The organism is Caballeronia sp. LZ024, assembly GCF_031451455.1.
Taxonomy (GTDB): Bacteria; Pseudomonadota; Gammaproteobacteria; order Burkholderiales; family Burkholderiaceae; genus Caballeronia; species Caballeronia telluris.
Window position 1 is genome coordinate 1,020,280 of sequence record NZ_JARUXL010000001.1, and the last position, 197,543, is coordinate 1,217,822.

The 197,543-nt window shown below is 63.4% G+C and carries 166 protein-coding genes, 1 tRNA gene, 4 pseudogenes and 1 riboswitch (1 of these 172 running past the window's edge); of the genes and pseudogenes, 97 read left to right on the top strand and 74 right to left on the bottom strand.

The features are described from left to right. Positions 1-161, top strand: the end of a protein-coding gene (gene kdpE, locus QCE48_RS04600) for a two-component system response regulator KdpE (protein ID WP_309785880.1). Its footprint begins 538 nt before the window's first position; the window shows 161 of its 699 coding nt (coding positions 539-699); its start codon lies beyond the left edge, outside the window; the stop codon is at positions 159-161. Between the two features lie 89 nt (positions 162-250). Here the strand turns inward: kdpE and QCE48_RS04605 are convergent, their stop codons facing one another. From QCE48_RS04605 to QCE48_RS04640, 8 genes are all read right to left on the bottom strand, one after another. Then, complete coding sequence (locus QCE48_RS04605; protein ID WP_309788265.1) at positions 251-925, bottom strand: SDR family oxidoreductase; 675 nt, start codon at positions 923-925, stop codon at positions 251-253. A 76-nt stretch (positions 926-1,001) separates the two neighbouring features. Further along, complete coding sequence (locus QCE48_RS04610) at positions 1,002-4,307, bottom strand: efflux RND transporter permease subunit (protein ID WP_309785879.1); 3,306 nt, start codon at positions 4,305-4,307, stop codon at positions 1,002-1,004. A 4-nt stretch (positions 4,308-4,311) separates the two neighbouring features. Next, positions 4,312-7,440 (bottom strand): MdtB/MuxB family multidrug efflux RND transporter permease subunit, encoded by a 3,129-nt coding sequence (locus QCE48_RS04615; protein WP_309785878.1) that lies wholly within the window; start codon positions 7,438-7,440, stop codon positions 4,312-4,314. 19 nt (positions 7,441-7,459) lie between these two features. Then, positions 7,460-8,830, bottom strand: coding sequence for an MdtA/MuxA family multidrug efflux RND transporter periplasmic adaptor subunit (locus QCE48_RS04620; protein ID WP_309785877.1), 1,371 nt, complete (start codon positions 8,828-8,830; stop codon positions 7,460-7,462). 339 nt (positions 8,831-9,169) lie between these two features. After that, positions 9,170-10,000: an IclR family transcriptional regulator gene (locus QCE48_RS04625; protein ID WP_309785876.1), complete on the bottom strand. Its 831-nt coding sequence runs from the start codon at positions 9,998-10,000 to the stop codon at positions 9,170-9,172. A 435-nt stretch (positions 10,001-10,435) separates the two neighbouring features. After that, a complete protein-coding gene (locus QCE48_RS04630) occupies positions 10,436-11,236 on the bottom strand; it encodes an ATP-binding cassette domain-containing protein (protein ID WP_309785875.1) in 801 nt (266 codons plus the stop codon). Continuing rightward, entirely contained in the window at positions 11,236-12,156 is a 921-nt protein-coding gene (locus QCE48_RS04635) for an ABC transporter permease (protein WP_309788264.1), read from the bottom strand. The genes QCE48_RS04630 and QCE48_RS04635 overlap by 1 nt, the downstream gene beginning before the upstream one ends. An 89-nt stretch (positions 12,157-12,245) precedes the next feature. Continuing rightward, complete coding sequence (locus tag QCE48_RS04640; RefSeq protein ID WP_309785874.1) at positions 12,246-13,370, bottom strand: sugar ABC transporter substrate-binding protein; 1,125 nt, start codon at positions 13,368-13,370, stop codon at positions 12,246-12,248. A 618-nt stretch (positions 13,371-13,988) separates the two neighbouring features. Here QCE48_RS04640 and QCE48_RS04645 point away from each other — a divergent pair. Then, the gene (locus QCE48_RS04645) at positions 13,989-14,903 is read left to right on the top strand and encodes a LysR family transcriptional regulator (RefSeq protein WP_309785873.1); all 915 of its coding nucleotides are present in this window, start codon (positions 13,989-13,991) and stop codon (positions 14,901-14,903) included. A gap of 3 nt (positions 14,904-14,906) precedes the next feature. Here the strand turns inward: QCE48_RS04645 and QCE48_RS04650 are convergent, their stop codons facing one another. The 9 genes from QCE48_RS04650 to QCE48_RS04690 form a co-directional block, all read right to left on the bottom strand. Beyond that, positions 14,907-15,041, bottom strand: a complete 135-nt coding sequence (locus tag QCE48_RS04650; RefSeq protein ID WP_309785872.1) for a hypothetical protein — start codon at positions 15,039-15,041, stop codon at positions 14,907-14,909. 69 nt (positions 15,042-15,110) lie between these two features. Next, positions 15,111-15,878: a malonate transporter subunit MadM gene (gene madM / locus QCE48_RS04655; RefSeq protein ID WP_309785871.1), complete on the bottom strand. Its 768-nt coding sequence runs from the start codon at positions 15,876-15,878 to the stop codon at positions 15,111-15,113. A 14-nt stretch (positions 15,879-15,892) separates the two neighbouring features. Beyond that, on the bottom strand, positions 15,893-16,288 hold the full coding sequence (madL, locus tag QCE48_RS04660) for a malonate transporter subunit MadL (protein ID WP_087628935.1): 396 nt from the start codon (positions 16,286-16,288) through the stop codon (positions 15,893-15,895). A 62-nt stretch (positions 16,289-16,350) separates the two neighbouring features. Continuing rightward, positions 16,351-17,178: a biotin-independent malonate decarboxylase subunit gamma gene (mdcE, locus tag QCE48_RS04665; protein ID WP_309785870.1), complete on the bottom strand. Its 828-nt coding sequence runs from the start codon at positions 17,176-17,178 to the stop codon at positions 16,351-16,353. Continuing rightward, on the bottom strand, positions 17,175-18,026 hold the full coding sequence (locus QCE48_RS04670) for a biotin-independent malonate decarboxylase subunit beta (protein ID WP_309785869.1): 852 nt from the start codon (positions 18,024-18,026) through the stop codon (positions 17,175-17,177). Before QCE48_RS04670 ends, mdcE begins: the two co-directional genes overlap by 4 nt. Positions 18,027-18,031: 5 nt before the next feature. Further along, positions 18,032-18,340 (bottom strand): malonate decarboxylase acyl carrier protein, encoded by a 309-nt coding sequence (gene mdcC / locus QCE48_RS04675; RefSeq protein ID WP_309785868.1) that lies wholly within the window; start codon positions 18,338-18,340, stop codon positions 18,032-18,034. 18 nt (positions 18,341-18,358) lie between these two features. Next, entirely contained in the window at positions 18,359-19,246 is an 888-nt protein-coding gene (locus tag QCE48_RS04680; RefSeq protein ID WP_309785867.1) for a triphosphoribosyl-dephospho-CoA synthase, read from the bottom strand. Then, the gene (gene mdcA, locus QCE48_RS04685; protein ID WP_309785866.1) at positions 19,246-20,907 is read right to left on the bottom strand and encodes a malonate decarboxylase subunit alpha; all 1,662 of its coding nucleotides are present in this window, start codon (positions 20,905-20,907) and stop codon (positions 19,246-19,248) included. The genes QCE48_RS04680 and mdcA overlap by 1 nt, the downstream gene beginning before the upstream one ends. A 234-nt stretch (positions 20,908-21,141) precedes the next feature. Beyond that, positions 21,142-21,450 (bottom strand): hypothetical protein, encoded by a 309-nt coding sequence (locus QCE48_RS04690; RefSeq protein ID WP_116561882.1) that lies wholly within the window; start codon positions 21,448-21,450, stop codon positions 21,142-21,144. 227 nt (positions 21,451-21,677) lie between these two features. Between QCE48_RS04690 and QCE48_RS04695 the strand changes: the two genes are divergently transcribed. Together QCE48_RS04695 and QCE48_RS04700 are read left to right on the top strand one after the other, a co-directional pair. Next, entirely contained in the window at positions 21,678-22,136 is a 459-nt protein-coding gene (locus QCE48_RS04695) for a hypothetical protein (RefSeq protein ID WP_309785865.1), read from the top strand. Between the two features lie 174 nt (positions 22,137-22,310). Beyond that, positions 22,311-24,992, top strand: coding sequence for a mechanosensitive ion channel family protein (locus QCE48_RS04700; protein ID WP_404982767.1), 2,682 nt, complete (start codon positions 22,311-22,313; stop codon positions 24,990-24,992). 4 nt (positions 24,993-24,996) lie between these two features. Here QCE48_RS04700 and QCE48_RS04705 read toward each other — a convergent pair whose 3' ends face one another. Beyond that, positions 24,997-25,539: a cysteine dioxygenase family protein gene (locus QCE48_RS04705; RefSeq protein WP_309785863.1), complete on the bottom strand. Its 543-nt coding sequence runs from the start codon at positions 25,537-25,539 to the stop codon at positions 24,997-24,999. A 128-nt stretch (positions 25,540-25,667) separates the two neighbouring features. Between QCE48_RS04705 and QCE48_RS04710 the strand changes: the two genes are divergently transcribed. Both QCE48_RS04710 and QCE48_RS04715 read left to right on the top strand, forming a co-directional pair. Next, a complete protein-coding gene (locus QCE48_RS04710; RefSeq protein ID WP_062636651.1) occupies positions 25,668-26,144 on the top strand; it encodes an Lrp/AsnC family transcriptional regulator in 477 nt (158 codons plus the stop codon). Positions 26,145-26,251: 107 nt separating this feature from the next. Next, positions 26,252-26,458 carry a hypothetical protein gene (locus tag QCE48_RS04715; RefSeq protein WP_309785862.1) on the top strand — a complete coding sequence of 69 codons (207 nt, stop codon included), beginning with the start codon at positions 26,252-26,254 and terminating at the stop codon, positions 26,456-26,458. 15 nt (positions 26,459-26,473) lie between these two features. On the opposite strand, the gene QCE48_RS04720 is transcribed toward QCE48_RS04715, so the two are convergent. Next, positions 26,474-29,020: an FUSC family protein gene (locus QCE48_RS04720; RefSeq protein WP_309785861.1), complete on the bottom strand. Its 2,547-nt coding sequence runs from the start codon at positions 29,018-29,020 to the stop codon at positions 26,474-26,476. A gap of 184 nt (positions 29,021-29,204) precedes the next feature. Here QCE48_RS04720 and recC point away from each other — a divergent pair, with 184 nt between their 5' ends. The 4 genes from recC to arfB are packed head-to-tail and all read left to right on the top strand — an operon-like array spanning position 29,205 to position 38,690. Continuing rightward, entirely contained in the window at positions 29,205-32,591 is a 3,387-nt protein-coding gene (gene recC / locus QCE48_RS04725) for an exodeoxyribonuclease V subunit gamma (protein WP_309785860.1), read from the top strand. Then, positions 32,588-36,274, top strand: a complete 3,687-nt coding sequence (gene recB, locus QCE48_RS04730) for an exodeoxyribonuclease V subunit beta (protein ID WP_309785858.1) — start codon at positions 32,588-32,590, stop codon at positions 36,272-36,274. Before recC ends, recB begins: the two co-directional genes overlap by 4 nt. Continuing rightward, complete coding sequence (locus QCE48_RS04735; RefSeq protein WP_309785857.1) at positions 36,271-38,283, top strand: AAA family ATPase; 2,013 nt, start codon at positions 36,271-36,273, stop codon at positions 38,281-38,283. Before recB ends, QCE48_RS04735 begins: the two co-directional genes overlap by 4 nt. Beyond that, positions 38,280-38,690, top strand: coding sequence for an alternative ribosome rescue aminoacyl-tRNA hydrolase ArfB (gene arfB / locus QCE48_RS04740; RefSeq protein WP_309785856.1), 411 nt, complete (start codon positions 38,280-38,282; stop codon positions 38,688-38,690). The genes QCE48_RS04735 and arfB overlap by 4 nt, the downstream gene beginning before the upstream one ends. Positions 38,691-38,701: 11 nt before the next feature. On the opposite strand, the gene QCE48_RS04745 is transcribed toward arfB, so the two are convergent. The 5 genes from QCE48_RS04745 to thiC all read right to left on the bottom strand — a co-directional run bounded on the left by QCE48_RS04745 (position 38,702) and on the right by thiC (position 44,131). Further along, positions 38,702-40,303 carry an L-lactate permease gene (locus QCE48_RS04745; RefSeq protein ID WP_309785855.1) on the bottom strand — a complete coding sequence of 534 codons (1,602 nt, stop codon included), beginning with the start codon at positions 40,301-40,303 and terminating at the stop codon, positions 38,702-38,704. 278 nt (positions 40,304-40,581) lie between these two features. Further along, entirely contained in the window at positions 40,582-40,725 is a 144-nt protein-coding gene (locus QCE48_RS04750; protein WP_309785854.1) for a hypothetical protein, read from the bottom strand. A 260-nt stretch (positions 40,726-40,985) separates the two neighbouring features. Beyond that, positions 40,986-41,459, bottom strand: coding sequence for a hypothetical protein (locus QCE48_RS04755; RefSeq protein ID WP_309785853.1), 474 nt, complete (start codon positions 41,457-41,459; stop codon positions 40,986-40,988). A gap of 199 nt (positions 41,460-41,658) precedes the next feature. Continuing rightward, the gene (locus tag QCE48_RS04760; RefSeq protein ID WP_087628917.1) at positions 41,659-41,871 is read right to left on the bottom strand and encodes a glycine zipper 2TM domain-containing protein; all 213 of its coding nucleotides are present in this window, start codon (positions 41,869-41,871) and stop codon (positions 41,659-41,661) included. 328 nt (positions 41,872-42,199) lie between these two features. After that, positions 42,200-44,131, bottom strand: a complete 1,932-nt coding sequence (thiC, locus tag QCE48_RS04765) for a phosphomethylpyrimidine synthase ThiC (protein WP_309785852.1) — start codon at positions 44,129-44,131, stop codon at positions 42,200-42,202. Positions 44,132-44,283: 152 nt separating this feature from the next. After that, a riboswitch (TPP riboswitch) is annotated at positions 44,284-44,439 on the bottom strand. Positions 44,440-44,722: 283 nt separating this feature from the next. On the opposite strand from thiC, the gene QCE48_RS04770 reads away from it, so the two are divergent. Together QCE48_RS04770 and QCE48_RS04775 are read left to right on the top strand one after the other, a co-directional pair. Next, the gene (locus QCE48_RS04770; protein WP_309785851.1) at positions 44,723-45,694 is read left to right on the top strand and encodes an EamA family transporter; all 972 of its coding nucleotides are present in this window, start codon (positions 44,723-44,725) and stop codon (positions 45,692-45,694) included. A gap of 349 nt (positions 45,695-46,043) precedes the next feature. Continuing rightward, positions 46,044-46,826, top strand: a complete 783-nt coding sequence (locus QCE48_RS04775) for a DUF4397 domain-containing protein (protein WP_309785850.1) — start codon at positions 46,044-46,046, stop codon at positions 46,824-46,826. Positions 46,827-47,015: 189 nt separating this feature from the next. Here the strand turns inward: QCE48_RS04775 and QCE48_RS04780 are convergent, their stop codons facing one another. Both QCE48_RS04780 and QCE48_RS04785 read right to left on the bottom strand, forming a co-directional pair. Continuing rightward, positions 47,016-47,150 (bottom strand): entericidin A/B family lipoprotein, encoded by a 135-nt coding sequence (locus QCE48_RS04780; RefSeq protein ID WP_087628913.1) that lies wholly within the window; start codon positions 47,148-47,150, stop codon positions 47,016-47,018. A 182-nt stretch (positions 47,151-47,332) separates the two neighbouring features. Further along, complete coding sequence (locus tag QCE48_RS04785; protein WP_309785849.1) at positions 47,333-48,817, bottom strand: sensor histidine kinase; 1,485 nt, start codon at positions 48,815-48,817, stop codon at positions 47,333-47,335. 183 nt (positions 48,818-49,000) lie between these two features. Between QCE48_RS04785 and QCE48_RS04790 the strand changes: the two genes are divergently transcribed. The 6 genes from QCE48_RS04790 to QCE48_RS04815 all read left to right on the top strand — a co-directional run bounded on the left by QCE48_RS04790 (position 49,001) and on the right by QCE48_RS04815 (position 52,155). Next, complete coding sequence (locus QCE48_RS04790) at positions 49,001-49,177, top strand: DUF1328 family protein (RefSeq protein WP_116561867.1); 177 nt, start codon at positions 49,001-49,003, stop codon at positions 49,175-49,177. A gap of 202 nt (positions 49,178-49,379) precedes the next feature. Further along, positions 49,380-49,541 carry a DUF1328 domain-containing protein gene (locus tag QCE48_RS04795; RefSeq protein WP_040048814.1) on the top strand — a complete coding sequence of 54 codons (162 nt, stop codon included), beginning with the start codon at positions 49,380-49,382 and terminating at the stop codon, positions 49,539-49,541. 159 nt (positions 49,542-49,700) lie between these two features. Continuing rightward, positions 49,701-50,276, top strand: coding sequence for a ferritin-like domain-containing protein (locus tag QCE48_RS04800; protein WP_309785848.1), 576 nt, complete (start codon positions 49,701-49,703; stop codon positions 50,274-50,276). Positions 50,277-50,348: 72 nt separating this feature from the next. Next, entirely contained in the window at positions 50,349-50,981 is a 633-nt protein-coding gene (locus QCE48_RS04805; RefSeq protein ID WP_309785847.1) for a response regulator transcription factor, read from the top strand. Between the two features lie 40 nt (positions 50,982-51,021). Continuing rightward, on the top strand, positions 51,022-51,450 hold the full coding sequence (locus QCE48_RS04810; RefSeq protein ID WP_309785846.1) for a response regulator transcription factor: 429 nt from the start codon (positions 51,022-51,024) through the stop codon (positions 51,448-51,450). A gap of 153 nt (positions 51,451-51,603) precedes the next feature. Next, positions 51,604-52,155, top strand: coding sequence for a hypothetical protein (locus QCE48_RS04815; RefSeq protein ID WP_309785845.1), 552 nt, complete (start codon positions 51,604-51,606; stop codon positions 52,153-52,155). 185 nt (positions 52,156-52,340) lie between these two features. On the opposite strand, the gene QCE48_RS04820 is transcribed toward QCE48_RS04815, so the two are convergent. Beyond that, positions 52,341-53,702 carry an MFS transporter gene (locus QCE48_RS04820; RefSeq protein WP_404982760.1) on the bottom strand — a complete coding sequence of 454 codons (1,362 nt, stop codon included), beginning with the start codon at positions 53,700-53,702 and terminating at the stop codon, positions 52,341-52,343. A gap of 12 nt (positions 53,703-53,714) precedes the next feature. Continuing rightward, entirely contained in the window at positions 53,715-54,314 is a 600-nt protein-coding gene (locus QCE48_RS04825) for a phosphodiesterase (RefSeq protein ID WP_404982759.1), read from the bottom strand. Positions 54,315-54,531: 217 nt separating this feature from the next. Here QCE48_RS04825 and QCE48_RS04830 point away from each other — a divergent pair, with 217 nt between their 5' ends. Further along, positions 54,532-54,744, top strand: coding sequence for a hypothetical protein (locus tag QCE48_RS04830; protein WP_062636621.1), 213 nt, complete (start codon positions 54,532-54,534; stop codon positions 54,742-54,744). An 81-nt stretch (positions 54,745-54,825) separates the two neighbouring features. Here QCE48_RS04830 and QCE48_RS04835 read toward each other — a convergent pair. Together QCE48_RS04835 and QCE48_RS04840 are read right to left on the bottom strand one after the other, a co-directional pair. After that, positions 54,826-54,910 (bottom strand) — tRNA-Leu (locus tag QCE48_RS04835). A 279-nt stretch (positions 54,911-55,189) separates the two neighbouring features. Then, positions 55,190-55,498, bottom strand: a complete 309-nt coding sequence (locus QCE48_RS04840) for a DUF4148 domain-containing protein (RefSeq protein WP_309785843.1) — start codon at positions 55,496-55,498, stop codon at positions 55,190-55,192. Positions 55,499-55,692: 194 nt separating this feature from the next. On the opposite strand from QCE48_RS04840, the gene QCE48_RS04845 reads away from it, so the two are divergent. Continuing rightward, a complete protein-coding gene (locus tag QCE48_RS04845) occupies positions 55,693-56,157 on the top strand; it encodes a metallophosphoesterase family protein (protein ID WP_309785842.1) in 465 nt (154 codons plus the stop codon). Positions 56,158-56,241: 84 nt separating this feature from the next. Here the strand turns inward: QCE48_RS04845 and proP are convergent, their stop codons facing one another. The 3 genes from proP to argA all read right to left on the bottom strand — a co-directional run bounded on the left by proP (position 56,242) and on the right by argA (position 60,143). After that, the gene (gene proP, locus QCE48_RS04850) at positions 56,242-57,738 is read right to left on the bottom strand and encodes a glycine betaine/L-proline transporter ProP (protein ID WP_309785841.1); all 1,497 of its coding nucleotides are present in this window, start codon (positions 57,736-57,738) and stop codon (positions 56,242-56,244) included. A 666-nt stretch (positions 57,739-58,404) separates the two neighbouring features. Then, on the bottom strand, positions 58,405-58,677 hold the full coding sequence (locus tag QCE48_RS04855) for an oxidative damage protection protein (RefSeq protein WP_062636188.1): 273 nt from the start codon (positions 58,675-58,677) through the stop codon (positions 58,405-58,407). A gap of 77 nt (positions 58,678-58,754) precedes the next feature. After that, positions 58,755-60,143, bottom strand: a complete 1,389-nt coding sequence (gene argA / locus QCE48_RS04860) for an amino-acid N-acetyltransferase (protein WP_309785839.1) — start codon at positions 60,141-60,143, stop codon at positions 58,755-58,757. Between the two features lie 256 nt (positions 60,144-60,399). Between argA and hrpA the strand changes: the two genes are divergently transcribed. After that, on the top strand, positions 60,400-64,743 hold the full coding sequence (gene hrpA, locus QCE48_RS04865) for an ATP-dependent RNA helicase HrpA (RefSeq protein WP_404983316.1): 4,344 nt from the start codon (positions 60,400-60,402) through the stop codon (positions 64,741-64,743). Positions 64,744-64,812: 69 nt separating this feature from the next. Here hrpA and QCE48_RS04870 read toward each other — a convergent pair whose 3' ends face one another. The 3 genes and pseudogenes from QCE48_RS04870 to QCE48_RS31820 all read right to left on the bottom strand — a co-directional run. Continuing rightward, a complete protein-coding gene (locus QCE48_RS04870; RefSeq protein WP_309785837.1) occupies positions 64,813-65,379 on the bottom strand; it encodes an outer membrane protein assembly factor BamE in 567 nt (188 codons plus the stop codon). Between the two features lie 102 nt (positions 65,380-65,481). Beyond that, positions 65,482-67,431: a YadA-like family protein gene (locus QCE48_RS04875; RefSeq protein ID WP_309788262.1), complete on the bottom strand. Its 1,950-nt coding sequence runs from the start codon at positions 67,429-67,431 to the stop codon at positions 65,482-65,484. A gap of 15 nt (positions 67,432-67,446) precedes the next feature. Next, positions 67,447-68,439: pseudogene (locus tag QCE48_RS31820) on the bottom strand (ESPR-type extended signal peptide-containing protein); the annotation flags it as partial. A 534-nt stretch (positions 68,440-68,973) separates the two neighbouring features. On the opposite strand from QCE48_RS31820, the gene QCE48_RS04885 reads away from it, so the two are divergent. The 4 genes from QCE48_RS04885 to QCE48_RS04900 all read left to right on the top strand — a co-directional run bounded on the left by QCE48_RS04885 (position 68,974) and on the right by QCE48_RS04900 (position 72,890). Beyond that, on the top strand, positions 68,974-69,987 hold the full coding sequence (locus tag QCE48_RS04885; RefSeq protein WP_309785836.1) for a beta-propeller fold lactonase family protein: 1,014 nt from the start codon (positions 68,974-68,976) through the stop codon (positions 69,985-69,987). A 55-nt stretch (positions 69,988-70,042) separates the two neighbouring features. Then, positions 70,043-71,068 (top strand): sterol desaturase family protein, encoded by a 1,026-nt coding sequence (locus QCE48_RS04890; protein WP_309785835.1) that lies wholly within the window; start codon positions 70,043-70,045, stop codon positions 71,066-71,068. A gap of 178 nt (positions 71,069-71,246) precedes the next feature. Continuing rightward, a complete protein-coding gene (locus QCE48_RS04895) occupies positions 71,247-72,074 on the top strand; it encodes an EI24 domain-containing protein (RefSeq protein WP_309794089.1) in 828 nt (275 codons plus the stop codon). Positions 72,075-72,083: 9 nt separating this feature from the next. Next, a complete protein-coding gene (locus QCE48_RS04900; RefSeq protein ID WP_309785833.1) occupies positions 72,084-72,890 on the top strand; it encodes a molybdopterin-binding protein in 807 nt (268 codons plus the stop codon). Positions 72,891-72,922: 32 nt separating this feature from the next. Here QCE48_RS04900 and QCE48_RS04905 read toward each other — a convergent pair whose 3' ends face one another. Beyond that, entirely contained in the window at positions 72,923-73,387 is a 465-nt protein-coding gene (locus QCE48_RS04905) for a rhodanese-like domain-containing protein (RefSeq protein WP_309785831.1), read from the bottom strand. Between the two features lie 372 nt (positions 73,388-73,759). On the opposite strand from QCE48_RS04905, the gene glnA reads away from it, so the two are divergent. The 3 genes from glnA to ntrC all read left to right on the top strand — a co-directional run bounded on the left by glnA (position 73,760) and on the right by ntrC (position 78,104). Further along, positions 73,760-75,175, top strand: a complete 1,416-nt coding sequence (gene glnA, locus QCE48_RS04910; RefSeq protein WP_309785829.1) for a type I glutamate--ammonia ligase — start codon at positions 73,760-73,762, stop codon at positions 75,173-75,175. Positions 75,176-75,347: 172 nt separating this feature from the next. Beyond that, complete coding sequence (gene glnL, locus QCE48_RS04915) at positions 75,348-76,490, top strand: nitrogen regulation protein NR(II) (RefSeq protein WP_309785827.1); 1,143 nt, start codon at positions 75,348-75,350, stop codon at positions 76,488-76,490. A gap of 105 nt (positions 76,491-76,595) precedes the next feature. Then, complete coding sequence (ntrC, locus tag QCE48_RS04920; RefSeq protein WP_309785825.1) at positions 76,596-78,104, top strand: nitrogen regulation protein NR(I); 1,509 nt, start codon at positions 76,596-76,598, stop codon at positions 78,102-78,104. Between the two features lie 24 nt (positions 78,105-78,128). Here ntrC and xth read toward each other — a convergent pair whose 3' ends face one another. Further along, on the bottom strand, positions 78,129-78,905 hold the full coding sequence (gene xth / locus QCE48_RS04925; RefSeq protein WP_309785824.1) for an exodeoxyribonuclease III: 777 nt from the start codon (positions 78,903-78,905) through the stop codon (positions 78,129-78,131). Between the two features lie 131 nt (positions 78,906-79,036). Between xth and QCE48_RS04930 the strand changes: the two genes are divergently transcribed. Then, on the top strand, positions 79,037-80,311 hold the full coding sequence (locus QCE48_RS04930; protein WP_309785823.1) for an amidohydrolase family protein: 1,275 nt from the start codon (positions 79,037-79,039) through the stop codon (positions 80,309-80,311). Positions 80,312-80,578: 267 nt separating this feature from the next. Beyond that, the gene (locus tag QCE48_RS04935) at positions 80,579-80,962 is read left to right on the top strand and encodes a hypothetical protein (protein ID WP_309785822.1); all 384 of its coding nucleotides are present in this window, start codon (positions 80,579-80,581) and stop codon (positions 80,960-80,962) included. 352 nt (positions 80,963-81,314) lie between these two features. On the opposite strand, the gene QCE48_RS04940 is transcribed toward QCE48_RS04935, so the two are convergent. The 6 genes from QCE48_RS04940 to fixL all read right to left on the bottom strand — a co-directional run bounded on the left by QCE48_RS04940 (position 81,315) and on the right by fixL (position 90,903). Beyond that, positions 81,315-83,444, bottom strand: a complete 2,130-nt coding sequence (locus QCE48_RS04940) for a M3 family metallopeptidase (protein WP_309785821.1) — start codon at positions 83,442-83,444, stop codon at positions 81,315-81,317. Between the two features lie 136 nt (positions 83,445-83,580). Further along, the gene (gene folD, locus QCE48_RS04945; RefSeq protein WP_309785820.1) at positions 83,581-84,435 is read right to left on the bottom strand and encodes a bifunctional methylenetetrahydrofolate dehydrogenase/methenyltetrahydrofolate cyclohydrolase FolD; all 855 of its coding nucleotides are present in this window, start codon (positions 84,433-84,435) and stop codon (positions 83,581-83,583) included. Positions 84,436-84,828: 393 nt separating this feature from the next. Then, complete coding sequence (locus QCE48_RS04950; RefSeq protein WP_309785819.1) at positions 84,829-85,779, bottom strand: DUF2950 domain-containing protein; 951 nt, start codon at positions 85,777-85,779, stop codon at positions 84,829-84,831. Between the two features lie 67 nt (positions 85,780-85,846). Further along, positions 85,847-87,235, bottom strand: coding sequence for a DUF3300 domain-containing protein (locus tag QCE48_RS04955; protein ID WP_404982753.1), 1,389 nt, complete (start codon positions 87,233-87,235; stop codon positions 85,847-85,849). A gap of 504 nt (positions 87,236-87,739) precedes the next feature. Beyond that, entirely contained in the window at positions 87,740-88,378 is a 639-nt protein-coding gene (gene fixJ, locus QCE48_RS04960; RefSeq protein ID WP_087628882.1) for an oxygen response regulator transcription factor FixJ, read from the bottom strand. After that, positions 88,375-90,903 (bottom strand): oxygen sensor histidine kinase FixL, encoded by a 2,529-nt coding sequence (fixL, locus tag QCE48_RS04965; protein ID WP_309785818.1) that lies wholly within the window; start codon positions 90,901-90,903, stop codon positions 88,375-88,377. Before fixL ends, fixJ begins: the two co-directional genes overlap by 4 nt. A 270-nt stretch (positions 90,904-91,173) precedes the next feature. On the opposite strand from fixL, the gene aceE reads away from it, so the two are divergent. From aceE to lpdA, 4 genes and pseudogenes are all read left to right on the top strand, one after another. Beyond that, positions 91,174-93,870: a pyruvate dehydrogenase (acetyl-transferring), homodimeric type gene (gene aceE / locus QCE48_RS04970; protein ID WP_309785817.1), complete on the top strand. Its 2,697-nt coding sequence runs from the start codon at positions 91,174-91,176 to the stop codon at positions 93,868-93,870. 87 nt (positions 93,871-93,957) lie between these two features. Continuing rightward, a complete protein-coding gene (gene aceF, locus QCE48_RS04975) occupies positions 93,958-95,613 on the top strand; it encodes a dihydrolipoyllysine-residue acetyltransferase (protein ID WP_309785816.1) in 1,656 nt (551 codons plus the stop codon). Between the two features lie 108 nt (positions 95,614-95,721). Further along, positions 95,722-95,913 (top strand): annotated as a pseudogene (locus tag QCE48_RS04980) (biotin/lipoyl-containing protein); the annotation flags it as partial. 144 nt (positions 95,914-96,057) lie between these two features. Beyond that, the gene (gene lpdA, locus QCE48_RS04985; RefSeq protein ID WP_309788260.1) at positions 96,058-97,797 is read left to right on the top strand and encodes a dihydrolipoyl dehydrogenase; all 1,740 of its coding nucleotides are present in this window, start codon (positions 96,058-96,060) and stop codon (positions 97,795-97,797) included. A gap of 173 nt (positions 97,798-97,970) precedes the next feature. On the opposite strand, the gene QCE48_RS04990 is transcribed toward lpdA, so the two are convergent. Further along, positions 97,971-98,546, bottom strand: coding sequence for a phasin family protein (locus tag QCE48_RS04990; RefSeq protein ID WP_309785815.1), 576 nt, complete (start codon positions 98,544-98,546; stop codon positions 97,971-97,973). A gap of 312 nt (positions 98,547-98,858) precedes the next feature. On the opposite strand from QCE48_RS04990, the gene QCE48_RS04995 reads away from it, so the two are divergent. After that, a complete protein-coding gene (locus QCE48_RS04995) occupies positions 98,859-99,812 on the top strand; it encodes a histone deacetylase (RefSeq protein ID WP_309785814.1) in 954 nt (317 codons plus the stop codon). Between the two features lie 396 nt (positions 99,813-100,208). After that, the gene (pbpG, locus tag QCE48_RS05000; RefSeq protein WP_309785812.1) at positions 100,209-101,405 is read left to right on the top strand and encodes a D-alanyl-D-alanine endopeptidase; all 1,197 of its coding nucleotides are present in this window, start codon (positions 100,209-100,211) and stop codon (positions 101,403-101,405) included. An 87-nt stretch (positions 101,406-101,492) separates the two neighbouring features. Here the strand turns inward: pbpG and QCE48_RS05005 are convergent, their stop codons facing one another. After that, positions 101,493-102,299, bottom strand: coding sequence for an IclR family transcriptional regulator (locus QCE48_RS05005; protein WP_309785810.1), 807 nt, complete (start codon positions 102,297-102,299; stop codon positions 101,493-101,495). Positions 102,300-102,468: 169 nt separating this feature from the next. Here QCE48_RS05005 and QCE48_RS05010 point away from each other — a divergent pair, with 169 nt between their 5' ends. Both QCE48_RS05010 and QCE48_RS05015 read left to right on the top strand, forming a co-directional pair. Then, a complete protein-coding gene (locus QCE48_RS05010; protein WP_309785809.1) occupies positions 102,469-103,191 on the top strand; it encodes a (Fe-S)-binding protein in 723 nt (240 codons plus the stop codon). Positions 103,192-103,209: 18 nt separating this feature from the next. Next, positions 103,210-104,622 carry a lactate utilization protein B gene (locus QCE48_RS05015; RefSeq protein WP_309785808.1) on the top strand — a complete coding sequence of 471 codons (1,413 nt, stop codon included), beginning with the start codon at positions 103,210-103,212 and terminating at the stop codon, positions 104,620-104,622. An 85-nt stretch (positions 104,623-104,707) separates the two neighbouring features. Here the strand turns inward: QCE48_RS05015 and QCE48_RS05020 are convergent, their stop codons facing one another. Next, complete coding sequence (locus QCE48_RS05020; RefSeq protein WP_309785807.1) at positions 104,708-105,238, bottom strand: hypothetical protein; 531 nt, start codon at positions 105,236-105,238, stop codon at positions 104,708-104,710. A 250-nt stretch (positions 105,239-105,488) separates the two neighbouring features. Here QCE48_RS05020 and QCE48_RS05025 point away from each other — a divergent pair, with 250 nt between their 5' ends. The 10 genes from QCE48_RS05025 (at position 105,489) to iscX (ending at position 112,379) form a co-directional block, all read left to right on the top strand. Continuing rightward, positions 105,489-105,731, top strand: a complete 243-nt coding sequence (locus tag QCE48_RS05025; RefSeq protein WP_309785806.1) for a hypothetical protein — start codon at positions 105,489-105,491, stop codon at positions 105,729-105,731. A 150-nt stretch (positions 105,732-105,881) separates the two neighbouring features. Continuing rightward, positions 105,882-106,364 (top strand): low molecular weight protein-tyrosine-phosphatase, encoded by a 483-nt coding sequence (locus QCE48_RS05030; RefSeq protein WP_309785805.1) that lies wholly within the window; start codon positions 105,882-105,884, stop codon positions 106,362-106,364. 131 nt (positions 106,365-106,495) lie between these two features. After that, positions 106,496-107,023: a Fe-S cluster assembly transcriptional regulator IscR gene (gene iscR / locus QCE48_RS05035; protein ID WP_309785804.1), complete on the top strand. Its 528-nt coding sequence runs from the start codon at positions 106,496-106,498 to the stop codon at positions 107,021-107,023. A gap of 85 nt (positions 107,024-107,108) precedes the next feature. After that, on the top strand, positions 107,109-108,332 hold the full coding sequence (locus QCE48_RS05040; RefSeq protein ID WP_309785803.1) for an IscS subfamily cysteine desulfurase: 1,224 nt from the start codon (positions 107,109-107,111) through the stop codon (positions 108,330-108,332). A 59-nt stretch (positions 108,333-108,391) separates the two neighbouring features. Continuing rightward, positions 108,392-108,820: a Fe-S cluster assembly scaffold IscU gene (gene iscU / locus QCE48_RS05045; protein WP_309785802.1), complete on the top strand. Its 429-nt coding sequence runs from the start codon at positions 108,392-108,394 to the stop codon at positions 108,818-108,820. Between the two features lie 117 nt (positions 108,821-108,937). Continuing rightward, positions 108,938-109,261: an iron-sulfur cluster assembly protein IscA gene (gene iscA / locus QCE48_RS05050; protein WP_116561952.1), complete on the top strand. Its 324-nt coding sequence runs from the start codon at positions 108,938-108,940 to the stop codon at positions 109,259-109,261. Positions 109,262-109,347: 86 nt separating this feature from the next. Next, positions 109,348-109,878, top strand: coding sequence for a Fe-S protein assembly co-chaperone HscB (gene hscB / locus QCE48_RS05055; RefSeq protein WP_309785800.1), 531 nt, complete (start codon positions 109,348-109,350; stop codon positions 109,876-109,878). 45 nt (positions 109,879-109,923) lie between these two features. After that, positions 109,924-111,789, top strand: coding sequence for a Fe-S protein assembly chaperone HscA (gene hscA, locus QCE48_RS05060; RefSeq protein ID WP_309785799.1), 1,866 nt, complete (start codon positions 109,924-109,926; stop codon positions 111,787-111,789). Positions 111,790-111,825: 36 nt separating this feature from the next. Next, entirely contained in the window at positions 111,826-112,167 is a 342-nt protein-coding gene (gene fdx / locus QCE48_RS05065) for an ISC system 2Fe-2S type ferredoxin (protein WP_116561825.1), read from the top strand. Positions 112,168-112,181: 14 nt separating this feature from the next. Further along, positions 112,182-112,379, top strand: a complete 198-nt coding sequence (iscX, locus tag QCE48_RS05070; protein ID WP_062636272.1) for a Fe-S cluster assembly protein IscX — start codon at positions 112,182-112,184, stop codon at positions 112,377-112,379. A 100-nt stretch (positions 112,380-112,479) separates the two neighbouring features. Here the strand turns inward: iscX and QCE48_RS05075 are convergent, their stop codons facing one another. The 5 genes from QCE48_RS05075 to QCE48_RS05095 all read right to left on the bottom strand — a co-directional run bounded on the left by QCE48_RS05075 (position 112,480) and on the right by QCE48_RS05095 (position 119,147). Further along, a complete protein-coding gene (locus tag QCE48_RS05075) occupies positions 112,480-113,220 on the bottom strand; it encodes a glycine zipper 2TM domain-containing protein (RefSeq protein WP_309785798.1) in 741 nt (246 codons plus the stop codon). A gap of 253 nt (positions 113,221-113,473) precedes the next feature. Beyond that, positions 113,474-115,000: a lysine--tRNA ligase gene (lysS, locus tag QCE48_RS05080; protein ID WP_309785797.1), complete on the bottom strand. Its 1,527-nt coding sequence runs from the start codon at positions 114,998-115,000 to the stop codon at positions 113,474-113,476. 114 nt (positions 115,001-115,114) lie between these two features. Next, positions 115,115-116,219 (bottom strand): peptide chain release factor 2 gene (gene prfB / locus QCE48_RS05085; RefSeq protein WP_309785796.1). Its coding sequence is split into 2 segments (ribosomal slippage): positions 115,115-116,137 and positions 116,139-116,219, totalling 1,104 coding nucleotides; the frame shifts between segments, so codons are not numbered across the junction. A gap of 111 nt (positions 116,220-116,330) precedes the next feature. Next, positions 116,331-118,034: a single-stranded-DNA-specific exonuclease RecJ gene (recJ, locus tag QCE48_RS05090; protein ID WP_309785795.1), complete on the bottom strand. Its 1,704-nt coding sequence runs from the start codon at positions 118,032-118,034 to the stop codon at positions 116,331-116,333. A gap of 18 nt (positions 118,035-118,052) precedes the next feature. Beyond that, entirely contained in the window at positions 118,053-119,147 is a 1,095-nt protein-coding gene (locus QCE48_RS05095) for a regulator (protein ID WP_309785794.1), read from the bottom strand. 209 nt (positions 119,148-119,356) lie between these two features. Here QCE48_RS05095 and QCE48_RS05100 point away from each other — a divergent pair, with 209 nt between their 5' ends. From QCE48_RS05100 to ftsB, 10 genes are all read left to right on the top strand, one after another. Next, entirely contained in the window at positions 119,357-120,610 is a 1,254-nt protein-coding gene (locus QCE48_RS05100; protein WP_309785793.1) for a lipoprotein-releasing ABC transporter permease subunit, read from the top strand. Next, positions 120,603-121,310, top strand: coding sequence for a lipoprotein-releasing ABC transporter ATP-binding protein LolD (lolD, locus tag QCE48_RS05105; RefSeq protein WP_116561819.1), 708 nt, complete (start codon positions 120,603-120,605; stop codon positions 121,308-121,310). The genes QCE48_RS05100 and lolD overlap by 8 nt, the downstream gene beginning before the upstream one ends. A gap of 12 nt (positions 121,311-121,322) precedes the next feature. Continuing rightward, positions 121,323-122,111 (top strand): TatD family hydrolase, encoded by a 789-nt coding sequence (locus QCE48_RS05110; RefSeq protein ID WP_309785792.1) that lies wholly within the window; start codon positions 121,323-121,325, stop codon positions 122,109-122,111. A gap of 83 nt (positions 122,112-122,194) precedes the next feature. Then, positions 122,195-124,894 (top strand): DNA internalization-related competence protein ComEC/Rec2, encoded by a 2,700-nt coding sequence (locus tag QCE48_RS05115; RefSeq protein WP_404982744.1) that lies wholly within the window; start codon positions 122,195-122,197, stop codon positions 124,892-124,894. 39 nt (positions 124,895-124,933) lie between these two features. Next, positions 124,934-125,755 carry an alpha/beta hydrolase gene (locus QCE48_RS05120; protein ID WP_309785791.1) on the top strand — a complete coding sequence of 274 codons (822 nt, stop codon included), beginning with the start codon at positions 124,934-124,936 and terminating at the stop codon, positions 125,753-125,755. Between the two features lie 124 nt (positions 125,756-125,879). After that, positions 125,880-127,589 (top strand): CTP synthase, encoded by a 1,710-nt coding sequence (locus QCE48_RS05125; protein ID WP_309785790.1) that lies wholly within the window; start codon positions 125,880-125,882, stop codon positions 127,587-127,589. After that, positions 127,586-128,440, top strand: a complete 855-nt coding sequence (gene kdsA / locus QCE48_RS05130) for a 3-deoxy-8-phosphooctulonate synthase (RefSeq protein ID WP_309785789.1) — start codon at positions 127,586-127,588, stop codon at positions 128,438-128,440. The genes QCE48_RS05125 and kdsA overlap by 4 nt, the downstream gene beginning before the upstream one ends. Positions 128,441-128,523: 83 nt before the next feature. Further along, on the top strand, positions 128,524-128,811 hold the full coding sequence (locus tag QCE48_RS05135; RefSeq protein WP_087628852.1) for a DUF1330 domain-containing protein: 288 nt from the start codon (positions 128,524-128,526) through the stop codon (positions 128,809-128,811). Between the two features lie 110 nt (positions 128,812-128,921). Then, positions 128,922-130,205, top strand: a complete 1,284-nt coding sequence (gene eno / locus QCE48_RS05140; RefSeq protein ID WP_062636304.1) for a phosphopyruvate hydratase — start codon at positions 128,922-128,924, stop codon at positions 130,203-130,205. An 88-nt stretch (positions 130,206-130,293) separates the two neighbouring features. Beyond that, positions 130,294-130,749, top strand: coding sequence for a cell division protein FtsB (ftsB, locus tag QCE48_RS05145; RefSeq protein WP_116561812.1), 456 nt, complete (start codon positions 130,294-130,296; stop codon positions 130,747-130,749). Between the two features lie 63 nt (positions 130,750-130,812). Here ftsB and QCE48_RS05150 read toward each other — a convergent pair whose 3' ends face one another. The 3 genes from QCE48_RS05150 to QCE48_RS05160 form a co-directional block, all read right to left on the bottom strand. Beyond that, on the bottom strand, positions 130,813-131,175 hold the full coding sequence (locus QCE48_RS05150; RefSeq protein WP_309785788.1) for a hypothetical protein: 363 nt from the start codon (positions 131,173-131,175) through the stop codon (positions 130,813-130,815). Positions 131,176-131,310: 135 nt separating this feature from the next. Continuing rightward, the gene (gene hslO / locus QCE48_RS05155; protein WP_309785787.1) at positions 131,311-132,261 is read right to left on the bottom strand and encodes an Hsp33 family molecular chaperone HslO; all 951 of its coding nucleotides are present in this window, start codon (positions 132,259-132,261) and stop codon (positions 131,311-131,313) included. Positions 132,262-132,307: 46 nt separating this feature from the next. Next, complete coding sequence (locus QCE48_RS05160) at positions 132,308-132,832, bottom strand: gamma carbonic anhydrase family protein (RefSeq protein WP_309785786.1); 525 nt, start codon at positions 132,830-132,832, stop codon at positions 132,308-132,310. Between the two features lie 182 nt (positions 132,833-133,014). Here QCE48_RS05160 and QCE48_RS05165 point away from each other — a divergent pair, with 182 nt between their 5' ends. The 10 genes from QCE48_RS05165 to QCE48_RS05210 all read left to right on the top strand — a co-directional run bounded on the left by QCE48_RS05165 (position 133,015) and on the right by QCE48_RS05210 (position 142,280). Next, a complete protein-coding gene (locus QCE48_RS05165; RefSeq protein WP_309785785.1) occupies positions 133,015-133,851 on the top strand; it encodes a ferritin-like domain-containing protein in 837 nt (278 codons plus the stop codon). A 61-nt stretch (positions 133,852-133,912) separates the two neighbouring features. Then, positions 133,913-134,806, top strand: a complete 894-nt coding sequence (locus tag QCE48_RS05170; protein ID WP_309785784.1) for an alpha/beta hydrolase — start codon at positions 133,913-133,915, stop codon at positions 134,804-134,806. Between the two features lie 60 nt (positions 134,807-134,866). Next, entirely contained in the window at positions 134,867-135,697 is an 831-nt protein-coding gene (locus QCE48_RS05175) for a 3',5'-nucleoside bisphosphate phosphatase (protein ID WP_309785783.1), read from the top strand. Between the two features lie 203 nt (positions 135,698-135,900). Next, the gene (locus QCE48_RS05180) at positions 135,901-136,530 is read left to right on the top strand and encodes an L-threonylcarbamoyladenylate synthase (protein WP_309785782.1); all 630 of its coding nucleotides are present in this window, start codon (positions 135,901-135,903) and stop codon (positions 136,528-136,530) included. Between the two features lie 227 nt (positions 136,531-136,757). Continuing rightward, on the top strand, positions 136,758-137,423 hold the full coding sequence (locus QCE48_RS05185; RefSeq protein WP_309785781.1) for a site-2 protease family protein: 666 nt from the start codon (positions 136,758-136,760) through the stop codon (positions 137,421-137,423). Positions 137,424-137,427: 4 nt separating this feature from the next. Continuing rightward, the gene (locus QCE48_RS05190; RefSeq protein WP_116561804.1) at positions 137,428-138,630 is read left to right on the top strand and encodes a tryptophan--tRNA ligase; all 1,203 of its coding nucleotides are present in this window, start codon (positions 137,428-137,430) and stop codon (positions 138,628-138,630) included. Further along, entirely contained in the window at positions 138,630-139,223 is a 594-nt protein-coding gene (locus QCE48_RS05195; protein WP_309785780.1) for a class I SAM-dependent methyltransferase, read from the top strand. The genes QCE48_RS05190 and QCE48_RS05195 overlap by 1 nt, the downstream gene beginning before the upstream one ends. Before the next feature lie 42 nt (positions 139,224-139,265). Then, on the top strand, positions 139,266-140,171 hold the full coding sequence (gene dapA, locus QCE48_RS05200) for a 4-hydroxy-tetrahydrodipicolinate synthase (protein ID WP_309785779.1): 906 nt from the start codon (positions 139,266-139,268) through the stop codon (positions 140,169-140,171). Between the two features lie 182 nt (positions 140,172-140,353). Next, positions 140,354-141,496, top strand: coding sequence for an outer membrane protein assembly factor BamC (gene bamC, locus QCE48_RS05205; RefSeq protein WP_309785777.1), 1,143 nt, complete (start codon positions 140,354-140,356; stop codon positions 141,494-141,496). Positions 141,497-141,506: 10 nt separating this feature from the next. Continuing rightward, positions 141,507-142,280 (top strand): MBL fold metallo-hydrolase, encoded by a 774-nt coding sequence (locus QCE48_RS05210; protein WP_309785776.1) that lies wholly within the window; start codon positions 141,507-141,509, stop codon positions 142,278-142,280. A gap of 110 nt (positions 142,281-142,390) precedes the next feature. Here the strand turns inward: QCE48_RS05210 and QCE48_RS05215 are convergent, their stop codons facing one another. Both QCE48_RS05215 and QCE48_RS05220 read right to left on the bottom strand, forming a co-directional pair. Next, a complete protein-coding gene (locus QCE48_RS05215) occupies positions 142,391-142,645 on the bottom strand; it encodes a hypothetical protein (protein ID WP_165829915.1) in 255 nt (84 codons plus the stop codon). A 233-nt stretch (positions 142,646-142,878) separates the two neighbouring features. After that, positions 142,879-144,087 (bottom strand): JmjC domain-containing protein, encoded by a 1,209-nt coding sequence (locus QCE48_RS05220; RefSeq protein ID WP_404982735.1) that lies wholly within the window; start codon positions 144,085-144,087, stop codon positions 142,879-142,881. A 33-nt stretch (positions 144,088-144,120) separates the two neighbouring features. On the opposite strand from QCE48_RS05220, the gene QCE48_RS05225 reads away from it, so the two are divergent. Continuing rightward, positions 144,121-144,672, top strand: coding sequence for a peptidylprolyl isomerase (locus QCE48_RS05225; RefSeq protein WP_116561799.1), 552 nt, complete (start codon positions 144,121-144,123; stop codon positions 144,670-144,672). A 59-nt stretch (positions 144,673-144,731) separates the two neighbouring features. On the opposite strand, the gene QCE48_RS05230 is transcribed toward QCE48_RS05225, so the two are convergent. Continuing rightward, positions 144,732-146,003 carry a hypothetical protein gene (locus QCE48_RS05230; RefSeq protein WP_404982732.1) on the bottom strand — a complete coding sequence of 424 codons (1,272 nt, stop codon included), beginning with the start codon at positions 146,001-146,003 and terminating at the stop codon, positions 144,732-144,734. A 1-nt stretch (position 146,004) separates the two neighbouring features. Then, positions 146,005-148,671: a DNA mismatch repair protein MutS gene (mutS, locus tag QCE48_RS05235; protein WP_309785774.1), complete on the bottom strand. Its 2,667-nt coding sequence runs from the start codon at positions 148,669-148,671 to the stop codon at positions 146,005-146,007. An 89-nt stretch (positions 148,672-148,760) separates the two neighbouring features. Here mutS and QCE48_RS05240 point away from each other — a divergent pair, with 89 nt between their 5' ends. After that, on the top strand, positions 148,761-150,227 hold the full coding sequence (locus QCE48_RS05240) for a tyrosine-type recombinase/integrase (RefSeq protein WP_309785773.1): 1,467 nt from the start codon (positions 148,761-148,763) through the stop codon (positions 150,225-150,227). Between the two features lie 35 nt (positions 150,228-150,262). Then, entirely contained in the window at positions 150,263-150,463 is a 201-nt protein-coding gene (locus QCE48_RS31825; protein WP_409014686.1) for a helix-turn-helix domain-containing protein, read from the top strand. Positions 150,464-150,733: 270 nt separating this feature from the next. Here QCE48_RS31825 and QCE48_RS05245 read toward each other — a convergent pair whose 3' ends face one another. The 5 genes from QCE48_RS05245 to QCE48_RS05265 form a co-directional block, all read right to left on the bottom strand. Continuing rightward, entirely contained in the window at positions 150,734-151,057 is a 324-nt protein-coding gene (locus QCE48_RS05245) for a hypothetical protein (protein ID WP_309785772.1), read from the bottom strand. Between the two features lie 1,028 nt (positions 151,058-152,085). Continuing rightward, positions 152,086-152,214 carry a hypothetical protein gene (locus QCE48_RS05250; protein WP_309785771.1) on the bottom strand — a complete coding sequence of 43 codons (129 nt, stop codon included), beginning with the start codon at positions 152,212-152,214 and terminating at the stop codon, positions 152,086-152,088. Positions 152,215-152,255: 41 nt separating this feature from the next. Next, positions 152,256-152,516 (bottom strand): hypothetical protein, encoded by a 261-nt coding sequence (locus QCE48_RS05255; protein ID WP_309785770.1) that lies wholly within the window; start codon positions 152,514-152,516, stop codon positions 152,256-152,258. Positions 152,517-152,938: 422 nt separating this feature from the next. Further along, positions 152,939-153,379, bottom strand: a complete 441-nt coding sequence (locus QCE48_RS05260; RefSeq protein ID WP_309785769.1) for a lysozyme — start codon at positions 153,377-153,379, stop codon at positions 152,939-152,941. Between the two features lie 18 nt (positions 153,380-153,397). Further along, entirely contained in the window at positions 153,398-153,718 is a 321-nt protein-coding gene (locus QCE48_RS05265; protein ID WP_309785768.1) for a hypothetical protein, read from the bottom strand. Positions 153,719-153,749: 31 nt separating this feature from the next. On the opposite strand from QCE48_RS05265, the pseudogene QCE48_RS05270 reads away from it, so the two are divergent. The 7 genes and pseudogenes from QCE48_RS05270 to QCE48_RS05300 all read left to right on the top strand — a co-directional run. Then, positions 153,750-154,334, top strand: a pseudogene (locus tag QCE48_RS05270) (DDE-type integrase/transposase/recombinase); the annotation flags it as partial. Positions 154,335-154,814: 480 nt separating this feature from the next. Then, on the top strand, positions 154,815-161,420 hold the full coding sequence (locus QCE48_RS05275) for a DUF3320 domain-containing protein (protein WP_309785766.1): 6,606 nt from the start codon (positions 154,815-154,817) through the stop codon (positions 161,418-161,420). Positions 161,421-161,502: 82 nt separating this feature from the next. Next, on the top strand, positions 161,503-163,938 hold the full coding sequence (rmuC, locus tag QCE48_RS05280; RefSeq protein WP_309785765.1) for a DNA recombination protein RmuC: 2,436 nt from the start codon (positions 161,503-161,505) through the stop codon (positions 163,936-163,938). A 140-nt stretch (positions 163,939-164,078) separates the two neighbouring features. Further along, positions 164,079-164,399 (top strand): DUF4236 domain-containing protein, encoded by a 321-nt coding sequence (locus QCE48_RS05285; RefSeq protein WP_309785764.1) that lies wholly within the window; start codon positions 164,079-164,081, stop codon positions 164,397-164,399. A 95-nt stretch (positions 164,400-164,494) separates the two neighbouring features. Then, complete coding sequence (locus QCE48_RS05290) at positions 164,495-166,081, top strand: DnaJ domain-containing protein (RefSeq protein WP_309785763.1); 1,587 nt, start codon at positions 164,495-164,497, stop codon at positions 166,079-166,081. Between the two features lie 351 nt (positions 166,082-166,432). Further along, positions 166,433-166,795 (top strand): helix-turn-helix transcriptional regulator, encoded by a 363-nt coding sequence (locus tag QCE48_RS05295; RefSeq protein ID WP_309785762.1) that lies wholly within the window; start codon positions 166,433-166,435, stop codon positions 166,793-166,795. A 30-nt stretch (positions 166,796-166,825) separates the two neighbouring features. Beyond that, positions 166,826-167,821, top strand: a complete 996-nt coding sequence (locus tag QCE48_RS05300; RefSeq protein ID WP_309785760.1) for a hypothetical protein — start codon at positions 166,826-166,828, stop codon at positions 167,819-167,821. A 68-nt stretch (positions 167,822-167,889) separates the two neighbouring features. Here QCE48_RS05300 and QCE48_RS05305 read toward each other — a convergent pair whose 3' ends face one another. Both QCE48_RS05305 and QCE48_RS05310 read right to left on the bottom strand, forming a co-directional pair. Continuing rightward, a complete protein-coding gene (locus QCE48_RS05305) occupies positions 167,890-168,312 on the bottom strand; it encodes an HU family DNA-binding protein (protein ID WP_309785759.1) in 423 nt (140 codons plus the stop codon). A gap of 186 nt (positions 168,313-168,498) precedes the next feature. Further along, positions 168,499-168,843 (bottom strand): hypothetical protein, encoded by a 345-nt coding sequence (locus QCE48_RS05310; RefSeq protein WP_309785758.1) that lies wholly within the window; start codon positions 168,841-168,843, stop codon positions 168,499-168,501. Positions 168,844-169,159: 316 nt separating this feature from the next. On the opposite strand from QCE48_RS05310, the gene QCE48_RS05315 reads away from it, so the two are divergent. The 3 genes from QCE48_RS05315 to QCE48_RS05325 all read left to right on the top strand — a co-directional run bounded on the left by QCE48_RS05315 (position 169,160) and on the right by QCE48_RS05325 (position 172,950). Then, positions 169,160-169,837, top strand: coding sequence for a uracil-DNA glycosylase (locus QCE48_RS05315; protein WP_309785757.1), 678 nt, complete (start codon positions 169,160-169,162; stop codon positions 169,835-169,837). Between the two features lie 744 nt (positions 169,838-170,581). Next, positions 170,582-171,799 carry a hypothetical protein gene (locus QCE48_RS05320; RefSeq protein ID WP_309785756.1) on the top strand — a complete coding sequence of 406 codons (1,218 nt, stop codon included), beginning with the start codon at positions 170,582-170,584 and terminating at the stop codon, positions 171,797-171,799. Between the two features lie 26 nt (positions 171,800-171,825). Then, positions 171,826-172,950, top strand: coding sequence for a DUF3883 domain-containing protein (locus tag QCE48_RS05325; protein WP_309785755.1), 1,125 nt, complete (start codon positions 171,826-171,828; stop codon positions 172,948-172,950). Positions 172,951-173,415: 465 nt separating this feature from the next. On the opposite strand, the gene arsN2 is transcribed toward QCE48_RS05325, so the two are convergent. Together arsN2 and QCE48_RS05335 are read right to left on the bottom strand one after the other, a co-directional pair. Next, positions 173,416-173,847 (bottom strand): arsenic resistance N-acetyltransferase ArsN2, encoded by a 432-nt coding sequence (gene arsN2 / locus QCE48_RS05330; protein WP_309785753.1) that lies wholly within the window; start codon positions 173,845-173,847, stop codon positions 173,416-173,418. Positions 173,848-173,882: 35 nt separating this feature from the next. Beyond that, positions 173,883-175,144: pseudogene (locus tag QCE48_RS05335) on the bottom strand (MFS transporter). 851 nt (positions 175,145-175,995) lie between these two features. On the opposite strand from QCE48_RS05335, the gene arsH reads away from it, so the two are divergent. Genes arsH through QCE48_RS05350 form a run of 3 tightly spaced genes read left to right on the top strand, consistent with a single transcriptional unit; the run spans position 175,996 to position 177,594 of the window. Beyond that, a complete protein-coding gene (gene arsH, locus QCE48_RS05340) occupies positions 175,996-176,772 on the top strand; it encodes an arsenical resistance protein ArsH (protein WP_309785752.1) in 777 nt (258 codons plus the stop codon). A 9-nt stretch (positions 176,773-176,781) separates the two neighbouring features. After that, the gene (locus QCE48_RS05345) at positions 176,782-177,120 is read left to right on the top strand and encodes a helix-turn-helix transcriptional regulator (protein WP_087633954.1); all 339 of its coding nucleotides are present in this window, start codon (positions 176,782-176,784) and stop codon (positions 177,118-177,120) included. Further along, the gene (locus QCE48_RS05350; protein WP_087633953.1) at positions 177,121-177,594 is read left to right on the top strand and encodes an ArsI/CadI family heavy metal resistance metalloenzyme; all 474 of its coding nucleotides are present in this window, start codon (positions 177,121-177,123) and stop codon (positions 177,592-177,594) included. A 112-nt stretch (positions 177,595-177,706) separates the two neighbouring features. On the opposite strand, the gene QCE48_RS05355 is transcribed toward QCE48_RS05350, so the two are convergent. Then, complete coding sequence (locus QCE48_RS05355) at positions 177,707-178,048, bottom strand: metalloregulator ArsR/SmtB family transcription factor (protein WP_309785750.1); 342 nt, start codon at positions 178,046-178,048, stop codon at positions 177,707-177,709. 198 nt (positions 178,049-178,246) lie between these two features. Here QCE48_RS05355 and QCE48_RS05360 point away from each other — a divergent pair, with 198 nt between their 5' ends. Then, on the top strand, positions 178,247-178,762 hold the full coding sequence (locus QCE48_RS05360) for an arsenate reductase ArsC (RefSeq protein WP_309785749.1): 516 nt from the start codon (positions 178,247-178,249) through the stop codon (positions 178,760-178,762). 2 nt (positions 178,763-178,764) lie between these two features. Then, positions 178,765-179,838 (top strand): ACR3 family arsenite efflux transporter, encoded by a 1,074-nt coding sequence (gene arsB / locus QCE48_RS05365; RefSeq protein ID WP_309785748.1) that lies wholly within the window; start codon positions 178,765-178,767, stop codon positions 179,836-179,838. 277 nt (positions 179,839-180,115) lie between these two features. Here the strand turns inward: arsB and QCE48_RS05370 are convergent, their stop codons facing one another. The 4 genes from QCE48_RS05370 to QCE48_RS05385 all read right to left on the bottom strand — a co-directional run bounded on the left by QCE48_RS05370 (position 180,116) and on the right by QCE48_RS05385 (position 182,459). Further along, a complete protein-coding gene (locus QCE48_RS05370) occupies positions 180,116-180,619 on the bottom strand; it encodes a hypothetical protein (RefSeq protein ID WP_309785747.1) in 504 nt (167 codons plus the stop codon). A gap of 108 nt (positions 180,620-180,727) precedes the next feature. Then, a complete protein-coding gene (locus QCE48_RS05375) occupies positions 180,728-181,684 on the bottom strand; it encodes an SOS response-associated peptidase family protein (RefSeq protein WP_309785746.1) in 957 nt (318 codons plus the stop codon). A 37-nt stretch (positions 181,685-181,721) separates the two neighbouring features. Then, positions 181,722-182,066 (bottom strand): hypothetical protein, encoded by a 345-nt coding sequence (locus QCE48_RS05380; protein WP_309785745.1) that lies wholly within the window; start codon positions 182,064-182,066, stop codon positions 181,722-181,724. 111 nt (positions 182,067-182,177) lie between these two features. Beyond that, positions 182,178-182,459 carry a hypothetical protein gene (locus tag QCE48_RS05385; RefSeq protein WP_309785744.1) on the bottom strand — a complete coding sequence of 94 codons (282 nt, stop codon included), beginning with the start codon at positions 182,457-182,459 and terminating at the stop codon, positions 182,178-182,180. A gap of 89 nt (positions 182,460-182,548) precedes the next feature. On the opposite strand from QCE48_RS05385, the gene imuA reads away from it, so the two are divergent. The 6 genes from imuA to QCE48_RS05415 all read left to right on the top strand — a co-directional run bounded on the left by imuA (position 182,549) and on the right by QCE48_RS05415 (position 188,740). After that, positions 182,549-183,262: a translesion DNA synthesis-associated protein ImuA gene (gene imuA, locus QCE48_RS05390; RefSeq protein ID WP_309785743.1), complete on the top strand. Its 714-nt coding sequence runs from the start codon at positions 182,549-182,551 to the stop codon at positions 183,260-183,262. Then, on the top strand, positions 183,186-184,649 hold the full coding sequence (locus QCE48_RS05395) for a DNA polymerase Y family protein (RefSeq protein ID WP_309785742.1): 1,464 nt from the start codon (positions 183,186-183,188) through the stop codon (positions 184,647-184,649). The genes imuA and QCE48_RS05395 overlap by 77 nt, the downstream gene beginning before the upstream one ends. 12 nt (positions 184,650-184,661) lie before the next feature. After that, entirely contained in the window at positions 184,662-187,808 is a 3,147-nt protein-coding gene (locus tag QCE48_RS05400) for an error-prone DNA polymerase (protein ID WP_309785741.1), read from the top strand. A gap of 115 nt (positions 187,809-187,923) precedes the next feature. Next, the gene (locus QCE48_RS05405) at positions 187,924-188,145 is read left to right on the top strand and encodes a hypothetical protein (RefSeq protein ID WP_309785740.1); all 222 of its coding nucleotides are present in this window, start codon (positions 187,924-187,926) and stop codon (positions 188,143-188,145) included. A gap of 145 nt (positions 188,146-188,290) precedes the next feature. Continuing rightward, positions 188,291-188,500: a dodecin gene (locus QCE48_RS05410; protein ID WP_309785739.1), complete on the top strand. Its 210-nt coding sequence runs from the start codon at positions 188,291-188,293 to the stop codon at positions 188,498-188,500. Between the two features lie 105 nt (positions 188,501-188,605). Then, positions 188,606-188,740, top strand: coding sequence for a hypothetical protein (locus tag QCE48_RS05415; protein WP_309785737.1), 135 nt, complete (start codon positions 188,606-188,608; stop codon positions 188,738-188,740). An 89-nt stretch (positions 188,741-188,829) separates the two neighbouring features. Here the strand turns inward: QCE48_RS05415 and ligD are convergent, their stop codons facing one another. Further along, entirely contained in the window at positions 188,830-191,340 is a 2,511-nt protein-coding gene (ligD, locus tag QCE48_RS05420; RefSeq protein WP_309785736.1) for a DNA ligase D, read from the bottom strand. A 250-nt stretch (positions 191,341-191,590) separates the two neighbouring features. Here ligD and QCE48_RS05425 point away from each other — a divergent pair, with 250 nt between their 5' ends. The 5 genes from QCE48_RS05425 (at position 191,591) to QCE48_RS05445 (ending at position 197,381) form a co-directional block, all read left to right on the top strand. Next, positions 191,591-192,508: a Ku protein gene (locus QCE48_RS05425; protein WP_309785735.1), complete on the top strand. Its 918-nt coding sequence runs from the start codon at positions 191,591-191,593 to the stop codon at positions 192,506-192,508. After that, complete coding sequence (locus QCE48_RS05430; RefSeq protein ID WP_309785734.1) at positions 192,505-193,347, top strand: tetratricopeptide repeat protein; 843 nt, start codon at positions 192,505-192,507, stop codon at positions 193,345-193,347. The genes QCE48_RS05425 and QCE48_RS05430 overlap by 4 nt, the downstream gene beginning before the upstream one ends. 670 nt (positions 193,348-194,017) lie before the next feature. Beyond that, positions 194,018-195,229 carry a hypothetical protein gene (locus QCE48_RS05435; RefSeq protein ID WP_309785733.1) on the top strand — a complete coding sequence of 404 codons (1,212 nt, stop codon included), beginning with the start codon at positions 194,018-194,020 and terminating at the stop codon, positions 195,227-195,229. Positions 195,230-195,261: 32 nt separating this feature from the next. Next, the gene (locus tag QCE48_RS05440; RefSeq protein ID WP_309785731.1) at positions 195,262-195,615 is read left to right on the top strand and encodes a hypothetical protein; all 354 of its coding nucleotides are present in this window, start codon (positions 195,262-195,264) and stop codon (positions 195,613-195,615) included. 776 nt (positions 195,616-196,391) lie between these two features. Continuing rightward, positions 196,392-197,381, top strand: a complete 990-nt coding sequence (locus tag QCE48_RS05445; protein ID WP_309785730.1) for a hypothetical protein — start codon at positions 196,392-196,394, stop codon at positions 197,379-197,381. Positions 197,382-197,543 lie beyond the last annotated feature (162 nt).

Below are 197,543 nucleotides of genomic sequence, written 5' to 3' on the forward strand. Positions count from 1 at the left end.
AGTTGCTAAAGGAAGTGTGGGGGCCGTCGCATGTCGATAGTCATCACTATCTTCGCATCTACATGGCGCATCTCAGGCAGAAGCTGGAGCGCGACGCCGCGCAGCCGGAACATATCGTGACGGAGACGGGAGTGGGGTATCGGCTGGTCAATGCGGGGTAGCGGTCCGAGCCAGACAATTGGCGCAGCGTTTCTCCCTGCGATACCTGTGAACATCTACGCGAGCCGGCGTCGACCAGTGCGCAGCCATCTCAAACCGTGTTGAACGACACGCCCCGAGCGCCAGCCAGCGCGTCGAGCACATCGCCGATAGGTAAATCCCCTCCGACGAACCCGATGACGCGATCTTCGACTGCGCGCGTCACGCATGCTACGGCCACGCGCGCCACATCCGCGCGCGATACCGCCGTCACGCCCGCCGCTCGTTCCGATGAAAGCGCGATCGTTCCGTGTGCGGCTTCGTCCGATAAAGGCCCCGGTCGCAGGATCACATACGGCACGCCGCGCTTTTGCACGTACTCGTCGCTTTCGCGCTTCATCCTCGAATAGTGCCTGAGCGCGAACGGATTCGCCGCCGGGCAGTAAGCCGAAATCGCGCTGATCACCACGAGCTGCCGCACGCGCCGGCGTTTCGCGTAATCGGCGGTGCGCTCGACGGCGTCACGGTCGATCGCCCGCTCCTGGTTCACGCCCTCCGTTTCCGCCGACCCCGCCGCGTAGATCACGTGCGTGACGTCGTCGAAGGCGTGGGAGAAGTCTTCCGTCAGGTCGCCGAGCACGATCTGGGCGCCCAGCGCGACGAACTCCGGCTTGTGCGCCGACTTGCGCAGCATCGCCTTGAACGCAATGGCTTCAGCGTGCAACTGCCGCGCGATGTGGCGCCCCGTGCGCCCGTGCGCGCCGATCAGCAGGACTTTCATCGGAATCGCTCCTCGTCGAATGAAGGCAGGTCTTAACGTAAGCGATTTTTGCGAATCCTGCCATCGGTGACGGTACGGGCGCCTACTCGGTCGCGCCCGCCGGCCGCGCGCCGCCGCGCTTTCGCGCACGGCGCGCTTCGCCGCGCACGCGAAAACGGTCCATGTAGAGATAGACGACGGGCGTCGTGTAGAGCGTGAGCATCTGGCTCACGATCAGCCCGCCCACGATCGCGATGCCGAGCGGCGCGCGCATCTCCGAGCCTTCGCCCGTGCCGAACGCGAGCGGCAGCGCGCCGAGCAGCGCCGCGGCGGTCGTCATCATGATCGGGCGAAAACGCAGCAGGCACGCCTGTTCGATCGCGTCGCGCGAACTCGTCGCACCGTGCCGCGCGGCCTCGATCGCGAAGTCGACCATCATGATCGCGTTCTTCTTCACGATTCCGATCAGCAAGATCACCGCGATCAGCGCGATGATGCTGAACTCGGTCTTGAAGAGCAGCAGCGCGAGCAGCGCGCCGATGCCGGCGGAAGGCAGCGTCGAAAGAATCGTGATCGGATGGATGTAGCTTTCGTACAGGATGCCGAGCACGATGTAGACCGCCGCGAGCGCGGCGAGAATCAGGAGCGGCTGGTCGTTCATCGACTGCTGGAACGCCTGCGCCGTGCCCTGAAAACTGCCGTGGATCGTCGCGGGCATGCCGATCTCCGCCATCGCCTGATAGATCGACGCGGTCGCCTCGGACAGTGACTTGCCGGGCGGCAGGTTGAACGAGATCGTCGAGGCGACGAACTGGCTCTGGTGATTCACCGAAAGCGGCGTGTTGCCCGGCCCGAACTTCGCGATGGCCGACAGCGGGATCATCGTTTCCTTCGACGTCGACACCGCCGCGCCCGACGACGACCCCGACTTGCCGCTCGATGCGATCGCGTTGGTCGCCGAGTTGCGCACGGAGGCGAGCGAAAGTTGCGTCGCGGTGTCGGTTGCGCCGCCGGTCGCCGCGCTCGCCGTCGCGGAGGCGATGGACGTGGTGGTCGAATTCGTCGATGCAGCGCCGTTCGCGGTGCCGCCCGACGTGCTGATGTACAACTGCTTGAGCATCTCCGGGTCCTGCCAGTACTTCGGCGCGAGCTCCATCACGACGTGATACTGCGAGAGCGCGTTGTAGATCGTCGAAACCTGGCGCTGGCCGAACGCGTCGTAGAGCGTGTTGTCGATCTGCGCGGGTTTGATGTTGAAGCGCGCGGCCGTGGCGCGGTCGAATGTCACCATCGCTTCGAGGCCGCCTTGCTGCTGGTCGGAGTTGACGTCGGCGAGACCGGGGAGCTTTTGCAGCGCCTCGGTCAGAAGCGGCGTCCATTTGTACAGATCGGCGGTGCTGTCGGAGAGCAGGGTGAACTGGTATTGCGCATTCGACTGCCGGCCGCCGACGCGAATATCCTGCACCGCCTGCAGGAACGTGCGCGCGCCCGCGACATCGGCGAGCGGCTTCCTCAGGCGCTGGATCACCTGATCCGCCGACACCTTGCGCACGCTCTTCGGCTTAAGCGAAATGAACATGAAACCCGAATTGGTCTGCCGGCCGCCCGTGAAGCCCGCGACGCTGTCGACGGCCGGATCGGCCTCGACGATGTGCATCATCTCGGAGAACTTGCCCTTCATCGCCTGGAACGAGGTGCTCTGGTCCGCCTGAATGCCGCCGACGATCCGCCCCGTGTCCTGTTGCGGGAAAAAGCCCTTCGGCACGATGATGTACAAATAGACGTTCAGGCCAATGGTCGCGAGCAGCACGCAGAGAATGAGCCGCGGATGCGCGAGCGCCCAGCCGAGCGTGCGCGCGTAGCCGCGCTGCATGCGGTCGAACTGGCGCTCAAGCCAGCGCGCGACGCGGCCTTCTTCCTTCTTCTCGTGCGGCTCGCGCAAGAGGCGCGAGCACATCATCGGCGTGACGGTCAGCGAGACGACGAGCGACACGCCGATCGCTAGCGACAGCGTGAGCGCGAACTCGCGAAACAGCCGCCCGACGATGCCGCCCATCAGCAGGATCGGCAGGAACACGGCGACGAGCGACACGCTGATCGACAGCACCGTGAAGCCCACTTCGCGTGCGCCGAGTATCGAGGCCTTCATGCGCGGCACGCCGTTCTCAATGTGCCGCTGGATGTTTTCGAGCACCACGATCGCATCGTCGACGACGAAGCCGGTCGCGATCGTCAGCGCCATCAGCGAGAGATTGTCGAGCGAGAAGCCGAGCAGATACATCGCCGCGAAGGTGCCGATGATCGAGATCGGCACGGCGACGCTCGGAATGAGCGTGGCGCGCCAGTTACGCAGGAACAGGAACACGACCATCACGACGAGCGCCACCGCGACCACGAGCGTGAGTTCGGTGTCGTGCAGCGACGCGCGGATCGTGGTCGAACGGTCGGCGGTCGGCGTGATCTCGACATCGGCGGGGAGCGCCGCCTGCAATTGCGGCAGCATCGACTTCACGCGGTCGATGGTTTCGATGATGTTCGCGCCCGGCTGCCGGTAGAGAATCACGAGCACCGCGCGCTTGTTGTTGATGAGGCCGAGATTGCGCAAATCCTCGACCGAATCGACGACTTCGCCCACGTCCGACAGTTTCACCGCCGAGCCGTTGCGATACGCGACCACCAGATCGCGATACTGCGACGCCTTGCTCGCCTGGTCGTTCGTGTAGAGCTGGAAGCGGTTGCCCTTGAACTCGATCGCGCCCTTCGGGCTGTTCGCGTTCGCCGAAGCGAGCGCCGCGCGCACGTCTTCCAATCCGATGCCGTAGTGAAAAAGCGCGCCCGGTTCCAGTTCGACGCGCACGGCCGGATTCGCCGAGCCGCTGACATCGACTTCGCCGACGCCCGGCACAGTGGAAAGCGTTTGCTGCAAGACGGTCGCGGCGGAATCGTAGAGCGAGCCGGCCGTGCGCGTGGGCGACGAGAGCGCGAGCACGAGGATCGGCGCGTCGGCGGGATTGACCTTGTGGTACGTCGGATTGCTTTTCAGCGACGCCGGCAAGTCGGCGCGTGCCGCGTTGATCGCGGCCTGCACGTCGCGCGCGGCGCCGTCGATGTCGCGGTTCAGGCCGAATTGCAGCGTGATGCGCGTGCTGCCGACCGAACTCATCGACGTCATTTCGCTCACGTCGGCGATTGAGCCGAGATGGCGTTCCAGCGGGCTCGCGACGCTGGTCGCTACCGTCTCCGGACTCGCGCCCGGCAGACTCGCCTGCACGGAAATGGTCGGGAAGTCCACTTGCGGCAACGGCGCTACCGGCAGCTTCGCGAACGCGAACATGCCCGCGAGCGCGACGCCGATCGCGAGCAAGGTGGTCGCGACGGGCCGGTCGATGAAGGGGCGCGAGAGGTTCATCGCGTCACTCCGCTTCACTGACCGGGCGCGGCGGCCGGGGTGGCGTACCGCGATTGAACCGCGCGCGCAGCCTGCGGCCGAGCGAATCGAAGCCGAGGTAGATCACGGGCGTCGTGAAAAGCGTGAGCAACTGCGACACGATCAGCCCGCCCACGATCGCGATGCCAAGCGGATGGCGCAGTTCGGACCCGGCGCCCCAGCCGATCATCAGCGGCAAGGCGCCGAGGAGCGCCGCCAGCGTCGTCATCAAGATCGGGCGGAAGCGCAACAGGCACGCCTGGAAGATCGCGTCGCGCGGCGACTTGCCTTCCTCGCGCTCGGCTTCGAGCGCGAAGTCGATCATCATGATCGCGTTCTTCTTGACGATGCCGATCAAAAGCACGATACCGATGATCCCGATGATGTCGAGATCGTGCCCGGTGATCATGAGCGAAAGCAGCGCGCCGACGCCCGCCGAGGGCAGCGTCGAGAGGATCGTGATCGGATGGATGAAGCTCTCGTACAGCACGCCGAGCACGATATACATCGTGACGATGGCGGCGAGGATCAGGAACAGTTCGTTCGACAACGACGCCTGGAACGCGAGCGCCGCGCCCTGGTAGCGGATCTGGAACGACGGCGGCAAACCGATCTCCGCCTTCGCCGCTTCGATCGCCTTGACGGCGGCCCCGAGCGACGCGCCGGGCGCGAGGTTGAAGGAGACGGTCGTCGCCGGGAACTGGCCGAGGTGCGTGACGAGCAGCGGCGCTGCGCGCTCATGGAACTTCGCGATGGCCGAGAGCGGCACTTGTCCGCCCGACGCCGTGGAGGAGGGCAAATAGATGCCGCTCAATGTCTCGCTATAGTGCGCATCGGTCGGCTCGGCTTCGAGAATCACGCGATACTGGTTCGACTGCGTGAAGATCGTCGAGATGATGCGCTGGCCGAACGCGTCGTAGAGCGCGTTGTCGACGGTGGCGGGCGTGATGCCGAAGCGCGCGGCCGTCGCCCGGTCGATCTCCACATACACCGACTGGCCGTTCTCCTGCAGGTCGGTCGCGACGTCGGCGAGTTCCGGCGAATGCTGCAAACGCTCGACGAGCTTCGGCACCCATTGCGCGAATTCGGTCGCGTTCGGGTCGGTGAGCATGAACTGATACTGCGTCGGACTGACGGTCGAGTCGATCGTCAGGTCCTGCACCGGCTGCATGTAGAGCCGGATGCCGGGAATGTTCGCGACGTCGTTTTGCAGCGTGCGGATGACGTCGCTCGACGTGTTGCTGCGGTCGTCGCGCGGCTTCAGGTTGATGAGCATCCGGCCGCTGTTGAGCGTGATGTTGGTGCCGTCCACGCCGATGAACGACGTCAGGCTCTCCACATCCGGATTCTTCAGCACCTGCGCGGCGAGCGCCTGCTGCTGCTCGGCCACCGCCTGATACGACGCCGCCTGCGGGGCCTGTGTGATCGCCTGGATCACGCCCGTGTCTTGCGTGGGGAAGAAGCCCTTCGGAATCAGGATATAGAGCAGCGCCGTGAACACGAGCGTGAGCAGCGCCACGAAAAGCGTCGCGCGCTGACGGTCGAGCACCCAGGTGAGCGCGACGGCGTAACGCCCGATCACGTAATCGATGAACTGGTGCGCGCGCGCCTCGAAGCGCTTGCTTTCCTTCGGCGGCGTGTGGCGCAGCAGCTTCGCGCACAGCATCGGCACGAGCGTGAGGGAGACAATCGCCGAAATCACGATGGTGACCGCGAGCGTGATCGCGAATTCATGGAAGAGCCGTCCGACGACGTCGCCCATGAAGAGCAGCGGAATCAGCACCGCGATGAGCGACACGGTAAGCGAAATGATCGTGAAGCCGATCTGCCGCGAACCCTTGAGCGCCGCTTCGAGCGGCGGATCGCCTTCCTCGACGTAGCGCGCGATGTTCTCGATCATCACGATGGCGTCGTCGACGACGAAACCGGTCGCGATGGTCAGCGCCATCAGCGAAAGGTTGTCGAGCGAGAAGCCGCACAGGTACATGATCGCGAGCGTGCCGACGAGCGACAGCGGCACCGAGAGGCTGGGAATCAGCGTCGCCCAGACGTTCGCGAGGAACAGATAGATGACGAGCACGACCAGCACGACCGAGAGCGCGAGTTCGAACTGCACGTCGCGCACGGAAGCGCGGATCGTCGTGGTGCGGTCGGTGACGATGCGCACGTCGAGCGCGGCCGGCAGCGACGCCTGCAACTGCGGCAGCAGCTTCTTGATGCCGTCGACCACCTGGATGACGTTCGCGCCCGGCTGGCGCTGCACGTTCAGGATGATCGCGGGCGTGGAATCGACCCACGCACCGAGCTTCGTGTTCTCCGGCCCTTCGACGATCGTCGCGACATCGGTCAGCATCACCGGCCGGCCGTTCTTGTACGCGACCACCGCGCTCTGATACGCCTTCGCGTCGGTCAACTGGTCGTTCGCGTTGATCGTGTACGCTCGGCTCGGGCCGTCGAAATTGCCCTTCGGCGTGTTGACGTTGAGGTTGGAAATCGTGGTGCGCAGGTCGTCGATGTTCAGGCCGTATGACGCGAGCGCGCGCGTATTCGCCTGAATCCGCACGGCGGGGCGGTTGCCGCCGCTCACCGACACGAGGCCGACGCCCGCCACTTGCGAAATCTTCTGCGCGAGGCGCGTGTCGGCGAGATCCTGCACCTGGGTGAGCGGGAGCGTCTTCGAACTGATCGCGAGCGTGAGGATCGGCGCGTCGGCGGGGTTCACCTTCGCGTAGATCGGCGGCGCGGGCAAATCGGACGGCAGCAGGTTGCCCGCCGCGTTGATCGCCGCCTGCACTTCCTGCTCGGCGATGTCGAGCGGCAGGTCGAGGCTGAACTGCAACGTAATGACCGACGCGCCCGCCGAACTCTGCGACGACATCTGGTTCAGGCTCGCCATCTGCCCGAACTGCTTTTCGAGCGGCGCCGTGACCGACGACGTCATCACGTCCGGCGACGCGCCGGGGTAAAAGGTCCGGACCTGGATGGTCGGGTAATCGACGGCGGGCAGGGCGGACAGCGGCAAGAAGCGCAGCGCGACCAGGCCGACCAGCATGATGGCCGCCATCAGGAGCGCCGTGCCGACCGGGCGCAGGATGAATAGACGTGATGGGTTCATGCTTTACGTCGTCCGGCGGTCATTGCGGGTGCTGCTGGCGATGACGCCCGCCGTGATGCGCGCCCGAAGCGCCCGACGCCGCGCTGGCGGCCGTCGCAGCCGAGGCGCCGGAAGCACCCGAAGCACCCGAAGCACCCGAAGCAACCTTTGCCTTGTCGGCGGGAATCGTGATCTTCGCGCCTTCCTTCAGGCGGTCCGAACCGTCGATCACCACGCGCTCGCCGACCTGCAGGCCGCTCTTGATGCTGGTTCGCTCGCCGTCGACCGGACCGGTTTTCACCGTGCGCACGCTCACCGTGTTGTCCGGCTTCACCACGTAGACGAACGCGCCCGACGAACCGTTGAGCACCGCCGAAGTCGGCACGATGGTCGCGTTCCTGATCACGTCGACGAGCAGCTTGGTGTTCACGAACTGGTTCGGGAACAGCATGTTCTCCTTGTTCGGAAAGGTCGCGCGCAACTTGACGGTGCCGGTCGTGGTGTCGATCTGGTTGTCGACCGTTTCGAGGTAGCCGGCTTCGAGCGCGGTCGTGTTGGCGCGGTCGTAGGCGGTCACGGACATCTTCGAGCCCGCGCGCATCGGCTTCATGATCGCCAGCAGGTTGTCTTCCGAGGTCGTGAAGATGACGCTGATCGGCTGCAGCTGGGTGATCACGACGACACCGTTGGTGTCGCCGGTCGTCACGTAGTTGCCCGGATCGACCTGCCGCAGGCCGACTCGCCCCGACACCGGCGCCGTGATGCGCGCGTAGGTGAGATCGAGCCTGTAGGTATCGACGTTCGCCTGATCCGACTTCACGGCGCCTTCGTACTGCTTGACGAGCGAGGCCTGCGTGTCCACCTGCTGCTTGGCGATGGAATCCTGCGAAAGGAGCGTCTGATAGCGCTGCAAGTCGAGCCGCGCGGTCTGCAAAAGCGCCTGGTCTTTCGCGAGGGTGCCCTGCGCGTTGCGCAGCGAGATTTCATAGGGACGCGGATCGATCTGCGCGAGCAGGTCGCCCTTCTTGACCATCTGGCCTTCCTGGAACGCCACGTCCATCAGCGTGCCGTTCAGTTGCGTCTTGACCGTGACGTTCGCAAGCGGCGTCACTGTGCCGAGCGAATTGATCACGACGGGCATTTCCCCCTGCACGACCGTCGCGACATGCACCGGCTGCGGCTGATTGGCGAGCCCCGCGCCGCCACGGCGGCCGCTCGCCGGCGAGCCGGCCTGCTGCGCGTTCGACGCGTCGTTGCGGCTCCACGGATGCCACCACGCGATCGCCCCGGCGATGATCAGGAGTGCCACGACGAGCCACCCGAAACGGCGGCGCCGGGTGGGACGGACAGCAGTGGGAGCGATCGGGGAGGCGGTCTGCGGGGGCGTCGGAGAGTTTTTCTGGTCGTCCATCGTTCGGTGGCTTGGCGTAATTCGGTGACTGGCGTTGAAGCTAAATTCGATGCCCGGTGCGATGCTGGATTATTCGCGCGCCGGTGTGCAGGGTGGCTCGAACTCGCGGGAGGAGAGGCGCGGGCGAGCGCTTCGCGCGAGCCGTTCATGTGAACCCGGATGCGCCCGGAAAGCTTTGAAAGCAGGGCCCGGTGCGCGCGAAGCATGATGCTACGTCCCGCGCTTCGTAAGAGTCCAGCTATCTTTCTTTCTGTTGATTACGAGTGTTACATGGCGTGCGGGAGCCGCGCGGGCCGGGCACGGTCCGTTGCAGTGTGTGGCCGAACCAGCGGGCGGTGCCTAGTCGCCGATCCGCGCGGTCGGTGTGCCGCCGATCTCCTCGACGATCTTCGCGACGCAGTCGAGCAGCGCCGGCGCGACGCTTTCGATCAGCGTCTCGCGCGGGCACTGGTGCGCGGCGCCGCCGCAATTAACGGCGTAGCGCTGGTCGGACGGCCCGGTGAAGCCGGCCGCGACGGCGTTCAGGCCGTGATGCCATTCGCCCGTCGAGATCGCGAAACCGAGACGCCGCATGTCGTCGAGGCCGGTCTGCAAGCCACCGGCAACGGTCGGCCAGTCGTCGCCGGAAGCGGTCTGCACGCTCGCGATCAGCGTCTGCCGCTCGGACTGCGTCAGCACCGCAAGATACGCGCGGCCGACGGCGGTCCGGCACAAGTCCATGCGCCCGCCCACTTCGAGCCGCGAGACGAGCACGGCGGAGCGCGGCCGGATCGCGTCGATCACGACCATCTCCAGCCGGTCGCGCACCGCGAGATGCACACTCAGACCCGTTAGCTCGGCGAGATCGATAAGGAAAGGGCGCGCGCGGGCGCGGATGTCGAAGTTGCGCAGAAAACCGTTGCTCAGTTCGAGCACCGACGCCGTCAGGACGAAGCGCTCGCTGTCCGGCAGGCGAAACAGGAGCCCTGCGCTGACGAGCGTCGCGGTGATGCGAGAGACGGTTGGCTTCGGGATGCCGGTCAGTTCCGTCAGTTCGCGATTGCTGACGGGCGCGTCGGCGGCGGCGATCCGTCGCAGTACGTCCAGCCCGCGCGCGAGCGCGGTGACCTCTTCGCCGTCCTTTTCTTTCGGTTTTTCCCGACCGACCGGTCGATTCTCGCTCTTGTTCATTGTTTTTTTAAAACATCGTTTCGTTTCTATTCAGCAACCTTGGATGCCGCGGGAACTCTTCAGCAATCTTTGCAGGGCATGCAATGCTCGTTCAAAGGTGCATGCGCTGCGACACTTTTCCATTCTCCGGCATGCGGGGCAGGGCAAGTTGGGCAGATGCCCGTGGCACGAAATTTTGCTTGACTTAGGCAGCATAACCATAAAAAATGGAACCCAATTTCGAAACTGCATTGGGCGCTCATGAGCGACCGGCCGTTCGAAAAAGGGCTCTCAGGTTCTAGCACGGCCCTCGGAATGGCTAGAACTTTTAAGGCGCTGCGGCAACGCAGCGCCTTTTTTTTGTCCGCGAGGTTTTTTGCGGGCCGTCCGATTCAGCGGTCAATAGTCAAATCCTATCATCCGCTCGTGCCCGACCGCAGCGCACGGTGCCCGAGTTCAACGCGCGAGCGTGTCGCGCATCGCCCGGTATTCCCGCCTCACGATATCCATCAGCTCCGCCACCGACGTGTTCGCGCTGCGTTGCTCATACGTCACGCGGCCCCGTTGCATCAGCATGATGCGATCCGCGATGTCGAGCGTCTGCGCATAGTTGTGCATGATCATGATGATGGACAGCCCGCCTTTTTCCTTCAGGCGCATGACCAGGTCGATGATCAGGGCGGCTTCGCGCGCGCCCATCGCCGCGAGCGGTTCGTCGAGCAGGAGGATCTTTGCGTTCGAATACACGGCGCGCGCGACGGCGATCGCCTGGCGCTGTCCGCCCGAGAGCCGCTCCACCGGCAGATCCACCGAAGGCACGTGCACGCCGATATCGTCGAGACACTGCGCGGCGCGCGCGCGCATCGACTTGTGATCGAGCAGCCGAAACGGTCCGCGCCGGATGATCTCGCGGTTCAGGAACATGTTGTGGTAGATGCTGAGCGAATTCGCGAGCGCGAGGTCCTGATACACGCATTCGATGCCGAGCGCGCGCGCATGGTCGACCGAGCGCAGCAGCACTTCTTCGCCGTGGACGTGCAGCGTGCCGCTCGTCTGCTGGTGAAAGCCCGTGAGGATCTTGACGAGCGTCGATTTGCCCGCGCCGTTGTCGCCGAGGATACCGAGAATTTCTCCACGACCGAGCGTGAGCGAGACGCCGTCGAGCGCCGTCACCGCGCCGAAGCGCTTGACGAGCTGGTCGCCGCGCAACGCCGGGGCGTCGACGGTCGTTGGCGGGGCGGCTTGCGATGCCTCCATCACGGGCCTCCCTTGCGGCGGATGCGTCCGATATGAATGTTGAGAATCATCGCGGCGAGAATCGCGGCGCCGAGAATGATGTTGAAGGTGAACGCATTGATGCCGATGAGCGTGAAGCCGTCGCTGAGAATGCCGAGCACCGCGGCGCCGAGGAGCCCGCCCACGATCGTGCCCGAGCCGCCCGTGAGCGGTGTCCCGCCGATCACCGCCGCCGCGACGGCCAGGAACATGATCTGGTTGCCGCCCGCCTGCGGGTCGATCGACGTGATGCGAAAGCCTTCGAGGATGCCGGTGAAACCCGCGAGCACGGCAGCGAGAACGAAGTTGCCGAGGCGCAGCCGGTTCACGTGGATGCCGGCCTCGCTCGCGCCGACCGGATTCGCGCCCGCCGCCTGCGTGTGCAGGCCCCAGCGGGTGTGACGCAGCAGCGTGTGAATGACGGCCGCGATCACGACGGTCCAGATGATCTCGCTATAGCCCCATGCGCCCATGAACTCGGCGAACATGGGAGAACCCGGCGTTGCCGCCGGCGTGCCGCGCGACAACGTGAGCGTGATGCCGTTGATGAGAAAGAGCGTGCCGAGCGTCGTCACGAACGAGGGCAGCCGCAGCCACACGGTCACGGCGCCGTTCACGAATCCGATCACGGCGGCGGCCGCGAGCCCCGCGATCACCGCGAGCCACATCGGCGCGCCCGCGTCGTTGGCGAACACCATCATGAACGGCGCGAACGCGAACACCATGCCCGCCGACAGGTCGATGTCGCCGCCGATCATCAGCATGATCTCGCCGAACGCGATGATCGCCACCGGCGCGATGAACTGCGACAGATTGACGAGACTCGCATTCGTGAGCAGAAAGTCGTGATTGGCGAACTCGAAATAGGCCGCGAGCAGCACGGCCACGAGCAGAATGCGCAACTCGGCGGCCCACTGGGCCGTCCATGCGCCGGGCGGGCGCGGCGGCGGCGCGGGCGTGTCCGCGCGGCGGGGTTCGTTCGCCGCGTCCGTCACGACTTGATGGCGCCGCTCATCGGGACGATTTGCGGCTTCGCGGTCTTCCCTTCGAAGCGCGTCGACGTGTTGAGGTACGGCTCGACGGTGCTCTTCGTCACGAACTTGAGGCCGGTGTTGATGTTCGCAGGCCCGACGAGCCCGCCCGAGGCCAGGAACACGAACGCTTCCATCACCGTATAGAAGCCTTGTACGTAAGGTTGCTGATCGATGGTGAAATCGAGGAAGCCTTCGTGAATCAGCTGGATCGTCTGCGGCAATAGATCGAAGCCGCCACCATGCACGCCCTTCGAAGGCAGGTTCGATTCCTTCATCACCTGCGCGACGCCTTGCGTGCTGCCCGCATCGACGGCGAACATGCCTTTCAGGTCCTGATGGCCGAGGTAGAACGACTTGATCTTCGACAGCTCTTCGTTCACTGTCGCCCCCGTCGCGACGGTCTGGATGTCGATTTTCTTGCCCGACTTCTTGATCGCGTCGCTCGCGCCATCGAGACGCGGCTGGATGTTGAGCTGACCCGGCGTCGCGATGAACAGCGCGACGAGGCCGCTGTCGACGATGCTCGCGATGCGCTCGCCCATCTGGTAACCCGAGAGATACAGGTCCTGCCCGATGTACGCGAGGCGCGGACTGGTCTTGCCGCGCGGCGCGTCGGCGTTGTAGGCGAACACCGGAATGCCCGCGTCGAGCGCGGCCTGGATCGGTTTGTCGAACGCGGAGGGGTCGACGATGGGGACGGCGATCGCATCGGCTTTCGCCGCGATCGCGGAGTTCACCGCGCGCACCATTTCGCCGGCGTCGGAGGTGGCGGAGCCGGTCCACTGATAGTCCATGCCGAGCATGGAACAGGCATCCTGAATGCCGTATTGAGTCGGCACGAAGAACGGGTTCGTCGTGACATGATTGACGAACACGATCTTCCATTTCTTGTGCTGCGGGAACGCTGCTTCCGCCGCCTGCGCCGACGAAATCAAACCGCCCGCACCGCCGCCCACCGCGCCCAGCAGCGAGAGCGCGGCGCCGAGCCCTGCGCCCTGCATGAGGCTGCGCCTGCCGGTGCTGGGCACACGGTTGTCGTCCCCTGCGAGATGGTTTGCTGCGTCTTCCCGATCCTGTGCCATGTCACCCTCCGAGCTTGTCGTGGTTGGTCGTTCTGGTCGATTCATCGTCGATCGCTTTCAGATACCGGGCAGCACCTTTCGATCAACCGAAGCGGCGTTCACCCACAAAACGCGCGAGGGACGCGCACGTCCCTCGTGATAAACGCATTGCATCGTCATGTTCCGGCGAAGCCGGGATGGAGTGTCGGCTGCCCGTGATCGTGCGGAAGGCGAAGTCGATGTCTTTCGCGTCTTTTGCACGCCGAGGCATGGTGCGAAGGGGTCAGTCTGATGCGTGTTTCCGATGCAGCGCGAAATTGATTTCTTCTATTCATGGCGCTCACGCAGGTGGGCTCGTCCCGGCCAGCGCGCGAAATGTCGTGTCATCCCATTCTGTGGACAGCGGCCGCGCACCCTGGCTAACCAGACGAACTATATGCAGCGTCCCCCCGCGTTTCGATTAGCGTTTTCCCGGTGAGGCCCGAAGGACGGGACATGGCGCGAACCGTTCGCGCGCGTCGAATCACGAACGCCCGGCGCATCGCGTCGAGGCGACGACGAGCGATGCGGGATAAACGCTATTGGTCCGGCGCGGTCGCGAGCCGATAATCGACGGTTTCGACCGTTCCGTGACTCGAGATGCGCGACCGAATCGACGACGAGATCACGTTTCGCAAGCTGGAGGTTCTGCTCGCCTTCATGGAGACCGGCAACCTGGCGAAGGCGGCCGAAGCGCTGAACGTGAGCACGGTCAGCGTGCACCGCGCGCTGCATTCGCTCGAACAAGGCGTGCGCTGCGCGCTGTTCCGCCATGAAGGGCGCAATCTGAAGTCGACGGAAGCGGCGCAGATGCTCGCCGATGTCGCAGAGGAAGTGCTCGCGCTGATGTCCGACGGCATTCGCGCGACGCGCGAAGCCGCGGGCTATTCGTCGGACCGGCTGAAGATCGGCTCGCTGTATTCGCTGACGATCCGGACAGTGCCGGGTATCGTCGTCGATATCAAGGTGCGGCGGCCGACGCTGCATGTCGAACTCGTGCTCGGTCCGAATGCCGAACTGCTCGACAAGCTCAAGCGAAGCGAAATCGATGCGGCGCTGATGGCGTTGCCAGAAGCCGAGCCCGATGTCGAATCCATCCCGCTTTTCGAAGACGACATTTTCTTCGCGGCGCCCGCCGGTTCGCCTTACGCGAAGCAGGAAGCCGTCGATCTGCGAGACTGCCGCAACGAGACCTTCGTGTCGCTCGGCGAGGGATTCGCCACCTATCACGGCTTCGTCGACGCGTTTCGTGTCGCGGACTTCACGCCCAACGTGACGATGCGCACCGGCGACATCTTCTCGCTGATGAATCTGGTGAGCGGCGGAGTCGGCTATACGCTCCTGCCGGGACGCGTGCAAGGCGTCTTCGGCGACAAGGTGCAGTTCATCCCGCTCAAGCCGCAATACCTGATGCGCCAGACCATCGGCGTCAGTTTCCTGCGCGCGCGCGAGCGCGATCCGAACCTGCTCGCGTTGATGGCCGTCTGCCGTCTGCGCACGAGAAGCGCTGGCTGAGCGTCACCGCCCGTCGCGTGCCCGTTCCCGCTCGACGAGCGCGCCCAGGTCCGGCAGCGAGACTTCGCTGCAACTCACCGCGATGCCCTCCGCGAAGATCGCGCTCGCGAGCCGCGTCAGGACGCTCGAGGCCGGCATTTCTATCGCGAGGCGCGCACCGTCGCTGATGATGCTTCGCCGATGGACACCGTCGTTCTCCCCGGCGCCTCACGCGCCCATCAGCGCCCTGGTCGCGAAAAACAGCAGCGACGGTCCGAGCAGGCAGCCGACGCCCGTATGGAACGTCGCGATCAGCGCGCCGTACGGCACGAGCCGCCGGTCGGTGGCGGCCAGCCCCGCGCTGACGCCGCTTACCGTGCCCGCCAGCCCGCCGAAGATCATCGCGGAACGCGGCGTCTTCAGTCCCATGAAGCCGGCGGCGAGCGGCGTGCCGATCATGACGATGATCGCCTTGATGAGGCCCGTCGCGATGCTGAGCGCGATCACGTCCGAGCTTGCGCCGATCGCCGCGCCCGTCACCGGTCCCACGATATACGTCACGGCGCCCGCGCCGATCGTGGTCATGCTGACCGCGTCGGTGTAGCCGAACGCATGCGCGATGCTCGCGCCGACGATGAACGGCAGCACGGTCCCGAGCAGCAGCGACACCACGCCGATCATCCCGGCCTTGCGCGCTTCGGTCGCCTGCACCTCGAAGGCAGTCGCGACGATGGCGAAATCGCGCAGCATCGCGCCGCCCATCAGGCCGACGCCCGCGAAGAGCGGCAGGTCGGCGAGACCCTTCTGTCCGGCCGTGAAGGTGCCGCCGAAATAGGCGAGCGCGAGGCCGATCACGATGGCGATCGCCGAGCCGTGCACGCGCCCGAACGTGAGCTTCTTCGAGATCACCGACGACACCCACATGATGAGCCCCACGAGCGCGAACGCCGTGACGAGGCCGTTGTGGATGAGAACCTTATCGATCATTTGGAACATGGCGGTCTCCGCGTTCAGACTTCTTCGAGAGTCGGGGCGTTGGCAAACGACGTACTGTCGCGGCCGGTGCGGGAAAGCACGGCGATGCAGACCGCGCAGGACGCGGCGGCGCCGAGCGCGGAGAGCAGCGCGACGGGGCCGCCCTTGAGCGCGGCAACGACGTTCTGGTTCGCCGCCATCGCCACCACGACCGGGATGTACATCGCGCCCCAGAAGCCCACGCCCGCTTCGGTTTCCTTCGGCAGCAGGCCCTTTCCGTGCAGATAGAGGCGCAGGAAGATCAGAAGCAGCATCGCGATGCCGACGCCTCCGACATTCGTCTTCACGCCGATCGCGACCCCGAGCAGGTCGCCGAGAAAAAGTCCTGCCAGATGGCAGAACGCCAGCAACGCGGTTCCATAGATGATCATTTGATGTCTCCTGTCATAGTCTGATTGGCTTCTGGTGAGCCGGTGTTTCGTAATACAGCGTTCTAGCGCCATGCCTCCCGAAGCTTGCGGCGAACCGTCGCGGAGGCCGCGCGGTGCGCGCTGCCGAGCCGGCTGTCCAGTCCGCGGGATGGATCGGCGCGAATGTCGTCGAAGGCGGCTTGCAGGGTCTTTTCGACCGTTGACTGATCGGCGCCGGTGGGCGCGTCGGCGTTGCTCACGGAGAGCAGCTTCCAGAGCAGTCCGAGCGACGCGTAGTTGTCGATGTCGTAGGCCATCGGCGGCACGCGCGCTGTGAACGCTTCGAGTTCGGCAACCGAGCGCAGCGTGACGCGCGCGGCGGATTCCTTGCCCATCGCGTGAACCATGACCTGCGGATCGGCGAGCGCGATCAGGCGGTTCGCCTGATAACCGTGCGCGAGAAGCGCTCCGGACATCGCGCGTCCCACGATCAGCCCGATCACCGGATGACCGGCGAGACGCGCGCTTGCGTAGGCGTCGGCGGCGCCGGCGAGCGCCTGATGGATGCCGTACGCTTCCTCGCACCGTCCATACGCCTGGCTCGCGACATCGATCACGGCGACGATCGCGCGTTTTCCAACGAGTTCGTCATCGCGCCCGGCGTCGGCAACGACGGCTTCACGCACCGCGCGCGCGACCTCCCACGCCTCGACGAGACCGACCTCGCCGTTGCGTGCGCGCGGGAACGGGTTCTCGGGGTCGGGCACCACGGCGATGAAACGCGCGGGATGAACGCCGAGCCGCGCATCGGCGACGCGCACCGAGGGCGGATAACCCGCCTGCAACGGCGCGCTGTAAGTGAGCGCGTCCAGCCAGACCGCGCCGCGCTTCGAAAGCTCCTGTGTGCTCATGACTCGAACCCCTTGCCGTAGATGGTGGCCGCCTGTTCCGGCGTGGCCTGCGCGTCCGGATCGATTTCGGCAAGCCGCGCGAGAAAGCCCGCCACGCGTTCGCTGCGGCATGCGCGCGGACGCCCGGCGCGAAACCGCTCGATGACGGCAGTGCGGATCGCATCGGCGTCGTCTTGCGTGTACACGTCGACGAGCCCCGTGCGATGCCGTTGCTCGCAACCCGTGAAGCTCCAGATCATCGGGCGGTCCCGCGAATCGAATTCCGCGATGCCCGCTTCCTGCTCGATCACCGCCGGTCCGTTCAGCCCGAGCCGCGCTTCGCGCGTGCCGATCAGATAGCTGCACAGCCCGGCCGCGATCGACATCCCGCCATAGCATCCGATCGGACCGGCCGTGATGCCGATCACCGGCTGATAGCGCCGCAAATCGACGATGCCCGCGTGGATCTCCGCGATGGCGGCGAGTCCGAGATTGGCTTCCTGCAAGCGCACGCCGCCCGTCTCGAAGAGGATGACGGCGCGCGTCGGGATGCCGTTGCGGTTGTCCTCGGCGGCGAGTTCGAGACTGCCCGCGATCTTCGCCGCCGACACCTCGCCCATGCTGCCGCCCTGAAATCCGCCGTCGATGGCGAGCACGACGGCGGGCTGCCCGTCGATCGTGCCCTTCGCGACGACCGTGCCGTCGTCGGCCTGCGTCACGATGCCTTGCCGGGCGAGCCAGGGCGAACTCACGCGCTCGAACGGATCGAGCAGTTCGCTGAAGCTGCCTGCGTCGAGCAGCTTCTTCGCGCGGCTGCGCGCGTCCAGTTCGATGAAGCTCTGGCGTTCGAGCAATTGCTGTGTGTCCATGACGTTCACGCTCCGCCGGTGGGTTTGAGTTGTTCGAACACCTGCCCGATGCGCATCTGCACGACGCCCGGCGTCGCGCCGGAATCGTTGATTTCGAGCGTCGCGGCGGGCAGCGATCCGTCGCCGAAGATGCGTTCGAGCACGGCCTGCCAAAGCCGGCCCTTGCCGTCGACGGAGGTCGTGATGTTCACCACGGTGCGGTGCGTCGCGTTCGCTTCGAGCAGGACTTCGAGGTCTCCCGACGCGACCACGCCCGCCAGCGCGCGGCCTGCGACGGGCGGACCCGCCGGAAATTCGAGGACGATGGTTTCCATGTGCGTTCCTATGTGTTCCTATGCGTTCGTCGTAAGAAGGGCGTCTTGAAGCCGGTCGAGAAAGAGCGCCGCGGCGAGCAGATCGGCCGCGCCGCCCGGCGACACGTGCAACTCGACGAGCCGCCGGTCCAGCGCCTTCAGGTGACGGCGGCCGTCGAGCCGGGCAGCGCCGCCGTGCGCCAGGACGCGCCGCGCGCCGTCCTGCAGCTCGGCGAGCGCGGTGCGTGTGCCGCGTGCGAGCACGCAGGTGTCGTCGAGACTCGCCATCACGGCGAGGAGCGCGTTCAGCCGCGCGGCCGTCTCGCTGTCGCCGCGCTCGCGCGAGCGCGTCAGTTCCGGCAGCGCGATGTCCACGACATGCGGAAAACCCGCCTGCGCCTGCCCGCGCGCGCCGCCCACGTCGTAGTCGCGGCACGCCTGCTCGCCCTTGTTGCCGGTGTGGGCGGGCGCGCGCCGATCGGGCAGCCGCGCAAGCGATCCGGCGCGTGCGGCGATGCCTCGCGGCGTGCGGTCGGTCATGTCGCTTGCCGCCGACGTCACGAGCAGGCCGAGCGCCCAGATGGCGCCGCGATGCGTGTTCACACCGCGCGTTGCGTCGAGCATTCGGGCTTCGCCTTCGCGGCCGATGGCGCCGATGCGCTCGCGCAGCGCGGGCAAGGGCAGTGTTTGCGTGCCCGCGCGCGCCAGTTCGACGAATGTCGGCTGCAGCGCGAGCGCCGATGCGCACATCAATCTCCAGTCCAGGTCGTGATGCGCGCCGCGGCTGCGGATATCGACGAGGCCGGGCTTCGGCGCGAGCGTGACTTCGTCGATCAGCGCCAGCACGACCGCTTCGCCGAGACGCTCGGCCGGATCGGGCGCCGTGCGCGGCGAGGGCGCCGCGCTCATGGCGAGGTTGTCACGCATCACCAGCTCCGGAAGCGGGCGGGCGGCTCGTACAGTCCGTCCGACCAGTCCACGAGATCGGCCACGCTCTTGGCGGCGAGGAGCGACCGGCTGGCTTCGCTGCGATGAACGCCGAGATCCTCGGGCAGCGCGACGAAGCCGTCGCGGCGCAGGGCCGCTAGCTTGTCCGCGCTGCTCGCGAGGCCGACGGGCGTGACGCCCGCGACGGCCGCGATCATCTCCTTGCGATGTTCGAGCGAGCGCGCCTTGTACAGGTACGCGATGCCTTCCTCGGTCAGCACGTGCGTGACGTCGTCGCCGTAGATCATCACCGGCGCGAGCGGCATGCCCGACTCGCGGCCGACTTCCACCGCGTCGATCGATTCGACAATGCTCGGCTGGCCGCTCGCCTGGAACGTCTCCACCATCTGCACGACGAGCTTGCGGCCGCGTTCGAGCGGGCTGTCCGTTTGCAGCAGGTCGAGCCACGCGGGCGTCGCGTGGCGGCGGCCGTGCGGATCGTGGCCCATGTTGGGCGCGCCGCCGAAGCCGGTCAGGCGTCCGTGCGTGACCGTCGACGAGTTGCCCGCGCCGTCCATCTGCAAGGTCGAGCCGATAAACATGTCGACCGCGTATTGCCCCGCGAGCTGGCACATCGCGCGGTTGGAGCGCATCGAGCCGTCGCGGCCGGTGAAGAAGACATCCGGACGCGCGGCGACATACGCTTCCATGCCGAGTTCGCCGCCGAAGCAGTGCACGCTTTCCACCCAGCCGGCTTCGATCGCGGGAATCAGCGTCGGATGCGGATTGAGCGTCCAGTGGCGGCAGATCTTGCCCTTCAGGCCGAGCTTTTCGCCGTAAGTCGGCAGGATCAGTTCGATCGCCGCCGTGTTGAAGCCGATGCCGTGATTGAGCGACTGCACCTGATGCCGCTCGTAGATGCCGCGGATCGCCATCATCGCCATCAGGATCTGGATCGGCGTGACGAGGCGCGGGTCGCGCGTGAAGAGCGGCTCGATGAAGAACGGCTTGTCCGACTGCACGATGAAATCGATCCACGAACCGGGGATGTCGACGCGCGGCAAATCCTTCGGATCGTCGACGATCTCGTTGACCTGCGCGATCACGATGCCGTCGCGAAACGCCGCGGCTTCGACGAGCGCGGGCGTGTCCTCGGTGCTCGGCCCGGTGTAGAGGTTGCCGTCGCGATCGGCCTTGAAGCCGGCGATCAGCACGACGTTGGGCGTCAGGTCGACGTAGAGCCGCGCGTACAGTTCGATGTAGGTATGGACCGCGCCGATTTCGAGGATGCCGTCCTGCAGGAACTGCGAAATGCGCAGGCTTTGCGCGCCGGCATAGGCGAAGTCGAGCTTTTTCGCGATGCCGCGCTCGAAGAGATCGAGATGCTCCGCGCGGCTGACGCTCGGAATGATGAGATGCAGATCGTGGACGACGCCCGGATCCACTTTCGCGAGCGAGCGGGACAGGAAGTCCGCCTGCTTCTGGTTGTTGCCTTCGACGACCACGCGGTCGCCCGACGCGATCAGGCTTTGCAGGACATCGACGATGCGCTCGGCGGGCAGGACCACGCCATCCGCGATCGACGACACGCGCGCCAGCCGGCGATGTTTTTCCGCGCGGCGCGTGGCCCAGCGGGACGGGGAAGGGCTTTGACTGGACATGTATGGACTCGCTCAGGGTGTAAGGCGAGTCTAGGGAGCGCGTCCTGTCCGTTCAATCACCCTCGGGATGCGTTCGTTATCCCAAGGTTAATGAACCGCCGTGCGATGGGCCGTGAGCCTCGCGGGGCGGGGCGTCTGGACGGGCGCTGCCGTCCGGGGGTTTTCCCTCGTGTCGCGCCCGGTGCGCGCGTCGCCGTGAATGCAGGCGAACGCGCGCGATCGGGCGTGGGGCGCTCAGCGCCGCATGGCGAACATCCGCAAGGGGCGCATCAGGCGCTTTCCGCGCACGGCCCAGTAGACGCTGGCGAGCACGAGCACGATCGCGCTGCCGAAGACGAGCGTCGGCGACATGTGTTCGGGCGCGGGATGGCTCGTCGCCAGCATCAGGCCGGCCATGAGTGCCGTGCCCGCCTGGATGAACGAGCGACGCGCGCGCGAGCGGCGCGCATTGAAACGCATGGAGCGGGAGACCGGCGCGCGTGTGAACGGTTCGAAGAGGATCATTGCGGCGACGAGTGCGACCACGAAGTTCATGAGGCTCATAACGTCACTATCCGGATTGGGCGGGGAATAACCTGCGACTATACGAAGCGCGCTTGCCGTAAAACACTGGAAATATCTGAAAGACGCCTGCAAGTTCGAAGCGACGGACGGTCGCAGTGCAGCGTCCGGACGACGACGACGGCATTGCACATCGCAAACCTGGTCAGACTTCGCAGTTCGTCGGTAGCGTATGATGGGCGCGTTTTTGCGAATGGATGGGTACGAAGATGCAGAAGAAATCGTTGAACCGGATCGCGATCGCCCTGGCGGCTCTTGCCGTGCTGGCTGCGTGCGAAAAACACGATGCCGCCGCCGGACAGGCCGCGAGCGCGCTGAACAACCTCGCGAGCCAGACGAACCAGAAGTTCGATCAGGCGGCGAGCTACGTCGGCCAGCATGTCGATGCGGCCAAGCAGGCGGCGCAGCAGAACCTGGACTCGGCGGGCTCGATGCCGAGCGTTTCGGCGAGCGGCGTCGCCGAAACGGCGCGCTCGAACCTGCAGGGGGCCGCGAGCGCCACCAACGCGGCGATCGCGAACGCGGCGAGCACGACGGGCGCCGGTCTCGAAGTCGCGGGCAAGAAACTGCAGCAGTGGGCGGCGAAGGACGGAATCGGAAATCAGGGCGCGAGCGGCGCGGCCGCCGCGACGGATTCGAGCGACGCGCGCACGGAGATGGATAAATAGCGTCGCAGAAGAGCGAGGCGAAACCGGCTGAGAAAGCGCTTTTTTGTTAAATAATCAGACAAAATGCCTGGCGCGACGACTAACATTCGGTTACGTCCGCGCAAACCGGTGGCGGGGGCGCAACCGCTAAACTGGCGGTCTTTCGGATTTCCCGACCGCCATGAAAAGACGCCTATGAAGTCAAGCCTCTTCGCGCTTGCCTGCGCCCGGTCGATCGTCGCGATCCTTGCGCTGACGCGGCTCGCGTGGCGGACGGCAACCTGGCGCACGGGCCTCGCCAGTCGACTTTTGCTCACGCTTGGCACCGTCTGCGCGTTCGCCGGACTCGCGCCTGCCGCGCACGCGGCCGGTCCCGCGCTCGCGCTGCCGTCATTCCAGGAACTGCTGACGCCGCCTGCCGCCTCCGCGCCGCCGGCCGCATCAGCGAGTGCCGTCGACGACGCCGACATGGTGCGCTCGCTCGACAACATCATCTCGACGCTCGATAGCGACAAGCAGCGCACCGCGCTCGTCGCGCAACTCAAGAAACTGCGCGACGCGAAGCGCGAAGCCGAATCGGCGCCGGCGACCGCGAACGCGGCGAACGCCGCCGCCGCCGCCGGCGCCAGCGGCAGCGCGGGGGCGAGTGCGCCGTCCGCGTCCACCGCGAGCGAGACGCAAGCGGCGGCATCGTCGGTGGTCGCGACGATCGCGCAGAACGCGGGCCTCCTCGGCGCGATCGCGTCCGCGCTTTCCAGCGTCGAGGCCGACATCCGCCGCGGCAAGACGCCGTTCGCCTACTGGGGCGGCCGTTTCAACGCGGCCGGCAACGAACTCTTCACGATCGTCACGAGCCACAGCCGCGAGTCGTTCGGCCGCACGGTCGGCAACTTCGTCGCGGCGCTAGCGGGCTGGGGCTTGTGCGCCTTCCTACTCGTCTATCTGCAACGCCGCGTGCACGCGCGCTACGGGATCGCAGCCGGCCTGCACCCGAATCCGACCACGCGCGAACTGCTGCTCTTCGCGCTGCGGCGCGTCGGGCCGTATCTGGTCGCGTTCCTCGCCGCGCTCGCGTTCGTGCGCATCATGCCGCAGTCGCTCGGACGCACGCTCGCGATGGTCATGGCCTACGCGATCGTCGCGGGCGCGGTGTTTTCGTCGATCTGCCTGATCATGTTTTCGCTGTTCGGCTCGGCGCACCGGCGGGTGGCCGTTAATGTACTGATCGGGGACGCGCGGCGGCTCCTGTTCCTGATCGGCACGCTCGGCGCGCTCGGCGACGCCGCCGCGAACTACGACGTCGCGCAGCAGCTCGGCACCAATCTGTCGGGCCTGATCTCGACGGTCGCGAACATGGGTGCCGCGGTCCTGACGGGCTATTTCGCGCTCACGTTCCAGCGGCCGGTCGCGCACCTGATCCGCAGCCGCTCCTACGAAGTGCGCCAGAAGCGGCGCGCGGCCACCGAGACCTTCGAAGTCCTCGCGTCGTTCTGGCAAGTGCCGACACTTCTGCTCGCGGGCGCGTCGGTCGTCGCGACGCTCGCCGGCATCGGCACGTCCGAGAACGTCCTGCAGATGGCGATCGCGACCGCGGGACTGCTCGTCGTCGCGTTCTTCCTTTCGGCGATCGTCGTGCGCGTGACGCGTCCGAGGGCGAAGAAACCGCGCCGCCAGTCGGCGTACATGCGGCGGCTGGTGAAGTTCATCGGCACGCTCTTCGTGCTCGGCATCTGGCTCGCGTTCTTCGAGCTTTCGTCGCGGCTCTGGGGCTTCTCGCTCGGCGCGCTGGCCGAGCGCAGCGTGGCCGCGCGCGGCATCACGCACGCCGTGAGCGCGATCATCACGACCTTCTTCGTCGTCTGGCTGATCTGGATCCTGATCGACACCGCGATCCAGGAAGCGCTCAATCCGAACGCCGCGCGCGGCAAGTCGCGTGGACCGAGCATGCGCGCGCGCACGATGCTGCCGCTCGTGCGCAACGTCGTGTTCGTCGGCTTGCTGACGATCGCCGGCATCGTCACGGCCGCGAACCTCGGGCTCAACGTGACGCCGCTCCTCGCCGGCGCGGGCGTGATCGGCCTCGCGGTGGGTTTCGGCGCGCAGTCGCTCGTCGCGGACCTGATCACGGGGCTTTTCATTTTGATCGAAGACACGATCTCCGTCGGCGATTCGATCGATATCGACGGCGGGCATGCGGGCATCGTCGAGAGCCTGACGATCCGGACCGTGCGCCTGCGCGACGGGCAGGGCGCGATCCACGCGATTCCGTTCTCGCAGATCAAGATCGTGAAGAACCTGTCGCGCGATTTCGCCTATGCGGTGTTCGAGGTGCGCGTGCCGTTCTCGGCCGACGTCGACCAGGTGACGCAGATGATCCGCGAAGTCGGCGCCGAGCTGATGGCCGACTTCCGCTATCGGCGCGAGATGCTCGGGCCCGTCGAGGTCTGGGGACTCGACCGGTTCGACCCGAACTGGATGGTCGTGAAAGGACAGATCAAGACGCGGCCGCTGCAGCAGTGGAGCGTCGCGCGGGCGTTCAACTTGCGCATCAAACGCAAGATGGACGAGATCGGCATGGACGTGCCGGTGCCGCAGATGCAGGTGCAGATGTCGCGCGAGAAGGTGGTGCGCGCCGGGCCGCAGTCGGAAGAATTCGAATTCGACATGCTGCACGACAGGCAGGCGGCGCGGGAAGCCGAAGCGCGTTCCGAGGACGAAGCGAAGCCTGCGCCGGAGCCCATGTCGCCGGTCGTGAAAAGCGCGGTGGCGAAAGCCCGCGACGTGTCGCACGAGCCCCGCCCGGCGCCGCCGCCGACGGATCAGTCGGTGCAGATCCCGCCGCAGATTCCGACCGCGACCGAGCCCGGCAAGGGATAAGCGTTCAGACGGCGACCAGATCGTTGACGTGTGTCGCGATGTGCGCGCCCGCCACGCCGTAGACGTGCAGCGAAATCGCGCGCTGCCTTGCGTGCGCCGCGTTGCCCAACTGGTGAATCGCGCCGCGCCCGGCGCCGGCGAACGAAACCGCGCCAGCGTCGCGGGCCTGTTCGCGTACCGCATACGCGCGGTTTGCGTCCGGATGCCAGCGAAAGAGCGTCTCGACGAGCGATCCTTCGACGACCGCATAGCCGCACCACGTGCGGTGCGCATGAACCGGGCTCGACTGACCCGGCGCCCAGACGAGCGCGGCGACGGCGTAGCGGCCGCGCGGATCGGCGGCGAGCAAATGCCTCGTGTAGCCGTTCGCGTCGCCCTCGCGCTGGGAGGGCGCGAGCAGCCGCTCGTCCCGTGCCGCCGACGACAACGCCTCGCTCACGAGGCGCGCGAAGTCGGCGGGGGCATCGAACGCGGCGTCGAGCTGCCCGGTCAGCCGGGTGAGCGTCGAGGTGTCTGAAAGGCGAGCGGGAAGGGTGTCGCGGATCATGGTTGCGGCGCGTGTCGTAGTTAGGGTGAGCACCATTTATACCGGTTTGCATCGGGAATTAGTTTCCATATAATTCCGTGCGATCATCCAAAAGTAGAATAATTTCCTATAAGGGGTGCAGTGTGGGAATGGACCTCATCGACCGCAAGCTGCTGGAACTGCTTCAGGCTGACGTCACCATGCCGATCGCGGAACTGGCGCAGCGCGTCAACCTATCGCAGACGCCATGCTGGAAACGCGTGCAGCGTCTGAAGGAAACCGGCGTGATCCGGGCGCAGGTGGCGCTGTGCGATCCGCGCAAGCTCGGCGTGGGCACGACGGTGTTCGTCGCGGTGCGCACGAACCAGCACACGCAGAGCTGGGCGGAGGACTTCACGCGCGCCGTGCGCGACATCCCGGAAGTGGTCGAGGTCTACCGGATGAGCGGCGAGACCGACTATCTGCTGCGCGTGGTGGTGTCCGACATCGACGATTACGACCGCGTCTACAAGGAACTGATCCGCGCGGTGCCGCTCTACGACGTGAGTTCGAGTTTCGCGATGGAGCAGATCAAGTACTCGACGGCGCTGCCGGTGAGGCCGCCGCTGACGGATACGGGACGCTGAGACGGGCGGCACGCATCGTGCAACGCGGCACGCGTCATGCAACCGTTCTGAAACCCGGCGCGGGTAACATGGCGCCTCCCTTCGCACGCCACAGTCGAGTTCCCTCCATGTCCGATGACCGCAAGCCTCGCCCGCAGAAAAAGAACCCGACCCGCGCGATCAGCGTTTTCATCGTCGTGGTCGTGCTCGCGGTGGTCGGAACGCTTTTCTTCAACGCGATCCGCGAAAAACACGAATTCGAACGCGAGAATGCGCAGCCGACGCCCGCGAGCGGCGTGAGCCCGGCGGTGCCGGCCATCGGCGCGTCGCAGTAAGCGTCAGTCAAACTTTCACGCGGGCAGCCGGATCACGCTCGCGTCCTTGCGGATCAGCATCGAGGCGGCGAGCATCTGCTTGCACTGATGCGCGAGCAGCTTCAGGTCGTGGACGACGTCGCCTGGAATCTCGGCCGCGCGTTCTGCCGCCACCACCATCGAGTCGAGCCCGCGCGTGAGCTCCTTCGTCCGTTCGCCGTGGTCCTCGGAAGGCGCCGCGCCGGCCTGCGCCTCGGCGAGGTCCTCGCGGATCACGGCGAGCGCGCGCGCGACAGGCTCGATCGCGTAGCCTTCGACGTTTGCGAGCGACTGCAGAAGCGGCGCCGCCGCCGTGATCTGCGAGGCGAGCACATGCGACTGCACGAGCAGGTCGTTGAGTTCGGCGACGAACTTCTGCTGCGCCTTCGGTTCAAGCATCATGCGCTGGAACGCCTGCCCCAGATTCGCGAACGCGACGTGCACGTTCTTGCGCGCGAGCCGATACCGGTAATTGCGATCGAGCGCGGTCGCGGCGACGGTGGCCGCCGCCGACGCTCCCGCGCCCGTAGCCGCCGCGGTGCTTTCGCCCACGGCCACCGACGACAGTTTCGCCGCCGTCGCGTTGGCGGACTTGAGCGCGGGCGCCGGTTCGACGCCGCCCGCAGTCTCTTTCGATGGCGCGGCGCCGGCCAGATCGCCCGATTGCGACTCGGGTATCGAAGCGACGGCCGCGCGGGCGTTGCTGTCGGCGAAGAGGGCGGCGCCGGAGCCTGCCTCCGCCAGCACTTGATTCGCGACCGCTTCGCCCTTCGCCTGAGCCCGCGCGATGTCCGTCGCCGACTTCGCCGCTTTCGTCCCCGCGCCAGCCTTCGCATGGCCCCAGCCGCTCGCGTCCAGATAGTTGCGCATCGCCGCGATCATGTCGTTGACGAGCTTGCCCATCAGCCGGTATTCCCAGTACGGAAAGAGATGGCTCGCGGCGATCGCGATCGCGCTGCCGACGACCGTGTCGATCGCCCGCTCGCCGATGAGACGAAGGCTTCCCGGCGCGAGCAGATGGAACATCAAGAGCACGAACGACGACGTGAACACCACGCTCGCCGTGTAGTTGAAGAGCAGAAGGCTGTAGCTCATCACCATCGACGCGAACATCACGATCAACAGCAGATGCGGCTCCTTTACGAGCAGAATGAGCGCGACGGTGGCCGCGCAGCCGATCGCCGTGCCGATGATCCGCTGCGTGTTGCGCTGCTTGGTCAGCGAGTAGCCGGGCTTCAGGATGATGACGGTCGTCATCACGATCCAGTACGCGTTGGTGAGCGGCAGGAGCCGCCCGAGCCAGAAGCCGGCGCCCACCGCGATCGTCACGCGCAGCGCGTGCCGGAACGAGGGCGAGGCCATCGTGAGATTCGAGAAGATCTGCATCGGCGGGACGCGGCGGCTCGAAATGAAGCGCGAGAGCGCGTTGTCGATGCGCATTTCGGTTTCGGTGACGTCGACGTCCGGGCGCGTGTGGCGGCGCATCCGGTCGATCAGGCGCGTCGCGCTCCACAGGCGCCGGAACACGGCCGCGACGGCCGCGTAGGCCTCCGGATTCTTCCCGGGCAGCCCGTGCTTGCGCATCAGTTCCAGTTCGTATTCGATTGCGCGCAGTTCCGCCTTGACGCTGATCTTCGCGCGCGCGGGCTGGTTCTGCAGCACGGCGAGGCCGATTTCTTCGAGATCGAGGGCGGCCTTTCTCATCAGGTCGCGATAGAAGATCAACAGGTCCGAGCCGCCGAACTCGCCGCGCACGAGCGGATAGTCCGTGTGCGCGCCGACGAAGAACTCGTGCAGGTCGACCACGTTGATGAAGAGATTGAAGAGCTTCGCGCGGCGTGCGTCGAGCTTGCCTTTCTGCAGCTTCGGCAAATTGCGCAACACGATGTCGCGCGCGGCGTCCTGCCGCTCGACCGCCGCGATCTGCTTTTCGATCAGCTTTCGATAGCACTCGTCGAGATCGGCGTCGGCATCGTAGAAGTCGGCGCGCGCCATCAGGTATTCGCCGCAACTGAAGATGCTTTCCGCGAGCGCCTGCTGCTCGATCCGGTACACCTGCCAGTGGCTGACGAGCGTCGCCCAGTAGGTGTACCAAAGGCCGCCCACGAGAATCCATGCCGCGTTGACGAGCGCCTGCATGGGCGTGAAATGCTCTTCCAGCGTGACGATCATCATGAAGAGCGTCGCGAAGCTGATTTGCGGCCAGCGGTTGCCGTACACGACGATCAGCGACAGCACGAACGTGAGCGGCACGACCGTGAGCCAGAGCGTCAGGACGTTGGCGGTGGCGATGCCCGTGGCGAGCGCGGCGACGAAGCCGATCACCGTGCACGCGAGCATTTCGTTGTGCTTGTACTTGAGCGGGCCGGGCATGTCGACGACGCAGGCGCCGAGCGCGCCCGTCGCGATCGTGAAGCCGAGTTCGCGATTGTGGAACACCGTCAGCATCAGGACGGCGGGAAGCGACACGCCGAAAGCGATACGCAGGCCGCCAAAAAAATACTGGCTGTAGATGAATTTCCTGATTTCGAGCGAATAGCGCATCGACTTCCTGATTGTGACGCTTATTGGTATGGGCGGGCGCGCGTGACATCGGCCTGAAGCTGCATTCGAGTCTAACCCAACTGCAACCGGTTCTGACCTCGGCCGATCGGCCAGGTTCTGCGTGCAGGCGGCCTTTGTTATGCTGTGGCATCCCTTCAGAACCGTCTGAATCACAGCAGGATTCATGCTCGAACTTTTCTATTCGAACCGTCACGAAACGCTGTCGCAAGCGCTGTTCGACGACCTCTCGGCATTCTCGATGCACTCGGGCGATCCGTTCGCGAGCCAGCCCGTCATCGTGCCGAGCGCGGCCGTGCGGCGCCGGCTCGAACTCGACATGGCCGCGCGCTTCGGCATCTGTGCGAACGTGGAGTTCGGCTATCTCGCGCAGTGGCTCTGGGCGCAGATCGGGCGCGTGATGACGGTGCCCGCGCATTCGCCGTTCGCGCCGGACCGGCTCGCGTGGCGCTGCTACCGGCTCTTCGCGGGGCCGGCGTTCAACGAATCGGCGCGGCTTCGCGCGTACCTCGCCGCCGCCGACGATTCGATGCGCTACGAACTCGCGCGCCGCATCGCGACCGTCTTCGATCACTACCTGACCTATCGTCCCGAATGGCTCACGCAGTGGCAGCAGGGCGGCTCGATCCTGGCGTCGCCGGCCGCGGTTGCGATCGACGCATCCGGGCCGCGCCTCATGGGCGCGAGCGAGATTCAGCGCGAGGACGAGCGCTGGCAGGCCGCCTTGTGGCGCGCGCTGCTCGCCGACCTCGCCGCAAGCTCCGACGAAACGAACTACGATCCGACGCCGCCCGCCTACCGCTTTCTCGCCGAATCGCCGAAGCTCGATCTCAATGACGTGATGCAAGCCGAGTGGCCGGAGCGCATCAGCGTGTTTGCGCTGCCGACGATGCCGCCGCTGCACATCGCGCTCTTGCGCGAGTTGTCGCGCTGGATCGACGTGCGCATCTACGCGATGAATCCGTGTCAGGAGTACTGGTACGACATCGTGAGCGTCGCGCGGGTCGAGCAGCTTGAAATGAAGGGCGAGCGTGACTATCAGGAAGTCGGCAATCCGCTGCTCGCGGAGTGGGGACGCCAGACGCAGGCGCAGTTGCATATGCTGCACGAGCTGACCGAGAGCGCGGCGTCGCGCGATGCGAGCCACTTCGAGCGCAACCCGGCGCCGACGTGGCTCGCGCGCGTGCAGAACGCAATCCTGGATCTGAGCGATCCCGCCGACGACGGTCCGGTGGACGCGCCGGGTATCGAAGTGCACGTCTGCCACAGTCTCTCGCGGCAGCTCGAAGTGCTGCACGACCGCCTGCTCGGCTGGTTCGATTCGATCGAAGGGCTTGCGCCGTCGGACGTGCTCGTCGCGTTTCCCGATCTCGCCGCGGCCGGCCCGCTGATCGACGGCGTGTTCGGCACGGCGCCGTCGGGCACGGCGGGTGAGCGTCGCCGCATTCCGTATCGGATCACCGGTTTGCCGCCATCGCAGGCGAATCCCGTCGCGCGCGTGCTGCTCGACTGGCTCGCGTTGCCCGAGCGCAGTGTGGGCGCGCCGGATCTGATCGAATGGCTGCGTGTCGATGCGATCGGCGCGCGCTACGGCATCGACGCCGCCGCGCTCGAAACCGCGCAGGCCTGGTTCGCGGCGGCGGGCGCGCGGCGCGGTCTCGCGCCCGCCGAGATCACCGCGGAGCACGTTCCGCCCGCGCGCCACACGTTCTCCGACGCCCTGACGCGCCTCTTTCTCGGCTACGCGCTGCCCGAGGGCGGCGCGCCCGTCGACGAATGGCTGCCGGTGCAAGGCGCGAACGGCTCGGATGCGGAACTGCTCGGGCGCCTCACGCGCTTTATCGACGACATCGAGACCTTCGGCGTGCGCGCCGCAGAGGCGCGCACGCCGCGCGCGTGGGGCGAACTGATGCAGGAGGCGATCGAGCGTTTCTTCGACCCCGGCCTCGCGTTCAGCGATTCGATCGCCGACGTGCGCGGCACGCTGGATTCGCTGATCGTCGCGATGAGCGAAGGCGCGGGCGACACGGAAGTGCCGGCCGCCGTGCTGCGCACCGCCTTCACCGACGCCCTCGACGACCCCGCGCGCGGTGGCGTTCCGTGGGGCGGCGTCACGTTCTCGTCGCTCACGAGCCTGCGCGGGCTGCCGTATCGCGTGGTGTGCCTCCTCGGCATGGACGACGGCATGCTGCCGAGTCTCGCGCGCGCCGACGAGTTCGATCTGATGGCGAAGTTCGGCAAGCTCGGCGACCGCCAGCGTCGCGACGACGAGCGCAATCTCTTTCTCGACCTGCTGCTCTCGGCGCGCGACCGGCTGATGATCGCGTACACAGGGCGCAGCATCCGCGACAACGCTGTGCTGCCGCCCGCCGCATTGATCGACGAACTGCTCGACTATCTGGCCGAGGCCGCGGCGGGCGAGCATGCGTCGCCGGACGAACTCAAAGCGGCTCGCGCGCGCTTCGTCTTCGATCATCCGTTGCAGCCGTTCGCACCCGAGTACTTCGAGCCGGGCGCGCCGCTCTACACCTACGAGCCGGAGCGCGCCGAACTCGCGCGCACGCTCGCGCTCGGGCGGGCGCAAAAGCCCGTCACGTTCTTTTCGGAGCCGCTGCCGCCCGAGGACGACACCGAGCCCGTTGCCTTCGACGATTTCGTGCGCTTCTGGCGTCATCCGGCGCGCGCGCTGTTGCGCGATCGGCTCGGCATCGCGCTCTTCGACGCAGAAAGCGAACTCGGCGACACCGAGCCGTTCGAGCTCGACTTCAGCGGCCGCGATGCGCTCGCGAGCCGCGTGCTGCCCTCGCTGCTCGACCTGAGCGACGACGGCGCGCGCGCGCGGCGCGTCGCGCGCGCGAGTCCCGAGATGCCGGGCGGCGCGACCGGCGGCGTGTGGCAGGCGCAGGAACTGCATGCGCTGCATCATCTGGCGAAGCGCGTGCGCGACGCGCTGGAGGAAGGCGCGACCCGCGTGCCATTCACGCTCGATGTCGTGCCGCGCTGGCCGGAGACGGGCGGCGTCGAACTGTTCAGCGCTTTCGACGCCCAGCTCGCGGACGACGCCTCGAACCAGACGCTGCACCTGCACGGCACGCTGAACCTGCTGACACCGCAGGGCCAGGTGATCTACCGATACGATGCGCCGCGCGCGCGCGACTATCTCACCGCCTGGCTCGCGCATCTCGCGTACTGCGCGGCGCTGCCTGACGGCCCGAAGCGAACGGTGTGGCACGGACGCGGCGCACAGTCGTCGACGTTCGAGCTGACGGCGGTCGCGAATCCGCTCGCGCATCTCGCGACGCTCGCCGCGCTTTACCGCGCGGGACGCCGCATGCCGCTGCGCTTCTTCCCGAAAAGCGCGTGGCTCAAGATGACCGAAGGCGATTCGAAGGCGGAAGGCGCGTGGCTCTCCGAGCGCACCCGCAGCGAATCCGACGATCCCGCGCTGCGCATTGCGTTTCGCGGCACGAATCTCTCCCTCGACGAAATCTTCGCGACGCTCGCGAAACTCGTCTTCGAACCCTTGATGCTGCATCTGCGGAGCGATGCATGATGAACGCTTCGCCTACACACGTCGAAGAACTCGACGTCTTCGCCTGCCCGCTCGACGGCGTGAACCAGATCGAGGCGTCGGCGGGAACCGGCAAGACGTGGAACATCTGCGCGCTTTACGTGCGGCTGCTGCTCGAAAAGAAGCTCGCCGCCGACCAGATTCTGGTGGTGACCTTCACGAAGGCCGCGACCGCCGAGTTGCACGAGCGCATTCGCACGCGCCTCGCGGAGATCGCGCACGCCATCGAAAACGGTGACGCGGCCGGCGATCCGTTCATCGAACGGCTCTTCGAAACGACGCTCGCCGAGGTCGATCACGAGGAAGCGCGAAAGCGCATTCACATCGCGCTGCACACCTTCGATCAGGCGGCGATCCACACGATCCATGCCTTCTGCCAGCGCGCGTTGCAGGAGGCGCCGTTCGCGGCCGCGATGCCGTTCGCGCTGGAAATGGAAGCCGACGACAGCGCGCTGCGCTTCGAACTCGCCGCCGATTTCTGGCGCGAGCGCGTCGAGCCGGCGGCCGCGCGCGAGCGCTCGTTCGCGGCGTGGCTGGTCGCGAAAGGCGCGGGGCCGGCCTCGCTCGACGCGCAGCTCGCGCGGCGTCTGAAAAAGCCGCTCGCGGCGCTCGTTTGGGGCGAGACGCAAGCCCCCGCGACGCACGACGCGCAGTCGCTCTTCGAGACCGCATGCGTGCTCTGGCAGGCCGAGCGCGACGCCATCGCGAAGCTGCTTTTCGACGCCGAGGACAAGCTCAGCAAGACGACGCACAAGCGCACGATCATCGACGCGGCGATCAGCGCGTGGGCCGAGTACTTCAGCAACGCCGACTGCCACGCGGCGCCGCCGCAGGCCGCGTTGAAACTCACGGCGACGGCGCTCAGGGACGGCACGAAGAAAAAGCACACGCCGCCGGAACACGCGTTCTTCGAACACGCCGAGACGCTCGCCGCCGCCGCGCAGGCCGCCGAGGCGGCGCAACGCGCGCTGTGGCTCGACCTCGTGCGCGAGTGGCTCGACTACGCGCCGGCGGAGCTGGCGGCGAGAAAGCGCACGCGCCGCGTCGTCTCGTTCAACGATCTGCTCTCGAACCTCTACCACGCGCTGACCACGCACGCGTGGCTCGCGGATGCGCTGCGCGCGCGCTATCCCGCAGCGCTCATCGACGAGTTCCAGGACACGGACCCTTTGCAGTTCGCGATCTTCGACCGCGTGTTCGCGCCGGATGGGCCGCTCTTTCTCGTCGGCGATCCGAAGCAGGCGATCTACAGCTTTCGCGCCGCCGACCTGCACACGTATCTGGCGGCGCGCGAGGCGGCGTCGGCGCGCTACACGCTCGCGGTGAACCAGCGCTCGACGGCGCCGATCATCGATGCCTGCAACCGCGTGTTCGGCGCGAATCCGTCGGCGTTCATCCTCGACGGGCTGGATTACCAGCCGGTGCGCGCGGGCGCCCGAAAGCGCGCGCCCTTCGTCGACCGCACGCCGGCGGCGTCCTATTCCGATTCCGCCGATTTTTGCGTGTGGATGCTGCATCACGGCGAGTCGGCGCTGACGAAGAACCGCGCCCAGCGCGACGCCGCCGAAGCGTGCGCCGCCGAAATCGTGCGGCTTTTACGCGGCGCGCAACAGAATCAGGTGACGGTCGGCGCCGCGCCGCTGTCGCCCGGCCAGATCGCCGTGCTCGTGCAGACGCACCGGCAGGGCAGTCTCGTGAAGCGCGTGCTCGCCGCGTGGGGCGTCGGCAGCGTGGAACTGGCGCAGGCGTCGGTCTTCGGCACGCTCGACGCCGAGCAGATCGAGCGCGTGCTGGCCGCCATCGATACGCCCGGCGATCTGCGCCGCCTGCGCGCCGCGCTCGCGACCGACTGGCTCGGGCTCGACGCCGCCGCGCTCTGGCGTCTCGAACACGCCGATTCCGCCGACGCCGCGAGCGACGCGATGAGCTGGGTCGAACGCTTCTCGCGCTATCGGACGCTCTGGCACGAGCGCGGCTTCGCGGTGATGTGGCGCACGCTCGCGCGCGAGCTGAAGATCGCCGAGCGGCTTGTGGCGGGCATCGACGGCGAGCGGCGGCTGACCAACGTCAACCATCTCGCGGAACTCCTGCAGGCGCGCGGGGCGTTGCTGCCGGGCATCGCGCCGACGCTGCGCTGGCTCGCCGCCCAGCGCGCGGAGGAAGGCGGCGCCGACGAAGCGCAGTTGCGGCTCGAATCGGATCGCAACCTCGTGCAGATCGTGACGGTTCACAAGTCGAAGGGGCTCGAATACGCGGTCGTGTTCTGTCCGTTCCTGAACGACGGCTCGTTGCGCGAGCCGCCGTCGTCCGGCCTGCCCGATGCGAAGGAATATCACGACGAAGCCGGCGACGCGGTGCTTCACTACGGCATCGACGACGAAGCCGCCGAGCGCGCAAAGGCGCTCATCGTCCGCGAACAGGCGGCGGAGCGCGCGCGGCTCGTCTATGTGGCGCTCACGCGCGCCGTGTACCGCTGCTATGTGGTCGGCGGCGTCTATCTCGTCGGCAAGAACTCGACGAAGGAAGCGCGGCGCAGCGTGCTCAACTGGCTCGTCGCGGGCCGCGGTCACGCGTTCGGCAACTGGCTCGCCGAGCCGCCCGCCGAAGACGATGTCATCGCGCGCTGGCACGCGCTCGCGGCGGAGTCGGGCGGTTCGATTTCGGCGGAGCCGCTGCCGGTCGTCGAGGCGCGCGAACCGCTCGTGAGCCGGCGCGCGTCGGAGCACGAACTCGCGGCGCGCACGAGCCGGCGTCTGTTGCGCGACAGCTGGCGCATGGCGAGCTTCAGTTCGCTGATCGCGGCGGGCGCGCGCGAAGAGTCCAACCAGCCGCTCGCCGACGCGCGGCCCGATCACGATGAACTCGTCGACGCGATCGACGCGCTGCAACCGGCCGCCGCCGAGCCGCGCGAAAAGACGCCGCTCGCGGACGACGATATCCTCGCGTTTCCGCGCGGCCCGGCGGCGGGCGAATGCCTGCACCGGATGTACGAACTGGCGGATTTCACGTCGCCCGAAACGTGGCCGAAGGCCATCGAACGCGCCTTGCGCGAGCACCCGACGCCCGCGCCCGAACCGCTCGCGCGCCACTTGCCCGCGATGATGGCGCGCGCGCTGGCCGACACGGTGGCAACCGAACTCGTGCCCGGCATGCGGCTCGACACCATCGCGCCAAAGCGCCGCATGAACGAGCTCGAATTCCTGTTCCCGGCCGCGGCGCTCGACTTCGCGGCGCTGCGGCGTCTCATCGTCGCGCATGGCTTTCCCGACGTCGCGCTGGAAGCGGGCGCCCTGCGTGGCTTCGTCAAAGGATTCATCGACATGATCGTCGAGCACGAAGGGCGCTTCTGGATCGTCGACTGGAAGTCGAATCATCTGGGTGATACGCCCGCCGATTACGACAGCGCGTCGCTCGCCCAGGCCATGACCTCGCACGCCTATCATCTGCAGGCGCTTTTTTATGCCGTGGCGCTGCATCGCTATCTGCGCGCGCGGCTCGCGCATTACGACTACGAGACGCATATCGGCGGCTATCTTTATCTGTTCGTGCGCGGCGTGCGGCCCGGCTGGCGCAACAGTGCGCAGGCGGCGGGCGTGCATGTCGGACGTCCCGAACGCACGCTCGTCGAAGCGCTCGACCGGCTGATGGCGGGAGTTCCGGCATGAACGCGCGAACGAAGCCAGCCGCCATCGCCGCCGACGAAGGCATCGCGCTCGCCGAGGGGTTCGCGCGCAGGATCGGTGTACTCGCGAGGCGGCTGACGCGCGATCCGGCGAGCATCCGCTGGGCCGAGCGCGCCGCCTTCGCCGTGAGCCGCGCGACGGCGCAAGGACACGTGTGCGTCGCGTTGGCCGCGCTCGCCGCGCGCTATGGAGAGACCGTCGGAACGGCGCGCGCGGCGCTTTTTGCGAGCGGTCTCGCGTGTGACGGCGAAGGTCCGGCGGCGGATCTGTTGCCGCTCGTCGTCGACGAGGGCCAGCGTGTGTATCTTGCGCGCTACTTCGACTACGAGCGGCGGCTCGCGCAAGCGCTCGTCGCACGGATGCGTGGCGAAACGCAGCCGGACGCGTCGCGCGATCCGGCAACGCTTGCCCGGCGCATCGCGCGCTTCTTCGGCCCGCCGCAGGACGACGCCATCGACTGGCAGCGCGTCGCGGCGCTCGTCGCGCTCGGCGGGCGGCTCACCGTCGTGAGCGGCGGCCCGGGCACGGGAAAGACGACGACAGTGGTCGGCGTGCTCGCGTGTCTCATCGACGAGAGCCCGAACCTGCGCATCGCGCTCGCCGCGCCGACCGGCAAGGCGGCGCAGCGCATGCAGGAAGCGCTCATCGAGCGCGCCGGGCAATTGCCGCCGGAACTCGCGGCACGCCTGCCGCGCACGTCCTTCACGTTGCAGCGGCTGCTCGGCACGCTGCCCGACGGACGCTTCCGGCATCATCGCGACAACCCGCTGCCCTTCGACGTCATCGTGGTCGACGAAGCCTCGATGATCGACGTCGCGCTCGCCGCGCATCTCGTCGAAGCGGTCGCGCCCGATGCGCGGCTCGTGATGCTCGGCGACAAGGACCAGCTCGCCGCCGTCGAGGCGGGCGCGGTGTTCGCCGAACTGAGTGCGCAGCCCGTTTTCAGCGAAGTGGGCGCCGCGCGCATCGCGGCAGGGCTCGGCGTCGCGCCGCAGCATTTTCGCGCCGCGCTGCCGGACGATGCCGCCGCGCCGCACGCGTTAGGCGCGTTGGGCGATATGGAAGATGACTACCTGCTGATCGACGAGAGCGAAGGCTATGCCGCGCTGCACGAGGCCCATGCCGAGCCGTGGCATCCGGCGCCCGAAGACGTGCCCGCGTCGAACCCGCTCACCGATTGCGTCGTGTGGCTCGAGCGCAATTACCGCTTCGGGCTCGATTCGGACATCGGCCGGCTGTCGGTCGCGATCCGGCGTGGGTCGGCCGAGGCCGCGCTGGCAGCCTTGCAGGCGTCGGACGCCGGCGAGGGCGTCGCGCGTGCCGCCGTTCTAGTCGACGACCACGCGCCCGCGCTGTCCGAGCGCACGCTCGCGCGGCTTGCCGCAGGCTTCGCGCCGTATGCGCAGGCGCTCGCCGCGGCGCTCGAAGGGCAGTCCGGCGTCGCCGCCCTCTTCGACGCGCTCAACCGCTATCGCGTACTGTGCGCGACGCGCGAAGGCGCGCGCGGCGTCGACGAGATCAATGCGCGCCTCGCGGCGAAGGTGCGCGAGCGGGCGGGCGGCGCGCTTGCGTTCGGCGCGCAGTGGTTCGCCGGGCGTCCCGTGATCGTCACGCGCAACGACTACGCGCTCGGACTGTTCAACGGCGACATCGGCATCGCGATGCCGGCCGCCGACGGCGCGCTGCGCGTCGCGTTCCGCATGGCCGATGCGAGCTTGCGATTCGTGTCGCCGGCGGCGCTCCCGCCGCACGACACGGCGTTCGCGCTGACGGTCCACAAGTCGCAGGGCTCGGAATTCGATCACGCCGCGCTCGTGCTGCCGGCCACGTTCAACCGCGTGCTGTCGCGCGAACTCGTCTACACGGCGATCACGCGCGCGAAGCAGCGCGTCGAGGTGATCGGAGCGCCGGCGATCTTCGCGCAGGCCGTCGCGACGCCGAGCCGGCGCGATTCCGGGCTGGCCGCGCGCATCGTCGAGGAATCGCGATGACGACGCACCGCTACGAGATCGCGCCGAACGAAGTCGAGCTGACGGCCGTCCGTGCGCAGGGCGCGGGCGGGCAGAACGTCAACAAGGTGTCGAGCGCGATCCATCTGCGCTTCGACATCCGGGCGTCGTCGCTGCCGGAGACGATCAAGCTGCGCCTGCTCGCGTTGTCCGACAGCCGGGTCACGCGCGACGGCGTGATCGTCATCAAGGCGCAGGAGCATCGCACGCAGGACATGAATCGCGCGGCGGCGCTCGCGCGTCTTTCCGAGATGATTCATAGCGTCAGCGTGACGCGTCGCGCGCGAGTCGCGACCAAGCCGACGCGCGCCTCGCAGAAGCGGCGCGTCGAATCGAAGGTGCGGCGCGGCGCGATCAAGGCCGGGCGAGGGCGCGTGGAAGGGGAGTAGGGGCGCCGTTTTCAATGCGGCGGAATCATCCACGTCAGCACGTTCTGCTGCAGCCACACGAGCACGCCGAGCAGTACCGTCAGCAGGATCGAATGCTTGAAGGTGCGCGAGAAAACCAGTCCTTCCTGACCTTTCAGATCGGTCGTTGCGACACCCGTCGAGATGTTTTGCGGCGAGATCATCTTGCCCATCACGCCGCCGGACGAATTGGTCGCCGCCATCAGCACCGGACTGAGATTCAGTTGCCGCGCCGCGACGACCTGCAGATTGCCGAAGAGCGCGTTGCCCGACGTGTCGCTGCCCGACAGGAACACCGCGACCCAACCGAGAAACGCCGACACCAGCGGAAAAAGCGCGCCCACCGACGCCACGCCGAGCCCCAGCGTGTAATTCATGCCCGAGTAGTTCATCAGATAGGCAAGTCCCACAATGGTCGCGACCGTCAGGATGGCGATGCGCGTCTGCACCCACGTATCGACGATCGCCGCGCCGTACTCCGCCGCCGGCAGCCGCACGAGGAGCGACGTGAGGATCGACGCGACCAGGATCGCCGTGCCCGTCGCGAGTGGCTGGAAGTCCCAGATCGCGCCATAAGGTGCGTTGTACAGCGTGATGTAGACGGCCTTGTCCAGACCGGGCCAGGGAATTTTCACATCGCCGATCAGGAAGATCTTGAGCACCGTCCACACGATCACCACCGCCGACACCACGATCCACGGCAGCCAGCCCTGCGCGCCGGAGAGCTGGCCGCGCGTCTGCCCGGCGCGGTCGACGTTGACTGCGAATGCGTCGTCGGGGGCGGGTTTCCAGACGCGCAGGAACGCAATCGTCACGATCAGCGAGACGAGCGAGGAGAGCACGTCGGTGAGCGCGTAACTGATGTAATTCGACGTCACGAACTGCGTGAGCGCGAACGCGCCGCCCGAGACGAGCAGCACCGGCCACACGCGCAGCATGTTGCGAAAGCCCGCGTAGATGCCGATCACATAGAAGGGCAGCGCAAGCGCGAAGAACGGCAATTGCCGGCCGACCATCTTGGCGAGCGCGTCGGTCGGCAGGTGCGTCACCGCGCCGAGCACGGTGATCGGCACGCCGAGCGCGCCGAACGCGACCGGCGCAGTATTGAAGATCAGCGTGAAAGTGAGCGCCTCGAGTGGCGGAAAGCCCAGCAGAATGAGCAGCGAACTGGTGATCGCGATCGGCGTGCCGAAACCCGAGATGCCTTCGAGCAGCGCGCCGAACGAAAAGCCGATCACGACGAGCACGATGCGCCGGTCGTTCGGGAGGTTGTCGATCATCCAGAGGCGAAACGCGTCGAAACGGCCGGAGCGCAGCGACACGTTGTAGAGCAGGATCGCGGCGAACACGATCCACATCACCGGCCAGAGCGCGAAGACGGCACCGGCGGCGATGGAGTCGAGCGCGAGGCGCAGCGGAAAATGCCAGCCCGCCACCGCGATGACGAGCCCGACGACGAGCCCCGCGAGCGACGCCTGCCACGCGGGGCGGCGCGCCCAGCCGAGCAGCACGAGCACGACGAGGATCGGCAGCGCGGCCACCACGAACGATGCCCCGAGCGAGTTAGCGATGGGCGTGAGCAACTGATGGAACATGTCGCCTCCAGGGTGTCGACTCGGGTCGTTGGCTGTCGAGTCGGGAACAGGCGCGCGTGGAGTGAAGACGTGTTCTGTGCCGTGGCTGTCCTTCGCGCCGAAACGAGCGGCCGGCGCTGTGGATGTCTTTCAGCTTAAGCAGTTGCATAACGCGCAATGACTAAGCATAGAGCGGGGATCGTGCCAGTCAAGGTGAGAATGGACGACCGCGACAACGCGCGCATGCGCTCATTCGCCGCGCAGGTCGGCGGCGAATGGCAGGCGGGTCAACCAGGAAGTCAGGTCTTCGCTTCGACGGTATCGCGTTCGACGACGGGCGCGCTGCGAAATACCCAGATCGTCAGCAGACCGAGAGAGGCGAGCATCCACAACAGGAAAAACGCGAAGGCCATCATGTCCGTCCCCTTCAGGCAAGTGTGCATGCGAGACGCCCGGCAGGCGTGGCGCAGGAACGCGCGCCGCCGCGGCGTATAAGGGAACTTTACATAGCGAAAAACGTGCCAGAACACCGCACGATGGGGCGGAAGCCTTGTGGGCAGAAGGAGGGAGGGTGCCGGACCGGAGCGAGCCGCCAGTGGAATTAAATCGTCAACGAAAAAACGTTACATCGACGATACAACTGCGCGCGGTCGGCCGCTTTTGCGTTACACCAAGGCAACATCAGGTCGCCGCCATAGTCCTGTCAGTGGCTGTGTCCCATGCCGCCGCCGCCATGCCAGCCGCTTCCGCCGCCGTGCCAGCCACCGCCACCGCCATGCCAACCGCCGCCGCCCCCGTGCCAACCTCCGTGGCCGCCCCAGCAGCAGCCTCCACCGCCCCAGTAACCGAAACCGACCGAAATCGCCGGATAGCCGTAACCGTAGTAAGCGGGGTACACGGGATAAGGATAGGTGGGGTAATACGCCGGATAGGTCGAGTACGCAACGGGCGGCTGGGCGACCACATATTGCGTCGTCGTGGCGGCCGTGGCGGGGTCGCCGGATGGCTCCGTCGTGCTTTGCGTGCCGACCGGTACTTCCCGTTGCGTATAAGCCGCGCCGACAACCGGATAAGCGGGATAGGGAGGATAGGCCGAATAGCCGTAAGGACCGACGTAATAACATCCGCTCAATGCGACAGCGCTCGCGAGCGCTGTCAACGAGAGTTTCGGATTCATGATGCTGCTCCTTTCTTGCAACTGCCTTGGGTACTGCTTCGTTCGCGCTGCGTCGAACGGGTCGGCGAAAAGAGCTTGGCGCATCGTCGGCTGCTGGCGTGAGAGAGCGGGGTGCTCGAAGCTGGATTCGGATAGTTTGGTTCATTTTAACGCTGCGGAGCGCGTTCAGATGTCGCGATCCGCAGCGCAAGACTCCGGCTTACTTGCCGACCTGGTTGCCGATCACGCCGCCGACGGCCGCGCCGCCGAGCGTCGACAGCGCGCTGCCGCCGATCACCGCGCCCGCTGCGCCGCCGACGCCCGCCCCGACCGCCGTATCGCGTTGCCGTGTAGTCATGCTGTCGCAGGCGGTAAGGCCGCCGAGCAATGCGACGACGAGAGCAGCAGCGCCGATCTGTTTGATATTTTTCATTTCGACTCTCCAATGTGTTTATCAGGGTGATGCGGCCCGGCGCGTTCGCCTTGGCAGGGTTCCCTTTTTTTATCGGGTGCCGGGCCGCCGCAGAAGACGCGATCTGCGGTGCGTCCTTGCGGCTATTCCTGTCGGAGCCATGCAGCGACTTGCGATACTGCCGGCTCAATCACCATGAAGCAGGAAAGATGCCTGTTCGCCACGTCTCGCGAACGCGCCTTCCGACGCGCTTCGAGGCGATGCTTCAGAAATGAAACAGCCCGTCGCGCATGTCGCGCGACGGGCTGTTTGTGTGCCCGGTTGGTAAACCCGGCACCGGCAACCGCGATCAGGTGCGCTGGTAAATCTCCGCGCCCTTCTTCACGAATTCGATCGCCTTGGTCTGCATGCCTTGCGTGAGCGCTTCCGTATCGGTCACGCCTTGCTTTGCCGCATAGTCGCGCACGTCCTGCGTGATCTTCATCGAGCAGAAGTGCGGGCCGCACATCGAGCAAAAATGCGCGACTTTCGCCGAATCCTTCGGCAGCGTCTCGTCGTGGAATTCGCGGGCCTTGTCCGGATCGAGGCCGAGGTTGAACTGGTCTTCCCAGCGGAACTCGAAGCGCGCCTTGGAGAGCGCGTTGTCGCGCACCTGCGCGCCCGGATGACCCTTCGCCAGATCGGCGGCGTGCGCGGCGAGCTTGTACGTGATGATGCCTTCCTTCACGTCGTCCTTGTTCGGCAGCCCGAGGTGCTCCTTCGGGGTCACGTAGCAGAGCATCGCCGTGCCGAACCAGCCGATCATCGCCGCACCGATGCCCGACGTGATGTGGTCGTAACCCGGCGCGATGTCGGTCGTGAGCGGCCCGAGCGTGTAGAACGGCGCTTCGTCGCACCACTCCAGTTGCAGGTCCATGTTCTCCTTGATGAGCTGCATCGGCACGTGGCCCGGGCCTTCGATCATCACCTGCACGTCGTGCTTCCACGCGATCTGCGTCAGTTCGCCGAGCGTCTTCAGTTCGCCGAGCTGCGCTTCGTCGTTGGCGTCGTAGATCGAGCCGGGACGCAGGCCATCGCCGAGCGAGAAGCTGACGTCGTAGGCCTTCATGATTTCGCAGATGTCCTCGAAGTGCTCGTACAGGAAGCTTTCCTTGTGATGCGCGAGACACCATTTCGCCATGATCGAGCCGCCGCGCGACACGATGCCCGTCATGCGGTTCGCGGTCAGCGGCACATATTGCAGGCGCACACCAGCGTGGATCGTGAAGTAGTCGACGCCTTGTTCCGCCTGCTCGATCAGCGTGTCGCGGAAGATTTCCCAGGTCAGGTCCTCGGCTTTGCCGTTGACCTTTTCAAGCGCCTGATAGATCGGCACCGTGCCGATCGGCACCGGCGAATTGCGGATGATCCATTCGCGCGTCTCGTGGATATGCTTGCCCGTCGAGAGGTCCATGACCGTGTCGCCGCCCCAGCGGATCGCCCAGGTCATCTTGTCGACTTCCTCGCCGATAGAAGATGTGACCGCCGAATTGCCGATGTTCGCGTTGATCTTCACGAGGAAGTTGCGGCCGATGATCATCGGCTCGCTTTCCGGGTGATTGATGTTCGCGGGGATGATCGCGCGGCCGCGCGCCACTTCCTCGCGCACGAACTCGGGTGTGATTTCCTTCAGCGCGTTCTCGCCGAACGCGGCGGCGCCGAACGCCTGGCCCGGATGCTGGCGGCCCATCATCTTCGCGAGTTTTTCGCCGTTCGGGCCGCTCGTCCGCAGCGTTTCGAGATATTCGGCGCGGCGCTGGTTCTCGCGGATCGCGATGTATTCCATTTCCGGCGTGACGATGCCCTGACGCGCGTAGTGCATCTGCGAGACGTTCTTGCCGGGAATCGCGCGGCGCGGATGGCGGTGCAGTCCGGGAAAGCGCAGTTCGGCCGTTTTCGGATCGGCGGCGCGCTCGCGGCCGAAGTCGCTCGACAGGCCGCCAAGGCTTTCCGTGTCGCCGCGCGCTTCGATCCAGCGCTGGCGCAGCGCGGGCAGGCCCGAGCGGATGTCGATTGTCGCGTCCGGGTCGGTGTACGGGCCGGATGTGTCGTAGACGTAGACCGGCGGGTTCTTCTCGCCGCCGAAGCTGTCGGGCGTATCGGACTGGGTGATTTCGCGCATCGGCACGCGGATGTCGGGCTGCGAGCCCGTCACGTAGACCTTGCGCGAATTGGGCAGCGGCGCGATGGCGGCGGCGTCGACGACGGCGTTCTCTGACAGGAACTTCGGGTTGGCATTCATGTGCTGTCTCTCCTGGGGACGGTTTTTCCAGCAAGCCGGCGGACGAACGGACGAACGCCCGGCGGCGACTGATTCAGGAGCTAAACAGGGAGGAACGAGACGGAAGGAGTTGCGGGCTTCGGAGGATGCGGGAGAGTGAGAAGAACCCTGCGCGTTGAAACCCGAACGCTTCCCTGCGCTGGCATTATCCAGATCAGGTTCAAAGGGTATTTCTCACCCACGATACGCGGGCAATCCAGCTTGGACCTTCGACGATGCAAAGTTTTCGACGGATTGCGATGCGCAGCGCAGGACCCCCGCGTTAGCAGCCGCTACGTTACACCGCACCGTGGCGTGTTGGCAACCATCTGTAACACTGCGCTTCGCGCACAGAGCGCTTACTGCATAATGGCGGGCACCGCGTTTTCCGTACTTTCCCTAGTACGCGCGGCGGTCCGTTTTTCGCCCGACATCCTTCCGCACTCCGCCATGTTGTCCTGTCTTGCCCGTCTTGCCGCGACGCCTCGTTCGCATGCGCGTCGTTCTCCGGCTGCCCGTCCCGGCGGTGTATCAGCGGGTCTGTCTGTAATTCTGGCCGAAGCGGAGTGACGGATGCCTGTCACGCAACAGCCACAGCAGCCGCAACCGCCGAAGCTGCCGTCCAGCCTGCCGTTCAATCTTCTCGACCGTTTTCCGTTCCGTTTGCCGCGGACGCAGCAGGGCCGGGTCGCGCTCGCGCTGGCCGTCGTCTATATCGTGTGGGGATCGACGTACATGGCGGTGCATCTGTCGCTCGCGTCGTTTCCGCCGCTGATGCTCTCCGGCCTGCGTAATCTTTTCGCAGGCATCGGGCTTTTTATCTTCGCGGCGCGCAAGAAGCCGATCTGGCCGACGGGCGCCGAAATCCGCAATGCGGCGATCGTCGGGACGCTGCTCGTCGGGTTGTCGAGCGGGATGCTCGCATTCGGCATGCGCACGGTCGAAACGGGAACGGCGGCCGTGATGGTCGCGACGGTGCCGCTTTTCGCGACCGTCATCGCCGCGCTCACGGGCCGCAAGATCGCAAAGGGCGAGTGGGTCGCGGTCGGGCTCGGACTGGTCGGCATCGCGCTCCTGAATCACGGCGACACCTCATCGGGGTCGACGGCCGGCAGCCTCGCCATCCTGTGCGGCGCGGTCTTCTGGGCGGGCGGGGCGCATCTCGCCGGGAAGCTCAAGCTGCCGTCCGATCTCTTCGTGTCGACGGCGCTGCAAATCGGGCTCGGCGGCACGATTTCCACGATCGTCGCCTGGTTGTCGGGGGAGCGGATCGCGAGCATCGGCTTCGTGCCGTTCGCTTCGTTTCTCTATCTGATGCTGATCGGCACGATGGCCGCCTATGTCGCGTATGGCTATCTGATCCGCCACACGAGTCCGATCATCGCGAGCAGTTGCATGTACGTGAATCCGGTCGTCGCGGTGGCGCTCGGTTCGCTGCTGCTCGGCGAAGTCATCACGCGCTGGACGGTCATCGCGACCGTCGTCATCTTGATCAGCGTCGGATTGTCGTTCTGGTTCGACTACCGGCGGCGCGGTCTCGTCTGAGGGCGCCCGCGCGGCGCGTCTGCCGACCGCGACGATGTAAGACATGGGAAATATCGCGTAAGACTTGCCGGGCCCTTTCCAGCGAACCGCACGCCGAACGTCCGGTTCGAGCAAAAACTCTAAATCACGCAAGCGCCTTGTCCCACCGGGCGCGGCGGCCAAGCCGCGCTTCGTCCTCGTCCACAGCGGCACATCAGTTGCTCAATGTCGGCACCCATCCGGCGCCGTGCGCATGCGCATCCGTCGAACGGTGCCCCGGGGAAGAAAAGCGGGCTGGTCCCACGCGTTTCACCGAACGCGCGACGGCCCGACATAACGATCAACATCAATCGATAATAAAGGTGAAGACATGAAGCTCATCCGCACCGTGACCGCGCTTGCCTGTGCCGCATCGATCCTTTCCGCCTGCGGCGGCAGCTCAGACGACGTCGGCAAGGAACTCGGCGTCACGCCACCCGAAGTCCATTTCATCCACGCCATTCCGAGCGCACCGAACGTCGACTTCTATAACAACGGTCACGTCCTGCAGGCGAACCTCGCCTACAAGGCCGTCACGAACTTCGCCACGATCAACACTGGCGCCCAGACCTTCTCCTACGCGGCCGTCAACACGACGACGCAACTCGCCACCGACTCGACCATCACCAACGCCGCGAAGGGCCACGAGTACACCGTGATCGCGCTGCCGGACGCGGGCTTCCTGCCGTCGATCGCCGTCATCGACGATCCGTTCGACAAGGGCCTGCTGTCGACGAACGCACGCGTGCGGGGTTTCAACGCGTCGGCGAATGCACAGAATCTCGACCTCTATCTCGTGGCGCCGGGCACCAGCATCGGCGCGATCAGCCCGACGATGGCCGGCGTGGCGTACAAGAATGCCGTCCCGGCGACGACCCAGGATTCGCTGTACGTCTCCGGCGGAACCTATCAACTGATCGCGACGCTGCCGGGATCGAAGACGCCGGTCTACACGTCCGCGTCGTTCAACCTCGGCAACAACGCAGACTGGCTCGTGACGACGCTGCCCGCCGGCAACGCGCTTTCGCAAGTGGTTCCCAACAAGATTCGCCTGCTCGTCGCGCAGGGCGGCAACACGCAGACGCCCGCGATCGAATTGCCCGACACGCAGTAACGCAGGAAAACGCGCGACGCGGATCGCGCCGGGAAGCACAAAGGCCTTCGCGACAGCGAAGGCCTTTGTTTTTCATGTCACGCGAAACTGCTGCAACAGACGGTCGAAAAAAAGCCCGCCGCTAGAAGCGACGGGCCGACAGGTAACGATGTGGACTGCGCTGCGCGGCAGCCCGCGCGGTCGCGATCCTTACTTGTGTTCTTCAGCGGAGTTCGAGATGGCCTGGCCGCCCTTCGAAATATCCTGGCCCGCGCCGGACATGGTATTGCAGCCCGCGAGGGCAGCCGTGCCAGCGATCAGCAACAAAGCGATGAGTCGAGTCATGAGTGTTCCCCTAGCAGTTGGAGATGCGCGAGCGGAGCGTCCGCGCATCGTTGTTGAGTTCGCCCTGCGCGTCGCGCAGAGTCATTCTGTCCGAACCATCATAAAGAAAGCATGATGCGCAGGCTGTAGGCGTGCGCGTGTTTTTCACGTCAGCCGGTTCCGCTATTGATGTCGGCGTCCTCCTACGCGAGCGGAATGCCCGTGTCCAGCGAAGCCGTGTGCTTCGCGTCCGTGCGCTCGCGCGGCAAGGTCGCGCGGATGCTCGTGCCGTGCGGCACGCGCGGTTCGATCTCGATGCGGCCGCCACGCGCGGACACGCGCTGGCGCATGCCGAGCAGACCATGCGTGTGCGTGCGCTTCAGATCCTGCGCACGGATGCCGACGCCGTCGTCGGCGATATGCAGCGACACGCGTTCGGCATCGAGCGTCAGCGCAATCTCGATGCCGCTTGCGCGCGCATACTTCGCCGCGTTGGTGAGCGACTCCTGCGCGACCCGAAAGAGCGCGATCTCGATTTCGTCGCCGAGCTTCACGTCGCTCTCCGGCAGCTTGAGTTCGACGGTCCAGCCGTTGCGCTGCGCCGCTTCGTCGGCGAGCGTGGAAAGGGCGGTGACGAGCCCGAAGTTCGCGAGCACGGTCGGCCGCATGTCTTCGATGATCCGGCGCTTGAGCGCGATGCCCTGATCGAGGTTCGCGAGCGCGCGCGCGAGCTTCTCGGCCATCGCGGGTTCCGTGTGCTTCAGCTTGCCGTTGACCCACGCGACATCCATCTTGCTCGCGGTCAGGATCGAGCCGAGTTCGTCGTGAAGCTCGCGTGCGAGCTCGGTTTTTTCGTTCTCGCTCACCGACTGCAAGTGCCACGCGAGCGCTTCGAGCTGACGCGTGCGCTCGAACACGAGCTGATCGAGTTCCTCCTGCTGCGTGATGAGCTTTTTCTGCACGCGATCCTGCTTGTCCAGTTGAATTCCCAGATTGCGGAACAGCAGCAGGAACAACACGATGTTGAGCGCACACAGCGCGCCGACGCAGAACGTCGAGATGCGCTGGTCGGCGCGGCTCGAATCGAGTGCGTGCTGCGCGCGGCGCTCCTCCGTCAGGCGCAGGAGCGCCAGCGTGCTTTCCAGGATCTCGCCGCCTTCGGGCGTCTTGAGCGCGCGCGCGCGGGCGTCGTCGGTGGCGATCGCAGGGTTCGACAGCGTCGCGAGCCCGGCGGCGATCTGCGCATCAACCGCGCCGCTCACCTGCGCGAAGCTGGCGAGCGCAGTGTCGTCGGCCTTGCGGTGGTAGTAGCCGTCGAGCGACGCGATGATCCGGCGAATCCGTGCCGTCGCCTGCGCGAAATGCGCGGCGTACCCGGCACGCGACGCCTCGGGGGCGAGCGCGAAGGCGCGTTCGTCGGCGGCGAGCGTCGCGATCTCGGCGGCGAGTTCGGTCAGTTGCGTGGTGGCACCCTTCGCGTCGAGCGCGACTTCGTATTCGGCGGCGATGCGCATGCGGCCCGACTCCAGCACGACGAGCCCGCCGACCGTAATGACGATCGCGACCGTCATCGCGACTGCCCAGCTAAAGCGGCGCATGAAGTCGTTCAGACGAGCGACGCGTCCCGGATTGCCCCGCTTTTGCGCCGATGCCTGCCGGATTCCGGCGGACGGTATTGCCTTGTTCATGTGACTTTTTTCGTCGTAGTGGGCGTGAACCGGGGCCTGCGTGCGCGGCGAGCGCACGGTAAGGCCCGTTGAAAGCGCTTGTCAGTGGATTCCCACAGCAAAAAAGGCGCCAGCCCGGATGCGCCGGCATGCCGACGCCGTTACCATCCAAGAGCCAGTCAAACTTTCACACGGGGAACGATCATGTTGAAGTGGGCTTTGTTTTTCGCGATCGTGGCCGTGATCGCCGGTCTCCTGGGCTTTACCGGCATCGCCGCGGGCGCCGCCAGCATCGCGAAATTCCTGTTCGTGCTGTTCCTGATCCTGTGCGTGGTTTTCCTCGTGCTTGGATTCGTCGTTACCAAGAAAATAGTCGATTAGCGACGCGCTGATCGTCCGGGCGGTCCGCGCTCGTGCTGTTTTGCGCCGGCCGCTCCCTGAATATTCCGAGTCGCCTTCTTTTCGACGCTGACGGGTGCTTGACGCCATGCTGGGACGGCGTGTCTGCGGGCCGGATGCGCCCGGGCGCGCTGTCGCCGCCGACGACGTCCGGACCCGGTTTCATACCTCAAGGAGGGTCGCCATGCTTCATTACGCCGCTGTTTTTTTCGTGATCGCGATCATCGCGGCCGTGTTCGGTTTTACGGGCATCGCCGCGGGCGCGGCTGAAATCGCGAAGATCCTGTTCTACATTTTTCTCGTGGTGTTCGTGGTCACGCTGCTGCTCGGCGTCTTCCGGACCTGACGCGGATCGTCACGGCGCGATATCGCGTGCGTTGCATACCGGGCACGCCGCGTGCTCGGGTGCCGACGATCGACGCGATAAGTTGACGCCACACACGTCGCGATGCGCCGCCAGCCGGCGCCCGATGTCAAACCACACCACTTTGCCAGGAGCAATCAAATGTCGAAATCGTCTGCTGCAAAAGCCGAGCCGGGTCAGTCGAAGGACCCGTTCGTCCTGGATGTCGAAAAGATTCGCGCCGATGCGCGCCAGCACATGGACGAAGGTCCTGTCACGGCGACTTACGGCGCCGACCGCGAAGTCGTGCTGAAACTCCTGAACGACGCGCTCGCCACCGAAATCGTCTGCACGTTGCGCTACAAGCGCCACTATTTCATGGCGAAGGGCATTCACTCGGAAGCCGTCGCGACCGAATTCGCCGAGCATGCCGCCGAGGAGCAGGAACACGCCGATACGCTCGCCGAGCGCATCGTCCAGCTGGGCGGCGAGCCGAATTTCGCGCCGGACAGCCTGAAGTCGCGCTCGCATTCGGAATACAAGGAAGGGTCGGATCTCATCGACATGATTCGCGAGAACCTGATCGCCGAGCGCATCGCCATCGACACCTATCGTGAAATCATCCGCTATCTCGGCGAGAAGGACGTGACGACGCGGCGCATCTTCGAGGACATCCTCGCCGTCGAGGAAGAACACGCCGACGACATGGCCGACCTGCTCGAAGGCCGCAATGGCTGATCGCGTGGCGCGCGCCGGCCGCGCGGTTGCGAGGTCGGCGTGGGATGATTTTTCTACGCGCGGACGGCGCACATGATTCGAGTGTTGATAGCGGACGATCACGCGATCGTCCGGAGCGGGTTCAGGCAGTTCGTCGCCGACGAACCCGACATGGAGGTCGCGGCGGAAGCCGCGACCGGCGACGAAACCATCGCGCTCGTTCGGGCCGGCGCGTTCGACGTGGTGCTGCTCGACATCGCGATGCCCGACAAGAACGGCATCGACACGCTGCGCGTCATCAAGCAGCTTCGGCCGGAGCAGGGCGTGCTGATGCTCTCGGGCTTTCCCGAGAGCCAGTACGCAATCAACCTGCTGCGCGCGGGTGCGAACGGCTATCTCAACAAGGACGCGGCGCCCGACGAGATAGTGCGCGCGATCCGCACGGTGGCGCGCGGGCATCGCTATCTGTCGGAATTCATCGCCGATGCGCTCGCCGACAAGCTGGAGAAGCCCGCAGCCGAGCGGCCGCACGAAACGCTCTCGGAACGCGAGTTCCAGATCTTCTGCAAGCTCGCCGGCGGGCGGATTCCGACCGAGATTGCCGAGGAGCTGCATTTGTCGGTGAAGACGGTCAGCACGTATCGCGCGCGGGTTCTGGAGAAGATGCGGCTGTCGAACAACGCCGATCTCACGTACTACGCGATCAAGAACGGTTTGATCGAGTAACCGGCTGCCTTTTAGCGGATCACATGAGGAGGCGCCCGCCGTGGGCCACCAGACGACCATCGACGATGCCGGAGCGCGCGAGGCCAAACGGCCCTTGCGGGTGCTCCTGATCGAGGATTCGCCGCTCATCCGGCGCAGCCTCGTCGAGGCGATCGATGCGTCCGGCCAGCTGCGCGTGACCGCCTACGCCGATTCGCCCGACGAAGCCATTGCGCTCTTGTCGGCGCAATCGTTCGACGCGGTGATCGTCGACTTGCAGTTGAAGCGCGGCTCGGGCATCGAAGTGCTGGCGTATCTGCAGGCGCGCGGGCTCGTCGAGACGTCGTTTGCGTGCGTGCTCACGAATCACGCGCTGCCGGCCTATCGCGAGCGCTGCCTGCGATACGGCGTGCGTCACTTCTTCGATAAATCACTCGAATTCGACCGCGTGATCGACGCGCTGCACGACTATGCGCGCGAGCGGGCGTAACGCGTCGTCCTGACGCCGGCGACTCGTTACATCGCTGGAAGTCGATGCCCTTTCAGGGACTTGCTTTGCCGCGACGGCCCGGTTCTAATGCGAACCCCGAGGCTCCGCCGCGTCCGCAGGCGATGCTTCCATATCGACTTCCATCCATCACACATGAAACGCGTTTTGCTTCTTGGCCTGTGTCTGTCCGCCAGTTCCGCCTTCGCCGCGAACCCCGTACTGCTCGAAACGCCCGTTACCTATGCGCCTGACGCCCGCGGCGTGGAGCAGGTGAAAAGCGAATGCCGCGTCGACGACCTGTTGACGCATCACATCGGCGACGTGCTTCGCAAGCTCAACAAGGCAGGCGACGGCACCACTGCATCGCAGACCGATGCGGGCGGCGCGACCATCCTCAGAGTGCAGATCACCAATGTGTTCGGCGTCGGCGGCGGCGCGTGGAGCGGACCGAAGGCCACGACCGTGCTCGCCGATCTGCTCGAGGATGGCAAGGTGATCCGTCACACGCGGGTCAATCGCTGGTCGGTTGGCGGCATGTGGGGCGCGTTCAAGGGAACGTGTTCGATCCTCGATCGCACGGCCATCGTGATTGCAAAGGATTTGGGCCGCTGGGTGCGCGATCCGTCGTATCAGATCAAGGAAGAGGCGCCGCCGCAGGAAGCCTCCGCGCCGACTGCCCAGATCGATCCGCAAAAGGCCGAGTAACCGGGCATCAGGCAACTTGACGGTATTCGGCCTGACGGCTTCTTCGATACCGCCGCCGGCCGGTACGCGGACTCGTCGAGCATTTGGCGAATCCGGAAAGCTGGTCGCGCAGCCGTTCGCCGGGAGGCCGGCAACGCGCCGCGAAGGCTGGAACGCCGCGAAGACTGGCGTAAGCGCGCGCCGAGCTAACCCGCCTGCGACGCCGCGCCGACACCTCTTCGCCGATGGCTCCATGCCGCCAGACCGACCGCGGCCAGTCCCGCCAGAGAGACGCCGGTCCAGCCGAATGCATGCCACGCGAGCGACGCCACCGCCGATCCCAGCGCCCCGCCGATGAAGTACGCGACCATGTAGACCGTGTTCACGCGGCTGCGCGCTTCGGGCGCGAGCGCGTAGATGCGCGACTGGTTGGAAATCTGCGCGGCCTGCACGCCGATATCCAGCACGATCACGCCGATCACGAGCCCCGCGATGCTGCGCGCCGAAAACGCGAACACGACGAACGAAATGGCGACGAGCGCGATCGACAGCGAAATCACCGCGCGCGGCCCGCGCCGGTCGGCCGATTTGCCCGCGAGCGGCGCCGCGAGCGCGCCCGCCGCGCCGACGATGCCGAACAGCCCTGCCGCCTGCGGACCCATGTGGAACGGTTCGCCCGCGAGCAACAGAGTGAGCACCGACCAGAAGATGCTGAATGCCGCGAACATCGCGCCGCCCGTCAGCGAGGCTTCGCGCAATCCGCGATGCTCGGCGACGAGATGCCACATCGAGCCGAGGAGCTTCGTGTAGGACAGGGTCGACGTCGGCCGGCTCTTCGGTAGCCGGGCAATGACGACGACCGCGAGCACGATCGTCGCCACGACGGACGCGCCGAACACCGCGCGCCAGCCGAAGTACTGCGCGACGATGCCCGAGACCGTGCGCGCGAGCAGAATGCCGAGCAGCAGGCCGCTCATCACGGTGCCCACGGCATGGCCCCGTTCGGCGGCGGGCGCGAGTTCGGCGGCAAACGGTACGGCTTGCTGCGCGATCGTCGCAACCACGCCGATCGCGAGGCTCGCCGCGATCAGCACCGCGAGCGTCGGCGCCGCCATCGCGACCACGAGCGCGATGCCGAGCGCCGCAAGCTGGATCAGGATGAGAAGGCGCCGGTCGAAGCGGTCGCCGAGCGGCGCGAGAAAGAACATGCCGAGCGCGTAGCCGAGCTGCGTCGCCGCGGGCACCGCGCCGATCAGCCACGCGCTGCCGGGGAACGACGCGCGGAAGTCGTCGAGCAGCGGCTGATTGAAGTAGATGTTCGCGACCGAGATGCCCGCGATGGTTGCGAGCAGCCACAGCGTCGCGCGCGAGTAGTGTGGATGGCGCTCGTGCGCGGGGTGCTCGTTTCGGTGATCTCTTCGGTGCTCCGGTGCGGGCGTGGGCGAGGACATGGTCGTGTGCGTTTCGAGTGGCGAGGCGTGCGGCCTCGCGGTTCCTGATGAGCGGCTGGGGACACTTGCGCAGGCTCTCGCCTGAGGCGGCGCGCCTTCAGCCGAGCCGCCGATCATACTGGAGACGCTCTAGTCCTGCTCGTCGTAGTGCCGCGGGCCGTCGGCCTGGTCGACGCTCAGGTAATGCGTGACGAGTCCGCGTTCTTGTGTGTGCAGATGCCGTGCGAAGCCGGGCGGCTCCCTCACGCAGGCGGCCGGGCCGTCGTCGCGCAGTTCGGGTGCGACCTGATGCGCGGTCGACGGCGCGCACCACGCGATCGTGCCGCCGAAGCGCCCGACGATCGTCCGGTGCAGGTGTCCGCACAGCACGCGCTCCACGTTCGGATGCGCGCGCACGAGGGTTTCGAGGCGGGCGGCGTCGGCGGGGTCGAGCCGGACGTCGTCCATGAAGCGGACGCCCGTCGCGAACGGCGGATGATGCAGCGCGATCAGAACCGGCATCGCGCGAGCACGGTCGAGTTCCTCCACGAGCGACGCGAGGCGCGCGCCGCAGAGGCGGCCGGCATCGTTGCCGGGGTCCATCGTGTCGAGCGCGATGATGCGCACGCCTTCGATGTCGAAGGCGTACTGGATGAATTCGTCGCCCGCCGAGAGTTCCTTTTGTTCGGGGAAAACCGCGCGCAGGGCGTCGCGGTCGTCGTGATTGCCGACCATCGGGAACCACGGCATCGCGAGCGGGGCGGCGTGCGTAGCTGCATCCTTATCGAAACGCGGCGGGGCGCCTGGCGGGTTTGCTTATCCGCATGCCTCCGTGGTGCCTCGTGCGCGATGGATGGACCGGCAGCGAACCGGGGGTGCGGTTTCCCCGCGCAACGGGGGTGCTCGCGCCAAGGCGATCTGTCTACACTTTCGGCACAGATGGAGTCGTCGAGACAGGAGGTCCGCCATGACGCCCGTTGCGCTTTACATCACCCCCAACTACATCGCGTCCGTTCGAACCGGCAGAGGCCGCGCCTGCTTCGAAGGCACCGTGCGGTTCATCGACGTCGATGCGCTGCCGTTCAACATCGAGCATGTGTGCATCATCGATCGCGATACGGCGATCGAAGCGCTGTTCGACGCCGTGAGGGATGCGGAGAGATTGCTCAGGGCGGTTTGATGGCGCGGGGCGGGGAGGGCAGGATCTGAAGGGAAGGAAAGGCGATTGCTGCGGCTCGAGATTCGCCGGGATTCATTTTTCTGGTGCCGGGGACCGGACTTGAACCGGCAAGCCGTGAGGCGGCGGATTTTAAGTCCGCTATGTTTACCAATTTCATCACCCCGGCGGGGCGGACGCGATTCTACCATCGCGGCGCCGCGCGGCAAAAGCCGCCCCAGTCGGGACATCAGGCGAGACGACGGCCCGGCGATTTCGAATCGGCCGGTTCCGCCTACGGACCGCCAGACACAAAAAAAGCCCAAAACTCCGACGAGGAACTGGGCAAAAGCCGCCGGCAAGGCCAGCGGCGGAGGTCTTTATTCAATAGAACGAGCTTCGTTTCATGCCTGAAGCGATGATTCGAACGATGCCGACCTTGACACTCCGTTCGCCGTGCCGCCTTCGATTACTGACCGAAATACACCGGCTGGGCCGTAGCCGGCGTCGTCACGCGGCCCGACTGCGCGGAGCCGCCGGCCGATGCGCCGTAGCTCGACTGCACGACGTCGTTCTGAGCGATCACGCGCGATTGTGCGGCCTGCAGGTTCGCGGGATAGTTCGCATCGCTTGCGTTCGGGTTGTAGCCGGCCTGTTCCAGTTGTACGAGTTCGGCGCGGACCTGAGCGCGGGTCAGCGGTGCGTTCGACTGAGCGAACGAAGCCACCGGAGCAGCGAGGGTGGCAGCGACAACAACGGCTTGAATGAGCGATTTCATGATTGATTACCTCCAAATGGTGTTTTCTTTGCTGTGAACATCCTTGTTCGCCAGCCAGTGATTGCATTGTAGATAGTTGATTAAGAACGTTTAAGCGGTCGATTTGCGAATCATTCTTGCGAATTCTGTAAGAATTCAGTCGTTGCGACGCAGGCGTGCTAGGCTCGATGCCTGATCGTCAACCAGTTGCCAACATGCCTTCCGCCATCCGCATCGGCCTGATTTCGGATACGCACAATCTCGTGCGCCCTGAAGCGCTCGCGGCGCTCGAAGGCTGCGAGCACATCGTCCACGCCGGCGATATCTGCCGCCCGGCAGTCCTCGATACGCTCGCGGCCCTCGCGCCGATCACGGTCGTGCGTGGCAACAACGATTCGAGCGAGCGCATCGACGAGCTGCCGGAACACACGACGCTCGATATCGGCGGGGCGAAGATTTTCGTCGTCCACGATATCGCCGACGTGCCGCGCGATCTCGCGGGGATCGACGTCGTCGTGACGGGGCATTCGCACAAGCCGCTCATCGAGCGACGCGCCGGCGTGCTGTTCGTGAATCCGGGCAGCGCGGGTCCGAGGCGCTTCAAATTGCCCGTCACGGTGGCGCTGCTCACGATCGAACACGGCCACATCGACGCGCGCATCGTGCCGCTGATCGACTAGCGGTGCAGCGAGAACCGGACGCAAAAAAGCCGGCGCGATTTCTCGCGCCGGCTTCGCATCGATCATGCATCCATCAAGCTTCGATCACGCCCGCACCGCGCCTTCCGGAAACCGCTCGTCGTCCATTGCGGCGGCTTCGCGCGCGCCGCGCAGCACCGCATGCGCTTCCGCACGCGAGCCGACAGCGGGCGGCGAGCCCTTCAGCGGTTTCTTCGCGGTCTCATGCAGCGCGAGCACCGACACGATCCCGATCACCGACGCACCCATCAGGTAATACGCGGGCATCATCAGGTTGCCGGTGGCATCGACGAGCCACGCGGTCACGAGCGGCGTCGTCCCGCCGAAGAGCGACACCGAGACATTGAAACCGATCGCGAGCGCGCCGTAGCGGATTTTCGTCGGAAAGAGCGCCGGCAGCGACGACGGCATCACGCCCGTAAAGCACGACAGCATCACGCCGAGAATCATCATGCCGCTGAAGATCGGCAGGATCGTGCCCATGCGGATCAGTTCGAGCGCCGGAATCGACAGCACCAGAAGACCCACGCAGCCCGCGAGCATCACGGGCTTGCGGCCGATCTTGTCCGACAGGTGCCCCGCGAACAGCGTCATCGGCATCATCAGCACCATCACGACGAGCACGATGAAAAGACCATGCGTCTCGTTGAACTTGAGCGTCGCCGAGAGATAGCTCGGCAGGTACGACAGCGCCATGTAGTCGGTCACGTTGAAGATCAGCACGAGGCCGATACATTGCAGCATCGGCTTCCACTGCTTCATCAGGGTGTCGCGGAATTGCTGCTTGGGCGTCGCGTGCGCTTCGGATTCGCGCTTGTCGGCCTCGCGCTGGAACGCGGGCGTCTCTTCGAGCTTCATCCGGATGTAGAGCCCGATCAGCCCGAGCGGCCCGGCGACCAGAAACGGAATGCGCCAGCCCCACGAGAGCAGCGACTCTTGCGAGAGCGTGGCCGTCAGCACCGCGACGACGCCCGCGCCCAGCACGTACCCAACCAGCGTGCCGAATTCGAGGAAGCTCGACATGAAGCCGCGCTTCTTGTCCGGCGAGAATTCGGCGATGAAGGTCGCCGCGCCGCCGTATTCGCCGCCCGTCGAGAAGCCTTGCAAGAGACGCGCGACGAGCAGGAGGATCGGCGCGAAGATGCCGATCGAACCGTAGCTCGGAATCAGGCCGATACAGAACGTGCCGATCGCCATCATGATCATCGTCATCGCGAGGACGCGCTTCCTGCCGATGCGATCGCCGAGCGGCCCGAACACCATGCCGCCGAGCGGACGCACGAGGAACGCCGCGGCGAACGTGCCGAAGGTGGCGAGCAGCTGCGCGGTCGGATTGCTCGACGGGAAGAACACCTTGCCGAGCGTCACGGCGATGTAGCTGTAGACGCCGAAGTCGAACCATTCCATCGCGTTGCCGATCGCCATGGCGCCGACCGCGCGCTTCAGGAGCGATTGATCGACGATGGTGATGTCGTCGAGACTCGGCTGGGCTTGCCGGTCATGGTGATCGTGATGGTCGCTTTTGCGCCAGAGGCCGTCACGTACTTCATGTAGGGCGGACATGGGTAGGAGTTCTCCTTGTTCAATGCCGGCGGTGCGTCCCGAACCTTGCAAGCGCGGTCGAAAACGCGGCCGGCGCGCCCGATGGGGCGCGGATTGCCAGGAAAGCGCCATTCGAAATGCAGTTTCGCGACGGTGCCGAAGGCGGGTCGCGCAGTCGCGGGTGTCGCCGCAGGGCTTTGCCGCGACGCTCACCGCGCAACAACGCGGCGACGAAGAAAATGGCAAAGCCGGTGCATCGCGGCGAGGGTCGCGAAAGTGCACTCGTGAAAACAGCGCGAGTTTGACGAAGCGGACGGCGAACCCGGGAGTTGCCGCGGTGTGGGCCGCGTCGTCGACGATGAAAAGCGGATACGAAAAAGGGCCGGCGTGACACCAGGACCGACGAGCCTTTTTGTATGAAACAGTCACGGATCGCAGCGTGCCGGGCATTTTGATTGCCGAGGCGCGTGCGCGTGAATCAGGGTGAATTGCTGTTTGAACGAAGCAGATAATAACACGTTGACTGACGAAGCGCAAACCGCCGGGCTTTCGGGCTATATCAAAAACGCTCGAATGCCTTATCTCATAAAGGATTGCGGCGATTGCTGGGCGTTCGTTCAACGCCGCATTTGCCCAAGAAAAAACCGACCGCGAGGGGTCGGTTTTGTGAGCTTGCCGTGTGCGCTTTCAGCTTTGCGGCGGCACGTAGCCCGACGCGGTATCGGCGCCTTCGCCGAAGAAATATTTCTCGGTCTGCTTGAGCAGATACTGGCGCGCGCGCGGATCGGCCATGTTCAGGCGGTTTTCGTTGATCAGCATGGTCTGCTGCTTCAGCCAGCCCTGCCACGCCTCTTTCGAGACCGTCTCGTAGATCCGCTTGCCGAGTTCGCCCGGCAGCGGCGGAAAGTCGAGTCCTTCGGCTTCCTTGCCGAGCTTCGCGCATTGAACCATTCGGGCCATCGTGTGTTTCTCCTCAAGTCGGGGTAGCGGGGCGTCGCGGTCGTGGTCGTTACCTGCGGCCGCCCGAATGTGGTGAGTTAAAGCTGCTTCTTCAATACGAGCGACTTGCGTTGCCAGTTATAGAGACGGCGCCGGTCTTCGGGCAGGTCGTCGACGGTGGCTTTCACGAAACCGCGTTTGAGGAACCAGTGCTCGGTGCGCGTCGTCAGGACGAAGATGTGCGTGAGGCCGCGCGCGCGCGCGCGCTGTTCGACGCGTTTCAAGAGCCGCTCGCCGTCGCCGGAACCTTGCGCCTCGGGCGCGACCGTGAGGCACGCCATCTCGCCGATGCGCTCCTGCGTGTACGGATAGAGTGCCGCGCAGCCGAACAGCACGCCATCGTGCTCGATGACCGAGAAGTGGTCGATGTCGCGTTCGATCTGGTGGCGCCCGCGCCGAACCAGCGTGCCATCCGATTCGAGCGGCTCGATCAGCGTGAGGATGCCGCCGACGTCGTCCGGCGTCGCCTCGCGCAGGCTTTCGAGGTTCTCATACGAGATCATCGTGCCGACGCCGTCGTGCAGGAAGAGTTCGAGCAGCACGCTGCCGTCGAGCGCGTAGGGAATGATGTGCGCCCGCGCCACGCCGCCACGGCACGCGCGGATCGTGTGCTTCAGATAGAACGCGGCGTCGCCCTGCAATTCGCCGCCTTCGTGCAGACGATAGGCGTCGTCGAGCGACATTTCGCGCACGAGATCGCCGTTTTCATCGACGAGACCCGGCGTTTCGGTCAGGAAAATGATCTTGTCGGCGCGCAGCGCGATCGCGGCGGCCGACGCCACGTCTTCCATCGACAGGTTGAACGCCTCGCCCGTTGGCGAAAAACCGAGCGGCGAGAGCAGCACGAGCTTGTTGCTCGCGAGCGAATGGCGCACCGAATCGCCGTCGATCTTGCGCACGACGCCCGTGTGCTGGAAATCGACGCCATCCAGAATGCCGACCGGCCGCGCCGTCACGAAATTGCCCGACACGACGCTGATGTGCGCATGCGCCATCGGCGTGTTCGGCAAGCCCTGGCTGATCGCGGCTTCGATGTCGAGGCGCACTTCGCCGGCGGCTTCCTTCGCGGATTCGAGCGCGCGCGCATCGGTGATGCGCAGCCCGTGCGAAAACGACGACTCGACGCCGTGCAGCCGCAACTGCTCTTCGACCTGCGGCCGCGAGCCGTGGACGAGGACGACGTGGATGCCCATCGCGTGCAAGAGGCCGACGTCCTGCACGAGCGCGTTGAGCCGGCCTTCCTGCACCAGTTCGCCGCCGAACGCGACGACGAACGTCTTGTTGCGGAACGCGTGGATGTACGGCGCGACGGAACGCATCCATTCGACGAACTGGGCGTGCTTGGCGTCCACGTCGGAGATCTGGGGCGTTTCCGGTTCGGCTGCAACCGGCGACGGCGCGGTGGGGAGGTCGGTTTGGGAATTCATGCCCGGATTATAATGCGAGGCTATGCCGAATGTTTCCAAACGCCCCGTCGACGGGGACAAGCCCGACCCTCAGGAGCAGTTGAAAAAGCTGCGTGAAAATCTGTTGCGCGATGGTGCGCCACGTCCGCCAGGCACCGCCGACGACGAAGCGAGCCGGGCGCTCAGCAAGAAGGAGGCGGCGGCGCGGCGGTTTGCGGGGGCATCGGGGAACGCGGGCGCGGTGGCGAAGCCCGCGAGCGGCGGCGAGCGGCAGGCCGTGCAGACGCCGCCGGCGCGTTCCGGCAATGCGCCCGCCCATAAGAAACAGCCGAATGTCGGCCCGCAGCAACGCGCCGTGGCGCATGCGAACGAGCGCGCGAACGGCGGCAACGCAAAGCCGGCTGCATCGGCTGAACGCGGCACGGCCGCGCGCGGCGACACACCGAAAGCCCCGGCCGAAGCCCGTCCAGAAGACGAACAACCGCGCGCGCGTCGAACTTCGCAGCAGAATCCGCGAGCCTCGGCCAAGGAAAGCGGCGCCGGCGACGCCCCGCAACGCGCCGCGCATCGCGTGCCGCCGCGCGCTACGGAACGTTCGGCCCAACCGCGCGCACCGCGGACCACAGACGAAACCCGCCCGAACGCGCGAGCCGCCGATACGCCGTCGCAACCCGCCGCGCGCGATCCGTCACGACCGCGCGCGCTGCAGGCTTCGGACGAAGCGCGTGCGCAGAAACCCGCCGCCCCGCGCCGCGAACGAGCGGCGGTCGAGCCGAACCCGATTCCGCCGATTACATTTCCCGAAGCGCTGCCGGTCTCCGGACGCCGCGAGGAAATCGCGCGGGCCATCGCGGCGAATCAGGTCGTGATCGTGAGCGGCGAGACGGGCTCCGGCAAGACCACGCAGTTGCCGAAAATCTGTCTCGCGCTCGGACGCGGGCTCGGCGCTGGCGGTTCGGGCCTGATCGGCCATACGCAGCCGCGCCGGATCGCGGCATCGGCGACTGGGCGGCGCATCGCGGAGGAACTCGGCACGCCGTTCGGCGAAGTGGTCGGCTACAAGGTGCGTTTCACCGACAATCTCGCGCCCGGCGCGTCGGTCAAGCTCATGACGGACGGCATCCTGCTCGCCGAAACGCAGACCGATCCGCTGCTCAAGGCCTACGACACGATCATCATCGACGAGGCGCACGAGCGCAGTGTCAATATCGATTTCCTGCTCGGCTATCTGAAAGAAATCCTGCCGCGCCGGCCCGACCTGAAGCTGATCGTGACCTCCGCGACGATCGACGCCGACCGCTTCGCGCGCCATTTCGGCAGCGACGAGAAGCCCGCGCCGGTGATCGAGGTGAGCGGGCGGCTGTATCCGGTGGAAATGCGCTACCGGCCAGTCGAAGAGGACAGCCCCGCGGTGAAAAACGCGCAGGGCACGCCGCAGAAGGAGTCGCGCCAGAAAACCCAGCGCGAGACCGACCGCGACCTGATGGAAGCGATCGTCGATGCCGTCGACGAACTGTGCCGCGAAGGCCCCGGCGATGTGCTCGTGTTCCTGCCCGGCGAGCGCGAGATCCGCGACGCCGCCGAGGCGCTCCGGAAGCACCATCCGCCGCATACGGAAATCTTGCCGCTCTTCGCGCGACTGTCGGCGGCGGAGCAGGAGCGCGTCTTCCGGCCGTCGAACGCGCGGCGCATCGTGCTCGCGACCAACGTCGCGGAAACGTCGCTGACGGTGCCGGGCATCCGCTATGTCGTCGATACCGGCATGGCGCGCGTGAAGCGCTATTCGTATCGCAACAAGGTGGAGCAGTTGCAGGTCGAGGGCATTTCGCAGGCGGCGGCGAACCAGCGCGCGGGCCGCTGCGGGCGCGTGGCGGACGGCGTGTGCATTCGCCTCTACGACGAAGCCGATTTCCAGTCGCGTACCCGTTTCACCGATCCCGAGATTTTGCGCTCGTCGCTCGCCTCGGTGATCCTGCGGATGAAGTCGCTGCATCTGACGGCGATCGAAACCTTCCCGTTCATCGAACCGCCGCCGGGCCGCGCCATCGCCGATGGCTATCAACTGCTGAACGAACTGGGCGCCGTCGACGACGACAACGCGCTGACGCCGCTCGGCCGCGAACTCGCGCGCCTGCCGCTCGATCCGCGCGTCGGGCGGATGATTCTCGCCGCGCGCGATCACCAGGCGTTGCGCGAGGTGCTGATCATCGCGTCGGCGCTGTCGGTGCAGGATCCGCGCGACCGGCCGGTCGAGGCGCAGGAGCAGGCGGACCAGGCGCACCGCAAGTTCGTCGACGAGCGCTCCGAGTTTCTGCAATGGACGCGCATCTGGGCGTGGTTCGAGGAAGCGATCGCGCACAAGAAGTCGAACAAGCAACTCGGCGACGCGTGCCGCGCGAACTTCCTGTCGCAAATGCGTCTGCGCGAGTGGCGCGACGTGCATTCGCAACTGCTGACGGTCGTGCGCGAACACGGCTGGCGGATCAACGATGCCGAGGCGACGTTCGAACAGGTGCATCTGTCGCTGTTGACGGGTTTGCTCGGCAACGTAGGCCTCAAAGCCGACGACGAACCGTATTACCTCGGCGCGCGCGGCATCAAGTTCTATCTGTGGCCGGGCTCCGCGCTGCTGAAGAAGGCGGGGCGCTGGGTGATGGCGGGCGAACTCGTCGAGACGAGCCGCCTGTATGCGCGCACCATCGCGAAGATCGAGCCGGAATGGCTCGAACAGGTCGGCGCGCATTTGCTGAAGAAGTCGCTGTCCGAGCCGCATTGGGAAAAGAAGGCGGCGCAGGTCGTCGCGTTCGAGCGCGCGACGCTGCACGGGCTCACCGTGTACGCACGGCGGCGCGTGTCCTTCGGCAGCCAGGACCCGGCGCGCGCGCGCGAAATGTTTATCCGTGGCGCGCTGGTCGAAGGCGAATTCGAGACCCGGCTGCCGTTTTTCGCGCACAACCGCAAGCTCGTCGCGGATATCGAGCAACTGGAGCACAAGTCGCGCCGTCAGGACGTGCTCGTCGACGACGAACTGATCCACGCGTTCTACGACACGCTCGTGCCGCAGGGCATCCACACCGGCGCGGCGTTCGAGCGCTGGTATCGCGACGAGGAGAAGGCGGGCAAATCGCGCCTGCTTTTCCTCTCGCGCGACGACCTGATGCGTCACGAAGCCGCCGGCATCACGACCGATCTGTTCCCAAAGCGCATGACGATGGCGGGCATCGAAATGTCGCTCGCGTATCACTTCGAACCCGGTTCGCCGCGCGATGGCGTGACGCTCACGGTGCCGCTCTACGGCCTGAATCAGGTCGATGCACGCCGCGCCGAATGGCTCGTACCCGGCATGCTGAAGGAAAAGGCGCAGTTACTGATGAAGTCGCTGCCGCAGAAGTTGCGTCGCCATGTGGTGCCGCTGCCCGAGTTCGCAGCCGGTTTCGTCGATCGTCACGGCGGGCCGAAGTTCGGCGCGGGCGGTTTGCTCGAAGCGCTGATCGCGGATATCCGCGGCGAGACGCAGGTCGCGATGAAAAGCGCCGACTTCAAGCTCGAAACGCTGCCCGCGCACCTCTTCATGAACTTCAAGGTCATCGACGAGCACGGCCGTCAGCTCGCGTTGGGGCGCAATCTCGCGCAGTTGCGCGCGGAACTCGGCGGCCAGGCGCAACAGCATTTTCAGAAGCTGGCGGCGGCCGCGACGCTCGATCTGCGCGACGACGCCGCGCCTTCGACGTCGGTCGCGGCGCCGTCGAGCGATCCGTCGAGCACTGCGCTCTACGAAAATCTCACGACGTGGAATTTCGGGAAGCTGCCCGAACTGCTGGAAATCCGTCGTCGCGGGCAGACGTTGTTCGGCTATCCGGCGCTCGTCGATCGCATCACGCATTGCGATGTCGAAGTGTTCGATTCTCCCGAGGAGGCGGCGCGGATTCATCGCGCGGGTCTGCGGCGTCTTTTCGCGTTGCAGTTGCGCGAGCCGATCAAGTATCTCGAGAAGAATCTCGGGGGCTTGCGCGAGATGTCGCTGCAATACATGGCGCTCGGCACGCTGGAGGAATTGCGCGACCAGATCATCGAGACCGCACTGGATCGCGCATGCCTGCAGGAGCCGCTTCCCGACGACGACGCCAGCTTCCACAAGCGTCGTGACGAAGGGAAAGGGCGTCTCACGCTGCTCGCGCAGGAGATCGCCCGGCTGACGGGGCAGATTCTTGCCGAATATGCGGGCGTCGCGAAGAAGCTGGCGCAGGCGAAGTCGTTCGGGACCGCGCACACCGATATGCAGTCGCAATTGAGCGGGCTGATCGGCAAGCGTTTCGTGATCGATACGCCGTATGCGCAGCTCGCGCATTTTCCGCGCTATCTGAAGGCCATTGCGCTTCGGATCGACAAGCTGAAAGCCGACCCGTCGCGCGATGCGCGCCTTGTCGCCGATCTGCAGCCACTCGTGCAGCATTATCAGCGCGCGATCGCCCAGCGCGGGGGCGTGGCGGATGCGCGGCTCGCCGAATATCGGTGGCTGCTGGAGGAATTGCGCGTGTCGCTTTTCGCGCAGGAGTTGCGCACGCCGATGCCGATTTCCGTCAAACGCCTTCACAAGGTGTGGGAATCGATGCAGCGTTGAGCGAGCGACGCTCCAAACGAAAAAGGCCGGCGCAATGCCGGCCTCGTGCTTTCATCGGTCAATACAGCGTCAGTCGATCTGTGCCGTCTTCACCGGTTCGCTCGAAACGGCGGGGATGGCCGCTGCCATCGTAGCGACGGGTTCTACGTCGTCACCATGCGAATGAATTTCGACCGGCGGTTCGTACTTGCGCCATTTGCCGTCGAGAAGCGTCTCGACGTTATCGCCGCACTTCCGATAGTAATTGCGCGCCTCGTTATGCGAATTGAAGAGCACCTTCAACTGGCAGACGAACTGCGGCGCGCCAGCTTCGTTCGTCACGTTCAGGCGGTAGTCCCATTCGCGCACGAGGAAAAAACCTTCCGAATAGTGCGGCCGCCCCAGCAGGCCGGCGACCTGGTCCTTCGTCATGCCGGGCCGCAGCTTGCGCAGCGCCTCGACGAGCGGGAACGTGCCGTTGCGCGTCCACGTCGACGAGTCCGCGGCAGGGAAGACGAGCTTGTCGTTCATGCCGTCGTCGGAGAGATGGCTGCGGGTCGCGCAGCCCTGCATCAGCGCGGCGGCTGACAGCGCTGCGGCGAGCATCACCCACACGGGCGCGCGGCGGGAGAGAGTGCTAACTGTTTCTTTCGTCATGCTTGAGTCACCTTGTTCGATCTTTTTGTCGTGGCGGGCCGGCTTTCAGCGGATGCCGCCGAAACCCGGCCCGAGCGTGCTTGCGCCGATCAGGCCGTCCGCTTACCAGTGCATGCCGGCGCCGGCGCCGACGCCGACGCCGAACTGGCCGCGGGTGCTCGTGGTGCCGGTGAACTTGTACGCCCAGACGCCGTTGTCGGACAGTTGCGACACGCCGATGGCGAGCGCGCTCTGGCCGCCATATGTGCCCGCACCGACCGCTACCATGCCGTGGCCCGGCAACACCGCTTGCGGCAGGCTTGCGATGGCGATCGCCGCTGCGGTGCCGCCGTAGGCGTCGCGACGGGCGTCGTCGAACTTCTGGTTGGTGTAGGCGTTAGCCTGGTTCACTGCGTTCGACGAGCTTTGCTGCAACTGGTTGAGGTTGACGGCGTCGGTGCCCTGCGTGCCCGGCGCGACGTTGACGACCTGGCGTTCCAGGCCGGCGGCGCCGACGGACACCGTGTTCGTGCGGTCCGCGACCGAGTTCTGGCCGAGCGCGACGGCGTTGTCGGCGGTGGCTTTCGCGCCGCTGCCGAGCGCCGTGGCGCCGTTGCCCGAAGCCGATGCGTTCTGGCCGGCGGCGAGCGCGGCGGTGCCGGAGGCCGTGGCGCCTGCGCCGAACGCGGCCGCGCCCGTGCCCGATGCCGATGCGCTCGCACCCGCTGCCACCGAATGCGCGCCGGTTGACGAGGCGCCTTCCGTGTCGCGGTCGCCTTCCGCGCTCACGAACGGATTGGCGGCGTTGACGACGGCGTTGTTGACCTGGCCGAGGGCGTCGTTCAACTGGCCGACGTTGACCGCGTCGGTGGCGGCGGTGCCGGCCGCGACGTTGTGGAGTGCGGTGCCGCCATCGCCTTCGAGGGTGACGCTGGTCTTGTTGACCGTACCATCCGGATTGCGGTCGTACTTGACCGCGCCGTCGACGGCTTGCGTAACCGTGTCGACCTGCGCGCTCACGCCTTTCAACTGCGCGACGTTGACGGCTTCGTCGTCTGCGGAACCGGCTGCGACGCCGCTAATCGTGCGGTTGCCGACGTTCACTTCGCCCGAGGAGGTTTGCGGAGCGGAAAGGCCGTAGGCTGCGTAGTTGGACTGCGCACCGGTCTTCGTTGCCGAACCCGCGCCGAGGGCGACGCTGTTGGCGTGCATGGCAGTCGCGCCCTGACCGATGGCGACGGCGTTATCAACGCTCGTCTGCGCGCCGGTGCCGACTGCGACAGAGCCGAATCCGCCTGCCTTCGCGAGGGCGCCCGCGGCGACGCTTTGGTCACCTGTTGCCTGTGAGCCCATGCCGAACGCGACGGAACTGTCGCCCGATGCGCTGGCACTCTCGCCGATCGCGACGGCGCTGTCGTTAGTGGCTTTCGACAGATTACCGACAGCGATGGCCCCGTTGCCCGTCGCTTGAGCGTTGGCACCCGCGGCGAAACTTTCCTCGCCGGTTGCCGCGGCATTGTTGCCGACCGCGGTCGCGTTCTGCGCGGACGCGACCGAATTTGCGCCATATGCCGAAGCATCGTCACCCGCGGCCGACGCGTTTGCGCCCGAGGCGACCGAATGGGTGCCCGTGGCTTGTGCGCCTTCGGTTGCGCGATCGCCATCGGCCTTGAAGAACGGACTCTCCGCGTTGGCGACGGCCTGGTTCATCTGGTCGACGTTGACCGCATCCGTGCCGGCGGTGCCCGCCGCAACATTGTGGATGGTGGCGGGGCCGCTTCCCGGGTTGAGGGTAACGCTGGTCGGGTCGACGACGCCGTTGTTGACGTCGTACTTGACCGTGCCCTGGTCCACTCCCTTGAGCTGCGCGACGTTGACGGCTTCGTCGTCGTTCAGACCGGCTGCGACACCGCTGATCGTGCGGTTGCCGACGTTGACCTCGCCGATCGATGCTTGCGTGCCGCTGAGGCTATAGCCGGTGTAGGAACTGCGGGCGCCAACCGTCGTGACGGAGCCCGCGCCGAGCGCGACGCTGTTGGGCAGCGTCGACTGCGCGCGTTGGCCGATCGCCACGGAATTGGCGCCCGTAGCGGTGCTGTTCGCGCCAATCGCCACCGTGTATATGCTGGTAGCGTCTCCGTTCGTGCCCGCGACGCTGCTTTCCCCGATCGCGACTGATGAACGGCCGTTCGACGTCGCGCTAGCGCCGAGCGCGATGCCACTGACGCCAGTAACCACGCTCGCCCCGCCAACGGCGATGCCCCCGAACGTGCTGGACGCATTCGCTGCATTTCCTATTGCGACGGCCGTGGACCCGGCCGCCGTCGCCTGCGAACCTACGGCGACGGACTGCACACCGCTGGCGACCGCGGTGTTTCCCACTGCCACCGCGGAGTTGGAGGTCGCGCTGGCATTGGCGCCAGCGGCAACGCTTGCGACCCCCGTTGCGTTCGCATTCGTGCCGAGGGCGGCAGAGCCGCTGCCAGAAGCACGCGCTGAAGAACCGACCGCAACCGCGCCGCTGTCCGTGGCAGTCGCACGGTGGCCGACCGCGACTGCTTCTGTGCTGGCGCTCGAATCTGCGCCGGTTGCGACGCCACCGGTGGCGGCCGTTGCATTCATGCCTGTAGCGACGGCGTTGGTGCCGGTCGCCTGGGCATTCCCGCCTACCGCGACTGCGCCGTCAGCCGCTGCCGTTGAGCCCGCGCCCGCTGCGACGCTCTTGTCACCTTGCGACTGCGACTTGTTGCCGATTGCGATCGAACTGTCTTGCGATGCAGTGGCGCTTTCTCCAATTGCGACCGTGCTGCTGGCGCCTATGGCCTGCGTATTGGCGCCGATGGCAATGCCGCGGTTCATCGATAGCGAATTGGCGCCGGCATGAAGGGCACCGACGCCGGGGTCATCCGTCCAGTCGTCGGCTCGCGCCTGCCCCGTCAGCGCGCCGCCCACCGCCGCCGCGCACGCGATTACAAGTGCCGCGCGCGAGCTTGCCTTCTTGCTTCTCGACCGCGTCGTTTCTGACGCGGCAACCCACGTCCCGCTCGATTCGTTCCAGACTGCCTTGAAGATTCTGTTCATGATGAGGATGCCTAACAAAACAAGGAATTATTGTGAGTTTCGAAGAAAACGTCGTCGTCCGAGCTTTTTGAGCGCTCTACGAAATGTCGATTCTTTGAGGGCGCACGCGTCGTTCTCGTGCTTTCCGGCGAGTCTGGGCGATACGCGCCCGAAGTCGCCATCCGGAACCGCGACATGATCGGCGCGAAGCGGCGCACGAAATACACGAATATTCCGAATTGATGATTAATTCTGAACTGAAACTAACTTTTGAAAAATACTCGCTGAACTACCAGTTGGTATGCTTTTTATTCTATTGTTTGGAGAAAGATGCAGATATGTCTCGATGCATTCCTGAAAAAACCACGGGCAGATCTCAGATGTCTCCGATCGCGATCTCGCCTTGAATTCCTCGTTTCGGCGGTGGGCCGCCCTTCGATCCGCCGTGTTGCCCGGCAAAAGCGGCCAATAGCCCGCCAAAATGCCGCGCCCGGGTCAACGCTCTCGGACAGGCAAACGTTCTACAATGTCGGCTGTCTCTCGACTCGACCTTTCATGCGCAATCTCTTCCTCTCCGGCCGCGTTCGCGCGACCGTCGTCCGTGCGGCGCTCGCCGCCGGCGCCGCCTTACTCGCCACCGCAGCAAGCGCCAACAACGTGATCGTGCTGAATTCCGGCGAGGCCACGCTCAGCCTGATCGACGAAGGCAGCCGTCAGGTCGTCGGAACGGTTCCGACCGGCAAGGAACCGCATCACCTGATGCCGACGCCCGACGGGTCGTCGCTGATCGTCGCAAATTCGGTGTCCAACAACCTGATGTTCGTCGACCCGAAGACGGGCAAGACCCAGCGCTGGCTCGAAAACATCGAAGATCCTTACCAGATCGGCTTCTCGCCGGATCGCAAGTGGCTCGTGACGACCGGTCTGCGCTTGGATCGCCTGGACATTTACCACTACGACGGCAAGGACATTTCGATCGCGAAGCGCCTGCCGCTCGCCACCATGCCGAGCCACATCGCGTTCACGAACGACAGCCAGACGGCGTTCATTTCGCTGCAGGTGTCCGGGGAAATCGCGGCGATCGATCTCGCGACGCAGACGGTCAAGTGGAAAATGAAGGTCGGCAAGGTGCCGGCGGGCGTCTGGCTCACGCCGGGCGACAAGTTTCTGCTCGTCGGCATGACGGGCGCCGATTACGTCGCCGTGGTCGACTGGCGCAACCAGAAAGTCGTGAAGACGATCAAGACCGGCAACGGCGCGCACAACTTCCGCTCGCTCGCGGACGGCAAGCACGTCGCGGTGTCGAACCGGGTGGCGAGCACGATCAGCATCATCGACGAGGACACGCTCACGAACGTCGGCGACATCACCGGTCTCATGCCCGGCCCCGACGACATGGAACTTTCCGCTGACAAACGCTATCTGTGGGTAACGTTCCGTTTCGCGAAGCACATCGGCATCATCGACCTGACGAATCGCAAGCTGATTCAGACGATCGCCGTGGGCCGCTCGCCGCACGGGATTTATTTCTACAATCGCGCGCCGGCGACGGCGGCGAACGGCGCCTGAAGGCGAGTGTGTACTACCATTGATGCAGATCGGCCGCTGCATCTGACGGAGCACCATGTTTCATTCCATCCTTTCGTCTCTCGATAGTTTCGTTTCGGCGCTTCAGACCCTTCTGTACGTCGACGTCGTTCAGCCGTTCCTGTTCAAGGTCGGCCTGATGGACTACGACGAAGATACCTACGACGCGCTCTACTGGGTGATCGTCGGCGTGCTGGAAGTGATCGCGATGTACGCGATCCTCCGGCCGCTGGAGGCGCTGCGGCCGGCCGAAAAGTGGGAAAACCGCAAGGGCGTGCGGGTCGACGTGTTGTACACGTGGCTCGTGAAACTGGGCATCCTGAACCTGTTTTTCTTCTTCACGTTCCAGCCGCTCTTCGATTCGCTGCAAAGCTGGCTGCGTTTGCATAACGTGCCGAATCTCGAAATCGACAATCTCTGGCCCGGCGTGACGACCCAGCCGCTCGTCGCGTTCGCGATCTATCTGGTCTTGCTCGATTTCGCTGGCTATTGGTATCACCGTCTGGAGCACCGCTTCGGCATCTGGTGGGAACTGCACGCGGTGCACCACAGCCAGCAGAAGATGTCGCTCTGGTCGGATGATCGCAACCACCTGCTGGACGACATCCTCCAGGCGAGTTTTTTCGCGGCCATCGCGCTCGTCATCGGCGTGGAGCCGGCGCAATTCGTCGTGCTGGTCGCGATCACGAACCTGATGCAAAGCGTCCAGCACGCGAACATTCGCCTGCATTACGGCTGGCTCGGCGAACGGCTGCTGGTCGGCCCGGCATTCCATCGGCGGCACCACGCCATCGGCTTCGGTCACGAAGGCACCAAGTACGGCTGCAATTTCGGCGTGCTGTTCCCGTGGTGGGACATGCTGTTCCGAAGCGTGTCGTGGAACCGGGAAGTCGAACCGACCGGCATCCGCGACCAGATCGCCGTGCCTGGCGCGCGCGCGGTGAATTACGGCGACGGATTCATCGAGCAGCATTGGCTCGCGTTCAGACGCATCGGCGCGCGCTTGGCCGCGTGGCGAAACGGCGGCCGCCGCAATTCTGATACCGACGCCGCGCCGGTCTGACGGCCTGCGCGCCGTCTTCGGCGGCACGCACTTTTGTTCTATCAACGGCCAGCGGTCGGCCAATCGGCTAACTGCGCGGCCGGCCTTCCCTGGTTTATCCTGTCTTCTTTGTCGGCCAGAACCAGCGTTTGGCTCCGGCCCCATGCACGGCAGTTGTTTCCTTTCAGGCAAATCACGCATGAATGACTTGCTGCGTTCGTTCGTGCGCGCGCTCGCGAACGCGTTTCACCCGAGGATGCTCTGGCTCACCTTCATGCCGTTCGCCGTCGCGACGGCGGGGTGGGGTGTCGTCCTGTGGTTCTTCTGGCAGACGCTGACGGGCGCGGCGACCGGCTGGCTCGACGGCTGGGCGTTCACGTCCTCGATGTACCGTCTCTTCGATTCCGTCGGCTTCTCGTCGCTGCATTCGGTCATTGCGCCGTTTCTTGTCGTCGTGATGGCGATTCCGTTGATCGTCGTGACCGTTCTGCTGCTGATCGCGACGATGTCGATGCCCGCCGTCGTCAAGCTGCTCACGCGGCGGCAGTACGCGACGCTCGAAGCGCGACGCGGCGGCTCGTGGTACGGGAGTCTCGGCCATTCGGTGGTGACGACGGTCGTCTGTCTGGTGCTGCTCGTGGTGACGTTGCCGCTGTGGCTGATCCCGCCGTTTTTCGCGCTGATTCCCCCGCTGCTGTGGGGCTGGCTGACCTATCGCGTGATGACTTACGACGCGCTGGCCCTGCATGCAAGCGCCGACGAGCGCCGCCAGATCGTGCGGACGGCGCGCTGGCCGCTCTTCGCAATCGGCATTGTGAGCGGCCTGTTCGGCTCGCTGCCGACGATGCGCTGGGCCTGGTCGGTATGGCTGCTGCCGCTCTTTCCGGTCGTCGCCGCAGTCACGATCTGGATCTATGCGTTCATCCTCGTCTTTTCGGCGCTCTGGTTCGCGCATTACTGCCTGCATGCGCTCGAACGCCTGCGTGCCGGAACGGCGGGCGTGCCGGCGTTGCCGGCTCAATCCTGAGAGGCTTTCATGGGCTTTGGCGTCATCATCATCGGCGATGAAATCCTGTCCGGCCGGCGCTCGGACAAGCATCTGCCGAAAATCATCGAATTGCTGGCGGCGCGCGGTCTCGCGCTCGACTGGGCCGAACACGTCGGCGACGACCCCGGGCGCATCACGGCGACGCTCGCGCGCACGTTCGCGTCAAGCGACGTGGTGTTCTCGACCGGCGGCATCGGCGCGACGCCCGACGATCACACGCGGCAATGCGCCGCGCGCGCCCTCGACGTGCCGCTCGCGCTGCACCCGGAAGCCGCGGAACTGATCCGGGCGCGCGTGATCGACATGGCGGCGGGCAAGCCGGTCGATCTGCAGTCGCCCGAGAATCTGCATCGGCTCAATATGGGAACTTTCCCGGAGGGCGCCTCGATCATTCCGAACAGCTACAACCGGATTCCCGGGTTTTCTGTCGCCGATCATCATTTCGTACCGGGCTTTCCGGTGATGGCATGGCCGATGATCGAGTGGGTGCTCGACACGAAGTACGCGCATCTGCATCACGCGAAGGCTTATGTCGAGCGGTCCGTGCTGGTGTTCGGGCTGCCCGAGTCGCGCATCACGCCGCTGATGGTCGCGATCGAGCAGGACTTTCCGGGCGTGCGCGTGTTCAGCCTGCCGAGCGTCGGCGATGTGTCGCGCGGCGCGATCTACGCGCGCGCTCATATCGATCTCGGTGTGAAGGGCGATCCGGAGACCGCGGGCGCGGCTTTCGAAGCGCTGCGCGAGGGCGTGCACGCCCTCGGCGGGGAAATGGTGGAGGCGCAGCCGGATGGGTGACGGCTGGCGGTTTCAACGGCTCCGAGCGCCTTTTACGCGCCGATCCACGGCAGTTTGCGGAAGCACCAGCCCGACACGGTCTTGCGATGGCCCTGCGAGTCCTTGTCGCCTTCGAAGCCTTCCAGCAAGTCGAACGACTGCGTGAAGCCTTCTTTCTGCGCGGCCACCGCGGCGAGCTTGGAGCGCGCCGCGCTGCGGCAGAGGAACAAAACGGGGGTATCCGGGGTGGCGACCTGCCGTAGTTGTTCGATAAACTCGGCATTCGGCACCGAGCCCGGGTAGCGGATCCATTCGATGTGGGCGTACTGCGCGCCGTCGATCGCCGGGCGGCCGACCCAGTCGAGTTCCGCGCGAGTACGAACGTCGACGAGGCGCACGCGCGGATCGAGTTGCAGCAATTCGAACGCCTCGGTGGGCAGAATGGCGCCGGCGTACGGCAGACGGTTCTCGGCGGCGCGAGCCGTGGCCTGACCGTATAACTGCTCAAGCGTGCTCATGACGCAAGTCTCCGGAGAGCTTAAAAGATCATTCTAGCGTGATGGCGCCGCAGCCTGTGATCCTGCGCCGAGAGACGCCACGGTCTACGCGGTGCATTAAGTTGGTGCGCGAAACGTCGGATGCATCGTTTCGGTGCTAACGTTAGACGAGTAGCTGAATGGAGCACCATTTTCGTGCGCGACCGCGCGTCGGTCATCGAACGGACCGGGCGGCGAAAAGGGAGCCTTCACCGAAAATGCGCGCTGCTTCAATTGCTTGGCGCAACGATGGTGCGCCTTGGCATGGAAGCTGCTTTTTAGACGCCGATAGTTTTCGGATCGGTACAGGGCGGCGAGGTCGTTCGCCGACTTTTGTTAATCAGGAGATAGGTAATGAGTAAATCCGTGGCCGACGTCATGCAACTCGTCAAGGACGAGGACGTCAAGTTTGTCGATTTCCGTTTCACCGACACGCGCGGCAAAGAACAACACGTTTCGGTGCCGGTTTCGGCATTCGACGAAGACAAATTTGAAAGCGGCCACGCTTTCGACGGTTCGTCCATCGCCGGCTGGAAGGGCATCGAAGCGTCGGACATGCTGCTCGTGCCGGACGCCGACACCGCCTTCATCGACCCGTTCTACGAAGAATCGACGCTCGTGCTGTCGTGCGATGTCGTCGAGCCGTCGGATGGCAAGGGCTATGAACGCGACCCGCGTTCGCTCGCGAAACGCGCCGAAGCGTACCTGAAGAGCTCGGGCCTCGGCGACACGGCCTACTTCGGTCCGGAACCGGAATTCTTCATTTTCGACTCGGTCAAGTGGAACACGGACCAGTCGGGCACGTTCGTCAAGATCGGCTCGGAAGAAGCGCCGTGGTCGTCGTCGATGGACTTCGAAGGCGGCAATACCGGCCACCGTCCGGGCACGAAGGGCGGCTACTTCCCGGTCGCACCGGTCGACACGTTCCAGGACATCCGCTCGGAAATGTGTCTGTTGCTCGAACAGATCGGCATTCCGGTCGAAGTGCACCACCACGAAGTGGCGGGCCAGGGCCAGAACGAAATCGGCACGAAGTTCTCGACGCTGGTTCAGCGCGCCGACTGGCTGCAGCAGATGAAGTACATCATCCACAACGTGGCGCACACGTATGGCAAGACGGCGACGTTCATGCCGAAGCCGATCGTCGGCGACAACGGTTCGGGCATGCACGTTCACCAATCGATCTGGAAGGACGGTCAGAACCTGTTCGCGGGCAACGGCTACGCGGGCCTGTCGGAATTCGCGCTGTTCTACATCGGCGGCATCATCAAGCACGCTCGCGCGCTCAACGCCATCACGAACCCGGGGACGAACTCGTACAAGCGTCTCGTGCCGCACTTCGAAGCACCGGTGAAGCTCGCCTACTCGGCGCGTAACCGTTCGGCATCGATCCGCATTCCGCACGTGTCGAACCCGAAGGGCCGTCGTATCGAAACGCGCTTCCCGGATCCGCTCGCGAACCCGTACCTGTGCTTCTCGGCGCTGATGATGGCGGGTCTCGACGGCGTGCAGAACAAGATCCACCCGGGCGAAGCCGCCGACAAGAACCTGTATGACCTGCCGCCGGAAGAGGATGCAAAGATCCCGACCGTGTGTGCCGGCCTCGACGAGGCGCTCGACGCGCTCGACGCAGACCGCGAGTTCCTGACGCGCGGCGGCGTGTTCACGGATTCGATGCTCGACGCGTACATCGAACTGAAGACGGGCGAGCTGCAACGCTTCCGTCAGTCGGTGCATCCGATCGAGTTCGAAATGTACTACTCGCTGTAAGCGCGCTCGATGGCGCGGGTTGATCGCCTGTGCGATGTACGGGCCGATGCAGCGCGCGCCTCGTTGCGAGCAATGCGGTGAACGACAGAAAAGGGACGGCGCGCCGTCCCTTTTTTAATCGCCGCCGCGCCTGAATTTCAAGACAGGTCCACGACCAAGGCCGCATCGCAAGATGGTTCTCAAGAATCTGATCAAGTCGAGAAAGACGCAGTCCGATGCGCTGTCGGACGATTCGCAGCTCGTGCACACGGGTCTCTTGCCGGGTTTGGAAGCGCTGCCGACCGTCGTGCTCGTGCTGGATAAGCGCAGCCTGAAGATCGCGTATGCGAATCCGTCGGCGGAGTCGATGCTGGAGATGTCGAGAAAGCAGTTGACGCAGACGCACTGGCCCGAGCTTTTCGCGAACGCGGAAGAACTGGTCAGCACGATCGCGAAGATTGCAGAAAACCGTTTCAACGCGACGCACCTCGACGCCGTGCTCGAACGCCCGGGGCGCGAGCCGCTGCACGTGCATGCGGTCGTCGCCTACCTCGAAGTGGCGGCCGACTACGTGCTGCTCGAACTGTTCGAGAACGAGCGGCATCTGCGAAGCGATCGCGAAGAACGCATCCACGATCTGACCGCGGTCAACAAGCAGTTGATCCGCAACCTCGCGCACGAGATCAAGAATCCGCTCGGCGGCATTCGCGGCGCCGCGCAGTTGCTGGAGTTCGAACTCGGCGCGCGCGAACGCGACGAGCTGCGCGAATACACGCAGGTGATCATCAAGGAGTCCGACCGGCTGCAAACGCTCGTCGACCGCTTGCTGGAGCCGCATCGTCATCCGCATATCGTCGGCGATGTGAACATCCACGAAGTCTGCGAGCGCGTGCGGCAGGTGATCCTCGCGGAATTCCCGCGCGGCCTCACGATCGAACGCGATTACGACGTAAGCGTGCCCGACCTGCGCGGCGACAAGGAGCAACTGATCCAGGCGCTCCTGAACATCGTGCGCAACGCAGCCGAAGCGTTGCGCGAGCGCATTTCGCAGGGCGACGCGAAGATCGAGCTGCGCACGCGGATCGCGCGCAAGGTCACGATCGGCAAGCGTCTGCATAAGCTGGCATTGGACTTGCATATCACTGACAACGGCCCTGGCATCCCCGGCGATATCCGCGACCGCATCTTTTATCCGCTCGTGTCGGGCCGCGACGACGGCAGCGGTCTCGGCCTCACGCTCGCGCAATCGTTCGTGCAGCAGCACGACGGACTGATCGAAGTGGAGAGCCGGCCGGGCTGCACCGAATTCGCGATCGTGCTTCCGTTTGGAAGCTGAGGTCGCGGTGCTGACCAATTAGTTTGATCATCCAGACCATCATTTGACGCCTGACCGTTTCGACGGGCTCACACCGAACCACACGAAGACTTCTCGCCGAACGATATGAAGCCGATCTGGATAGTAGACGACGACCAATCCATCCGCTGGGTGCTCGAAAAAGCCCTGGCGCGCGAGAACTTCGCGACGCGCAGTTTCTCCGGCGTGCGCGATGCGCTCGCCGCGCTCGAGCAGGAAAGTCCACAGGTGCTCGTGTCCGACATCCGCATGCCGGGCGGCTCGGGCCTCGAACTCCTGCAGACCGTGCGCGACCGGCTGCCGGGGCTGCCGGTCATCATCATGACCGCGTTCTCCGATCTCGACAGCGCCGTCGCCGCGTTCCAGGGCGGGGCGTTCGAGTATCTCGCGAAACCGTTCGACGTCGACAAGGCGGTCGAACTGATCCGCCGCGCCGTCGACGAAAGCATGCGCGGCGAAGCGGCCTATGACGATCGCGTGACCGAGACGCCGGAGATGCTCGGCCAGGCGCCCGCGATGCAGGACATGTTCCGCGCGATCGGCCGGCTGTCGCATTCGGCGGCGACCGTGCTCATCACGGGCGAATCAGGCACCGGAAAGGAGCTTGTCGCGCGCGCGTTGCACCGACATAGCCCGCGCGCGAACGGGCCGTTCATCGCGCTCAACACGGCGGCGATTCCGAAGGATCTGCTGGAGTCCGAACTCTTCGGCCACGAGCGCGGCGCGTTCACCGGCGCGCAGGCGATGCGGCAGGGCCGCTTCGAGCAGGCCGAGAACGGCACGCTCTTCCTCGACGAAATCGGCGATATGCCGTTCGACCTGCAAACGCGCCTGTTGCGCGTGCTGTCGGACGGACAGTTTTATCGCGTCGGCGGTCACAATCCGCTGAAGGCGAACGTGCGCGTGATCGCGGCGACGCACCAGAATCTCGAATCGCGCGTGCGTCAGGGATTGTTTCGCGAGGACTTGTATCACCGGCTGAACGTGATCCGCCTGCGGCTGCCCGCGTTGCGCGAGCGCAGCGAGGACATACCGCTCCTTACGCGCCACTTCCTGCAAAAGAGCGCGCGCGATCTCGGCGTCGAGCCGAAGCGCGTGTCGGAAGAGGCGCTCGCCTATCTCGCGTCGCTGCCGTTTCCCGGTAACGTGCGGCAGCTCGAAAACCTCTGCAACTGGCTCACGGTGATGGCGCCCGCGCAGACGATCGAGCAGAAGGACCTGCCGCCCGATCTCACGCCGACGCAGGAATACGCCGGCGAAAGCACCGCGCTCGCGGCAAACGCGGATTCGGGAGGCATGACGCAGCCGGCGATGGGTAGCAACGGCGCGTCGGGGATGCCGGCGACGCTGGCTGGCGCGGCGCCTGCGGGCGTGCCGGTCAGCGTGTGGGAGAACGGCTTGCGTACGGAAGTCGCGCGGCTCTTGCGCGAGAACACCGCCGATGTGATGGACGAACTCGCGCGCCGCTTCGAGGCGGCCGTGATTCGCGAAGCGCTCGATTTCACGCGCGGGCGCAAGGTCGAAGCGGCGGAGCGCCTCGGCATCGGACGCAATACGATCACGCGCAAGATCCAGGAACTGCATCTCGACGCCTGATCGTCACGGCGTCTTCACCCACGATCAGCCGATCGTCGCGATCACGGGCGCGTGGTCCGACGGCTGGTCCCACTTGCGCGGCACCTTGTCGACTTCGCAGGCCGCGCAGTGCGCCGCCAGTTCCGCCGACAGCAGGATGTGGTCGATGCGCAGACCCGCATTGCGGCGAAACGCGAGCATGCGGTAATCCCACCACGTGAAGAGCTTCTCGGGCTGCTCGAACTTGCGAAACGCGTCGGTCAGGCCGAGTTCCATGAGCCGCACGAAGTGCGCGCGTTCCTCCGGCGACACCAGGTTCTGACCTTCCCAGGCTTTCGGATCGTGCACGTCGCGATCTTCGGGCGCGATGTTGTAGTCGCCCGCCAGCGCGAGCTTCGGATGCAGCTTCATTTCGGCGCCGATCCAGTCGGCGAGCGCGTCCAGCCAGCGCATCTTGTAGGCGAACTTCTCGCTGCCGACGGCCTGTCCGTTCGGAAAATACGCCGACACGATGCGCACGCCCTCGACGGTCGCGGCGATCACCCGTTGCTGCGGATCGTCGAAGCCCGGGATGTTGCGCACGATGCTCGCTTCGTCGACGTCGACGCCGTCGCGCACCAGAATGCCGACGCCGTTATACGTCTTCTGTCCCGCGAACCAGCTTTTGAAGCCTGCGGCTTCGAAGTCGGCGCGCGGGAATTTCTCGTCGGGGAGCTTCAGTTCCTGCAGGCACAGCACGTCGACGCGGCTCAGTTCGAGCCAGTCGATCACATGCTGCTGGCGGACTTTGAGGGAATTGACGTTCCAGGTGGCGATTTTCACGGTTCTCGTATTGGGTCGAATGGGCGATGGACCTCGATTATCGCTTGGGACGGCTTCTCCGCCCAAACGCGCGTTTTCTGTCCCGCTACAATCGATCGCATCGACAAAACTGCACGCTCAAGGAGTCGCCCATGGACCTCATCATCCGCCGCGCCGCGCTCGCCCGTTCCCGCGATACGGTCGACATCGGGATGGAAGCCGGCCGCATCGTCGCGATCGAGCCGCGTCTGCCGGCCGCCGCGCGCGAGGAGATCGACGCGGACGGTTCGCTCGTGACCGCGCCTTTCGTCGACGCGCACTTTCACATGGACGCGACGCTTTCCTACGGCCTGCCGCGCGTGAATGCATCGGGGACGCTGCTCGAAGGCATCGCGCTCTGGGGCGAACTGAAGCCGGAACTGACGCAGGAAGCGCTCGTCGAGCGCGCGATGCAGTATTGCGACTGGGCCGTCGCGCGCGGTCTGCTCGCGATCCGCTCGCACGTCGACGTATGCGATCCGCGTCTCTTGGCCGTCGAGGCGCTCATCGAAGTGAAGCGCCGCGTGAAGCCTTATCTCGACCTGCAACTCGTCGCGTTTCCGCAGGACGGCGTATTGCGCTGCGCGGGCGCGTTCGAGAACCTGAAGCGCGCGATCGCGCTGGGTGTCGACGTCGTCGGCGGCATTCCGCATTTCGAGCGGACGATGGCGGACGGCGCCGCGTCGGTGAAACTGCTGTGCGAATTCGCGGCGGAAAAGGGCCTGCGCGTCGACATGCACTGCGACGAAAGCGACGACCCGATGTCGCGCCACATCGAAACGCTCGCCGCCGAAACGCACCGGCTCGGCTTGCACGGACGCGTGACCGGCTCGCATCTCACGTCGATGCATTCGATGGACAACTACTACGTCAGCAAGCTGATTCCGCTGATGCGCGAAGCGGGCGTCGCGGCGATTGCGAATCCGCTCATCAACATCACGCTGCAGGGGCGCTCCGATACGTATCCGAAGCGGCGCGGCATGACGCGCGTGCCGGAGCTGCTGGCGGCGGGCATCGATGTCGCGTTCGGCCATGACTGCGTGATGGACCCTTGGTACAGCCTCGGCTCGGGCGACATGCTCGAAGTCGCGCACATGGGCCTGCACGTCGCGCAGATGACGGGCATCGACGGCATGCGCGCTGCCTTCGACGCGGTGACGACGACGCCCGCGCGCATTCTCGGGATTGAGGGGTACGGGATCGAGGTGGGATGCAACGCGGATTGCGTGGTGGTGGATGCGCGCGATCCGGTGGAGGCGATACGGCTGCGGGCGGCGCGGACGGTGGTGGTTCGGCGGGGGAAGGTGGTGAGCCGGTCGCCGGCGATGCGGGCGAGTTTGGCGTTGAAGGGCAGGCCGGGGGAGGTGAGTTTTAGGCTTGAGCGGTGAAAAGCGGGTAACCGTATCAACGATCCCTTCGTCTTCATGGGCGCAGTGTGAGCAGAGGGACGCAAGTGCTAATGAGGTGTCGCGGAACGACCGGTTGCGCTCACTTCAGAACACCCCCACTAGACGACCAGATTCCCCAGCAAGCCGCGTGTGTTGTGTGCAAGAGATATTCCTGTGGCGTCCGGTCGCAGGCATGGTCAATGTCGTCTGGCATACTAATTACATTGTTAGGTAAACTAAACAGAATTTTAGCGTTAAAGGACGACCATGATTGTGTTCGAAATAGTTACCGCAGGTACATGGCTCGACTACGAAGACAGGGAATGGACGTGGCGGATTGAGGGGCAGCTTCGATCTCTTGAATCGCAATTTTTTGAAGCCAATGCGGCATTAAATTTGTTTATTGGCGCGCAGTCGATTGGCCGCTCGGTTGCAGATCGTGAGAACTGGGAGCGCGATTTGCAGCGCCGGTCTGAGATCCGGCATGCCGTTGAGAAAATGCATGATGGCATCCAGCCTTGGGATAATTTTGACGAAATTCACTTTGAAACCGAAGTCCGCTTCAAGCGAGAAAGGTGGGCAGCCGGCGTTGTGCCACGATGGATCTACAATGTCAGACGGCCATTATGGGGAGATCGATGTATCACCTGAGTCAATGCTGCGGTTAAGGGAAACTCTGGAAGCAGTCTTGTCGTCATTTTGGTGGCATGGACCGAGAAGACACGCTCCGAGTGCGTAACAAATCCTTTACTTAACAGCGTCGAGCCCTACGTGTGGCTTCGCGACTTTATCGGCGCCGTAAGCTCCTCGCCGCCGATTCGCTTCCCAGATTTCCTCAAACGGTTTTGGATCGAAATCCGCCGCTGAGCAACGCGAGCTTGTCGTGCCGCAACGTTAGTCCCGCAACAGATAACACCGCAACCAACCATCAAATATCGATACCCGCAAAACCAAAGGCCCTCGAAAGGGCCTTTGTCATCACAACATCTCCACAGCGGGAAAATCAATCCACCCGCAAATGCACCGCATCCGCCGTCATCCCGTTATGCCGCAGCAGCGCATCGATATTCGGCTCCCGTCCGCGGAACGCCTTGAACGATTCCATCGCGGGCCGGCTGCCGCCCACTTCCAGAATCTCGCGTCGATAGCGAATACCCGTCTGAGCATCCAGCACCGACCGGTTCGCCAACTTCGCCGCTTCCTCGAACGCCGCATACGCATCCGCCGACAGCACCTCGGCCCACTTGTAGCTGTAGTACCCCGCCGAATACCCGCCCGAAAAAATATGAGTGAACGTGTTCGGCCAGCGCGAGAACGGCGCCTGCGGCACCACATGAAACTTCTCGTTGATCTCGCGGGCGACGTCGGTCACGCTCTTGCCTTCGTCACGCGACGGGTCGTAGGACGTGTGCAGCACCATGTCGAACATCGAGAACACGATCTGCCGCAGCGTCCCGAGGCCGCTCTGGAAATTCTTCGCGGCGAGCATCTTGTCGAAGAGTTCGCGCGGCAGCGGCGCGCCAGTATCGACGTGCGCGGACATGTCGGTGAGCACGTCCCACTCCCAGCAGAAGTTCTCCATGAACTGCGACGGCAGTTCGACCGCATCCCACTCCACGCCGTTGATGCCCGAGACGCCCATTTCATCGACGCGCGTCAGCATGTGATGCAGCCCGTGACCGAACTCGTGAAAGAGCGTGATGACTTCGTCGTGCGTGAAGCACGCCGGCTTCCCGCCGACGGGCGCCGAGAAATTGCACGTCAGGTATGCGACGGGCGTCTGCACGTCGCCGCCCGCGAGCTTGTGACGCGAGCGCGCATCGTCCATCCAGGCGCCGCCGCGCTTGCCTTCGCGCGCGTACAGGTCGAGATAGAACTGCGCGACCATCGAGCCGTCCCGATTCTCGACGCGGAAAAAACGCACGTCCGGATGCCAGACGGCCGCTTCGTCGCGGCGGATCGAGACGCCGAAAAGCGTCTCGGTGACTTTGAACAGGCCCTTGAGCACCGCTTCCTGCGGGAAATACTGCTTCACCTCGTTTTCCGAGAACGAATAGCGCTGCTGACGCAGGCGTTCGGCAGCGAAGGTCGCGTCCCACGGCAGCAGTTCGGGCATGCCGAGTTCGGTCGCGGCGAACGCGCGCAGTTCCATCCAGTCGTTTTCGGCGTGCGGGCGGGCGCGCTTCGCGAGGTCTTCCAGGAACGCCATCACTTGCGCGGGCGACTCGGCCATCTTCGGCGCAAGCGATACTTCCGCGAAGTTCTGATAGCCGAGCGTATGCGCTTCTTCGGCGCGCAGCTTCAGGTTCGCGGCGACATTCGCGGTGTTGTCCCATTCGGGCTTGCCGTCGCCGTACATCGGGCCGAGCTCGGACGCGCGCGTCACGTAGGCGCGATACATTGCCTCGCGCAGCGGACGGTGTTCGGCGTATTGCATCACCGGGAAATACGACGGGAAGTGCAGCGTGAACTTCCAGCCGTCCTTGCCGTCCTTCTGCGCGGCTTCGCGCGCCGCCTGGATCACGTCTTCGGGCAGTCCCGCGAGTTCGCGCTCGTTCGTGACGAAATGGGCGAACGCGTTGGTCGCATCGAGGACGTGGTCCGAGAAGGCCTTCGACAGCGCCGCCTGTTCTTCCTGCAACTGCGCGAAGCGCGGCTTGCGGTCCTCGGCCAGTTCGGCGCCGGAGAGACGGAAGTCGCGCAGCGAGTTTTCGAGGATCTTCCTGCGTTCCGGCGACAGCGTGGCGAACTCGTCGCCGGCTGCGATCGCCTTGTATTTTTCGTAGAGCGCGAGATTCTGGCCGACGCTTGCCCAGAATTCGGTCACGCGCGGCAGGTTTTCGCCGTAGACGGCGCGCAGCTCGGGCGTATCGGCGACGGCGTTCAGGTGCCCCGCGACGCTCCACGCGCGCGATAGCCGCTCGGAGGCCGATTCGACCGACTGGACGATGTCTTTCCAGGTGGCGGGCGTATCGGGCGCGCTCGCGTGCTCGACGGCCGCTTTCGCCGCGGCGAGCAGTTCGTCGAGCGCGGGCGTCACGTGTTCGGGTTTGATCTCGCCGAAACGCGGCAAGTCGGAGAAATCGAGCAGCGGGTTTTGGCTTGCTGACGTGTCTGACGTGGTGTCGCTCATGGCTCTCCCGGTCTCGTGTAAGGGGCGGGCCGCGAGGCGCCCGCCCGTGTTCATGGCTACAGCGCGATTATTGGGGCGATGAGAGCAAATCTCAAATCGATTGTCGCTACGGACGCGATTGCTGCGATGCGCGTGCCTACCGTTGCGCCGCGCGCTCGGCCGCTTCGATCGTGTTGACGAGCAGCATCGTGATCGTCATCGGGCCGACGCCGCCCGGCACCGGCGTGATGAAGCCGGCCACTTCCCGCACGCCCGCGAAATCGACGTCGCCGCAGAGCTTGCCGGCGTCGTCGCGGTTCATGCCGACGTCGATCACCGTCGCGCCGGGCTTCACCATGTCGGCGGTGAGTACGTTGCGGCGGCCGACCGCCGCGACGACCACATCCGCGTTTCGCGTGTGCGCGGCGAGATCGCGCGTCTTGCTGTGGCAGATCGTGACGGTCGCGCCGGCTTCGAGCACGAGCAGCGCCATCGGCTTGCCGACGATGTTCGAGCGCCCGATCACGACCGCGTTCGCGCCCTTCAGGTCGATGTCGTATTCCTCGAACATCTTCATCACGCCATACGGCGTGCACGGGCGAAAGAGCGGCTTGCCCGTCAGGAGCGCACCCGCATTGGCGACGTGAAAGCCGTCGACGTCCTTTTCCGGGGCGATCGCCTCGATGACCTTGTGGCTGTCGACGTGCGCGGGCAGCGGCAACTGCACGAGGATGCCGTGGATCGCCGGATTGCGGTTGAGCGTATCGATATGGGCGAGCAGATCGGCTTCGGAGAGCGACGCGGGAAAGCGGTCGAACACCGAATGCAAGCCGTTGTCCTGGCACGCCTTCACCTTGTTGCGCACGTAGACTTCGCTCGCCGGATTGTCGCCGACCAGCACGACGGCCAGGCCCGGCTGATGCCCGCGGGCGGTGAGGGCGGCGGCGCGGGTGGCGACATCGGTACGGAGTTTCTTGGACAGGGCGGTGCCGTCGATGAGTTGGGCAGTCATGGCGAATCGGTCGAGAGTAGGCAAGTGGTGTGATGCGGGCGGCTTTCGCGGCGTGGGCTCGGGCGCCGTCGTGACGCGGTGTCGGCTCGGGGCGTCGGATGCGGATCGCGTTCCGGCGCGGTTTTTGGGCGGCTCGTACGGCTTGCCGACAGGCGCCGGTCGAAAACGCGGCGCGTCAGAAGCGTTTCGACGATGCCCCGCGCCCCGAACGGCGCGCTGTGCAAAAGGCCACAACCCGCTCGCAGCCGCTCGAACCCGTGCCCGGAAAACCGATTGAGACGGCGCCGATGGAAAGAGCGAAATTATACCGCTTCGGACTGATGCGCTGCCCTGCGAGGCCCGGCGGCGGGCCTCGCTTGTCCTCTGCGGCCGGCGTTGCAGCGTTCGACGGTCTCAGGGCGAGACGGGCTGCCAGCTGTCGTCGGGATCGAACTGGCGCAGCGCGGCGGCGGCGGTCGCGGTCGACGGCCCGAGGTTCTTCTCGTAGACCCGTCCGTCCTGGTTGACGATGAACGTCATCACGCCGGTCTTGCCGTATTGCGCCGGCCAGGCGACGAGGCCGAAGCCCTTCGACATCTCGCCGCCGCTCACGTAGCTCCCGGCGCCGCCTTTTGCGTGCGGACCCTGCGCCGTGAGGATCTTGAAGTGGTAGCCGTGATAGGCGTCGGCGGGCAGGGTGTGGTTCGGCATCGTCGCGGCGAGCGGGCCGAGCGGGCTTTCCGGCTCGCCGGGCGCGCTGTCCCAGTAGAGGCCGTCGCGCTTGCCCGGCGTGCTCACGAAGCGTTGCGCAAAGTGCTGCTGCTGCTTCTGGTAATCGTGCTGGGCATCGACGTAACCGAGCGCGGAGAGCATCGCCGAATGCTCGTTGCGCCCGATGCGCCGCGTCATGATCTCGTCGCGCGCGGCGGGCAGGTCGAACTGCCAGCCCTTCGCGCGCTCAACGAGCGGGATCGGCAGCGTCCAGCCGCTGTCGCCGACTTCGACGTGCGCGCTCGCCTGTCCGCCGAGCGGCGCGGCATCGTTGACGATGCGATGCTGCTTCGCCCACGCGCCGAGGTAGTCGTAGATGTCCTGCTCGCCGATGTTGTCGGTCGGGATGAAGCGGCCGAAGTCCTTGCCGAGCACCTGTCGCAAGGCGTCGTGATCGTTTCTCGCGATGGCGTCGGTGAGCGCTTCGGCAGCGGCGTCCGGGCTCCGGTAGGTCGACTGTGCGTGAGCCGCCGGCGTGGCGATCAGCAGCACGGGGGCGGCCGCGAACGTGCCGAGCACGCCGATCGCGGTGGCCCACGCCACGACGCGCGCGCGAAGGGTCGCGGACGGGACGATGAAGGAAAGTTGAGTCATTGCTGGGCTCCTGAAGCTTATTGCGTCAAAACGTGAGGCACACGCGAGGCCGCGCGCCTGCGCGTGATCACCGGCGATGCATGCCGCCGTGACCGCCGCCGCCGAATCCGCCGCCTCCGCGTGCGCCGCCGCCGCCAAATCCGCCGCCTCCGTGCTGGCCGCCGCTAAATCCGCCGCCACCGCCGCCGCCGCGTTGAATGCCGCCGCCGCCACCGCCGCCGCCGCGGTTCGCGAACGATTCGCGGCTCGCCTGGCCGCGCTGCGCGTCGCGCCGCGCGGCGTTGCCGTCGCCGGCGCCGCGCAACGCGTTGTCGCGGTTGACGCCCTGCGCGCGCTGCTGCAAATCGGCGCGATTCGCAGCACCCGCGCCTCCCGCGCCGCCGCCCGGGCGGTTGCCGCCCTGCCTGATGTCCTGCACGCGCTGGCTGGCCGAGCCGCCCACGTCCTGGCCCGTGCGCGTTTGCAGCGTCTGGCGCGCCTGCGCGCGCGGGTCGTCGCGGCCGCGGAACTGATCGCGGTTGGCGCCGGCGTTGCCCGCGTTGAGGTTGTTCTGCCGGTTGCTCAAATTCGCGTTGTTGCGGTTGAACTGCGGATCGTTGCGATTCCAGCGCGCGGTCGTGTTGTTCGCGTTGATGCGGTTGTTGACGTTGATGTTGTTATAGCGATTGACGTTCACGTTGACGTCGTGGTTGTTCCAGTTGAAGCCGCCCCACAGCGCGTTGGTCACCGCGATCCCCGCGCCGAACGCGATCCCGGCCGCGAAACCCGACGCGATCGCATAGCCGGGCGGCGGCGGCACGTAAATGGGCGGATACGCCGGATACGGCCAGACGCCGTAGACGACCGTCGGGTTATACGTCGGCACGTAGACGACCTGCGTGCTGGTCGGCTGGATCTGGATCGTGCTCTGCTCGACGACCACCTTCTGCTGCTCGTTCGACTTCAGGTTGCCTGCCGTCTGCGCCGCGCGGCGCAGGCGCTGCACGGAGTCCATCACGTCGCTCGGCTGCGCGAGAAAGGCGTTGCCGAGCTGCGTCGTCCAGTCGGGCTTCGAGGCCATCGTCGCGAGCACCTGCGGGAACGCCACGAGCGATTGCACGCTCGGGTCCCACGTCTGTGAAGCGACGGCCTTCACGGCGTCGTCGCCCTTCAGGTTCGTGTGCGAACCCGACCACGACGCCGCCGCGCTCACCTCCGACGGGTAGGTCGCCGCCATCAGCACCTGCGCGAGCAGCGCGTCGGGATAGAGCGCGACGGGCGCCGTCAGCGAATCGAGTTGCTGGTGGGAGAGCTTCGCCGCGGCGGGTGCACTCGTCTGCTCCTGGGCGAGCGCGGGCGGCGCGTGGACCGCGAGCAGCGGCCCCGCGAGGAGCGCCGCGCACAGCAAGAGGGTGCGCGAGGTCGGGCAGGCATCGGGCACGCGCGGTGCCGATACGTCGTTCCGGTATCGATTCACGATCGGGTCCTCCGGGCCGCCGCCTGCGCGACAGCCGATGACAAGACCGCCAGGACGTGCATCGCCGGAAACCGGACGAGGCCGCCGTGCGGCGAAAGAATCGGAAAGGGCGTTTGACTCGAAGGGTGGATGAAGCCCGGCGCGCGGCGCGAGAGCCGGATGGAAGCGCCCGCGCAAACCGACGGGCGGGAAGGCGCAACGCCGAGGTCACTGCGGCCTGCCCGCCGATCCAGGACGTTGCTTGACGCCTTGTCGCGCATAACGGGTTCCGGTGGTGTCGGTTGGGCTATTTAAATGGCCGTGGACATGCCATGTCAACGTGATAGAAGCAATACCACGTTTCCGAAAATGCGGGAACTCGCGCGCAGGCGGGAAAAAGGAAGAGGCGAGGCGGGGCGGGAGGCTGTGCGGCGGCGCGCAACGCCGGATATCGACGATCCGGCGCGCGCGCGGCGAAGCGATCTGCAAGCGACCCGCGGCCGTGTCGGCCGCGGGCGCGAAGGCTCATTGCTGGGGCTTGTTGGAGAGTGCGAGCCTCAGCAGGTCGGCGACCGTATTGACGCTCAGCTTCTCCATGATGTTCGCGCGATGCGCTTCCACCGTCTTGATGCTGATGCCGAGGTCGTCGGCGATCTGCTTGTTGAGGCGCCCCGCGATGATCCGTTCGAGCACCTGATGCTCGCGCGCGGTGAGCTTGCCGAGACGCTCGGCGGCCGCGCGCTGCTGCTGGACGCTCGTGCTCTCGCTGCGCGCCTTTTCCAGCATGCGCTCGACCAGCTTGCGCAGTTCGGCTTCGTCGAACGGCTTTTCGATGAAGTCCATCGCGCCTTTTTTCATCGTCGAGACGGCCATCGGCACGTCGCCGTGTCCGGTCACGAAGATGATCGGCAACAGCGAGTTTTCCGCGATCAGCTTTTCCTGCAGTTCGAGGCCGGTCATGCCCGCCATCCGCACGTCGAGGATCAGGCACGAGATCGCGCCCGAATGCGCGACCGGCAGATAGACGTCGAGAAAGCTCTCCGCGCTCGCGAAGCACTGCACGCGATAGCCGTTGGCTTCCAGCAGCCAGCGCAAAGAATCACGCACGGCTTCGTCATCGTCGACGACAAAGACGGTTTCCTGAGTGGTGACTGGACTGCTCATAGCTCTCCCGTAACGGTTTGTTGTCTGGTTTGTTCACTGTGAGCGTCCGGCCCGCCGTTGCTCGGGCTGTCGGACTCTCCAATTGGCAGACTGCAGTGGAACGTGGCACCCGTGATATGACCGTCGGACTCGACGTTGTTCACGACCCACAGGCGTCCGCGATGCGATTCGATGATCGAACGGCAAATGTTCAGCCCCATGCCCATGCCGTCGGACTTGGTGCTGTAGAACGGTTCGAAGAGACGCTCGGCGGTGGCTTCGTCGACGCCCGGACCCTGGTCCACGACGCTGATGCACACGAAGTTGCCGTCGGTGCGCTGCACGACCACGCGAATCACCGGATCCACTGCGTTCGGTTTCGCATCATGCATCGCTTCGGCCGCGTTTTTCAACAGGTTGACCAATACTTGCTCGATCAGCACCGGATCGACGTAGATCACCGGCATGCGCGAGCGGATTTCGGTGAGGATCCGGATCTTGCGCTTTCTCGCTTCGATCTCCGCGAGCCCGACCGCATCGGCGACGATGTCGGAGACGCGCGTCGCCTGGCGTTTCGGCTCGCTGCGCTTCACGAACTCGCGGATGCGCTTGATGATCATCCCCGCGCGCACGGCCTGCTGCGCGGTCTTCTCGAGCACGGGCAAGAGGTTTTCCTGCGTCATGCGGCCCGATTTCACCATCGCGACGCAGCCCGAGCAGTAGTTGTTGATCGCGGCGAGCGGCTGGTTCAGCTCGTGCGCGAGCGACGACGCCATTTCGCCCATCGTCATCAGGCGGCTCGTGAACTGGAGCTTCTCTTCCTGCTGATGCGCGAGTTCCTGCGCCTGCTTGCGTTGCGTGATGTCCGTCGCGATCTGCATCTGCGCGAGATGGCCGTCGACCCACTGTATGTACTGGCGCCGCACTTCGAACCACTTCTGGATGCCTTCGACATAGACTTCCTGCGCGTCCGCCGAGCTCTCCGTGAGCGCGGTGGCGGGCAGGCCCGCATAGGTATCCACCATGTCGATCGTATCGGGCGATGTCTGTGCGCCGTCGAACCCGCCGCCCGCGAGTTGCAGATGCCCGTCGGGCCGGATGCCGAACAGGTGCCGGTAATAGCGGTTCGCGAAGAGCAGTTCGGCTTCGTCGGCGGCGAGCACCGACACGGCCGCGTCGAGGCTTTCGAGCACTGTCGTGAAGCGTTCGTGCGCCGCGGCGAGTTCCTCGCGCGCGCGCTTGGGCTCGGTGATGTCCGTCATTGACGACATCCAGCCGGTCTGCCGCCCGGAACTGTCGATGAGCGGCGACACGTAAAGCCGCGCGTGGAAGAACGAGCCGTCCTTGCGGCGCACGCGCAATTCGAACCCGGATGAAGGCGCCTTGCCGCGCAGCGTCATGTCGAGCTGGCGCTGCATCTCCGGATACGAGTCGCGCGGCCAGTACGGGAACGGCTTGGTCTTGCCGACTAGATCGCTTTCGTCCCAGCCCGTCATGCGGCAGAACGCCGGATTCACGTGCGTGATGCGCCCGTGCATGTCGAGCACGCGCATGCCGATCAGCACCGAATTTTCCATCGCGCGGCGGAAGAACGCTTCGGCGTAGAGCGCCTGCTGCGCCTCGAAGCGCTGGCGCGTGTGCTTCCAGAGGCTCCAGAGGCTCCACAGCACAAAACACGATAGCCCGGCGACGAGCCACACGAGCGTGTTGTTCGTGAAGTTCGTGAGTTGCGGATACGAGTAGACGCGCACCGAGACGCCTTGTCCCGGCGGATCGAGCGGCAGGTCGTAGAACATGTCGCGCGGCAGGCGCGGACGGCTCGACGTGGTGGCGAGTTCGCGATTGTTCGGATCGGTGATCGAGATCTTGTACTTCGCCGACAGCTCGCTCGGAATGTCGTGCTTGAGTATCCCTTCGATCGAGAACACCGCCGCGATCGACCCCATGAACTCGCGGTCGCGGAACACGGGCGTCTGCAGCGTGATGTAGCCGTTGCCGAGATCGTCGTAGAGCAGCGGCGAATAGATCTGGCGGCGCGTCGTGCGCGCTTCGTCGAACGAGGCCTGCACGGCTTCGTCCATCTGCGTGTCGTTGGGCTTGGCGAGGCGCGAACCCAGCACCGGCAGCGGCGTGTTGGGCCAGCGGGGCTTATGCTCGCTCGTGTACCAATTCATGTACAGGATCTCGGGATGACCCTGCATGATGTCGGTGGAGGAGGTCTGGAAAGTCTGCGGATCGCCGTGGCCGGTCGCGATGTCGCGGGCGAGCGCTTGAATCTGTTCTTGCGCTCCGGTCATGGAAAGACGAATCTGCTGCTGGGCCCACGCGACATTGCGGTAGAGCGTGTCTTCCTGCTGCTGCTGTTCGCGCCGGTTGAGACTCCAGAGAATCAAACTCATCACGACCAGAAAGACCAGAATCGAGATGAGCGGCGTGAGTAAATAGGAGTTCGACCACCACGGTCCGTGGTGCCAGCGGGACGGCGACGAGTCGGTCGGCTTGCGCGACGACTTCGCCGAACGTGCGAAAAGCCGATCGGTCAACATGGCGGCAATTGTAACGCAGCGTTTGATTGTTAAATGGCGTAAAAAGGCGGGAAACCGCCTTCAAATGGCCGCAAGGGAGCGAAACGTCAACTAGAAAAGCCTTCACCGACAGTGCGTTGCAGCAATTTTTCGTATTATGAGATTCACTCTCATGATTTGAAAAATTCCTTGCGTGTTTGTCCGGACCCTCTTTAGAATTGCCGCACGCGGCCGGCGCCGTATGGCGCGTGATGTCTGTTCATAGAGCGTTCCTCAAATCAGGAGACGAGCATGTCCGCTGTACCCGACGAAGTTCTGAAATATGTCGCCAACGCCAACGACGACGATCCCCAGGAAACCGCCGAGTGGCTCGAAGCGCTAGACGGCGTGATATCGGCAGTGGGCCCTGACCGCGCGCATTACCTGATCGAAAAGCAAATCGAATTCGCCCGCGTGCATGGCGAGCATCTGCCGTTCTCCGCGAACACGCCGTACATCAACACCATTCCCGTCGCCAATCAGGCCAAGATCCCCGGCGACCAGGACATCGAACACCGCATCCGCTCGTACACGCGCTGGAACGCCATCGCGATGGTGCTGCGCGCCGGCAAGGACACGAACGTCGGCGGCCATATCGCGTCGTTCGCCTCGGCCGCGACGCTCTACGACGTCGGCTTCAACCACTTCTGGCACGCGCCTTCGAAGGATCATGGCGGCGACCTCGTGTTCGTGCAGGGCCACTCGTCGCCGGGTGTGTACTCGCGCGCGTTCCTGCTCGGGCGCCTGACCGAGAAGCAGTTGAACAACTTCCGCCAGGAAGTGGGCGGCGAGGGCATTTCGTCCTATCCGCACCCGTGGCTGATGCCCGACTTCTGGCAGTTCCCGACCGTCTCGATGGGCCTCGGCCCGATCATGGCGATCTATCAGGCGCGCTTCATGAAGTACATGGACGCACGCGGCATCGCGAAGACCGAAGGCCGCAAGGTCTGGGCGTTCCTCGGCGACGGCGAGACCGACGAGCCGGAATCGCTCGGCGCGATCGGCATGGCCGGCCGCGAGCGGCTCGACAACCTCGTCTTCGTGATCAACTGCAACCTGCAGCGTCTCGACGGCCCGGTGCGCGGCAACGGCAAGATCATCCAGGAACTGGAAAGCGAGTTCCGCGGCGCCGGCTGGAACGTCGTCAAGGTCGTGTGGGGCAGCCGCTGGGACGCGCTATTCGCGCGCGACAAGTCGGGCGCGCTGATGCGCCGGATGATGGAAGTCGTCGACGGCGAATATCAGACGTACAAGTCGGAGTCGGGCGCGTTCGTGCGCGAGCACTTCTTCAACACGCCGGAACTCAAGGCGCTCGTCGCCGACTGGTCCGACGAGGACATCTGGAACCTGAACCGCGGCGGCCACGATCCGCACAAGATCTACGCCGCGTACGATCAGGCGCAGAAGGCGAAGGGCTCGCCGACCGTCATCCTTGCCAAGACCATCAAGGGCTACGGCATGGGCGAGCACGGCCAGGCGATGAACATCACGCACCAGCAGAAGAAGCTGCCGATCGAGACGCTGAAGAAATTCCGCGACCAGTTCCGCCTGCCGATTCCCGACGACAAGATCGAGGACGTGCCGTATCTCACCTTCGAGGAAGGCTCGAAGGAACTCGAATACATGCGCGCCCGCCGCCAGGACCTGGGCGGCTATCTGCCGACGCGCCGCGAGAAGGCCGAGTCGCTGCCGGTGCCTGAACTGTCGGCGTTCGAGCCGGTGCTGAAGGGCACGGGCCCGGGCCGCGAGATATCCACGACGATGGCGTTCGTGCGCGTGCTGAACATCCTCCTGAAGGACAAGGCGCTCGGCAAGCGCATCGTGCCGATCGTCCCGGACGAATCGCGCACTTTCGGCATGGAAGGCCTCTTCCGCCAGATCGGCATCTGGAATCAGGAAGGCCAGAAGTACGTGCCGGAAGACTCCGACCAGCTGATGTTCTATCGCGAATCGGAAACCGGGCAGATCCTGCAGGAAGGCATCAACGAAGCCGGTGGCATGTGTGACTGGATCGCGGCCGCGACGTCGTATTCGACGCACGGCGAGATCATGATCCCGTTCTACATTTTCTATTCGATGTTCGGCTTCCAGCGTATCGGCGACCTGGCCTGGGCCGCGGGCGACATGCGTTCGCGCGGCTTCCTGCTGGGCGGCACGGCCGGCCGCACGACGCTCAACGGCGAAGGCCTGCAGCACGAAGACGGCCATTCGCTTCTCTGGGCTGCATCGATTCCGAACTGCGTGAGCTACGACCCGACGTTCGGCTACGAGCTCGCGGTCATCATGCAGGACGGCCTGCGCCGCATGGTCGCGGACCAGGAGGACGTGTACTACTACATCACCGTGATGAACGAGAACTACGAGCATCCGGCGATCCCCGAAGGTGACGCGGTTGCATCGGACATCATCAAGGGCATGTACGCGTTCAGGAAGGCCGAGGCCGACGCGAAGGCGCCGCGCGTTCAGCTGATGGGCGCAGGCACGATCTTCAACGAAGTGATCGCCGCGGCCGAGCTGCTCAAGAACGACTGGGGCGTCGCCGCCGATCTCTGGAGCGTGCCGAGCTTCACGGAACTGGCCCGCGAAGGCCAGGCCGTCGAGCGCTACAACCTGCTGCATCCGACGGAAGAGAAGCAGGTCGCGCACGTCACGAAGCTGCTGAAGGACGCGCCGGGTCCGGTGATTGCGTCGACGGACTACATCCGCGCGCTCGTCGACCAGATTCGCGCCTACGTGCCGCAGAAGTTCGTGGTGCTCGGCACCGACGGCTTCGGCCGCTCGGACACGCGCGAGGCGCTGCGCCACTTCTTCGAAGTCGACCGCTACTGGGTCACGCTCGCGGCGCTCAACGCGCTCGCGGACGAAGGCACGATCGAGCGCAAGGTCGTCGGCGAGGCGATCAAGAAGTACAACCTCGACCCGTCCAAACCCAACCCGATGACCGTCTAAGGCATCGCCCCCGAGCGTTGTGAAGGCGCATCCTCCCCGAGCCCAAACGCGGGGAGGCCGCGCCGTGCAACCCAGGAGACACTAATAATGAGTCAAGCGATCGAAGTCAAAGTGCCGGACATCGGCGATTTTTCCGATATCCCGGTCATCGAGATCCACGTGAAGCCCGGCGACACCGTCGAGAAAGAGCAGTCGCTCGTCACGCTCGAATCCGACAAAGCCACGATGGACGTCCCCAGTTCAGCCGCGGGCACCGTCAAGGAAGTGAAGGTCAAAGTGGGCGACAACGTGTCGGAAGGCTCGTTGATCGTCGTGCTCGAAGGCGGCGCCAATGGTGCCGCCGGTGCGCCGGAAGCGCCCAAGGCCGCGCCGGCCAGGCAGGAAGCGGCGCCCGCTCAGGCGGCCGCGCCCGCGCCCGCAGCGGGCGGCGGCAGCGTCGAAGTGAAAGTGCCGGATATCGGCGACTTCACGGACATCCCGGTCATCGAGATCGCGGTGAAAGTCGGCGACAAGGTCGAGAAGGAGCAGTCGCTCATCACGCTCGAATCCGACAAGGCGACGATGGACGTGCCGTCTCCCGCGGCCGGCACCGTCAAGGAGCTGAAGGTCAAGCTCGGCGACACCGTTTCCGAAGGCACGCTGATCGTCGTGCTGGAAAGCGGCGGCGGGGCTGCCGCGCCGGCCGCGCCCGCGGCGAAACGGGAAGCGCCGAAAGCCGAGGCGCCCTCCGACGCGCCGGCTGCGCCCGCACCGCAGAAAGAAGCGCCGTCCGCGCTCGCGCAGGCGCCCGTCATGCCCGCCGGCGACGGCACGCGCACGTCGAGCCACGCTTCGCCTTCGGTGCGCAAGTTCGCGCGCGATCTGGGCGTCGACGTGTCGCGCGTCACGGGTTCCGGTCCGAAGGGACGCATCACGCAAGGCGACATCACCGCGTTCGTGAAGGGCGTGATGTCGGGGCAGGGCAAGGCGCCGGCGGCAGCGGCCGCACCGGCTGGCGGTGGCGGCGGTGAACTCGGGTTGTTGCCGTGGCCGAAGGTCGATTTCACGAAGTTCGGCCCGGTCGATCCGAAGCCGCTTTCGCGCATCAAGAAGATTTCGGGCGCGAACCTGCATCGCAACTGGGTCATGATCCCGCACGTCACGAATAACGACGAAGCGGACATCACCGAACTCGAAGCGCTGCGCGTGAAGCTGAACAAGGAAAACGAAAAGGCCGGCATCAAGATCACGATGCTCGCATTCGTCATCAAGGCCGTGGTGTCGGCCCTGAAGAAGTTCCCGACCTTCAACGCGAGCCTCGACGGCGACAATCTCGTCTTCAAGCAGTACTACCACGTCGGTTTCGCCGCCGACACGCCGAACGGCCTGATGGTCCCGGTGATTCGCGACTGCGACAAGAAGGGCCTGCTCGATATCGCGAAGGAAATGGCGGACCTCTCGAAGGCGGCGCGCGACGGCAAGCTCAAGCCCGACCAGATGCAAGGCGGCTGCTTCTCGATTTCGTCGCTCGGCGGGATCGGCGGGACGAACTTCACGCCGATTATCAACGCGCCCGAAGTCGCGATTCTCGGGTTGTCGCGCGGCGCGATGAAGCCCGTCTGGGACGGCAAGCAGTTCGTGCCGCGCCTGACGCTGCCGCTTTCGCTCTCGTATGACCATCGCGTCATCGACGGGGCCGAGGCTGCGCGCTTCAACGCGTACTTGTCGGGGATTCTGGCGGATTTCCGTCGGGTGATTCTTTGATCCCGTGCGCTGCCGTTTTTTAAGCGGCAGCGCCTGTCATCCGCCGACGAAGGAACCGGCCGCTTCGCCCGAAGCCCGGTTCTCTCCGCACAATTCTTAGGGGACACCATGAGTCTCGTCGAACTAAAAGTACCCGATATCGGCGACTTCACTGACGTCGACGTCATCGAAGTCAACATCAAGGCCGGCGACGCCATCGAAAAAGAACAAGGCGTCATCACGCTCGAAACCGACAAGGCCACGATGGAAGTGCCCGCCGACGTCGCGGGCACCATCAAGGAAGTGAAGGTCAAGGCGGGCGACAAGGTCTCGCAGGGTTCGGTCATCGCGATGATCGAGACGGAAGGCGCGGGCGCGGCTGCCGCGCCCAAGGCCGACGCGCCGAAGGAAAGCTCCGCCGCGAAACCCGCCGAGCCGAAGGCGGCGGGCGGCGGCACGCAGGAAGTGAAGGTGCCGGACATCGGCGACTTCAGCGACATCCCGGTCATCGAAGTGCACGTGAAGCCGGGCGACACCGTCGAGAAGGAACAGTCGCTCGTCACGCTCGAATCCGACAAGGCGACGATGGACGTGCCATCGCCGGCGGCCGGCACGGTCAAGGAACTGAAGGTCAAGGTCGGCGACAACGTGTCGGAAGGCGTCGGCATCCTGACGCTCGAAGGCTCGGGCGGCGGCGTGAGCGAAGTGCCGACCAAGCCGCAGGCCGCGCAACCGCAGCCGGCCGAAAAAGCCGCGGCGCCCGCGCCGAAGGCCGGCAGCTACGCGGGCGCAGCCGACATCGAGTGCGACATGCTCGTGCTCGGCGCGGGTCCCGGCGGCTATTCGGCGGCGTTCCGCGCGGCCGACCTCGGCATGAAGACCGTGCTCGTCGAGCGTTACGCGACGCTCGGCGGCGTGTGCCTGAACGTCGGCTGCATTCCGTCGAAGGCGCTGCTGCATACGGCGCTCGTGATGGACGAAGCGCACGAACTCGCCGATCACGGCATCAGCTTCGGCAAGCCGACCATCGACCTCGACAAACTGCGCGGCTTCAAGGAAGGCGTCGTCAAGAAGCTGACGGGCGGTCTCGGCGGCATGGCGAAGGCGCGCAAGGTGCAGGTGGTGACGGGCGTCGGCAACTTCGTCGATCCGAATCACATGGAAGTCGAAACCGCCGACGGCAAGAAGGTCGTGAAGTTCGCGAAGGCGATCATCGCGGCCGGTTCGCAGGCCGTGAAGCTGCCGTTCATGCCGGAAGACCCGCGCGTCGTCGATTCGACCGGCGCGCTGGAACTGCGCCAGATTCCGAAGCGCATGCTGGTGGTGGGCGGCGGGATCATCGGGCTGGAAATGGCGACCGTGTACGCGGCGCTCGGCGCGGAAATCGACGTCGTCGAAATGCTGGACGGCCTGATGATGGGCGCCGACCGCGATCTCGTGAAGGTCTGGGAGAAGTACAACGCGAAGCGCTTCGCGAACGTCATGCTCAAGACCAAGACGACCAAGGCCGAAGCGAAGGACGACGGCATCTACGTGTCGTTCGAAGGCGAGAAGGCCCCGGCCGAAGCGCAACGCTACGACCTCGTGCTGGTCGCGGTCGGACGCAGCCCGAACGGCGGCAAGATCGGCGCGGACAAGGCGGGCGTCGCGGTGACGGAGCGCGGCTTCATCAACGTCGACAAGCAGATGCGCACGAACGTCGAGAACATCTTTGCGATCGGCGATCTCGTCGGCCAGCCGATGCTCGCGCACAAGGCCGTCCACGAAGGCCACGTCGCGGCGGAAGCGGCGCACGGCGAGAAGGCGTATTTCGACGCGCTGCAAATTCCGTCGGTGGCGTACACCGATCCGGAAGTGGCCTGGGCCGGCAAGACGGAAGACGAGTGCAAGGCGCAGGGCATCAAGTACGGCAAGGCGGTGTTCCCGTGGGCCGCGTCCGGCCGCGCGATCGCCAACGGCCGCGACGAAGGCTTTACGAAGCTGATCTTCGACGAGGAAACGCATCGCGTGATCGGCGGCGGGATCGTCGGTCTGAACGCGGGCGACCTGATCAGCGAAGTGTGTCTCGCGGTCGAGATGGGCGCGGATGCGACGGATATCGGCAAGACGATCCATCCGCATCCGACGCTCGGCGAGTCCATCGGCATGGCGGCGGAACTGTACGAAGGCGTCTGTACCGACTTGCCGCCGCAGCGCAAGAAGTAAGCGCGACGGGCGTCAGCCACGCAAAAGCGGCGCACCTTTTTCGGGTGCGCCGCTTTTCTTTGTCATCCACGCGACGGGCGCGAAAAAAAACCGCGCTCGATAAGAGCGCGGTTCTTCTGCTACCTAAATTCGCGTGACAACCAAGAGAATCAGCCGGCTATCACGCAAACACCTTAGGCAACCGACTTCTTCGCGACGCGCGAAGCTTGTTCCGTCGCTTGCGTAGCGGCCTTCGTGGCGGCCGTAGCGGCTGCGTTGAAGTTGCTTTCCGCGATTTCGACGGCTTGCTTCGTTGCCTTGTGAACCGTTTCGTACGTGGTGTTGGCGGCGGTGATGGCCGACTTCATGACGGCGACAGCCGTTTCCGAACCTGCCGGCGCGTTCTTCGCGACGTTGTCGACGAGCGTTTGCACCTTGCGGTTCTGCTCTTCGTACTGCGCTTCAGCGACACGGGCGAATTCAGCTTGCGTGGCCGATGCGATTTCATACAGGTGACGGCCGTACGACAGAACCTTTTCGGCGACCGGTTGCGTCAGGCTGGCTTGCAGCGACAGCAGTTCTTGCGCGTCCTTCACCGACAGGGCGCGCTGCGTGTTTTCCTGGCTTTCGGCCAGCGTCGACTTCACGACTTGCAAATTCAGCTCGACCAGCTTTTCGATACCTTCGAACGCCTTGTTCGTGAGGCCGAAGAGGGTGTCGAAGTTGGCTTTTTGCGCGGCGGCGATTTGCTCGGGGGTCAACAGGGTCATCTCACACTCCTGAATTTCGACCCTGAAACGCGGGTCGTGGTTTTGTGGCGGACGCCGGAAATCCGGCTACCGAATGAAGCAACATCGATTGGTGCGTCGCAACATGGAACCCATTTTAGCTAAATTCTGATAGGAGTCAAGCATTTTTTGTGCGCTGCACAAAGAGCACAATCTTTTTGTTAAACAACAACTTAGGTGCGACGAAAGGAATGCGCCGGGAGTCGGTGAAAACCCGGATGCACCAAGACGGGACAAGGCGTACAGGACGATTCCGAGCTACGATCGGGCGTCAGAAAAGAGGGCTGGGACTGGATGAGAGCATTTTATAGTGACCGTTTCGTGTTGCCGTTGCCGGCGGGTCACCGCTTTCCCATGCAGAAATATCGTTTGCTGCGCGAGCGTGTCGCAGCGGAACTGCGGGATGTTGCTCTGCACGAAGCGCCGGTCGCCAGCGACAGCGAGCTCGCCCGCGTCCATTGCGCGGGGTACATCGAGCGCGTCGCGACCGGCGCGCTCAATGCGCGCGAGCAGCGCGAGATCGGCTTTCCCTGGTCGCCCGAAATGGTGGAGCGCTCGCGGCGCTCGGTCGGCGCGACGATCGCCGCGTGCCGCGCCGCGCGCGTCGACGGCTTCGCGGTGAATCTCGCCGGTGGCACGCATCATTCGTATGCGGCGCACGGCGCGGGCTTCTGCGTGTTCAACGACGCCGCCGTCGCCGCCCGGGCCATGCAGGCCGACGCGCGCGAGTCAGGCGGCGAGGGCGCGCGTGCGCAGATCGTGATCGTCGATCTCGACGTGCATCAGGGCAACGGCACCGCCGCGATTTTCCGCGACGACCCGAGCGTGTTCACGCTGTCGCTGCATGGCGAGTCAAACTATCCGTTTGCCAAGGAGACGAGCGACCTCGACCTCGCGCTGCCCGACGGCTGCGACGACGACGCTTACGCCGACGCGCTCGCTCGCGCGCTTCAGACGATGTTCGAGCGCTGCGAGCCTGCGCTGATCATCTACCTCGCAGGTGCCGATCCGCATCGAGGCGACCGGCTGGGCCGCCTCGCGTTGAGCGTGGACGGCCTGGCGCGCCGCGACCGCCTGGTGTTCGAAGCGGCCGCGGCGCGCGAACTGCCGGTCGCGATCACGATGGCGGGCGGCTACGGCCGCGATATCGACGATACGGTCGATGTCCACTTGCAGACGGTCCAGCTCGCCTCGGCTGCCTGCGCACGTCGCCGTCGGCACCAGAATCCGGGAGCCGCGCTTTTTTAGGATGCCGCCGTAAACCTAAATTGTTGAAGGAACGTTAACATTTGGACTCAGTCGAAACGCGCGTTGCCGAACGGCAACAGGCGTTCCAGCCGTTTCTCGTCGACCGCTTCCGGTTGCGCGATCAACGGCTCCGGACACAAAAAAGTCGACATTCCTCTCAAGTTGCAGAATTAATTGCCGATAGACAGAGAAAGCCCGGGCGAGTACCGGGCGGTCGGCGCAAAGATTTCCGAAGCATGATCGTTTTAGACGATCGAAATGCTAAACCTTATTGGGTTTTTGCAATCGAGTCTTACAACTCGGTTTAAAGAGCGTCGATAAGTGCTTAATATTGCTTAAATTTCGCAGCTTTACTACACTTGCGGTACTCTCTCGCCGCCCCAGAACAGAACACTAATGAAAACCGAAATGTTTTCGCCGCTAAAGGTGATGCAAGGCGTGGTGCTCCGGACCGCCATGTCGGTCGCGGTATCCATCGCGGTTGCAACATCTTTCGCGGCCATGCCCGGCGAAGCCTTCGCAAAAACCGCCACGGCGTCCAAGACGGCCGCCAAGAAATCCACGAAATCCGAAGCTGCCCAGGCGGCGCCCCGCGCGAAGAAGTCTGCGCGCACCGCCAAGGCCGCGCCAGCCGCGAAGTCCGCCAAAGTCGCCGCCGCGGATGACGACGACGACGCGCCCCGCGCGTCGCGCAAGCGTCGCGTGAACTACCGGATGGACCCGCACGGCCGCCGCAGCGCGGTGCACGCGGTTGCGTACCAGCCGCGCACGCCGACCGTCGGCCAGGCGTTCGGGTTGCACGAAACGCCGGACACCCTCGCGCTGCGTTCGAGCGTCGCGTATGTGATCGACCAGAACACGCAGGAAATGCTGTTCGACAAGAACTCGCGCGCGGTCGTGCCGATCGCGTCGATCACGAAGCTCATGACGGCAATGGTCGTGCTCGATTCGCACGCCGCGCTCAACGAAGAGCTCCAGGTCACGGACGAAGACCGCGACTACGAGAAGTACACCGGTTCGCGGCTCGCGGTCGGCTCGGTGCTCAATCGGGAAGACATGCTGCACATCGCGCTGATGGCATCGGAGAACCGCGCCGCCGCCGCGCTGTCGCGCTACTACGCGAATGGCCGTCCGGGCTTCATCGCCGCGATGAACGCGAAGGCGAAGTCGCTCGGCATGATGGACACGCACTTCGAGAACTCGACGGGTCTGACGAGCCAGAACGTGTCGAGCGCGCGCGACCTCGTGAAGATGGTCAACGCGGCGTACCAGTATCCGCTGATCCGCAAGTTCTCGACCGATACCAGCTATGACGTGTTCACGGGCAAGCGCAACCTCGCCTACCGGAGCACCAATGCGCTGATCCGCAATCCGTCGTGGGACATCGGCTTGCAGAAGACGGGTTTCATCAACGAAGCGGGCGAGTGCCTCGTGATGCAGGCGACCATCAACGGCCGGCCGGTCGTGATGGTGCTGCTCGATTCGTCGGGCAAGTATTCGCGTTTCGCCGACGCGGGCCGTCTGCGCGCGTATCTCGATACGGCGGGCGAGCCGCGCATCACCAGCGCGGACGCGGGCGGCGGCGGGACCTGATCTTCCCGATAGCGGCACGAAAAAACCGGATTCATCGCGAGATGAATCCGGTTTCGTTTTTGTGCGCCGCGTTTTCGACGTTGTCTGTCAGCGATGCGGCTGGGGCTGCGCCTCTTGCGGCGCTTGCGCGTGATAGCCGAGCGAGCGCGAAATCTCGAGCGCGGTGTGGCTGAGTTGCTTGAGCCACGCATCCTGGAGGCGATCGGCGGGCGCCGACAGCGACAATCCCGCGACGAGCCGCCCGGTATCGTCGTAGATGCCGGCGGCGATGCAGCGCACGCCCAGTTCCAGTTCCTCGTTGTCGCGCGCGCACGCCTGCTGGCGCACGAAGGTCAGCTCGCGTTCCAGCTTGGCGAGATCCGTGATGCTGTTCTGCGTATGACCCGAGAGCCCCGTGCGCGTGGCGTAGGCGCGCACGCGCGAGGCTTCGTCGGCGGCGAGAAAAAGCTTGCCGACCGAGGTCAGATGCAGCGGCGCACGCCCGCCGATCGCCCGCACGACCTGCATGCCCGAACGCTCCGAATACGCGCGCTCGATATACACGATCTCGTCGCCCTGACGCACCGAGAGATTGACCGTCTGGCCCGTCTGGCGGTGCAGTTCGCGCATCGGCGGCATCGCGGCTTCGCGCACCGAGAGCCGCGCCTTCACGAGATTGCCGAGTTCGAGCAGCCGCATGCCGAGACGGTACGTGCCGGGGTCCGACCGGTCGACGAGCCGGCACAGCACCATGTCGTTCAGGATCCGGTGCGCCGTCGACGGATGCAGCTCCGTGCTCTGGGCAAGTTCCTTCAGGCTGACGGGATCGGTGTGCGCGGCGAGGGCATCGAGCAGCTTCATCATGCGCTCGATGACCTGAATGGACGTTTTGGATTCCGGGTTCGTATCGCTCATCGTGGAAAATCGGTTGACGCGTCAAACAGCGGAACGGCAATTGTATCTCGTAATGTGAAAAAGAGGTGCGCGCTCGGTCTTGCCCTTTTAATCAGGTGCCGTTCGCGCGCGCGGTTTAATCGCGGATAATCGGGGACGTTTTCGGTACAAGTAGAAAAGAGGAAGTCCCATGCGAGTCGGTTTGTTCGTCACCTGTCTCATCGACCTGATGCGCCCGGAGATCGGTTTTTCCGTCATCAAGTTGATCGAGAAGGCCGGATTCGAGGTCGTCGTGCCGCCCGCGCAGACCTGCTGCGGCCAGCCCGCCTATAACTCCGGCGATCGCCGCCTCGCGCGCAATCTCGCCGAAAAGACGCTGCGCGAGTTCGAGCAGTTCGACTACGTGGTGGTGCCGTCGGGCTCGTGCGGCGGAATGATCCGCGCGCATTACGGCGATCTCTTTCGCGACGATCCCGAACTGATGAACCGCTACGCGCGGCTGCAGCCGCGTGTGTTCGAACTGACCGATTTCCTCGTGACGGTCGCGAACGCGCGCATCGAGCCGGGCGTGTTCGACGGCGCCGTGACCTACCACGATTCATGCTCGGGCCTGCGCGAACTCGGCGTCAAGGCGCAGCCGCGCGCGCTGCTGGCGCAAGCGGGCGTGCCGGTCACGGAGATGAAGGGCTGCGAGCACTGCTGCGGCTTCGGCGGCACGTTCGCGGTGAAGTACGGCGACATCTCGACAGCGATCGTCGACGAAAAATGCGCCAACATCCGCGAGAGCGGCGTGAACGCGGTCGTGCTCGGCGACCTCGGCTGCATGCTCAACATCGAAGGACGGCTGCGCCGCACCGGCGACACCGCGACGCGCGTCCTGCATATCGCGCAAGTCCTCGCAGGCGACGCCTGAACGCCAACCGGAGCCGTCATGCAAGTCCAGACCATGCAGTTCAAGGCGCGCGCGGGCAGCAAGCTCGCCGACCAGCGCCTGCAACAGAACCTGACCAAGCTGTCGACGAAATTCGTCAGCGCCCGGGCGAGCGCGATCACCGCGATCGACTTCGAGGCCACGCGCGCCGCGCTCAAGGAGCGCCGTAACCGCGCGCTGGAAAACCTCGATGTGTGGCTCGAAACCTTCGAGCGCGAGGCGACCCGCCGCGGCGCGACCGTGCTCTACGCGGAATCGACGCAGGACGCGGCACGGCTCGTCGCGGACATCGCGCGCAAGCACGACGTCAGGAAGGTGATCAAGACGAAATCGATGGTGTCGGAGGAAATGCAGTTGAACCGCGTGCTCGGCGAGATGGGCGTGCAGTCGATCGAGACGGATCTCGGCGAATACATCCTGCAGATCAACGATAACGAGCCGCCGAGCCACATCATTGCGCCCGTCGTCCACAAGGACAAGGAGGAGATCGCCGATCTCTTCGCGAAGACGCATCACAAGCCGCGCCTGACCGAGATTCCGGACATGACGCGCGAGGCGCGCGAGGTGCTGCGGCCGCACTTCCTGTCGGCGGACATGGGCGTGACGGGCGGCAATTTCCTGATCGCGGAGACGGGTTCGGTGGCGGTCGTGACGAACGAGGGCAACGAAGGCATGTGCACCGTGATGCCGCGCGTGCACGTGGCGGTGACGGGCATCGAAAAGGTGCTGCCGACACTCGAAGATCTCGCGACCGCGATGCGCCTGTTGCCGCGCTCGGCGACCGGTCAGACGATGTCGAACTACTTTTCGCTTCTGACCGGCCCGCGCGGCGCCAGCGACCTCGACGGGCCCGAGCACATGTATTTCGTGCTCGTCGACGGCGGGCGGACCGGGCTCATCGGCGGGGAATTCCAGGAGATGCTGCGCTGCATCCGCTGCGGCGCGTGCATGAATCACTGCCCGGTGTATCAGAAGATCGGCGGACATGCGTATGGATGGGTGTATCCGGGACCGATGGGGTCGGTGTTGACGCCGGCTTATACCGGCATCGATCGCGCGCTCGATCTGCCGCAGGCCGCCACGCTCTGCGGCGAGTGCAACAGCGTCTGTCCTGTCGGGATACCGCTGTCGGACCTGCTGCGCAAGCTGCGCGAGAAGCAGGTCGAGCGGCGCCTGAGGCCGTGGAGCGAGCGCGCGGCGCTGGCCGCATGGGGCTTCCTCGCACTGCATCCCGGCTGGTATGCGCTCTTCACGAAGCTCTCCGCGCGCGTGCTCGAACTGATGAGCGGGAACCGCAAAGCCATCACACGGTTGCCGCTCGGCGGCGGCTGGACCAACACCCGCGATATTCCCGCGCCCGTCGGGCGGACCTTTCGCGAACTCTACAAGGCGCAGCGATCGCATATCGGGTGAGCGGGCGTTCGCATCGAACGAAAAAGCCGCGTGAATCCGAAGGATTCACGCGGCTTTTTCTTGCGTGCGTTTGCTGGGCGCTGCCTCAACCGCCGAACGGCCCCGAACTCTGTCGTGGCGGCAACCCGCTGCGGCTGCCGCGCTGATTGCCCTGCGGGGCGGGCGCGACGGTCGGTCGATTAGGCGCCGCTCCGCCGACCGCGACGGGTGGCGGGCGCCCGCCACCGCCGCCTGCCTGCTGTCCGCCCTGTCCACCGTGATTTCCGCCGCCACCACCGCCCGCCTGCTGTCCGGGCGGCGGGCCGTTGTGGCCGCCGTGACCGCCTTCGCCTTGGGGGCGTCCTTGCCAGCCGCCGCCCGACCCATGCCGGTAACCGGGGCCGTCGTCCCAATATCGACGCGGCGGCGGATTGTAATAGCCGGAACCGTAATAGCTCCCACCGCCGACATACACGCCGGACTGCACGACAGGGCCGCCGTAACCATAGGCGCCATAGCCGGGGTCGTACCCGGCCGGATAACCGCCGCCATAGGCGGGCGTGCCGTCCGGGTAGACCGCGCATCCGGCGACGAGCGCCGACGACGCGATGACGATTCCTGCGACTGCGAGTTTCATGATGTTGGCAAAACCGTTGACCGATTACTTATCAGACACCGCAGTGGCGCAGGTGTCCCCGAAAACTTTGTAAGCCTTTATAACTGGCGGTGGAATTATCCACACATCGCGGGCGGCGAAACGGGTTGTTGTCCTCCGTGCAACAAACCTTTGCTTTTAAGTGTCTTTATGAGATAAGGGCAAACCCGTAGACTTTTAGCTGTCGACAAGTGGGCCTGTTGCCCGCACGACATCGAAGCAGGGGTGCTCAATGAAAAAGACAATATCGACCTACTGGCCCGTCGCGATCCTCGTTCCGATCGTTCTTGCCGCCTACCTTGGCGCCGCGAGCAGCGGTCATGCCGACGCCGCGTCCGGCGAGCTCGCGAGCAGCGCGAACGTGAGCGCGGAACTGGCGCGCGCGGTGTCCTTCGGATACGTCGAGCCTGACGGCATGTGGAATCCCGCGGGCGCATCGTCCGACGATGCGGCGCCGGCGCCGCGCGTGCTCTGAGGCGCTCCTAGGCGCATTTCGGTGGCGCTCGCCGCCGAGTCCGGCGCTTTTTTCCGGCGCTTTGTATAATTCGCGGGAATTTGCGCAAGCGGCGGGCGGCGACGCGCGCAGCCGGTGCAATCCCGCTCACTTCCTCGCCGCCTTCCAACGATGAACTCGATCGCCGTCTGCTTCGTGTGTCTCGGCAACATTTGCCGCTCGCCGAGCGCGGAGGCCGTGTTTCTGCATTGCGTGGCGCAGGCGAAGCTCGCCGATCGCATCGTCGTCGATTCCGCGGGCACCGGCGACTGGCACATCGGCCAGCCGCCCGACGAGCGCGCGCAGCGCGCCGCCCGACGCCGCGGCTACGACCTGTCGCCGTTGCGGGGCCGCCAGATCACCGCCGACGACTTCGCGCACTTCGACCTCCTGATCGCGATGGACGACGCCAATGCCGCCGCGCTTACGGAAATCTGTCCGAAGGAGCATCGGGACAAGATTCGTCTGCTGATGGAGTTCGCAACGCGCGACGACAGCCGCGTGGTCGTCGACCCGTACTTCGGCGGCGACGATGGCTTCGAGCGGGTACTGGACCAGTGCGAGGACGCGTGCGAAGGCCTCCTGAAGGCGCTGCGCACGCAACTCGTGGTCTAGCGCGCCGCACCGAGGACGGCAGCCGGTCTTTAAGTAAATTCCTATAGATTTTCCGGGCTGGATACTTGACTAAATACGTAGGCTATTTATACTGGACGAAAATCCTCAAGTATTAGCGGTAGCCCCCAATTATGAGACTCACCACGAAAGGCCGTTTCGCCGTCACGGCGATGATCGACCTGGCTTTGCGCCAGGAGCAGGGCCCGGTGACGCTGGCCGGCATCAGCCAGCGCCAGCGCATCTCGCTTTCCTACCTCGAGCAGTTGTTCGGCAAGCTGCGCCGGCACGAGATCGTCGAATCGGTCCGCGGGCCGGGCGGCGGCTACAACCTCGCGCGCCGCGCGGAGAACGTGACGGTGGCGGACATCATCATCGCGGTCGACGAGCCGATCGACGCCACGCAGTGCGGCGGCAAGGGCAGTTGCGAAGGCACGAAGCAGCACGACGGCCACTGCATGACCCACGAACTCTGGGCGACGCTCAACCAGAAAATGGTCGAGTACCTCGATTCAGTGTCGCTCAAGGATCTCGTCGACCAGCAGCGGGCGCGCGAAGGATCGCCGGCAGTGCTGCGCGACCGGCGCACCGAGTCGGCGGGCGTGGATGCGGCGCGTGTCGTGCCGAAAGGACCAAATTCCGTTTTCAACCTGGCGGGCTGACGTTTCCCGCGCGCGTCCCGTGCACGTCGGGCGCAGCGCGAACGTCGAGAACAACGCCATTTGACCGTTTTACCCGGAGCGACTGATGAACAACGATATTCCCCACCTGCCCATTTACATGGATTACAGCGCGACGACCCCCGTCGATCCGCGCGTGGTGGACAAGATGATTCCGTATCTGCGCGAGCAGTTCGGCAATCCGGCGTCGCGCAGCCACCAGTACGGCTGGGACGCGGAGCGGGCGGTCGAGCAAGCGCGCGAGAACGTCGCCGCGCTGGTGAACTGCGATCCGCGCGAAATTATCTGGACGTCGGGCGCAACGGAGTCGGACAACCTTGCGATCAAGGGCGCCGCGCACTTCTACAAAAGCCGTGGCAAGCACCTTATCACGGTGAAGACCGAGCACAAGGCCGTGCTCGACACGATGCGCGAACTCGAACGCGAAGGTTTCGAAGTCACGTATCTCGACGTCAAGGACGACGGCCTGATCGATCTGGACAAGCTCCAGGCCGCGATCCGCCCGGACACGATCCTCGTCTCGGTGATGAGCGTGAACAACGAGATCGGCGTGATTCAGGACGTCGAGGCGATCGGCGAGATCACGCGCGCGAAGGGCATCATTTTTCACGTCGACGCGGCGCAGGCCACCGGCAAGATCGCCATCGACCTGCAGAAGCTCAAGGTCGACCTGATGTCGTTCTCGGCGCACAAGACGTATGGCCCGAAGGGCATCGGTGCGCTCTACGTGCGACGCAAGCCGCGCGTGCGCATCGAAGCGCAGATGCACGGCGGCGGCCACGAGCGCGGCATGCGCTCGGGCACGCTCGCGACGCATCAGATCGTCGGCATGGGCGAGGCGTTCCGCATCGCGCGCGAGGAAATGGCGACCGAGAACGAGCGCGTGCGCATGTTGCGCGACCGCCTGATGAAAGGGCTGCAGGATATGGAAGAGGTGTACATCAACGGCGACATGGAACGCCGCGTGCCGCACAACCTGAACATCAGCTTCAACTTCGTCGAAGGCGAGTCGCTGATCATGGCGGTGAAGGATGTGGCGGTGTCGTCGGGTTCGGCGTGTACGTCGGCGTCGCTGGAGCCTTCGTATGTGCTGCGCGCGCTTGGCCGGAACGACGAACTCGCCCATAGCTCGATCCGCTTCACGGTCGGCCGCTTCACGACCGAGCAGGACGTCGATTACGTGATCAACCTGCTGAAGGGCAAGATCGCCAAGTTGCGCGATTTGTCGCCGCTCTGGGAAATGCACAAGGACGGCATCGACATCTCGACCATCCAGTGGGCCGCGCACTGAGCGCCCCGGATTGCGGCGGAATCGACGATCACACACGGAATACGAAAGGAGTTTGAATCATGGCATATAGCGACAAGGTTCTGGACCACTACGAAAACCCGCGCAACGTCGGCTCGTTCGGCAAGGACGACGACACGGTGGGCACCGGCATGGTCGGCGCCCCGGCTTGCGGCGACGTGATGAAGCTGCAGATCCGCGTGGGCGCGGACGGCGTGATTGAAGATGCGAAGTTCAAGACGTATGGCTGCGGCTCGGCCATCGCCTCCAGCTCGCTCGTGACCGAGTGGGTGAAGGGCAAGACGCTCGACCAGGCGCTGACGATCAAGAACACGCATATCGCGGAAGAACTCGCGTTGCCGCCGGTGAAGATCCACTGCTCGATCCTCGCGGAAGACGCGATCAAGGCAGCGGTCGCCGACTACAAGCAGCGTCACGGCACGGCGGCTCCGGCAGCGGAGCAGACGCAAGCGAAGCAGCACGCGGCGTAAGTGAGTGGCGGGCGCACGAACGCGCCCCTGATTTTCGATGCAGAGCAAGGCTGCAGTCTGCGACCGCCGGGCCTGGAAGAACGCCGGGTGGACGAGCAACTGCGGGAACGAGAGACTATGGCAATCACGTTGACCGAAAAAGCGGCACAGCATGTGCAGAAGTATCTGACGCGACGCGGCAAGGGCGTCGGCCTGCGGCTGGGCGTTCGCACGACGGGCTGCTCGGGACTGGCATACAAGCTCGAGTACGTCGATGAACTGTCGCCGGAAGATCAGGTGTTCGAGTCGGCGGGCGTGAAGATCATCATCGATCCGAAGAGCCTCGCCTATCTCGACGGCACCGAACTCGACTTCGCCCGCGAAGGATTGAACGAAGGTTTTCGCTTCAATAATCCGAACGCGAAAGACGAATGCGGCTGCGGCGAGTCGTTTCGCGTTTGACGCCGGGCGTACCGGCAAAAGAGGCGGCGCGTGCCGCCTTTTTCTTTCGTGCTCCTGTTTCCCGCATTCGTTTCGACTGACCCATCATGGCAACGCTCAACGACAGCCACTTCGACTTGTTCCACCTCCCGCCGACTTTCGCCGTCGATGAGAAGTCGCTCGACGACGCGTATCGCACGGTGCAGGCGCAGGTGCATCCCGACCGCTTCGCGGCGGCCGGCGACGCGCAGCGGCGCATCGCGATGCAATGGGCGACGCGCGCGAACGAGGCGTACCAGACGCTGCGCGATCCTTTGAAGCGCGCGCGCTACATGCTGTCGCTGCGCGGCGTCGATGTCGGCGCGGAGAACAACACGGCGATGGAGCCCGCGTTCCTGATGCAGCAGATGGAGTGGCGCGAGAGCATCGAGGACGCGGCGGGCGCGAAGAATCTCGGCGCGCTCGAAGCGCTGCTCGACGAATTGCGCGACGAAGAGCGCCAGCGCTTCGCGAAGCTCGCGGCGCTGATCGACAGCCACGCGGATCAGGCCGCAGGCGAAGCCGTGCGCCAGTTGATGTTCATCGAGCGCGTCGCGAGCGAAATCGGCGCGCAAATCGAAAAGCTCGAACTCGCGTGAAGCGGACACACTCCATGCGCGCGCATAACCCCCACTAAAACAACGATGGCTTTACTGCAAATCTCAGAACCCGGCATGGCGCCCGCGCCGCATCAGCGGCGCGTGGCGATCGGCATCGATCTCGGCACGACCAATTCGCTGGTCGCGGCCGTGCGCAGCAGCGTGCCCGAAGTGCTTCCCGACGAAGACGGCCACGTGCTGCTGCCCTCCGTCGTGCGCTATCTGGAAAAGGGCGGGCGGCGCATCGGCCGGATCGCGAAGGAAGAAGCGGCGCTCGATCCGCGCAACACGATCGTCTCGGTGAAGCGTTTCATGGGGCGCGGCAAAAGCGAAGTGGAAGGGGCGGAAAACGCGCCCTACGATTTCATCGACGCGCCGGGCATGGTGCAGATCCGCACGATCGACGGCGTGAAGAGCCCGGTCGAAGTGTCGGCGGAGATTCTGGCGACGCTGCGCTATCGCGCGGAAGACACGCTCGGCGAGGAACTCGTCGGCGCGGTGATCACGGTGCCCGCCTATTTCGACGAAGCCCAGCGCCAGGCGACGAAAGACGCCGCGCGCCTCGCGGGCCTGAACGTCCTGCGCCTCCTGAACGAGCCGACCGCGGCCGCCATCGCCTACGGGCTCGATAACGCGTCCGAAGGTCTGTACGCCGTCTACGACCTCGGCGGCGGCACCTTCGACCTGTCGATCCTGAAGCTCACGAAGGGCGTGTTCGAAGTGCTCGCGGCGGGCGGCGATTCCGCGCTCGGCGGCGACGATTTCGACCACGTGCTGTATCGGCATGTGGTTGCGCAGGCGGGCGTCGAGATCGGCACGCCCGAAGACGTGCGCCTTCTGCTCGATCGCGTGCGCACGGCGAAGGAAGCACTGTCGGACGCGCCCGAAGCGCGCATCGACGTGACGCTGTCGAGCGGCAAGTCGATCGGCGTGACGATCACCGAAACGCAATTCGCGACGCTCGCCGAAGCGCTCGTCGCGCGCACGCTCGCACCGACGCGCAAGGCGCTGCGCGACGCGAAGGTGGCGCCGGCGGACATCAAGGGCGTCGTGCTGGTCGGCGGGGCGACGCGCATGCCGGTGATCCGGCGCGCCGTCGAACAGTATTTCGGCCAGCCGCCGCTCATCAATCTCGATCCGGATCAGGTCGTCGCGCTCGGCGCCGCGATCCAGGCCGATCTGCTCGCCGGCAACCGGCGCGGCGACGGCGACGACTGGCTGCTGCTCGACGTCATTCCGCTCTCGCTCGGTGTCGAGACGATGGGCAGCCTCACCGAGAAGATCATCCCGCGCAATTCGACGATTCCCGTCGCGCGCGCGCAGGATTTCACGACCTTCAAGGACGGCCAGACCGCGATGGCGATCCACGTCGTGCAGGGCGAGCGCGAACTCGTCGCCGACTGCCGGTCGCTCGCGCGCTTCGAGCTGCGCGGCATTCCGCCGATGGCGGCGGGCGCGGCGCGCATTCGCGTGACCTATCAGGTCGACGCGGACGGGCTCTTGTCCGTGTTCGCGCGCGAGCAGGAATCGGGCGTGGAGGCGTCGGTGGTGGTGAAGCCGTCCTACGGACTCGCCGACGACGACATCGCCCGCATGCTCGAAGAGAGCTTCACCACGGCCGAAACCGACATGCGCGCCCGCGCGCTGCGCGAGGCGCAGGTGGAAGCGCAACGTCTTGTCGAAGCGACGCAGGCGGCGCTTGCCGCCGACCCGGAACTCCTCGACGACGCCGAACGCGCGCAGATCGACGCCCTCGTGGCGGAACTGGCGACGGTCGCGCGCGGCGACGACCACGACGCGATCGAAACGGCGACCAAGGCGCTCTCGGAAGCGACCGACGAATTCGCCGCGCGCCGGATGAACAAGAGCATTCGCCGCGCGCTCGCGGGCCGCAAGCTCGACGACGTCTGATCGAACCATCGAATCTACGGAATTACGGAACGACTCATGCCTCAAATCGTTGTACTGCCTCATGTGGAACTGTGCCCGGACGGCGCGGTGATCGACGCCGACCTGAGCAAGAGCATCTGCGACAACCTGCTGGATCACGGCATCGAGATCGAGCACGCGTGCGAGAAGTCGTGCGCGTGCACGACGTGCCACGTCATCATTCGCGAGGGCTTCAACGCGCTCGTGCCATCGGAGGAAGACGAGGACGATCTGCTCGACAAGGCCTGGGGTCTCGAGCCGACATCGCGGTTATCATGTCAGGCGATGGTGCCGGAGCAAGAGGATCTGGTCGTCGAGATCCCGCGCTACTCCATCAATCACGCAAAGGAAAATCACTGACAGGAGCGCTTGCCATGAAGTGGACGGACACGCAGGAGATCGCGATGGCATTGACCGACGCGCATCAGGAAATTGATCCCCAATATGTGCGTTTCACGGATCTGCATCGCTGGATCACCGAGCTGGAAGGCTTCGACGACGATCCGTCGAAGTCGAACGAAAAGATTCTCGAAGCGATTCAGGCCGCGTGGATCGAAGACGCGGATTATTGAGCGCCCGCGATTTCGCATCGCATAGGCCAATCGAAAACGGCGATTCCGAATGGAATCGCCGTTTTGCTTTTGTGCTTCGTGATTGTCGGGAGCGGGCCGGTCAGCCCGCCGAGAGCGTACCGTTACGCACGCGGACCGGCTGACCTTGCTGGAATGGCGGCGGCTCGCGATACGTGAACGTGCGGTACTTGCCGCTCTCCATGCGCACGCGAACGGTGTAGTCGGTTTCGCTGCGCACGTGCTTTTCGACCGAGTTGCCGGCGAGGCCGCCGCCGAGCGCGCCGAGGAGCGTCATCGCGGTGCGGCCGCCGCCGCTGCCGAACTGGTTGCCGACGACCCCGCCCGCGACCGCGCCACCGACCGCGCCGATGCCGGTACCGTGGCCTTCACGTTTGACCGCCGTGATCGATTCGACCGTACCGCAGGTCGAACAATAGGCCGGTTTTTGCGCATAGGACGGCTGAGGCGGAGCCGCGGGCTGCGCGGAGGGTTGTTGCGCCAGTTGTTGCTGCTGCGCTGCGGCCTGCTGTTGGGCCTGCTGCTGGGCTTGCTGTTGCTGGGCGGCTTGCTGCTGGGCTGCCTGCTGTTGAGCCGCTTGCTGCTGCGCGGCCGCCGCGCTCGGCGATGCCGAATCGACGACGGGTTGCGGTGCGACCGCAGCCGTCTGCGTTTGCCCGTTCTGGGCGAGATTGCTCGACGCCTTCGGGAAAATTCCGGTGATCGCAGCCGTCGCCGCGAGACTCGCGATGATGACCGCGCCCGCCGCCGTCGCGATCAGCGGGTGCAGACGTCGCGATTGGGAGGCACCGGATGTGGAGAGCTTGTCGTTGGTATCAGCCATGTTGAACCTCCGCTTCGAGGCGCGTTATGTATAAGCGTAGTGTCGGGGAAATCGGTCCCGCAGGCATTTCAATCTGTAACGGAAAGCGACGCTTGTTCTTGTTGATCCAAGCACTTTCAGTGCCAGAACACGCTATTCCAGCGGACTGCCGCTCTGGCGGCGTGTGAGCTTTTACCGATGGTTACACTCGTCGCGGAAGAAAAAAACGCGCATCGAGCGATGCGCGTTTTTTCAATGACCGCCCCCGGGCAATTCAGTCTTCGCGACGCAGATGCGGGAACAGGATCACGTCGCGGATGCTCGGGCTGTCGGTGAGCAGCATCACCAGACGGTCGATGCCGATACCGCAACCGCCCGTCGGCGGCATGCCGTATTCGAGCGCGCGGATATAGTCGGCGTCGTAGTACATCGCTTCCTCGTCGCCGGCGTCCTTTTGGTCGACCTGCTTCTGAAAGCGCGCCGCCTGATCTTCCGGATCGTTCAGCTCGGAAAAACCGTTCGCGATCTCGCGGCCGGTGATGAACAACTCGAAGCGCTCCGTGATGCCGTCCACCGTGTCCGACGCGCGCGCGAGCGGCGACACCTCGATCGGGTAATCGATGATGAACGTGGGTTCCCACAACTGCGACTCGGCGGTTTCCTCGAAGAGCGCAAGTTGCAGCGAGCCGACGCCCGCGTTCAGAAACGCCGGCTGCGTCGTGTCGACGCCGAACTTCTTCAGTTCGGTGCGCAGGAACGCGGCATCGGCGAGTTGCTCGGTCGTGTATTGCGGCGCGTATTTCTGGATGGCCTGCACGATCGTCAGCCGATGGAACGGCTTGCCGAGATCCAGTTCGCGGCCCTGATACGTGATCGCCGCGGTGCCGCGCGCGTCGACGGCGGCCTGGCGGATCAACTGCTCGGTGAAGTCCATCAGCCACTGATAATCGGTGTAGGCCGCGTAGAACTCCATCATCGTGAATTCCGGATTGTGACGCGGCGACACGCCCTCGTTACGGAAATTCCGGTTGATTTCGAACACGCGCTCGAAGCCGCCCACGATCAGCCGCTTCAGGTACAGCTCCGGCGCGATGCGCAGGAACATCTGCATGTCGAGCGCGTTGTGATGCGTGACGAAAGGCTTGGCCGCCGCGCCGCCGGGAATGGGATGCAGCATCGGCGTTTCGACTTCCATGAAGTTCGCCTGCGCCATGAAATTGCGGATCGACGTGAACGCCTTCGTGCGCGCGATGAACGTCTGCCGCGCTTCGGGCGTCACGATCAGATCGACATAGCGCTGGCGATAGCGCGTTTCCTGGTCGGCGAGACCGTGGAACTTGTCGGGCAGCGGACGCAGCGCCTTCGAAAGCAGCCGCAATTCCGTGCAGCGCACGGACAGTTCGCCCTTGTTGGTGCGAAAGAGCACGCCCTTCGCCGCGACAATGTCGCCCAAGTCCCACTTCTTGAACGCGTCGTAGACTTCCGCGCCGACGTCCGCCGGCGTGATGAAGAACTGGATCTGGCCGCTGCCGTCCTGCACGGTCGCGAAGCTCGCCTTGCCCATCACGCGCTTCAACATCATCCGGCCGGCGAGCGCGACTTGCAGCGGATTCGCTTCGAGCGCTTCCTTGTCGGTTTCGGCGAATTCGGTTTGCAGCGCGGCGGCGTGATGCGTCGGACGAAAATCGTTCGGATAGGCGATGCCTTGCTCGCGCAGCGCGCGCAGCTTCTCGCGGCGTTCGGCGACGATCTGGTTCTCTTCCAGTTCGGGAGCGGCGCTCGTCTGGGTCGGTTCGGTCATGATGATTTGGCTTTGATTTCGGTTGGGCGACAAGCGCGGCATGGCGTGAGCCGGCCAGTGCGCCGCTCGGAAAACGATGCGGCGCGGCTTCGTGAAAAGCCGCGCCGTTCGCGCTTAGACGCCCTGTTTCAGGCTGGCGCTGATGAAGTCGTCGAGGTCGCCGTCGAGCACGGCCTTCGTGTTGCTGATTTCGACGTTGGTGCGAAGATCCTTGATGCGGCTGTTATCGAGCACGTAGGAGCGGATCTGGTGGCCCCAGCCCACGTCCGACTTGCCCGCTTCGAGCTTGTCCTGCTCCGACTGACGCTTGCGCATTTCCGCTTCGTAGAGGCGCGATTTCAGCATCGCCATGGCCTCGGCGCGGTTGCGGTGCTGCGAGCGGTCGTTCTGGCACTGCACGACGATGCCGCTCGGCATGTGCGTGATCCGCACGGCCGAATCGGTCTTGTTGATGTGCTGGCCGCCCGCGCCGGAAGCGCGGAACGTATCGATGCGCAAATCTGCCGGATTGACGTCGATTTCGAACGAATCGTCGATTTCCGGGTAAACGAACACCGACGAAAACGACGTGTGCCGCCCGCCCGACGAATCGAACGGCGACTTGCGCACGAGACGGTGAATGCCGGTTTCGGTGCGCAGATAGCCGTAGGCGTATTCGCCTTCGACCTTGATTGTCGCGCTCTTGATGCCGGCGATGTCGCCTTCGGATTCTTCGAGCACTTCGGTTTTGAAGCCCTTGCGCTCGGAGTAGCGCAGGTACTGGCGCAAGAGCATCGCGGCCCAGTCGCACGCCTCGGTGCCGCCGGCGCCGGCTTGAATGTCGATGAAGCAGTTGTTCGGATCGGCCGGGTTCGCGAACATCCGGCGGAATTCCATGTCCTCGACGCGCGCCTGTAGCGAGGCGGCGTCGGCTTCGCAGGCGACGAGCGTTTCCTCGTCGTTTTCCTCGCGGCCCATGTCGAAGAGATCCTGCGTGTCGCGCAGGTCGCGATCGAGGTCGGTGAGCGTCGTGACGACGCCGTCGAGCAGCTTCTTTTCCCGGCCGAGCGCCTGGGCGTTCTTCGAGTCGTTCCACACGTTCGGGTCTTCGAGAACCCGATTGACTTCCTCTAGACGCTGGGCTTTCGCGTCGTAGTCAAAGATACCCCCGAAGCTCGCCCGCGCGATGGCGCAGGTCGGCGAGAAGGTTCTCGATCGAGTTGAGACGTTCCGCTTCCATGTTCGATCTTTCGGCTGAGTGAAAAGGGGAAATTATAGCCGATCGGATGTTTTGGAAGCGCTTGGGGGCCGCGTGCGCGGGGTGTCGTGCAGCCCGAGCGCCAGCGAAAAACTATCCCGCGTGCTCGACGATCATCTGCACGCGCGCGACGCCGTTCCACGAATCGCTGACGAGCCGGTAGGCGACCGTCGCCCGCGCGGGAAGCGGATCGACGTGATTGAACCAGATCGCGGAAAAGCGTTGCCGCCCGCGCGCGAGTTGCAGTTTCAGGTGCTTATCCTTGACGAGCGCCTGCGACGCCACCTCGAACTCGCCGGAGAAGACCGGCGCCGGGAAACCCTGTCCCCAGACGGCCGCGTCGATCAGCTCGACGAACTGCGGCGTGAAGTACGCGTCCTCCAGCTCGCCATCGGTTTCGACCACGCGTGAGAGCGCGTCCGCCGTCAGCCACTCGCGCCCGACGGCTTCGAACGCCGCCGTGAAGCGCGGGATGTCGGCGGTGGCGATCGTCAGGCCCGCGGCCATCGCGTGGCCGCCGAACTTCACGATCATCCCGGCCTCGCGCTTGGAGATCAGATCGACCGCGTCGCGCAGATGAAAGCCGGGAATCGAGCGCCCCGAGCCCTTCGACAGCACGCCGCTCTCGTCGGCGTGCGCGAACGTGAACGACGGCCGGTGATAGCGCTCCTTCAGCCGCCCCGCGACGATCCCGATCACGCCCTGATGCCACTCGGGATTGAAGAGCGTGAGCGTCGCGCGGTCGCCGGGATCGACCGATTGCAGTTCGTCGAGCGCCTGCTGCTGCATGCCCGCTTCGATCTCGCGCCGCTCGCGGTTGATCGCGTCGAGTTGCTGCGCGAGTTCCCACGCGCGGCCGATGTCGTCGGTCGTCAGGCACTCGATGCCGAGCGACATGTCCGAGAGCCGTCCCGCCGCGTTCAGGCGCGGGCCGAGCGCAAAGCCCATGTCAAAGCCGGACGCCGCGCGCGCGTCGCGCCCGGCCGCGCGAAAGAGCGCGGCGATGCCCGGCTGCATGCGCCCCGCGCGAATCCGCTTCAGGCCCTGCGCGACGAGAATCCGGTTGTTCGTATCGAGCTTCACGACGTCCGCGACCGTGCCGAGCGCGACCAGGTCGAGCAGGCCGTCGAGACGCGGCTCGGGGCGCGCGTCGGTGAAGGCGTTGCGGCGGCGCAGTTCGGCGCGCAGCGCGAGCAGCACGTAGAACATCACGCCGACGCCCGCAATGCACTTGCTCGGAAAGGTGCAGCCCGGCTGGTTCGGATTGACGATCGCGCGCGCGGGCGGCAGTTCGTCGCCGGGCAGGTGATGATCGGTCACGAGCACGTCGATGCCGAGCGCGTTCGCGGCCTCTACGCCATCCACGCTCGCGATGCCGTTATCGACGGTAATCAGCAGATCGGGCTGACCCGCCGGATTGCGCGCGGCCAGTTCGACGATCTCCGGCGTGAGGCCGTAGCCATACTCGAAGCGATTCGGCACGAGATAGCCGATCTCTGCGCCGAACATGCGCAGCCCGCGCACGGCGACGGCGCAGGCGGTCGCGCCGTCGCAGTCGTAATCGGCGACGACGAGCATGCGGCGTTTCGCGGCGAGCGCGTCGGCGAGGACGACGGCGGCTTCGTCGCACCCTTTCAGGCCGACGGGCGCGTGCAGGCGCTTCAGTTCCGTCTCGATTTCGTCGGGCGTGCTCACGCCGCGCGCCGCGTAGAGCCGCGCGATGACCGGATGCAGGCCGTGACGCATCAGCACTTCGGCATCGACGGGGGAGGGGGCGCGGGTGACGATTCGGGTCATGCGAAAAAGGCCGGTGATTTATTCGATGAAGAGCGCGGCGATCGGGCGGCGTCGCCAGAACTTTCGCAGCGTGCCGCGCGTGACGGTGAGCGTGACCGAGCCGGTGTCGCTGCAAAGCGTCATGGCGAGCGTGCCGAGCGAGCCGTCGTTCAGCGCGGCGAGCGCCGGCGCGAACCAGTCGGCTTCGAGTTGTTGCAGCGCCGCGTTCCAGCGCGCCCAGTCCTGCTCGATGAAAGGCGCGGAAAACGGATCGAGCTCGACGAGCGTGCGGCCCTTGTCGTCCGTTGCGGCGAGCGCGCTGAACGACGCAGGCGGCGCCGAGGGCGAAAGATCGGCGGCGAGCGCGAGTCCGCGCGTCGCCGCGGCGTGCGACATCACGCGTGAAAACGGGCTCGATACCGTCTGATAGACGCCTTGTCCGTGCAGCCAGATCGAATTGATCGCGGGCAGGCCGCGCGCTTCGCGCGCCTCGTTCAGCGGATGCTCGAACCACGCCATCTGCACTTCATTTTGCAGCTTCATCCATACGCGCGAACGCTGGCCGGTTTTCGCTTCATGCGGCAACCAGATTTCGATGTTGCGTCCGCTTGCGCGCAGCGGCGATGCGCCCGACAGCGCGCCGAGACTCTCGCCCGACACATACCAGCGCGTCGCGCCCGGCGCCTGCACGTCGACGCCCATCTCTTCGATCAGCGGCTGCACGGTTTGAAAAAGCGTGCGGGCTTCATCGGCGGAGACTTCGAGCGTCGCCGGATCGATCAGCACCAGATGATCGTGCGCGATACGCACGTGCACCGGCTCGACGCAGGCCCAGGTCGCATCGCCGGGCGTGCCGCCGTCGGCGAGCAGCATGTAGGGCGCGAGCGGCGCGTCGTCGGCGAGTGCGGCATCCGTCGCGTGCGCGACGCCGAATGCGCGCGCGATCCAGCGCTCGTGCGGCAGCGTGCGCTGAAAATCCTCGCCGATCACGCGCTCGTCCAGCGTCGCGCGGGCGAGCAGCTTTTCGAGCGCGGGGGTCTCCAGGTTGTGCAGCGCGGTCGCGGCGTCCGCGGCGGACGGCAGCGCGAACGGGAGCAGAAGGTGGAGGTGGTGAACGGACATAATGGTGCGCATTGTATGGCAAACTTCGCGGTTGACTGATCGCCCGGCGCCGGCCTCGCGCCCGCCGGAATGCGCGCCAGGGCGTCCGGTGGGCGATTGGGCGCGTATATAGCGCGTATATACGATGATTCGTGAAGATGCGCGTCGCGCAGGAATCGCAAATGGCACGCGGGCCGGCTCGCCGGCCTTCTGCTTGCGCGGATCGAAACAAAAGGACTCGCTTGAAACTACCCTACGAATGGCAGATCGGCTGGCGCTACACGCGCGCCAGCAAACGCACGACAGGCAACGGCTTCATCTCGTTCATCGCGCTCGTTTCGATGGCCGGCATCGCGCTTGGCGTCGCCGCGCTGATCGTGGTGCTCTCGGTGATGAACGGCTTCCAGAAGGAAGTCCGCGACCGCATGCTCTCGGTGCTCTCGCACGTCGAAATCTTTTCGCCGACCGGCTCGATGCCCAACTGGCAGCTCACCGCGCAGGAAGCGCGCCGCAATCCGGAAGTGACCGGCGCGGCGCCGTATGTCGAGGCGCAGGCGCTCCTCACGCGCCAGGGCGCGGTGAGCGGCGTCGCGCTGCGCGGCGTCGAGCCGTCGCTGGAACCGCAGGTCTCCGACATCGGCCGTGAAATGCGCGCCGGCTCGCTCGCGAGCCTCGTGCCGGGCGAATTCGGCATCGTGCTCGGCGCCGATCTTGCGACCAACCTCGGCGTCACCACCGGCGACAAGATCACGCTCGTCGCGCCCGAGGGCACCATCACGCCGGCCGGCATGATGCCGCGCCTGAAGCAGTTCACGGTCGTCGGCGTGTTCGAATCGGGGCACTACGAGTACGACTCGACCCTCGCGCTCATCTCCATCCGCGACGCGCAGGCGCTCTTTCGCCTGCCCGCGCCGACCGGCGTGCGTCTGAAGCTCAAGGACATGCAGCGCGCGCCCGACGTCGCGCATCAACTCGCGCGCACGCTTTCGGGCGATCTCTACATCCGCGACTGGACGCAGCAGAACAAGACCTGGTTCTCCGCCGTGCAGATCGAAAAGCGCATGATGTTCATCATTCTCACGCTGATCATCGCGGTGGCGGCGTTCAACCTGGTTTCGTCGCTCGTGATGACCGTCACCGACAAGCAGGCCGACATCGCCATCCTGCGCACGCTCGGCGCGCAGCCGGGCTCGATCATGAAGATCTTCGTCGTGCAGGGCGTGACCATCGGCTTCATCGGCACGGCGATCGGCGTGTCGCTCGGGTGTCTCATCGCGTGGAGCATTCCGTGGCTCGTGCCGATGATCGAGCACCTGATCGGCGTGCAGTTCCTGCCGCCTTCGGTGTATTTCATCAGCGAATTGCCGTCCGAGCTCGTGCCGGGCGACGTCGCGAAGATCGGCATCATCGCGTTTTTGTTGTCGTCGCTCGCGACGCTCTATCCGAGCTGGCGCGGCGCGAAGGTTCGTCCGGCGGAGGCGCTGCGCTATGAGTGATACGAACAACACCATCGTGCTGCAGGCATCGGCGATCTCGAAGACCTTCGTGCAGGGCGGCTTCAACGTGCAGGTGCTGAACAACGCGCAACTCGACGTCTATCGCGGCGAGAAGCTCGCGATCGTCGGCGCGTCGGGCTCGGGCAAGAGCACGCTGCTGCACGTGCTCGGCGGACTCGACGAACCGAGCGCGGGCAAGGTGTCGCTGCTCGGCAAGCCGTTCACGGAACTGAAGGAGCGCGAGCGCAACGAGCTGCGCAACCGCGCGCTCGGCTTCGTGTATCAGTTCCACCATCTGCTCGCGGAATTCACCGCGCTCGACAACGTCGCGATGCCGCTCAGGATCCGCCGCATGTCCGAGGACGACGCGCGCCGACAGGCGATGGAGATGCTGGAGCGCGTGGGCATCGGGCATCGGGCGAAGCATCGGCCGGGCGCGCTTTCGGGCGGCGAGCGGCAGCGCGTGGCGATCGCCCGCGCGCTCGTGACGCATCCCGCGTGCGTGCTCGCGGACGAACCGACCGGCAACCTCGACGGCGGCACCGCCGACACTGTGTTCAACCTGATGCTGGAGTTGTCGCAGACGCTCGAGACAAGCTTCGTGATCGTCACGCACGATCCCGATCTCGCCGCGCGCTGCGACCGCATCATGCGGCTGCGCGACGGCGTGCTGTACGAAGAGCCGCCGGTCCCGGTGTAAGCTTTCGGCATCATGTGGATTGACACGCACTGCCATCTCGATGCTTCCGAATTCGACGCCGACCGCGACGACGTCGCGGCATCGGCGCGGCGCGCGGGCGTGTCGCGGATCGTGATTCCGGGTGTCGAGCGCGCGAACTTCGCGACGGTGCGCGATCTTGCGCATCGCATCGACGGCGGGGCGTATGCGCTCGGCATCCATCCGCTTTTCACGCCGCGCGCTCAGGACGACGACCTGCGCGTGCTGCGCGAAACCGTCGCCGCGAGCCTCGACGATCCGCGCTTCGTGGGCATCGGCGAAATCGGGCTCGACTACTTCGTGCCGACGCTCGACGACGCCCGCCAGCAGTTCTTCTACGACGAGCAACTGAAAATCGCGCGGGAATTCGATCTTCCCGTGATCTGCCACGTGCGCAAATCGCAGGACAAGGTGCTCAAGGGGCTGCGCGTCAATGGCGTGAAAACCGGCATCGCGCATGCGTTCAACGGCAGTTTCCAGCAGGCCGAGGCGTTCATCGCGCACGGCATGCATCTCGGTTTCGGCGGCAATCTCACGTTCGAGCGCGCGCGGCAGATTCGGCGGCTCGCGGCGCAACTGCCGCTCGAGTCGATCGTCCTCGAAACCGATGCGCCCGATATCGCGCCGTCCTGGCGCTACAGGGAACGCAACGCGCCGGACCAGGTTGCGGGCATCGCCAAAGTGCTGGCGGAACTGCGCGGCATCGACGAAGCCGCGCTTTCCCTAGGCACAACGGCTAACGCTCACGCCGCGCTGCCGCGACTCGGGCGGCTCTCCTCATAATCGTTATCGTGTCGACGGCGGACATCGGATGAATCGGTCATCCGGTGCGGACGCGCTCGTCATGAACTTTGGCGAGGGCGTGCGTGCGGGGTGTACTGATCGGGTTCGCGCTGGGTGTCGGATGGCTGCAGCAGCAGGCCGCGTTGCCGGGGTGGCGCGGGTGGATGGGTCTGTGCGTGGTGTTCTGCTGCGCGTGCGTGCTGAGTCGGCGGTATCGCGGCGCGCTGCTGGTCGGGGCTTTTGTGTTCGGCTTCGGTTACGCGGCCGTGCGCGCCGATGTCCGCATGCAGGCGCAACTGCCTCTCGCCTACGAAGGGCGCAATATCGTTCTGAACGGTTACGTGCGCGGCCTGCCCTCGACCGACGACGACGGCACGCGCTTTCTCTTCGAAGTCGAATCGAACGATGCAAAGCTGCGCGACTTTCCGCGCGTCGTGCAATTGTCGTGGATCGCCGTCGATGGCGCGCCGCCGCCCGGGTTGGTTGCCGGCCAGCGCTGGACATTGACGGTTCGCCTGAAGCGCGCGCACGGCAACGCGAACTTCGGCGCGCGCGACGCCGAAGCGGCGCTTCTCGCACGCGATATCCGCGCGACGGGCTACGTGGCGGAGAACGCGAGCGCGCGCCGGCTGCCTCGCGACGCGCACGGCATCGCGCTGGCGATCGACCGGCTGCGGGCGCATTTGCGCGAGCGCATTGGCCGCGCGCTCGGCGCGGCGCCGCATCGCGGGATCGTCGTGGCGCTGGCGGTGGGCGCGCAGGACGGCGTGAGCGACGACGACTGGGCGCTGATGCGCGCGACCGGAACGAGCCATTTGGTGGCGATCTCGGGGCTGCATATCGGCTTCGTTGCGGGACTGGCGGCGTGGCTGACTGGTTTTATATGGCGCCGCGCGCGCTGGCGCGGTGTGCCGCTGCCGCTTTACGTGGCCGCGCAGAAAGTGGCAGCGGGCGGCGCGGCGGCGTTCGCGGGGCTTTATGCGGGTCTCGCCGGATTCAACGTGCCGGCGCAGCGCGCGTTGTGGATGCTGGGCGTCGTCGCGCTCGCGGCGATGGCCGGGCGGCGGCTCGCGCCGTCGCTCGTACTGGCGTGGGCGCTCGCGCTCGTGCTCCTCGCCGATCCGTGGGCGGTCACGGCGGCCGGGTTCTGGCTGTCGTTCTGCGCAGTCGGCGCGATTCTCTTCGCGATCGCGGCGCACGGGCGGCGCGCGTCGAAAGGGCGTGCCGACGACGGCGATGACTCCGCGCGCGATGTCGAGACCTACGAAGCGCGCCAGCGCGCGGCGGAAGCGGGTGCCGGTGAGCCGGCGTCCGCGATCGAACGGTTGCCGGATTCCGCGTCGTCGATCGTCGCGGTGGACGCGGCCAGGGAACGTAGCTGGCCGCTTGCCGATGCCGCGCGAGTCGCCGCGTGCCCGCGCGACGAACGCGTGTCGGGGCCGCCCGATGCCGCTGCAACGCTCATGTCCGCTCGTCCGCCCGGTCCCGCCCCGGGACGGGCGAGCCATCGTGCGCGTGGCGTCCTGCATGAAGCGCTGCGCCATGCACGCCGATCAGCGAGTCACTTAAGCGCGCCCGCGGCGTCGAGCGCGCGCGTCCAGTACGCCGTGACGATTGCGCTCGCGCCGCTCACCGCCTACTGGTTTTTCCAGATTCCGCTGATCGGCCCGCTCGCCAATGCCATCGCGATTCCGTGGGTCAGCATGCTCGTCACGCCGACGGTGCTCGCGGGCGTGTTGCTGCCCGCGCCGCTCGACGGCTTCGCTTATCAGATCGCGCACAGCCTTCTCGCGCTCATGTGCGAAGCGCTGGCGCATTTCACGAGCCTGCCGTGGGCGTTGTGGCGCCTGCCGCAGCCCGGACCGTTCGCGCTGGCGGCGGCTGCGGCCGGTGTCGCATGGGCGCTCGCGCCGCGCGGCTGGCCGTTGCGCTTCGCCGCGCCACTGACCTGGCTGCCGCTCGTCGTCCCCGCGCCGCATGCGCCCGCGACGGGCGCGTTCCGCCTGACGGCACTCGACATCGGCCAGGGGTCGTCGATCGTCGTCGAAACGGCGCGCCACACGCTGCTCTTCGACGCCGGTCCCGGGCCCGAATCGACGCACGCGGGCGAGCGGATCGTCGTGCCGTATCTTTTCGCCGATGGCGCGACGACGCTCGACGCGCTCGTCATCAGCCATTCCGATTCGGATCACGCGGGCGGCGCGCCGGCCGTGCTGCAATCGATCGGTGTGCGTCAGTTCGTGGCTTCGCTGCCGCCGCAGGACGCGCTGTGGCGAACCGCCGGCGAGCACCACGCAGACGCGCTGCGCTGCGCGGCGGGCCAGCGCTGGACGTGGGACGGCGTCGAGTTCGCGATGCTCTGGCCCGATCCGGCGCCGCTCGCCGGCAAGCCGAATGCGCAGTCGTGCGTGCTGAAGGTGACGAGCGCGGCAGGACGCTCGGCCTTGCTCGCCGCCGATATCGAAGCGGACGTCGAGCGCACGCTTCTGCGGCGCGACGCCCGCGCGCTGCGCGCCGACGTGCTCGTCGTGCCGCATCACGGCAGCAAGACGTCGTCGACCGAGCCTTTCCTCGATTCCGTCAGGCCGCTCGTCGCGGTATTTCAGGTAGGCTATCGCAACCGTTTTCACCATCCGCATCCGACCGTGTTTCAGCGTTATCGCCTGCGCGGGCTCGAACTCTCGCGCAGCGACGAAGACGGCGCCGCGCGCATCGAGGTTTCATCGGCGATTTCGCTTGAACGCTACCGGCAGACGCACGCGCGCTACTGGATGGACCGGTGAACGGAACAAGAAAAACACGCGACAAGGAGCGCCCACCGCTTGAAGGACATCATTCATTTCTCGCACGCGAACGGCTTTCCGGCATCGACGTACCGGACGATCTTCGCCGAACTCGCCGACGACTACGACATCCGCTCGGTGGAGCGCTTCGGCCATGATCCACGCTATCCGGTCACGCGCGACTGGCCGCGTCTCGTCGACCAGTTGCTCGACGACATCGCCAGCACGCGCCACGGCGCGACCGCCGCGCAGAATGAACGCGCGAAGGTATGGCTCGTCGGTCATTCGCTCGGCGGTTATCTGTCGATGATGGCCGCGCTCAAGCGCCCGCAGTGGGTGAAGGGCGTCGTGATGCTCGATTCGCCGGTGATCGGCGGCTGGCGCAGCAGCGTGTTGCGCGTGTCGCAGTTCACGGGACTCGACGAGCGCCTGTCGCCCGCCGCCGCGACGAAAAAGCGCCGCACGCAGTGGGCGAGCCGCGACGAAGCGTGGCGGCACTTCCACGCGAAGCCGGCGTTCGCGCGCTGGGACGAGCGCATGCTGTCCGATTACATCGACTACGCGATTCCGCAGACGGGCGCGAACGGCGCACGCACGCTCGCGTTCGATCGCCACGTCGAATATCTGATCTACCGGACGCTGCCGCATACGCTCGGCGCGCGGCTCGCACGTGGCGCGCAGGTGCCGGTCGGCTTCATCGCAGGGACGCATTCGAAGGAAGTGCGGCAAGTGGGGCTCGATCTTACGCGGCGCGTCGCGGGCGAGCGTTTCGAGTGGATCGAAGGCAGCCATCTCTTTCCGATGGAGCGGCCGATCGATACCGCGCGCGCCGTGCATCGCATGCTCAACGCGCTCGGCTGATCCGGCGCAAACACGCGCAGCGGGCGCAGAAAGTTGCAACGCTGCACTGCAAAATCCGGGCGGCGCGCGCTGGGTCGGAGGCGGCCTTTACGGTATAATCCGTTTTTCCCGCGAGCACCTAGCGATGACCAAATATGTATTCGTCACCGGCGGCGTAGTTTCTTCCCTTGGCAAAGGTATTGCCGCCGCCTCCCTCGCCGCGATCCTCGAATCGCGCGGCCTCAAAGTCACCCTCCTCAAGCTCGATCCCTACATCAACGTCGACCCCGGCACGATGAGCCCGTTTCAGCACGGCGAAGTGTTCGTGACGGAAGACGGCGCGGAAACCGACCTCGACCTCGGCCATTACGAGCGCTTCATCAGCACGAAGATGCGCAAGGCCAACAACTTCACGACCGGCCAGATCTACGAATCGGTGATCCGCAAGGAACGCCGCGGCGAGTATCTCGGCAAGACGGTTCAGGTCATTCCGCACATCACGAACGAAATCCAGGCGTTCCTCGAACGCGGCGCCGCAGCGGCGACGTGCGGCGAGCCGGATGTCGCGATCGTGGAGATCGGCGGCACGGTCGGCGACATCGAATCGCTGCCGTTCCTCGAAGCCGCGCGCCAGATGAGCCTGCGCCTCGGGCGCAACAGCGCGTGCTTCGTGCATCTGACGCTCGTGCCGTACATCGCCACCGCGGGCGAACTCAAGACGAAGCCCACGCAGCACAGCGTGCAGAAGCTGCGCGAGATCGGCATCTCCCCGCACGTGCTGCTGTGCCGCGCCGACCGCCGCATTCCCGACGACGAATGCCAGAAGATTTCGCTCTTCTCGAACGTGCCGGAAGACGCGGTCATCTCCGTGTGGGACGTGGACAGCATCTACAAGATTCCGCAGATGCTGCACGACCAGGGCCTCGACCAGATCATCTGCGAGGAACTCAAGCTCGCGCCGCAGCCGGCCGATCTCGCCATGTGGTCGCAGCTCGTCGAGAAGCTCGAGAACCCGAAGAGCGAAGTGACCATCGGCATGGTCGGCAAATATGTCGAACTCACCGAGTCGTACAAGTCGCTGATCGAGGCGCTGCGCCACGCGGCGATCCATACGTCGACCAAGGTCAACATCGAATACATCGACTCCGAGCAGATCGACGCGGAAGGTGTCGACGGTCTGAAGCATTTGGACGCCGTGCTGGTGCCGGGCGGCTTCGGACGCCGCGGCACGGAAGGCAAGATCAAGGCCATCCAGTACGCGCGCGAATCGAAAACGCCTTATCTCGGCATCTGCCTCGGCATGCAGCTCGCGGTGATCGAATTCGCCCGCGACGTGGCCGGCCTCGCCGACGCCAACAGCACCGAGTTCGAGCCCTCCACGCAGAATCCGGTCGTCGCGCTCATCACAGAGTGGTACGACCGTGCGGGCCGCGTCGAAAAGCGCAGCGAGGAATCGGATCTCGGCGGCACGATGCGCCTCGGTTCGCAGAAGTGCCCGATCAAGCCGGGCACGATGGCCGAGCGCATCTACGGCACGGATGTGAACGAGCGTCACCGTCACCGTTATGAAGTCAATAACCGTTTCGTGCCCCAGCTCGAAGCGGGCGGCCTTATCATCAGCGCCCGTACCCCGAGCGAGGACCTGCCGGAAATGATGGAATTGCCGCAGTCGATGCATCCGTGGTTCGTCGGTGTCCAGTTCCACCCCGAATTCACCTCGACCCCGCGCGACGGTCATCCGCTCTTCAAGGCGTTCGTCGAAGCGGCGCGAACGCACAGCGAATCGGCCGACGGCACGCAGGCGGCCGATGGCAAGGAAGCGGCCGCGCGCGCCACGGCGGGAGCACAGGCATGAAACTCTGCGACTTCGACATCGGTCTCGACAAGCCGTTTTTCCTGATCGCGGGGACGTGCGTCGTCGAATCGGAGCAGATGACGATCGACGTCGCCGGGCGGCTGAAGGAAATCTGCGCGAAAGTCGGCGTGCCGTTCATCTACAAGTCGTCGTATGACAAGGCGAACCGCAGTTCGGGCAAGTCGTTTCGCGGGCTTGGCATGGACGAAGGCCTGCGCATTCTTGGCGAAGTGAAGAAACAGCTCGGCCTGCCGGTTCTGACCGACGTCCATTCGGAACACGAGATCGAAGCGGTCGCATCGGTGGTCGACGTGTTGCAGACGCCCGCGTTCCTGTGCCGCCAGACCGATTTCATCCACGCGTGCGCACGTTCGGGCAAGCCGGTGAACATCAAGAAGGGCCAGTTTCTCGCGCCGCACGACATGAAGAACGTGATCGACAAGGCGCGCGACGCCGCCCGCGAAGCGGGTCTGTCGGAAGACCGCTTCATGGCGTGCGAGCGGGGCGTGTCGTTCGGCTATAACAACCTCGTCTCGGACATGCGCTCGCTCGCGATCATGCGCGAGACGAACGCGCCCGTCGTCTTCGATGCCACGCACTCGGTGCAGTTGCCGGGCGGGCAGGGCACGAGTTCCGGCGGCCAGCGCGAGTTCGTGCCGGTGCTCGCGCGCGCGGCGGTCGCAACGGGCGTGTCGGGGCTCTTCATGGAGACGCATCCGGACCCAGCGAACGCCAAGTCCGATGGACCGAACGCCGTACCGCTGCATCGCATGGAAGCGTTGTTGGAAACACTCGTCGCGCTCGATCAGGCGGTGAAGCGCGGCCCGTTCCTCGAGAACGATTTCAGCTGAAAGCGCGTCGCGAACGTCGCGGTCGCGACGTTCGCATCAAAAAAATCGCTGCACAAAGCAGCATCGGACAGGGGGAGAACTCAGTGGCGAAGGGCTACATCATCGCGAACATGGAAGTGACGAACCCCGAGCAGTACGCCGATTACCGTGCGCTCGCGCCGGCGGCGATCGAAGCGCACGGCGGCACGTACCTCGTGCGCGGCGGCCAGAGCGAAACGCTCGAAGGCGCGTTCCATTCGCGCACTGTCGTCCTCGAATTTCCTTCCTTCGAAGCAGCAAAGACGTTCTATCATTCCGCCGAATATGAAGCCGCGAGGCAGGTCCGCGAAGGCGCGGCGCGGGTGAACCTGATGGTGGTCGAAGGAGTCTGAGCGGGGCGGCACATCCGTGCCCCCGTATTCGCTTCCTTCGAAAATCTTGAGCAAGGCCGGCAGGAAGCGTCGCCGGCAGCAGGAATTCAACGTCATTTCTTGAGGAAACCATGAGTGCTATCGTAGATATCATCGGCCGCGAGATTCTCGATTCGCGAGGCAACCCCACCGTCGAATGCGACGTGCTGCTCGAATCGGGCACGATGGGCCGCGCTGCCGTGCCGTCGGGCGCATCCACGGGATCGCGCGAAGCGATCGAACTGCGCGACGAAGAAGGCAACCGCTACGGCGGCAAGGGCGTCTTGAAGGCCGTCGAGCACATCAATACCGAAATCTCCGAAGCCATCATGGGCCTCGACGCGTCGGAACAGGCGTTCCTCGACAAGACGCTGCTCGAACTCGACGGCACCGACAACAAATCGCGTCTCGGCGCGAATGCGATGCTCGCCGTGTCGATGGCGGTTGCGAAGGCCGCGGCTGAAGAAGCAGGCCTGCCGCTCTATCGCTACTTCGGCGGCTCGGGCGCGATGCAACTGCCGGTGCCGATGATGAACATCGTCAACGGCGGCGCGCACGCGAACAACAGCCTGGACATCCAGGAATTCATGATTGTGCCGGTCAGCCAGCCGACCTTCCGCGAAGCGCTGCGCTGCGGCGCCGAAGTGTTCCACTCGCTGAAGAAGATCCTCTCCGAGCGCGGCATGAGCACGGCGGTCGGCGACGAAGGCGGCTTCGCGCCGAATTTCGGCAGCAACGACGAGTGCCTCTCCACGATCCTGCAAGCCATCGAACGCACCGGCTATCGCGCGGGCGAAGACGTGCTGCTCGCACTGGATTGCGCGGCGAGCGAGTTCTACCACGACGGCAAGTACCAGCTCGCGGGCGAAGGCCTGCAACTGTCGTCGGCGGAATTCACCGACTACCTCGCGACGCTCGCCGACAAGTTCCCGATCATCTCGATCGAGGACGGCATGCACGAGAGCGACTGGGAAGGCTGGAAGATTCTCACGGATCGTCTGGGCAAGCAGATCCAGCTCGTCGGCGACGACCTGTTCGTCACCAACACGCGCATCCTGAAGGAAGGCATCGAGAAGGGCATCGCGAACTCGATCCTGATCAAGATCAACCAGATCGGCACGCTGACGGAAACTTTCGCGGCCATCGAGATGGCAAAGCGCGCGGGCTACACGGCGGTGATTTCGCACCGTTCGGGCGAAACCGAAGATTCGACGATCGCGGACATCGCCGTCGGACTGAACGCCGGCCAGATCAAGACGGGTTCGCTCTCGCGCAGCGACCGCATCTCGAAGTACAACCAGTTGCTGCGTATCGAGGAAGATCTCGGCGATATCGCGAGCTATCCGGGCAAGTCGGCGTTCTACAACTTGCGCTAAAGCTTTAGCCGAATTGGACGTTAGTTAATTTTTCAGCCCGCCGCCCTCGCGCTTCGAACGCCGGGCGGCGCTTATTTCGGCTCTCTCAATGCGGCTTGTCACTGTCGTCCTCATCCTCCTGCTGGCGCTGATCCAATATCCGCTGTGGTGGGGACATGGGGGTTGGCTGCGCGTCCACGAATTGCAGGGACAACTCGCGCAGCAGACCCAGAAGAACGCCGACCTCAAACTGCGCAACGAACGCGTGCAGGGCGAAGTCCAGGATTTGCAGAGCGGAACGGCGGCCGTCGAGGAACGCGCGCGCTACGAGATGGGCATGATGAAGGACAGCGAGGTCTTCGTGCAGTTCGTCTCGCCGAATTCGGCCGCGCCCGTCAACTCGGCGAACGCGCCCGGCGCGAATGCGTCGACGCGCGGTCAGGTGTCGGCGGCGCCCCTGCGGGTGGTGCCGAATCCGGTGTCGCGTTCGAAGGAAGAACGTCGGGCGTTCGAGAAGAAGGCCGCGAAGGAAAAGGAAGACGCGAAGAAGAAGCAGGGCGGCTGAACGCGAAGGTCATCGGCAAATAAGAAAAGCGCGGTCATCGGCCGCGCTTTTTTCATTTCATCTCTACCACGAGTATCCCGTTCCGAATCCGATGCCGGTTCCCCAGTACGGACCGCCGCCCCAGCCGCCGCTGGAATACCCGCCGTAGATGCTGACGGGCGCACGGTAGTACTGCGACCACGCCTGTGCCGCGGCATCGGCGGCCATCGCTTGTTGTTGCTCGGCGAGCACTTGGTGATCGATCTGGTTGTAGCGTTGTTGCTCTTCCTTCGACAGCGGCTGCTGCGGCTGAGTTTGAGCCGAAGGCAGGCGGCTATAGATCGGCGACGGGCCGGGCGGGTCCATCGTACAGCCCGCGATCAACGCGGCCGCCGACAACGCGCATACCGACAACGAAACACCCCGGAACCACGCAGCTTTTTTCATATCGACCTCCAGCGGGCCGCAGACCAGACAGACCTGAATCATATCGTGCCGGACCATGCGCTCACGACGCGTGGTCCGCCGGCACAGACAGCGCCAACGTGCGCCCGTGCCGATAAAACCTTCGTGAAATCAAGCTCAATGACGCTGTTGAGACGCCTCGCTCACTCCTTGTGAGAGTTCCTTTGCGACAAAAAGTTGCGCAACGTCGACGGGGTCGAACTCGTAGCGCTGATTGCAAAACTCGCAATGCACCTCGACGCTGCCGCGCTCGTCGATCACGCCATCGACTTCGTCGCGACCGAGCATCTTCAGCATTCCGCCGACTTTCTCGCGCGAGCAGGAACACTGGAAACGCGTCGCCGCCGGCTCGAAATGCTGCACGTTTTCCTGCCAGAAGAGACGCCGGAACACGGTTTCGGGCTCTTCGCCCAGCAGTTCGGCAACAGAGAGCGTGCTGCCCAGATGACACACGCGCTGCCACGTATCGGCGTCGTGCTCGCCCGGATGCGGGACGATGCCACCGTCGCCCGGCAGTTTCTGCAAAAGCATGCCGACCGCGCGATCCGTATTCGCCGCGAGCCACATGCGCGTGTCGAGCTGTTCCGAGTGATGCATGTAATGTTCCAGCACCTCGGCCATCGAGCCGAGCGGACCGTGCTCGCCCGACAGCGGCACGATGCCCTGATACGGCTGCTGACCCGGCTTCTTCTCCTTCGGATCGAGCGTGATCACGCAGCGGCCGCGTCCGTGCTGGTTGAGCAGGTCCGCAAGCGAAATGCCTTCGGTGATGCGCTCGGCGGCGTCATCGGCGAGCTTCGCCGTGGCGCGCAGCGAAAGATCCGAACTGCACTGGACGACCAGCATCGTCACCGGCCCGTCGCCGTAGATCTGCATGATGAGCGTGCCGTCGAACTTGAGGTTCGCCGACAGGAGCGCGCAGGCCGCCGTCATCTCGCCGAGCACGTCGCGCACGGGCGCCGGATACGAGCGGCGCGCGAGCACTTCCTGCCACGTGTTGCGCAGCGAGACGATTTCGCCGCGCACGGGCGCCGCGTTGAACATGAATTTCTGCAACTGGTCGTTCACAACTCTTCCTTTCGATACGGCGCCACGTCGTGCCGCGAACCGCCTTTCAGCCGATCCGCACGAGTTGCGCCTTGTAGTATTCGCGCCGGTCCGCGTAACTGCGCGTGGCCGACTGGATGCGGGCGATGTCGGCCTCGGTGATTTCGCGCACCGCCTTCGCGGGCGAGCCGAGAATCAGCGTGTTGTCGGGAAACACCTTGCCTTCGGTCACCACCGCGCCCGCGCCAACCAGACAGTTGCGGCCGATGACCGCGCCATTCAAGACCACCGCCTGGATTCCGATCAGCGCGCCTTCCTTGATCGTGCAGCCGTGCAGCATCGCCTGATGGCCGACGGTCACGTTCGCCTCGATGGTCAGCGGAAAACCCGGATCGGCGTGCAGGATCGCGCCTTCCTGGACGTTGCTGCCGCGCCCGACGACGATCGGCTCGTTGTCGCCGCGCAGCGCCGCGCCGAACCAGACGCTCGAATTCTCCTCGAGCGTCACGCGGCCGATGATGGTCGCGGTGTCCGCGAGAAACACGCTTTCGTGGATGGTGGGTGCCTCGTCGCCCAGCTTGTAGATGGTCAACTGTGTCTCCTGGTCGGTGGGACGGTGCGCTCATCGGCGGCTTCGGCACGCGGACCCGGCGCTACAATGCCGGACGGCGGCGTGCCTTTTCAGCTTTGTCCGAGGGCGAAGTCCGGTTCGTAAAGCGCCATTTTAGCCTTTTGCGCGCCAAGCCCGTCTCTATTGCCCGAACGTTCCCCGCCATGCCCGACGCTTCCTCTCCGATCGATTCCGAATCGCGCTGCGCCCGCCAGACGGCGCTCGATATCCTTTGCGAGCGCGATCCGCAGACGAAAGCCGCGCGCGCTCGTGCGCTCTATGCGCGCGCGCAGGCAGGCGAGGTATCGGTCGATCCTGCGCTGCGGCTTGTCGAACCTGGTAGCCTGCCGGGCCGGCCCGAGCGGCCGCCGCTCGTCGAACCGGGATCGCTCAAGCGTCGCGGGATGCAGACCGAAGCGGGGCGGGCGGTGCTGCTGCACGCGCTCGCGCACATCGAATTCAACGCGATCAACCTCGCGCTCGACGCCGTCTGGCGTTTTTCATCCATGCCGGATGATTATTATCGTGATTGGTTGAGGGTCGCGGCGGAAGAGGCGCATCACTTTTCGCTATTGAGCGCGCGGCTCAGCGAGTTCGGCCATGTCTACGGCGACTTTCCGGCGCACGACGGCCTGTGGGAAATGGCTGAGCGCACCCGCGAAGACGTCCTGGCACGCATGGCGCTCGTCCCGCGCACGCTGGAGGCGCGCGGTCTCGACGCGTCGCCGCCGATCCGCAAGCGTCTTGCGCAGGCGGGCGACCACGCGGCGGCGGCAATTCTCGACGTGATTCTGCGCGACGAAATCGGCCATGTGCTGATCGGCAACCGCTGGTTTCGGCATCTGTGCGACGCGGTGGGCGCCGATCCGCACCTCACCTACGCGCGACTCGCCGAGCAGTACCGCGCGCCGAAACTGCGCGGTCCGTTCAACTTCGAGGCGCGCCGCGACGCCGGTTTCGACGAAGCCGAACTGCGCGCCCTCGCGCAACTCGACGACTAGCGCATCTCAAAATTGGCGCCGCTGGCTATAATAGAACGATCATTCTTTTCTGGAGCCGGCGATGCGCATTTCTTCCTCGGAATTCGTCGACGCGCGCGGCGTGCGCCTGCACGTGCGCCGCTGGGACGCCCGATCGCCCGATGCGCCGCTGCTCTTCATGCTGCACGGCTGGATGGACGTGGCGGCGTCGTTCCAGTTCGTCGTCGACGCGCTCGGCGACGGCTGGCAGGTGATCGCGCCCGATGCGCGCGGCTTCGGCCTGTCCGCGTGGCCGGTCGCGGAGCGCGGCGGCGGCCACTACTGGTTCCAGGACTATCTCGCCGACCTCGACGTGTTGCTCGACCACTACGCGCCGCATGGCGAAGTGAACCTCGTCGGGCACAGCATGGGCGCGAACGTCGTCGGCCTGTACGCGGGCGTGCGGCCGGGGCGCGTTCGCCGGGTCGTCGATCTGGAAGGCTTCGGCCTCGCTGCGGGCGATCCGAGGCGCTCGCCCGCGCGCCTCGCGCAATGGCTCGACGATCTGCGCGCGCCGCCCGCACTGCGCAGCTACGCGACGCTCGACGAAGTCGCGCAGCGCCTGATCCGCACGAATCCGCGTCTTGCGTGGCCGCGCGCGCGTTTTCTGGCGCAACACTGGTCGAAGGAGGGCGGCGACGGGCGCTTCCACCTGCTCGCCGATTCCGCCCACAAGCTGCGCGGACCGCTGCTTTACCGGCTCGACGAAGTGATGGCGGTCTGGTCGCAGGTGCGCGCGAAGGTGCTGCACGTCGAAGCCGCGCATTCGCCGACGCTCGCGTCGATCGCAGGCGACGTTCCGCTCGACGAATTCAAGGCGCGCTTTGCCGCTTTTCCCGACTGGCGCGAGGAAATCATCGAGGACGCCGGGCACATGCTGCATCACGATCAGCCGGAGCGCGTCGCCGCGCTCATCGCGCAGTTCTGCGAGGGCTAGGGCATGCGGCCCGAATCGTGCGTTGCAGTAGAATGTCAGTGAATCCCTAACCTTTCCACGATGAACGCCGATCTCCACTGTCACTCCACCGTTTCCGACGGCCAGCTCGCGCCCGCCGAGGTCGCGCGCCGCGCGCACGCGAACGGCGTAACGCTGTGGGCGCTCACCGATCACGACCAGCTCGGCGGCCAGCAGGAAGCGCGCGAGACGGCCGAGGCGCTCGGCATGCGCTATCTCGCGGGCGTGGAAATTTCGGTGACGTGGGCGGGCCGCACGGTGCACGTCGTCGGTCTGAACGTGGACCCGCAGAACCAGCAGCTGCTCGACGGCCTCGCCGCCACGCGCGACGGCCGGGCGGCGCGGGGCGAAGCGATCGGCGAGGCGCTCGCGAAGGCCGGCATCCCGAATTGCTACGAAGGCGCGCTGCGCTACGTGAACGACCCGAAGATGATCTCGCGCACGCATTTCGCGCGGTATCTGGTGGAAGAGGGCCTCGCGCAATCGACTTCGGACGTCTTCGCGCGCTATCTGGGCGAGGGCAAGCCGGGCTTCGTCGGCCACCGCTGGTCGAAACTGACGGACGCCATGAAATGGATCAGCGAGGCGGGCGGCGAGGCGATCATCGCGCATCCCGGCCGCTACAACTTCACGCCGACCGAATTCGCCGCGCTCTTCGACGAGTTCATCGAACTGGGCGGCAACGCTATCGAAGTGGTGACCGGCAGCCATACGCCGGACCAGTATCGCGAGTACGCAGAGGTTGCGCGCCGCTACGGTTTTTACGCGTCGCGCGGCTCGGACTTTCATGGCGCGGGCGAAGGCCGGATCGACCTCGGACTGCTTCCGCCGCTTCCCTCCGATCTCAGGCCCGTCTGGGAACGCTGGCTCTAAATGCCTCGCCGCGTGCGCCAACGCGTCGGCTCACCTGGCACGTTTCTCGCAAGTTGCATCGAGTTCCTTCAGGCGGTGCTCACATCATGCATTACGCCGTTCGCGTTCTGAATCGAACCGCACCGTCCGCGCTTCGCGAGCCGTGTGGCAACCGCGCTCCTGCTGCGTCGCGCGACAAGCGATACCAAAAACACCACGCCGCCATGTCTCAATTCTTTCGCATTCATCCGGACAATCCGCAGCCGCGCCTGATCAATCAGGCGGTGCAGATCATCAACGACGGCGGCGTCATCGCGATGCCGACCGATTCGAGCTACGCGCTCGCCTGTCATCTGGATGACAAGGACGCCGTCGAGCGCATTCGCCGCATTCGCGGGCTCGATGAGAAGCAACTGCTGTCGCTGCTCGTGCGCGATCTGTCGCAGCTCGCGAATTTCGCGCAGGTCGACAACCGGCAGTACCGGCTGCTCAAATCGGTGACGCCGGGGCCTTACGTGTTCGTCCTGCAGGCAACGAAGGAAGTGCCGCGACGCCTCTCGCACCCGTCGCGCAAGACGATCGGCCTGCGCGTGCCCGACCACGCGATCACGCTCGCGCTGCTGGAAGCGCTCGGCCAGCCGCTCCTCGGCTCGACGCTGATCCTCCCGCCCGACGCCGAGCCGCTCAACGACGCCGAGGACATCCGCGAGCGGCTGGAAAAGCAGATCGACCTCGTGATCGACGCGGGCGCGTGCGCCGCCGAGCCTTCGACGGTCATCGACCTGACGGGCGAGGAGCCGGTGCTGGTGCGCCCCGGGCGCGGCAGTCTGGAGCCGTTCGGCCTGACCGCATGAGTGCGCCCGGGGGCCGTCGCGCGCGCCGCAGATAAAATCGGGCGAAATATTTCAGCCGAAGGCATTATTCTCCGGTCGGCGGCGGTTTTTCTGCGTTGCGCCGACAAAGGGGTCACCACCCGACCGCCGCAACCCGACTGCACCCACGCTCGCCTCGCGCAACCGTGGCCTTGCCCGCCATGAGTGGCGCCCTGAACAGCCTGAGACGCTTGTTACAATAGCGAGCTATGGATTCTTCCCTGATACAGACAATCGCGGTCTACGCGCTCCCGGTGATCTTCGCGATCACGCTGCACGAGGCCGCGCACGGCTATGTGGCACGCCTGCTCGGCGACAACACCGCTTACGTGCTCGGCCGCGTTTCGTTCAATCCGATGCGGCACATCGACCCCATTGGCACCATCGTCATTCCGATCGTTCTCTATTTCGTCACGAGCGGCGCCTTCATGTTCGGCTACGCGAAGCCTGTTCCGGTCGCGTTCGGCAACCTGCGCAATCCGCGCTGGGGCAGCCTCTGGGTCGCCGCCGCCGGTCCCGCCAGCAACTTCGTGCAGGCGCTCCTCTGGGGCGTGATCGCGGTCGCGCTCGCAGGCTTTCACGTCGACGAGGCGTTTTTCACGCGCATGGCGGCGGCGGGCGTCGGCGTGAATCTCGTGCTCGGTGTGCTGAATCTCTTTCCGCTGCCCCCGCTCGACGGCGGCCGCGTGCTGATGGCGCTGTTGCCGATCCGCGCGTCGCTCGCGCTGCAACGGCTCGAACCGTACGGCTTTTTCATCGTGATGGCGCTCGTCGTGACGGGCGGTCTCACGCGGTTCTGGCTGAGCCCGCTCGTGAACATCGGCTACGCGGCGGTGTCGGCCATTCTGAATCCCTTTGCCTCGTTCTTCTTATAAAACCATGTTCCCTGACCGTATCTTCTCAGGCATGCGGCCGACCGGCTCGCTGCATCTCGGCCACTATCACGGCGTGCTGAAAAACTGGGTGCGGCTGCAGTCCGAGTACCCGTGCTTCTTCGCCGTCGTCGACTGGCACGCGCTCACGACGCACTACGAAACACCCGAAGTCATCGAGAAGAACGTCTGGGAAGTGCTGATCGACTGGCTCGCGTCCGGCATCGATCCGGCGCAGGCGACGCTCTTCATCCAGAGCCGCGTGCCCGAGCACGCGGAACTGGCGCTTCTGCTCGGCATGGCGACGCCGCTTGGCTGGCTCGAACGCGTGCCGACCTACAAGGAGCAGATGGAAAAGCTGAAGGAAAAGGATCTGTCGACTTACGGTTTTCTCGGCTATCCGGTGCTGATGGCCGCCGACATCCTGCTCTATCGCGCGTCGCTCGTGCCGGTCGGCGAGGATCAGGTGCCGCACGTCGAGATGACGCGTGAAATCGCGCGCCGCTTCAATTATCTGTACGGCAAGGAGCCGGATTTCGAGGAAAAGGCACTCGACGCCGCGAAGAAACTCGGCGGCAAGCGCGCGAAGCTGTACCACGAGCTGCGCGTCGCGTATCAGCAGGAAGGCGACGACGAAGCGCTCGAACAGGCGCGCGCGATGCTGCAGGAGTCGCAGAGCCTGTCGATGAACGATCGCGAGCGGCTCTTCGGCTATCTGGAAGGCGCGCGCAAACTGATTCTGGTCGAGCCGCAAGTGCTGCTCACGGCCGAATCGCGGATGCCGGGCCTCGACGGCCAGAAGATGTCGAAGTCCTACGGCAACACGATCGGCCTGCGCGAAGACGCGGAAACCATCACGAAAAAGGTCCGCACGATGCCGACCGACCCCGCGCGCGTGCGCCGCACCGACCCGGGTGATCCGGACAAGTGCCCGGTCTGGCAGCTGCATCAGGCCTACACCGACGAAGCCACGCACGAATGGGTGCAAAAGGGCTGCCGCACGGCTGGCATCGGGTGTCTCGACTGCAAGCAGCCGGTGATCGAGGGCATTCTGCGCGAGCAGCAGCCGATGCTCGAGCGCGCGCAAAAATACATGGACGATCCGTCGCTCTTGCGCGCGATCGTCGCCGACGGCTGCGACAAGGCGCGCAAGTTCGCCACCGAAACGATGCGCGACGTGCGCGAAGCGATGGGACTCTCGTACAACTGATGGAGCACGGGGCGGACTTCGCGAGCGCGTGGGTGCGGCAATGGGCGCATCTCGTCGAGGCGGGCGGGGCGGTGCTCGACGTCGCGGCGGGCAGCGGCCGGCACGCGCGCTGGTTCGCGTCGCGCGGACATCCGGTGCTCGCCGTCGACCGCGACGCGGAAGCGCTCGGCTCGCTCTCGGGCATCGAGCGGATCGCGACGCGCGCGGCGGATCTGGAAAACGCGCCGTGGCCGCTTTCAGCCGATGAAAAATTCGCCGCCGTCGTCGTGACGCGTTACCTGCATCGCCCGCTCTTTCCCCATCTCGCCGACGCGCTCGCGGAGGGCGGCATCCTGATCTACGAAACCTTCGCGCGCGGCAACGAAACCGTCGGCAAGCCGTCGAATCCGGCATTTCTGCTCGCGCCCGGCGAACTCGTCGATGCGTTTCATTCGCGCCTGCGGATCATCGCTTTTCAGGATGGCTTTACGAGCGATCCGCGTGCATCCTACGTGCAACGAATCTGCGCGGTCCGCGAGCCGGACCGATCCTCAACCGGCCTCACCGTTCGTAACACTGCGTCGCTTCCGCCGCGTTACGATCTGGCTGGCTAATCCGCTACAATCGCGGTTTACCGATCAAATTCATAGCGTTTCATGACAAACGGAACACACGGCGGTATCCAGATCCGCGGCAGCATTCCTGCCATCGTCACCCCGATGCACGAGGACGGTAGTCTCGATCTGCCGGCGTTTCGAAAACTGATCGACTGGCACGTCGCGGAAGGCTCGAACGGTCTCGTCGTCGTCGGCACGAGCGGCGAGTCGGCCACGCTTTCGGTCGAGGAACACGTTCTGATGGTGCAGACGGCGGTCGAGCATACAGCCGGCCGCTTTCCGATCATCGCGGGCGCGGGCGGCAATTCCACGGCCGAGGCCATCGAATTGTCGAAGGCGGCGAAAAAAGTCGGCGCCGACGCGACGCTTCAGGTCGTCCCGTATTACAACAAGCCGACGCAGGAAGGCATGTACCGTCATTTCGTGAAGATCGCGGAATCGGTCGATCTGCCGGTCGTGTTGTACAACGTGCCGGGCCGCACCGTGGCCGACATGAACAACGAAACGATCCTGCGTCTCGCGGGCGTGCCGGGCATCATCGGTGTGAAGGAAGCGACGGGCAACATCGACCGCGCCGCGCACCTGATCAAGCACGCACCGGCCGGTTTCGGCATCTTCAGCGGCGACGATCCGACCGCAATCGCGCTGATGCTGCTCGGCGGTCACGGCAACATTTCGGTCACGGCGAACGTCGCGCCGAAAGCGATGAGCGAGTTGTGCCGCGCCGCGCTCGAAGGCGACGCGATCACCGCGCGCAAGATTCATCTGAAGCTTCTTTCGCTTCACAAGCAGCTCTTCTGCGAATCGAACCCGATTCCTGCGAAGTGGGCGCTCGAAGCAATGGGCCGCATGGAAGGCGGCATTCGCCTTCCGCTCACGCCGCTCGACGCGCGCTATCACGACGTCGTGCGTGATGCCTTGCGCGAAACAGGGCTCCTGGCCTAAGACCCGATCGATGGCAGCGGCGCGCCCCTGACGCAGTGGACCGTGCCGCCGCCATTCATCGGGATCGACCATGCAGCCAGTCCACAACCGTCGCTAGCCGTCTTCTTTCATCGAATTCGTCATCGACTCCGTTCCCCGGCATCCGCACGAGGCAACGCGCTTTCAGCATCACGAAGGACCTCATGAAACGATCCGCACTCTCCACTCACGCCGCGCGCCTGAGCGCGCTGTCGCTTGGCCTCGCCACGGTCGTCGCGCTTTCCGGTTGCGATACGCTCAACGACTGGCTCGCACCCGATCGCGTCAACTACAAGGCCGCTGAAACCGCGCCGTCGCTTAACGTGCCGTCCGATCTCTCGACCGCCAACATCAGCCAGCGCTACGCGGCGCCGCCGAAAGTGAATGCGCTTGGCGGCGGCACCGAGCGCGCGCTCACGCCCGCCGGCAACGCCACGCTCGGCGTGCCGACCGCGCAGGATCCCTACGGAATGCACGTCGAGCGCGACGGCGACCGTCGCTGGCTCGTCGTCGACGGCCGCACGCCCGACCAGGTCTGGCCGCAGTTGCAGGAGTTCTGGCAGGAGAGCGGCTTCACGATCAAGACCGATGCGCCGCAGACCGGCATCATGACGACCGACTGGGCCGAGAACCGCGCGAACATTCCGGACGACTGGTTCAGAAAGAGCATCGGCAAGCTGGTCGACTTTGCGTATTCGTCGGGTACGCGGGACATGTTCCGCACGCAGGTGGATCGCGCGGCGAACGGTTCCACCGACATCTCCGTCACGCACAGCGCGATGGAAGAAGTGCTGACGGGACAGGACAAGACGTCCTCGCGCTGGGAAGCGCGCCCGCGCAATCCGGCGCTCGAAGCCGCGTTCCTTGCGAAGATCATGGAGAAGTTCGGCCTGACCGACGCGCAGGCGAAGCAGCTGATCACCGATGCGCGGCCGGCCGGCGCGAAGGTGGCGGTGGAGACGGCGGGCAACGCGTCGACGCTCGACATCGCCGAGCCGTTCGATCGTGCGTGGCTGCGCGTCGGACTGGCGCTCGACCGCACGAACTTCACGGTCGACAACCGCGACCGCGAGAAGGGCCTGTATTACGTGCATTACTCGGATTCCATGCAGGAACTGAAGAAGGACGGCCTCTTCGGCAAGTTCTTCTCGAGCAACACGCCGACGCCCACGCGTCAGTTCCTCGTCAACGTGCGCCCGAAGGCGGATTCGATGACGCAAGTCGCGGTCGTCGATTCGAACGGACAACTCGATGGTTCGTCGGATGCGCAGCGGATCGTCTCGCTGCTGCACGCCCAGTTGAACTGAGCGAAGGGCCGTGCGATTCGCGAGTCTCGGCAGCGGTAGTGAAGGCAATGCGTTGCTCGTCGAGGCGCAGTGCGGCACGACGACCACGCGCGTGCTGCTCGACTGCGGTTTTTCGGCGAAGGAAGTGGGCCGCCGGCTCGGCCGGCTGGGCTTGAGCGTCGAGGATCTCGACGCCATCGTCATCACCCATGAGCACACGGATCATATCGGCAGCGCGCTGACGCTCGGCCGCAAATGGTCCATTCCGCTCCATATGAGCTGGGGCACGGCGCGCGCGATCGGCGCCGACGAAGCCCCGGTCGATCTGCACGTGCTGTGGGGCGACGAGAGCGTCGCCATCGGCGATCTGTCGGTGCTGCCGTATACCGTGCCGCACGACGCGCGCGAGCCGCTGCAATACGTCTTTTCCGACGGCGCGAGCCGCCTCGGTGTCCTGACCGATGTCGGCGTGTCGACGCCGCATATCACGAGCGTCCTGTCTGGCTGCGACGCGCTCGTGCTCGAATCCAATCACGACCTGCAGATGCTCGCGACGAGCCGCTATCCGGCATCGTTGAAGGCGCGTATCGGCGGCACGCATGGGCATCTGAACAACGACGCGGCGGCGGCGATTCTCGCCTCGCTAGATCGTTCGAAGCTGCGGCATCTGGTGGCCGCGCATTTGAGTCAGCAGAACAATCTGCCGCACCTCGCGCAGACAGCGCTGGCGGCGGTGCTGGGGGCGTCGGCGGTCAACGTGATGGTCGCGACGCAGGCAGAAGGTTTCGACTGGCTCGCGATATGAGCCGTCGTGCATGAACTGAACAACCGCGGGATCAAACCGCAGGCGTAAAAAAACCGGCTCGAGAGCCGGTTTTTTTATGCAAGTCCCACGCAGGGACCCGCATGCAAGCCTTACTGGCTTGCGCCCGATGCCGGAGCAGCAGCCGAAGCAGCCGTGTCCGAAGCAGCAGCAGCAGCCGACGAAGCGTCGCTCGCAGCAGCCGATGCGCTCGATGCTGCAGCGTTTGCGTCCGATGCAGCAGCAGCCGGTGCCGAAGCAGCCGACGTATCGCTTGCAGCGCCCGGAGCAGCCGTATCGCTAGACTTGTTGCATGCAGCCAGAGCAACAGCAGCCAACAGGGATGCTACGAGGAGAGATTTCTTCATGATCACGTCCTTTTATGGTTAAAGGTAAGCAACAGCGCAAAGTACCGGTAATGTGCTTGAGACACCGACCAGGGCCGCTCGCGGAGACCCACATTATATTTGAGTGTGAGACTTCCCGCGGCTTGGGCGGAAATTATATGCACTTTTGTATCGACCGTCGATAAATGCAGGGCCAATACGTTGTCTTTCTCATACAAAATTTCACGCTATGGAACAGCAGGATGCGCTTTACGTCAGGCGTAGGCGTCGACCTGAATCCAGCCCGCACGATACCACTCGTGCAGGAGGGATGTCATTGTCGAATCGTCTGCAAGTGTTACAAAGCGTTTCGCTTCCAAATGCCGGTAATTAGCCAATTCGGGGAGCCATTTTCTTAGGTTTGCCTTAAGTAATTCGGGTTCGCCATTGAGAAAATACGAGCGCTTGTCGTAAAGCAACATCGTCTTTCGGTCGAGCCTCAAACCGGACTTCTTCGCTCGTTCAATGAACTTCTGCTCGGTGAGCGGTCGAGCAGGCGGGTCGAAGACCACGTTCGCTTTCGGCTCGCTTAAATAAGACCCGAGGAATGACGCGACGTCCTTTTCGTGCCATGAGACGTTCGCAAGGATCGCGCCAACCCGTTCGAGCAGAAGCTGCGGCAACTCTGCCGGACAGCTCACCGCCTGCTGCTTCGGATCGCGGTAGTGCGCGGCCGGGACGTCCGAATCGCCCGAGCGCTCGGCCAGGTGGTAGAGAAACTGCCCGGTGAGTTCTTGCTTGGACGGCGCGCGAAAGCCTATCGAACACGTCATGCATTCGCCTTCGGCGATGCCGTCGTGGGCGATATGCGGCGGCAGATAAAGCATGTCCCCCGGCTCCAGCACCCATTCCTCCTCGGGCTCGAAATGCTGTAAAACTTTCAACGGAAGTCCCGGTTTTAGCGAGAGGTCGCGTTGTGCGCCGATTCTCCAGCGCCGCTTGCCGTGGACCTGCAGCAGGAACACGTCATAGGAGTCGAAGTGTGCGCCGACGCCGCCGCCGTCGGTCGCATAGGAGATCATCAGATCGTCGAGGCGCGCATCCGGGATGAACCGAAAGCGGTTCATCAGTTCATGCGCGCGATCGTGATGCAGGTTCGCGCCTTGCACGAGCAACGTCCATTCGCGCTTTTTCACCGAAGGCAATTCGTCGGGAGCGAACGGTCCGTGTTCCAGTGCCCAGGTCTTGCGAAAATGCGTGATGAGGCGCGACTCGACGTCGTCGAGATCGGCGAGTTCGAACAGCTCGTCACGCGAAAGCGGTGCCTGAATATCGGGAATCGCCTGGCGAATCAAGAGCGGCTTTTTCTGCCAGTACCGGCGCATGAATTGCGCGGGCGTCCGGTTGCCCAAAAGGGGCGTCATTTCGTCCGGGAGCGGCGCGTTCGGCCGTCCGTCGGTTGCATCAAGGGGCCGCGTTGGCATCGTATAATTGAGGCTTGTATCTTGGAGAATCCAATGAAAATCGCAAAAGACACCGTCGTATCGGTCGCCTACAAGCTATCGGATGCGCAGGGCAATCTGATCGAGGAAAGCGACGAGCCGATGGTCTATCTGCACGGCGGCTATGATGGCACGTTCCCCAAGATCGAGGAAGCGCTGGACGGGCAGGAAGCCGGTTATCAGACGCAGATCCAGCTCGAGCCCGTGGACGCGTTCGGCGAATACGATCCCGAACTCGTGAAAGTGGAAGCGCGCAGCCGCTTTCCGGAGCCGCTCGAAGTCGGCATGCAGTTCGAAGGCACGCCGGAAGACGGCGAAGAAGACGTCGACTCGCTGATCTACACGGTCACGGACGTCGCGGAAGACAAAGTCGTGCTCGACGGCAATCATCCGCTCGCGGGCATGGCGCTGCGCTTTGCGTTGTCGGTGCAGGAAGTGCGCACCGCAACCGACGATGAAATCGAACATCAGCACGCACATGGCGCCGACGGCCTCGAGATTCTCGACGAGGACGAAGACGACGCCGACGACGAACCCGGCAAGGAGTCGGGCCCGACGCTGCATTGAGCGTCACGACGGTTCAGGCGCATGAGAAAAGGGCGCAGCGACGATCGCTGCGCCCTTTTTCATTCTCCCGTGCCGCTCGCCGGACTGGCTTTGTACGTGCCGTTCTGCACGCCCGACGCAGGCGTCGGCAGGATCGGCGGCATGCCTTGGGGCGGGGTAAGGATTGGCGGCAGCGCGCCAGGCGCCGCGGGCGGCAAGGCCGGTGGCGGTAGCGATGCCGGAAGGTCGTCGCGAGGCTGTGACGCGGTCGCATCGTCCTGCGGCGGCTCGTGGGTCTCATGCGGCTTGCCCGGTCGTTCGGGCGTCGCCGCGCTGTGACTTACGACATCTCTCACGCGCACCCTGAATGGCGGCCGCCAGTCTGCGTCCGTCTGCACTTCTAGCCATTGCACCTGCGGTTTTTTCAGCGCGACGGCAATGCGCGTCAGATTGACGACGAGCGATCCCTTTTCATCGTGCAGCGGCTGGTCGATGAGAAAGCCGCCCGCAACCGGCGTCTCGGCGCCGTGAATCACGATCACGGGACCGCGAAACAGTTCGGCCACCTTGACGAGACTGCGCTTGAATTCGACGAAACCGTCGCGTGGCTGATTGGCGCGTGTGAAGCGCAACCACGCGAAGCGGTCGCGTCGCTCGTAGCGCGCGAAGTCGGGATCGCCTTCGAGGAAGATGACGAGCGCACGCTCGCCCGAGCGTCGTGCCGACTCCGCCGCGTGTTCGAGCCAGAATCCGTTCGCGACGGTCCGGTCCTCGAATTCGCCGTTGCGGCCGCCCGCTGTCAGATAGTGATTGTTAGGACCGGGCGCGTTCAGCCCGACGAACGCGACGCCCTGCGCCCGCCAGCGCACGTTCTCGCGAAACGGCCTGAAGCGCGCGACTTCGCTTTCCCGCGCGAGCGCGAACGGTGCGGAGCCAAGGGAATTCGAATCGCCGAAGAAAAGCTGGCGCACGAAGTCGAGTCGCTCGACGGGATCGTAGCCGCCTGCCTGCGCCTGTCCGCAGTCGGCCCAGTCGTGCTGTCCCGGGATCAAGACGAGCGGCGTGCGCGATGCGTCGAGCAGATCGTGACGCGCGTCGTAGATCCTGTCGCGGCAGGGTTCGAGAGGGCCCTTGATATTGCCGTCGTAGACGATGAACGCCATGTCGCGCTCGCGTGCAATCGCGTCGAGCAACTGACGCACGGGGGCTGCGTCCGCGGGCTTCGTCAGCGCATTGCCGATGACGGCGAATTTGAGCGGCCCGTCCTGTGCCGATACAGGCTGCTGCATGAACGCGCCGCACAACAACGCGGTAGCCAGCGCCCGCGCCGCCAGGCGCGCGGGACGGGTCACGTCAACGCGATGCATCCGGCGCGGGCGTCGCCAGCTCATGCAGTTCGTAGAGCAGATCGAGCGCGTCACGCGGACGCAGGTCATTCGGGTCGAGCGCGCGCAGCTTTTCGAGCACCGGGTGCTCCATACCCAGCGCGGCGTCTTTCGCATCGGATGCGTCTTCGGCATAAGGCGCTGCCGCGAACAGATCGAATTGCGGTGAGGGCTGTCCGATCGATTGCTGTTCGAGATGCACGAGGTGCTTCCTCGCCGCGCGGATCACGGCCGAGGGCACGCCCGCGAGTTGCGCGACCTGCAGGCCATAGCTCTGGTTCGCGGGACCTTCGTTGACCGCGTGCAAAAACACGATGCCGTGATCGTGCTCGACCGCCGAGAGATGCACGTTCGCCGCCTGCGTGAACTCGTTGGGCAATTGCGTGAGTTCGAAGTAATGCGTCGCGAAGAGCGTGTAGCAGTGGTTATGCGTGAGCAGGTGCCGCGCGATCGCCCAGGCGAGCGCGAGGCCGTCGAAGGTCGACGTGCCGCGGCCGATTTCGTCCATCAGCACGAGGCTCGACGCGCTCGCGTCGTTCAGGATCGCGGCGGCTTCGGTCATCTCCACCATGAACGTCGAGCGGCCGCCGGCGAGATCGTCCGCGGCGCCAATGCGCGTGAAGATGCGATCGAGCGCGCCGAATCGCGCGCGCTTCGCCGGCACGTAACTGCCGACATACGCCATCAGCGCGATCAGCGCGGTCTGACGCATGAACGTCGACTTGCCGCCCATGTTCGGGCCGGTGATGAGCAACAGTTTGCGATCGGTGGAAAGAGAGCAGTCGTTGGCGATGAACTGCTCGACCTGCGCTTCGACGACGGGATGCCTTCCATGTTCGATATCGATGCCCGCGTCGGCGGCGAACTCGGGCGCGACCCAATCGAGCGCGCGCGCGCGTTCCGCGAACGCGCCGAGCAGGTCGAGTTCCGCGAGCGCCTGCGCGACGCGCTGGCAGTCCGCGATGAACGGCAACAGGTTCTGCAGAAGCGCATCGTAGAGCGCGCGTTCGCGGGCCAGCGCGCGCTCCTGCGCCGAAAGCGCCTTGTCCTCGAACGCCTTCAGTTCCGGCGTGATGTAGCGCTCGGCATTCTTGAGCGTCTGTCGACGGCGGTAGTCGTCGGGGACCTTGTCGGTCTGGCCGCGCGTCACTTCGATATAGAAGCCGTGCACCTTGTTGTACTCGACGCGCAGATTGCCGATGCCGGTGCGCGTGCGTTCGCGCGCCTCCAGATCGATCAGGAACTGGTCGCAGTTCTCCGAAATGTCGCGCAGTTCGTCGAGAGCGGGGTCGTAACCGCGCGCGATCACGCCGCCGTCGCGGATCAGCGCCGCCGGTTCGGGCGCGATGGCTGCCGCGAGCAGATCGAAACAGGCGCGCGGCGGTTCGAGCGCGGCATCGATGCGTTCGAGCGCGACGGCGTTCATGCACACCGCGCCCACCAACTCGCGCAACTTGGGCAGGGCGGCGAAGGTATCGCGCAGGCTCGACAGGTCGCGCGGCCTTGCCGATAAAAGCGCGAGGCGTCCGGTGATGCGTTCGATGTCCGAGATGTGCCGCAACGCCGCGCGCAAGGTGTCGAGGCTCGCGCCCGACGGTGCGTCGAGCAGCGCGCCGATCGCCTGCTGACGGCCGCGCGCGACCGACGCGTCGCGTGGCGGATGATGCAGCCAGTGACGCAAGAGGCGGCTGCCCATCGTCGTGCAGCAGGTGTCGAGAAGCGAGCAGAGCGTCGGCGATTCGGTGCCGCGCAGCGTTTCGGTGAGTTCGAGGTTGCGCCGCGTCGCCGGATCGAGGCCGATGTATTCCGATTCGTATTCGACCTTGAGACTGCGCACATGACGCAACTGCTGGCCCTGCGTCGCGGCCGCATAGAGCAGCAGCGCGCCCGCCGCGCCGCACGCGCAGGTGAGCGAGTGCGCGCCGAAGCCGTCGAGGCTCGCGACGTCGAGTTGCTCGCACAGGCGCTGACCGCCCGAGGCGACGTCGAAATGCCACGCGGGCACGCGCGTCGTCGCGCCGATATTCGGCACGCTGAACGACGCGCTGACGTTCGAGATCGAATCGGCGATCGAATCGGCGATCAGCGTTTCGGCCGGGCGGATGCGTTCCAGCGCCGCGCCGACTTCCTCGGGCGCGACTTCGGCGAGCCGCAGCGCGCCGCTCGCGAGATTGAGCCACGCCAGCCCGACGCTCGTGACCACGCCGCGCCGGTTGTGCGACGGGCAGAGCGCGAGCAGATAGACGTCGCTTTTATCGGAGAGGAGCGCGGCATCGGTGAGCGTGCCGGGCGTGACGACCCGCACGACCTTGCGCTCGACCGGACCTTTGGACGTGGCCGGATCGCCGATCTGTTCGCAGATCGCGACCGATTCGCCGAGCTTCACGAGCTTCGCGAGATATTGCTCGCACGCGTGGTGCGGGACGCCCGCCATTTTGATCGGATTGCCGCCGGAGGCGCCGCGCTGCGTGAGCGTGAGATCGAGCAGACGCGCGGCCTTTTCGGCGTCGTCGAAGAAGAGCTCGTAGAAGTCGCCCATCCGGTAGAAAACGAGCGTGCCGGGATGCTCCGCCTTGATGCGCAGATACTGCTGCATCATCGGCGTGTGCTTCGACAACTCCTCTGTAACGTCCATGTTCAGGCTCATTGTCTTTTTAAATCAATTACTTGCACCGTGTTCCCTTGATTTAGCGCTGCGTTAGGGAGTGAGTTTATCTGGCAAATTTGCTGGAAAATTTCCAGTTTCCAGTATCATGGCTGGAAAATCTCTGGAAATTTTCCGGCAAAGGTCTGCGAATGTCAAAGACAGTTAAACCCACGTTTCGGACTGAGTCCGATATCGCTCGATTGCCCGTACCCACTGAGAAGCCGACCGTCGAGTATTGGCACGAAACACAGAAGGGGTTCGGAGTCCGCGTCGCAAAGGCGCATTTTCGCACGGGCGCAGTGAAGCGAACGTACATCGTCAGACATCCCGAGGGTTCTGAGAAAGACAAGGACAATTTGGGGCTCGTCGGCGAACTGGCATTCGACGAAGCGTGGGACCAAGTACGCGAAAAGCGTGCAGAAGCGAAGCGCGATGGACCGGGTACAAAACGCAAGCCGACTGTTCAGGAAGCTTTCGACGACTATATGAAGGCGCGAGCGACCAGGCACTCGCCGATGACGAAGCTTGATTACAAAAATAAAATGAAACGGCTGGCGTCTTTGACACACGGCCCGAAAGACATTTCAGTCGCTGACCTGCGCGTAGATGAACTCGACTCTGAGTTTTGGGAGCAGGTGCACATCCGCATTCGAGAAGGCTACGGCCCGGTGATGGCCAATCGGGTCTGCGTCATCATTAAATTTGTTTATGCTCGCCTTGTCGACAACGGTGTACTGACACGTAACCCGGTCATTGCGCTGAACAAACTCGGAATCTCAAAGCGTCCGAAACCAAAAATGACCGCTATTCTGCCGAGCGACCTCCCGGAGGTTTGGCAATGGATGCACACCCGTGCGCACACGGCGGTACGCGACTTCATGCTGGTCGAGTTGTTTATGGGCCTGCGCGATAGCGTGGTGCAGCGCCTGCGCTGGGACAACGTCGACCTTGTGCATGCAACTTTGTTTCTCCCGGACGACGAACCGGGAAACAAAGCTAAAACAGATTTGGTTGTGCCGATTCCGGACTACCTAATGGAACACGTTTTCCGCCCCCGTTGGACCGCACGTGTTGATGACTCGCCGTGGGTCATCCCGAGTATGAAGCGCGAAGGCGAGCCGCTTCGCAGCGTCAAGGGGAGTCTATTGACAATGGCTGCGCACACAGGCATTCAGACTTCGCCGCACGATTATCGGCGAACGTTCGGTACGGCCGCTGAAGCGGCGTGCGGCAGCGTTTTGCGTGTTGCGCGACTTCTCGCACATAACACTGCTGCATCTGTCGAAGATTTCGCAGTAACCTCGGGTTACATCAGCACGACCGACGAGCAACTCCGCGACGACATGAATCGGACCGCTGCTGTCATTATTAAGCATGCTACGCAGCTTGTGCAAAGACCGTCGGCCGACCGTCTACTTTCGCGTCACGAACGGGAAAAAGAAAAGCGCAAGGCAGACGCAGTGGCGTATCGCAAGCAGCGCGTTGCCCGCAACACGGAACTGCTCAAAATCCGCGAGGCAAAGGTTGCGGGCGAAGTAACTTAAGGGAGTGTGGGATGGCGAGGAATCGAGCTGACGACATGCTCTCGGTTGCGGAGGCAGCAGAACTGCTTTTTGTGTCGCGGCCTCACGTGCGAGAGCTGATTGCAAGAGGTTCCTTGCTCGCAGTCCAGTGCGTAGACGGAGAGCTACGCGTTCGTAAAGCCGACGTTTTGAGGTACGAGGAGCGGCAGCTCGCGGACGCAAAAGCTTGGCTAGCAGGACAGACGGAAGAAGACTAAAACGGAGAAAGCATGAAAGTACGACACTTACATCGCTTCAAACGGCGTTTCCTTTCGAGCGTAGCTGCGGAGTCTGTCGAAAAACTTGTGCGTGTAATCGGCACTGATAGTCGCAGCGCGGTCGCCGTAATATTGCGCATGAGCAATCGGAGTATTGGCGCTGTCGTGAAATCTGCTCTGCGACAGCGAAGATACGGGTAACGTTCTCGCGGCCGCAAAAACATAAGCCCCGCCGGGGGCGGGGCTGTGTATCGAGCGGCGACAGAAGAGTTACACGTGCTCTTCAATGAGTGTGTCGCTGATGCCCCCGTTCATACGACGCGGAGTGTACGTGCCGCCGTCGATTCCGAGTGCTTTGTCGACCGCGGCCTTGTCCGCCGCCGTCATACGCTTCAGGAATTTAAGGAAATCGCCATCTGCTTCGAAGAAGGAGCGCAGTACTTCCTCGATGAGTTCGCCGCGTTCCACCGGCGTCTCGTACGATTGCTGATAAAACACGCGGTATTGCTCAATCGATGTGCGTGTTGAGAGTTTGAGGCTGACGTTCAGGCGGTCAGTGGGGTCGATGACGGTGAATTTTTTGAGAGCGGGCATTGAGCCTCCGTGAGAGTGTCTTTGTTTTCACCCTCAGCTCATGTGCTGCTCGCTTCGGATGTACAACCTATAGCGAACCTGAAAAAAATGGCCCCCCACGTTTCGCTCGATTTTCGGCCTTTTTTGTGCTCTTTAGAGTGAACGCTCTAAATGATATTTCGGGCATTCACTGCACAGGGGCAGTACGCGTCCCATGCACCAGCCGTACACCGCGCTCCCACACCCACTGCATCCCATCTGCCTGGGCACGTGCGAGCTGCTCAAGCAGCCCGTGAGCGCGAGCGCGCGGCTAGCGCGGGAGTGCCGGGTTTCCATCCGCAATCAAGTGCGGCCCATCGGGCCGCTCATCTGGCCACTTTTGACCGAGACATGCCAGCGCGTATCAAGTCACCCCTTGCATGCAATTGGCAGCCACCCCGCCTGCGTCTCCACGCACTCGCCAAACTCCTGACCGCGCACTAGCCGTGCGCCGCATCTGTTCACAGCGAAGCGCATCAGGCGCGAAGCAGCAGAGTCCCTCGTGCGCAGGCAAGGCTCCGTCAACGGCCTTGATATCAAGATGATTGTGGGCAAAGGAAGTAACTCCGTCGTGCGCGGGCAAGAGTTCTGCAACCCATTTTGATTGCAAGAACGGCGAACACCGTGAGTGGGCTCAGGGCTCAAGCGGGGGTGCTCAACGAAAGCCGGCGCGTCACAGGCATTTGCACGGGGTGGGGGTTGCCGTTGAACGGAAGCCTGCGCGTCAAAGACTCTTGCCTTGTGCCTGGACCCCGGCGGGATACCGTTTCACGGGGTACGGAAAACGGGTTTCCCGGGGACTCGCGAATATCGCGAAGGCGAGCGACGGTTTTGCGGCGCTGCCGCGCACTCCGCCTGCGCATACTGCCACGCCGCAATACCACAGCGAGCCCCGCTCGCTGCAAACAAAAACCCGCTCGAAGAGCGGGCCTTGTTCTCAGCGCGTAAGCGCGTCAGTGGGTAACTTGAGTCGTAGCCTCGAAGGCTTGTGCCGCCTTCGCAAGGTCATCCTAGAGTCTGCGTGCACCCTCTGGAGTGAGCGGCATGTACACGATTTCGCCTTTTACTTCGCCTTGAAGATACACCCCTGAGGTGCGGCCGGCCTTGACGGTGAGTACATCGATGTAGGATTTTTTCATATGAGAGAGAGTTCGTTATTGTTGTAATTAGTCGTTCGGGCTCAGGACTGCGTCGGTGCGGTCACTTCCCCGAGCGAGGCCTCAAGCGCGAAGCGAACCGCGAGTGAACGCGAAACACCTGGACGTGGCTGAGCCGTCATCGCAGCTTCACGAAGGCGCGCGTTGAAGGTCGCACGGTCACCACCGAGGCGTGTGAGAAAGGCGTGATAAACCACCGCCGGGATGCTGATAGAGGTGCGCGTACCGTCGCGCAAAACGACGGGCAGATGTTTGGCAAGTTCGGTGATAGCGGCAGCGGACATGGTGGACGCTCGTTATGCGGATTGATATCAAAGGGTAGTGCGGGTTCGGTTCCGCATACGACATATAGCGACCGGTTTTAAGTCGCCCGCGAGGCGTTTTAAGCCCTGTCGTCAATTGGCTTCCTGGCAAAATACATGGCTTGCGAGGGGTCTAAATGGAAGCGCGGAGGGGCGTCCAGCCCCGAAGCTTTCTGGGTCGGTTCCAGAGAAGTGGCTCCCCGGTGAAGCGGGCGGAGCGCGAAGCACGGCAAATCTCGTTGAACGCCTTACGGAGCATGGCTGAGTGAGCAAGCGAGGCTGTGATAACCCCCTGTTAGATGCCCGATAAACAGGGCTCTTAACAGGGGGCGTGAAAAACGAGTTCTCTGGACAATGGGTCGAAAATTGCCGGGTCAAATGTCCGCCCCGGGCGAAATACACGGCTAGCCGTTGTGCAAGTATGTCCCGCATTGAAAGAGCGCAGATTCGGCAGCACGGCGTCTCACGAGGCCTGCCACGACCGGGCCGCCGGCTTTCTTCCAGCGCGCGAACTCCGCAGCAGCGCCTGCGCGGTCACCGCCCTTCAGCTTTCGAAGGAGCGTAGAGCCAAGAAACGCGCTCACGCCGACGTTGAAGGTGAAGTGCACGAGGGCATCGAATTCGGTCTGCGATAGCCCGTCAGGCACGGCTGAAAACACCGCGCGATTGCACGGCGCGAGGTCTTCGAGCAGCGCTTTGCCCCGGTCGAGCGTCACACCGTGAATCGTGATTCCGTTGGGCATCGCGTGGCCTACGCCAATCGTCCAGATTCCGACGGCGTCCTTGTATGGGGTAGGGACAAAGCGTTCCCACGAAACCAGCATGTCGATGCCGGCGGAGGACATCGCGGTGGCGGGTCGACCTTAGCTTTGCCGAGCCCCAGCAAGCTGGGCAAAGTGGAGAAAAAAAGCCATGTTTGCGTTGATGGTCGCGACAGTTACTGCAATTGCAGAAGGCAGGTCGAGGCCTCGGATGACGTCGGGGGTCGTGCCACCGGCACGTGCCGTGATGTCGAAAAGGGCATTGCGCACCGCGGGCCGCATCAGAAGGCGCTTCATGTCGACCGAGCGAATTTCGTCTGCGCTCACCGGAGGTTGCTTCTTGCCGCGCTTCGGCGTCTGCTCGAGAATTGCCGCAAGAACCGGAAAGAGGTCCTCCATGGAGTCCGTGGTTTCGCCGAACATCAGCTCCTGGACGACGAACTTTGTGAGGGACGGTCTGCTGCTCGAACACCGGCCTCGCCATGCCCAGTCAACGCGCCGGCACGACGGCAAGGTCGCGGTGGACCGGAGCAATGCGCGTTGGTGCTCGGACGGCTTCGAATTCCGTTGTGATGACGGCTCGCCGTTGCGTGTCATCTTTGCACTGGACTGCTGCGACCGGGAGGCGATGAGCTGGGCTGCGAGCACTGGAGGCTATACCGGTGACATGGTGCGTGATGTCATGCTTCAGGCCGTGGAAAACCGTTTCGATGGTGCGCTGAAGGCCGACAACGAAATCGAATGGCTCAGTGACAACGGTTCCTGCTACATTGCCGTGGAGACGCTGACGTTGTCGGAAAAAGTGGGCCTGAAACCCATCACGACGCCGGTCAGAAATCCGCAGAGCAACGGGATGGCCGAGAGCTTCGTCAAAACGATGAAGAGAGACTACGTCTCGTGGATGCCCACGCCGGACGCGAGAACGGCGTTGCAGAACCTGGCCATCGCATTTGACCACTACAACGAGTCTCATCCACACAGCGCCCTGAAATACTGCTCACCACGCGAGTTTCGCCAACGAGCAAATTCACCAATCTAAGCGTGACTGCTTGTCCGGTCATGCAGGGGCAAGTCCAGTGTCAGCTTGCCCATCCCGGGCGAAAGAGCCTCAAACCAGTCGATTTTGGCGTTGAGAACGATGTCCGCACAAAAGGAGGGGCTGCCCGCCGGAAAGACGGCGACGACTTGCCCGGCGAGCGTCGAGTGGCCACTGCCGTGTTGGACACCCTTTGCCGTCGCCAGAGCAATTCGGCTTCGGCTGCGAATCAGGATGTTTTGAGCCGTCGCGGCTATTTCTCCTGAACGGTACGGCGCTCGCGGTCCAAGAGTGACGGTTCCGCTCTAAAGCTTCGCGGATAGGCGCCGTTATCACAACGGATGAGCATGTAGACCCCGAAAGAACGCTGTCGCGTCCTAATCTACCGTTGATTGAGCGAAAAGCCACAGTTAGCGCCTGTTATTTGGCTAATATTCCGGGGTGTCAGCGGTAGTAATCAAAGAATGAAGGATTCGGGGCCAGATGGATACTGAAGCAGTCGAACCGGTTGTCCAGTCGGAGCAGCCGCCGTGCGTCGAAATCAAGACGACGCTTGCAACCAAAGTAAACTTGGCCGACTTCCAGAACGCTGTTCCGGTGATTCGTGAGCTGTCGCTTGTCAACGACACGAGGAGCGACTACAAGTCGTTGCGACTGACGGTCGGCTCTGAGCCTCCGTTTTTGAAGCCGAAGACGTGGCATATCGACCAACTAGCGTCGGGGCAGACGGTTCGGCTCTCTGACATCGACCTTGGTCTCGACGGGCCGCTACTTGGGCGACTAACAGAGTCCGAGAAGGCTATGGTCACGTTCCGCCTCGTTCACGGCAACGGGGACTTAGGGGATTTGGCTTCGGCTGAAGCTGTTGTTGACCTGCTCCCTCGAAATCAATGGAGCGGTCTGTCATCGCTTCCCGATATGGTGGCCGCTTTCGTTCAACCGAACGAGCCAGCCATCGAGCGAGTCCTCAAGCAAGCGGCGGAAGTCCTGCGGAGTGCAGGGAAGCCCGGCGCTATCGATGGCTATCAGGGCGGACCAAAGCGCGCATGGGAATTGGCGTCGGCCATTTGGAACGCCATCGGTGCTATGGGCATCGACTACGCGGTCCCGCCTGCGAGCTTTGAGTACAACGGTCAGAAGGTCCGGGCGCCTGGTCATATTGCAGAATCAAAGCTCGGCACCTGTCTCGACTTGGCGCTTTTCGCTTGTGCTGCGCTTGAGCAAGCCGGCCTCAATCCGCTGGTCATCTTCCAGGAGGGGCACGCATTCCCTGGCGTCTGGCTGAAACCGGAGGAATTTTCCACGACAGTCGTCGACGACATCACCGCGCTCAGAAAGCGCGTGAAGCTGAAGGAGATGGTCCTGTTCGAGTCAACGATGTTGACGAATCGGCCCCTCCCGAAATTCAGTTTCGCCGCGGAGAAGGGTGGGGAACACATTTCGGAAGAATCTGAAGGCAAGTTCCAACTCGCCGTGGATATTCACCGCGCGCGTCTTCAGCGCATCAAGCCGCTGGCGAGCGAGCAGGCAGTCGTGCGTGGCAGCTCGGAGGAAGATTCCAGCGACAATCGCCGCCCCACCTGGGAGGACGCTCCTGAACTCCCTACGAGTTTTGACGGCGCCGATATCGACCGCGACCTCGAGCGGCCAGAAGACCGGCTGACCCGCTGGCAGCGCAAGCTTCTCGACCTCTCGCTGCGGAACAATTTGCTCAGTTTCAAGGCGGGCAAAAAATCGGTGAAACTCGATGCTCCGGAACCGGGCATCTTGGAAGACATTCTCGCGGAGGGGCAAGCGCTCAAGCTTCTGACTCGCCCCGACTTGATGGACGGTGCCGACCCCCGAAGCCAAGCAATTCATGAAGCCCGCGAGCGCGAGCACATTCGTCGTCGGCATGCGCTAGATGCGCTCAAGCGAAAGGAAGTCTTCATCGGTCTTTCGCAGGAAGAGATGGACGACCGCCTGCTCGAGCTCTTTCGCAGTTCGCGTTCAACGTTACAGGAAGGCGGCTCGAACACGCTCTATCTCGCCTTGGGTTTTCTCTCATGGACTCGGGACGACAAAGACGACAAGAAATATCGCGCGCCTCTCATCTTGGTCCCTGTCACTCTCGAGCGACGTAGCGCCCGTTCCGGCTTTAGTCTCAAGCTGCACGACGACGAGGCTCGGTTCAATCCGACGCTCATCCAGATGCTGCGCCAAGATTTTGAGTTGGAGCTCGGCATCCGTGACACTGAGTTGCCGAAAGATGATTCTGGCCTCGACGTCGCCGGCATTTGGAAGACTGTCTCGAACGCAATCAAGGACATCAAGGGATGGGAGGTCGTGGAGGACGTTGTTCTCGCGTCGTTCTCTTTTGCGAAATACCTGATGTGGCGGGACCTTACCGAGCGAACCGAGCAACTCAAACACAATGCGGTCGTTCGTCATCTCATCGACACTCCGCGGGATTCGTATCAGACGAGTGTCGAATTTCCGGACGTGCGGCGGTTGGACCGAGAGCTTCCGGTCAAGGAAACCTTCTGTCCGCTTCCTGCTGATTCGTCCCAGTTGTCCGCGGTGGTTGCCGGCAGCAAGGGCAAGGACTTCGTCCTCATTGGGCCTCCCGGGACCGGCAAGAGCCAGACAATCTCCAACCTCATCGCCCAGTTCCTCGCCGAGAAGAAGCGGGTGTTGTTCGTCTCCGAGAAAATGGCTGCGCTCGATGTCGTCTATCGGCGTCTCGCTGATGTCGGTCTTGGAAATTTCTGTCTCGAACTTCATTCGAGCAAGGCTCGTAAGACGGAGGTGCTCGAGCAACTCCGTGTGTCCTGGGACGCAACGTCCGTGCTCGCCCCCGAACAGTGGCATGCGGAGGCCGAGCGACTGGAAGCAATTCGTTCGCAACTGAACGGCTATGTCGAGCGTCTCCACAACCGTCATGAAAACGGACTGAGCGTCTATGAGGCCATCGGCCGAGTGGTCGGCGGACACGACTTGCCGGCGCTGCGCCTGTCGTGGCCTTCTTCGAAGGCACATAACCTAGACGGCATGCGCGCGCTTCGTGAGACCGCGGAACTGCTCGACGTCAATTCGAAGGCATTTGGAGAGGGTCAGCTCAATGCGACGCCTCTTGCTCACGTCGCGCAAACCGAATGGTCGCCGCTGTGGCAATCCGCATTTCTCGACGTGGCCGAAGCCGTTCCAGACGTCGTTTCGCGGTTCGAAAAAGCCGCAGATGACTTGCGTGCGGCCATCGGGCTGCCATCCCTCCCGCTTGACGCTCGAGTCCGCGGGGGTCTTCGCATGCTCGCGGCGACGCTCCCGTTAGCGTCGGGTTACGACTGGCGTTTCGCCCTGCGCCCAGACGCAAAGACCATCGCTGACGCGCTCCGGCAAGCAGTACCGATGCTTGAGCGGTATCGCGAATTGCTCGCAGGTCTGTCGACGCCGAAAAGCAACCAGACGCTCGAAGACCTGCGACTTGGCATCACTCAGGTAAAGCGCGACGCGGAACTTCGGGCTGCGTTGTCCCAGCCGTGGAATGAGACGCTGAGAAACCGTTTGGCTAACGGTATCGAGCTGCTGCGCAGTCGTCTCGACACCGTGGGTCAACTCTCTCTGCCTTACAACGAAAGCATTCCGACGAAAACGGTCGCTGAGTTGCAGTCGGACCTTCGCGAGCTGAAGGATTCGAGTTGGCCGATAAGCATGATGCGTAAGCGCTCGCTCACCAAGAAGCTCAAGGAACTTGCCGCAGGCGGCAGCGAACCCGATATCGATGGCGACATCGAGCGCTTGTCCAAAATCGACACGCTTAACGAGCAAATCAAGGCGCTCGATGACCTGTCGTTGCCGACGTCCAACGCTTGGGCCGGATTGAAGACGGTACTCGATGTCGTTCGTGCACTTCTTGCGTTCCAGACCGCATTGGTTCAGGTTCACGCCCGCAAAGATTGGGAAGATGTCGGTCTCGACCCGGTCAGTCGAGGCCAGTGCGGTGACGCGGCTCGTGACGACCTTCAGCGCATGCGTGAATTGCGTCAGATTGAGCAGGTCGTCAGGCGCCTTGCGCCGCTTCAGGCAGACACGGATGGAATTTGGGGCGCTTTCCAAACCGACGTCGGCGTAGCAAAGGCTTATGTGACCTTTCAAGGTGCACTGGCGGCTGCACGGGCCGAGAGCCACTGGCTCGACGACGGATTCTCGGAAATGGAATCGGGACGTGCCGGAGCAATCGCTGCCGCTGACCTCAAGAAGATGCGCGAGTTGGTGACGCTTAATACGCGCCTCCAAGAGTATTCCGACCTGTCGGCGAAAACCTCAGGTATCTGGAGCGGCCTTAAGACAAAAACCGAAGGCGTCGAACCAGCGCTGAATTTCTTCGAATCGCTGGCTGCGGCTCTCGCGAATCTTGCAGGGACGCCCGAGCTCCTCGCAGCCGTCAAAGCGCCGGTTGCTCTGTTGCTTGGCGACAGCAATGTGTTGCTCGAGCCATCAGGCATTGTTGCTGGCACAGGCCGAATCTATGCCGAGGCGCTCAAGGCTTTCGACGAAGCAGTCACGAAGTTCGCGTCGGCAAGTGCTGTTGCTCTTCCCGAGCATACGAGCTTCGCGGCCCTGCTGCCAGCAGAAATTACTGAGCGTGCCCGAAACGTATCTAAGCATGCGAACCGCTTAAACGCGTGGTGTGCCTGGCGCAAGGTACGTCAGCACGCGCTTTCGCTCGGGTTGGCTCCGCTGGTTGCAGGCGTGGAGCAGGGCATCGTCGCGCGCGGTCGCGTCAGGGAAGTATTCGAGACTGACTATTGCCGTTGGTGGCTGAACGCAGTCGTCGATGGGGACGAAGTGCTACGCACCTTCGTCTCCGCGGAGCACGAGAAGCGCATTCAGGACTTCCGCGAGCTCGACGAGCAGTTCATCGCGCTAACGCAGGCTTGGGTCAGGGCACAGTTGTCGGCAGGACTGCCCTCGCCGGCCAAGGTTTCGCATGGCTCCGAGTGGGGGCTTCTGCGCTATGAAATGCAGAAGAAGACGCGTCACCTGCCCCTGCGGGAGTTGATGACGAAGGCTTCGACCGCCATTTTGCGCCTGACGCCTTGCTTGCTGATGAGCCCGTTGTCGATTGCACAGTATCTGCCCGCAGAAACGTCCGACTTTGACGTGGTCGTCTTCGACGAAGCATCTCAAATTCCCGTATGGGACGCGATTGGCGCCATGGCGCGCGGCCGCCAAGTCATCATGGTCGGCGACCCGAAGCAGCTTCCGCCGACAAGCTTCTTCGACCGCGCGGAATCGGATGTTGACGACACGGACGTCGAAACCGAGCTCGAAAGCATCCTGGAAGAGTGTATTGGTGCGAACCTGCCGACGATGAAGTTGTCGTGGCATTACCGCAGCCGTCATGAAAGCCTCATTGCTTTCTCGAACTATCGTTACTATGGCGGCGACCTCGTGACATTCCCGAGCCCGGTGACTGATGACCGAGCCGTGAGCTTCCACTTGGCATCGGGTGGCCAGTATGAGCGCGGAGCGTCGCGTACGAACAAGCCTGAGGCGAAGGCGCTCGTTGCGGACCTCGTCAGTCGCCTGAAGTCACCAGGGTTCGCAGAAAGCGGTCAAACTATTGGCGTCGTGACCTTCAATGCCGAACAGCAGCGACTGATTGAAGACCTGCTGGACGCCGAGCGTCGCAAGGACCCGTCCATCGAGCAGCACTTTGCGGACACGGCCCTCGAGCCTGTATTTGTCAAAAATCTCGAGAGCGTGCAGGGTGACGAGCGCGACGTCATGTACTTCTCCATCACATACGGCCCCGGCTTAGACGGCACGATGCCCATGAACTTCGGGCCGATGAACCAGCAGGGTGGTGAGCGTCGCCTCAACGTGGCAATCACGCGTGCTCGTGAGGAGTTGCGCGTCTTCGGAAGCTTCAGGCCCGAGAAGATGGACTTGTCTCGAACTCAGGCGCTGGGGGTCCGAGACCTCAAGCACTTCCTCGAGTTCGCAGAACGCGGCGCAAGAGCGCTCGGTGAAGCAGTCGCCGGCAGCATCGGTGACTTTGATAGCCCGTTCGAGAAAGCTGTCTGCGTCGCGCTTGCCGAGCGAGGTTGGACAGTCCATCCGCAAGTTGGCGTTTCTGCGTTCCGCATCGATTTGGGCGTCGTTGACCCGGAGGCACCTGGCCGCTATCTCGCCGGCGTCGAGTGCGACGGTGCAACTTACCACCGTTCCGCGACGGCGCGCGACCGCGACAAGCTGCGGGAGCAGGTTCTTCGCGGTCTTGGCTGGGAAATCGTACGCATCTGGTCGACCGACTGGTGGATTGATATGCCTGGCACCCTTGAGAAGGTCGATGCGCAGCTTGCGTTGCTCTTGGCCGTTCGACGCGAGCAACGGGCCATTGATGAGACCGGCGCCGCGGGCATGGCCGACGAGGTAATCGCGGCGGCGAAGGTCTTCGGCCCAGACGAAAGAGTGCAAGCCGGTTCCACCGAAGGCGAGGAATCTGATAGCGGGAATGTCGACGAGTCCTCTGTCGCGATTCGGGTCTCCGCGCCCGCTCGATATGCTCGGGCAGTCGCGCCCATGGAATCGCAACCTTCGACGGCAATTTTCATTGAGGCCGATTTCAGCCTGACAGAGCATGTCGCCGAACCCGAACGGTTTTTCGACAATGACTACAACGCGCAGTTGGTGTCAATGCTTGCCCATGTGGTGACGATTGAAGCGCCGATTCGTGATGAAGTCCTTGCACGCCGAATCGCTCGCGCCCACGGTTGGTCTCGGACAGGTGCTCGAATTCTGGACCGAGTCGTCGAACTGGCGAAAAAACATTTCGATTGCGACCAGGAGGACGTTGGTCTTTTCTTCCGCGAGAAGGGCAGCGCCGGGAAAGAATGGTCTTTCCGTCGGCCAGTCGAAGGGATTGTTCGAGCGCTCGATGAAATTTCGAGCTTGGAGCTCAGCGCTCTCGCTAGGGAAATCAAGCCTCATGTTTCAAATCGCGAGACCGGAGTGACGTCGATGATAAAGACGCTTGGCTTGTCGAAGTTGCGCGCTGCGAATCGCGAGCGACTGGAACGTGTGTGGCGCAACACGCCGGAGTGACCTTTTAATCTACCGCTTTACGGCGGAGCGAACGGCGCTCCCCGCTAATCAAACATAGAACAAACGGAGTACCGGGGGAAAAATGAATCTGTCGATTGCCATCAGCGCATTTCTCGTTGCCGGCTTGGTGTTGGGTGCCGTTGCGGTCTGGCTTGTGATGCGAGGGCGCACCCGATTGCAGATTGAGAGTGCCGTTGCTCAGGCCTATGTGGCATCGCAGGTTGAATTCGCACAGAAAGACGAGCGGCTCAAAGCGGCAGTTGAAGAGGTCTCGGAATTGAAAGGCGGACGCGAACAATCGGTCAAGCTGTACGGCGAACTTCGTGCCGAGCTTGACCAGAGTCGCGATGAGCAGGCGAGGCTGACCGAGAGGTCATTGCGCGTTCCGAACCTTGAAGCGGAAGTGCAGGCATTGCATCAAAGAATTAACGGGCGAGAAGAGGAACTCCGTAACCTAGCAACAAGCGAAGCCCAAAAGGGGCAACTGGTTAGCTCGCTCAATAGCAAGGTAGGCGAACTCGAGGCCGAGATTCGGGCGCTGAGCAGCGATGCATCCCTTAGCAACAGCGCGTTAAATGAAGCAAACAAGCGAACGGCGACTCTGGAAGAACAAGCAGCGCGGATTCCCGGACTGGAGACCGCAAATGCTGACTTGAGCGAACAGGTCCGGAAGACGTCAGAAGAACTTCGACGCGTGGCTGCCAGTGAAGCGCAGCATCGACAGCTGGCTCAATCAACGTCGAGTAATCTTGAGAAGACGACCGTACAGTGTCATGAGGTTGAAGTGCGATTGAAGTCTGTGTCCAAAGAGTTGCAGGACGCGAGCGAGCGACGAGCCACTCTCGAAGAGCAAGTAGCCCGTATCCCTGGGCTTGAAGTTACGAACGGTAACTTAACCGAGGAGGTTCGGAAAACTTTGGAAGAGCTCCGGCGAGTGTCGGCCAGCGAAGCTCAACAGCGACAGTTGGCTGAATCAACGTCGGGCAGTCTTGAAAAGGCGACCGCGCAGCTCCGCGATGTCGAGGGACGCTATAAGGTCGCGCTTCAAGAGCTGCAAGAGGCGAACGAACGGAAAGCGACGCTTGAGGAACAAGCCGCTCAAATCCCAACCCTTGTAAGAAAATTGGGAAGCGCCGAAGCTCGCCTGTTGGAAACCAGCAATCAGTTCAGCGAGCTGAGAGAGACGAGTGGTCGTTCCAACGGACAGCTTTCGGCCGAACTTTCGGCCGAGAAGGAAGCTTGTGCGTTGGTGCGCAAACAATACGAATCTGAATACGGTGCTAGGCGCGCAGCCGACGCTGACGTCGCAAGGCTGACCGAAGAGCTAACCGAGCTTCGTACAAGCGCCGAAGCTGAGCAAAAACATGCTGAGGAAAAGCTTCATCTGCTCACTCAGGCGAAGGAAGAATTGAGTGCGCAGTTCAAAACTCTCGCCACGGAGATTCTCGAGGAAAAATCCAAGCGGTTCACAGAGCAAAACCAGTCGAACCTCGACCAGTTGCTGGAACCTTTGAAGACTCGGTTGAGGGAGTTCCAAGGCAAGGTCGAAGAGGTATACATCCAGGAAGGTAAGGACCGGACTGCTCTCGCGGAGCAGGTCAAGCAACTTCATGCGCTAAATCAGGCGCTGAGCGAAGACGCGAAGAATCTGACCTCGGCTCTCAAGGGCTCCTCGAAAACTCAAGGTAACTGGGGCGAGCTAATTCTTGAACGAGTCCTCGAATCGTCTGGCCTCCGGAAGGGACATGAGTACCTCGTACAGGATAGCCAGACACGGGAAGACGGGAGCCGCGCTCAGCCTGACGTCGTGATTCTACTACCGGAAGAACGAAAACTTGTGGTCGATTCGAAGGTATCCTTGGTCGCCTACGAGGCGTACTCGTCGGCGGAATCTGATGAGCGGCGCTCTATCAGCCTTCGGCAGCACGTCGAATCGATTCGCGGCCATATTAAGTCTCTTTCGGACAAGCAATACCACGCGCTCTACGGCAAGTCGCTCGATTTTGTTCTTGCATTCGTGCCCATCGAGCCAGCTTTCATGCTGGCTATCACGAACGACAAAGACATTTTTATGGAAGCCCTGAATCGCAATGTTCTGCTGGTGAGCCCGTCCACTTTGCTGTTCGTCGTCCGCACGGTGGCGCATCTTTGGAGGCAGGAAGCGCAAAATCGAAACGCTCAGGACATCGCGCGTCGCGGTGCGGAACTTTATGACAAGCTCTGCGGCTTCGTCGGTGACTTTGAGAACTTCGGTAATCGCCTCAAACAGGCTCAGTCTGCATACGACGCTGCGCACGGCAAGCTGGTATCTGGGAAAGGCAATGTGATTCGGCAGGCCGAGATGCTTCGCGAACTGGGTGTTAAGCCATCGAAAGCGCTCCCGGCGGCGCTCGTTGAAACATCAAACGAAGATGGCGACGCCATCATCGTCAGTGGCGCGCTCATCGACTCCAGTTCAGGCCTTGGACTTACCGCCGGTCACAGCAATCAAGCCCCGATGAGCAACTTGGGCGACTGACGTAGTGAGTGGGATAGTGGACGCGCTTCGACCACGGATTGGACGAAGTGCTCAACCAGTCGGGGGGCGTTTTTGAGAGATGGGAGTCCAGCGCTGAACTATGAATGCTGCGCCGACCCTGAAAAAAAAGAGAATTAGCAATGGGCTGGGGATTCAGAAGAAGCACAAAAATCGCGCCAGATATCCGCATAAACCCGAGCAAGGGCGGGGTGAGCACATCAATCGGTGGCAAGGGCTTCACTTACAACACACGAGGTCGATTAACGGTGAGCGTCCCCGGGACGGGTCTTCGCTTCTCCAAAAACCTCAACTCGCGAAAGACCGCTCCTTCAGAATTCGCGCGCAGTGGAAGTACCGCGAGCGGAACTGCCGTGACAGAGTTTCTCTGCAATGCCGGTACGCGGACCAGAAGATTTGCTTTGGAGGAAATGGCGCGTAGCCGTAGCTTCGAAGTTCAATAGTTGGCCACGGAAAGAGTTGCTTAACCCTTGGCACGAGTTTCCAGCCCGCCGCTCGACTGGCGTGGGAAAACAATCCCGAATGAGATGAGAAGAAGATGGCGAGCTTCTACGAGGTATTGGGCGTTCCGGAGTCAGCGTCGCAGGAAGTATTGAAAGCGGCGTTCCGTAAGGCAGCGATGCGCTGGCACCCTGACAGGAATCTGGGTAACGAGAAGTATGCAGCAGAGCGCTTCAAGGAAGCCAAATTCGCGTTCGAGTTCCTTAGCGACCCAGAGAGGCGCGCACGTTACGACGGGGAACGTGCTGAAGCGAAGGCTAAGGCGTCGGAGGGGGCCGCAGATAAAACTCAAGACGAGGCGTTTTTGAAGCTTCTTCGCACGCTTACGGACGCAGCCGTGACACTCGCACGTCAGGGCCGAGACCGAGCCTTCATCATTAAGTTGCTGGTTGAAGAAGGCTGCGCCCTCAACATCGCTCAATTTGTTACTGAACAAGCGATTCAGATTGTAGCCGGTCAAACCGCTCAACAATCGAAGAGAACGGCCGAAAGTAGTTCGTCAAGACCTTTTGCTGAACCGCCGTCCGGCGACGAGACCTCGACTTCCGCTGACCAAAAAACATCGCGGAAAATTGCAGGGGTAGTGGCGCTAGGGCTTGTCGTGCTCATTGGCGGCATTTTGTTGAATTTGCAACCTCAAGCTCCACGCGCGCGTGGCGCCATGGTCTCCTCCAATGCCGAATCGCCCGTCCGAGTGGCAGATGGTCTGTCCGCGAGCAACGCAGCGTCCCGGGACGCTCAAAATGAAGAGTCGATAGAAGACCCGTTTGATGGGCCCGGTGCGGCCACCCCGATGCTATCAGCGGACGGGGGAGCCATTCCGCCCTCGCAACTCGCGGTAGAGCGCTGGGGAATAGAGCAAGATGAATTCGGTGAAAAGCTATTGGCTGACGTGTCAAAGCGAAAGAAGACATTGTGGCTAAAGGGCGCGACCACTGTTAGCGCTCGCCAATTTGAAGGTGATGTGGTGTTCCAGGCTTGGCTTGGTAGAGTCCCGAACGTCAAGAATGTGGCGGTCAAATACATTGGAGCGCGTGAGTTTGGAGGAAACGAAGATGGGCCGTTGTGGTGGGCTCTCTTGTTCTCAACGACGCCGGTCGGGGTGCCTTTTCGGTGTGCGGAGTGTAAGCCGCTGATAAGTGCTATTGCGATGACTGTGGACAACGAAGGCAAAATCGAAATTAAGACTGACTTCGTCGGGCTAGGTGAATTTGGCCGTTACGGTACGTATCCTTTAAAGCGGCAAGCTATAGGGAAGACTCCAATTTCTGCGGACGAGACGCTTTTGTCTCTGCATGACCCGCGAACGGTTGGAGGGATAGATTCAGCGCACGTTCGATATTTCAGGGTCGAGGAGTCTAGGATGCGCGAAGTGTTGGAGATGCCTTACTGGACAGACAACTCCCGTTCAATTCGCTGTGCGGGGAAGCATAATCTGGGTACTTGTGGAGTGTACGCGCCGAAGCTCTCATGGATTAAGGAACGAGGAAGGCCATATTGGTCGCTCCAGGTTGATGAGGAAGGCACCAAGACGGACGAAAGCGGCAAATTCGCCCCCAATAGGGGACGCTACTACTTTCGGTTTGACGGCAACGTCTTCAGGCGCGATGACGCAGGTTCCTGAGTGCTGTGCATCCAGGCATACCATGGGGTCGTCTCCGTAGAGCGCCTGGCGTTACAGCGTCCGCCACGCCGACACAGATGGTTGGGGTGAATGCGTTGCTTAAAAGCCCGTCCATGTTCGCCAATTTTCTTAACCGTGAATTTACGCCAAAGTCCGACAGAGGGCGACGCGGCGATGTCTGCAGAATGCGCCTTGCGTTTGAGAAATAGTTGAATCAGTATTGGCTTGCGCTCGACGCGCTCCTTCCTGCCCGGCCACTGGTCTTTATGGGAAGCCCTCGCAGTTTCCTGTTGCATCTGAGTAGCGAGATGTGTCAATATTAGTACACGGAACGTTGAACGGCCAACAAGGATGGATTTCGGAACATATATTCGAGGTCGACGAGAAGCTCTGGCAGCGGAGAGGATTCAGGATGGCGTTCCGGAATTCTCTTTGAGGGGTGTTGCACGAAAGCTCGGAATCGAAGCGTCTCACTTGTCCAAAGTTGAGCTTGGAAAGGTTCAGCCGGGTGACGTGATGATTGCAAAGCTCGCCGAGATTCTCGGCGAGGACTTCGACACTCTGATGCTGCTTGCGGGTCGCGTGTCGCCGGAGTTGCAACAGGCCGTAGGCGCTCGGCCCAAGCTATTCGCGGAGTTAATAAGGGAATTGCGCAACGCACCGGACAAGGCGATTTTGAGGCTTGTCCGGGAGGTGCGTGACGGGCAGTGGTAGTTCAACCAAAAATTAGAGGAGCTCCAACGTATGCTTACTCTGAATAAACATGAACTCGTTTTTCGATTTCCCGAAGTACACGCGCGCGCTAGCCTCATTGTCAGCTTCCATCGCACGCTTCGGCTTCCGGACGATAACCGCGAATATCCACTTCCGCCTGGCCTCGGAAACTTCCCGCTGTCACACGTTGACGATTATGCAAATAAGCTCCCGGCGGCTTGGGTCGAGCATGGCGGCGTCTTCTTTCCCATGGCGCAAGCAGAGGCAATGTGGATTAGCTTTTCTTCGACATATCCGTTCGCCGTCAAGATTGCGGCGGGCAAAGTGAATGCTGTCTCAGGGCAACCGTGGGCGCCCGAGCTGCAAAAGCGTACTGTCGGCGTCGAGCAGGACTATGTCAGCATGCCGAAGCAGCCGTGGCTCGATGGCTTCAATGTCGGACAAGGGGTGGTTCGTCAGTTCCTCGCGATGCCGTTGGGCTCGGGCTACACTGCTGAAGAGCAAATCACCGGGGAGGAAATGCATGGCGGTCTGCAGATTATCGCCATGCCGCTGAAGGCGGAGTTCTATAAGGACCGAGACTTGTACTTGGAGCGCCGGTCGATGCAATCCGACGTCATGTATTCGATGTCAAGCGTGCCCGCGTTCGATATGGGACTTGCCCCGGGCGGGCTGATGAGGCAGAAAATCTACAAGGACGATTTTGGCCTGGACAAGTGGGACCAGCAGCACAGCTCCCGCTGCTTCGTGCACCTGTTGAACTCTGAGCAGTATGAGGCCGTGACTGGGACGAAACCGCCGAGCGACGTGCCGACCGCCGATGACTATGCGAAAGCGGGTCTGCCCTGGTATCAGCTCTACGATGAGAACAAAGCTGCGGTCGCGGCATCGCCACTGCTTGAAGGGCTCGATAGCGTGGCAGCCCTTGGCGTGAAGAAAGGTGAGAATCCGTTGCCCGACAACGCCCCGATTTCGAAGGCGCCGGTGGTGCACGGAATCAAGGCGGTACGCGAAGGCAGCTTCTAACGAGGAAGTTGGCCGCCTTCTTTGGCCCGCCGCGCACAGCGGTCGGGCCAATCAGTGAGACAGTGCTTTCAGGCCGCTGCGTCCTTCAACTTCTTGAGCGCACGGACCTTCAACCGCACCGTCGCCGGCTTGGCATCAAACCAGCGCTCCTCACCCGTGAACGGGTCCTTGCCGAAGCGCCGCTTCTTTGCTTCCACCTTTTGAACGTTGATTTTCAGTAGGCCCGACAGCGTGAATTCGCCCAAGCCTTTCTTGTGAACAGAACCGAGAATCGTGTCTTCAAGAGCGGCCAACACTGCCTTCACTTGCTTCGGCTCGACACCGGCCTGCGTTGCCACGTGGGCGGTGAGCGACGCCTTCGTGAACTGGTCCTTTACCGGCTTGAACGCTGCGCCGGCCGCTGCTGCCTTCTTCGCCGGTGCTGTTGCCTTCTTCGCTGCGGTCTTGTTTGCAACCGGCTTGGCTGCAGGTTTTGCGGTCTTCGTTGCCATGTGCATCCTCTTCGTCGTAGATTGAGAGATGCTTAAGACGAAGCACCCCAGAGCACGGTAGCCTGGCACATGCGTCGTCGTAAGCTGTGGGCTAGCCTAGCAACGGTTCAGGGGTTTAGCAATAAGAAAACCCCTTGAAATAAGGCGTTTTCGCGAGCTATGGGTGGATTTACAACGGAAGTTTGCTCATTCTTTCGCGTAAACCTCGGGCTGACCTTGTTCGTCGAAGACGAACCACTCGACGGCGTCGTCAGCGTAGTCTTGCGGCCAGTTCGCTGCGAGCATTTCCAACGCGAGTCGGACGTGCATCATTTTCGCGTCGTGACCGCGCCTCGCGTCATTCGAATCTGGGCAACCGAGCCGAAGAGTGGTTTCAGCTGCAACGTCACGTCCCTCGGTGCCGGGCATGTTGTGGGCTGCCATTGCATCCAAAATCTCCTGTACGCAATTGAGTCGGTCGAGCGTACGTCGCAGGCGTGCGTGCATCGCATCGGGAAGACCGAGCTCGCGCGCGACGACCTCGACGTCCATCGTAACGTCCGTCAGCAGGATATGAAGAAGCCGCCGGAGGTGTAACTTGAAGGTTGGATGGCGCCGGGCGCCCATAAAATTAGGTCAACTTGCTCATTCATGAGCCGTGTATAGCGGAGCCGTTTATACCGATGCCGTCACACGAGAAACCGGAGGTGGACGGTAGGCCATCTTTCTGGGCGTATCTGCAAGTAAGCTAAGCAACGTGTGCGGGTATCTCGTGGTTCGGCGGCTCAAGATTCTCTTGATTCTGCCGTTATGAGGTTACGGGAACATGGCTTACAACGCCATGGGCCCAATCTAGAGGACACACGCAATGGAGAATGACCGTAACATCGTCGACCGGCCTAAGCTGCTAGGTGATTTGGTCGCAAAGGCACAACGCCTCGCTCAGCTTCGCGAGCAGCACATTGCGCCACTCACCGGCTTTGTCGAAGAACTCCGCCTTGAGGCAGGGTCTGGCGCTGCCATTCCTAACTTCGACCCATGGGATGCAGGCGTCGCGGCCGAAATTCTGTTTCTGCTAGAAGCACCGGGCGCTCGAGCCGTTGCATCCAGTTTCGTCTCTCGGAACAATCCTGACGAGACAGCAAAGAATATGTTCGAATTGAACCGCGATGCCTGCATTCCACGCATTAAGTCTTTGCTGTGGAACGCAGTGCCGTGGTATATCGGCGATGGCGCGCGTATTCGTGCGGCGACAGCCAAGGACCTGGAGGCGGGACTGGCGCCTTTACCGCGGCTAATTCAAATGTTGCCAAAGCTGCGTGCTGTCGTGTTTATGGGGAGGAAGGCAGAGAAGGCGCGGCCACAGGTTGCACGGCTGCGTCCTGACTTGGCATTGTTCAGCTGCCCGCATCCCAGTCCGCTGTTCGTCAACAATCGGCCTGGTAATCGAGAAATCATCCTCAACGTTTTTCGAGAAGCGGCTCAGTTTCTCGATGAAGCTTCGAGAGTTGCCGCCAAATCGCTCGACACGGACTCTTCAGTATGAGGGGCTGGTATCCTGGGCACACTACAGAAAAGCATAGGCCACCGCCTCTCATCAAAGAAATATGCCACTTCCGAACGGCGTTAATCCAGACGGCCATATTGCGCCGACGTGTCCGTCCGCCGGATGGCTTGGGAATCGCGGCGAACTACACGACTCAGAGCGCCTCTTAGTACGGGATTGGAAGGTCAAAGCCTGGGTCACGTGTCAACTGTCCTACAAAGGGTGGAATCGAAAGCCTTTGATGCAACCCGGACGGTACACGGAACTCTTCTTTCTCGACGAGGCAACCGCCCTGGCGGCAGGACATCGACCGTGTGGCATGTGTCGAAATCCGAGCTATTCAGCTTTCAAAAGACATTGGTTAAGCGCGAACGAATGCGCGCACGATATGCCAATCGGCGAAATGGATAAGCTGCTCCACGCGGAGCGGATAAACCGCCGGACCGATGGCGAGTGGCTCCGACGGCTTGCCGACCTTCCTCCCGCCGTGATGGTCCGGTGGAATCAGGAAGTCCACATTTGGGACGGCACTTCACTGCGCCGGTGGGAACCGACAGGCTACAGCGCGCCGGTGACTGTGGATAAGCATGTCTCAGAAGTGGTCGTTATCACGCCTCCATCTGTCGGCCGCGCTATCGCTGCAGGGTACATCGTTCAGATGCACGAGAGCGTAACAGGCTAGCCGCGCAAAGAGGCGGCATCGCCGCTGTCGCGCAATACAAAGTCATACTCAAACTTGCTGAAATGACCGCATACCTCTGTGAAAAGGCCACACCCGATAAGTTCGCCGCCTTCGAGCGAACGTCCCTTTCAAGTGCCGAAGGACACAATGAGCGCTGGCTGCAAGAGCGCCTTTTCATCAGCCCAAAACTGGTGCCTATGACGGAGATGTTCGGCCACGGAGAGGACTTTGTCCCGCTATGCCGAGGACTGCCTCTGCGCTATGGCGCGTCGAACGTTTTCCTAGATTTGCTGGGTGTTTCGCCAACAGGAAAGCTCGTCCTTATCGAATGCAAGCTTTGGCGGAACCCGGAAGCACGGCGGGAAGTCATCGCCCAGCTCTTCGAATATGCCTCGCTCCTGGCGGACTGGTCTTACTCAGACCTTGAAGCTAGGTTGAAGCAAGCTCGCGGAATGTCCGGCGAGAATCCGATTTTTCGAGCGGTGCACGCGATGTACCCGGACCTGTCCGAAGCTCGGTTCGTCGACTCGGTCAGCGAATCTTTGCGAACTGGCAATTTCTTGCTCGCCATCGCCGGCGACGGAATACGCAGTGACCTGCAATCCCTTCGTAGCCTTTTGGCCACCCGAGATGGTCTTCTGGCCTCTCTAGCACTGCTTGAAATCCAGCTGTACCGGGACGCCGAGGGAAGAACCCTGCTCGTGCCGTGCGTACCAGTCAAGTCCGAGGTCATAGCGCACAGAGTTGTTACGCGTGCAAATGGGACGCCTCTGACCCTCGAGTCTGCGGATTCGCTAGCCACAACAGCGCCCGTGGCGAATTCAAAACGCGACTCGGCTTCCAGCATTATGCGCCTTGCGAACCGCGCCCTTTGGGACTTGTTTATTTCGTCGGTCCGCTTTGACCATCCGGACCAGCCGCCCCCTCGACATGGTGGCAACAACTATGTGCGGATAGACCTCCCTGGCCCGGTAAGCGGTCTCGTCGCATATCGGACCGCCGACCGTGCCACCGGCTTCATGCTCAAGTTTGTCGGCGAGGAAGGACGCGAGACGCTGCAGCGCTTGCTTGAGGACCAAACGGCGTTAGAAGCGGAACTTGGGCACGAGCTTGTGTTCGAAGTAGGCACGTCCTCCGAAGGAGACGGCCGAGTGGTCGGTGAGCTTCGGATTGATTGGAAGCCGTCTGGCTCTGTGAACACTGATGACGCCCAACTCGAGTGGCTACGTATGATGGCTAACTCGGCCGTCAACGCCCTCCGACCGCGCCTCGGTTCCTAACGTTTATTCGCCGGGAGGGCACCTCCATGACTTTCAAAAAGCTACAGACCCCCACGGCCGTTGACGCTGCGATTCAAGAGTTCGACAGTGTCGGTCGAACTGCTTTTCTCGAAAAATACGGGTTCGGCAAATCACGGGAGTACATGTTACGCGACCCTGGTACTGGAAAGCTCTACGATTCAAAGGCAATAGTCGGTGCCGCCCACGGATATGCCTTTCCAGATGAGGGCCCGCTTCGCGCGGCCGACTTCTCCGGCGGCGAAGCAACAGTCGAACGCGTTTTGTTGGACTTGGGCTTTGAAGTTGTTCGTGTCGGGCAAGATTGGACGACCGACGAAGTAGCTGAAACGGTAGAGTCATACTTTGAGATGCTTCAGCTTGAGTCTCTAGGCATTGCCTACAACAAGTCAGAACGTAACGAGCAGCTGCGCATCAAATTGCCCGCGCGTAGCAAAGCCTCTATCGAACTCAAGTACCAAAATATTTCTGCGGTACTTTCGCAACTAGCACTGCCTTACATTCAAGGCTACAAACCGCGGGCGAACTTTCAGTCGTTGCTGCGTCAGACGGTAATGCAATACGTCGACACTCATCGAACGGCGCTCATGGAAGTGATGGAGCATTTCGATGAAAGAACCACGCCGGGCGAGCAGCAGTTTCGTGGCGTGCTGGTCGAGCCGCCGAAGATTGAGACGCTTCCGTCCCCCGCCCAACGCATGCGATTGCCAAAAAAGCTCGACTATGCAGCCCGAGAGGAGCGCAACCGAACCCTCGGTCGCGGCGGGGAAGCATGGACAATGGGTTTCGAAGAAACGCGCCTGATTGACGCTGCGCGCCCGGACCTTGCCTCGAAGATAGACTGGATTTCCGACCGTCTTGGCGACGGGACAGGCTACGACATCTTGTCCTTCGAAACGTCGGAGATTGCTCGTTTCGTCGAGGTTAAGACGACAAACGGTGCATCGGCGACACCGTTCATCGTTACGCGAAATGAGCTCGAATTTTCGGAGGAAACCGAGGATGCGTTCTGCCTTTATCGTGTCTTCGACTTCGCTGTCGCGCCGAAGCTTTTTGTTTTACGAGGGCCGCTTGGAGCGAATCTCGATTTGGAGCCGCTCGACTTTCGGGCGCGCCTGAAGGCAACAACGTAAGGAATGACGGGCTCGAGGATTGCCACAGGTTCGACATGTAGTCCCCGTACATCCCCCGGTTCGCGCCGTGGCGACATCGGAGTCGCCGTTTCTTTCATTCTCCCAGCCTTATGTAGCTATGTGTTTCTTCTACGCCTGCGACAGCACGACGGGGTCAAATAGATAGGTCGTTTGCGGACAGAAGGGGTCTTGGACCTCTCAAACGGTGAACTCGAACTCCTGGAGCGCGCGTCTGCGCTGTTGCGTGCCGTCGACCAACTCCCTGACAACGAGGTATGGTGATACGCGATGCGAGTTGTACGGGTTCATCAACCAGGACGGTTCTTGGTTGCCCAATTACGCGTCGTTTTGACAGAGTAATCGAAGTCGTGCAGGCGCCCGGATTTGCCTGGAGAGCGGGTGGCGCTGTTGGCAGCCGCTTACCAGGCGGGGCGTCAAGCGCTCCTCGCTTCCTCGAGATAAACGTCAAAGTGCCTTCTTGAAGCAAACAGCGCTCGCCGGGCACAACTGCGAAAATTGCGTACTTGCCTGCAAATCCGCAGGCGCGATGTCTCGCTCGACAATTGTGTAGCCTGCTCGCGAGAGTAAGTCCACAGCAGTTGTGAGCAACCAAAGCTCGCTAACGCCTGAAGCCCGCGCGAGGTTTTCGGCGTGAGCCAGCAGGCGACCTCCCGGTCCGGCATTGCGAGCATGGTTCGCTACCACCAGTGACCGCAGCAACGCGCAGCGACCAAAACACTCAAGACCAACGCTGCCAACAATCTTGCCGCGCGCGTCTTCCGCTACCAAGAAGTCCACGATAAGCGCTGCATCCACATCGGCGACAGGCAGTTCGTTCTCTGCGAGCAATGCTCTGATGGAAACGATGTCATCGCTTCGTGCGGCACGTATCTTCATAGTCGATGTTGTCCCTAAATAACTCGGACGTGAAGTTAGGCGGTTCTAGTTGCCATGCGTCCGCTGAACCGAACAGCCACAAAGAATGCAATCGCCGACAGTATCGACACGAAAAACACTTCCACTCGACTGCCAGGTATCCATGCGTGAAGCTCCAGATGCTGGCGGCGGCAATTGGAGCGATTCCCTTGGCGACGTTTGATGGAAACGAAAGCATACCGCTCACCGCGCCATATCCCACAGTCCACATCAGGTCCTGGACGATGGTGCCGCGGAGGATTGTCATCATGCCATTCGCGGCGCCGTAGCAAAGTGCAAACAGCCATAGCAGCGTGGCCGAATGACCAGCGCCTATCAGGATAAGAGTGGAGACCGGGAAGAGCGTGACGATGATGATGCCGACTGTGCTGATATGCACCCCTCGACCGAATCCGAACCAGATTGCTCGAGCGGCTACCTGAGCTGGTCCGATGAGTGCCATGGTTGTCACGAGCACCGCGTTGGACACGCCGCGCTCGACCATGAGCGGCACCAGATGAAATGTAAGCGCCGCGAACGTCGCATAGTACGCAGTGAAGCAGACTGCGAGCGCCCAGAAAACGGGCGAACGAAGCGCGCGGCGCGTGGCGGCATCATTCGCCAACTTGAGCTCGCCGCTGCTCGGCCGTGCTTCCAAGTCAACCCTCGATGAACGGATTGCCGCCATGTGAACGGGAAGGCAGATGAGAACGTTTAGTGCAGCGAGAACAACAAGTGACGTGCGCCATCCGACCGCGTCAATGAGGAACTGGGTCAACGGAATGAAAACCGTGGCGGCGAATCCAGCGACCAATGTGATAACCGTGATTTTCGTGCGGAAGCTTTGCGGATAGCGGTGGGTCACTACCGCAAATACCGGGTCATAAAATGTGGCGGCGATGGAAACGCCAAGGCCAATCCACACGACGAACAACATCGTCAACGATTGAGCCTCGGCCCACAGCAGTAGCATCGCCGCGGCGATGAGGGAGCCGAGGGCCATCACCCGGCGCCGCAGTCCATGGTCAATCCAACGCCCGATGGGATAGGCCGCAAAACCTGAAATCAGTAACCCTACCGAAAGCGCGGCGTTCATCGCCGTCCGGCTCCAGCCCATGGCCTGTTCCATAGGCACAACCAGCAGCGAAAAGGAATAGTAGACCGAGCCCCAGGACACGAGTTGAGCCACCGCCAGTGCCCAGGTCACCAGCCTGTCGCGACTGCCCGTCGGCGCCGTCTCGTAGCGTGCGCTCTCGTCCTGATTCGACGTCGTGCTCATTTTTTCTCTTGTTGGGTCAGTCGGTTAAACGTCGGCAGCGCCGATGCGAAAGCAGTCGCAGCAAAAGAACCTTCGTGAAGCAAGTCTGTCGGCGATGGTACTGCCGACCCGCTCTGGCGGAGGGCAACCGTTGCGCGGCCAAGCTATCTGCGGGTCCGTTCGTACGGCGCCGAGAAATCCGATTCCTTCGTGTTCGCAATACCGCTGTGCGCGTAGCGCGACGAGCCGTTCTCTCAGGCGTGCGAACACCCCGACGACGCCACTTGTCTTTTCGTGGGTGGTCAACGCAACGAAAAACGTCGACCCTTCGTCGGCGACCCTATTGCGTGTCCGCAGCAACGGAGTCATCCAGTCACAGGGCGGCCAAAAACGGCTCAAGAACTTCGCATCCAGGACAACGACAGCAGCCGACGAGCCGCCAGTCCCGAGAAATCGCGCCCGCTCGAGCGTCTCGTCGAGCGCGCCCGTCAGCGCAATCGCTGACGTCGCGTACCCGGTCTGCAACTCGAACGCTTTCGCGACGTATGTCGAAAGCGACGCACCCTAGGACCGTGTCGCAGCCGGGCCGTCGGAACGCCGTACCGCGTCGCTCGCCGCTGGTCGCTCTGCCTTTAGCATGACCAACGCCTGCATCGAGCCGCAGTGCCACCCATCCGCTGCCGAAAAGGAAGGTCCAGTCGACAAGAGGTCTTCGCGGTCCATGACAGCCCCATAAATTTCATATTTCCAGAATAGCGGAAATGTCATAGAATGCAAACCACGAAACGATGATGTTCGCTTCTCGTCTGGCAGCAATGCGGGGTCGGCGAACGTCGGGTGCAGTCAGAAACGTCAAATAGCAAGGTAATGAGATGACCGTTGATGCAATCAAGGGCGACCACAGCTTCCCGGCCGCCAGAACAGAATTTTTCGACACCGAAATTTCCGCACGCCTCGGCATGGACGGGCAGCCGCCGGTGAGAATTTTGTTGCTCTACGGCTCGCTGCGTGAACGGTCGTATTCGCGGCTGCTGGTCGAAGAAGCCGCGCGCCTGCTGCAGACGTTCGGCGCTCAAACGCGGATTTTCGACCCGCGCGGTCTGCCGCATGCCGACGATACGGACGTGAAAAACCATCCGAAAGTAAAAGAGTTGCTCGAGTTGTCGCTGTGGTCAGAAGGACACGTGTGGTGTAGCCCTGAGCGCCACGGCACCATCACGGGTCTGATAAAGACACAGATTGACCACCTGCCGCTCGTCAGTGGCGGCATCCGCCCAACACAGGGGCGCACGCTGGCGGTCATGCAGGTCAGCGGCGGTTCGCAGTCGTTTAACTCGGTTAACCAGTTGCGGCAGCTTGGACGATGGATGCGCATGTTCACCATCCCCAACCAGTCGTCGGTGGCCAAGGCGTTTGAAGAGTTCGAAGAAAACGGGCGGATGAAACCATCGTCGTATCACGACCGCCTCGTGGACGTCATGGAGGAACTCGTGAAGTTCACGCTGCTGCTTCGCGGCCGCGCCGATTATCTCGTCGACCGGTACAGCGAACGCGTGAAGGAAGACCGCCCGCTGGACCCAGCGACCGACCTGGCCTCCCAGGCAATCGCCGACCAGTCGCGGAAAGAAGTGCAGACGAGCAACCAGTAAAGGCACGTCATGGCTACCCTCGATTCAAAACTGGCAGTCAAGGCGCTGGCAGCGCTCGCTCATGAGACCCGCCTCGCAGTCTTCCGCCTCCTGGTTACGGCGGGACGCTCGGGTATGAGTCCAGGCGCCATTGCTGAAAAAATGGGGTTGCCCGCCCCGACGCTGTCGTTCCACCTCAAGGAGCTAGCGCACGCAGGGCTCATCGAGGGCAAGAGTCAGGGCCGGTTCATCATTTACAGCGCCAGCTACGACCATATGCAGACGCTCATCGATTTCCTGATGGAAAACTGTTGCGCGGCGGAACAGGCAGAGCAATGCGGCTGCGGGACCAACGAAACGGAGGCGTAAATGAAGCGATTTCACGTGCACGTTGTTGTCCCGAAGCTCGACGAAAGCGTGCGTTTCTACAGCAGTATGTTCGGCGCGGAGCCTTCCGTCCTCAAGGACGATTACGCGAAGTGGATGCTAGAGGACCCGCGGATGAACTTCGCCATTTCGGCGCGCGGTGGTGAAGCCGGTGTCAATCACCTTGGATTTCAGGTCGATAGCGACGATGAGCTGACAGCCCTTCGTGCGCAGGTCGTCGCCGGCAGCGTCGCGGTACAGGACCAGCCCGGCGCGCAGTGCTGCTACGCATCGTCAAACAAATACTGGACGCAGGACCCCGCTGGTGTTCCGTGGGAGACGTATCACACGCTCGGCGGCATCCCGATGTTCGGAGCGGACAGCCGTGAGTCAGCGGCTCCCGAATCGGGCGGGGCTTGTCATGCCCCCGCTAGCTCGATTCCGGCCGCCATTGCGAAAAAGGTCGGCTGCTGCTGATTGGCGGTAGACACGCAAACGGCCGCGGAAGTTACAAGGCGGCCGTTGCAGTTGGGCATTTATGCGCATCACGGCAGAGCGCTTTCGCGCCGTCTTGCGCATCAAGTGACTGTCATGCGGTCACTGGCTTGCACTTTACTTTCTTTGCCGGCTTGCATGCAGCCGACTCGACGCCTTGGCAGCAGTTCTCGGTGAGGAAACCAACCAGGTCGTTCATGTGCTCGATTTCGGGGCCGTAGTACACGAAGCGCCCTTCCTGACGGGACGTTATCAGCCCCGAGTGCGTCAGTTCCTTCAGATGGAAGGAGAGCGTCGCACTGGCCAGTTCTAGGTGCTCCTGGATGACACCGACGTTCAGACCCTCCGGCCCGGCGGTGACGAGCAGCCGAAAAATAGCCAGGCGCGTCGGCTGTGCCAGCGCCGCCAAGGCTTTAATGGCGTCTTTTTCCTTCATAAGGCTCTGTCTCAAGGTTATGCGCTGATTCTAACGCGACGGCGCGGCCGCCGGGCCAAACGGCAGCCCAAGGCGCCAAGGACGTCTATGACGAGCGCGCATTGCACCCACGCACGCTTGCTGCAACAGAACGTTTCCATTATATTGGAGATGTCGATTTAAATCTCAATCGCGACGAGGCGTCGCCAGGAGAAGTGTGTGACAGAAAACCGGAAGTACAACGTCTTATTCCTTTGCACCCACAACTCGGCGCGCTCTATCCTTGCCGAGGCCGCGCTTAATCAGCTCGCCGGTGACCGCTTCGTCGGTTACAGCGCGGGCAGTCATCCGGGAACCGCGCCGAACCCTCACGCAATCGCGCTGCTCAATTCGCAGGGTATCGACACGGAACGGGTGCGCAGCAAGAGCTGGGATGAGTTCGCTGAAGACGGTGCCCCGCAGATGGACTTCATCTTCACTGTCTGTGACGATGCAGCGGGTGAAGTGTGCCCCATTTGGCCGGGCCATCCTGCGAAGGCGCATTGGGGCGTGGCTGACCCGTCGAAGGCAGAAGGCTCGGACGAGGAAAAGCGCAAGGCATTCTTGCAAGCCTTCGTGCAGATGAAGAAGCGCATAGAGCTCTTCACAAATCTGCCGCTCGAAAAGCTCGACCGGCTGGCTGTCCAGCAGCAGATGCAGAGCATCGGCACGTCATTGCGTGAGAAGGGCGAGTAACCATGGCGGGAAGTCAAACAGTCGCGAAAGCGGCGCGGCGCGCGCCAGGCGGCATCGGATTTTTCGAGCGCTATCTGTCGCTGTGGGTCGCGCTATGTATTGTGGTTGGCATCGCGCTTGGCAAGCTCTTGCCCGGCGCTGTGCACACCGTGTCGACGCTCGAGTTGGCCCACGTCAACATCCCGGTCGGGATTCTGATTTGGGTGATGATTATCCCGATGCTGTTACGCATCGATTTCGCGTCACTCGGGAAGGTTCGCTCGCAGTTGAAGGGCATTGGCGTGACGCTGGTCATCAACTGGGCGGTAAAGCCGTTCACGATGGCTTTCCTGGCTTGGGTCTTCGTGCGACACGCATTTGCGTCGCTGCTACCTGCTGACCAGCTCGACAGCTACGTCGCCGGCCTGATTCTGCTTGCAGCTGCGCCTTGCACCGCGATGGTCTTCGTCTGGAGTCAACTGACGAAGGGCGACCCGTACTTCACGCTGTCGCAGGTCGCGCTGAATGACCTGATTATGGTGTTTGCGTTTGCGCCGGTCGTGGGTTTGCTTCTCGGTATCTCGAACATCACGGTCCCTTGGGATACGTTGCTCACGTCCGTGGTGCTCTATATCGTTATCCCGGTCATCATCGCGCAGCTTGTCCGCAAGACTCTCTTACGACACGGCGAGCAGGCTTTCCAGCGAGCGCTGTCGAAGATTGGCCCGTTCTCCATCGCGGCGCTGTTGCTGACCTTGGTGTTGCTCTTCGCTTTCCAGGGCGAGCAAATCATTGCGCAGCCGCTTGTCATTCTGCTGCTTGCCGTGCCCATTCTGATTCAGGTGGTGGTGAACTCATCGCTCGCCTACCTGGCGAACCGACAACTGGGCGTCTCGCACGACGTTGCTGCACCGTCCTGCCTGATTGGCGCGTCAAACTTCTTCGAGCTCGCTGTTGCGACGGCCATCAGCCTGTTCGGTTTGAAGTCCGGCGCGGCGCTAGCCACTGTCGTTGGCGTGCTCATCGAAGTGCCTGTGATGCTGGCGGTCGTGAAAGTCGTCAACTCGTCCCGGCGCTGGTACCAGCGCGAAACATAGTTGAGACGTTAGCAACAAACGGGGGCTTCTTGAGAGGTAGGCCGCCTCGCTCGGTTCGCCAATTGCCTCAATCGCAATTCGTCGGCATCTTCGTCATTCGTTTCTGCTGGAGTCGGCCTACGGAGCGTCCGGAAACCCCGGGACTCTTGCCTACTCGGTTTAGGCCTAGAAATTTCCTTTTAGCCGGTTTGGCGATGTCGTATGAACACTTCTTTCACCTTGGTTTGTACCCCGCTACGTTCCGCTGACTTGCACTGGTCGGCCGATGCGGATGATGTCAAGTGGAGAGCTTCGCAAATGGATTGATTGGCTGCACCTTCTTGCCGTCCTTTACGCGCTCGAGCATCTGGCACCGACCCCGGTCAACGACCATCGATTCAAGCCCGCGTACGACGTTTGATTCCATCGCTTGCAAGCCGGCGTCGCCGCTGAAGTTAGCACTGAACGCGGAGTGAAATCGATACTGAAAGTAAGCAGAGACTTCTTGGATACGCTCTGGAGTACCCGAATCTGTGAACATCACAGACTCTGACGAAAACGGGTCGTAGTAGATGACATTACGGTAGTCGGAAGCCACGGCTACACGCGCTTCATCGCTGACAAGCAGCGAACCGACTAACTGGATAGACCCTTTCATCCCCTTTGGCGTTTTGAATACCCAACTGCGCTTTGGCAGCCGCTCCGCGAGTTGCACGATTTTCGAATTGTTGGAGCCCAGATGGCCGACCTCGCCATTCTTAAGGTTCTGCTCAAGTTTCTGCCAATGATAAAAAATGTCCATCTAGTATCAGCCCACTAATTCCTTGTTCGCCGCGAGGCTCAATCGACGCGGCAATGTTTAAAAAAACGCGCCTCTCAAGCAGATGCTGTTGCGGCCAAATGTGAATGATTATGCTGCGAGCCGGTGCTCGTAGTAAGGACGGTCTCTGTCATCAAGAATCGCATATAAGGCATGCAAGCCCGCACTCGGATTCAGCCAAGCCTCGATGTTCTCAGACTTGATTGGGACGATGCAGCGGTCGTGGCCGGCAGCCTCAACTTCCGGAGGCGGCTCATCGGTGATGGCAGCGAATGACAGCAAGTCGGGTTGGCCCGGCGCGCTCCAACGCGACCACAGACAAGCGACGTGCATCAACTGGCCGTTGTTTGGGCGAAACTCAAGGACGACGTTCTCGTCTTTCTGATGTGTTTCCAGCAACGTGCCTTCCATATTGGCCTTGCGGACGTTTTCGTAGAAGACATCAACGAGTATCACGCCATGCGTGTAACCGAAGCAGGGCTTCCAGAAGCCCTCAAGGTTGTCCCTTCGCGCATTGTAGGTGCCTGGGTACTTCACATCGTAGTTCGCGGGTTTCCCGGCGATTCGGCACTGGTAGCGCATCGGCCTTACCACATACCTACCGTTCTCCATCACGAGCACGGGTGCATAGGTGCCTGGAAAAATCCGGGAGTCGCGTGGTTGTGGCTCCGTTCGGTTGATGTCTTCAAGGCGACGCAGCGAGGCTTCGATTTTGTCCGTCGCGATGCGCTTGCTTTCAGTTGCGGCCTTGGTCACCTTCGATTGCAGCGTACGCTCGGCATCCGCGAGACGAGTGCGTTGTTTGAAAAGCTCTTGCTCGAGCTTCGTCGCCTGTTCCGCGTTGAATCGGTCGATGGACGCCTTTATCTGCCGCTCAGTGTCGGTCTGTGGGTCGCGGAAACTGTCGTCGACGGCCTTCGGAATCTTCACTTTGCTGCCGTCGGCTCTCTCGAAGTAAAGGCGGGCAAATTCCTCGATGTCCATGTGCGCACCGAAGGTCTTCACGTACTTGCGATAGTCCGCCTGGATTTGCGCCGAGTAGCACATGCAATGTCTCCGTTCATCAATTCGGGGGATGGACAGGTCAGAGCGATTCCTTGCACAACTTCATCATCTTCTGAACCAGGGTACTCCCGTGGTTCAGCGTCATCTCGCCAGTGAAGATAGCTTGCACGTCGCTCTGCCGAACGGCGATGCCGGCGTCTTTCAACTCGCGCTTTGCAATCTTCAACGCAAGCTGTCCGAGAAGTACCCGGTCGAGCCAGTTCATCGAAAGAACGTTTCGCACGAGCCAAATTCGACAGCTCTCAACAAGATGGTCGACCCGCCACTCGTATGTGAGTGTATGAGAAGCAGCGACGGTCGCGACCAGGAAACACAGCAGGTCGGCACGTGCGCCCGGGATTTCGTCAATATCCAGTTTGTCCATTGTTCTGGTGCTCGTTCTGGTTGCTCGTTCCGCTTGATTGTTCGAAGCTTCGTTCCATTTCGATGGAGGTGCGGACGAGGCGGCGAGAATCAACCGCTTGGAGCCGCCCAGTCACCTTCGCTGGCTGCAGCGCATACTCGTTCCAACACATGAGCCGTCGCATCCCTTGCAATAATGCCGGTTGCGCACGCCACCGTCGGCGACCCAGCGGTTGAAATCGTCGTTCGACCTCGTGCCGACCGTTCGGCCGCTTTCCTGCGCGAAGAAGGTCGGCTCTCCCGCCCTGCCGCGCGCGATAGCCTCGTCAATGGTCGCATCGCCGAATGCGTCACGCAGCTTTGCGACAAAATCCGCAATCTCCGGCATCGGGTGCTTTCGCACAAGCATATCCATTCGCGTCTCCAGTAGCCACCTAAAAGGGGCAATTCACTGCTTCAGATTTTTGAGTTACGATACTGTACATCCATACAGTATCTCTCGAAATGGCCGCCTTGCCCCAACACATCGAGTCGATTCATCCGAGCCTCTGGCGCGGGTCTCAGCTCGCCCGTGCATACGGCAAGACCGTCGACACCGGGTATGCGGCCCTGAGCGCCGAGCTACCTGGCGGGGGCTGGCCATTGGGAACACTGGTGGAGTTGCTCGTCCAGCAACCAGGGATTGGCGAGATGCGACTTTTGAGGCCCGCGCTCTCGGAATTGAGTCCGCGACCAGTGGTGCTGCTCCAGGCTCCGCACGTTCCCAACGCGTTGGCGTTTTCGTATCTCGGGCTGCCGATGAGCCAGTTGATGAGACTGCGAGCGCCGAAGACGGCGGACGCGCTCTGGTGCGCCGAGCGCGTGCTTCAGGCCAAAACCTGCGGCGCTCTCGTGTTCTGGCAACAGCACATCCGGGCTGAGGCGCTACGACGGCTTCACCTCGCCGCTCAGGCGACGGAAACGCTACTGGTGCTTATCAGGCCACTGGCCAGTGCCCAAGATGCTTCGCCTGCGGTTCTCCGACTGGGAGTCAGACCGGCTGACGGCGGCCTCGTCGTCGATGTTTTAAAGCGACGAGGCCCGACACGAACCGAAACATTGTCCGTCGCCCTGCAACCGTCACCAATTTTGCTCAGCCCTTATGGCCGTGTTCGTCGCCATCTTCCTGCCCCGGCTTTCGCTGGAGGTATTCCGTCCGCGGTGGTCACCGCCGACTGAGCACGGGTGCGTCGTGCTGGAGCGCGACAAGGTGATTGTGATGGACGCAGTAGCGCGGGAAGCCGGTGTGTTGCCCGGAATGAAGCGGGGCGGCGTGACGACGCTGTCGCCTGACGCAGCGGTCTACGACCGCAGTCTTGAACGCGAGCGGGAGGTGCAGCGCGAGGTCGCCTTCGGCTTACTGCGCTTCTCGCCGCAGGTTGCTGTCTGCGACGAAGAGACCATCGTCGTGGACGTGACCGCAAGTCTGCGTCTGTTCGGCGGCGTCCGTTGTATCTGTTCGCAGTTGCGAGGCGTCGTCAACTCGATAGGCGTGACGGCCCGCATGAGCGTTGCACCAACCGGGCAAGGCGCATGGCTGCTGGCCAAGCGAGGCCGATGCCGCGTACTGAAGATGCGTTCGCTCGAACGAAATCTCGATGCTCTTCCTTTCATGGTCGTGCAAGAGGTCCGAGCGTTCGCGGATTGGTTTCAAGGTCTCGGTTGCCGAGCATTGAGTGACATCCGGCGCCTCCCGCGTGCTGGGCTGAAGAAGAGGTGCGGTGTGGATTTGCTTGACTCTCTTGACCGTGCCTATGGCCTCTCGCCCGAGCTCTATCAGTGGCTCGAGGTACCGCCAACCTTCAGCGCCCGAACTGAACTGCCTGACCGCGTCGAACACGCCGAAGCCGTGCTTTTCTCTGCCCGACGCCTCATCGTGCAGCTTTGCGGTTGGTTAAGCGCGCAGCAACTCGCGCTGACTCACGCCACCATATCCCTCGAGCACGAACGCGGCCGACAAGCCGTCGAGCCCACCATTCTTGAAATCGCTCTTGCTGAGCCGACCTGGCATGAAGAGCACCTCGTGCGTCTGCTCAAGGAGCGGCTCGGACGCACCGAACTGCCGGCTGCTGTGCTTGCCGTTCGACTGACGGCTTCCAAAGTCGAACCGGCCGAGCCGCCGAGCGACTCGCTGTTTCCCGACCCTGGCGGGTCTACCGAAGACCACAATCGCCTCATTGAACTCCTCGTTGCGCGACTTGGTGCGGAGAACGTGTTGCGGCCGGCGCCGACCTCTGACCACAGGCCTGAACAGGCGAATCGATGGGTACCGGTGCAGGACGAGGCGAAGCCGACCGTCCCGCCGGCGGGTTTGCCGCGGCCGACCTGGTTGCTCGACGAGCCCGTTCGCCTCATGGTGAAGAACCATCGACCGTTCTACGGTTCGCCGCTCAAGCTAGTTTCGACTGGCGAGCGCATCGAGGCCGGTTGGCATGACGGCGAAGCAGTCACGCGCGATTATTACGTCGCGGAGGCAACCGACAAAAGCTGCTATTGGATTTACCGCGAACGCCCGAGCGTGAAGACGGAGGAAGTACGGTGGTTCCTCCACGGCCTCTTCGGGTAACAAGGTGTCGTCGTGGACTTCCCCTCGTCGGCATTGCCGGATTACGCGGAGCTATTCGCGTTCACCAACTTCTCTTTTCTCCGCGGCGCTTCGCATGGCGAGGAGCTGGTTTTGCGTGCTTCGCAACTCGGTTACTCCGGACTCGCTGTCACAGATGAATGCTCGCTGGCGGGCGTAGTCCGCGCTCATGTACAGGCGAAAGAGGAGAAGCTCCCGCTCATCATTGGTTCGTTCTTTCAGCTCGTAAATGCGGACAAGAGTCCGGCGTTCGGTCTCATTCTGCTCGCTCAAAATCGCAACGGCTACGGCAACCTATCCGAGTTCATCACGTTGGGACGCATGCGGGCAGCAAAAGGCGAATACCTGCTGACGCCGCAAGACATCTCAAAGCCCGAGAGTGGTTACGCGCATCTCAGAGGCATGCCCGACTGCCTTGCCATACTGGTGCCAGACTTCCCTGCGAAAGAAGACGCCCTTGCTGCTCAGCTCGAGTGGATAAATGATGTCTTCGCAGAGCGCGCATGGGTGGGACTCACCTTGCACCAACGTGCGATGGACGACATTCATCGCGGGGCTGTCGAATACGTTGCTGACCAGTATCGCGTCCCAGTTGTCGCGACCGGAAATGTCGTCATGCATGTGCGGTCGAGGAAGCCACTGCAAGACACGATGACCGCCATTCGACTCGGCAAGCCCGTCGCGGACTGTGGCTACGACCTCGCGCCCAACGCGGAAGGCCATCTACGTTCGCGACTGCGGCTGGCGAACCTGTACCCTGCGCATACGCTGTCCGAGACGCTCAACATCCTCGAACGCTGCAATTTTTCGCTCGACGAGCTTAGATATGAGTACCCAGACGAACTTGTGCCGGATGGCTTTACGCACGAGGATTACCTGCGACAAGAGACGTACGTTGGCGCTCATCGTCGTTTTCCGGCAGGCATCCCGCATGCCGTCCAAGAGCAAATCGAACACGAACTGCAGCTCATCCGCGACCTTCACTACGAAGCATACTTCCTGACGGTCTACGACATCGTTCGCTTTGCACGTAGTCAGCACATTCTGTGTCAAGGTCGAGGCTCAGCCGCGAACAGCGCGGTCTGCTTCTGCCTCGGCGTGACGGAGGTCGACCCGTCCCGCGGAAACATGCTATTTGAGCGGTTCATCTCGAAGGAGCGCGGAGAGCCGCCCGACATCGACGTCGACTTCGAGCACCAGCGACGCGAAGAAGTCATCCAATACATCTACCGAAAATACGGTCGCGACAGGGCTGCTATCGCCGCAGCAGTATCAACCTATCGGCCGCGCGGTGCTCTGCGCGAGACCGGAAAGGCGCTCGGCATCGACCCGCAAATCGTCGACAAGGTTGCGAAGTCGCACCAGTGGTTCGACCAATCGCAGGACCTGTTGCGTCGGTTCGCCGAATCGGGCCTGGACCCTGAGAATCCACTTATCGATTTGTGGGCAAAGTTGGCGGCTCAAATTCTTAACTTTCCGCGACACCTGTCGCAGCACTCCGGTGGCTTCGTCATCAGCCGGGGCAAGCTTACGCGCCTTGTACCGGTCGAGAACGCAGCGATGGCGGACCGGTCAGCGATTCAGTGGGACAAGGACGACCTCGAAGCGTTGGGTCTCTTGAAGATTGACGTGCTCGCACTTGGCATGCTGTCAGCAATTCGCCGGACGCTCGACATCATCTCCGAGCAGCGCGGGGAGCGGTTTGAGATGCAGGACATTCCCGCTGAGGACGAAGCGACGTACGACATGATTTCGCGCGCCGATACAGTGGGCGTCTTTCAAATTGAGTCGCGCGCGCAGATGAGCATGCTGCCTCGCATGAAGCCGCGCGAGTTCTACGACCTGGTCATCGAGGTGGCCATCGTACGGCCTGGGCCAATTCAAGGTGGCGCCGTCCATCCGTATCTGAGACGGCGGCAAGGTTTCGAGCCGGTGACTTACCCCAGCGATGCCTTGAAGACTGCACTCGGGCGAACGCTTGGCGTGCCAATCTTTCAAGAGCAGGTCATGCAGGTCGCCATCCTGGCTGCGGGTTTTACGCCAGGCGAAGCGGACCAGCTCCGTCGCGCCATGGCCGCATGGAAGCGCAAAGGCGGACTCGAGAAATACTACGACCGCATCGTCCTCGGAATGCAGGACCGTGGCTATGAGAAGGACTTCGCAGAAGCCATTTTTGAACAAATCAAAGGTTTCGGCGAGTACGGCTTTCCGGAGAGCCACGCGGCGAGTTTCGCGCTGCTCGTGTACGCAAGCAGCTGGCTCAAATGCCACGAGCCGGCCGCGTTCCTCGCAGCAATGCTGAATAGTCAGCCGATGGGCTTCTATTCACCGTCGCAGCTGTTGCAGGACGCGACGCGTCACGGAGTAAAGGTCGTTCCTGTAGACGTCACCATCAGCGGATGGGATTCGGTGCTCGAGAGGCAAACGAATTCAGAGATGGCGGTTCGCCTTGGCCTGTCACTGCTGAAAGGGATGAAGGACGGCGCGGCAGAACGTATTGAAGCGGCTCGAGCCGTGAAGCAATTCTCGAGTGTCAGTGACCTCGCGAGACGCGCGCAGCTCGACCGTCGCGACTTGCAGGTCCTAGCTGCAGCAAATGCGCTTTCGTCGCTGGCGGGAAATCGGCGGGAAGCGCTTTGGCAATCCGTTGCGGCGGTCCCGGACCGCGATATCCTTGCTGAAGCTAGGATTGACGATGAGACGCCGGTGCTCGGCGCGCCGTCGGAGGCTGAGAATATCGTCGCTGATTACAACTCGACGGGACTCACCCTTGGGCGACATCCGCTTTCTTTGCTGCGCCCGGCACTGCTCGAGCAACGACTGATGCCAGCCTCAACGCTGATGACCTATCGAAATGGTCGACTCGCTCGCGGATGCGGACTGGTTACGGTGCGTCAGCGACCAGGCACTGCGAAAGGCGTCATGTTCGTCACCATCGAAGATGAGACCGGGAACGTGAACGTCATCATTTGGCCGTCGCTCCTTGAGAAGCAAAGAAGGGAAGCACTCGGCGCAGCGTTGCTTGGCGTATACGGAACGTGGCAGTGCGAAGGCGAGGTTCGACATCTTGTCGCGCAGCGGCTTGTCGACATGTCTCATCTACTCGGCGGACTGAATACAGTAAGCCGTAACTTCTGTTGACTCATATCGACAAGCGGCAGGCCCGCCGGAGCGTTGCGTCGACGCCGCTCTGCTGGGCTGCTGTCCCGAACGCGGCTTGCTGAGCCTAAGGCTCACATGAAACCTGGAGGCAACCATGGCAGGCGACACCGCATACAAGCCCGGCGAAATCGTAAAGGTCAGCGGCATTTACTCGGTCGTACACGATGACGGAAAAAATACATTTGAAGCGACTTGTGTTGAGGGAGAGCACTTTCCGCCGACGCGAAGCGGAAAGGGGGCGCATTTTGAACTAAAGTACGCCGCGACGCATTCTCACAAACACGACGAGTTGAAGGGAACGGAGGCGCGCAACTGACACTGCGAATTGGGCACATGGCGCATCCCGGCAGTGGAGACAAGTCAGTTGCGCCGTGGTCTTGTGCATGGTACCCATGCGTTGCATTAACCCGATTCAGGCCCTTACTTCGACGGGCGTCTGTTTATCGTGAAGCTAGCTCTCAATGTCCGAACATGTTTATAAACTTCTCGAGCTAACTGGCTCGTCCATGATTTCGTCCGACAATGCGGTGGGGGTCGCGCTTGAAAAAGCGTCTGCTACGCTGCAGAACCTCGAATGGTTCAAGATTCAGGAGGTCCGAGGTCATACTGAAGGTGGGAAAATCCTGCACTGGCAGGTGACGCTCAAGGCAGGCTTCCGCATCGAAGACTGATTGACTTTGTGGAGCAGCCGGCGAGTGAAACAAAAGTGTGGCGAGGCCGCGGCCATCTCACGAGTCGCGGGGGCAGCGCGAGAGGTGCTATCAGCAACCGAGGCGTTGGAAGAACACGCCAAGGCCGAGGGCAACGAAGGCGCTCGGGCTTTGCAGTTAGCGCGCCTCGCCGCTGCTGTTGATGAACTTCAATCGGCGCGCGATGCGCTGGATGAGTTGCTCACCAAGAAGTTACGCTGATATTGTCCGCATGAGCTTGTCAGTATGCGACTAACGTTATTCCGCACTCGGGTTACCTGACGGTAGTTCTGGAACCCGTGCGAAGCCGCTTATGGAAGACGCTTGATTGCCGCTGCCAAAGATTGTCCGGTCGACCAAAAGTCCTTCCATGGGTCGCTCGCCTGGAAGCTCAGATATTCACGTGCCGTCTGAACGTTCCACTGAGCTCCGGTCTTGAGGTCGGAAAGCTGCTCCCAAGCGACCGGCATCGATACGCCCATTGCAGGTCGAGCGCGAGCAGAAAACGCCGCAGCCGTCGTCTGGCCCTTTCCATTGCGCAGGTAGTCGACATAGATTTTGCCGATTCGATTGGATGGTCCAGATACCGCCGAAAAGCGCTCAGGAATAGTCTTGGCAAGATGTCGAACGAACAATTGCGAGAAGGCCTTCACCTTCGCATAGTCCATTCGCGGAGCCAGCGGGACGACGACATGCAACCCTTTGCCGCCACTTGTCTTGAGCCAAGCTTGGATACCTAACTCCGACAGCAGTGTCCGAACCAGCATTGCGGCCTCCTGGACATGATTCCACTTCACACCTTCACCGGGGTCTAAGTCGAAGATGACCCTGTCAGGCGCGTCTAGCCGACGGACCACCGAGTTCCAAGTATGGAATTCGATAGTGTTCATCTGAGCTGCACTCAGCAACGCCTCTGCCGTATCGACCGTCAGTAGCGGCGGATGCTTTGGCCACAAATCGCGACTATGAGCGGTCAGGCCAGGCATCGCTGTGCGCTCGGCATGCTTTTGGAAAAAGAGGTTACCGGCAACACCGTCCGGCGCGCGAACAAGCGCGACAGGCCGGTCTATGAGGTGGGGTAGCATCCGTTCCGCAACACTTGCGTAATATCGAACCAGGTCGGCCTTCGTGATTGACGCCGACGAATCGATAACGCGCTCGGGATGGGTAATCTTGAGTTGCGGGGGCGGCTCGGGGGCTTGCGTCTTTCCACCCTCACGGACGACGGTACGAGCAGTCTTGTCTAGGCGTAAGCCGACAAAGGAGGCTTGCCTTACCGCACCGTCCGCCGTCCATTCCGCAAACTCCACCTCTGCAACCAAAGTTGGTCGAACCCACCTCTCGCTGTCCGGTGCACGCCTAGACCATCGTCCGGGCTTCTTGACAGGTGTGTCGAACGGCGCCGCGTCAACCTCGAGAGGCGCGAGGCGGTGCCAAAGGTCTCGTGCGGTTCTAGAATTCCATCCGGTCCCGACGCTTCCTGCATCATGAAGCTTGCTGCCGACGTAATAACCGAGCAACAAGCTGCCGACTTCCCCATCGTTGCCGCCACGTGCGGTCATGCCGCAAATAACGAGCTCCTGTCTCAAGCGTGTCTTCGCTTTGAGCCACGTTTGCGTCCGTCCCGACTCATAGAGCGCATCGCGCTTTTTGAGCATCAGGCCCTCCAAGCCCAGTCCTGCCGCAGCTTGAAATACCTGTGCGGGCGGCGCGTCGAAATTTTGACTGAACAACAGGTGTTCGCCCGAGTCTTTAAGAAGCTGTGCTAGTCGTGCTCGCCTTGCCCAGAGCGGCACTTTCCTAAGGTCGTCCCCGTCGAGATACATGAGGTCAAAAACGAAGAACACAATTTCCCGATTCTTGGCGCCGTCAATGGCATCCTGGAGTGCTGAGAAGCTGGGAATGCCATCCTTGAGCACGACAATCTCGCCGTCAATCCAGGCACTTGAAAGCGGGAGCTTCAAAAGCTCGGCAGCGAGCGTCGCAAACTTTGCAGTCCAGTCGTGGCCGTTTCGCGTGAACATTTTCACGCGCTTCTTATCAATCCGGGCAAGGAGGCGGTAACCGTCCAGTTTCGTTTCAGTTATCCAGTCGCCTACGGCAGGCAGAGAGTCAGCAAGCGTGGCCAGCTGTGGCTCCAGCGTTGCAGGCAGCGGCGCTCGTCTTGCGGCCGACAGGTCAATCTCGGATTCGGCTGCGCGCGAGCGTCGCCCCGCCCTCGGCTCACGTACTTCAATGAGCCCGAGAGGATTCGCGATGACGCTATCCGGAAGCGCCTTTATGACGTCGTATTCTGCGAGTGGCCGAGCCCACTCGTCGCGCTTTTTGAAGAGCATCCACTGGTCTTGCTTGTCGCCGGCCTTCGATATGCGCACCAACTCCCATAGGCCGGCGAGCTTCTCGCCGTGCAGTCGAAAGACTAGCTTCCCAGCTTCCATCCCTTTGGCGACGTCGCCTACCGGCTCCCACGTTCCTCGGTCCCACACAATGACAGTGCCAGCACCGTATTGCTTTGGAGGGATGGTGCCCTCGAAGGCCGCGTAATCGACGGGATGGTCCTCCACATGCACCGCCATCTGCTTTTTCCCAGGGTCGTAGCAAGGACCTTTAGGTACTGCCCACGACAACAGCACGCCATCGAACTCGAGTCGAAAGTCGTAGTGCAGACGGCTCGCCCAGTGCTTCTGGATGACGAATCTGAGACTACCAGTACCGACACTCGTGTCACTGGTCCGTGCGGATGGCTCCGGCGTGACGCTGAAATCCCGTTTCTTCCCGTAGCGGGCCAGCGGCGGCGACTTCGTGTCACGAGTAGGAATCATGATGGCGGTCCGTAAGCAGAGCGGTGACGAAGCCCAACGTGCCACCTCGAGCGAATATTCAACGAGCCGAGGAAGCAAACGACATGCCGTTCCGTCGCATGACCCGGAGAGGCGGGATGGCCGTCATCGTGGCTGCTGGCCGTGCTGCGGCACACCTGGTGCTATCCTGTCTGCACGCCCTGGCGGCTGTGGGCGACGATTTCATCATTTTCATCCGGCAAAAGGCTAACCAGCCGGCCAGGAGAAGCTCATGGTTGCTCGCTCGATTGCATCGCTTTCTCTTTCCTTTGGACTGGTCTCTATTCCAGTTCGACTGTACTCCGCGACAGAAAGCTCGTCCGACATTCGGTTCAACCTGCTGGCCCCCGACGGCTCACGTGTGAAACAGCAGTACGTCTCGGAATCCACTGGGCAGGTTGTCGAGCGGGCTTCCATGCAGAAGGGCTACCAGTTTGAGAAGGACCGGTATGTTGTCTTCACCGGCGACGAATTGAAGGCGCTGGAAGAAGGCGCGAGTCATGTCGTCGAGATAGTCTCGTTCGTTCCAGAAAAGTCAGTCGACCCCGTGTTCTACGACAAAGCGTATTTCATTGCGCCCGATAAACGCGGCGGGAAGCCATACAGCCTCTTGCAGCAGGCGCTCGCCGAGACCGGGAGGTGTGCGCTCGCAAAATGGTCGTACAAAGGCAAGACGCGAATCGTCCAGGTTCGTCCAACGCCAGACGGCATGATTTTTCAGCAGTTGCTGTTTGCAGACGAAGTTCGGTCTCTGAAGGACTTGAATATCGAACATGTCGCCGTTTCCGATTCAGAATTGAAGCTTGCGGTGCAAATCATCGAGCAGGGCGCAGAGGACAACTACGACGCTTCCGCCTATGAGGATGAAGAGAAGAAGCGGGTCCTGGCTGACATCGACCGCAAGATTGAAGGCAAACAAATCGTAGCGCCCGAAGCTGGCGAAGCTGCACCGACTGGCGAAGTGATTGACTTGATGGAAGCGTTGCGCGCTAGTCTCGCCAAGAGCGGTGAGAAGACAAAGGTCACAGAGAGGCGGAAGACTGTGTCGAAGGCTGTGGAGGAACCGGTGGTTCCAAAGACACGCAAACCCGCCACACGAGCGCCGAAGGTTGCCGCCGAAACTCCGGCGAAGGCGCGCGCACGCAAGTGAGCAAGCGCGACGTATCGCACTACGTGTCACTCGCCAAGCTCCAATCGATGCTGGGCGTGTCGCGCGGCGTCGTCGATGGACTCATCGAGTTAGGTCTCGTGACGCCCACCCGAGGCCCTCGCAACGCCTTACGCTTCACGTTCCAAGATGTCGTCCTTTTGCGCACGGCATTGCAGTTGCGGACGGCGAAGACCACGCCGCGAAAGCTGCGAGAGGCGCTCGCCCGACTCAAGCGCGACCTTCCTGACGAGCTTCCGTTGTCCGGCATCCGCATCGCTGCCGAGGGAGACGCGATTGTCGTCAAGACAGGACCGTCGCGGTGGGACGCGGTAACAGGTCAGATGCTGCTCGACTTCGAAGTGGCCAAGGTCGGAGGCGATGTTGTGCTCTTCGACGCGACGCCGGAACGCAAAAGCACAGCAGCTGCTCAGGCACAGGAACGATATGACTTGGCAGAACAGTTGCTGGCGGCTGACCCAGGCGCTGCCGAGCGGAACTACAGGCGCGCCATAGAGCTGTCTCCCGAGCCCTTTTACGCTGCGTACGTCGACCTTGGCGCCTTGCTGTGCGAGGACGAACATCAATGCGATGAGGCGCTGCGCGTGTTCGACCGAGCGCTAGGGCATTTCCCAGACGATGCAGTGCTGCATTTCAATCGAGCGGTGGCGCTCGACACCATGGGGCGACTTGACGAGGCAAGGAAGAGCTATGAGCAGTGCCTGGCGCTTAATCCGAACTACGCCGACGCCCATCACAATCTCGCCATTTTATTAGAAATGCGCGGCGACCGCCGCGGGCTGATTAGGCATCTGAACGCATACCGACGGTTGAGCAATTGAGGTAACGGCCGTCGTGCACCCCGTCAATGAGGTATCGGCAATGGAGTGCCTACAACAGCTCGGACTCGGCTTCGAGACGGCGCCTTGTTTTGCTCTTGTGCAGCCGAAGCGCTGCGTCGGTGCTCCCCGTCCACTTTTCCGCACGCCAACATCACTATGGTCCGACCTTGGAGCCCAATCGCGGGAACTCCCCGAAAAACATCATGGCCGGAACACGGCAGCGTCGAGACGAGATGAGCCGCAGCGCTTAGCGCTGCAGCTCTGCGCGTTACTACAACGATTGCCCGGGATGAAGCCGGGAGTATCGCCCAAACCTAGGCGGTTTGCGTGAAGAACGGACGCAGTTATCCGACTGACTTGTCGGCACTGTTATGTTGCGCGGTACTTTTCTGGAAGTTCGTCGTCCGGGCCGCCGTAGTTGCAGCGAAGCTGACCGTCTTCCGTGATGTAGACGCAGACCGGCCCACTCAGCCCAAAATCTTGCTTGTCTTGTTTCCGTACCATACCCACCAGTTGGCCGTTACGCCGGATTTCGCCGCACACGCGCGCTCCGCACGTTGGTGCTGTCGTGCGAAACAGACCGTTCCTTGCGGTAGTGGTTTACCACTTCATGGTTGAGAGCAATTCTCTGCCTAATATCTAACAGCTTCTAACAACGGGGAGCGCTGTGATGAACAAGAGGCAACTTGGAGCGACTCTGCTGATTTCTGGGGTGTGTTTGTTGATAGCATGTAGCAGCACAAAGAACATGCCGCCAAGTTACGTTTCCGAACTATGGTCGAAGCAAGTTCGGCAGTTCGACATCGTCCCGGTGTTCCCTCCGCGAGCCGACTTGCAGGTCGGCGACATCTATATGTCGTGTGAACACAAGATTCTCGCCACTGACGACTCGATGGTGACGCCTACGGGAATCAATCACCCTGCTATGTGGATTGGGTCGATACCCGGTATTGTGTCAAGCACGGATGCCAGCGGGAAAGTCGTGAAAAAAGGGTTACTCGCCAAGCAGTACGAGACCAGGGTCCAGATGCCTGTCATCGCGCATCCCGCCTCTGGCACCGCGCCGACTGCAAAACCGCCTCCGCCCGCGGGAATATTCGCTGCTACAGGCCCTGTGGTGCTGATGCCCGTGTCCATGCCAGAATTTTTTTCGATTTCAGCAACCAAGGCCGAGGCACAAGCGTTGATACCGTTTCCGTCGGTTCTCGCGAAGGCAGGATTTAGTTATGAAAACGCTCAAAACATTCAAATTTCAGTGCCTGCTGCCGAGTCGTACGGCATGCCTATCGCACCACTTTTCGCCGCCTACCGTGAAGATGCAAACAAGGAGCTGCGCACCCAAGTGAACTATGCCTACGCAAAGAACGCCCCTGGCTTCTGCAGCGAGGGCACACCGGTCATGGACATCATCACCGAGGTGTATGCCGCGCGCGCAATCAACGTGAGTATCACGCTTAGTAAGGCAGCAACCGCTCAGGCAGCCGCTGGGCTGTCGTATCCCGCCGGAAGTGCGCAGGCGACGGTGCTCAGCGCCCTCGCCAAGTATCTGAGCCCGGCACCGGCCAGCGGGGCTGCTGCGACGACTGCGGCACAACAGCTCATACCTACGCCGGCAGGCGCAAGCGCGCCAACTATCGAGCAGGCGACCGCGTTTATTATTCAGCTCAACACTCTCTACAAGCAGATAGAGGGCGACAGTGCACCGCTACAGTATCCGGGCGTTCAGGTGAGCATCATCAATGGAAACGGGACTGGGGTCGTCATGAGTCGTCAGTTCGATTCACCGGTTGTTATCGGTTATCGGAGTTTTTCGTTCTTGCCCAAGACCGCTGCCGAAAGCGGCGCATCCGGACCGATGGCATCGAGCGCGCCGCAATCATGAAGCGTCGCTGAAGTCACATGAAGGAGGTCACCATGACCACAAAAGCATCATCGAAAGCCAAAGACGTAACACCCGCGAAGACAAATCCCGTTGTCGTCAAAGCGAAGCGTTCAACCCGTTGGAAAAAGGACAGAGGAATCGTCGTCGCTCCGCCCCCGGGAGCAAGTCCGACCGCTGACGAAAAAGGCCTCGCCGTGGGCTCGGTGGCTCAAGGCGGCATCAAGCCCGACGAGCTTACACAATCTGCCGCCCTTTCCCCTCCCGGTGGTGATTCTTCTGACGGGGATGATGTCGTTATGGTGAATCAAAATGGCAAGCCCGTCCAAGCGACTCCACCACGACAGGATGACGACGGTGTGGAGATGGTGGGGCAAGCGGGCCGCTGAGCACGTCTGCTCAAACGTTTGGATTACGTTCTCGTGCTCACGTTTGCTACAAGGAGGAGGCAGCATTCAGACGGGGAACCTCATAAGAAAGTGCGCCGCATCGGAAAGCAATGTCTGACGTTTGACAACGATGCCTGTTACGCGTTCGGCCGTCACCTCCACGTCCGGCGTCCACACGCCCGAATACGGTATGTGCTGCACCGGATGCGATGGTTTCGATGTGAGAAGTCGGACGGTCCTCCCTATCCTGAGCTTGCCCGGGCAGAGCCGGTCAACGGCGAACAGAACAGGGTTGCCATTTGCCGTCCCACGCGTAAGCAGGTCCCGGCTGCCAGGCAGGTCGGGGTCGTCCCCCGCGGTTGCCGTGTGGCTACCAATGGGCCGCCACGATTCAACGGCTCCAACTACGGCCGAGTGCACGATAGGCGAATGACAGGCGTCGCAAGGTCACCGTGCGTGCTCACAAAGCTTTCGCTCAGCAGAGTTCCCCATTCGCTTACTTCACTGCGACGCATTGCGACTGCGGCACTTTGGTTCTTGTATGTGCGTTCACCTACACGACCGACACAATATTGAGCTTTACGGAATCCATTCTGTAATCTTTTATATGAGCTACAGGGCCGTCCGTCGCGTAAAACCACTCATCGGAGGCTTTTGGTAAGAGCCCCAAGCCGCAGGCGCGCGACGCGATAATGGCGACGGTTCAACATGCAAGTCTTCAGGATTGCGAACACTGAACAACGGGATTTCTCGTAGGAATGGCGAGGAGAAAAATTATGAACGCAGTGGGGTGGACCAATCCGGTTCTCGAAGAACTGATGTCGCATGCGCAATGGTCAACGACCGCTGATGACAACGCGCGGGACGAAACTATCCCAATTTCGTTTTACGAACGTATAGTTGAGGCATACAACACAAACCCGAACGACGACAAAGCAAGACGAAATCTCGGGCTGCTTGCGTTGACCGTGGGCGTTAGCGAGTGGGGCGTCAGCGGTGTTGACGAAGCTCAGTTGCCGGACTCGCGCAATACGAAGTGGAGTTCCAACAGCAACGCCCGGCAAGGCAAACACGTGATGAGTTACGACCTTGGCGGCATTGGTATCTCACATCTCGACTCCGATGAGCTAGGCCACTTTATCGAGTTCGTTGCCCAGAATTTCGTCACAGACGCAGCAAGGGCGGCAGACAAAACAGAGCTGCTGAAACTCGTTGACCCCGCTAACTACCTCCACAAGCGCATTCAATACGACCAGATTCGTGCGTCTGGCCTCTGCGGCTCGGAGCCGGTAACCGCCGACTTGTTCAACGAGCCCTTCAATGCGGACAAGGACCATCCGGGAGTCTCGAAAGAGAACTGCAGTGACTGGGACAATAAGAAGCACATGAATCCGAAGACCTGGCAGCTCTTTCGGACCTACATGCGCATGGCGCTGCGCTCACAGAAAGGGCAGGAGTGGATTTTCAACAGTTGGCTTGACGGCAACTGGACTCGCTCACTCAACCACACGTTGGCGCATGGTGGCAGCGTTGAGGAGGCGCTAGCGAATGCGCGCGTCCGCAACTCAGCGCCTGTTCGCGCGGAGGCGGCACTGAGCATGCCGAGTGGCGACGACACCGCACTGATTCAGAGAGAAATCGACGCCTACGCGCAAATGAACGATGGCGTGACCGCGCGCCGGCGATACCCCTTTATCATGCGCAGCGTCAACCTGTATCGCTTTCTTGACAAGAAGCCGCTGCTTACCGGCGTGCGGCGCCCTTAGGTGCCGTCGTTTGAAGGTGTGTGCCATTCAGACATTGCATCTGCCCACGGTGATGTTTAGCCTGGCGGCCTCAAAAGCGAGGTGCAACACCTATCTCGTATAAGGTGTTGCAATGCCCGACAAAACTACTTCATATCAGCACCTTCAACCTGAAGAACGCCT

Excerpts from the sequence above, each read along its gene's own strand:
- QCE48_RS05345 (WP_087633954.1), top strand. The coding sequence starts at position 176,782 with ATGGCTACCCTCGATTCAAAACTGGCAGTCAAGGCGCTGGCAGCGCTC.
- mdcC (WP_309785868.1), bottom strand. The coding sequence starts at position 18,340 with ATGGAAACCATCGTCCTCGAATTTCCGGCGGGTCCGCCCGTCGCAGGC.
- QCE48_RS05445 (WP_309785730.1), top strand. The coding sequence starts at position 196,392 with ATGAACGCAGTGGGGTGGACCAATCCGGTTCTCGAAGAACTGATGTCG.
- ntrC (WP_309785825.1), top strand. The coding sequence starts at position 76,596 with ATGAAGCCGATCTGGATAGTAGACGACGACCAATCCATCCGCTGGGTG.
- QCE48_RS04855 (WP_062636188.1), bottom strand. The coding sequence starts at position 58,677 with ATGGCCCGAATGGTTCAATGCGCGAAGCTCGGCAAGGAAGCCGAAGGA.
- QCE48_RS05380 (WP_309785745.1), bottom strand. The coding sequence starts at position 182,066 with ATGGACAAACTGGATATTGACGAAATCCCGGGCGCACGTGCCGACCTG.
- imuA (WP_309785743.1), top strand. The coding sequence starts at position 182,549 with ATGGCCGCCTTGCCCCAACACATCGAGTCGATTCATCCGAGCCTCTGG.
- QCE48_RS04625 (WP_309785876.1), bottom strand. The coding sequence starts at position 10,000 with ATGAACAAGAGCGAGAATCGACCGGTCGGTCGGGAAAAACCGAAAGAA.
- QCE48_RS04790 (WP_116561867.1), top strand. The coding sequence starts at position 49,001 with ATGTTGAAGTGGGCTTTGTTTTTCGCGATCGTGGCCGTGATCGCCGGT.
- QCE48_RS05180 (WP_309785782.1), top strand. The coding sequence starts at position 135,901 with ATGTCTCAATTCTTTCGCATTCATCCGGACAATCCGCAGCCGCGCCTG.
- arsB (WP_309785748.1), top strand. The coding sequence starts at position 178,765 with ATGGCGGGAAGTCAAACAGTCGCGAAAGCGGCGCGGCGCGCGCCAGGC.
- fdx (WP_116561825.1), top strand. The coding sequence starts at position 111,826 with ATGCCTCAAATCGTTGTACTGCCTCATGTGGAACTGTGCCCGGACGGC.
- QCE48_RS04870 (WP_309785837.1), bottom strand. The coding sequence starts at position 65,379 with ATGACGAAAGAAACAGTTAGCACTCTCTCCCGCCGCGCGCCCGTGTGG.
- QCE48_RS04935 (WP_309785822.1), top strand. The coding sequence starts at position 80,579 with ATGATTGTGTTCGAAATAGTTACCGCAGGTACATGGCTCGACTACGAA.
- QCE48_RS04845 (WP_309785842.1), top strand. The coding sequence starts at position 55,693 with ATGCCTTCCGCCATCCGCATCGGCCTGATTTCGGATACGCACAATCTC.
- QCE48_RS04695 (WP_309785865.1), top strand. The coding sequence starts at position 21,678 with ATGCAGAAGAAATCGTTGAACCGGATCGCGATCGCCCTGGCGGCTCTT.
- mdcA (WP_309785866.1), bottom strand. The coding sequence starts at position 20,907 with ATGTCCAGTCAAAGCCCTTCCCCGTCCCGCTGGGCCACGCGCCGCGCG.
- QCE48_RS04750 (WP_309785854.1), bottom strand. The coding sequence starts at position 40,725 with ATGCACACTTGCCTGAAGGGGACGGACATGATGGCCTTCGCGTTTTTC.
- QCE48_RS05110 (WP_309785792.1), top strand. The coding sequence starts at position 121,323 with ATGTGGATTGACACGCACTGCCATCTCGATGCTTCCGAATTCGACGCC.
- QCE48_RS05150 (WP_309785788.1), bottom strand. The coding sequence starts at position 131,175 with ATGAAAAAAGCTGCGTGGTTCCGGGGTGTTTCGTTGTCGGTATGCGCG.
- QCE48_RS04615 (WP_309785878.1), bottom strand. The coding sequence starts at position 7,440 with ATGAACCCATCACGTCTATTCATCCTGCGCCCGGTCGGCACGGCGCTC.
- QCE48_RS04930 (WP_309785823.1), top strand. The coding sequence starts at position 79,037 with ATGGACCTCATCATCCGCCGCGCCGCGCTCGCCCGTTCCCGCGATACG.
- QCE48_RS05395 (WP_309785742.1), top strand. The coding sequence starts at position 183,186 with ATGGCCGTGTTCGTCGCCATCTTCCTGCCCCGGCTTTCGCTGGAGGTA.
- QCE48_RS05170 (WP_309785784.1), top strand. The coding sequence starts at position 133,913 with ATGCGCATTTCTTCCTCGGAATTCGTCGACGCGCGCGGCGTGCGCCTG.
- QCE48_RS04630 (WP_309785875.1), bottom strand. The coding sequence starts at position 11,236 with ATGGAGGCATCGCAAGCCGCCCCGCCAACGACCGTCGACGCCCCGGCG.
- ftsB (WP_116561812.1), top strand. The coding sequence starts at position 130,294 with ATGCGGCTTGTCACTGTCGTCCTCATCCTCCTGCTGGCGCTGATCCAA.
- QCE48_RS04820 (WP_404982760.1), bottom strand. The coding sequence starts at position 53,702 with ATGATCGGCGGCTCGGCTGAAGGCGCGCCGCCTCAGGCGAGAGCCTGC.
- QCE48_RS04825 (WP_404982759.1), bottom strand. The coding sequence starts at position 54,314 with ATGCCGTGGTTCCCGATGGTCGGCAATCACGACGACCGCGACGCCCTG.
- QCE48_RS04890 (WP_309785835.1), top strand. The coding sequence starts at position 70,043 with ATGTTTCATTCCATCCTTTCGTCTCTCGATAGTTTCGTTTCGGCGCTT.
- QCE48_RS04895 (WP_309794089.1), top strand. The coding sequence starts at position 71,247 with ATGAATGACTTGCTGCGTTCGTTCGTGCGCGCGCTCGCGAACGCGTTT.
- QCE48_RS05410 (WP_309785739.1), top strand. The coding sequence starts at position 188,291 with ATGTCCGAACATGTTTATAAACTTCTCGAGCTAACTGGCTCGTCCATG.
- pbpG (WP_309785812.1), top strand. The coding sequence starts at position 100,209 with ATGAAAACCGAAATGTTTTCGCCGCTAAAGGTGATGCAAGGCGTGGTG.
- madM (WP_309785871.1), bottom strand. The coding sequence starts at position 15,878 with ATGTTCCAAATGATCGATAAGGTTCTCATCCACAACGGCCTCGTCACG.
- QCE48_RS04780 (WP_087628913.1), bottom strand. The coding sequence starts at position 47,150 with ATGACTCGACTCATCGCTTTGTTGCTGATCGCTGGCACGGCTGCCCTC.
- aceE (WP_309785817.1), top strand. The coding sequence starts at position 91,174 with ATGTCCGCTGTACCCGACGAAGTTCTGAAATATGTCGCCAACGCCAAC.
- bamC (WP_309785777.1), top strand. The coding sequence starts at position 140,354 with ATGAAACGATCCGCACTCTCCACTCACGCCGCGCGCCTGAGCGCGCTG.
- folD (WP_309785820.1), bottom strand. The coding sequence starts at position 84,435 with ATGACTGCCCAACTCATCGACGGCACCGCCCTGTCCAAGAAACTCCGT.
- QCE48_RS05440 (WP_309785731.1), top strand. The coding sequence starts at position 195,262 with ATGACCACAAAAGCATCATCGAAAGCCAAAGACGTAACACCCGCGAAG.
- iscA (WP_116561952.1), top strand. The coding sequence starts at position 108,938 with ATGGCAATCACGTTGACCGAAAAAGCGGCACAGCATGTGCAGAAGTAT.
- QCE48_RS05425 (WP_309785735.1), top strand. The coding sequence starts at position 191,591 with ATGGTTGCTCGCTCGATTGCATCGCTTTCTCTTTCCTTTGGACTGGTC.
- QCE48_RS05250 (WP_309785771.1), bottom strand. The coding sequence starts at position 152,214 with ATGAAAAAATCCTACATCGATGTACTCACCGTCAAGGCCGGCCGCACC.
- QCE48_RS05005 (WP_309785810.1), bottom strand. The coding sequence starts at position 102,299 with ATGAGCGATACGAACCCGGAATCCAAAACGTCCATTCAGGTCATCGAG.
- QCE48_RS04805 (WP_309785847.1), top strand. The coding sequence starts at position 50,349 with ATGATTCGAGTGTTGATAGCGGACGATCACGCGATCGTCCGGAGCGGG.
- QCE48_RS05405 (WP_309785740.1), top strand. The coding sequence starts at position 187,924 with ATGGCAGGCGACACCGCATACAAGCCCGGCGAAATCGTAAAGGTCAGC.
- aceF (WP_309785816.1), top strand. The coding sequence starts at position 93,958 with ATGAGTCAAGCGATCGAAGTCAAAGTGCCGGACATCGGCGATTTTTCC.
- argA (WP_309785839.1), bottom strand. The coding sequence starts at position 60,143 with ATGAATTCCCAAACCGACCTCCCCACCGCGCCGTCGCCGGTTGCAGCC.
- hscB (WP_309785800.1), top strand. The coding sequence starts at position 109,348 with ATGGCAACGCTCAACGACAGCCACTTCGACTTGTTCCACCTCCCGCCG.
- QCE48_RS05215 (WP_165829915.1), bottom strand. The coding sequence starts at position 142,645 with ATGAAGAAATCTCTCCTCGTAGCATCCCTGTTGGCTGCTGTTGCTCTG.
- QCE48_RS04745 (WP_309785855.1), bottom strand. The coding sequence starts at position 40,303 with ATGTTCCATCAGTTGCTCACGCCCATCGCTAACTCGCTCGGGGCATCG.
- QCE48_RS04680 (WP_309785867.1), bottom strand. The coding sequence starts at position 19,246 with ATGCGTGACAACCTCGCCATGAGCGCGGCGCCCTCGCCGCGCACGGCG.
- QCE48_RS05175 (WP_309785783.1), top strand. The coding sequence starts at position 134,867 with ATGAACGCCGATCTCCACTGTCACTCCACCGTTTCCGACGGCCAGCTC.
- QCE48_RS04900 (WP_309785833.1), top strand. The coding sequence starts at position 72,084 with ATGGGCTTTGGCGTCATCATCATCGGCGATGAAATCCTGTCCGGCCGG.
- iscR (WP_309785804.1), top strand. The coding sequence starts at position 106,496 with ATGAGACTCACCACGAAAGGCCGTTTCGCCGTCACGGCGATGATCGAC.
- arfB (WP_309785856.1), top strand. The coding sequence starts at position 38,280 with ATGACGACGCACCGCTACGAGATCGCGCCGAACGAAGTCGAGCTGACG.
- QCE48_RS04610 (WP_309785879.1), bottom strand. The coding sequence starts at position 4,307 with ATGAACCTCTCGCGCCCCTTCATCGACCGGCCCGTCGCGACCACCTTG.
- QCE48_RS05300 (WP_309785760.1), top strand. The coding sequence starts at position 166,826 with ATGCTTACTCTGAATAAACATGAACTCGTTTTTCGATTTCCCGAAGTA.
- QCE48_RS04620 (WP_309785877.1), bottom strand. The coding sequence starts at position 8,830 with ATGGACGACCAGAAAAACTCTCCGACGCCCCCGCAGACCGCCTCCCCG.
- QCE48_RS05040 (WP_309785803.1), top strand. The coding sequence starts at position 107,109 with ATGAACAACGATATTCCCCACCTGCCCATTTACATGGATTACAGCGCG.
- QCE48_RS04775 (WP_309785850.1), top strand. The coding sequence starts at position 46,044 with ATGAAGCTCATCCGCACCGTGACCGCGCTTGCCTGTGCCGCATCGATC.
- mutS (WP_309785774.1), bottom strand. The coding sequence starts at position 148,671 with ATGGACGTTACAGAGGAGTTGTCGAAGCACACGCCGATGATGCAGCAG.
- QCE48_RS05385 (WP_309785744.1), bottom strand. The coding sequence starts at position 182,459 with ATGGATATGCTTGTGCGAAAGCACCCGATGCCGGAGATTGCGGATTTT.
- QCE48_RS05260 (WP_309785769.1), bottom strand. The coding sequence starts at position 153,379 with ATGTCCTCCGCCGGCATCGACATGCTGGTTTCGTGGGAACGCTTTGTC.
- QCE48_RS04705 (WP_309785863.1), bottom strand. The coding sequence starts at position 25,539 with ATGATCCGCGACACCCTTCCCGCTCGCCTTTCAGACACCTCGACGCTC.
- QCE48_RS04640 (WP_309785874.1), bottom strand. The coding sequence starts at position 13,370 with ATGGCACAGGATCGGGAAGACGCAGCAAACCATCTCGCAGGGGACGAC.
- QCE48_RS05185 (WP_309785781.1), top strand. The coding sequence starts at position 136,758 with ATGGATTCTTCCCTGATACAGACAATCGCGGTCTACGCGCTCCCGGTG.
- recJ (WP_309785795.1), bottom strand. The coding sequence starts at position 118,034 with ATGACCCGAATCGTCACCCGCGCCCCCTCCCCCGTCGATGCCGAAGTG.
- QCE48_RS05195 (WP_309785780.1), top strand. The coding sequence starts at position 138,630 with ATGGAGCACGGGGCGGACTTCGCGAGCGCGTGGGTGCGGCAATGGGCG.
- QCE48_RS04950 (WP_309785819.1), bottom strand. The coding sequence starts at position 85,779 with ATGACTCAACTTTCCTTCATCGTCCCGTCCGCGACCCTTCGCGCGCGC.
- glnL (WP_309785827.1), top strand. The coding sequence starts at position 75,348 with ATGGTTCTCAAGAATCTGATCAAGTCGAGAAAGACGCAGTCCGATGCG.
- QCE48_RS04650 (WP_309785872.1), bottom strand. The coding sequence starts at position 15,041 with ATGCCGGCCTCGAGCGTCCTGACGCGGCTCGCGAGCGCGATCTTCGCG.
- QCE48_RS05165 (WP_309785785.1), top strand. The coding sequence starts at position 133,015 with ATGCCCGACGCTTCCTCTCCGATCGATTCCGAATCGCGCTGCGCCCGC.
- thiC (WP_309785852.1), bottom strand. The coding sequence starts at position 44,131 with ATGAATGCCAACCCGAAGTTCCTGTCAGAGAACGCCGTCGTCGACGCC.
- QCE48_RS05435 (WP_309785733.1), top strand. The coding sequence starts at position 194,018 with ATGAACAAGAGGCAACTTGGAGCGACTCTGCTGATTTCTGGGGTGTGT.
- hscA (WP_309785799.1), top strand. The coding sequence starts at position 109,924 with ATGGCTTTACTGCAAATCTCAGAACCCGGCATGGCGCCCGCGCCGCAT.
- QCE48_RS05020 (WP_309785807.1), bottom strand. The coding sequence starts at position 105,238 with ATGAAACTCGCAGTCGCAGGAATCGTCATCGCGTCGTCGGCGCTCGTC.
- QCE48_RS05010 (WP_309785809.1), top strand. The coding sequence starts at position 102,469 with ATGCGAGTCGGTTTGTTCGTCACCTGTCTCATCGACCTGATGCGCCCG.
- arsH (WP_309785752.1), top strand. The coding sequence starts at position 175,996 with ATGACCGTTGATGCAATCAAGGGCGACCACAGCTTCCCGGCCGCCAGA.
- QCE48_RS04760 (WP_087628917.1), bottom strand. The coding sequence starts at position 41,871 with ATGAAAAATATCAAACAGATCGGCGCTGCTGCTCTCGTCGTCGCATTG.
- proP (WP_309785841.1), bottom strand. The coding sequence starts at position 57,738 with ATGTCCGCCCTACATGAAGTACGTGACGGCCTCTGGCGCAAAAGCGAC.
- lysS (WP_309785797.1), bottom strand. The coding sequence starts at position 115,000 with ATGACCGAACCGACCCAGACGAGCGCCGCTCCCGAACTGGAAGAGAAC.
- recC (WP_309785860.1), top strand. The coding sequence starts at position 29,205 with ATGCTCGAACTTTTCTATTCGAACCGTCACGAAACGCTGTCGCAAGCG.
- QCE48_RS05275 (WP_309785766.1), top strand. The coding sequence starts at position 154,815 with ATGGATACTGAAGCAGTCGAACCGGTTGTCCAGTCGGAGCAGCCGCCG.
- QCE48_RS05315 (WP_309785757.1), top strand. The coding sequence starts at position 169,160 with ATGGAGAATGACCGTAACATCGTCGACCGGCCTAAGCTGCTAGGTGAT.
- QCE48_RS05310 (WP_309785758.1), bottom strand. The coding sequence starts at position 168,843 with ATGGACGTCGAGGTCGTCGCGCGCGAGCTCGGTCTTCCCGATGCGATG.
- QCE48_RS05305 (WP_309785759.1), bottom strand. The coding sequence starts at position 168,312 with ATGGCAACGAAGACCGCAAAACCTGCAGCCAAGCCGGTTGCAAACAAG.
- QCE48_RS05075 (WP_309785798.1), bottom strand. The coding sequence starts at position 113,220 with ATGGCTGATACCAACGACAAGCTCTCCACATCCGGTGCCTCCCAATCG.
- QCE48_RS05295 (WP_309785762.1), top strand. The coding sequence starts at position 166,433 with ATGGATTTCGGAACATATATTCGAGGTCGACGAGAAGCTCTGGCAGCG.
- QCE48_RS04885 (WP_309785836.1), top strand. The coding sequence starts at position 68,974 with ATGCGCAATCTCTTCCTCTCCGGCCGCGTTCGCGCGACCGTCGTCCGT.
- arsN2 (WP_309785753.1), bottom strand. The coding sequence starts at position 173,847 with ATGAAGATACGTGCCGCACGAAGCGATGACATCGTTTCCATCAGAGCA.
- QCE48_RS04690 (WP_116561882.1), bottom strand. The coding sequence starts at position 21,450 with ATGAGCCTCATGAACTTCGTGGTCGCACTCGTCGCCGCAATGATCCTC.
- lolD (WP_116561819.1), top strand. The coding sequence starts at position 120,603 with ATGAGTGATACGAACAACACCATCGTGCTGCAGGCATCGGCGATCTCG.
- QCE48_RS04800 (WP_309785848.1), top strand. The coding sequence starts at position 49,701 with ATGTCGAAATCGTCTGCTGCAAAAGCCGAGCCGGGTCAGTCGAAGGAC.
- kdsA (WP_309785789.1), top strand. The coding sequence starts at position 127,586 with ATGAAACTCTGCGACTTCGACATCGGTCTCGACAAGCCGTTTTTCCTG.
- dapA (WP_309785779.1), top strand. The coding sequence starts at position 139,266 with ATGACAAACGGAACACACGGCGGTATCCAGATCCGCGGCAGCATTCCT.
- QCE48_RS04840 (WP_309785843.1), bottom strand. The coding sequence starts at position 55,498 with ATGAAATCGCTCATTCAAGCCGTTGTTGTCGCTGCCACCCTCGCTGCT.
- QCE48_RS04990 (WP_309785815.1), bottom strand. The coding sequence starts at position 98,546 with ATGACCCTGTTGACCCCCGAGCAAATCGCCGCCGCGCAAAAAGCCAAC.
- recB (WP_309785858.1), top strand. The coding sequence starts at position 32,588 with ATGATGAACGCTTCGCCTACACACGTCGAAGAACTCGACGTCTTCGCC.
- QCE48_RS05320 (WP_309785756.1), top strand. The coding sequence starts at position 170,582 with ATGACCGCATACCTCTGTGAAAAGGCCACACCCGATAAGTTCGCCGCC.
- QCE48_RS05265 (WP_309785768.1), bottom strand. The coding sequence starts at position 153,718 with ATGTTCGGCGAAACCACGGACTCCATGGAGGACCTCTTTCCGGTTCTT.
- rmuC (WP_309785765.1), top strand. The coding sequence starts at position 161,503 with ATGAATCTGTCGATTGCCATCAGCGCATTTCTCGTTGCCGGCTTGGTG.
- QCE48_RS05255 (WP_309785770.1), bottom strand. The coding sequence starts at position 152,516 with ATGTCCGCTGCCGCTATCACCGAACTTGCCAAACATCTGCCCGTCGTT.
- QCE48_RS04700 (WP_404982767.1), top strand. The coding sequence starts at position 22,311 with ATGAAGTCAAGCCTCTTCGCGCTTGCCTGCGCCCGGTCGATCGTCGCG.
- QCE48_RS04795 (WP_040048814.1), top strand. The coding sequence starts at position 49,380 with ATGCTTCATTACGCCGCTGTTTTTTTCGTGATCGCGATCATCGCGGCC.
- QCE48_RS05325 (WP_309785755.1), top strand. The coding sequence starts at position 171,826 with ATGACTTTCAAAAAGCTACAGACCCCCACGGCCGTTGACGCTGCGATT.
- madL (WP_087628935.1), bottom strand. The coding sequence starts at position 16,288 with ATGATCATCTATGGAACCGCGTTGCTGGCGTTCTGCCATCTGGCAGGA.
- QCE48_RS05015 (WP_309785808.1), top strand. The coding sequence starts at position 103,210 with ATGCAAGTCCAGACCATGCAGTTCAAGGCGCGCGCGGGCAGCAAGCTC.
- QCE48_RS04645 (WP_309785873.1), top strand. The coding sequence starts at position 13,989 with ATGCGCGACCGAATCGACGACGAGATCACGTTTCGCAAGCTGGAGGTT.
- fixL (WP_309785818.1), bottom strand. The coding sequence starts at position 90,903 with ATGTTGACCGATCGGCTTTTCGCACGTTCGGCGAAGTCGTCGCGCAAG.
- QCE48_RS05370 (WP_309785747.1), bottom strand. The coding sequence starts at position 180,619 with ATGGACATTTTTTATCATTGGCAGAAACTTGAGCAGAACCTTAAGAAT.
- QCE48_RS05375 (WP_309785746.1), bottom strand. The coding sequence starts at position 181,684 with ATGTGCTACTCGGCGCAAATCCAGGCGGACTATCGCAAGTACGTGAAG.
- iscX (WP_062636272.1), top strand. The coding sequence starts at position 112,182 with ATGAAGTGGACGGACACGCAGGAGATCGCGATGGCATTGACCGACGCG.
- QCE48_RS05285 (WP_309785764.1), top strand. The coding sequence starts at position 164,079 with ATGGGCTGGGGATTCAGAAGAAGCACAAAAATCGCGCCAGATATCCGC.
- QCE48_RS04905 (WP_309785831.1), bottom strand. The coding sequence starts at position 73,387 with ATGAGCACGCTTGAGCAGTTATACGGTCAGGCCACGGCTCGCGCCGCC.
- QCE48_RS31825 (WP_409014686.1), top strand. The coding sequence starts at position 150,263 with ATGCTCTCGGTTGCGGAGGCAGCAGAACTGCTTTTTGTGTCGCGGCCT.
- QCE48_RS05025 (WP_309785806.1), top strand. The coding sequence starts at position 105,489 with ATGAAAAAGACAATATCGACCTACTGGCCCGTCGCGATCCTCGTTCCG.
- QCE48_RS04715 (WP_309785862.1), top strand. The coding sequence starts at position 26,252 with ATGTCCGATGACCGCAAGCCTCGCCCGCAGAAAAAGAACCCGACCCGC.
- iscU (WP_309785802.1), top strand. The coding sequence starts at position 108,392 with ATGGCATATAGCGACAAGGTTCTGGACCACTACGAAAACCCGCGCAAC.
- QCE48_RS05355 (WP_309785750.1), bottom strand. The coding sequence starts at position 178,048 with ATGAAGGAAAAAGACGCCATTAAAGCCTTGGCGGCGCTGGCACAGCCG.
- ligD (WP_309785736.1), bottom strand. The coding sequence starts at position 191,340 with ATGATTCCTACTCGTGACACGAAGTCGCCGCCGCTGGCCCGCTACGGG.
- QCE48_RS04735 (WP_309785857.1), top strand. The coding sequence starts at position 36,271 with ATGAACGCGCGAACGAAGCCAGCCGCCATCGCCGCCGACGAAGGCATC.
- QCE48_RS05125 (WP_309785790.1), top strand. The coding sequence starts at position 125,880 with ATGACCAAATATGTATTCGTCACCGGCGGCGTAGTTTCTTCCCTTGGC.
- QCE48_RS04755 (WP_309785853.1), bottom strand. The coding sequence starts at position 41,459 with ATGAATCCGAAACTCTCGTTGACAGCGCTCGCGAGCGCTGTCGCATTG.
- QCE48_RS04830 (WP_062636621.1), top strand. The coding sequence starts at position 54,532 with ATGACGCCCGTTGCGCTTTACATCACCCCCAACTACATCGCGTCCGTT.
- QCE48_RS05350 (WP_087633953.1), top strand. The coding sequence starts at position 177,121 with ATGAAGCGATTTCACGTGCACGTTGTTGTCCCGAAGCTCGACGAAAGC.
- QCE48_RS04995 (WP_309785814.1), top strand. The coding sequence starts at position 98,859 with ATGAGAGCATTTTATAGTGACCGTTTCGTGTTGCCGTTGCCGGCGGGT.
- mdcE (WP_309785870.1), bottom strand. The coding sequence starts at position 17,178 with ATGAGCACACAGGAGCTTTCGAAGCGCGGCGCGGTCTGGCTGGACGCG.
- QCE48_RS04770 (WP_309785851.1), top strand. The coding sequence starts at position 44,723 with ATGCCTGTCACGCAACAGCCACAGCAGCCGCAACCGCCGAAGCTGCCG.
- QCE48_RS05220 (WP_404982735.1), bottom strand. The coding sequence starts at position 144,087 with ATGCCAACGCGGCCCCTTGATGCAACCGACGGACGGCCGAACGCGCCG.
- glnA (WP_309785829.1), top strand. The coding sequence starts at position 73,760 with ATGAGTAAATCCGTGGCCGACGTCATGCAACTCGTCAAGGACGAGGAC.
- QCE48_RS05290 (WP_309785763.1), top strand. The coding sequence starts at position 164,495 with ATGGCGAGCTTCTACGAGGTATTGGGCGTTCCGGAGTCAGCGTCGCAG.
- QCE48_RS04720 (WP_309785861.1), bottom strand. The coding sequence starts at position 29,020 with ATGCGCTATTCGCTCGAAATCAGGAAATTCATCTACAGCCAGTATTTT.
- QCE48_RS05190 (WP_116561804.1), top strand. The coding sequence starts at position 137,428 with ATGTTCCCTGACCGTATCTTCTCAGGCATGCGGCCGACCGGCTCGCTG.
- eno (WP_062636304.1), top strand. The coding sequence starts at position 128,922 with ATGAGTGCTATCGTAGATATCATCGGCCGCGAGATTCTCGATTCGCGA.
- fixJ (WP_087628882.1), bottom strand. The coding sequence starts at position 88,378 with ATGAGCAGTCCAGTCACCACTCAGGAAACCGTCTTTGTCGTCGACGAT.
- QCE48_RS04785 (WP_309785849.1), bottom strand. The coding sequence starts at position 48,817 with ATGAACAAGGCAATACCGTCCGCCGGAATCCGGCAGGCATCGGCGCAA.
- QCE48_RS04815 (WP_309785845.1), top strand. The coding sequence starts at position 51,604 with ATGAAACGCGTTTTGCTTCTTGGCCTGTGTCTGTCCGCCAGTTCCGCC.
- QCE48_RS04940 (WP_309785821.1), bottom strand. The coding sequence starts at position 83,444 with ATGAGCGACACCACGTCAGACACGTCAGCAAGCCAAAACCCGCTGCTC.
- QCE48_RS04670 (WP_309785869.1), bottom strand. The coding sequence starts at position 18,026 with ATGGACACACAGCAATTGCTCGAACGCCAGAGCTTCATCGAACTGGAC.
- QCE48_RS04710 (WP_062636651.1), top strand. The coding sequence starts at position 25,668 with ATGGACCTCATCGACCGCAAGCTGCTGGAACTGCTTCAGGCTGACGTC.
- QCE48_RS05245 (WP_309785772.1), bottom strand. The coding sequence starts at position 151,057 with ATGCCCGCTCTCAAAAAATTCACCGTCATCGACCCCACTGACCGCCTG.
- QCE48_RS05095 (WP_309785794.1), bottom strand. The coding sequence starts at position 119,147 with ATGCGCACCATTATGTCCGTTCACCACCTCCACCTTCTGCTCCCGTTC.
- QCE48_RS05030 (WP_309785805.1), top strand. The coding sequence starts at position 105,882 with ATGAACTCGATCGCCGTCTGCTTCGTGTGTCTCGGCAACATTTGCCGC.
- QCE48_RS05225 (WP_116561799.1), top strand. The coding sequence starts at position 144,121 with ATGAAAATCGCAAAAGACACCGTCGTATCGGTCGCCTACAAGCTATCG.